Source organism: Parasulfuritortus cantonensis (assembly GCF_004337445.1).
Taxonomy (GTDB): domain Bacteria; phylum Pseudomonadota; class Gammaproteobacteria; order Burkholderiales; family Thiobacillaceae; genus Parasulfuritortus; species Parasulfuritortus cantonensis.
On record NZ_SJZB01000042.1, the window covers coordinates 55,871 to 276,599 of the forward strand.

216 protein-coding genes, 3 tRNA genes, 1 other RNA gene, 5 pseudogenes and 2 riboswitches (2 of these 227 cut by a window edge) are annotated in these 220,729 nt (G+C 67.3%); of the genes and pseudogenes, 133 read left to right on the plus strand and 92 right to left on the minus strand.

Translation table 11 applies throughout. The features are described from left to right. The 7 genes and pseudogenes from EZJ19_RS11020 to EZJ19_RS11050 form a co-directional block, all read left to right on the plus strand. Positions 1–286 (plus strand): annotated as a pseudogene (locus EZJ19_RS11020) (IS481 family transposase) (it extends 680 nt beyond the left edge of the window). Between the two features lie 186 nt (positions 287–472). Beyond that, positions 473–1,141: pseudogene (locus EZJ19_RS11025) on the plus strand (transposase); the annotation flags it as partial. 227 nt (positions 1,142–1,368) lie between these two features. Continuing rightward, positions 1,369–1,620, plus strand: coding sequence for a hypothetical protein (locus EZJ19_RS11030; protein WP_131447539.1), 252 nt, complete (start codon positions 1,369–1,371; stop codon positions 1,618–1,620). 74 nt (positions 1,621–1,694) lie between these two features. Further along, on the plus strand, positions 1,695–2,090 hold the full coding sequence (locus tag EZJ19_RS11035; protein ID WP_131447541.1) for a GCN5 family acetyltransferase: 396 nt from the start codon (positions 1,695–1,697) through the stop codon (positions 2,088–2,090). After that, positions 2,083–2,604 carry a hypothetical protein gene (locus EZJ19_RS11040; RefSeq protein ID WP_131447543.1) on the plus strand — a complete coding sequence of 174 codons (522 nt, stop codon included), beginning with the start codon at positions 2,083–2,085 and terminating at the stop codon, positions 2,602–2,604. The genes EZJ19_RS11035 and EZJ19_RS11040 overlap by 8 nt, the downstream gene beginning before the upstream one ends. Positions 2,605–2,664: 60 nt before the next feature. Next, positions 2,665–3,483, plus strand: coding sequence for an acetoacetate decarboxylase family protein (locus EZJ19_RS11045; protein ID WP_131447545.1), 819 nt, complete (start codon positions 2,665–2,667; stop codon positions 3,481–3,483). An 85-nt stretch (positions 3,484–3,568) separates the two neighbouring features. Continuing rightward, positions 3,569–4,027, plus strand: a complete 459-nt coding sequence (locus EZJ19_RS11050; protein WP_131447547.1) for a bacteriohemerythrin — start codon at positions 3,569–3,571, stop codon at positions 4,025–4,027. Positions 4,028–4,054: 27 nt separating this feature from the next. Here the strand turns inward: EZJ19_RS11050 and EZJ19_RS11055 are convergent, their stop codons facing one another. From EZJ19_RS11055 to EZJ19_RS11095, 9 genes are all read right to left on the minus strand, one after another. Further along, the gene (locus EZJ19_RS11055) at positions 4,055–4,318 is read right to left on the minus strand and encodes a YbeD family protein (protein WP_131447549.1); all 264 of its coding nucleotides are present in this window, start codon (positions 4,316–4,318) and stop codon (positions 4,055–4,057) included. Then, complete coding sequence (locus tag EZJ19_RS11060) at positions 4,315–5,187, minus strand: D-amino acid aminotransferase (RefSeq protein ID WP_131447551.1); 873 nt, start codon at positions 5,185–5,187, stop codon at positions 4,315–4,317. The genes EZJ19_RS11055 and EZJ19_RS11060 overlap by 4 nt, the downstream gene beginning before the upstream one ends. Then, a complete protein-coding gene (locus tag EZJ19_RS11065) occupies positions 5,187–6,317 on the minus strand; it encodes a D-alanyl-D-alanine carboxypeptidase family protein (protein ID WP_131447552.1) in 1,131 nt (376 codons plus the stop codon). Before EZJ19_RS11065 ends, EZJ19_RS11060 begins: the two co-directional genes overlap by 1 nt. 82 nt (positions 6,318–6,399) lie before the next feature. Then, complete coding sequence (locus EZJ19_RS11070) at positions 6,400–7,248, minus strand: septal ring lytic transglycosylase RlpA family protein (RefSeq protein WP_240754746.1); 849 nt, start codon at positions 7,246–7,248, stop codon at positions 6,400–6,402. A gap of 20 nt (positions 7,249–7,268) precedes the next feature. Further along, positions 7,269–8,369, minus strand: coding sequence for a rod shape-determining protein RodA (gene rodA / locus EZJ19_RS11075; protein ID WP_131447556.1), 1,101 nt, complete (start codon positions 8,367–8,369; stop codon positions 7,269–7,271). Continuing rightward, positions 8,359–10,338: a penicillin-binding protein 2 gene (mrdA, locus tag EZJ19_RS11080; protein ID WP_131447558.1), complete on the minus strand. Its 1,980-nt coding sequence runs from the start codon at positions 10,336–10,338 to the stop codon at positions 8,359–8,361. The genes rodA and mrdA overlap by 11 nt, the downstream gene beginning before the upstream one ends. A gap of 16 nt (positions 10,339–10,354) precedes the next feature. Next, on the minus strand, positions 10,355–10,897 hold the full coding sequence (mreD, locus tag EZJ19_RS11085) for a rod shape-determining protein MreD (RefSeq protein WP_131447560.1): 543 nt from the start codon (positions 10,895–10,897) through the stop codon (positions 10,355–10,357). Next, positions 10,894–11,730, minus strand: a complete 837-nt coding sequence (gene mreC, locus EZJ19_RS11090; RefSeq protein WP_131447562.1) for a rod shape-determining protein MreC — start codon at positions 11,728–11,730, stop codon at positions 10,894–10,896. The genes mreD and mreC overlap by 4 nt, the downstream gene beginning before the upstream one ends. 20 nt (positions 11,731–11,750) lie before the next feature. Continuing rightward, positions 11,751–12,791 (minus strand): rod shape-determining protein, encoded by a 1,041-nt coding sequence (locus tag EZJ19_RS11095; protein ID WP_131447564.1) that lies wholly within the window; start codon positions 12,789–12,791, stop codon positions 11,751–11,753. A gap of 79 nt (positions 12,792–12,870) precedes the next feature. Between EZJ19_RS11095 and gatC the strand changes: the two genes are divergently transcribed. From gatC to gatB, 4 genes are read left to right on the plus strand one after another with little or no spacing between them, the layout of a single operon-like run. After that, positions 12,871–13,158 (plus strand): Asp-tRNA(Asn)/Glu-tRNA(Gln) amidotransferase subunit GatC, encoded by a 288-nt coding sequence (gene gatC, locus EZJ19_RS11100; RefSeq protein ID WP_131447566.1) that lies wholly within the window; start codon positions 12,871–12,873, stop codon positions 13,156–13,158. 5 nt (positions 13,159–13,163) lie between these two features. Next, positions 13,164–14,615, plus strand: coding sequence for an Asp-tRNA(Asn)/Glu-tRNA(Gln) amidotransferase subunit GatA (gene gatA / locus EZJ19_RS11105; protein ID WP_131447568.1), 1,452 nt, complete (start codon positions 13,164–13,166; stop codon positions 14,613–14,615). Beyond that, positions 14,612–14,887, plus strand: a complete 276-nt coding sequence (locus tag EZJ19_RS11110; protein WP_131447570.1) for a hypothetical protein — start codon at positions 14,612–14,614, stop codon at positions 14,885–14,887. The genes gatA and EZJ19_RS11110 overlap by 4 nt, the downstream gene beginning before the upstream one ends. A gap of 28 nt (positions 14,888–14,915) precedes the next feature. Then, entirely contained in the window at positions 14,916–16,370 is a 1,455-nt protein-coding gene (gene gatB / locus EZJ19_RS11115; protein WP_131447572.1) for an Asp-tRNA(Asn)/Glu-tRNA(Gln) amidotransferase subunit GatB, read from the plus strand. A gap of 4 nt (positions 16,371–16,374) precedes the next feature. Here the strand turns inward: gatB and EZJ19_RS11120 are convergent, their stop codons facing one another. From EZJ19_RS11120 to EZJ19_RS11130, 3 genes are read right to left on the minus strand one after another with little or no spacing between them, the layout of a single operon-like run. Then, positions 16,375–16,935 (minus strand): DUF4124 domain-containing protein, encoded by a 561-nt coding sequence (locus EZJ19_RS11120; protein WP_131447574.1) that lies wholly within the window; start codon positions 16,933–16,935, stop codon positions 16,375–16,377. Beyond that, positions 16,878–17,519: an orotate phosphoribosyltransferase gene (pyrE, locus tag EZJ19_RS11125; protein ID WP_131447576.1), complete on the minus strand. Its 642-nt coding sequence runs from the start codon at positions 17,517–17,519 to the stop codon at positions 16,878–16,880. Before pyrE ends, EZJ19_RS11120 begins: the two co-directional genes overlap by 58 nt. A gap of 29 nt (positions 17,520–17,548) precedes the next feature. Beyond that, positions 17,549–18,631, minus strand: a complete 1,083-nt coding sequence (locus EZJ19_RS11130; RefSeq protein ID WP_131447578.1) for a calcium:cation antiporter — start codon at positions 18,629–18,631, stop codon at positions 17,549–17,551. A 51-nt stretch (positions 18,632–18,682) separates the two neighbouring features. Between EZJ19_RS11130 and EZJ19_RS11135 the strand changes: the two genes are divergently transcribed. Beyond that, complete coding sequence (locus EZJ19_RS11135) at positions 18,683–19,465, plus strand: exodeoxyribonuclease III (protein ID WP_131447580.1); 783 nt, start codon at positions 18,683–18,685, stop codon at positions 19,463–19,465. Positions 19,466–19,501: 36 nt separating this feature from the next. Here EZJ19_RS11135 and EZJ19_RS11140 read toward each other — a convergent pair whose 3' ends face one another. Continuing rightward, positions 19,502–20,335 carry a mechanosensitive ion channel family protein gene (locus tag EZJ19_RS11140; RefSeq protein WP_131447582.1) on the minus strand — a complete coding sequence of 278 codons (834 nt, stop codon included), beginning with the start codon at positions 20,333–20,335 and terminating at the stop codon, positions 19,502–19,504. Positions 20,336–20,489: 154 nt separating this feature from the next. Here EZJ19_RS11140 and EZJ19_RS11145 point away from each other — a divergent pair, with 154 nt between their 5' ends. The 4 genes from EZJ19_RS11145 to EZJ19_RS11160 all read left to right on the plus strand — a co-directional run bounded on the left by EZJ19_RS11145 (position 20,490) and on the right by EZJ19_RS11160 (position 28,294). Further along, positions 20,490–23,261: a class I SAM-dependent DNA methyltransferase gene (locus EZJ19_RS11145; protein WP_131447584.1), complete on the plus strand. Its 2,772-nt coding sequence runs from the start codon at positions 20,490–20,492 to the stop codon at positions 23,259–23,261. A 92-nt stretch (positions 23,262–23,353) separates the two neighbouring features. Then, a complete protein-coding gene (locus EZJ19_RS11150; protein WP_131447586.1) occupies positions 23,354–24,805 on the plus strand; it encodes an ATP-binding protein in 1,452 nt (483 codons plus the stop codon). A gap of 49 nt (positions 24,806–24,854) precedes the next feature. Continuing rightward, the gene (locus EZJ19_RS11155; RefSeq protein ID WP_206199409.1) at positions 24,855–26,231 is read left to right on the plus strand and encodes an MFS transporter; all 1,377 of its coding nucleotides are present in this window, start codon (positions 24,855–24,857) and stop codon (positions 26,229–26,231) included. A gap of 215 nt (positions 26,232–26,446) precedes the next feature. Then, complete coding sequence (locus tag EZJ19_RS11160; protein ID WP_131447588.1) at positions 26,447–28,294, plus strand: PAS domain-containing protein; 1,848 nt, start codon at positions 26,447–26,449, stop codon at positions 28,292–28,294. 10 nt (positions 28,295–28,304) lie between these two features. Here the strand turns inward: EZJ19_RS11160 and EZJ19_RS11165 are convergent, their stop codons facing one another. The 5 genes from EZJ19_RS11165 to EZJ19_RS11185 all read right to left on the minus strand — a co-directional run bounded on the left by EZJ19_RS11165 (position 28,305) and on the right by EZJ19_RS11185 (position 33,706). After that, positions 28,305–28,799, minus strand: a complete 495-nt coding sequence (locus tag EZJ19_RS11165; protein WP_131447590.1) for a hypothetical protein — start codon at positions 28,797–28,799, stop codon at positions 28,305–28,307. Positions 28,800–28,873: 74 nt separating this feature from the next. Further along, positions 28,874–29,458: a hypothetical protein gene (locus tag EZJ19_RS11170; RefSeq protein ID WP_131447592.1), complete on the minus strand. Its 585-nt coding sequence runs from the start codon at positions 29,456–29,458 to the stop codon at positions 28,874–28,876. A gap of 12 nt (positions 29,459–29,470) precedes the next feature. Next, complete coding sequence (locus EZJ19_RS11175; RefSeq protein WP_131447594.1) at positions 29,471–30,208, minus strand: hypothetical protein; 738 nt, start codon at positions 30,206–30,208, stop codon at positions 29,471–29,473. Positions 30,209–30,672: 464 nt separating this feature from the next. Then, positions 30,673–32,874, minus strand: coding sequence for a UvrD-helicase domain-containing protein (locus EZJ19_RS11180; protein ID WP_131447596.1), 2,202 nt, complete (start codon positions 32,872–32,874; stop codon positions 30,673–30,675). Between the two features lie 292 nt (positions 32,875–33,166). Next, positions 33,167–33,706, minus strand: coding sequence for a hypothetical protein (locus EZJ19_RS11185; RefSeq protein ID WP_131447598.1), 540 nt, complete (start codon positions 33,704–33,706; stop codon positions 33,167–33,169). A gap of 141 nt (positions 33,707–33,847) precedes the next feature. Here EZJ19_RS11185 and EZJ19_RS11190 point away from each other — a divergent pair, with 141 nt between their 5' ends. Then, entirely contained in the window at positions 33,848–34,108 is a 261-nt protein-coding gene (locus tag EZJ19_RS11190; RefSeq protein ID WP_131447600.1) for a MoaD/ThiS family protein, read from the plus strand. Here EZJ19_RS11190 and EZJ19_RS11195 read toward each other — a convergent pair. From EZJ19_RS11195 to EZJ19_RS11235, 9 genes are all read right to left on the minus strand, one after another. Further along, positions 34,098–34,850, minus strand: coding sequence for a Mut7-C RNAse domain-containing protein (locus EZJ19_RS11195; protein WP_131447602.1), 753 nt, complete (start codon positions 34,848–34,850; stop codon positions 34,098–34,100). The genes EZJ19_RS11190 and EZJ19_RS11195 overlap by 11 nt on opposite strands. Positions 34,851–35,007: 157 nt before the next feature. Then, positions 35,008–35,886 carry a tyrosine recombinase XerC gene (gene xerC / locus EZJ19_RS11200; protein ID WP_131447604.1) on the minus strand — a complete coding sequence of 293 codons (879 nt, stop codon included), beginning with the start codon at positions 35,884–35,886 and terminating at the stop codon, positions 35,008–35,010. A 3-nt stretch (positions 35,887–35,889) separates the two neighbouring features. After that, positions 35,890–36,522, minus strand: a complete 633-nt coding sequence (locus EZJ19_RS11205; RefSeq protein ID WP_131447606.1) for a DUF484 family protein — start codon at positions 36,520–36,522, stop codon at positions 35,890–35,892. Continuing rightward, entirely contained in the window at positions 36,519–37,349 is an 831-nt protein-coding gene (gene dapF / locus EZJ19_RS11210; protein WP_131447608.1) for a diaminopimelate epimerase, read from the minus strand. The genes EZJ19_RS11205 and dapF overlap by 4 nt, the downstream gene beginning before the upstream one ends. A gap of 56 nt (positions 37,350–37,405) precedes the next feature. Beyond that, positions 37,406–38,326, minus strand: coding sequence for a glycosyltransferase family 2 protein (locus EZJ19_RS11215; RefSeq protein WP_131447610.1), 921 nt, complete (start codon positions 38,324–38,326; stop codon positions 37,406–37,408). Positions 38,327–38,330: 4 nt separating this feature from the next. After that, positions 38,331–38,747 (minus strand): CoA-binding protein, encoded by a 417-nt coding sequence (locus EZJ19_RS11220; protein WP_131447612.1) that lies wholly within the window; start codon positions 38,745–38,747, stop codon positions 38,331–38,333. Further along, entirely contained in the window at positions 38,744–39,262 is a 519-nt protein-coding gene (locus tag EZJ19_RS11225) for a GNAT family N-acetyltransferase (protein ID WP_131447614.1), read from the minus strand. The genes EZJ19_RS11220 and EZJ19_RS11225 overlap by 4 nt, the downstream gene beginning before the upstream one ends. Beyond that, positions 39,252–40,130, minus strand: a complete 879-nt coding sequence (locus tag EZJ19_RS11230; protein WP_131447616.1) for a lysophospholipid acyltransferase family protein — start codon at positions 40,128–40,130, stop codon at positions 39,252–39,254. Before EZJ19_RS11230 ends, EZJ19_RS11225 begins: the two co-directional genes overlap by 11 nt. Beyond that, entirely contained in the window at positions 40,127–40,984 is an 858-nt protein-coding gene (locus tag EZJ19_RS11235) for a lysophospholipid acyltransferase family protein (protein WP_240754747.1), read from the minus strand. Before EZJ19_RS11235 ends, EZJ19_RS11230 begins: the two co-directional genes overlap by 4 nt. A 156-nt stretch (positions 40,985–41,140) precedes the next feature. On the opposite strand from EZJ19_RS11235, the gene metK reads away from it, so the two are divergent. From metK to EZJ19_RS11260, 5 genes are all read left to right on the plus strand, one after another. After that, positions 41,141–42,316: a methionine adenosyltransferase gene (metK, locus tag EZJ19_RS11240; protein ID WP_131447618.1), complete on the plus strand. Its 1,176-nt coding sequence runs from the start codon at positions 41,141–41,143 to the stop codon at positions 42,314–42,316. Positions 42,317–42,375: 59 nt separating this feature from the next. Further along, the gene (locus EZJ19_RS11245) at positions 42,376–43,566 is read left to right on the plus strand and encodes a class I SAM-dependent rRNA methyltransferase (RefSeq protein ID WP_131447620.1); all 1,191 of its coding nucleotides are present in this window, start codon (positions 42,376–42,378) and stop codon (positions 43,564–43,566) included. A 59-nt stretch (positions 43,567–43,625) separates the two neighbouring features. Continuing rightward, positions 43,626–44,228 (plus strand): gluconate 2-dehydrogenase subunit 3 family protein, encoded by a 603-nt coding sequence (locus EZJ19_RS11250; RefSeq protein ID WP_131447622.1) that lies wholly within the window; start codon positions 43,626–43,628, stop codon positions 44,226–44,228. Continuing rightward, complete coding sequence (locus EZJ19_RS11255) at positions 44,225–45,901, plus strand: GMC family oxidoreductase (RefSeq protein ID WP_131447624.1); 1,677 nt, start codon at positions 44,225–44,227, stop codon at positions 45,899–45,901. The genes EZJ19_RS11250 and EZJ19_RS11255 overlap by 4 nt, the downstream gene beginning before the upstream one ends. 67 nt (positions 45,902–45,968) lie before the next feature. Next, positions 45,969–46,829, plus strand: coding sequence for a ferredoxin reductase domain-containing protein (locus EZJ19_RS11260; protein ID WP_131447626.1), 861 nt, complete (start codon positions 45,969–45,971; stop codon positions 46,827–46,829). Positions 46,830–46,851: 22 nt separating this feature from the next. Here EZJ19_RS11260 and EZJ19_RS16065 read toward each other — a convergent pair whose 3' ends face one another. The 9 genes from EZJ19_RS16065 to EZJ19_RS11305 form a co-directional block, all read right to left on the minus strand. Then, a complete protein-coding gene (locus tag EZJ19_RS16065; protein ID WP_131447628.1) occupies positions 46,852–47,967 on the minus strand; it encodes a LysE family transporter in 1,116 nt (371 codons plus the stop codon). Positions 47,968–48,037: 70 nt separating this feature from the next. Next, positions 48,038–49,846 (minus strand): thioredoxin domain-containing protein, encoded by a 1,809-nt coding sequence (locus EZJ19_RS11270; RefSeq protein ID WP_131447630.1) that lies wholly within the window; start codon positions 49,844–49,846, stop codon positions 48,038–48,040. Positions 49,847–49,940: 94 nt separating this feature from the next. After that, complete coding sequence (locus EZJ19_RS11275; protein ID WP_131447632.1) at positions 49,941–50,411, minus strand: DUF2127 domain-containing protein; 471 nt, start codon at positions 50,409–50,411, stop codon at positions 49,941–49,943. Positions 50,412–50,481: 70 nt separating this feature from the next. Further along, entirely contained in the window at positions 50,482–50,916 is a 435-nt protein-coding gene (locus EZJ19_RS11280) for an SRPBCC domain-containing protein (RefSeq protein WP_131447634.1), read from the minus strand. Between the two features lie 87 nt (positions 50,917–51,003). Next, a complete protein-coding gene (locus EZJ19_RS11285; protein ID WP_131447636.1) occupies positions 51,004–51,339 on the minus strand; it encodes a low molecular weight protein tyrosine phosphatase family protein in 336 nt (111 codons plus the stop codon). A 250-nt stretch (positions 51,340–51,589) separates the two neighbouring features. Continuing rightward, positions 51,590–51,970, minus strand: coding sequence for a DUF2195 family protein (locus EZJ19_RS11290; RefSeq protein WP_131447638.1), 381 nt, complete (start codon positions 51,968–51,970; stop codon positions 51,590–51,592). Between the two features lie 319 nt (positions 51,971–52,289). Further along, a complete protein-coding gene (locus EZJ19_RS11295) occupies positions 52,290–53,126 on the minus strand; it encodes a hypothetical protein (RefSeq protein WP_131447640.1) in 837 nt (278 codons plus the stop codon). 267 nt (positions 53,127–53,393) lie between these two features. Then, the gene (locus EZJ19_RS11300) at positions 53,394–53,801 is read right to left on the minus strand and encodes a hypothetical protein (RefSeq protein WP_131447642.1); all 408 of its coding nucleotides are present in this window, start codon (positions 53,799–53,801) and stop codon (positions 53,394–53,396) included. Positions 53,802–53,884: 83 nt separating this feature from the next. Continuing rightward, positions 53,885–54,352: a hypothetical protein gene (locus EZJ19_RS11305; RefSeq protein ID WP_131447644.1), complete on the minus strand. Its 468-nt coding sequence runs from the start codon at positions 54,350–54,352 to the stop codon at positions 53,885–53,887. Between the two features lie 243 nt (positions 54,353–54,595). Beyond that, positions 54,596–54,658: riboswitch (S-adenosyl-L-homocysteine riboswitch) on the plus strand. 71 nt (positions 54,659–54,729) lie between these two features. Between EZJ19_RS11305 and ahcY the strand changes: the two genes are divergently transcribed. The 5 genes from ahcY (at position 54,730) to EZJ19_RS11330 (ending at position 60,332) form a co-directional block, all read left to right on the plus strand. Continuing rightward, the gene (gene ahcY / locus EZJ19_RS11310) at positions 54,730–56,127 is read left to right on the plus strand and encodes an adenosylhomocysteinase (protein WP_131447646.1); all 1,398 of its coding nucleotides are present in this window, start codon (positions 54,730–54,732) and stop codon (positions 56,125–56,127) included. Positions 56,128–56,299: 172 nt separating this feature from the next. Continuing rightward, positions 56,300–57,481 (plus strand): Fic family protein, encoded by a 1,182-nt coding sequence (locus tag EZJ19_RS11315; RefSeq protein WP_240754748.1) that lies wholly within the window; start codon positions 56,300–56,302, stop codon positions 57,479–57,481. 105 nt (positions 57,482–57,586) lie between these two features. Continuing rightward, the gene (locus tag EZJ19_RS11320) at positions 57,587–57,949 is read left to right on the plus strand and encodes a DUF4870 domain-containing protein (RefSeq protein WP_131447648.1); all 363 of its coding nucleotides are present in this window, start codon (positions 57,587–57,589) and stop codon (positions 57,947–57,949) included. Positions 57,950–57,968: 19 nt separating this feature from the next. After that, on the plus strand, positions 57,969–58,721 hold the full coding sequence (locus EZJ19_RS11325) for a TlyA family RNA methyltransferase (RefSeq protein ID WP_131447650.1): 753 nt from the start codon (positions 57,969–57,971) through the stop codon (positions 58,719–58,721). Between the two features lie 216 nt (positions 58,722–58,937). After that, positions 58,938–60,332 (plus strand): DEAD/DEAH box helicase, encoded by a 1,395-nt coding sequence (locus EZJ19_RS11330; RefSeq protein WP_131447652.1) that lies wholly within the window; start codon positions 58,938–58,940, stop codon positions 60,330–60,332. 57 nt (positions 60,333–60,389) lie between these two features. Here the strand turns inward: EZJ19_RS11330 and hemE are convergent, their stop codons facing one another. From hemE to EZJ19_RS11350, 4 genes are read right to left on the minus strand one after another with little or no spacing between them, the layout of a single operon-like run. Then, positions 60,390–61,454 carry a uroporphyrinogen decarboxylase gene (hemE, locus tag EZJ19_RS11335; RefSeq protein WP_131447654.1) on the minus strand — a complete coding sequence of 355 codons (1,065 nt, stop codon included), beginning with the start codon at positions 61,452–61,454 and terminating at the stop codon, positions 60,390–60,392. A 33-nt stretch (positions 61,455–61,487) separates the two neighbouring features. Beyond that, entirely contained in the window at positions 61,488–61,796 is a 309-nt protein-coding gene (locus EZJ19_RS11340; RefSeq protein ID WP_131447656.1) for a YggT family protein, read from the minus strand. Continuing rightward, positions 61,797–63,704, minus strand: a complete 1,908-nt coding sequence (locus tag EZJ19_RS11345) for a sodium:solute symporter family protein (protein ID WP_131447658.1) — start codon at positions 63,702–63,704, stop codon at positions 61,797–61,799. Beyond that, positions 63,704–63,967: a DUF4212 domain-containing protein gene (locus tag EZJ19_RS11350; protein WP_131447660.1), complete on the minus strand. Its 264-nt coding sequence runs from the start codon at positions 63,965–63,967 to the stop codon at positions 63,704–63,706. The genes EZJ19_RS11345 and EZJ19_RS11350 overlap by 1 nt, the downstream gene beginning before the upstream one ends. 78 nt (positions 63,968–64,045) lie before the next feature. Between EZJ19_RS11350 and EZJ19_RS11355 the strand changes: the two genes are divergently transcribed. The 12 genes from EZJ19_RS11355 to EZJ19_RS11410 all read left to right on the plus strand — a co-directional run bounded on the left by EZJ19_RS11355 (position 64,046) and on the right by EZJ19_RS11410 (position 76,891). Further along, on the plus strand, positions 64,046–64,390 hold the full coding sequence (locus EZJ19_RS11355) for a hypothetical protein (RefSeq protein ID WP_131447662.1): 345 nt from the start codon (positions 64,046–64,048) through the stop codon (positions 64,388–64,390). A 180-nt stretch (positions 64,391–64,570) separates the two neighbouring features. After that, positions 64,571–64,798: a hypothetical protein gene (locus EZJ19_RS11360; RefSeq protein WP_131447664.1), complete on the plus strand. Its 228-nt coding sequence runs from the start codon at positions 64,571–64,573 to the stop codon at positions 64,796–64,798. Positions 64,799–64,898: 100 nt separating this feature from the next. After that, complete coding sequence (locus EZJ19_RS11365) at positions 64,899–65,579, plus strand: response regulator (protein WP_131447666.1); 681 nt, start codon at positions 64,899–64,901, stop codon at positions 65,577–65,579. Continuing rightward, on the plus strand, positions 65,576–66,874 hold the full coding sequence (locus tag EZJ19_RS11370; RefSeq protein WP_165873557.1) for an ATP-binding protein: 1,299 nt from the start codon (positions 65,576–65,578) through the stop codon (positions 66,872–66,874). The genes EZJ19_RS11365 and EZJ19_RS11370 overlap by 4 nt, the downstream gene beginning before the upstream one ends. A 169-nt stretch (positions 66,875–67,043) precedes the next feature. Next, a complete protein-coding gene (locus EZJ19_RS11375) occupies positions 67,044–67,310 on the plus strand; it encodes a DUF4212 domain-containing protein (RefSeq protein WP_131447670.1) in 267 nt (88 codons plus the stop codon). A 12-nt stretch (positions 67,311–67,322) separates the two neighbouring features. Further along, positions 67,323–69,134, plus strand: coding sequence for a sodium:solute symporter family protein (locus EZJ19_RS11380; protein WP_131447672.1), 1,812 nt, complete (start codon positions 67,323–67,325; stop codon positions 69,132–69,134). An 861-nt stretch (positions 69,135–69,995) separates the two neighbouring features. Continuing rightward, positions 69,996–70,658 (plus strand): hypothetical protein, encoded by a 663-nt coding sequence (locus EZJ19_RS11385; RefSeq protein WP_131447674.1) that lies wholly within the window; start codon positions 69,996–69,998, stop codon positions 70,656–70,658. 151 nt (positions 70,659–70,809) lie between these two features. Beyond that, on the plus strand, positions 70,810–71,127 hold the full coding sequence (locus EZJ19_RS11390) for a DUF485 domain-containing protein (RefSeq protein WP_131447676.1): 318 nt from the start codon (positions 70,810–70,812) through the stop codon (positions 71,125–71,127). Positions 71,128–71,136: 9 nt separating this feature from the next. Further along, a complete protein-coding gene (locus EZJ19_RS11395; RefSeq protein ID WP_131447678.1) occupies positions 71,137–73,152 on the plus strand; it encodes a solute symporter family protein in 2,016 nt (671 codons plus the stop codon). A gap of 575 nt (positions 73,153–73,727) precedes the next feature. Then, complete coding sequence (locus tag EZJ19_RS11400) at positions 73,728–74,198, plus strand: hypothetical protein (RefSeq protein ID WP_131447680.1); 471 nt, start codon at positions 73,728–73,730, stop codon at positions 74,196–74,198. A 586-nt stretch (positions 74,199–74,784) separates the two neighbouring features. Continuing rightward, positions 74,785–75,932 (plus strand): IS3 family transposase gene (locus EZJ19_RS11405; RefSeq protein WP_131447682.1). Its coding sequence is split into 2 segments (ribosomal slippage): positions 74,785–75,046 and positions 75,046–75,932, totalling 1,149 coding nucleotides; the frame shifts between segments, so codons are not numbered across the junction. A 326-nt stretch (positions 75,933–76,258) separates the two neighbouring features. Then, positions 76,259–76,891, plus strand: coding sequence for a MarC family protein (locus tag EZJ19_RS11410; protein ID WP_131447684.1), 633 nt, complete (start codon positions 76,259–76,261; stop codon positions 76,889–76,891). On the opposite strand, the gene EZJ19_RS11415 is transcribed toward EZJ19_RS11410, so the two are convergent. The 3 genes from EZJ19_RS11415 to EZJ19_RS11425 form a co-directional block, all read right to left on the minus strand. Continuing rightward, the gene (locus EZJ19_RS11415; RefSeq protein ID WP_131447686.1) at positions 76,888–79,077 is read right to left on the minus strand and encodes an O-linked N-acetylglucosamine transferase family protein; all 2,190 of its coding nucleotides are present in this window, start codon (positions 79,075–79,077) and stop codon (positions 76,888–76,890) included. The two genes, EZJ19_RS11410 and EZJ19_RS11415, sit on opposite strands and share 4 nt — an antisense overlap. Positions 79,078–79,186: 109 nt before the next feature. Further along, positions 79,187–79,900 (minus strand): 3'-5' exonuclease, encoded by a 714-nt coding sequence (locus EZJ19_RS11420; RefSeq protein WP_131447688.1) that lies wholly within the window; start codon positions 79,898–79,900, stop codon positions 79,187–79,189. Continuing rightward, the gene (locus tag EZJ19_RS11425; protein ID WP_131447690.1) at positions 79,897–81,792 is read right to left on the minus strand and encodes a DUF294 nucleotidyltransferase-like domain-containing protein; all 1,896 of its coding nucleotides are present in this window, start codon (positions 81,790–81,792) and stop codon (positions 79,897–79,899) included. Before EZJ19_RS11425 ends, EZJ19_RS11420 begins: the two co-directional genes overlap by 4 nt. Before the next feature lie 109 nt (positions 81,793–81,901). Between EZJ19_RS11425 and EZJ19_RS11430 the strand changes: the two genes are divergently transcribed. The 3 genes from EZJ19_RS11430 (at position 81,902) to EZJ19_RS11440 (ending at position 84,515) form a co-directional block, all read left to right on the plus strand. Then, positions 81,902–82,567 carry a response regulator transcription factor gene (locus EZJ19_RS11430; RefSeq protein WP_131447692.1) on the plus strand — a complete coding sequence of 222 codons (666 nt, stop codon included), beginning with the start codon at positions 81,902–81,904 and terminating at the stop codon, positions 82,565–82,567. After that, positions 82,564–83,958: a sensor histidine kinase gene (locus EZJ19_RS11435; RefSeq protein WP_131447694.1), complete on the plus strand. Its 1,395-nt coding sequence runs from the start codon at positions 82,564–82,566 to the stop codon at positions 83,956–83,958. Before EZJ19_RS11430 ends, EZJ19_RS11435 begins: the two co-directional genes overlap by 4 nt. A 152-nt stretch (positions 83,959–84,110) precedes the next feature. Beyond that, positions 84,111–84,515, plus strand: a complete 405-nt coding sequence (locus EZJ19_RS11440; protein WP_131447696.1) for a bacteriohemerythrin — start codon at positions 84,111–84,113, stop codon at positions 84,513–84,515. Between the two features lie 70 nt (positions 84,516–84,585). On the opposite strand, the gene groL is transcribed toward EZJ19_RS11440, so the two are convergent. After that, on the minus strand, positions 84,586–86,238 hold the full coding sequence (groL, locus tag EZJ19_RS11445) for a chaperonin GroEL (RefSeq protein ID WP_131447698.1): 1,653 nt from the start codon (positions 86,236–86,238) through the stop codon (positions 84,586–84,588). 138 nt (positions 86,239–86,376) lie between these two features. After that, on the minus strand, positions 86,377–86,667 hold the full coding sequence (gene groES, locus EZJ19_RS11450; RefSeq protein ID WP_131447700.1) for a co-chaperone GroES: 291 nt from the start codon (positions 86,665–86,667) through the stop codon (positions 86,377–86,379). A gap of 143 nt (positions 86,668–86,810) precedes the next feature. Between groES and bioA the strand changes: the two are divergent. The 10 genes and pseudogenes from bioA to EZJ19_RS11500 all read left to right on the plus strand — a co-directional run bounded on the left by bioA (position 86,811) and on the right by EZJ19_RS11500 (position 96,888). Continuing rightward, a pseudogene (gene bioA / locus EZJ19_RS11455) lies at positions 86,811–88,123 on the plus strand (adenosylmethionine--8-amino-7-oxononanoate transaminase). Between the two features lie 64 nt (positions 88,124–88,187). After that, positions 88,188–90,218, plus strand: coding sequence for a thioredoxin domain-containing protein (locus EZJ19_RS11460; protein WP_131447702.1), 2,031 nt, complete (start codon positions 88,188–88,190; stop codon positions 90,216–90,218). 75 nt (positions 90,219–90,293) lie between these two features. Then, positions 90,294–90,596, plus strand: coding sequence for a c-type cytochrome (locus EZJ19_RS11465; protein ID WP_131447704.1), 303 nt, complete (start codon positions 90,294–90,296; stop codon positions 90,594–90,596). Positions 90,597–90,708: 112 nt separating this feature from the next. Next, positions 90,709–91,854 (plus strand): branched-chain amino acid ABC transporter substrate-binding protein, encoded by a 1,146-nt coding sequence (locus EZJ19_RS11470; protein WP_131447706.1) that lies wholly within the window; start codon positions 90,709–90,711, stop codon positions 91,852–91,854. 34 nt (positions 91,855–91,888) lie between these two features. Beyond that, entirely contained in the window at positions 91,889–92,818 is a 930-nt protein-coding gene (locus EZJ19_RS11475) for a branched-chain amino acid ABC transporter permease (protein ID WP_131447708.1), read from the plus strand. A 33-nt stretch (positions 92,819–92,851) separates the two neighbouring features. Beyond that, the gene (locus EZJ19_RS11480) at positions 92,852–93,964 is read left to right on the plus strand and encodes an ABC transporter permease subunit (RefSeq protein WP_131447710.1); all 1,113 of its coding nucleotides are present in this window, start codon (positions 92,852–92,854) and stop codon (positions 93,962–93,964) included. Positions 93,965–93,968: 4 nt separating this feature from the next. Next, on the plus strand, positions 93,969–94,736 hold the full coding sequence (locus EZJ19_RS11485) for an ABC transporter ATP-binding protein (RefSeq protein WP_131447712.1): 768 nt from the start codon (positions 93,969–93,971) through the stop codon (positions 94,734–94,736). After that, a complete protein-coding gene (locus tag EZJ19_RS11490; RefSeq protein WP_131447714.1) occupies positions 94,733–95,440 on the plus strand; it encodes an ABC transporter ATP-binding protein in 708 nt (235 codons plus the stop codon). The genes EZJ19_RS11485 and EZJ19_RS11490 overlap by 4 nt, the downstream gene beginning before the upstream one ends. Before the next feature lie 149 nt (positions 95,441–95,589). After that, positions 95,590–96,255 carry a hypothetical protein gene (locus EZJ19_RS11495; protein ID WP_131447716.1) on the plus strand — a complete coding sequence of 222 codons (666 nt, stop codon included), beginning with the start codon at positions 95,590–95,592 and terminating at the stop codon, positions 96,253–96,255. A gap of 117 nt (positions 96,256–96,372) precedes the next feature. After that, positions 96,373–96,888: a hypothetical protein gene (locus tag EZJ19_RS11500; RefSeq protein ID WP_131447718.1), complete on the plus strand. Its 516-nt coding sequence runs from the start codon at positions 96,373–96,375 to the stop codon at positions 96,886–96,888. On the opposite strand, the gene EZJ19_RS11505 is transcribed toward EZJ19_RS11500, so the two are convergent. The 4 genes from EZJ19_RS11505 to EZJ19_RS11520 all read right to left on the minus strand — a co-directional run bounded on the left by EZJ19_RS11505 (position 96,863) and on the right by EZJ19_RS11520 (position 98,177). Then, positions 96,863–97,489, minus strand: a complete 627-nt coding sequence (locus EZJ19_RS11505) for a 5-formyltetrahydrofolate cyclo-ligase (protein ID WP_131447720.1) — start codon at positions 97,487–97,489, stop codon at positions 96,863–96,865. The two genes, EZJ19_RS11500 and EZJ19_RS11505, sit on opposite strands and share 26 nt — an antisense overlap. A 10-nt stretch (positions 97,490–97,499) precedes the next feature. Beyond that, a non-coding RNA gene (ssrS, locus tag EZJ19_RS11510) (6S RNA) lies at positions 97,500–97,679 on the minus strand. Beyond that, positions 97,677–97,994 carry a cell division protein ZapA gene (locus EZJ19_RS11515; RefSeq protein ID WP_131447722.1) on the minus strand — a complete coding sequence of 106 codons (318 nt, stop codon included), beginning with the start codon at positions 97,992–97,994 and terminating at the stop codon, positions 97,677–97,679. Before EZJ19_RS11515 ends, ssrS begins: the two co-directional genes overlap by 3 nt. Before the next feature lie 3 nt (positions 97,995–97,997). Then, a complete protein-coding gene (locus EZJ19_RS11520) occupies positions 97,998–98,177 on the minus strand; it encodes a hypothetical protein (RefSeq protein ID WP_131447724.1) in 180 nt (59 codons plus the stop codon). Between the two features lie 88 nt (positions 98,178–98,265). Between EZJ19_RS11520 and msbA the strand changes: the two genes are divergently transcribed. From msbA to EZJ19_RS11550, 6 genes are all read left to right on the plus strand, one after another. Continuing rightward, entirely contained in the window at positions 98,266–100,011 is a 1,746-nt protein-coding gene (gene msbA, locus EZJ19_RS11525; protein ID WP_131447726.1) for a lipid A export permease/ATP-binding protein MsbA, read from the plus strand. A 2-nt stretch (positions 100,012–100,013) separates the two neighbouring features. Further along, the gene (gene gluQRS / locus EZJ19_RS11530; RefSeq protein WP_240754749.1) at positions 100,014–100,910 is read left to right on the plus strand and encodes a tRNA glutamyl-Q(34) synthetase GluQRS; all 897 of its coding nucleotides are present in this window, start codon (positions 100,014–100,016) and stop codon (positions 100,908–100,910) included. Between the two features lie 45 nt (positions 100,911–100,955). Beyond that, positions 100,956–101,032: transfer RNA gene (locus tag EZJ19_RS11535), tRNA-Met, on the plus strand. A gap of 91 nt (positions 101,033–101,123) precedes the next feature. Beyond that, positions 101,124–102,623 carry a site-specific integrase gene (locus EZJ19_RS11540; RefSeq protein WP_131447730.1) on the plus strand — a complete coding sequence of 500 codons (1,500 nt, stop codon included), beginning with the start codon at positions 101,124–101,126 and terminating at the stop codon, positions 102,621–102,623. Between the two features lie 25 nt (positions 102,624–102,648). Next, positions 102,649–102,939: a hypothetical protein gene (locus EZJ19_RS11545; RefSeq protein ID WP_131447732.1), complete on the plus strand. Its 291-nt coding sequence runs from the start codon at positions 102,649–102,651 to the stop codon at positions 102,937–102,939. A gap of 73 nt (positions 102,940–103,012) precedes the next feature. Further along, on the plus strand, positions 103,013–103,309 hold the full coding sequence (locus EZJ19_RS11550) for a hypothetical protein (protein ID WP_131447734.1): 297 nt from the start codon (positions 103,013–103,015) through the stop codon (positions 103,307–103,309). A gap of 62 nt (positions 103,310–103,371) precedes the next feature. On the opposite strand, the gene EZJ19_RS11555 is transcribed toward EZJ19_RS11550, so the two are convergent. After that, positions 103,372–103,989: a recombinase family protein gene (locus EZJ19_RS11555; RefSeq protein ID WP_131447736.1), complete on the minus strand. Its 618-nt coding sequence runs from the start codon at positions 103,987–103,989 to the stop codon at positions 103,372–103,374. A gap of 216 nt (positions 103,990–104,205) precedes the next feature. Between EZJ19_RS11555 and EZJ19_RS11560 the strand changes: the two genes are divergently transcribed. From EZJ19_RS11560 to slmA, 11 genes are all read left to right on the plus strand, one after another. Further along, positions 104,206–104,688: a hypothetical protein gene (locus tag EZJ19_RS11560; protein ID WP_131447738.1), complete on the plus strand. Its 483-nt coding sequence runs from the start codon at positions 104,206–104,208 to the stop codon at positions 104,686–104,688. Continuing rightward, positions 104,685–105,059 (plus strand): hypothetical protein, encoded by a 375-nt coding sequence (locus tag EZJ19_RS11565; protein WP_131447740.1) that lies wholly within the window; start codon positions 104,685–104,687, stop codon positions 105,057–105,059. Before EZJ19_RS11560 ends, EZJ19_RS11565 begins: the two co-directional genes overlap by 4 nt. A gap of 1 nt (position 105,060) precedes the next feature. Next, positions 105,061–105,549 carry a hypothetical protein gene (locus EZJ19_RS11570; RefSeq protein WP_131447742.1) on the plus strand — a complete coding sequence of 163 codons (489 nt, stop codon included), beginning with the start codon at positions 105,061–105,063 and terminating at the stop codon, positions 105,547–105,549. A gap of 13 nt (positions 105,550–105,562) precedes the next feature. Next, positions 105,563–105,733, plus strand: coding sequence for a hypothetical protein (locus EZJ19_RS15900; protein ID WP_165873558.1), 171 nt, complete (start codon positions 105,563–105,565; stop codon positions 105,731–105,733). A 32-nt stretch (positions 105,734–105,765) separates the two neighbouring features. Next, positions 105,766–106,824, plus strand: a complete 1,059-nt coding sequence (locus tag EZJ19_RS16070; RefSeq protein ID WP_206199410.1) for a hypothetical protein — start codon at positions 105,766–105,768, stop codon at positions 106,822–106,824. A 427-nt stretch (positions 106,825–107,251) separates the two neighbouring features. Further along, on the plus strand, positions 107,252–108,583 hold the full coding sequence (gene miaB / locus EZJ19_RS11580; RefSeq protein ID WP_131447744.1) for a tRNA (N6-isopentenyl adenosine(37)-C2)-methylthiotransferase MiaB: 1,332 nt from the start codon (positions 107,252–107,254) through the stop codon (positions 108,581–108,583). Positions 108,584–108,600: 17 nt separating this feature from the next. Further along, positions 108,601–109,551, plus strand: coding sequence for a PhoH family protein (locus tag EZJ19_RS11585; RefSeq protein WP_131447746.1), 951 nt, complete (start codon positions 108,601–108,603; stop codon positions 109,549–109,551). Continuing rightward, the gene (gene ybeY, locus EZJ19_RS11590; protein WP_131447748.1) at positions 109,529–109,993 is read left to right on the plus strand and encodes an rRNA maturation RNase YbeY; all 465 of its coding nucleotides are present in this window, start codon (positions 109,529–109,531) and stop codon (positions 109,991–109,993) included. The genes EZJ19_RS11585 and ybeY overlap by 23 nt, the downstream gene beginning before the upstream one ends. After that, positions 109,986–110,825: an HlyC/CorC family transporter gene (locus EZJ19_RS11595; protein ID WP_131447750.1), complete on the plus strand. Its 840-nt coding sequence runs from the start codon at positions 109,986–109,988 to the stop codon at positions 110,823–110,825. The genes ybeY and EZJ19_RS11595 overlap by 8 nt, the downstream gene beginning before the upstream one ends. 82 nt (positions 110,826–110,907) lie before the next feature. Next, positions 110,908–111,903, plus strand: coding sequence for a CAF17-like 4Fe-4S cluster assembly/insertion protein YgfZ (ygfZ, locus tag EZJ19_RS11600; RefSeq protein WP_165873559.1), 996 nt, complete (start codon positions 110,908–110,910; stop codon positions 111,901–111,903). 3 nt (positions 111,904–111,906) lie between these two features. Next, positions 111,907–112,524, plus strand: a complete 618-nt coding sequence (gene slmA / locus EZJ19_RS11605) for a nucleoid occlusion factor SlmA (protein WP_276320111.1) — start codon at positions 111,907–111,909, stop codon at positions 112,522–112,524. Here slmA and EZJ19_RS11610 read toward each other — a convergent pair. From EZJ19_RS11610 to gpmI, 4 genes are read right to left on the minus strand one after another with little or no spacing between them, the layout of a single operon-like run. After that, the gene (locus EZJ19_RS11610) at positions 112,481–113,227 is read right to left on the minus strand and encodes a HesA/MoeB/ThiF family protein (RefSeq protein ID WP_131447754.1); all 747 of its coding nucleotides are present in this window, start codon (positions 113,225–113,227) and stop codon (positions 112,481–112,483) included. The genes slmA and EZJ19_RS11610 overlap by 44 nt on opposite strands. A 16-nt stretch (positions 113,228–113,243) precedes the next feature. After that, entirely contained in the window at positions 113,244–114,647 is a 1,404-nt protein-coding gene (locus EZJ19_RS11615) for a S41 family peptidase (RefSeq protein WP_131447756.1), read from the minus strand. Positions 114,648–114,668: 21 nt separating this feature from the next. Next, positions 114,669–115,877, minus strand: a complete 1,209-nt coding sequence (locus tag EZJ19_RS11620; RefSeq protein WP_131447758.1) for a murein hydrolase activator EnvC family protein — start codon at positions 115,875–115,877, stop codon at positions 114,669–114,671. Between the two features lie 8 nt (positions 115,878–115,885). Continuing rightward, positions 115,886–117,433 (minus strand): 2,3-bisphosphoglycerate-independent phosphoglycerate mutase, encoded by a 1,548-nt coding sequence (gene gpmI, locus EZJ19_RS11625; protein WP_131447760.1) that lies wholly within the window; start codon positions 117,431–117,433, stop codon positions 115,886–115,888. Between the two features lie 134 nt (positions 117,434–117,567). On the opposite strand from gpmI, the gene EZJ19_RS11630 reads away from it, so the two are divergent. The 11 genes from EZJ19_RS11630 (at position 117,568) to EZJ19_RS11680 (ending at position 127,941) form a co-directional block, all read left to right on the plus strand. Continuing rightward, complete coding sequence (locus EZJ19_RS11630; protein WP_206199411.1) at positions 117,568–117,873, plus strand: ArsR/SmtB family transcription factor; 306 nt, start codon at positions 117,568–117,570, stop codon at positions 117,871–117,873. 139 nt (positions 117,874–118,012) lie between these two features. Next, on the plus strand, positions 118,013–119,407 hold the full coding sequence (locus EZJ19_RS11635; RefSeq protein WP_131447764.1) for a TolC family protein: 1,395 nt from the start codon (positions 118,013–118,015) through the stop codon (positions 119,405–119,407). An 11-nt stretch (positions 119,408–119,418) separates the two neighbouring features. Continuing rightward, positions 119,419–120,474, plus strand: coding sequence for an efflux RND transporter periplasmic adaptor subunit (locus tag EZJ19_RS11640; RefSeq protein ID WP_131447766.1), 1,056 nt, complete (start codon positions 119,419–119,421; stop codon positions 120,472–120,474). A gap of 3 nt (positions 120,475–120,477) precedes the next feature. Beyond that, positions 120,478–123,780: an efflux RND transporter permease subunit gene (locus EZJ19_RS11645; RefSeq protein WP_206199412.1), complete on the plus strand. Its 3,303-nt coding sequence runs from the start codon at positions 120,478–120,480 to the stop codon at positions 123,778–123,780. 24 nt (positions 123,781–123,804) lie between these two features. After that, positions 123,805–124,032 (plus strand): YgaP family membrane protein, encoded by a 228-nt coding sequence (locus tag EZJ19_RS11650; protein ID WP_131447768.1) that lies wholly within the window; start codon positions 123,805–123,807, stop codon positions 124,030–124,032. Positions 124,033–124,102: 70 nt separating this feature from the next. Next, positions 124,103–124,513, plus strand: a complete 411-nt coding sequence (locus EZJ19_RS11655; protein WP_131447770.1) for a rhodanese-like domain-containing protein — start codon at positions 124,103–124,105, stop codon at positions 124,511–124,513. Positions 124,514–124,526: 13 nt separating this feature from the next. Beyond that, positions 124,527–124,784, plus strand: a complete 258-nt coding sequence (gene grxC, locus EZJ19_RS11660; RefSeq protein ID WP_131447772.1) for a glutaredoxin 3 — start codon at positions 124,527–124,529, stop codon at positions 124,782–124,784. Between the two features lie 70 nt (positions 124,785–124,854). Further along, on the plus strand, positions 124,855–125,277 hold the full coding sequence (gene trxC, locus EZJ19_RS11665) for a thioredoxin TrxC (RefSeq protein WP_131447774.1): 423 nt from the start codon (positions 124,855–124,857) through the stop codon (positions 125,275–125,277). Between the two features lie 62 nt (positions 125,278–125,339). Further along, positions 125,340–125,804, plus strand: a complete 465-nt coding sequence (gene secB / locus EZJ19_RS11670; RefSeq protein WP_131447776.1) for a protein-export chaperone SecB — start codon at positions 125,340–125,342, stop codon at positions 125,802–125,804. Positions 125,805–125,814: 10 nt separating this feature from the next. Further along, positions 125,815–126,789, plus strand: a complete 975-nt coding sequence (locus EZJ19_RS11675) for an NAD(P)H-dependent glycerol-3-phosphate dehydrogenase (protein ID WP_131447778.1) — start codon at positions 125,815–125,817, stop codon at positions 126,787–126,789. A 129-nt stretch (positions 126,790–126,918) separates the two neighbouring features. Next, the gene (locus EZJ19_RS11680; protein ID WP_131447780.1) at positions 126,919–127,941 is read left to right on the plus strand and encodes a GGDEF domain-containing protein; all 1,023 of its coding nucleotides are present in this window, start codon (positions 126,919–126,921) and stop codon (positions 127,939–127,941) included. Between the two features lie 13 nt (positions 127,942–127,954). On the opposite strand, the gene EZJ19_RS11685 is transcribed toward EZJ19_RS11680, so the two are convergent. Next, complete coding sequence (locus EZJ19_RS11685) at positions 127,955–128,419, minus strand: tRNA (cytidine(34)-2'-O)-methyltransferase (protein ID WP_131447994.1); 465 nt, start codon at positions 128,417–128,419, stop codon at positions 127,955–127,957. 101 nt (positions 128,420–128,520) lie between these two features. Here EZJ19_RS11685 and gshA point away from each other — a divergent pair, with 101 nt between their 5' ends. From gshA to EZJ19_RS16810, 7 genes are all read left to right on the plus strand, one after another. Beyond that, positions 128,521–129,822 (plus strand): glutamate--cysteine ligase, encoded by a 1,302-nt coding sequence (gshA, locus tag EZJ19_RS11690; RefSeq protein WP_131447782.1) that lies wholly within the window; start codon positions 128,521–128,523, stop codon positions 129,820–129,822. Positions 129,823–129,853: 31 nt separating this feature from the next. Next, a complete protein-coding gene (gshB, locus tag EZJ19_RS11695) occupies positions 129,854–130,804 on the plus strand; it encodes a glutathione synthase (RefSeq protein WP_131447784.1) in 951 nt (316 codons plus the stop codon). Continuing rightward, a complete protein-coding gene (locus tag EZJ19_RS11700; RefSeq protein ID WP_206199413.1) occupies positions 130,801–131,844 on the plus strand; it encodes an FAD:protein FMN transferase in 1,044 nt (347 codons plus the stop codon). The genes gshB and EZJ19_RS11700 overlap by 4 nt, the downstream gene beginning before the upstream one ends. A 10-nt stretch (positions 131,845–131,854) precedes the next feature. After that, the gene (locus EZJ19_RS11705; RefSeq protein ID WP_131447786.1) at positions 131,855–132,385 is read left to right on the plus strand and encodes a DinB family protein; all 531 of its coding nucleotides are present in this window, start codon (positions 131,855–131,857) and stop codon (positions 132,383–132,385) included. Positions 132,386–132,404: 19 nt separating this feature from the next. Then, positions 132,405–133,865, plus strand: a complete 1,461-nt coding sequence (locus EZJ19_RS11710; RefSeq protein ID WP_131447788.1) for a THUMP domain-containing class I SAM-dependent RNA methyltransferase — start codon at positions 132,405–132,407, stop codon at positions 133,863–133,865. 400 nt (positions 133,866–134,265) lie between these two features. Beyond that, the gene (locus tag EZJ19_RS11715) at positions 134,266–135,390 is read left to right on the plus strand and encodes a DUF262 domain-containing protein (protein WP_131447790.1); all 1,125 of its coding nucleotides are present in this window, start codon (positions 134,266–134,268) and stop codon (positions 135,388–135,390) included. 13 nt (positions 135,391–135,403) lie between these two features. After that, on the plus strand, positions 135,404–135,883 hold the full coding sequence (locus EZJ19_RS16810) for a HEPN domain-containing protein (protein ID WP_420813133.1): 480 nt from the start codon (positions 135,404–135,406) through the stop codon (positions 135,881–135,883). A gap of 422 nt (positions 135,884–136,305) precedes the next feature. Here EZJ19_RS16810 and EZJ19_RS11720 read toward each other — a convergent pair whose 3' ends face one another. The 11 genes and pseudogenes from EZJ19_RS11720 to EZJ19_RS11770 all read right to left on the minus strand — a co-directional run bounded on the left by EZJ19_RS11720 (position 136,306) and on the right by EZJ19_RS11770 (position 150,449). Beyond that, positions 136,306–137,187, minus strand: a complete 882-nt coding sequence (locus tag EZJ19_RS11720) for a phosphoribosylaminoimidazolesuccinocarboxamide synthase (protein WP_131447792.1) — start codon at positions 137,185–137,187, stop codon at positions 136,306–136,308. Beyond that, positions 137,184–137,636 (minus strand): hypothetical protein, encoded by a 453-nt coding sequence (locus EZJ19_RS11725; protein WP_131447794.1) that lies wholly within the window; start codon positions 137,634–137,636, stop codon positions 137,184–137,186. Before EZJ19_RS11725 ends, EZJ19_RS11720 begins: the two co-directional genes overlap by 4 nt. Positions 137,637–137,697: 61 nt before the next feature. Further along, positions 137,698–140,763 (minus strand): efflux RND transporter permease subunit, encoded by a 3,066-nt coding sequence (locus EZJ19_RS11730; protein ID WP_131447796.1) that lies wholly within the window; start codon positions 140,761–140,763, stop codon positions 137,698–137,700. A gap of 3 nt (positions 140,764–140,766) precedes the next feature. Continuing rightward, positions 140,767–141,855: an efflux RND transporter periplasmic adaptor subunit gene (locus EZJ19_RS11735; RefSeq protein WP_131447798.1), complete on the minus strand. Its 1,089-nt coding sequence runs from the start codon at positions 141,853–141,855 to the stop codon at positions 140,767–140,769. A 78-nt stretch (positions 141,856–141,933) separates the two neighbouring features. Next, positions 141,934–143,000, minus strand: a pseudogene (gene fba / locus EZJ19_RS11740) (class II fructose-bisphosphate aldolase). 22 nt (positions 143,001–143,022) lie between these two features. Further along, a complete protein-coding gene (pyk, locus tag EZJ19_RS11745; RefSeq protein ID WP_131447800.1) occupies positions 143,023–144,453 on the minus strand; it encodes a pyruvate kinase in 1,431 nt (476 codons plus the stop codon). Between the two features lie 54 nt (positions 144,454–144,507). Continuing rightward, a pseudogene (locus EZJ19_RS11750) lies at positions 144,508–145,691 on the minus strand (phosphoglycerate kinase). 107 nt (positions 145,692–145,798) lie between these two features. Then, positions 145,799–146,794 carry a type I glyceraldehyde-3-phosphate dehydrogenase gene (gap, locus tag EZJ19_RS11755; RefSeq protein WP_131447802.1) on the minus strand — a complete coding sequence of 332 codons (996 nt, stop codon included), beginning with the start codon at positions 146,792–146,794 and terminating at the stop codon, positions 145,799–145,801. Positions 146,795–146,862: 68 nt separating this feature from the next. Continuing rightward, a complete protein-coding gene (gene tkt / locus EZJ19_RS11760; protein WP_131447804.1) occupies positions 146,863–148,851 on the minus strand; it encodes a transketolase in 1,989 nt (662 codons plus the stop codon). 238 nt (positions 148,852–149,089) lie between these two features. Next, entirely contained in the window at positions 149,090–149,827 is a 738-nt protein-coding gene (locus EZJ19_RS11765; RefSeq protein WP_131447998.1) for an inositol monophosphatase family protein, read from the minus strand. A 64-nt stretch (positions 149,828–149,891) separates the two neighbouring features. Then, positions 149,892–150,449 (minus strand): thioredoxin family protein, encoded by a 558-nt coding sequence (locus EZJ19_RS11770; RefSeq protein WP_131447806.1) that lies wholly within the window; start codon positions 150,447–150,449, stop codon positions 149,892–149,894. A gap of 65 nt (positions 150,450–150,514) precedes the next feature. Between EZJ19_RS11770 and EZJ19_RS11775 the strand changes: the two genes are divergently transcribed. The 4 genes from EZJ19_RS11775 (at position 150,515) to EZJ19_RS11790 (ending at position 154,800) form a co-directional block, all read left to right on the plus strand. After that, positions 150,515–151,246, plus strand: coding sequence for a 16S rRNA (uracil(1498)-N(3))-methyltransferase (locus EZJ19_RS11775; protein WP_131447808.1), 732 nt, complete (start codon positions 150,515–150,517; stop codon positions 151,244–151,246). Between the two features lie 101 nt (positions 151,247–151,347). Next, positions 151,348–152,655, plus strand: coding sequence for an amino-acid N-acetyltransferase (gene argA, locus EZJ19_RS11780; RefSeq protein WP_240754750.1), 1,308 nt, complete (start codon positions 151,348–151,350; stop codon positions 152,653–152,655). A 70-nt stretch (positions 152,656–152,725) separates the two neighbouring features. Continuing rightward, complete coding sequence (locus EZJ19_RS11785) at positions 152,726–154,345, plus strand: ABC-F family ATPase (RefSeq protein WP_131447812.1); 1,620 nt, start codon at positions 152,726–152,728, stop codon at positions 154,343–154,345. Between the two features lie 32 nt (positions 154,346–154,377). Then, on the plus strand, positions 154,378–154,800 hold the full coding sequence (locus tag EZJ19_RS11790; RefSeq protein ID WP_131447814.1) for a hypothetical protein: 423 nt from the start codon (positions 154,378–154,380) through the stop codon (positions 154,798–154,800). 63 nt (positions 154,801–154,863) lie between these two features. On the opposite strand, the gene rho is transcribed toward EZJ19_RS11790, so the two are convergent. Together rho and trxA are read right to left on the minus strand one after the other, a co-directional pair. Further along, positions 154,864–156,123 carry a transcription termination factor Rho gene (gene rho / locus EZJ19_RS11795; RefSeq protein WP_131447816.1) on the minus strand — a complete coding sequence of 420 codons (1,260 nt, stop codon included), beginning with the start codon at positions 156,121–156,123 and terminating at the stop codon, positions 154,864–154,866. Between the two features lie 103 nt (positions 156,124–156,226). Next, on the minus strand, positions 156,227–156,553 hold the full coding sequence (trxA, locus tag EZJ19_RS11800) for a thioredoxin TrxA (protein WP_131447818.1): 327 nt from the start codon (positions 156,551–156,553) through the stop codon (positions 156,227–156,229). Between the two features lie 111 nt (positions 156,554–156,664). On the opposite strand from trxA, the gene fdxA reads away from it, so the two are divergent. Beyond that, positions 156,665–156,988: a ferredoxin FdxA gene (gene fdxA, locus EZJ19_RS11805; protein WP_131447820.1), complete on the plus strand. Its 324-nt coding sequence runs from the start codon at positions 156,665–156,667 to the stop codon at positions 156,986–156,988. An 18-nt stretch (positions 156,989–157,006) separates the two neighbouring features. Here fdxA and EZJ19_RS11810 read toward each other — a convergent pair whose 3' ends face one another. The 6 genes from EZJ19_RS11810 to EZJ19_RS16460 form a co-directional block, all read right to left on the minus strand. Further along, on the minus strand, positions 157,007–157,381 hold the full coding sequence (locus tag EZJ19_RS11810) for a hypothetical protein (protein ID WP_131447822.1): 375 nt from the start codon (positions 157,379–157,381) through the stop codon (positions 157,007–157,009). A gap of 57 nt (positions 157,382–157,438) precedes the next feature. Continuing rightward, positions 157,439–158,044 carry a peroxiredoxin gene (locus tag EZJ19_RS11815; RefSeq protein WP_131447824.1) on the minus strand — a complete coding sequence of 202 codons (606 nt, stop codon included), beginning with the start codon at positions 158,042–158,044 and terminating at the stop codon, positions 157,439–157,441. Between the two features lie 156 nt (positions 158,045–158,200). After that, on the minus strand, positions 158,201–160,684 hold the full coding sequence (gene topA, locus EZJ19_RS11820; protein WP_131447826.1) for a type I DNA topoisomerase: 2,484 nt from the start codon (positions 160,682–160,684) through the stop codon (positions 158,201–158,203). A gap of 20 nt (positions 160,685–160,704) precedes the next feature. After that, positions 160,705–161,166 (minus strand): Smg family protein, encoded by a 462-nt coding sequence (locus EZJ19_RS11825; protein ID WP_131447828.1) that lies wholly within the window; start codon positions 161,164–161,166, stop codon positions 160,705–160,707. A gap of 1 nt (position 161,167) precedes the next feature. After that, a complete protein-coding gene (gene dprA, locus EZJ19_RS16455; RefSeq protein ID WP_240754751.1) occupies positions 161,168–162,247 on the minus strand; it encodes a DNA-processing protein DprA in 1,080 nt (359 codons plus the stop codon). After that, positions 162,244–163,365, minus strand: coding sequence for a LysM peptidoglycan-binding domain-containing protein (locus EZJ19_RS16460; RefSeq protein ID WP_131447830.1), 1,122 nt, complete (start codon positions 163,363–163,365; stop codon positions 162,244–162,246). Before EZJ19_RS16460 ends, dprA begins: the two co-directional genes overlap by 4 nt. Before the next feature lie 91 nt (positions 163,366–163,456). On the opposite strand from EZJ19_RS16460, the gene def reads away from it, so the two are divergent. The 12 genes from def (at position 163,457) to ubiE (ending at position 175,425) form a co-directional block, all read left to right on the plus strand. After that, entirely contained in the window at positions 163,457–163,960 is a 504-nt protein-coding gene (gene def, locus EZJ19_RS11840; protein ID WP_131447832.1) for a peptide deformylase, read from the plus strand. After that, positions 163,957–164,874 (plus strand): methionyl-tRNA formyltransferase, encoded by a 918-nt coding sequence (fmt, locus tag EZJ19_RS11845; RefSeq protein ID WP_131447834.1) that lies wholly within the window; start codon positions 163,957–163,959, stop codon positions 164,872–164,874. The genes def and fmt overlap by 4 nt, the downstream gene beginning before the upstream one ends. A gap of 60 nt (positions 164,875–164,934) precedes the next feature. After that, positions 164,935–165,783: a zinc metalloprotease HtpX gene (gene htpX / locus EZJ19_RS11850; RefSeq protein WP_131447836.1), complete on the plus strand. Its 849-nt coding sequence runs from the start codon at positions 164,935–164,937 to the stop codon at positions 165,781–165,783. 3 nt (positions 165,784–165,786) lie between these two features. Beyond that, entirely contained in the window at positions 165,787–167,049 is a 1,263-nt protein-coding gene (rsmB, locus tag EZJ19_RS11855; RefSeq protein WP_131447838.1) for a 16S rRNA (cytosine(967)-C(5))-methyltransferase RsmB, read from the plus strand. A gap of 10 nt (positions 167,050–167,059) precedes the next feature. After that, positions 167,060–167,593 (plus strand): DUF4390 domain-containing protein, encoded by a 534-nt coding sequence (locus tag EZJ19_RS11860; protein ID WP_165873561.1) that lies wholly within the window; start codon positions 167,060–167,062, stop codon positions 167,591–167,593. Between the two features lie 71 nt (positions 167,594–167,664). Beyond that, the gene (locus EZJ19_RS11865; protein WP_131447842.1) at positions 167,665–169,836 is read left to right on the plus strand and encodes a sensor histidine kinase; all 2,172 of its coding nucleotides are present in this window, start codon (positions 167,665–167,667) and stop codon (positions 169,834–169,836) included. Between the two features lie 58 nt (positions 169,837–169,894). Further along, on the plus strand, positions 169,895–171,151 hold the full coding sequence (locus EZJ19_RS11870) for a sigma-54-dependent transcriptional regulator (RefSeq protein WP_131447844.1): 1,257 nt from the start codon (positions 169,895–169,897) through the stop codon (positions 171,149–171,151). 9 nt (positions 171,152–171,160) lie between these two features. Next, positions 171,161–172,567: a Trk system potassium transporter TrkA gene (gene trkA, locus EZJ19_RS11875; protein WP_131447846.1), complete on the plus strand. Its 1,407-nt coding sequence runs from the start codon at positions 171,161–171,163 to the stop codon at positions 172,565–172,567. A 10-nt stretch (positions 172,568–172,577) separates the two neighbouring features. Further along, on the plus strand, positions 172,578–174,038 hold the full coding sequence (locus EZJ19_RS11880; RefSeq protein ID WP_131447848.1) for a TrkH family potassium uptake protein: 1,461 nt from the start codon (positions 172,578–172,580) through the stop codon (positions 174,036–174,038). Next, a complete protein-coding gene (locus EZJ19_RS11885; RefSeq protein ID WP_131447850.1) occupies positions 174,035–174,361 on the plus strand; it encodes a hypothetical protein in 327 nt (108 codons plus the stop codon). Before EZJ19_RS11880 ends, EZJ19_RS11885 begins: the two co-directional genes overlap by 4 nt. 57 nt (positions 174,362–174,418) lie before the next feature. Continuing rightward, positions 174,419–174,685: an oxidative damage protection protein gene (locus EZJ19_RS11890; protein ID WP_131447852.1), complete on the plus strand. Its 267-nt coding sequence runs from the start codon at positions 174,419–174,421 to the stop codon at positions 174,683–174,685. Between the two features lie 2 nt (positions 174,686–174,687). Continuing rightward, complete coding sequence (ubiE, locus tag EZJ19_RS11895) at positions 174,688–175,425, plus strand: bifunctional demethylmenaquinone methyltransferase/2-methoxy-6-polyprenyl-1,4-benzoquinol methylase UbiE (protein WP_131447854.1); 738 nt, start codon at positions 174,688–174,690, stop codon at positions 175,423–175,425. Here ubiE and greB read toward each other — a convergent pair. Both greB and EZJ19_RS11905 read right to left on the minus strand, forming a co-directional pair. Then, on the minus strand, positions 175,422–175,979 hold the full coding sequence (gene greB / locus EZJ19_RS11900) for a transcription elongation factor GreB (protein ID WP_131447856.1): 558 nt from the start codon (positions 175,977–175,979) through the stop codon (positions 175,422–175,424). The genes ubiE and greB overlap by 4 nt on opposite strands. Continuing rightward, positions 175,976–176,671 carry an MlaA family lipoprotein gene (locus tag EZJ19_RS11905; RefSeq protein WP_131447858.1) on the minus strand — a complete coding sequence of 232 codons (696 nt, stop codon included), beginning with the start codon at positions 176,669–176,671 and terminating at the stop codon, positions 175,976–175,978. Before EZJ19_RS11905 ends, greB begins: the two co-directional genes overlap by 4 nt. A 128-nt stretch (positions 176,672–176,799) precedes the next feature. On the opposite strand from EZJ19_RS11905, the gene EZJ19_RS11910 reads away from it, so the two are divergent. Then, positions 176,800–176,875 (plus strand) — tRNA-Ala (locus EZJ19_RS11910). A gap of 42 nt (positions 176,876–176,917) precedes the next feature. Beyond that, positions 176,918–176,993 (plus strand) — tRNA-Glu (locus EZJ19_RS11915). Positions 176,994–177,059: 66 nt separating this feature from the next. On the opposite strand, the gene EZJ19_RS11920 is transcribed toward EZJ19_RS11915, so the two are convergent. The 3 genes from EZJ19_RS11920 to EZJ19_RS11930 all read right to left on the minus strand — a co-directional run bounded on the left by EZJ19_RS11920 (position 177,060) and on the right by EZJ19_RS11930 (position 179,644). Beyond that, a complete protein-coding gene (locus tag EZJ19_RS11920) occupies positions 177,060–177,326 on the minus strand; it encodes a ComEA family DNA-binding protein (protein ID WP_131447860.1) in 267 nt (88 codons plus the stop codon). 144 nt (positions 177,327–177,470) lie between these two features. Then, a complete protein-coding gene (locus EZJ19_RS11925) occupies positions 177,471–178,637 on the minus strand; it encodes a class I SAM-dependent methyltransferase (RefSeq protein ID WP_240754752.1) in 1,167 nt (388 codons plus the stop codon). Continuing rightward, a complete protein-coding gene (locus EZJ19_RS11930) occupies positions 178,634–179,644 on the minus strand; it encodes an NAD-dependent epimerase (RefSeq protein ID WP_131447862.1) in 1,011 nt (336 codons plus the stop codon). The genes EZJ19_RS11925 and EZJ19_RS11930 overlap by 4 nt, the downstream gene beginning before the upstream one ends. 97 nt (positions 179,645–179,741) lie before the next feature. On the opposite strand from EZJ19_RS11930, the gene waaA reads away from it, so the two are divergent. Then, entirely contained in the window at positions 179,742–180,998 is a 1,257-nt protein-coding gene (waaA, locus tag EZJ19_RS11935) for a lipid IV(A) 3-deoxy-D-manno-octulosonic acid transferase (RefSeq protein ID WP_131447864.1), read from the plus strand. 18 nt (positions 180,999–181,016) lie between these two features. Here the strand turns inward: waaA and EZJ19_RS11940 are convergent, their stop codons facing one another. From EZJ19_RS11940 to EZJ19_RS11985, 10 genes are all read right to left on the minus strand, one after another. Next, a complete protein-coding gene (locus EZJ19_RS11940) occupies positions 181,017–182,324 on the minus strand; it encodes a TolC family outer membrane protein (RefSeq protein WP_131447866.1) in 1,308 nt (435 codons plus the stop codon). Positions 182,325–182,334: 10 nt separating this feature from the next. Then, a complete protein-coding gene (locus tag EZJ19_RS11945) occupies positions 182,335–182,658 on the minus strand; it encodes a rhodanese-like domain-containing protein (RefSeq protein ID WP_131447868.1) in 324 nt (107 codons plus the stop codon). A gap of 1 nt (position 182,659) precedes the next feature. Beyond that, the gene (locus tag EZJ19_RS11950) at positions 182,660–183,313 is read right to left on the minus strand and encodes a protein-L-isoaspartate O-methyltransferase family protein (RefSeq protein WP_131447870.1); all 654 of its coding nucleotides are present in this window, start codon (positions 183,311–183,313) and stop codon (positions 182,660–182,662) included. A 50-nt stretch (positions 183,314–183,363) separates the two neighbouring features. Next, positions 183,364–184,473, minus strand: a complete 1,110-nt coding sequence (locus EZJ19_RS11955) for an ABC transporter permease (protein ID WP_131447872.1) — start codon at positions 184,471–184,473, stop codon at positions 183,364–183,366. Between the two features lie 2 nt (positions 184,474–184,475). Then, entirely contained in the window at positions 184,476–185,621 is a 1,146-nt protein-coding gene (locus EZJ19_RS11960) for an ABC transporter permease (RefSeq protein ID WP_131447874.1), read from the minus strand. After that, positions 185,618–187,354, minus strand: a complete 1,737-nt coding sequence (locus tag EZJ19_RS11965) for an ATP-binding cassette domain-containing protein (RefSeq protein WP_131447876.1) — start codon at positions 187,352–187,354, stop codon at positions 185,618–185,620. The genes EZJ19_RS11960 and EZJ19_RS11965 overlap by 4 nt, the downstream gene beginning before the upstream one ends. Beyond that, positions 187,351–188,376, minus strand: a complete 1,026-nt coding sequence (locus tag EZJ19_RS11970) for an HlyD family secretion protein (RefSeq protein ID WP_131447878.1) — start codon at positions 188,374–188,376, stop codon at positions 187,351–187,353. Before EZJ19_RS11970 ends, EZJ19_RS11965 begins: the two co-directional genes overlap by 4 nt. After that, complete coding sequence (locus tag EZJ19_RS11975) at positions 188,366–189,028, minus strand: TetR/AcrR family transcriptional regulator (RefSeq protein WP_131447880.1); 663 nt, start codon at positions 189,026–189,028, stop codon at positions 188,366–188,368. Before EZJ19_RS11975 ends, EZJ19_RS11970 begins: the two co-directional genes overlap by 11 nt. 75 nt (positions 189,029–189,103) lie before the next feature. After that, complete coding sequence (locus EZJ19_RS11980; protein ID WP_131447882.1) at positions 189,104–189,619, minus strand: TlpA family protein disulfide reductase; 516 nt, start codon at positions 189,617–189,619, stop codon at positions 189,104–189,106. Next, positions 189,616–190,356 carry a hypothetical protein gene (locus tag EZJ19_RS11985; protein ID WP_131447884.1) on the minus strand — a complete coding sequence of 247 codons (741 nt, stop codon included), beginning with the start codon at positions 190,354–190,356 and terminating at the stop codon, positions 189,616–189,618. The genes EZJ19_RS11980 and EZJ19_RS11985 overlap by 4 nt, the downstream gene beginning before the upstream one ends. Before the next feature lie 83 nt (positions 190,357–190,439). Continuing rightward, positions 190,440–190,552, plus strand: a riboswitch (TPP riboswitch). A gap of 31 nt (positions 190,553–190,583) precedes the next feature. Between EZJ19_RS11985 and thiC the strand changes: the two genes are divergently transcribed. The 11 genes from thiC to EZJ19_RS12050 all read left to right on the plus strand — a co-directional run bounded on the left by thiC (position 190,584) and on the right by EZJ19_RS12050 (position 203,652). Next, the gene (gene thiC, locus EZJ19_RS11990; RefSeq protein WP_131447886.1) at positions 190,584–192,500 is read left to right on the plus strand and encodes a phosphomethylpyrimidine synthase ThiC; all 1,917 of its coding nucleotides are present in this window, start codon (positions 190,584–190,586) and stop codon (positions 192,498–192,500) included. A 142-nt stretch (positions 192,501–192,642) separates the two neighbouring features. Continuing rightward, a complete protein-coding gene (locus tag EZJ19_RS11995; RefSeq protein WP_131447888.1) occupies positions 192,643–192,885 on the plus strand; it encodes a type II toxin-antitoxin system Phd/YefM family antitoxin in 243 nt (80 codons plus the stop codon). 2 nt (positions 192,886–192,887) lie between these two features. Beyond that, positions 192,888–193,298, plus strand: a complete 411-nt coding sequence (locus EZJ19_RS12000) for a type II toxin-antitoxin system VapC family toxin (RefSeq protein ID WP_131448004.1) — start codon at positions 192,888–192,890, stop codon at positions 193,296–193,298. Positions 193,299–193,347: 49 nt separating this feature from the next. Beyond that, positions 193,348–194,298 carry a KAP family P-loop NTPase fold protein gene (locus tag EZJ19_RS12005; RefSeq protein ID WP_131447890.1) on the plus strand — a complete coding sequence of 317 codons (951 nt, stop codon included), beginning with the start codon at positions 193,348–193,350 and terminating at the stop codon, positions 194,296–194,298. Positions 194,299–195,911: 1,613 nt separating this feature from the next. Next, positions 195,912–197,036: a MalM family protein gene (locus EZJ19_RS12020; protein WP_131447894.1), complete on the plus strand. Its 1,125-nt coding sequence runs from the start codon at positions 195,912–195,914 to the stop codon at positions 197,034–197,036. A 102-nt stretch (positions 197,037–197,138) separates the two neighbouring features. Then, positions 197,139–198,638 (plus strand): protein adenylyltransferase SelO, encoded by a 1,500-nt coding sequence (locus EZJ19_RS12025; protein ID WP_131447896.1) that lies wholly within the window; start codon positions 197,139–197,141, stop codon positions 198,636–198,638. A gap of 69 nt (positions 198,639–198,707) precedes the next feature. Further along, positions 198,708–200,129 (plus strand): chloride channel protein, encoded by a 1,422-nt coding sequence (locus EZJ19_RS12030; RefSeq protein ID WP_131447898.1) that lies wholly within the window; start codon positions 198,708–198,710, stop codon positions 200,127–200,129. 4 nt (positions 200,130–200,133) lie between these two features. Further along, on the plus strand, positions 200,134–201,411 hold the full coding sequence (locus tag EZJ19_RS12035) for an efflux RND transporter periplasmic adaptor subunit (protein WP_165873562.1): 1,278 nt from the start codon (positions 200,134–200,136) through the stop codon (positions 201,409–201,411). Between the two features lie 9 nt (positions 201,412–201,420). Continuing rightward, on the plus strand, positions 201,421–202,158 hold the full coding sequence (locus EZJ19_RS12040; protein WP_276320112.1) for an ABC transporter ATP-binding protein: 738 nt from the start codon (positions 201,421–201,423) through the stop codon (positions 202,156–202,158). Further along, the gene (locus tag EZJ19_RS12045) at positions 202,155–203,387 is read left to right on the plus strand and encodes an ABC transporter permease (protein WP_165873563.1); all 1,233 of its coding nucleotides are present in this window, start codon (positions 202,155–202,157) and stop codon (positions 203,385–203,387) included. The genes EZJ19_RS12040 and EZJ19_RS12045 overlap by 4 nt, the downstream gene beginning before the upstream one ends. Continuing rightward, positions 203,380–203,652: a YkgJ family cysteine cluster protein gene (locus EZJ19_RS12050; protein WP_131447902.1), complete on the plus strand. Its 273-nt coding sequence runs from the start codon at positions 203,380–203,382 to the stop codon at positions 203,650–203,652. The genes EZJ19_RS12045 and EZJ19_RS12050 overlap by 8 nt, the downstream gene beginning before the upstream one ends. Positions 203,653–203,665: 13 nt before the next feature. Here the strand turns inward: EZJ19_RS12050 and EZJ19_RS12055 are convergent, their stop codons facing one another. From EZJ19_RS12055 to EZJ19_RS12065, 3 genes are read right to left on the minus strand one after another with little or no spacing between them, the layout of a single operon-like run. Beyond that, entirely contained in the window at positions 203,666–204,322 is a 657-nt protein-coding gene (locus tag EZJ19_RS12055) for a YfiR family protein (protein ID WP_131447904.1), read from the minus strand. Continuing rightward, complete coding sequence (locus EZJ19_RS12060; protein ID WP_131447906.1) at positions 204,323–206,461, minus strand: TonB-dependent receptor plug domain-containing protein; 2,139 nt, start codon at positions 206,459–206,461, stop codon at positions 204,323–204,325. 35 nt (positions 206,462–206,496) lie between these two features. Then, positions 206,497–209,229: an ATP-binding protein gene (locus tag EZJ19_RS12065; RefSeq protein ID WP_165873564.1), complete on the minus strand. Its 2,733-nt coding sequence runs from the start codon at positions 209,227–209,229 to the stop codon at positions 206,497–206,499. 133 nt (positions 209,230–209,362) lie between these two features. Here EZJ19_RS12065 and rpmE point away from each other — a divergent pair, with 133 nt between their 5' ends. The 15 genes from rpmE to EZJ19_RS12140 form a co-directional block, all read left to right on the plus strand. Next, the gene (gene rpmE / locus EZJ19_RS12070; RefSeq protein WP_131447910.1) at positions 209,363–209,569 is read left to right on the plus strand and encodes a 50S ribosomal protein L31; all 207 of its coding nucleotides are present in this window, start codon (positions 209,363–209,365) and stop codon (positions 209,567–209,569) included. Between the two features lie 63 nt (positions 209,570–209,632). After that, positions 209,633–211,213 carry a hypothetical protein gene (locus tag EZJ19_RS12075; RefSeq protein ID WP_131447912.1) on the plus strand — a complete coding sequence of 527 codons (1,581 nt, stop codon included), beginning with the start codon at positions 209,633–209,635 and terminating at the stop codon, positions 211,211–211,213. Further along, positions 211,210–211,821, plus strand: coding sequence for a molybdenum cofactor guanylyltransferase MobA (mobA, locus tag EZJ19_RS12080; protein ID WP_131447914.1), 612 nt, complete (start codon positions 211,210–211,212; stop codon positions 211,819–211,821). Before EZJ19_RS12075 ends, mobA begins: the two co-directional genes overlap by 4 nt. A 48-nt stretch (positions 211,822–211,869) precedes the next feature. Continuing rightward, positions 211,870–213,726, plus strand: a complete 1,857-nt coding sequence (locus EZJ19_RS12085; RefSeq protein WP_240754753.1) for an NAD(P)H-dependent oxidoreductase subunit E — start codon at positions 211,870–211,872, stop codon at positions 213,724–213,726. Beyond that, the gene (locus tag EZJ19_RS12090; protein WP_131447918.1) at positions 213,723–214,481 is read left to right on the plus strand and encodes a 2Fe-2S iron-sulfur cluster-binding protein; all 759 of its coding nucleotides are present in this window, start codon (positions 213,723–213,725) and stop codon (positions 214,479–214,481) included. Before EZJ19_RS12085 ends, EZJ19_RS12090 begins: the two co-directional genes overlap by 4 nt. Next, complete coding sequence (locus tag EZJ19_RS12095) at positions 214,478–215,014, plus strand: NADH-quinone oxidoreductase subunit B family protein (RefSeq protein ID WP_131447920.1); 537 nt, start codon at positions 214,478–214,480, stop codon at positions 215,012–215,014. Before EZJ19_RS12090 ends, EZJ19_RS12095 begins: the two co-directional genes overlap by 4 nt. An 11-nt stretch (positions 215,015–215,025) precedes the next feature. Continuing rightward, positions 215,026–216,510: a Ni/Fe hydrogenase subunit alpha gene (locus EZJ19_RS12100; protein ID WP_131447922.1), complete on the plus strand. Its 1,485-nt coding sequence runs from the start codon at positions 215,026–215,028 to the stop codon at positions 216,508–216,510. Beyond that, positions 216,507–216,941, plus strand: a complete 435-nt coding sequence (locus EZJ19_RS12105) for a hydrogenase maturation protease (protein ID WP_131447924.1) — start codon at positions 216,507–216,509, stop codon at positions 216,939–216,941. The genes EZJ19_RS12100 and EZJ19_RS12105 overlap by 4 nt, the downstream gene beginning before the upstream one ends. 32 nt (positions 216,942–216,973) lie before the next feature. Beyond that, complete coding sequence (locus EZJ19_RS12110; RefSeq protein WP_165873565.1) at positions 216,974–217,318, plus strand: ArsR/SmtB family transcription factor; 345 nt, start codon at positions 216,974–216,976, stop codon at positions 217,316–217,318. Positions 217,319–217,387: 69 nt separating this feature from the next. Continuing rightward, on the plus strand, positions 217,388–217,903 hold the full coding sequence (locus EZJ19_RS12115) for an arsenate reductase ArsC (protein WP_131447926.1): 516 nt from the start codon (positions 217,388–217,390) through the stop codon (positions 217,901–217,903). A 22-nt stretch (positions 217,904–217,925) separates the two neighbouring features. Further along, complete coding sequence (locus EZJ19_RS12120) at positions 217,926–218,333, plus strand: arsenate reductase ArsC (RefSeq protein ID WP_131447928.1); 408 nt, start codon at positions 217,926–217,928, stop codon at positions 218,331–218,333. Between the two features lie 2 nt (positions 218,334–218,335). Beyond that, on the plus strand, positions 218,336–219,415 hold the full coding sequence (gene arsB / locus EZJ19_RS12125; protein WP_131447930.1) for an ACR3 family arsenite efflux transporter: 1,080 nt from the start codon (positions 218,336–218,338) through the stop codon (positions 219,413–219,415). Further along, the gene (locus EZJ19_RS12130) at positions 219,412–219,939 is read left to right on the plus strand and encodes a sigma-70 family RNA polymerase sigma factor (protein WP_131447932.1); all 528 of its coding nucleotides are present in this window, start codon (positions 219,412–219,414) and stop codon (positions 219,937–219,939) included. Before arsB ends, EZJ19_RS12130 begins: the two co-directional genes overlap by 4 nt. Positions 219,940–220,074: 135 nt before the next feature. Next, on the plus strand, positions 220,075–220,536 hold the full coding sequence (locus EZJ19_RS12135) for a rhodanese-like domain-containing protein (RefSeq protein WP_131447934.1): 462 nt from the start codon (positions 220,075–220,077) through the stop codon (positions 220,534–220,536). Positions 220,537–220,645: 109 nt separating this feature from the next. Next, positions 220,646–220,729, plus strand: the 5' end (the start) of a protein-coding gene (locus EZJ19_RS12140) for an MBL fold metallo-hydrolase (RefSeq protein ID WP_131447936.1). Its footprint extends 843 nt past the window's final position; only the first 84 of its 927 coding nucleotides appear in the window; it begins with the start codon at positions 220,646–220,648; its stop codon lies beyond the right edge, outside the window.

Here is a 220,729-nt window from a genome sequence, read left to right on the forward strand (position 1 = left end):
GGAACTGGGTATCGAGCACCGGCTGACCCAGCCCAAGCACCCGCAAACCAACGGCATGGTCGAGCGCTTCAACGGGCGTATCGCCGATGTACTGCGCACACACCACTTCCGCTCCGGAGAGGAATTGGAGACCACGCTCTTGCGCTACGCCTGGCTCTACAACCATCATCTCCCGCAGATGGCTTTGGGTCATATCAGCCCCCTTCAGGCCATGAAGAATTGGCAGGCTTCAAACCCAGACCTTTTCCATAAACGGGTCGTCAATCGTCCGGGACATGACACCTAACTGGACGTTCAACGCGGACGCCACTACAGGCCATGCCTTCGGCATTGTCATGGCCTGTAGCGGTACCCTCCGCACTTCGTGCTCCGGCGCCGGTTAACTAGGGCGTTGACGCTGTAGAAAAACCCATAAGCCGGCCACCTTGGCGGCATAATCGGACACGGAGTTCGAACCAGGGAAGGGACTTCAATGGCGCGCTACAAACCGGTCCACAAAGGGCTGAAGCTGCTGCCGGTGGACTTCGAGAAGCAGGTCCAGCCGGGCAGTTTCGAGCATGCGCTGTGCTACCTGGTGGATCACGAACTCGACCTGTCAGTCTTCCACGCCCGCTACAAGAACGACGCCGAAGGCGCCCCGGCCTTCGACCCGGCGGCCCTGCTCAAGATCATCCTGCTGGCCTACAGCCGGGGCATCGTCTCCAGCCGCAAGATGGAGGCAGCGTGCCGGGAGAACGTCCTGTTCATCGCCGTGTCCGGCGACAGCCAGCCGCATTTCACCACCCTGGCCGCCTTCATCGCCGAGATGGGCGACCTGGCCGCCAAGCTGTTTAGCCAGGTCCTGACGATCTGCGACCGCCAAGGGCTGATTGGGCGCGAGATGTTCGCCATCGACGGGGTGAAGCTGCCGAGTAACGCCAGCAAGGCGAAGAGCGGGAGCCGGGCCGATTTCCAGCGCCAAGCCGAGAAGATGGAGCAGGCCGCCGCGAAGATGCTGGCCCGGCACCAGGCCGCCGACACCCGGCCCGACACCGAGGCCGAGCAGGAAGCGCGCGCCTTGGAACGCCTTCAGCGTGAGGCCCAGCGACTGCGCAGCTGGCTCGATGAACATCGCGAGGACCGCAAAGGCGCCAAGGGCGCGCCCCTCAAGCTAAACGTCAAGCCCAGATAGCCATGCGCTACCCGATGTGGCCTAAAGACTTGCAGTATCCTAGTAATGAAATACGGGTTGCTCTCGCAATGTTCTTCTACTTTGCGGTTCGCAGATTTCGCCATCCGGTGACGGCGGAAGTGGTTCCGGGTCAACAGTGCACACCCGCCCGAGCCTCTACCTGAGTTCAACCGTCGGAGCCGACCGCGGCGTACACGATGACTATCTTCTGGTTATTCACGGCAGGCATTGCGACCTTGGTGGCATTTCAGGTCTTCACTTTGGCCCGATTGTTCTGGCTGCGCCGGGCTGGGCAATACCCGCCGGCGGGCCAGGCCTCCATGGCCGATGTCGAGCGCTTGCTCAGGGATGGTCTGCCTATTTGGGCCATTCGTTGCTATCGGGAAATCCACGGCTGCAGCCTGCGCGAGGCCAAGGCGGCCGTACGGGACCTCGAGGTTCGTTCCTAGTCCGCTGCGTTTGCTGCGTCCCGATCTGACGCTTCACAATAACCCGGTGCCCCTCCGACCCAGCACAACGCCCCATGAACTATCCAGACGCCATCGATCCCGACAGGGTCGGCGAATACCCTGCCCTGGCGAAATCCGGAGCCGGGTACTTTTTCGACCAGGTGCTCGAGTATCGGGTCTGGTGCCATCCGGAGCGCGGGGCACCGGACGAGTACGACGGGGCCGATTACTACTACGCCTTCGCCACCTACGGCGAGGCCCTGGCCTTCTCGAACGGCCGCGCCGGCGCGGAGGAACCCTTGGCCCTGGTGCGCCAGTTTGAATGGATAGACGAACCCGAGCCGGGGCTGTTCCGCCATGAGAACGGCGAGCGGATCGCCGAATGGCGCGTCGAGTGGCTGGCGGACGGACCGCGCCGACCGGGCGACATCGAGACGTTCATGGCCGGCCGGGCGAAGCGCGATGCCTGACCGGGCGAGCGGACGCTATGGGCGCTGGGCGCTGATGGCGGTGGCCCTGGCAATGCCTCTCGCCGCCCAGGCCGACGTCGTCTGGCCGGCGCTCTATCTCGAGACCCGCCTGTTCTCCTGGTGGGCAATCGGCCTCGGCCTGGCCGTCGAGTTCTTCTTCATCCGCAAGCTGTTCGCCCTGCCCCCGGGCCGGGCCCTGCTGGCCGACCTGGCGGCCAACTCGGCGTCCGCCCTGCTCGGGGTCGTTTTGATTCCGCTTTCCGGTCTCGCCTGGGAGGTGTTTCCGGGTTTCGCCTTCTACTACCTGCTGCACGTCGGCACCTTCAACCCGATCACCTGGGCCGGTACCTTCGCGCTCGCCTGCCTGATCAACGCCTGGCTGGAGAGCTACGTCCTGAAGCAGTTTTTCAAGCTGCCCTGGACGCGCAGGACCTTCGCCTGGCTCGTCCTGGCCAATGCATGCAGCGTGGGCGTTGCGTTCGCCAGCCTGTGGTGGAAACCTGTGCAGCTTTGAAGGATGAGCGCGCCCCCGGGCGCGCATCCGGCCCAGCCATCTTCCTCGTACGGAGACACCATGCTCAAGGGTTACACGCTTCCCCGCACACCGCGCGGCACTTCCAGCCTCGCCCCCACGCCGCCCTGGCACTATGCCGGCACTGCCGTCGCGGTGGAGTTCGAGGCCGACCCCGAGGCGGCGGCGGCCTTCCTGCCCGACGGCCTGACGCTGGACTCGGGCCGCTGCGCCGCCTACTTCGTCGAGTGGCAGTACGTCAGCGACCTCGGGGTCGAGTACCTCGACCCGATCACCAGCCAATACCGGGAAACCATCTTCCTGCTTTCGGCCCGCTTCGAAGGCACGCCGGTCGCCTACTGCCCGTTCATCTGGGTCGACCAGGACGTGTCGCTGATGCGCGGCCTGATCCAGGGCTGGCCGAAGCAGCTCGGCTCGACCTGGATCACCCGGGCCTACGACCTGCCGTCCCGGGCGACGCCGGTGGTGGGCCCGGGCGGCCGCTTCGGCGCCACGCTCGCGGTCAAGGACCGCCGGCTGGTCGAGACCCAAGTGACCCTGCGCGAGTTGTCCGACACGCTGCCGGCGCCGAGCTTCGCGCGCGCCGTCAACGTGCGCTACTTCCCCGAGCTGGTCGCCGGCCGACATGCGTCGCCGGCCGTGCATGAGCTGGTCCAGCTGAAGTCGCGCGACGTCCAGGTCTCGCCGATCTGGACGGGCGAGGCCACCCTGCAGCTGTTCGACCACCCCACCCTGGAGCTCGCCGACTTGCGCCCGACGGCGGTGCTGGCCGGCTACCGGTTCTCCTTCGCGTTCACGGTCGACGACCTGCTGCCGTTGCGCGACCTGCGCACGCCGGCGGCGCCCACGCCGCCCGGCTGACGGTGCCGGGCCGTCCGTCATGCGGGGTCTATAGTGTCAATGTCGCCACGCAGGGCGTGGCGGCAACGATCATCAGGAGCGCGACATGGCCATCACATGGACCGACGACCTCAACACGGGTATCGACGTGATCGACAAGCAGCACAGGCGCATCGTCGATTACATCAACGACCTGGAAACCGCCCACGCGGGCAACGACAAGGAAGCCATCGGCCGGGTGCTGGACGACCTGGTCGACTACACCCTCTCCCACTTCGCCTTCGAGGAAAGCCTGCAGGAGGAGGCCGGGTACCAGTACTGCAAGCCGCACAAGAAGGTGCACGAGCTGTTCACCCGGCGGGTCAACGAATACCTCGAGCGCTTCCGCCTGGGCGACGACGTGACGGCCGACATCCACAAGCTGTTGAGCTCCTGGCTGATCAACCACATCAAGCGCGACGATGCGGACTACGTCGCCGCCGTGAAGGCCAACATGGTCGGCATCATCCAGGAGAAAGAGGCGAAGAAGGACGAGGGCTGGTTCAAGCGCTTCTTCAGGCGCTGACCGGCCGGGGGCGGCCGGGCCGGCCGGTCAGAGCACGACCTTGACCGCCGGATGGCCGGACAGCTCGCGGTACAGGGCGTCCAGCTGGGCGCGCGAGACCGCGCGCACGGTGCAGGTCACCGACAGGTAGTTGCCCGAGCCGGATGCCCGCATCTCGACCGTCTCGGCCGCGAAGTCCGGGGCGTGCCGGAGCACGATGTCGACCACGGTCTGGGCGAAATCGTCGCGGCGCGCGCCCATCACCTTGACCGGGAAGTCGCACGGGAAATCGAACAGGTCGTCCTGGCTCATGGCGTGTCCCCCGCGCGCCCGCGCATCACCTGGTGCTTGTAGACCTGATAGGCCGCGTGCAGGCGCCGGAACAGCGGCCCGGGCCGGCCGTCGCCGACCGGCTGGCCGTCCAGGCGGGTGACGGCGGTGATCTCCTTGGTCGAGGAGGTCAGCCAGATCTCGTCGGCACCGCGCAGCTCGGCCTCGGTGACCGGGCGCAGGGCCACGGGCAGGCCGGCCTGGCCGGCCAACTCGACCACGACGTCGTAGGTGATGCCCGGCAGCACCAGGTTGTCGTGCGGCGGCGCCATGATGACGCCGTCGCGGACCACGAAGATGCTGCTCGCCGAGCCTTCGGTGAGGTGGCCGGAGCGGATCAGGACGGTCTCGGCGCAGCCCCGGTCGACCGACAGCTGGCGCAGGAGGACGTTGGCGAGCAGGGACACCGCCTTGAGGTCGCAGCGCAGCCAGCGGTTGTCCTCGGCGGTGATGGCGGCGACGCCGTGCTCGACGACTTCCGGCGGCGGCGCGCTGAGTTGCATGGCCATGATGAACACGGTCGGCCGGACGTCCTTCGGGAAGGCGTGGTCGCGCGGCGCCGGGCCACGGGTGACCTGGATGTAGATGCCCTGGTCCGGCCAGTCCGCCGCCTCGATGAGCGGCGCGAACAGGGCCTGCCACTCGGCGTCGCCGTACGGGTCGGCGAGCCGGATGCCGGCCAGGCTGCGGCGCAGCCGGTCGAGGTGGTCGGCCATGCGGAAGGGCCGCCGGTCGTAGACCGGGATCACCTCGTAGACGCCGTCGCCGAAGATGAAGCCGCGGTCGAGGACCGGGATCTTCGCCTCGGCGAGCGGCAGGTAGTCGCCGTTCAGGTAGACGAGGTCGCTCATCAGAGCATCAGCATCAGGCTGTCCCAGGCACGCCGGATCAGGCCGGAGACGCTCACCTCGGTGAGGGCGGCGAGGGCGTAGTCGCCGACCGGCTGGCCGTCCAGCGTCAGGCGCAGGGTGGCGACGGCCTGGCCCTTGGAGATCGGCGCCAGCATCGGCTGCTTGCTGATGATCTGGGCCTTCAGGCGCTGGGCGCTGCCGCGCGGCACGGTGACGTAGAAGTCGCGCGCGAAGCCGGCCGCGAGCTCGCTCGAGGTGCCCTTGTAGATGCGCAGCTTGGTCACCGGCTGGTTGGCGCGGTACAGCTTCACGGTCTCGTAGAACTGGAAGCCGTAGTTGAGCAGCTTCTGGCTTTCCGAGGCGCGCGCGTTGTCGGAAGCGGTGCCCAGGACGACGGAGAGCAGGCGGCGGTCGTCGCGCTTGGCCGAGGCGATCAGGCAGTAGCCGGCGCTCTCGGTGTGGCCGGTCTTGACGCCGTCCACCGCCGGATCGGTCCAGAGCAGGCGGTTGCGGTTCGGCTGGGTGATGCCGCCGTAGGTGAATTCCTTGAGCGAGTAGTACTTGTAGAACTCGGGGAAGTCGCGGATCACGGCCGAGGCCAGGCGGGCCAGGTCGCGCGCGGTGGTGTAGTGCTGTGGGTCGGGCAGGCCGGTGGCGTTCACGAAGTGGCTGCCGGTCATGCCCAGGTGCTTGGCCTGCTGGTTCATCATGGCCGCGAAGCCGTCTTCCGTGCCGGCGATACCTTCGGCCAGGGTGATGCAGGCGTCGTTGCCGGACTGCACGATCATGCCCTTGAGCAGGTCGTCGACCTTGGCCGGGTTGCGCGGGTCGAGGAACATGCGCGAGCCCTCGGCCTTCCAGGCCTTCTCGGACACGGGCAGGGTCTGGTCGAGCTTCAAGCGGCCTTCCTTGATCGCCGAGAAGCTCAGGTAGGCGGTCATCAGCTTGGTCAGGGAGGCGGGTTCGATGCGGCTGTCCGGGGCGTTCTCGGCCAGGGCGCGGCCGCTGTTGACGTCGACCAGGAGCCAGGCGCGGGCGGCGACGCTCGGGGCGGGCGGCACCGGCAGGGCGGCGTGGGCGCTGACGGCGCAGGCGAACAGCAGGGGCAAAAGGGTCTTGAGCACTTTCATGCGGCTTGGGTTCTCCGGGTATTGGGTGGCGGGAAAAAATTATACGACCCCAGGACTGACCCCGGGGTGGGGCTCGGGTTCCTCAGCGGGCGACCTTGAACGACTGGATGCCGAGTTCCCGGACCAGGGCCTCGGCGGCCTGGTCGGCCAGGGCAAGGCTGGCGAACGGCCCGGCCTGGACCTTGACCAGCTCGCCGGCACGCAGATGCCGGATGCCCGGCAGGGCGTCGCCCATGCGCTGGCTGACGCGCTCGGCGAATTCGCGGGCGCCGTCGAGGCTGGCGAAGGCGCCCAGTTGCAGGTAGGTGCCCGGCGGCACCGCCTCGGCGGCCGGCTGCAGGGGCGGCAGGGCGGTGGCGACCAGGGTGGCGGGGGTGGGCGCGTAGCTCGGCGCCAGGGGGTCGATGGCCTCCACCCGGACCGGCGTGACGCCGCGCAGGATGTCCAGTTTCCAGGCGGCGGTGTAGGACAGGTCGATGATGCGCTCGGGATGGAACGGGCCGCGGTCGTTGACGCGCAGCACCACGCTGCGGCCGTTGTTGGTGTTGGTGACCCGGACGTAGCTGGGGATGGGCAGGGTCGGGTGGGCGCAGCTCATGGCGTACATGTCGTACGGTTCCCCGGACGAGGTCGGCTTGCCGTGGTAGCGGCGGCCGTACCAGGAGGCCAGGCCTTCCTGGCGGAAGCCGCGCGCGTCGGTCATCGGCACGTAGTTGCGGCCCATGGCGGTGTAGGGCCGGCTGGCGCCGCTGCTGAGCGGCTCGACCTTGGGCACGGCGTCGGGGATGTCGGCGAGGTTGCCGGGCGGGTTGTCGCCCGGGCCGTCGTCCAGGTAGTAGCCGCCCTTGGTGCGGCTGGCGCTGGCCGGGCGGTCGCCGCCGGTGTCGAACACGGCACAGCCGGCCAGCAGGCTGGCAAAACTCGAAAACACCACAAGTTTTGCTAACAACCTCATGTTTTGACCAGCTTTTTGTGTGACGCAACACTCATGACAATACCAAATCCGACCAGCACTGTCAGCATCGACGTGCCGCCGTAGCTGACCAGGGGCAGCGGCACGCCGACCACCGGCAGGATGCCCGACACCATGCCCATGTTGACGAAGGCGTAGGTGAAGAAGGTGAGCACGATGCTGGCCGAGAGCAGGCGTCCGAACAGGGACGGCGCGTTCATGGCCAGCTGCAGGCCGCGCCAGATGATGGCCGAGTAGAGCAGAAGCAGGAGCAGGTTGCCGAGCAGGCCGAACTCCTCGGAGAAGACCGCGAAGATGAAGTCGGTGCTGCTCTCGGGCAGGAAGTCCAGGTGGGTCTGGGTGCCGTGCAGCCAGCCCTTGCCGGCGATGCCGCCGGAGCCGACCGCGATGGTCGACTGGATGATGTGGTAGCCGGTGCCGAGCGGGTCGGCCGAGGGGTCGATCATGGTCAGCACGCGCTGGCGCTGGTAGTCGTGCAGGAGGAACTCCCAGGCGATCGGCAGGCTGGCGGCGACCAGGACCAGCCCGGCGACGATGACGCGCCAGGACAGGCCGCCCAGGAACAGGACGTAGGCGCCCGAGGCGGCGATCAGCAGCGAGGTGCCGAGGTCGGGTTGCTTGACGATGAAGGCGAGCGGGATGACCAGGAGCACGGCGGCGACGGCGAAGTCGCGCCCGGCCAGGGTCTCCTGGCGGCTGTGCAGGTACCAGGCCAGCATCATGGGCACGGCCAGGCGCATCAGCTCGGACGGCTGGATGCGGGTGACGCCCAGGTTGAGCCAGCGCCGGGCGCCGTTGACGACGTCGCCGGCCACGGCGACGCCGAGCAGCAGGATGATGCCGAGCACGTAGATGGGCACGGCGAACTGCATCAGGCGCTGGGGCGGCACCAGGGACATGGCGAGCATGGCGGTGAGCGCCACGGCCATGTTGGCGACGTGGCCGAGCAGGCGGTCGGTGTTGCCCCCCGAGGCGCTGTACACCAGCAGGCCGCTGATCAGCAGCAGCATGGCGAGGAGGACGACCAGGGGCGGGTCGAGATGGCCGAGCAGGCGGCGCAGCCAGTACTTAACGTTCATCGGTCTGGGCCTCCTCGCGCAGGGCGTTGGCCGCCGGCATGCTCGCCGCGTCGGCCGGCACGCTGTCTTCCTGTTCCTCGTCCGGCACGGCGTCCGGGTTCGCCGGCGGCGCCGGCGCGGCCTGGGTGGGCAGCTTGCCGAGCAGCCAGTAGTCGATCACCTCGCGGGCGATCGGCGCGGCGATGCTGCCGCCGTGGCCGCCGTTCTCGACCATCACGGCGACGACGATCTTGGGGGCGTCGACCGGCGCGAAGGCGATGAACAAGGCGTGGTCGCGGTTGCGCATGGCGACGCGCGACTCGCTGTAGCGCTCGTTCTGCTTGATGCCGATCACCTGCGCGGTGCCGGTCTTGCCGGCCGCCAGGTAGGGGGCGCCGGCGAAGGCCGAGGAGGCGGTGCCGCCCGGCTGGGTGACCATGGCCATGGCCTCCTTGACCACGCGCAGGTTTTCCGCCTTCAGGTCGACCCGGCGCAGGACCTCGGGCGCGGCGTAATGCAGGCGGCCGCTGCCCGGGTCCGACCAGGCGCGGATCAGGCGCGGCTTGTACACGGTGCCGTCGTTGGCGATGGTCATGGTGGCCACGGCCAGCTGCATCGGCGTGGCCAGGTTGTAGCCCTGGCCGATGCCGGCGATGACCGTCTCGCCCGGCCACCAGATCTGCTTGAAGCGCTTGCGCTTCCATTCCGGGCTCGGCAGCACGCCGGGCAGCTCGCCGTCCAGGTCGACCTCGGTCTTGCGCCCGAAGCCGAACTGGTCGAGGAAGTCGTGCATGCGCTGGATGCCCATCAGGTGCGCGAGCTGGTAGTAGTAGGTGTCGCAGGAGATGACGATGGACTTCTGCAGGTCGACCATGCCGTGGCCGCCGGCCTTCCAGTCGCGGTAGCGGTGGCTGCTGCCGGGCAGCGAGTAGTAGCCGGGGTCGCTGATGGCGTCCGAGGGCTTGCGCAGGCCCAGTTCCAGGCCGGCCAGGGCCATGAACGGCTTGAAGGTCGAACCGGGCGGGTAGACGCCGCGCAGGGCGCGGTTGATGAGCGGCCGGTCGAGGCTGTCGTTGAGTTCCTTCCAGGACGTCGGGTCGATGCCGTCGACGAACAGGTTGGGGTCGAAGCCGGGCTTGGAGACCAGGGCGAGGACGCCGCCGTTGCGCGGGTCGAGGGCCACCAGGGCGCCGCGCAGCTCGCCGAACGAGGACTCGGCGACCTGCTGCAGCTTGGCGTCCAGGTACAGGTGGATGTTGTTGCCGGCCAGGGGCGGCGTCCGCGAGAGCAGGCGCACGGCCTTGCCGGACGAGTCCACCTCGACCTTCTCGATGCCGGTGCGGCCATGCAGCCAGGGCTCGTAGCTCTTCTCGACGCCGAGCTTGCCGATGTGGTCGGTGCCGCGGTAGTTGGCGTCCTCGCCGGCCTGGCGCAGGTTGTCGAGGTCGTTGTCGTTGACCCGGCCGATGTAGCCGATGACGTGGGCGAAGGAGTCGCCGAACGGGTACAGCCGGAACAGCCGGGCGCGTACCTCGACGCCCGGGAAGCGGAAGCGGTTGACCGCGAAGCGGGCCTCTTCCTCCTCGGTCAGCTTGTTGCGGATCGGGATGCTCTCGAAGTTCTTGCTTTCGGCCAGCAGGCGCTTGAAGCGCTTGCGGTCGGCGGCGTCGATCTGGACGATTTTGCTCAGGCGGTCGAGGGTGTCCTCGAGGCCGGTGGTCTTGGACGGCGTGATCTCCAGGGTATGGGCGGAGAAGTTGTGCGCCAGGACCGCGCCGTTGCGGTCGTAGATCGCCCCCCGGGCGGGCACGGCCGGCACCAGGGCGATGCGGTTGCTCTCGGCCAGGGCGTGGTAGCGGTCGTACTGGAGCACCTGCAGCCAGAAGAAGCGGCCGAACAGGATCAGGAACAGCAGGCCGGCGCCCGCGGCGGCGATGCGCACCCGGTTGTAGAACTGCTGGAAGTCCTCCAGGGTGTTGAGCAGCTTCAACTCGGCTCCCCGGCGCTCACTTGGCGGCCGGCTCGATGCGCATCTCGTTGGTCCAGCCGGTCAGGCGGTCGAGCAGGTGCGCGATGGGGATCCAGAGCAGCGCGCCGACCAGGCCGGCGGCCAGGTAGCGCCAGTCGGCGTCGGGCAGGCTGAAGGCGAGGCCGAGGATGAGGTGCAGGGCCTGGGCGCCGAGGAAGACCGGCGCCAGGTGCAGGGCGCGTCCCGACACTTCGAAGTTCTCCAGGCGCCGGCGCACCAGGATGACCAGGTAGACCGAGACGGTGTAGGTGAGGCCGTGCTGGCCGATCAGGCTGCCCAGGGTGAGGTCGACCAGCAGGCCGAGCGTCATGGCCAGGCCGAGTCCGGCGATGTGCGGGGCGTGGATGGTCCAATAGAAGAGCAGGACCAGGGTGAAGTCGGGCACCAGCCAGAGGGTGTCCTGCGGCCAGGGCAGCAGGGTGGCCAGGTAGGCCAGCAGCAGGCTGCCGTAGACCAGCCGGCGCGAGGCCGGGGCGATCAGTTGGGGGCCCTGGGGTACCAGCGGTTTTTCGGTGTTCATGGCTTGCCCCCCTTGGACTTGAGGATCAGCACGTAGCGATGCTGGCCGATGTGGCCGATGGGCTGGCAGACGGCGCGCGCGAAGGGGGTCTGCCTGGGCGCCTCGACGCTGACCACGCGGGCGACCTGGATGCCGGCCGGGTAGACGCCGTCGATGCCCGAGGTGGTCAGGAGGTCGCCGGCCTTGAGGTCGGCGTGCATGTCCAGGTAGCGGACCTCGAGCAGGTTGTCGGAACCGATGCCGGAGACGATCAGGCGCAGGCCGTTGCGTTGGTTCTGGACCGGCGCGGCCTCCTCCTTGGAGGTCAGCAGGGTGATCACGCTGCTGTTCGGGTAGACCTCGGTGACCTGGCCGACCAGGCCCGTGAGGTCGACCACCGGCCGGCCGGCCTCGACGCCGTCGGCGCTGCCGCGGTCGACCACCAGCTTGCGCACGAAGGGATTCGGCAGGACCCGGGTGATGCGCGCCGCGAGCGGCTCGGAGCCGGCCGGCGGGGTGAGCTTGAGGACGCCCTGCAGGTAGGCGTTCTCGCTCTGCAGGGCGGCATAGCCTTGCAACAGGGCGGCCAGGCGCTCGCGGTCGATTTCCAGGCGGCGCTTCTCGCGCAGCAGCTGGCCGTGGGTGGCGAAGAACTCACCGGCCTCGCCGAGGAACTCGAACGGCCGCGCCAGGGCGGATTGGAGCGGGTGGATCAGGCTCGCCGAGCCGACCCGCACCGTGGTCATGGCGTCGTAGCGGTGGTCGAGCACCATGAGCGCCACGCAGATCACGCCGTAGAGTGCCAGGCGCGCCGGCAGCCCCATGGCGCGGGCGAACATCGGGGCGGGAGCCATGGGTCAGGTACGGGGCAGGGTCAGTCGTTGGTGAATACGGTCGCCAGTCGGTCCATCTCTTCCAGTGCCCGGCCGGAACCGCGCGCCACGCAGGTGAGCGGGTCCTCGGCGACGATCACCGGCAGGCCGGTCTCTTCCATGAGCAGGCGGTCGATGTCGCGCAGCAGGGCGCCGCCGCCGGTCAGGACCATGCCCTTCTCGGCGATGTCCGCGCCGAGTTCCGGCGGGGTCTGCTCGAGGGCCGACTTGACGGCCGAGACGATGGTGTTGAGCGGGTCGGTGAGCGCTTCCAGGATCTCGTTCGAGGTGATCGTGAAGCTGCGCGGGATGCCCTCGGCGAGGTTGCGGCCCTTGACCTCCATCTCGCGGATTTCCGAGCTGGGGAAGGCGGAACCGATCTCCTTCTTGATCGATTCGGCGGTCGACTCGCCGATCAGCATGCCGTAGTTGCGCCGGATGTAGTTGATGATGGAGTCGTCGAACTTGTCGCCGCCCACGCGCACGGAGGTCGAGTAGACCATGCCGCCCAGGGAGATGACGCCGACCTCCGTGGTGCCGCCGCCGATGTCGACCACCATGGAGCCGGTCGCTTCCGCCACCGGCAGGCCGGCGCCGATGGCGGCCGCCATCGGCTCCTCGATCAGGAACACCTGGCGCGCGCCGGCGCCGATCGCCGATTCGCGGATCGCCCGGCGCTCGACCTGGGTGGCGCCCGACGGCACGCAGATGATGATGCGCGGGCTGGGGTGGAACAAGCGGGTGTCGTGCACCTTCTTGATGAAGAACTTGAGCATCTGCTCGGTGATGTTGAAGTCGGCGATCACGCCGTCCTTCATGGGCCGGATCGCCGCGATGTTGCCGGGGGTGCGGCCGAGCATCTGCTTCGCCTCCAGGCCGACGGCCTGGATGGTCTTCTTTCCGGTGGGGCCTTCCTGGCGGATGGCGACGACGGAGGGCTCGTCGAGGACGATGTCCTTGCCGCGCACGTAGATCAGCGTGTTCGCGGTGCCCAGGTCGATGGCCAGGTCGGTGGAGAAATAGCCACGTAAGTAACTGAACATTTTGGGGGAGTCGGCAGGTCAGAAAAACAAGCGCCGTATGATAACCTACAAGTCTTTGTCAAGGTTAAACGCGCTCCCCATGTCGCTCACTTTGTCGGACATCCAACGCATCGCCCACCTGGCCCGCATCCGGGTCACCGAGGCCGAGGCCGAGCAGACCCGCGACCAGCTCAACGGCATCTTCGAACTGATCGCCCAGATGCAGGCGGTCGACACCGCGGGCGTCGCGCCCATGGCCCATGCCCGCGACGTCTTCCAGCGCCTGCGCGCCGACGAGGTCACCGAGCCGGACCGCCGCGCCGCCTACCAGGCCGTCGCGCCGCAGACCGAGGCCGGCCTGTACCTGGTGCCGAAGGTAATCGAATAGCCATCATGACCCAGCACACCATCAAGGAACTCGCCGACCTCCTGGCGAGCGGCCAATCGTCCAGCGTCGAACTGTGCCAGGACTACCTGGGCCGCATCGCCGCCCACAACCCGGACATCAACGCCTTCATCACCGTCGACCCGGACCGGACGCTGGCCGACGCCCGCGCCGCCGACGCCCTGCGCGCGGCCGGCAACGCCGGGCCGCTCACCGGCGTGCCCATCGCCCACAAGGACATCTTCTGCGCCGAGGGCTGGCTGACCACCTGCGGCTCCAAGATGCTGGCCAACTTCGTGTCGCCCTACGACGCCCACGTCATCAGCCAGTTCAAGGCCGCCGGCATGCCCACCCTGGGCAAGACCAACATGGACGAGTTCGCCATGGGCTCGTCGAACGAGACCAGCTACTTCGGCCCGGTGAAGAACCCCTGGGATACCGCCCGCGTGCCGGGTGGTTCCTCGGGCGGTTCGGCCGCCTGCGTCGCCGCCGGCCTGGCGCCGGCCGCCACCGGCACCGACACCGGCGGCTCGATCCGGCAGCCGGCCGCCCTGTGCGGCATCACCGGCCTCAAGCCCACCTACGGCGTGGTGTCGCGCTACGGCATGATCGCCTTCGCCTCCTCCCTGGACCAGGGCGGCCCGATGGCCAGGACGGCCGAGGACTGCGCCCTGCTGCTCAACGTCATGGCCGGCTTCGACCGGCGCGACTCCACCAGCCTGGAACGGGACAAGGAGGATTACGGCCGCGACCTGGCCAAGCCGCTGGCCGGCCTGCGCATCGGCCTGCCCAGGGAGTTCTTCGGCGCGGGCCTGACCGGCGACACCGCCAAGGCGGTGCAGGCAGCCATCGAGCAGTTCAGGACGCTGGGCGCGACCACGGTCGAGGTCAGCCTGCCCAATTCGGGTCTTTCGGTGGCGGCCTACTACGTCATCGCGCCGGCCGAGGCGTCGAGCAACCTGTCGCGTTTCGACGGCGTCCGCTACGGCTACCGTACGCCCGACTACGGCGACCTCACCGACATGTACGAGAAGAGCCGTGCCGAGGGTTTCGGCGCCGAGGTCAAGCGGCGCATCCTGATCGGCACCTACGTGTTGAGCCACGGCTACTACGACGCCTATTACATCCAGGCCCAGAAGCTGCGCCGCCTGATCGCCCAGGACTTCGCCGAGGCCTACCGGCAGTGCGACGTCATCCTCGGCCCCACGGCGCCGACCACGGCGTTCAAGCTGGGCGAGAAGGCCGACGACCCCGTGCAGATGTATCTCTCCGACATCTACACCATCGCCGTCAACCTGGCCGGCCTGCCCGGCATGTCGCTGCCCTGCGGCTTCGACAGCCAGGGCCTGCCGATCGGCATGCAGCTGATCGGCGACTACTTCGCCGAGGCGCGCATGCTCAACGTCGCGCACCAGTACCAGCTCGCCACCGATTGGCACGCCCGGACGCCGGCGCTGTGAAGCCATCGTCGGCGAGCCGTCGGAGCGGCCGGCGCGGAATCCGCGCCGCGGCGGCGGCCGTCCTCGGCCTGGCCGTCACGGCCCTGTCCGGCTGTAGCGAGATGGGTCGGGCGACCGCCTACGAGAGCATGCAGGGGAGCGCGCGGCAGGCCTGCTACAAGCTTCCGGACGAACGGGATCGCCTGGATTGCCTGCGCCAGCATGAGATGACCTACGAGCAATACCGCCAGCAGCGCGGGCAGTTGGACGGCGACGCCGCCAGCAAGCCCTGACGGGGCCGGCGAGAACAGGAACGCAGATATGCAATGGGAAACAGTCATCGGGCTTGAGGTACACACCCAGCTCACCACCCGGTCGAAGATATTCTCGGGCGCCAGCACCGCCTTCGGCGCCGAGCCGAACAGCCAGGCCTGCCAGGTCGACATCGCCCTGCCCGGCGTCCTGCCGGTGCTCAACAAGGGCGCGGTCGAGCGGGCCATCAAGTTCGGCCTGGCCATCGGCGCCAAGCTCAACCGGGTCAACGTCTTCGCCCGGAAAAACTACTTCTACCCCGACCTGCCCAAGGGCTACCAGATCAGCCAGTTCGAGCTGCCCATCGTCGAGGGCGGCAGCATCGACATCCAGGTCCCGTCCGAACAGGCAGGACAAGCCGAGACCAAGACCGTGCGCCTGACCCGCGCCCACCTGGAAGAGGACGCCGGCAAGTCGCTGCACGAGGACTTCCACGGCATGACCGGCATCGACCTCAACCGGGCCGGCACGCCGCTCCTGGAGATCGTCTCCGAGCCGGACATGCGCTCGGCCAAGGAGGCCGTGGCCTACGCCCGCGCCCTGCACACCCTGGTCACCTGGATCGGCACCTGCGACGGCAACATGCAGGAAGGCAGCTTCCGGGTCGACGCCAACGTCTCGGTGCGGCCCAAGGGCCAGCAGGAGTTCGGTACCCGGCGCGAGATCAAGAACCTCAACTCCTTCCGCTTCCTGGAGCAGGCCATCGACTACGAGGTGCGCTGGCAGATCGAGCAGATCGAGGACGGCCACAAGATCGTCCAGGCCACCGTGCTGTTCGACCCGGACACCGGCGAGACGCGCATGATGCGGACCAAGGAAGATGCCCACGACTACCGCTACTTCCCCGATCCGGACCTGCTGCCGGTGAAGCTGGAGGAGGACTGGATCGAGCAGGTCCGGGCCGCCATGCCGGAACTGCCGGCCGCCATGCGGGCGCGTTTCCAGCGCGACTACGGCCTGTCCGCCTACGACGCCGCCGGCCTCACCAGCCAACGCGAGCTGGCCGTGTTCTTCACCGACACCCTGGCGCTGGCCGGCGAGGCCAACGCCAAGCTGGTCGCCAACTGGCTGCAGGGCGAGCTCTCGGCCAGCCTGAACCGCGACGAGAAGGGCATCGGCGCGGCGCCCATCGGCCCCGCCCAACTGGCCGGGCTGGTGCGGCGCATCGCCGACGGCACCTTGTCCAACAAGCTGGCCAAGCAGGTGTTCGAGGTGATGTGGACGGAAGGCGGCGAGCCCGACGCCATCATCGAGGCCAAGGGCCTGAAGCAGATGTCCGACTCGGGCGCGATCGAGAAGATCATCGACGAGGTCCTGGCCGGCAACCCGAAGTCGGTGGAGGAGTTCCGCGCCGGCAAGGAAAAGGCCTTCAACGCCCTGGTCGGCCAGGTCATGAAGGCCACCAAGGGCAAGGCCAACCCGGCCCAGGTCAACGAGCTGCTCAAAACCAAGCTGGCCGGTTGAGCCGTCAACGGCCGGCGTTCAGCTCCTGGTAGCGCGCCCGGTCGGCGCTGAAGCGGGCGCGGATTCCGGCGATCGCGTCCTGGCGGGCCTGGATCATGGCGTCCAGGCGCGCACCCTCGGCCGCGCCGCCGGGCTGGGCGCGCAGGATGCGCAGGCTGTCCAGCGCCGCCGTTTCCTGGGCCAGGGCCCGGTTCTCGGCGACGTCGACGTCGCGCACGCTGGCATAGGTGGCGAGCAGGGCCGAGTCGTGCAACTGGCGTTCCCGTTCCGCGCGCGCCTCGGCTTCCCGGCGCGCCGCCTCGCGTTCGCGCCGGGCGCGTTCCTCGGCGTCGGTCGGCGCCCGCTCGACGCGTTTGACCACCCTGCCCTGGCTGCTCAGCTGTTCATAGGCCTGGCCGGCATACTGCGCCGGCATGCTGTCACCGTAGTGGACGACGCCCTTCTCGTCCCGCCAACGGTAGGTCTCGGCGTGCGCGGCCTGGGCCGCGAACGCCAGCGCGACCGGGATCAGGCCGCGCCGTACTGTGCCCGATAGCGGGCGATGGCTGCGCGCGTTTCCGCCCATTCCTGCTTCTCCTCCAGATAGGCCAGCAGATCGTCCAGATCGACGATGCTGACGACCGGCAGGCCGTGCTGCCGGCTGACTTCCTGCACTGCGGACAGCTCGCCCAGGCCGCGCTCCATGCGGTCCAGGGCGATGGCGACGCCGCAGGGCGTGGCGCCGGCGGCCTTGATCAACTGCACCGATTCGCGCACCGAGGTGCCGGCCGAGATGACGTCGTCGACGATCAGGATGCGTCCCTGCAGGGGGGCGCCGACGATGGTGCCGCCCTCGCCGTGGTCCTTGGCTTCCTTGCGGTTGTAGCTGTAGGGCACGTTGCGGCCCAGACCGGCCAGGGCCACCGCCACCGTGGCGGCGAGCGGGATGCCCTTGTAGGCGGGCCCGAACAGGCCGTCGAAGGCCAGCCCGGAGGCCTGGATGGCGCCGGCGTAGAACTCGCCCAGCTTCTTCAGCGATTCGCCGTCGTTGAACAGGCCGGCGTTGAAGAAGTACGGGCTCAGGCGCCCGGCCTTGGTCTTGAATTCGCCGAACAGCAGTACCTTGCGCTCGATGGCGAAGGTGAGGAAGTCTTCCTTGAACGGTTGCATGTGCGTTCCTGAGTAGTATTACGGATTCTCTATGCCACCCCGAGCAGCGTCAACGCCACGAAGGCGGCGAACAGGGCGAAGTGGCTGATGCCCTCGATGGCGTTGCTCTCGCCGTCGTGCAGGTTGTTCATGGCCGACAGCAGGGTGACCAGGAGCAGGGCCGCCTGGACCGGGGTCAGGGCCATGACGATGCGCTGGCCGGTGGCCAGGGCGATGGCCTCGACCACCGGCAGGGTGAGCAGCACGGTGGCGAGCGAGGCGCCCAGGGCGATGTTCACGGTGGTCTGCATGCGGTCGCGCCGGGCGGCCCGGAGCGCGGCCATCAGCTCCGGGCTGGCCGAGATCAGCGCCACCACCACGGCCGGCAGGCTCATCGGCAGGCCGCTGCCCTTCAGGCCGGCGCCGAGCAGCACCGAGAGCACCTCCGACAGCACGCCCACCCCGGCCACCGCGCCGATCAGCACGGCGGCGTGCAGCCAGTTCGGGCTGCCGCCCGCGTCGTGGGCCTCGGGCTCGACGTCGCCGTACTCGAAGAACTGCCGGTGCTCGATGGTCTGCAGGCGCAGGAAGGCGACGTAGAGCACCGCCATGGTGGCCACCGTGAAGGCCGAATAGGTGGGCCAGGCGGCATCCGGGACGAAGTCGGGCACGAACATGCCGATGCCGAGGGCGACCAGGAGCATGGCGATGTAGCTGTTGGCCGAGGCCAGGTTGTACTTCTGGGCCCCGTGCTGGAGGCCGCCCAGGATGGCGGCGATGCCCAGGATGCCGTTGATGTCGAGCATCACGGCGGAATAGACGGTGTCGCGCGCCAGGGTGGGCGAATGGCTGTCGAACAGCATCACGACCAGGATCACCACCTCGACCGAGACCGCCGACAGGGTCAGGATCAGGGTGCCGTAGGGCTCGCCCAGGCGCAGCGCGAGGACCTCGGCGTGGTGGGTGATGCGGAAGGCGATGCCGATGATGGCGGCCAGGAGGACGAAGAACAGGCCCCAGAGGAACAGGCCGCCGGCCGCCAGGGCGCCGTGTTCGAGGCCGAAGCCGGCGACGCCGGCGGCGCCGGCCGCGACCAGCGGCCACTCGGCGGCGAGTGCGTTACGGCCGCTCACGGCGTCCTCCCGACGTAGAATTCAAGGCCATCCATCCGATCCGATAAAACCGTGCGCATTGTATCCCTGAACCTAAACGGCATCCGCTCCGCCGCCAAGAAGGGCGTCTTCGACTGGCTGGCCAAGTCCGGCGCCGACCTGGTCTGCGTCCAGGAACTCAAGGCCCAGGCCGCCGACATGACGGCGGCGATGATCAACCCGGAGGGCTACTTCGGCTACTTCCACTACGCCGAGAAGAAGGGCTACAGCGGCGTCGGCATCTGGTCGCGCAAGCAGCCCGACGAGATCCTGGAAGGCCTGGGCATCGCCGAGATCGACGCCGAGGGCCGCTACGTCGAGCTGCGTTTCGGCAACCTCTCGGTGGTCTCGGTCTACCTGCCCTCGGGCTCCTCCGGCGAGCACCGCCAGGCCGCCAAGTTCGCCTTCATGGCCCGCTTCTATCCGCACCTGGAGACCCTGGCGGCCTCCGGGCGCGAGGTCGTCATCTGCGGCGACTGGAACATCGCCCACACCGAGAAGGACCTGAAAAACTGGAAGGGCAACCAGAAGAACTCCGGCTTCCTGCCCGAGGAGCGGGCATGGATCGGCGACGTGTTCGGCAAGATCGGCTGGGTCGACGTCTACCGCCGCCTGTACCCCGGGCACGAGGGCGAGGCCTACACCTGGTGGTCGAACCGCGGCCAGGCCTGGGCCAAGAACGTCGGCTGGCGCATCGACTACCAGGTCGCCACCCCGGGCGTCGCCGCCGGCGCGCGCGCGGCCAGCGTGTACAAGGACGCGCGCTTTTCCGACCACGCCCCCCTGATCGTCGACTACGAGGCGCCCTTCGCCTGAACCGGCCGGCCCCGGCAATGCCCGTGCCGGCGCGGCCTAGCCGGCGTCGCCCCGGCCGAGCAGGTGCACCTCGCGCTGCGGGAACGGGATGGCGATGCCGCGCGCGCGGAAGGCCTCCAGGATGGCCTTGTTGAGGCTGCCGGCGGCGCCCGGGAAGTCGTCGACGGGCACCCAGGGCTTGACCGAGATGTTGACCGACGAATCGGCCAGCTCGGCCACCTGGACCAGGGGCGCCGGCTCGCGCAGGACCATGGCCTGGTTGGCCAGGATGTCGTGCACCACCGCCAGGGCCTGGTCGAGGTCGCTGTCGTAGGCGACGCCGACGCTGACGTTCGCCTGCCGGACCTGGCCGTAGTTGTGCAGGATCTCGCCGGCGATCTTGCGGTTCGGGATGACCACCCGGGAACGGTCGGCGTGGCTGAGCACGGTGTTGAACAGGCTGATCACCTCGACCTGGCCCTCCTCGCCGGCGATCGAGATGAACTCGCCGACCCGGAACGGGCGCGTGAAGATGATGGTCAGGCCGGCCGCCAGGTTGGACAGCACGCCCTGCATGGCCAGGGCCGCGCCGGCGCCGGCGACGCCCAGGCCGGCGACCAGCGGCAGCAGTTCGACGCCCAGGTTCTGCAGCGCCATGATCACGAACAGGAGCAGCACCAGCAGGCGGGCCACGCGGACCAGCAGGGTGCGCACGGTGATGTCCAGTTCCAGCCGGGTCAGCACCCCGGCGGTGACGCGCGCCACCCAGAGGGCGACGAAGTAGCCGACCAGCATGACCACGCAGGCGACCAGCAGCTTGGGACCGAACTTGATGGCCAGGTCGATGGCGGTGGACTGGGCCTGTTCGAGCGCGGCCAGCTGGTTGTTCATGGTGGATTCCCTCGGTGGTTTCGCTGAACGGCTATTCTATGCGCCGGAACGGCAAAGGGCGGAGATTCGCGGCCCGCGGCCAGGCGCCGGCGCGGTTCATGGATTACGATTGCACCTCGTCGGCATGACAGAACAGAGATAAAGGGAACCCAGCTTGCCGCTCTCCTGGAACGAAATCCGCGCCCGCGCCCTGGCCTTCGCCAAGGAATGGGCCGACGAGACCTCCGAGGACGCCGAGGCCAAGAGCTTCTGGGATGGCTTCTTCGCCATCTACGGACTCAGCCGGCGCCGGGTCGCCTCCTTCGAGGAGCCGGTGCGGAAGTCCGACGGCAAGGGCGGCTTCATCGACCTGCTCTGGAAGGGCGTCCTCCTGGTCGAGCACAAGTCGCGCGGCAAGGACCTCGACCGCGCCTACCAGCAGGCCATCGACTACTTCCCCGGCCTCAAGGAGCGCGATCTGCCGCGCTACGTCCTGGTTTCCGATTTCGCCCGCTTCCGCCTGTACGACCTCGACCAGGGCCAGCAGCACGAATTCCTCCTGGGCGACCTGCCCAGGCACATCCGCCTGTTCGGCTTCATCGCCGGCTACCAGACCCGCAGCTTCGGCCAGGAAGACCCGGTCAACGCCAAGGCCGCCGAGCACCTGGGCCGCCTGCACGACCAGCTCAAGGCGGCCGGCTACGACGGCCACGCCTTGGAGGTCCTGCTGGTGCGCGTCCTGTTCTGCCTGTTCGCCGAAGACACCGCCATCTTCGAGCGGCGCCAGTTCCAGGACTACGTCGAGCAGCGCACCGCCGAGGACGGCAGCGACCTGGGCATGCACCTGGCCCAGTTCTTCCAGGTCCTCGACACCCCGCTCGAGAAGCGCCCCAAGACCCTGGACGAACAGCTCGCCGCCTTTCCCTACGTCAACGGCCGGCTGTTCGCCGAGGCGCTGGCCATCGCCGCCTGCGACGGCGCCATGCGCGAGACCTTGCTCGACTGCTGCGCCGTGGACTGGAGCCGCATCTCGCCGGCCGTGTTCGGCTCGCTGTTCCAGAGCATCATGGACCGGCAGGCCCGGCGCGCCATCGGCGCCCACTACACCAGCGAGACCAACATCCTGCGCCTGATCCGGCCCCTGTTCCTGGATGCGCTGCGGGCCGAGTTCGACAAAGCGAAGGGCAACAAGAACCGCCTGTTCGAATTCCTCAAGAAGCTGGCCGGCCTGCGTTTCCTGGACCCCGCCTGCGGCTGCGGCAACTTCCTGGTCATCGCCTACCGCGAGCTGCGCCTCCTCGAACTGGACGTGCTGCGCCACGTGCGCGGCCAAGATTCACTGTCCGGGGGCCAGATGCACCTGGACATCTTCCAGCTCGTCCAGATCAACGTCGACCAGTTCTACGGCATCGAGATCGAGGAATGGCCGGCGCGCATCGCCGAGGTGGCCCTTTGGCTGACCGACCACCAGATGAACCTGAGGGTGTCGGAAGAGTTCGGCGCCTACTACGTCCGCCTGCCGCTCCGGCAGGCGCCCCACATCGTGCACGGCAACGCCCTGGCCCTGGACTGGAACGACGTGGTACCGGCGGAGCGGCTGGCCTATCTGCTGGGGAATCCGCCCTTCGTCGGCAAGCATTACCAGAGCCGCGCCCAGAAGGCCGAGCTGCTGGCCGTGTTCGACGGCCTGCGCGGGGCCTCCGACCTGGACTACGTCGCCTGCTGGTACCGCAAGGCGGCGGAATACATGGCGGCCAACCCGGCCATCGGCGCCGCCTTCGTCTCCACCAACTCCATCACCCAGGGCGAGCAGGTCGGCATCCTGTGGCCCGACCTGTACCGGCTCGGCGTGAAGATCCATTTCGCCCACCGCACCTTCCAGTGGCAGAGCGAGGCGCGCGGCAAGGCGGCGGTGCATTGCGTGATCGTCGGCTTCGGGCTCAACGAGGCGGCCGAGAAATGGCTGTTCGACTATGAAACGCTGCGCTCGGAGCCTCATGCGATCAGGGCGGCCAACATCAACCCCTATCTCGCCGACGCCCCGGACGTCATCGCCGTGAAGCGGCAGCGGCCGCTGGCTGCCGTGCCGGTCATGCGCTGCGGCAACAAGCCGAGCGACGGCGGCCACCTCCTGCTCACGGCCGAGGAAAAGGACAGCCTGCTCAGTGATGAACCCGGCGCGGCGCCTTGGCTGCGGCGCTTCGTCGGCTCCGAAGAGTTCATCAACGGCATCGAGCGCTGGTGCCTGTGGCTGGACGGCATCCCGCCCGACACCCTGCGCAAGCTGCCGGGCGTCTTGGCGCGGGTCGAGGCGGTGCGCGATTTCCGGGCGCAGAGCAGCGCCGAGCCGACCCGGCGCATGGCCGACAATCCGACCCGGTTCTTCTTCGTCTCGCAGCCGGCCGAGGACTACATCCTGGTCCCGGAGGTGTCGTCGGAACGCCGCCGTTATGTGCCGGTTGGGTTGATGGCGGCGGAGGTGATCTCCAGCAACAAGAACTACCTGATCGCGGAAAAGAACCTGTATCTGCTGGGTGTCCTGCAGTCGGCCATGCACATGACTTGGATGTCTACTGTGGGTGGCCGATTGAAGAGTGATTTCCAGTATTCGGCGACCTTGGTTTACAACACCTTCCCCTGGCCCGATCCCTCCGACAAGCCGCGCGCCGCCGTCGAGGCCGCCGCCCAGGCCGTGCTGGACGCCCGCGCGGCCTTCCCCGGCGCGACCCTGGCCGACCTCTACGACCCCCTGACCATGCCGCCCGACCTGCTCAAGGCGCACCAGCGCCTGGACCGCGCCGTGGACGCCGCCTACGGCGCCAAGGCGTTCAAGAGCGAGGCCGAACGGGTGGCCTTCCTGTTCCAGCGCTACCAGGCGCTGACCTCGCTGCTGCCGGCCGCCAAGGCGCCGAAACGTCGCCGCAGGTCACCGGCGGCGACGGAATAACCGACTGTTTATCAAGAAAAAACGGCCTGTTGTGCAACTAAGCAAAAATTATTATGCTTAGTTTGACGTAATAAACGGCTTTCATCCCGCTTATGGCAAAACCCTTCGAAATCCCCCTGGTCGACGTGCAGAAGCGGTTGGCCCTCGACAATCCCTGGTGGGTGGCGGGCGGGACCATCGACAGCGAGCGCCGGGACTGGCCCCGGCGGGCGTATTTCGCCTCCTTCATGGAGCTGGTCCGTACCGTCGAGGTGGCGCGCGCCGTGGTGCTGATCGGTCCGCGCCGGGTCGGCAAGACGGTGATGCTGGCACAGGCGGTCCAGGCCCTGCTGGACGACGGCGTGCCCGGTACCGCCATTTTGTATCTCTCGCTCGATACGCCGCTGTACTCCGGGCGGTCGCTGGAGGGCCTGGTCAGGACATTCATGGAACTGCACCGGCATGGTTCCGACCGGCGTCTTTGGGTGTTCTTCGACGAGATCCAGTACCTGAAGGACTGGGAGGTGCATCTCAAGTCGCTGGTGGATACCTTCCGCAGCGTCCGCTTCGTCGCCAGCGGTTCGGCGGCGGCGGCGTTGCGCATGAAGAGCCGGGAGTCGGGCGCCGGCCGTTTCACCGACTTCATGCTGCCGCCGCTGACCTTCGCCGAGTACCTGGCCTTCGCCGGCCGCGAGGACGCCCTGATCGTCGAGGAGCCGGCCGAGGCGGGCCGGGCGCCGGCCTACCGGGCGACCAGCATCGAGGCGCTGAACGCCGAGTTCGTGAACTACCTGAATTACGGCGGTTTCCCGGAGGCGGTGATGAACCCGGCCGTGCGCGCCAACCCGGCCCGGTTCCTGCGCCAGGACATCGTCGACAAGGTCCTGCTCAAGGATTTGCCGAGCCTGTACGGCATCGGCGACACCCAGGAATTGAACCGCTTCTTCAACGTCCTGGCCTACAACACCAGCGACGAGCTGAGCCCCGAGGGGCTGGCCAAGGACACCGGCATCGGCAAGCAGAAGCTGCTCGACTACCTGGAATACCTGGAGGCGGCCTTCCTGATCAAGCGGGTGCACCGGGTCGACGAGTCCGCCCGGCGCATGCAGCGGGCGCGCACCTTCAAGGTCTACCTGACCAATCCGTCGATCCGGGCGGCGCTGTTCGGCTACGTGGGCGCCGGCGAGCCGGCCATGGGCGCGCTCGCGGAAACGGCGGTGTGGAGCCAGTGGCTGCACAGCACCAGCATGATCCAGTCGCTCCATTACGCGCGCTGGCGCCAGGGCCGGTCGGACCTGGAGGTGGACCTGGTGTCGCTGGACATCCGGACGCAGAAGCCGCGCTTCGCGGTGGAGATCAAGTGGTCCGACGCGGCCTACTCGAATTGGGGCGAACTGCGCGGCATCCGCGAGTTCGCGGCCCGGCACGAGTTGAGCCGGCGCCCGCTGGTGACCACGCTGACGCAGGCCGGACAGGGCCGCGACGGGACGACGGAGATCGAGTTCATGCCGACCAGCCTGCATTGCTATACGATTGCCCGCAATCTGTTGCGGGTGGCCGTCTGACGCCGGACGACGGAACCGGCGCGCAACCCTGTAACCCGGAGCCACCCGCATGCCGCAATCCCTCGGCCAGTTCCATCGCCTGTTCGCCATCCTCGTTCTCGGCTTCGCCTCCGGCCTGCCCCTGGCGCTGACCGGGCAGGCCATGCAGGCCTGGCTGGCGGTGGACGGGGTGGACATCGCCACCATCGGCTTCCTCGGCCTGGTGGGCGTGCCCTACACCTTCAAGTTCCTCTGGGCGCCGCTCATGGACCGCTTCGAGCCGCCCCTGCTGGGCCGCCGGCGCGGCTGGCTGGTGGTCACCCAGCTGGCCCTGGCCGGCGCCCTGGTCTGGCTGGCGGGCATCTCGCCCAAGGACAGTGCCGGCCCGTTCGCCCTCGCCGCCCTGGTCATCGCCTTCCTGTCCGCGTCCCAGGACGTCGTCATTGACGCCTACCGGACCGACGTGCTGCCGGCGCGCGAGCGCGGCCTGGGCGGTTCCCTGTCGGTGTTCGGCTACCGCCTGGCGATGATCCTGTCGGGCGGCATCGCCCTGATCTGGGCCGAGCAGTGGCAGAGCTGGCCGCGCGTCTACCTGACCATGGCGGGCATCATGGTGGCGGCCGCGGCCTTCTCGCTGGTCGCCCTGCCTTCGGTCTCGGGCGGCTCGAAGCCGCTGGAATCGGAGCCCAGGAAGGAGCTGGCGGGCTTCGCGGCCATGCTGGCCGGCTTCGTGGTCGGCTGGTTCGCCGCCCATTTCCTGCTCGTCCTGCTCGGCCTGGACCCGGACAGCACCGACAAGTGGGTGCGCCTGGCCTTCATCCTGGCCGGCGTGGCGGGTGCCCTGCCCCTGGGCGGCTGGGCGGCCCGCACGGTGGGCTTCGAGACCCTGAACCGTTCCCTCGCCAGCTTCATCGAGCAGCCGGGGGCCTGGGCCTTCCTGCTCCTGATCGTCCTGTACAAGTTGTCCGACGCCTTCGCCGGCAGCCTGACCACCGCCTTCCTGATCAAGGGCATGGCCTTCAGCCAGGCCGAGGTGGGCATCGTCAACAAGGTGATCGGCATCTGGCTGACCATCTTCGGCGCCCTCCTGGCCGGCGGCCTCATGCTGCGCCTGAACCTGTACCGCTCGCTGCTGCTGTTCGGCTTCCTGCAGATGGTGGCCAACTTCGGCTTCGCCTACCTGGCCATGGCCGGCAAGGGGCCTGGGGCGGCTTCGTCCTGGCGCCGTTCGACTGGGGCTTCGTGGCGACCCGCGAGCCGGCCTCGATCGACAACCTGCTGGTCGCCGCCATCGCCGCCGAGAACATCACCAGCGGCATGGGCACGGCCGCCTTCGTGGCCCTGCTCATGGGCCTGTGCAGCCACCGCTACACCGCCACCCACTACGCGCTGCTCTCGGCCCTGGCGGCGGTCGGGCGCATCTACGTCAGCCCGCTCGCCGGGGTGATGGCCGAGAGCATCGGCTGGCCCACCTTCTTCTTCATCGCCGTCCTGCTCGGCCTGCCCGGCCTGTACATGGTCCGGCGCCTGCGCACGGCGATCGTCGGCCTGGAGATCCGCTGACCCTGGGCTATTCCCGAGTGCGCGGCCCGGGTATTGCTTGCCATCAGGGTGGCCGGATGGCGGACCATCCGGAATGACTACGCGGAAAGGAGCCTTTCCATGTTTGATTTCCAGCACCCCGCGCCCGGCCAGGGCGGGTTTCCGAAGGGCCTGTTCCTCGCCCTGTTCGCCCCCGTGGCGCTGCTGATCGTCGGCGGCTCCTGGTATCTGGGCCGGGAACGGGTCGAGGAGGAGATGGCCCTGATCCGGGCCGCCGAGATCGGCAACGTGGTCATGGCGGTGCGCCGCCTGGATGACGAGTTGCGCACGCCGCTGCGCCAACTGCGCACCCTGGCGGACGCCGACGCACTCAAACGGGGCGTCGCCGGGCCGGACCCGAGCGGCATCCAGGCGGCCTTCGCCGACCTGATCGTCTACGAGGACCACTACGACAAGGTGCGCTGGATCGACGGCGACGGCATGGAGCGGGTGCGCGTCAACAACGTCGCCGGCCGGCCGGTGGCCCAGCTCGGCGCCCAGCTGCAGAACCTCGGCGACGCCTACTACGTCAAGGAAACCCGGGGCCTCAAGCCGGGCGAGGTGTACGTCTCGCCGATGGACCTCAACGTCGAATACGGCCGGGTCGAGAAGCCGTACAAGCCGACGTTGCGCCTGATCACCCCGGTGGTCGGGACGGACGGCCGCAGCCACGGCGTGCTGGTCCTCGACGTCGCCGCCCAGGGCCTGCTCGACGCCTTCACCAGCAGCCTGACCGACGCGCGCGACCACGCGATGCTGCTCAACAGCGCCGGCTACTGGCTGAAGAGCCCGGATTCCGAGGGCGAATGGGCCTTCATGTTCGGCCGCGACGACACCCTGGCCAAGCGCAGCCCGGCGGCCTGGCAGGCGCTGTCGGCGATGCCGTCCGGCCAGGTCGAGCTGGACGACGGCATGTGGACCTGGAGCACGGTCTATCCGCTCAAGGTCGACGACGGCCATGCCGCCAGCCACATCCCGGTCTGGCTGGTCGCCGCCCACCTGCCGAGCGAACAGCTGGTGCCCTTGCAGCACGCCGCCTGGCGCACGGTCGGCTTCTACATGGCCGCCCTGCTGATCATCTACGCCGCGGTCGCCGCCGGCCTCGCCCAGGCGGTGGTCGGCCGCGCCCGGGCCATGGGGGCCGCCGCCCAGGCCCAGGCCGAAGCCGAGGCGGCGCGGCGCCTGAGCCAGGCGCGCGAGCGCTTCCGTCTCATGGTCGAGGGCAACACCAACGGTCTCCTGGTGGCGGACCGCACCGGCCGCATCGTCCTCGCCAACTCGGCCCTGGCCCGGATGTTCGGCTACCGTAGCGAAGACCTGCTCGAGCAGCCGCTCGACTGCCTGCTGCCGGAGTCGGTGCCTGGCGACCACGGCCGCATGTTCGCCGCCTACATGGCCAACCCGACCGCCCGGCCGATGGGCCAGGGCCGCGAACTGAAGGGTCGGCGCGCGGACGGCAGCGAGTTCCCGATCGAGATCAGCCTGAGCCCGTTCGACGAGAACGGCGAACCCTTCGTCGACGCCTTCGTCGCCGACATCTCGGACCGCAAGCGCGTCGAGCAGCGCCACCGGCGCGTCGAGGCCCGCCTCCAGCTGATGATGCAGACCAGCCCGGTCGGCCTCATGGTGGTCGACGACCAAGGCGCCATCGAGATGGCCAACCCGAGCCTGGAGCGGATGTTCGGCTATGGCCGCGGCGAACTGTTCAACCAGCCGCTCACGCGCCTGATCCCCAAGGCCAACGCGGCGCAATGGCGCCAGGATCACATGGACGCCTCGCCGGCCCGCGCGCCGGGCCCGCGCCTGGAGCTGGAGGGGGTGCGCAAGGACGGTCAAGGGTTCGCCATCCTGGTCGGCCTGGCGGCCTTCGAAGAGGACGGCCGGACCTACGTCCAGGCGACGGTGACGGAGGCTGTCCGCGCGGCTTAGGTCGGGCAGTTCAAGGGCAGCGGCCGCCGTTCAGGGCATTGTCGGGGGAGCAGGGCAGGATCGTCTCGAGTTCGAGCAGACGGCTGGCTGTCTGGCCGATGCAGCGCCGCTCGCTTTCCCGGCCGGCTGGCAGGCTGGCCCGAAGTCCCGCCTCGCGCGCCTTGCCCTCGTGATAATCGAACAGGGTGTAATCGATGCCTTGGGCATGGAATTCGATTTCGACCCGTTCGGTCTGGTATCGCTGGTAATGCGCGTACTGGAAGCTGCGCATACCTGCGGCCATGTCATCGGGGTAGCGCAATTCGAGGCGGCCGCCCACGCCCTTGCGGAATTGCAGCTTGCCGAGCGGCCTGCCGCACAGACTCAGCCAGTTGTCGCCATCCGTCAGGCAGCTGAAATAGGTCGTTTCAGTAACCGCGCACAGCCCGCTGGGCGGTGGCGCATCCGCCCAGGCCGTGTTGGCCAGGACGAGAAGGTGGGCAATCGGGTGCCGAATGCGCCTCATGGTTTACCCTTGCCGCCACGGTTTCGACACGGTTGCATTCCTACCCCGGAATGGCGGTCGAGCCGCATGGACAATCAGCGATCGGAGCCTTTGCGCCAGCGTCTGTTGATTAGGCGCAGTTTGCGCCACCACGATAATTCAGGCCGGGGCAGCCCCTGTATCGTCTCCCGGATAGTCACCATCTCGGCGAAGCGGGAGTCTGCACAAATGGCATCGAATGTCCCCGACATGTCGTTTTCTGTGTAGAACGAAATGGTAAAGGAGTCGGAATAGGGCGATGGGCCACCGCAAAAAGCCCAAAATTCAGTCTCTTCGTAACAGGTCAATTTCCCATTATTTTTGAATAATATGCGTCGAGCCGGTAGGCGATCTGGCTCGGCTATTCTGAATAAACTCTCCTTGTAGGAATCAAAAGAATCATACGTGTTGTTTTCGTCCGCATCTATTTGAATGCCGTCAAAATCAAGATTTCGAATGATTATCGAAAGCAGGCCGATGTAGGACTCTGATTGAAAAACAATCGACCCGCAATCCGGGATTGCCGTCTCGAAAACAAGCGCGAAACGAAATCTTAAATTGTTTCGGTAGACAATCGCTGGAACAGGTGTCGCAGGATGAAATCCATGTACTATGGTAATGATTCCTTGGCGAGTTTCCATGCGAATCCTTGTTTATTCAGACAATATCAGCCATTCTTCTTTTTCCAGCGGTTTGAAAATCCAGTCATACACTGTCTGCGATACTTCCGAACCGGCGAACCAACCCACGACGCCGCAGCCGATGCCGCCTATTGCACTGCCCAGAAATGCGCCTGCAGGCACCGTAACGAGTTCTTCGGGGACGGCCGCTTGTGGCCCCAACTGACCTGCGACAGTCATTATTCCGGCACCGATACGAGCCCCCGAAGCGGCACAATATCTCCCAGCGGAGATCGCGGCAGTCCAACCGCCAACCTGGCGCGCGACTTCTCGTGCTTTGTTTTCCGCATGGTAAACCTCATAAAGGCTCAAGGCGCCGCCGGCGACGAATAGTGCTCTTCCGCTCCAGCGGAATAGGGTCAGTGCTCGTCCGGTGGCAATCGCTCCAGGGGTTACTGCATGATCGGCTGCTTTCAAGCCGTCGATGTGTGCAAAGCCGCTGGTCCGATTGTAATGCCATACAGGGCGTCCTCCGGTGCTCTCAAGACCATGGTAATCAAGTCGAAACACCTTTCTGGGGTTGGAGGCCTTGTAGATAAACAATTTGCTGGTGCTGCCGCTGTCGGGAACCCACATGCCGGGTTGGGGTGTGCCCGTAAAATAGAAATCTTCACCACTGAGACGAAGCGCGGTTTTTCCTTGTAGACTTATTTCCCAACCAGCCCATCCCGCACCGACACCATTGATTAGGATTTCACTTGAGCTGTTCACCTCGTTCTGAATGGGCCTGGGTCTGGGCAAGTCAATCTCACTGACTCCTGCTGGGCCAGGCATGCGGGATGCTGCCATTTTCCCTCCATTTATAATGTGTTCGCGACTTGCCGGAATTCCAGGATGAACGCCCGTAGCGGCATATCGGTACCGGGGTTGGCGAGAAACTGATTTCACCGGCTTTGGCAATTACACCAGGGAAGCAAAGTGCCCGAAGGCAGCCACTCCATTCGATGATGATAACGCAGCCGAAGTTGAGTGTGCATGCGTGCGGCGCCAATTCCCCGTGTCGTTGCCAAGAGCAAATTAGTCGAGCATTGCTTTCCGGTATCGGAGGCCCTGGGTTTCGCCTTGGCGATCTGCTTCAAAAAGCTCGCCGGGCCGCATGATCGGGCGACCGGCTTGGGATGGGTCGCGGGCCTCTCGGTTCCAAGCGGTACCGGGAAAGGGGTGCCGGGCCAGGCTCAGCAGGGCGTCAGCTTGACGTAGTCGAGAATGAACCATTTGTCGCCGACCTTGGGAAAGGCGACCCGGATCTCGGCCTCGGCGCCCTGGCCCTGGTAGCCGGACACCACGCCCTCGCCGTAGCGCGGGTGGCTGACCCGGGCGCCGATCTTGTGGGGCAGTTCACGCGAGGGCTGAGACGGCGCTTTCCCGCCACCCCAGTCGGCCGTTGACCGTGGCGGCGGTGGCGTGGGCCGGCGATGGAGATTGAGGGAGTGCACCAGCGCGGTCGGGATTTCCTCCAGGAAGCGCGAGGCCAGGCCGTAGCGCGGCTGGCCGTGCAGCAGGCGCTGCTGGGCATGGCTGAGGAACAGGCGCCGGCGCGCGCGGGTGAGGGCGACGTACATCAGGCGCCGCTCCTCCTCCAGGCCGTCCGGCTCGGTCAACGCGTTCTCGTGCGGGAACAGGCCCTCCTCCAGGCCGGTGATGAACACCGTGTGGAACTCGAGGCCCTTGGCCGCGTGCACGGTCATCAACTGCACCGCGTCGGCGGCGGCGCCGGCCTCGTGTTCGCCGGCCTCGAGCGCGGCATGGGCCAGGAAGGCGATCAATTGCGCCTGTGCCGGGTCGTCTGCGGTCGCGGCCGATGCCGTGGTGCCGGGAGCCGCGGCGGCGAGGCCCTGGTCGTCCGCGTCGGCGGCGAAGGCCAGGGCGGCGTTGGTCAGTTCGTTCAGGTTCTCGATCCGGCCTTCGCCTTCCTTCTCGGTCTTGTAGTGCTCGATCAGGCTGGAGCGGGCGAGGACGATCTCCACCGTTTCGGCTAGGCCGAGGCCCCGGGCCTCGGCGCGCATGCCCTCGACCAGGGCGACGAAGCCGGCCAGGCCCTTGTTCTTGCCGCCGCCGGCGCAGGCCGCCTGCCACAGGCTCATGCCGCCCTGGCGGGCGGCTGCGTCGAGCCCCTCCAGGGTGCGGGCGCCGACGCCGCGGGCCGGGAAATTGACCACGCGCAGGAAGGCGTTGTCGTCCTCCGGGTTGGCGATCAGGCGCAGGTAGGCCAGGGCGTGCTTGATCTCGGCGCGCTCGAAGAAGCGCTGGCCGCCGTACACCCGGTAGGGCAGCCCGGCGGTGAACAGGGCGTGCTCGATGGCGCGCGACTGGGCGTTGGCGCGGTACAGCACGGCGACGTCGGCGTAGGCGAGGCCCTCGCGGTACAGCTCCCGGATCGCCTCGACCACGAAGCCGGCCTCCTCGCGGTCGTCCATGGCCTGGTAGTGGCGGATCGGTTCGCCGACGCCGGCGTCGGTCCAGAGGTCCTTGCCCAGGCGGTTGGCGTTCTGGGCGATGACCGCGTTGGCGGCGTCCAGGATGGTCGCGTGCGAGCGGTAGTTCTGGGTCAGCTTGATCGGCTCGGCGATCCCCATGTCGCGCATGAAGGTGGCCATGTTGCCGACGTCGGCGCCCCGGAAGGCGTAGATGGACTGGTCGTCGTCGCCCACCGCGAACAGGGCGGCCTCGGGCCCGGCCAGGAGCTTCAGCCAGGCGTACTGCAGCTTGCTGGTGTCCTGGAACTCGTCCACCAGGATGTGCCGGAAGCGGGTCTGATAGTGCTCGCGCAGCAGGGCGTTGCGCTCCAGCAGTTCGTAGGCGCGCAGCAGCAGCTCGGCGAAATCGACCACGCCTTCGCGGTTGCACTGGGCGTCGTACTCGGCGAAGAACTCGACCAGGCGGCGGGTGTAGGGGTCCCAGGCCTCGACCCGGCCAGCGCGCAGGCCGGCCTCCTTGTTCATGTTGATGAAGGCCTGCACCTTGCGCGGCTCGTACTTGTCGGTGTCGACGTTGAGGGCCTTCAGGAGCCGCTTGATGGCGGCCAGCTGGTCGGCCGAGTCGAGGATCTGGAACAGCTGGGGTAGGCCGGCGTCCTGGTGGTGGGCGCGCAGGAGGCGGTTGCAGAGGCCGTGGAAGGTGCCCACCCACATGCCGCGGGTGTTGATCGGCAGCATGGCGGACAGGCGCGACAGCATCTCCTTGGCCGCCTTGTTGGTGAAGGTGACGGCCAGGATGCCCATGGGCGAGACCCGGGCGGTCTGGACCAGCCAGGCGATGCGGGTGGTGAGGACGCGGGTCTTGCCCGAGCCGGCGCCGGCCAGGACCAGGGCGGAACCCTCGGCGGTGACGGCGGCGAGCTGGTCGGGATTGAGGCCCTCTAACAGGTCGGCGGGCATGGGTGGTTAGGTGGCAACGGTCGCCGGATTATAGCCGCTGGCCCGCGCCGGCCGGCCGGCGCATCGGGTTGGGGCCGCGTGCACCGTGCCGGTGCGCGCCCTCTGGGGTACGGGGGCTGGCCGTCCCGACCCGGGCCTTGCCGCTGGCTGGCACATGCCTTGCTTGGTTATGGTCGCGTACGTGAGTTCGCCTCAGAGACTTCAGCTTCAGGCGCTTTCCGGCAACGGAAAGCGCTTTTTTTGTCGGCGCCGGACCGGGCGCCAGCCGAATCGCCCCGCCGCGGTGTGCGGCTCACCTGGACGTCGGCGCGCGGGGATAAATGTCCGCCAGCCTCTTTTGCTCGGGGGTGTACTGCGGGTAGAGGATGCCGCGCTCGGTGATGATCAGCACGGGCCAGGCAACTCCGTCGATATAGCGCAGTTCCGCAGAGAATTCGCCCGGCTCGGGTTTCCAGTTGTCCGGGCGGAACGAGAACGCCCAGTCGACGCCCGCGCGGTCGGTCACGCCGGCGCCGTAGACGTAATCCGAATCGTCGTCCTCCACCACGATGTACACCGTGCCGTCGACGCTGACGAAATGGTCGAGCGCCCGGCGGGCATTCTCCTGGTTGGGCTTGGCACGCTGAAAGGCCTGCAGGAAGCCGAGGCCGGCGGCGAGCAGGATAGCCGCCGCGAGCAGGAAGCTCCAATCCTTGAGCGCGTAGCCGATCGCCAGGACGCCCACCACGGCAAGCGCCGTCATGGCCAGGCAACCGAGCTTGAAATGCCGGGTCGCGGCCTGCCCGCCCCACTTGCGGAGAAAGTCGAGTTGTTCAGAGATCGGATCGTTCATCGCCGCCCCAGGGCTTCCCGCACGAATTGGCGGCCACAGTGTACATGCGCGAGGTTACCAAGCCGTTGGGGATCCGATCGGCATCTGCCCGGCCGCCGGAGCCGGTAGAATCCGGCCACAGCAACGAATCCGGAATCCGCGATGAATCCAGTCACCCTACTCTACTTCGGCGACCTGATGGCCCAGCTCGGCATCGGCCGGGAGACCCTGCGCCTGCCGTCCAGCGTGAAGGACGTCGGCGCCCTCATGAAGGTGCTCGCCATGCGCGGCGGCGACTGGCAGGCCGCCTTCGGCCAGCCCCGCGCCACCCTGCACATCACCATCAACAAGCGGGATGCCGACGCCGCCAGCGCGATCGCGGCCGGCGACGAGATCGCCTTCATCGAGTCGGTCAGCCTATAGACCCCGGCCCCAGCAGCGCCTCCAGCCGGCGCCGCATCGCGCGCCAGTGGCTGCCCTCCCAGTAGACCCGGCCGCAGGCGTCGCAGACGCTGAAGCGTTCCTGCCCGGCACGCACCCGTTCCGGCAGGCGCGCCAGCACCTCGGCCTTGGCGACGGGGCGCAGGGCCGCGTTGCAGCGCAGGCACAAGCTGAACGGCCGGGCGCTGCGCGCCAGGTCCAGGCGGCCGAGCAGTTCGCGCAATTGCGCCTCGGGCTCGGTGGCGTGCACGTAGCAGCCGTGGCTCACGGCGCGCCGCTTCAGGAGCTCGCGGTCGCGACTGAGCACGATGCGGCCGTCGCGGCCGGCGATGGCGACGACCTCGTCGTCCCGGTAGCGGTTGTCGTACAAGGTGTCGAAGCCGGCCATGCGCAACAGCCGGGCGAGGCCGCCCAAGTGGGCGTCGGCGACGAAGCGGCTGACCCGCAGCGGGCGGTCGCGCACGCGCAGCAGCGGCGTGACGTCGAAGGCCTCGAAGCGGGGATAGACCGAGACCCGGTCGCCCTCCGCCAGCCGGTGCTCGAAGCCGACCGACTCGCCGTTGACCAGGATCAGCTCGACTTCGGTATGCGGCACCCCCAGGGACTCGATCGTGTGCTTGACGCTGGCGTCCTCGGCGCACGCCGTGGTGAATTCCCGGTAGCGGCGCGGCGCGGGCAGGAAATCGTTGAGTTCCTCGTAGAAGCGGAAGCCGGCGGCGACCATGGCCGGGCGGGTTACTTCTTCTTGGCGCGCGGATGGGCCTGGTCGTATACCTTGGCCAGGTGCTGACAACAAGCCGCAGGCTTGTTGCGGCGCAGGCTAATGCCGGCGTAGCCGGCGTTAAGCCGCGTCAGCGGCGGCCGGAGGCAAAATCCAGGGCTCATTTCTTCTTGGCGCGCGGATGGGCCTGGTCATATACCTTGGCCAGGTGCTGGAAATCCAGGTGCGTGTAGACCTGGGTGGTCGACAGGCTGGCGTGGCCGAGCATCTCCTGGACCGCGCGCAGGTCGCCGGACGACTGCAGCACGTGCGAGGCGAAGGAGTGGCGCAGGGCGTGCGGGTGGACGTGCTGGTCGATGCCCTGGCGCCGCGCCAGGGCATTCAGGCGCGCCTGCACGACGCGCGGCGAGATGCGGGCGCCGCGCGCTCCGACGAACAGGGCGGTGGCGTCCTTGGCCACCGCGCCGCGCACCGCCAGCCAGTCGGCCAGGGCGGCCAGGGCGCGGCTGCCGACCGGGACGATGCGTTCCTTGCTGCCCTTGCCGAGCACCCGGACCTCGCCGCTGGCACGGTCGACGCTGGTCAGGTCGAGGCCGACCAGTTCCGCCAGGCGCAGGCCGGAGGAATACATGAGTTCGAACATGGCGCGGTCCTGGCTGGCCAGGGGCGTGTCGGGCACGCCGTCGAGCAGCTTGGCCAGGGTATCCGGCGCCAGGGTGTGCGGCAGGCGCTTGGGGCCCTTGGGTGGCCGGATGCCGGTGCAGGGATTGGCCTCGACCAGGCCCTCGCGCGCCAGGTGGCGGTAGAAGGCGCGCCAGCCGGACAGGATGCGGGCCAGGCTGCCGGCCGACTGGCCGCGCGCGTGCAGGCTGGCGAGGGCACGCCGGATGTCGTGCGGGGCCAGGGTTTCGAGCGCCGTGGCCCCGGCCAGCTCGGCCAGGTGGCGAAGGTCGTCGCCGTAGGCCTCGACCGTGCGCGGGCTGTAACGGCGGCCGCGCAGGTAGTCGAGGAAGCGGGCGACGACGGCCGGCTCGGCCATGGCTCAGGCGAAGCGTGCGATCGCCGCCGAGGCCAGTTCGCCCAGCCAGTTGAGGTACAGGGTGCCCATCTCCGGGTAGAAGCGCGCGGCGTCTTCCGAGGCCATGACCAGCAGGCCCTCGACGTTGCGGTCGCGCAGCGGCGTCAGGGCGAACGAGCGCAGATGGCCGCCCGCCTCCCCGAACCAGGCACGGATTTCCTCGGGCGCGTCGCCGCCGCATTGCGGCTGGCCGAGCCCGCCGGCGAGCTCGCGTACCGGTGTGCCGACCGGGGCGAATTCGGGCAGGTCGCCGGCGCCGCTCCAGATGCGCAACGCGACGTGCGGGATGGCGAACTGGTCGCCCAGGCTCAGGTAGAGCGATTCCAGCACCGCCGCCAGCGACTGCGCGCGCATCAGGCCGAGCGACAGGTGGTGCATCTTTTCGCCGATGGAATCGTTTTCCTCGGCGAACTGGATGAACTCCTTGAGCTTGTTCTCCAGGTTGCGGGCGCGGTCGCGCAGCAGCATGACCTGGCGTTCGCCGATCGAGATGGCCTGGCCGCTGTAGGGATGGGGGACGTTGATCTGGGCCAGCAGCTCGGGGTTGTCGCGCAGGTACTGGACGATCTGTTCCTGGGTGGGGGTGTCCGTGCTCATGGGATGTCTATCTCGCCTTGGAAAACGGTGACCGCCGGGCCGGTCATGAATACGGAATGGCCCTCGCCATCCCAGCGTATGGTAAGCCGGCCACCCCGGGTCTGCACCTCGACCTCGCGCTCGAGCAGGCCGCGCTGCATGCCCGCGACCGCGGCCGCACAGGCGCCGGTGCCGCAGGCCAGGGTCTCGCCGCTGCCGCGCTCGAACACCCGCAGCTTGATGGCGCGCCGGTGCACCAGCTGCATGAAGCCGACGTTGACCCGCTCGGGGAAGCGCACATGGTGCTCGATCAGCGGGCCCCATTCGGCCACCGGCGCGGTGTCGACGTTGCAGGTTTCCAGGACGGCGTGCGGGTTGCCCATGGACAGGGCCGAGAGCTCCACCGGCTGGCCGATGTCGAGCACGTAGGTGACGGCGCGGGCGTCGGCGACGAAGGGGATGTCGGCCGGCTCGAAGCGTGGCGGCCCCATGTCGACGGTGACCTGGCCATCCGCCTCCAGGCGCGGCACGATCACCCCGGAGGCGGTCTCGACCCGGATCTCGCGCTTGCTGGTCAGGCCCTTGTCGTGCACGAAGCGGACGAAGCAGCGGGCGCCGTTGCCGCACTGCTGCACCTCGCCGCCGTCGGCGTTGAAGATGCGGTAGCGGAAGTCGACATCCGGCCGGCCGGCCTTTTCCACCAGCAGGATCTGGTCGCAGCCGACCCCGAAGTGGCGGTCCGCCAGGTAGCGGAGCTGCGCCGGCGTCAGCTCGACGGCCTGGCCGACCCCGTCGAGTACGACGAAGTCGTTGCCGAGGCCGTGCATCTTGGTGAAGCGTAGTCTCATGATGGGCGAGGATAACCGAATTGCCGGCTCGGCCGAAATCGCTGCGCCGGCAGGCTTTACCGCGCTGCCCTGCCGCCCCAGGAACGCAGGAGCAGCCACCAGGTACGCGCTTGCCACGGTCGTTTGCGGAGGGCCTGCACGGCGCAGCGGCGCGCCGTCTCGTGCCGGCCCAGGTGGCGGGCGTTCTCCGCCGCGGCATGCCAGCGCCGGGCCAGGGCGGCCCGGCCCGACAGCCCGATATGGACGCCGGCCGGCGCCTCGCGCCAGGTCAGCTGGGCGGCCTCGGCCCACCAGATCAGGTAGTCCGGATGCCGCTGGTACAGGTGGCTGCCGTCGTGGCTGGCGAGGCGGCGCCGGGGACGCCGGAACACCACCGGTGCGCCGGGCTGGTGCAGCCAGGGGCCGAGCCGGGCGATGCGCCCGAACAGGACGAGGTCGTGGCCGGTCGGGATATCCACCGGGTAGTTGCCGGCGGCGGTGACCGCGGCCGTGCGGAACAGCGTGCACGAGCCGATACCGGCGCCGTGCAGGAGCAGCCATTGCCAGGGATTGGCCGGCAGCCCGGCCAGGCAGTCGTGCTTGCGCCAGTCGTCGTGGGGCCGGTAACGCTCGCGGTCGGTGCTGGCGGCCACCGCATCGGGATGGGCGGCCAGCGCCGCCTCGGTACGGGCCAGGAAATCGGCCGGCCAGAGGTCGTCGGAATCCAGGAAGGCCACCGCGTCCATGCCCGCGCCCAGCTCGGCCAGGCCGGCATTGCGCGCCGCCGAGGCGCCTTGGTTGGCGGTCCGGATCAGGCGTGCCGGCAGGGCCGGGTTGGCGGCCATCCAGGCCTCGACCCGTTCCGGCGTGTCATCGGTGGAACCGTCGTCGACCACGGCGACGGCATCGGGCAGACGGTCTTGGGCGGCGACGGCATCGAGGGTCAGGACGACTAGTTCGGGCCGGTTGTAGACCGGGATGACGACCAGGATGCGCATGGTTTCAGGTGAACAGGGCGACGTAATCCTTGTACAGGCAGCGGTCCATGACCACCGTGAGGCCGGCGGCGCGCGCCTTCTCGGCGGCCGCCTCGTGGACGATGCCTTCCTGCAGCCAGAGTGCCGGGGCGCCGATCGCCAGGCATTCGTCGACCACCTCCGGGATGTGCTCGGCGGCCCGGAACACGTCCACCAGGTCGACCGGGAACGGGATGTCGGCAAGGCTGGCGTAGGCCGGCTCGCCGAGCACCTCGGTCACCGCCGGGCGCACCGGTACGATCCGGAAGCCGAACCGCTGCATGGCCTGGGCGACGCCGTGGCTGGGCCGGCCCGGCTTCGGGGAGAGGCCGACCACGGCGACGGTGCGGACGCCCTCGAGCAGGCGGTGGAGTTCGGCGTCGGACGGGTTCCGGAAGCTCATGCCGGCTCCCCGGCCGGCGTCGCCAGCGCCATGGCCATCACGTAGTCGTCCATCACGAAGCCGTCGCCGATGTCCTCGATCACGACGGTGGCGACCGTGAAGCCGTGCTTCAGGTAGGCCTTGATGGCCTTGTCGTTCTGCCTGTTGACGCGCAGGATCAGGCGCTCGCGGCCGTGCCGGCGGGCGTAGTCGGCGGTGGCGCGGATCAGTTCGCCGCCGATGCCCAGGCGTTGCCAGTCGGTGGCGACGTAGAGCTTGTCCAGCTTGTAGTCGCCGTTGTCGAGTGGATAGGCGTGTGCGAAGCCGACCAGCTCGACGTCGGCGCGCGCCGCCAGCCAGAGGTCGCCGCGGGCCAGCAGCTGACGGACCAGGGCGGGCTTGTAGCGCTGCTCGAGCATGTAGTCGATCTGGCCCGGGCTGATGATGCCGGCGTAGCACACCGGCCAGACCGCGTGCGCCAGCCCGGCCACCGCCTCGGCCTCGTCCTGGCGCAGCTTGCTGACCTCAATCTTCATAGAGTCCGCCTTTCCGCTTCTCGTCGGGCCGGGTCTTGAACCGCTTGTGCAGCCAGAAATACTGCTCCGGCATCTCCCGGATGCGGTCCTCGATAAAGGCGTTCATGCGCCGCGTATCGGCCACCACGTCCGCGCTCGGGAAGTCCTGCCAGGGCGGGTAGAAGCGGGCGACGTAGCCGCCGTCCTGCCAGCGCGTGATGCAGGGTACCACGACCGCGCCGGTCGCCTTGGCCAGGCGCGACAGGCCGGTGATGGTGGCGGCCGGGACACCGAAGAAGGGCACGAAGACGGCGTCCTTGCGGCCGAAGTCCATGTCCGGCAGGTAGTAGAAAGGCAGGCCCTTGCGGATCGCCCGGATCACCGGCTTGATGCCGTCCTGGCGCGAGTACAGTTCGGAGCCGCCGAAGCGGGTACGCGCGTGCAGCATCAGGCGGTCGACCTCGGGGTTCTTGATGTGGGCATAGAGCGACACCACCGGGGCGTACTCGGTCGACACCCGGACGCCGCCGATGTTGAGGCCGACGAAGTGGGGCGCCAGCCAGATCAGCGGCTTGCCCAGGTAGGGCAGCAGGTTGTCCAGGCCCTCCAGGCGGGTCAGGCCCTCGACCTCGGCGCGCTCGCCCCACCAGGACACGGTCTCCAGCAGGGTGGCGCGGCCGAGGGCGCGGAAATGGGCCTTGAGCAGGCGCCGCCGCTCGGCCTCGGTCAACTCCGGGAAGCACAGGCGCAGGTTGGTCAGGCCGATGTGCCGGCGGGTCGGCGAGACCGGATAGAGGGCGCTGCCCAGCCACTCGCCGAGGCGGGCCAGGGTGGTGACCGGGACGGCGGCGTGGAGCAGGCGCAGGAGGGCGATGCCGGGATGGATCATGGCGCGGGGAACTCCGGTGGCGGGGGCGGCGCCTTCTTGTGGCGCCGGAAGATGCGGTAGCTCCACAGGTATTGCGTCGGCATGGTGCGGACGAAGCGCTCGATCTCGGCGTGGGTGCGCGCCGCCGCGGCCTCGGGGGCGTCCGGCAGTTCGTCCAGGGGGGTGATGTGCAGGCGATAGCCGCGCCCGTGCGGCAGGCGTTCGCACACCATGACCAGCGCCGCCGCGCCGGTCGCCGAGGCGAGCCGGTAGGGCAGGGCGGGCAGGTAGACCGGGCGGCCGAAGAAGGGTGCCCAGACGCCGTCGCCCTTGTTGGCGACCTGGTCGGGCAGGATGAACACCGCCTCGTTGCGCTTGAGGGCGCCGAGCAGGGCCTTCACCCCGGAGCGGTCGGGCGGCACGGTGGTGGCCAGGCCGCGTTCCCGGCCGGCCTTCATCAACTCGTGGGCCCAGGCCTGGGGCGGCGGCCGGTACAGGGCGGTGACCGGGTAGTTGGCGCTGAACCAGAGGCCGCCCAATTCCCAACAGCCCAGGTGCGGGGCGAGCAGCAGCACGCCCTTGCCGCGGGCCTGGGCGGCGGCGAGGTGTTCCTGGCCGTGGATCTCCCGGATCAGGCCGATCGCCTGGTCGAGCGGCCGCAGCCAGACGGCGGGCAATTCCATGAAGCCGCGCCCGAGGGCGGCGGCAACCGCGACCAGGGAAACCCGGTCGGCCAGGCCGGCGCTGGCCAGGTTGGCGCGCAGCAGGGCGCGGTGGCGCGGGCGCAGCAGCGACAGTACGCCCATGGCGCCGCCCAGGCCGTGCAGGACGGGCAGGGGCAGGCGGGCGAGCACTTCGAACAGTAGACGCAGCAATTGACAGGTCCGAGCGGTAAAGACCAGAATTATGTAGCCGCCGAGTTAATGCAGACAACTTGCAGGGCGGGATACAAATACTGCTAAAGCGTCGCCTGCTCTGGGCCCGGAGCCGGTAACGCCGGCGATGGTAGGGCCAGTAAGGAGCAGCACCCCATGAGCGAATACCTGTTCACCTCCGAATCGGTGTCCGAAGGCCACCCGGACAAGGTCGCTGACCAGATCTCCGACGCCGTGCTCGACGCCATCCTGGCGCAGGACCCGGGCGCCCGCGTCGCGGCCGAGACCCTGGTCAGCACCGGCCTGGTCGTCCTGGCCGGGGAGATCACCACCCACGCCCACGTCAACTACGCCCAGGTCGCGCGCGAGGCCGTGCGCTCGATCGGCTACGGCGACCCGCACCTGCGCTTCGACGCCGACGGCTGCTCGGTGCACGTCTGCTACGGTCAGCAGAGCGCCAACATCGCCCAGGGCGTCGACCACGCCTCCGACGACTTCCTCAACCAGGGCGCCGGCGACCAGGGCCTGATGTTCGGCTACGCCTGCGACGAGACGCCCTCGCTGATGCCCATGCCGATCTACCTGGCGCATCGCCTGGTCGAGCGCCAGGCCCTGCTGCGCAAGGACGGCCGCCTGCCCTGGCTGCGCCCGGACGCCAAGAGCCAGGTCACCCTGCGCTACGTCGACGGCCGCCCGGTGGCGGTCGACACCGTGGTCCTGTCCACCCAGCACAGCCCGGAATTCAGCCCGCCCGAGGCGCAGAAGACCCTGCACGAGGCGGTCATCGAGGACATCATCAAGCCGGTCCTGCCGCGCGAGATGACCAAGGGGCCGGTCAACTACCTGGTCAACCCGACCGGCTGCTTCGAGATCGGCGGTCCGCACGGCGACGCCGGCCTGACCGGCCGCAAGATCATCGTCGACACCTACGGCGGCGCCGCGCCGCACGGCGGCGGCGCGTTTTCCGGCAAGGACCCGTCCAAGGTCGACCGCTCGGCCGCCTACGCCGCCCGCTACGTGGCCAAGAACATCGTCGCCGCCGGCCTGGCCAGCAAGTGCCTGGTCCAGGTCAGCTACGCCATCGGCGTCGCCCACCCGACCTCGATCACGGTCGATACCTACGGCACCGGCCGGGTCGCCGACGACAAGCTGACCGAACTGGTGCGCGAGCATTTCGACCTGCGCCCCAAGGGCATCGTCCAGATGCTCGACCTGCTGCGCCCGATCTACCGCAAGACCGCCGCCTACGGCCACTTCGGCCGCGACGAGCCGGAGTTCACCTGGGAAGCGACGGACAAGGCCGACGCCTTGCGCGACTCGGCCGGCCTGTAAGGCCATGGCGCCCGCGGACGCGGGCGCCCACCAACCCTCGGCGAGCGACGCTTACCACCATGCCCCAACTCATCCTCTTCCCCGGCAAGGAGCGCTCGGTGCTCCGGCGCCATCCCTGGCTGTTCGCCGGCTCGGTCGGCCGCCTGGAAGGCAAGGCGCGCCCGGGCGACACGGTCGAGGTCCTGGCCGACGACCTCAAGCCGCTCGGCCGCGCCGCCTACAGCCCGAACTCGCAGATCCGCGCCCGCATGTGGAGCTTCGACCCGGCGGAATCGATCGACGATGCCTTCTTCAAGCGCAAGGTGGCCCAGGCCGTGGCCCGCCGTGCCTTGCTGCCGGAGCTGCGCGGCCAGGACGGCCTGCGCCTGATCCACGCCGAATCGGACGGCCTGCCCGGGGTCATCGCCGACCGCTACGGCGACACCGTGGTCGTCCAGCTCACCTCGGCGGGGGCCGACAAGTGGCGCAAGGCGATCGTCAACGCCCTGGTCCTGGCGACCGGCTGCGCGCGCATCTACGAGCGGTCCGACTCCGACGTGCGCGGCCTGGAAGGCCTCGAGCCGGTGACCGGCTGGCTGTACGGCACCGCCCCGGCCGAGGCGGTCGAGATCGAGGAATACGGCGTCCGCCTGGGCATCGACGTCGAGGGCGGCCACAAGACCGGCTTCTACCTCGACCAGCGCGACAACCGCCGCCTGCTCGGCGAACTCTCGGCCGCCAGGACGGTGCTCAACTGCTTCTGCTACACCGGCGGTTTCTCCATGCAGGCGCTGGCCGGGGGCGCCGCCCACGTGCTGTCGATCGACTCCTCCGGGCCGGCCCTCGAGCAGGCGCGCGCCAACCTGGCCCGCAACCCGCAGCTGGCGGCCGAGCGGGCGGAATGGCTGGAGGCCGACGTCTTCCAGGCCCTGCGCGACTTCCGCAAGGCCGGCCGGACCTTCGACGTCATCGTCCTCGATCCGCCCAAGTTCGCGCCCTCGGCTGCCCATGCCGAGCGCGCCGCCCGCGCCTACAAGGACATCAACCTGCTCGGCTTCCGCCTGCTCAACCCGGGCGGCCTGATGATGACCTACTCCTGCTCGGGCGGCATCGGCATCGAGCTGTTCCAGAAGATCGTCGCCGGCGCCGCCCTGGACGTCGGCCGCGACGCCCGCATCGTCAAGCGCCTGGCCGGTTCGGCCGACCATCCGATCGGCCTGGCCTACCCGGAGGGCGAATACCTCAAGGGCCTGCTGGTCCAGGCCGACTGAGCCCGGGTGCCGGCCGGCCGCGCTATAGTGCCGGGGTGAGCATCGCCGGAGGCGCGGACATGAGAGAGGACGGCAGACGCTTGGCCGAGGCGGACGGGGCGCGCAGCCGGCTGGCGGCCTGGCGCGTCCAGCTCCTGGACCGGCGCCGCTTCCTGCTCCGGCTGGCCGGCGGTTCCCTGGCCGCGCTCTTCCCGCTTGCCGGCACGGCCGCGCCGACGCTCGACGCGGCGGCACGCTGGCGCATCGTCGACGCGGTCCAGCGCCATCTGTTCCCGAGCGAACCCGACGCCCCCGGCGCCGCCGAGATCAAGGCGCTCGCCTACCTGCGCTTCATGCTCGGCCACGACCCCGACAAGGCCGACGACGGCCGTTTCATCCTGCAGGGCGCCGGCTGGTTGGACGACATGGCGCAGCGCCTCGAACAGGCGCCTTTCGGCCGCCTCGACGAGGCCGGGCGCGAACGCGTCCTGCGCGCGGTCGAGAAGTCCGAGGCGGGCGCCAACTGGCTCGCCCTGCTGCTCCTGTACGTGATCGAGGCCCTGCTCGCCGACCCGGTGTACGGCGGCAACCCGGACGGCGTCGGCTGGCGCTGGCTGGCCCACGTCCCCGGCTACCCGCATCCGCCGCCGGGCAAGCGCTACATGGAGCTGCGCCGGCGATGACCGAGTTCGACGTCTGCATCATCGGCAGCGGTGCCGGCGGCGGGCCGGTCGCCTACACCCTGGCGCGCGCGGGCCGCTCGGTGGTGGTGCTGGAGAAGGGACCCTGGTTCGCCGAGGCGGACTTCTACAAGGACGAACTGGCCTGCTGCCGGCGCAACGTCTACACCCCGGACCTGAAGTACGAGCGCCACGTCATCGAGGACCTCGACGACGACGGTGCCTGGGTCGCCACGCCGACCTCGGAATCGGGCTGGAACTTCTGGAACGGCAACTGCGTGGGCGGTTCGAGCAACTTCATGAGCGGCTTCTTCCACCGCCTGAAGCCGGTCGATTTCCGGCTGCTCAGCGAATTCGGCCCGGTGGCGGGCGCCAACGTGGCCGACTGGCCGATCGGCTACGCCGAACTGGAACCCTACTACGACCGCGTCGAACGCCTGGTCGGGGTGTCGGGCCGGATCCAGGCGCATGCCAACATCGAGCCCCGCTCCAGCCCGGACTTCCCCTTCCCGCCGACCGCCGAGCACCCGGTCGCCGACTGGATCGACGCCGCCTGCGCCGGGCTCGGCTACCATGCCCTGCGGGTGCCGCGCGCCATCCTCAGCCAGCCCGCCCTGGGCCGGCGCGCCTGCGAATACTCCGGTTATTGCGGCAGCTACGGCTGCGCCAGCGGGGCCAAGGGCAGTGCCCGGGCCGCCCTGCTCGACCAGGCGGTCGCCGGCGGCCACTGCCAGGTGCGCGCCCACGCCAAGGTGCGCCGCCTGGTCAGCGACGCGGCCGGGCGCGTCGTCGCCGCGGACTATGCCGACCGGGCCGGCAAGCGCGTGCGCGTGCGCGCCAAGGTGTTCGTGGTCGCCTGCCAGGCGATCGAGACCGCCCGCCTGCTGCTCGTCTCGACCGGGCCGCGCTATCCGCACGGCCTCGCCAACAACCACGGCCAGGTCGGCCGCAACCTGCTCTTCTCGGCCGGCGGCGCCGGCGGCGGCGACCTCGTCTACGGCGACCTCGACGCCGCGCGGGCGGCCGACCTGCGGGTCATGGGGCCGTTCGTCAACCGGGCCCTGGACGACTGGTACGTCATCGACGACCCGGCCCTGGCGGGCGGACGCGCCAAGGGCGGCATCGTCGAATTCCTGCTCGGCCACCCCAACCCGATCGCCCGGGCCGCCCCGGCGCGCTGGGGCGAGGACGGCCTGCTCTGGGGTAAGCCGCTCAAGCGGCGCCTGGAACACGGCTTCCGGGATCAGCGCCGGCTCGCCTTCGAGGTGTTCAACGACTGGCTGCCGGTGGACGACTGCTGCGTCGGCCTCGACCCGGCCGAGCGCGACCGCTGGGGCGACCCGGTCGCCCGGGTGCGCATCGGCGGCCATGCCCGCAACCTGGCGGTCGGCCGCTACCTGGCCGACAAGGCCGAGCAGGTGCTGCGCCGCATGGGGGCCCGGAACGTCGCCGGCCACGTCAGCCCGGCGCCGCCGCCCAACCTGGTGGCCGGCGGCTGCCGCTTCGGGCGCGACCCGGCCAGCTCGGTGCTCGACCCGGACTGCCGCGCCCACGAGGTCGACAACCTGTACGTCAGCGACGGCAGCTTCATGCCGACCGGCGGCAGCGTGCCCTATACCTGGACCATCTACGCCAACGCCTTCCGGGTCGCCGAGCGCATCCTGGCCCGCCTGTAAGGGCCCGCCGCGGCCGATTCCGGCATAGAATCCGCCTGCCACAGTCCAACCACCCAGAATGATCGCCATGTCCGACACCGCCTACGAAGCCGATGCATCGAGCAAACACCAAGCCACCGTCCTGCGCAGCACCCGCCTGACCCCGGAGGACACCGCCGAAGTCCGCCAGATCGTCTTCCGCGTCGATGGGCCGGCCTATTACTTCCCGGAAGGCCAGAGCATCGGCGTCCTGGTCCCGGGGCCGCACCCGTTCGGCAACAAGACGCACCACCGCTACTACACGCTCGCCTCGGTGCGCGGGACCGACGCCGGCACCGAGCTGGAAATCCTGGTCCGGCGCTGTTCCTACATCGACGAGGTCTCGGGCGAGGAATATCCCGGCATCGCCTCCACCTACCTGTGCGACGCCAAGCCGGGCGACAGCGTCACCCTGACCGGTCCCTACCGCAGCCCGTTCATGATCCCGGCCGACAAGACCTGCAACCTGCTGCTGGTCGGCGCCGGCACCGGCATCGCGCCGTTCCGCGCCTTCCTGCACCACATCTACGAGCAGGAGAAGGGTTGGCAGGGCCAGGTCCGGCTCTATTACGGTGCCCGCACCGGCGTCGACATGCTGTACATGAACGACCTCAACAACGACCTCGCCAACTATTACGACCAGGCCACCTTCAAGGCCATCCAGGCGATCGGCGGCGGCTACTTCGTCGACGAGGGCGAGGCCCTCCGGCGGGGCGTCCGGGACCACGCCCGCGAAGTCTGGCAACTGCTCCAGGACCCCAAGACGCACGTCTACCTGGCCGGCATGGAGAAGGTCGCGGCCGCCTTCAATGCCGCCCTGGGCGGGATCTCCGGTGCCCCGGAGGCCTGGGAGGCCCAGCGCCAGCGCATGATCGAGGAACGCCGCTGGGCGGAGCTGACCTACAAGTGACCGCGAGCGGCCGCCGCCGGCCCTAGCGGCCGGCGCGGCTGCCGGTCAAGGCGGCGAACAGGCCGAGACCGACAAACGCCCCGCCGCCGAGCAGGCGGCCGAGCCGACGCGCGCCGGCGGCCCGCGCCAGGCGACCGGCGATGGCCCCGGCGGCGAACGCGTACAGGCTGTCGGTGGTCGCCGCGATGGCGACGAACAGGGCCCCGAGCGTCACGGTCGCCGCCAGCGTGGGCGCGCCCGGGTCGAGGAACTGGGGCAGGAAGGCGGCGAAGAACACGGTCGTCTTCGGATTCAGCAGGGCGACCACGAAGCCGTCGCGGAACAGGCGTCCGAGCGAGGCCGGCTCGGGCCGGAGGGCCGGCGTTTCGGCCTGGGCCGCGCGCAGCATGCGCACGCCGAGATAGACCAGGTAGGCCGCGCCGGCATACTTGACCGCGGCGAAGGCCAGGGACGAGACGGCGAACAGGGCCGCCAGGCCGACCGCCGCGGCCAGCGCGTTGGCCAGGTTGCCGAGCGCAACGCCGGCCACCGAGACCAAACCCGAGCGACGGCCCTGGGCCACGCTGCGGGCGACGATGTAGAGCACGCCGGGGCCCGGCGTCAGGGCGAGCGCCAGGCTGGCGAGCAGGAAGGCGGAGAACAGGGGCCAGGCTGGCAAGGCGGGAGTCATGGCGTGTGGGCTCGAATGCGGGGCAACGTGCGGCCGGCTGGCGCGCCCCGAAGTTTCAGTCGCCGAAAGCCAGCGGACTGGCCAGCCGGTCGGCGATCCAGATGCCCGCCGCGTCCTCGACGACGCCGATGGGGTCAGGCGCTGACCGGCGCAGATCTCGCTGACCGATTCCCCGGTCAGGGGCTCGTAGACGATGCCATGCATCGAGCAGCGCAGGAAACGGCCGCTCGGGTCGAAGATCATGTCCTGCTCGCAATCGAGCTCGCGCGGCATGTGCACGCACAGGTTGCGATAGGCCAGGCACTTGCCCTGGTAGCGGAAGACGACCACGGAGATGGTCTCGCCGGCGTGGCCGATGTCCAGGCGCAGGTAGCCGCCCTCGGCCAGTTGGTCGCTCGCGGCCACCCAAAAGCGTTCTGCGTCGGCGGGCGCGCGCGACGACGGGTCTTCGGTCGGGCTGGAGGGCATGGCTGGGTCGGCTCCGCGTGGTTTCAGTCGTGTCGGGCAGGCCTCATTGTGAGCCCGTCGGCAAAGCCGCTCAACGCCCGGGCGGCCAGGCGGCGCGCAGGGCGTCGAGGTGGCTGGCGTGGTTGAACGGGTCGTCGCGCACTTCCGGCAGTGCCCAGGCCTGGGCGCGCCGGATGGCCGGCCGCAAGTTTGCGCTGGCCAGTTTCCGGCTGGCCTCGATCAGCACGGCCGCGGCCGACGGCGTGGCGTCGTCCGGCAACGCGGCCTCCGGCCGGATGGTGGCGAGCAGGGGCCTGGCCTCGCGTCGCCAGCCCTTGCCGGTGAAGAACGACTGCCAGGCCTGGTGCGCGAGCAGGTCAGCGAGCTGGCGGGCGTCGTCGTCGGCGAAGGCCCGGCTGTAGTCCAGCAGGCCCTGGATCGCATAGGCGTAGTCGTCCAGTTCCGCGGCCGGGAACAGCCGCTTGCCCGCCCGCGCCTTGACCAGGCGGCCGTCGACCATGAGCCGCCCGGCGATGAACGCATACAGGCGCCGGGCCGCCCGCTCGAAGCGCGGCACGCCCTTGCCGGCCACGCTGAACGCGGACAGGGCCAGGCCGTTGAGCCCGGCACTCAGCTTGCCGTCGCGGGGCAGGTCGGCGCTGCGGCGGGCGGCCTTGAGCTTGCCGTAGAGGGCGTCCAGCCGGGCGCGCTCGGGGGCCGGGACGGTAGCCGGCTCCACGGGCAGGAAGCCCAGCTCGAACGGCGCCGGCGCGTCCAGCTTCCAGAGGCGGCGGACCAGCGCGTACTCGTCCGGGGCGAGTCGCTGGCGCAATTCCGCCGGCTCCCACAGGTAGGCGCCGCCTTCGCGGCCGCGGCCGTCCTGGGCCGAGGTGCTGGTCTGCAGCCCGCCCGAGGGGGTGGCCAGCGTGGCCAGCATGAAATCCAGGGTGTCGCGGGCAACCTGCCGATAGGCCGGCGCCTTGAAGGTCGTGGCCGCCTGCTGGTAGACCAGGGCCAGCTGGGCGTTGTCGTAGAGCATCTTCTCGAAGTGCGGCGTGGCCCAATCCGGGTCCACCGTGTAACGGAAGAAGCCGCCGTTGACCGGATCGTGCAGGCCGGGCGCCGCCATCCGGTCCAGGGTCAGGCGGAGGAACTCGGCCAGTTGGCGATCCGGCCGTTCCGACTGGAGCTTGAGCAGCAGCGCCAGCTGCGGCGCCCGGGGGAATTTGCGGTCATGGCCGAAGCCCCCCTGCAGGGTGTCGGCGGCGCGCAGGCTGGCCCCGACGAAGGCCGTCGTCGCCGCCGCCACCGCCTTGGCATCCGGCTTCGCGGCCCTCGGCGCGGCCGCCGGCTGCCCGGCCACGCGGCGGGCCAGGTCGCGCGTCTGGGCGGCGTTCTGGCGCCAATGCTCGGCCAGGCTTTCCAGCGTCATCCTGAATTGACCGGGCGGTTCGTAGAGGATGATGGCGGCCGGGTAGCCGTCCGGGGTGACGAAGGCGTTCAGCGGCCAGCCGGCCGTGCCGTTCATGCGCTTCGCGAAATCGATCAGGGCGGCGTCCAGGGCGCCGTTCAACTCCCGGTCCACCTTGACCGGGATGAAATACTTGTTGAGCAACGCCGCGATGGCCGGGTCGCTGTAGCTTTCCCGCTGCATGACGTGGCACCAGTGGCAGGCGAAGTAGCCGACCGAGATGAACAGCAGCTTGTGTTCCCGCCGCGCCCGGGCCACCGTTTCGGCGTTCCACTCCTGCCAGGCGACCGGGTCGTGGCCGTGCATGGCCAGGTAGGGCGACGGATGGCCGGCGAGCTGGTTCCTGAGCGGGGCGGCACCGGCGAGGCCGACGCCGAGCACCAGGATGAGCACCGCCAGGCAAAGCCGTGCTGGACTGCTGCGTGTCATGTTCTGTTCTCGAATATAAAGGTGCGCGCCGCCGCGACCTGGATCGGAGCCGACTGGCGAAGCGGCATGGGTGGCATTCGTGCCGGGCGAACGGTCAGGCCGCGTCCCTGACGGCGGCGTTGCGGCGCTGCCTCAGGGCACGAACCATGATGCCGACGACCACAAGGTTGACCAATAGGATGATCATGCCGTGCCAGCTGGGGCGGCGCAGAAGCTCGATCAACTCGAATGGAACGTAGATCGCCCCACTGCTTGCGGCAAGCACTTCTGCCCACTTCCGGTCGCGGAAAAGCCCATAGGCTTCGATGAATCGAACCGTGGCATACGCCGCCGCACCGGCCGCAAGAAGCAGAAGCCTCGTCTCGTGAAGGTGGCTCGCCGCGTCGAGAAAGATGCGCGGGTACTTCGCGGCCGGGTTCAGGTGCAGGTGTTCGATCAGCGCCGAAGCGAGGGCAAAGACATTGCGGTGGATGAGCGACAGGAGGCCGGTGGCCGCCAGCAGGACCACGGCACCCTTCACCCCTTCGACGAGTGCGACGAATTCGACCGCGCGGGGCGTTGCCATAGGCGCTACCGCGAAGTCGAGATGCCTGCGCGCATCCTTGCGCAGGCCGTTGCGGATGCGGGGCCGGCGGTCACGGCTTCTCGGCCTCCCGTTTGAGCGCTTCGTTCATGGCGACGAAGCCTTGTTTGGTGGCGCCATCCAACGAGCGCCTGAACAGGGGCACCAGAATTCCCGAGAATGTCTCGCCGTGGCGGAATACCAGCCCGCCTTCCGGCTTGGTCTCAAGCCGGAAGTAATGCTCGCCGTCGAACAGGCCGGGCAGGAGGAGCTTTCCTTTCCATCTGAGTTCGCGATTCGGTTCAACGACGAGCACGGTTGGCCGGAAACGCATGCCGCCGGAGCCCGGTGGCTGGATGAACACCTCGAGCGGTCGACCGACTGTGGGGATGCCGTCGATCGAGCGCACGAACGGGTTCCAGCGCGAATACGATGCGAAATCGACGAGCAGGGACCAGACCCGTTCGACGGGCGCCGCGATGTCGATCTGGGTTTCGAGTCGGAGCATGTGAAGAGCGCTGACGTCCCCGTTCAGCCGGCCGGAGAAACGGCCCGGCTGGTCGGCTGGCGCACAGGGTCGGGTGCGACCACGGGACTAGCCGAGACCCGACGGCAGATGGCGAGGGACCTTGGCCCGAAGCAGCCCGACGAGGCTGGGATCCATGAATTCATACTTGTCAGGAATTTCCAGACAGACGATGCGCTTTCCACGCATCGCAGCGCGAAAACGCTGCTGCAGCTTGTGTCGATGTGCGCGCTCCATGACGAAGATAATATCGGCCCACGCGACCATTTCGTTTGTGAGTGGCGACTCGGCATCGTGATTGAGGCCGGCGGATGCCACATCGAGACCAGGATAGGTAGAGAAGATTTGTTCCGCAGTAGGGCTGCGGAGCCGATTTTGACTGCAAACGAAGAGCACACGTTTCATGACGCTCGATGTCCGACATGACCGGTTGGCCCGAGGCGGGCGAAGCCCGCCGTAACCTACTACAGGACCAAGACGAACGATAGTGAATTGATCCGAAGCCGAGAGGGGTTGATGGTTTACCTTCATTGCAAAGCCAATGAGACAAGATTTGCGAGCCCAGGCAGAACACGTGAAACAAAGAGCCAGAGCCCCAATATTACGTAAGCGGTTGGGTGATGGCGACGCGGCCGAACGGAGATGGCCAGAACCATCAATCCGGCTGGGCACACGCCAAGCCGACTACCAGTCTCTTTTTGTTAATCAGAGCCCCTTCGGCTGACAGCGGGATATATCTGTGCCCCGATTCAGCCAGCCCGATTTTGCCGCCAATAATGTACGACCGGTAACCATCCATTTGAGCAGAAACGGTGTACAAACCCAGGGCTGATTTGCAGCCACACTCGGCAATCGGTTTATGTATTTTCAAATCAAAATGAAGAACGGGAATCACACCCTCGTTGGATTGCTTTATGTTGGTTGTTGATAGGCAGGCGAAAAGTTTATTGTCGATCTCGAAGTAATGTGAATTTTCAGCCACCGCACACGACGATAAAAAGCACAAGAATGCAAGTTCAAATTCTTTTGCCACCATTGATTGCTCTCCCCGCAATACATGAGATATTGAGAATAACTAACTTTTTTCATGGACTTATAACCAGTCCGCAGCAACTATAGGGGAGAGACTACGGTTCCACCGGACAAAGAAGCCATTAACCCGATCTTTGAACGCCTCAGTCGCAGGTATGAAATCGTGGTCTGTTCCTATTTTTTTATTACAAACCATGATGCCGATGACCACGAAATTGACCAGTAGGGCCACTGCACCTTTCACGCCTTCGACGAGTGCGGCGAATTCGACTGTGCAAAGATGTTGCCATGCGGGCTAACGTTGAGGGTCAAGTGCCGCCGAGTTAGGCAGCAATGGCCATTACCAAGATTTCAGCAATGCGATTGTCAGAGAGTGGGTCATGCTGGTACTTGATTAGACAGCTAAGCGTTACCTGCGGCTCAGTCATGGAGAGAATGAAATCTTCGACCGCTTGGTCGCCGATGTTCCTAAATTTGTAATCGCCAGCTGGAATAAGCTGCTCATTTGGTACGCGCGCTTTCCCAATCTTGTCGTACTTGTTGAAGTCGTAGATGTCACAGGTCAGCCTGACAGGTGTTTCATCCACACGAGTGGGCGGGAAGAACAGGCCTTTGTTTTCCGATGTCAGTTGAATTACCGTGTGGTTGTCTGGACCTTGAAGTTCTATCCGCTTTACCTCTTCCCCCTCTAGGAGATCATCAAACTCCCGGATGGCGCCGATGATCTGAGTACCGATTTGGTAAACCGGGCCATTGAATACCTGATGCGTATCACCAGCGATAACTGCGGTGTTGCCATCGCCATTTTGCGTTATTTGTACCTCTTTACCTTGGTGCGCCAGTTCGAAAAGTGTTTTCAAGAAATCGAACGAATTCTTCGTGGCTTCCCAGAAATTCGGTGTTCCATGAACGAATGGTAGAGCGGTTTGGAGACCAGCGTAGATTGCGCCAAGATATGCAATAAAGGAGCCATCCTCATAGCCGGTGATGCGCACTTGCAGGTAGCGGCGATCATCTTCGTAGAGGCGCTTCTTCTGAGTCAGTGCACGGAATTGGCCATCAAATACATGCTGCAGCGCCATGAGGCCGCCGGCAACTTTGTCTAGTCTGTCGCCGCCATCAAAAGCGCGACCCTTCATTTCGAACTTGTACGGATCCATCGCGAAATTTTCGTTGTTGCTTAACGAGGCTGTAGAAAAACATGCTGAAGGGTCGCCAGACCGAATTCGAGGGGGTGGCTTGACCCCTCCAGAGGGGGAGATCGCCGATTACGGCGCATTGTAGAGGGTCGATTTTTTCGCATGCTCTCAGAAATGCGTGGTTGGGAGGTTTTTCTACAGCGTCAACGTTTAGCTTGAGGGGCGCAGAAACAGGCGGCGAAGCCGGCTGTTGGAGCGTCCAACTCGAAGCGCTTGTTAGCTAAATTTCTATTTTGTTGCCGCATACTGCGACCACGCCTTTGCTGCAAGGTCGATTATCTCTTTGGGAGAAAGTTCTACAGTTTTTGTGTAATCCGTGAATTTTATTTTATTCGTAGGCTTAAACTCAATTGTTCCATGGCATAGAGCATTTCTTGCATGTCGCAATGGCGATTCTTTAAAGGTGTCATCTTTATTGCTCTCCAAGGCTTGCTTGATTGGAACCAATGCCGCCATAGCTAGCAGCCCGGAAAATCCCTTCGAATACAGCAAGTTCATCGGATGACTAGCCTGCGCAGAGCAAAACTCACCAAGCGACATATCTGGACTTTCCTTCAGTGCAGCCTCGATATTTACCAATACTGAGGATAACGGCTTCACAATCCTGAATATTTCAAGGATTTCGGGTTCTGTCATTTGGTTTGCCTCCGAATAGCTAACGTCGAGCTAACCGGACGCCAAAATGCGCAGCATTTTGGCGGTCCGCGTTGAGCGCCAAGTTAGCAGTCTGTCGTAATTGGTGTGTGAACATTAGCGACTTCAACGCTAAATAGAAGTTGAGAAATATCAGGTAGATCAATGGTCTTGTTATCCATTCCAACTGACTCGCGTATGCGTAAACAGAGGCGTGTAAATGACAGAATTTCAGATTCGGTCTGAAGAGTTCCGCCGGCCCTTATAAATCTAGCTAATTCCTGAATTACTTTCGAGTGTCCGTAAACGCATATTCTTGCTTTTGAATCTGCCAAAATGGCAAATTCCTCTTCAACACGGGCTCTATTTCCCGTCCGTTGGGCAACGGCGATTGCTGAAGCTGAGTTAAGAAAGTCTGCATACGCTTTGTTTTGAAGCTCGGTTAACTTGCTATTGGTGTTGTTCTTTCTGGTGAAATGGGCTTGCAGCCAAGCACCAAAAAACACACCCAGCAAACCTATTAATGGTGCAAATATTACAAGTTCCGTGTTCATTTCTGCAGGCTGCTAACGTAATGTGCGCACCAATTGGTGTACAACTCGCCTCACTCGCATGGCGAAATGCCTTGGATATTCAGTAGGTCGATGCGCACGAAGTGGGTTGTTCACCTTTGTGCCCTCAGTCGACTGGATTACATATGTCATATGCCGTTCAGGTCGCTTTGCGACCTACCCCCTTCTTGCCCCAGGCCGACGCAACGTCGTCGGTCGGCTCTTATTCCGTTGTAGAATCATAACCCTACCGAGGAGCGCTGCAAGGGCCACGCCCCCAGGCTCGGTTCCGAACCGCGCTCACCTGTCTAACCCGCCGGGTGCGGGGACGGCATGTGAGCCTCCCTCCCCGGCCATGGTATTACGCAAGGAGCATCACCATGGCTGAATTCACCGATTACAAAGTCGCCGACATGGCGCTGGCCTCCTGGGGCCGGAAGGAAATCCGCATCGCCGAGACGGAGATGCCGGGCCTGATGGCGATCCGCGCCGAGTACAAGGACGCCCAGCCCCTCAAAGGGGCCCGCATCGCCGGCTCGCTGCACATGACCATCCAGACCGCCGTGCTGATCGAGACGCTGACCGCGCTGGGCGCGGAGGTGCGCTGGGCCTCGTGCAACATCTTCTCGACCCAGGACCACGCCGCCGCCGCCATCGCCCAGGACGGCGTGCCGGTGTTCGCCTACAAGGGCGAGTCGCTGGACGAGTACTGGGACTACACTCACCGCATCCTGGACTGGTCGGGCGAGCCGGCCAACATGATCCTCGACGACGGCGGCGACGCCACGCTGCTGTTGCACCTCGGCATCAAGGCCGAAAAGGATCGCGCCGTGATCGCCAAGCCGGCCAACGAGGAGGAAACCTCGCTGTTCGCGGCCATCGCCCGCCACCTGGACAACGACCCGGCCTGGTATTCGAAGCGCATCGTCCACATCAAGGGCGTTACCGAGGAGACCACCACCGGCGTGCACCGCCTTTACCAGATGGCCGAGGAAGGCCGCCTGGCCTTCCCTGCGATCAACGTCAACGACTCGGTGACCAAGTCCAAGTTCGACAACCTGTACGGCTGCCGCGAATCGCTTATGGACGGCATCAAGCGCGCCACCGACGTGATGGTGGCCGGCAAGATCGGCGTGGTGCTGGGCTACGGCGACGTCGGCAAGGGCTGCGCCCAGGCCTTCCGCGGCCTCGGCGCCACCGTCTGGGTGACCGAGATCGACCCGATCTGCGCCCTCCAGGCCGCCATGGAAGGTTACCGCGTGGTGACCATGGACGAGGCCGCCGCCCTGGGCGACATCTTCGTCACCGCCACCGGCAACGTGAACGTGATCGGCCACGACCACATGGCCGCCATGAAGGACCAGGCCATCGTCTGCAACATCGGCCACTTCGACAGCGAGATCGACGTCGCCAGCCTGCACAAGTACGAGTGGGAAGAGATCAAGCCCCAGGTCGACCACGTCATCTTCCCCGACGGCAAGCGCATCATCCTGCTCGCCAAGGGCCGCCTGGTGAACCTGGGCTGCGCCACGGGCCACCCCAGCTTCGTGATGTCCAACTCGTTCACCAACCAGACCCTGGCCCAGATCGAGCTGTTCAATCACGCCGAGAAGTACGAGAAGCAGGTCTACGTGCTGCCCAAGCACCTCGACGAGAAGGTGGCCCGCCTGCACCTGAAGAAGATCGGCGCCCACTTGACCGAGCTGACCCCCGAGCAGGCCGCCTACATCGGCGTGCCGGTGGACGGGCCGTACAAGGCGAACCACTACCGGTATTGACCCTTTCCAATCCCCGCCGAGCTGCTAAAGCCAGCTTTAACAAGAATGGCCGCTGTTAAAAAATAGCGGCCATTTTTTTAGTTGAGTTTTCAATCGAAAAATAAAGGATGGTTTAACAAGAGAAAACGTTATTAAAATAAGACACACTTATTTTTAATAGCGATCGAATGCGATGACCCGTACGCGCATGTCCAGGCAGTCGGGTACCTACCGTCGATGCAATGTCGCCGGAGAAGGCTATCGAGCCTACCTGCCGACACCGTTGCCGCCCACGCCGGGCCTGGCAATCGATACACCATTGCAGGAGCGGCTGGACCGCGCCAACCGGGCCATCGGCCGGCTCGATGGCATCTCTGCGGTGCTTCCGGACACCACCTTGTTCCTCTATTTCTACGTCCGCAAGGAAGCCCTCTTGTCCAGCCAGATCGAGGGCACTCAGTCGTCGCTGTCCGATCTCCTGCTGTTCGAGGGCGAGCAGACGCCGGTAGCGGGCCTGGATGACGTGCGCGAGGTGTCCAACTACGTCGCCGCCATGGACCACGGCCTGCGCCGCATGCGGCAGGACAACTTTCCGCTGTCTTTGCGGCTGATCCGCGAGATGCATGCCATTCTGCTTCGCGAAGGACGCGGCGCGGCGAAGGACCCCGGCGAGTTCCGCCGTTCGCAGAACTGGATTGGCGGTAGCCGGCCCGGCAACGCCCGTTTCGTGCCGCCGCCGCCGGAAGCGGTCATGGACTGTCTGGGCAGCCTGGAAAAGTTTCTCCACGACGACCCGCAACCCACTCCCCTCCTCATCAAAGCGGCGTTGGCCCATGTCCAGTTCGAAACCATTCACCCGTTTCTGGATGGTAATGGCCGCATGGGACGCCTGCTGATCACCCTGCTGCTGTGTGGCGAAGGTGCCTTGAAGGAGCCCCTGCTTTACCTGAGCTTGTATTTCAAAGCCCATCGCGATGCGTATTACGACTGGCTGCAAAGAGTCCGGGAAACGGGCGACTGGGAAGGCTGGCTGGGTTTCTTCCTCACCGGCGTCGAAGAGACTGCGGAAACCGCCACCGAAACCGCGCGCCGCATCCTCGGCCTGTTCGCCGCCGACCGTTCGCGCATCGCAGATGGCAGCAAGTCCGGCGCTACCGATCTGCGCTTGCATGAGCAGATGCAGAAACGGCCCGTCTTTACCGTCGCCCAGGCCATGCGGGCCTTGGCCATGACGGCGCCAACCGTGGCGGCCTCGATTGCTCGAATGGAGCGGTTGGGCATCGTCAAAGAGACGACCGGACGCAAGCGGGACCGGGTGTATTCCTACGCCCCATACTTGGCCATTCTGAGCGAGGGGGCCGAACCGATCGGCTGAAAAGCCGATCCTCGTGCTACCAATCGTCACGGCCATTTGTTTAAATTGGGCCTCGCCCGGGCGTCATCGGCGACGCCCGCCGTCCACGTTGCAAGGGAGATAGACATGGAACCGGAAACCCTCACCGCCGCCAACAACGACGAAAGCAACTGGGGCTTGTTCGCCCACCTGTCCGCGCTGGTCGGTTTCCTCATCCCGTTCGGCAGCCTGATCGCCCCGCTGATCATCTGGCTGACCAAGGGCAAGGAGTCCGCCTATGTCGGCGAGCAGGCCCGCGAAGCCCTCAACTTCCAGATCACCATGGCCATCGTGTTCGTGGTCTGCTTCCTACTGTCCTTCATCGTCATCGGTCTGTTCCTCATGGGCATCGCGGCCATCGCCGACCTGGTGTTCGTCGTCCTGGCCACGGTCACGGCGTCCAAGGGCCAGCTGTACCGCTATCCGTACACCATGCGCTTGGTCAAGTAGGCGGGTCGGGCCCGACGGGATGCGTGCCGACCAGTTGCTCGTGGCACGCGGCCTGTCGCCGTCCCGCACCGCGGCCCGGCGTGCCATCGAGGCCGGCCGGGTCAGTTACCTGCGCGGCAGCGATGCCCTGCCGGTGCGCCAGCCGGCCCAGGATTTGCCGGAGAGCGCCGAACTGAGCCTGCGTCCGGACGCCTCCGAGCGCTACGTCTCGCGCGGCGGCCTCAAGCTGGCCGGGGCACTGGCCCATACCGGCCTCGACGTCGCCGGCCTGGCCTGCCTGGACGTCGGCCAGAGTACGGGCGGCTTCACCGATTGCCTGTTGCAGGCCGGCGCCGCCCGGGTGGTGGGGGTCGAGGTGGGCCATGGCCAGTTGCATCCGCGCTTGCGCGACGACCCGCGGGTACTGTGCATCGAGGGGGTGAACGCGCGCGAGGGGCTGGCGGACCGGCTGCCGGAAGGGCCCTTCGACCTCGTCGTCTGCGATGCCAGCTTCATTTCCCTGACCCTGCTCCTGGCCGGTTTCCCGCCGGCGTTGAAAGCGGGTGGCCGGGTGCTGGCCCTGGTGAAGCCGCAATTCGAGGTCGGTCCCGGCAACCTGGGCAAGGGCGGCATCGTGCGCGACCCCACGCTGTATGTCGAGGTCGAAGCGAAGATCCGCGCGGCCTGTGCCGATGCCGGGCTGCAGGTGCTCGACTTCTTCGCCAGCCCGATCACCGGCGGCGACGGCAACCGCGAGTTCTTCGTCCACGCCCGTTCATCGGCGAACGCTTAAATACTTCTCGCCTTACGCCGGTGACCTGCGTATGATGCGCGCCTTCGTTGTGCAGTAAGCCATTGATCATTCAAGGGACTGCTGTTCTTCGCAGCCCCATCAGCCCCAACCCCTGCGTCCTTGTCCTGTCGGTCGCGTGATTTTCGGTTGGCGCCGATGTCACGTAACCGCCGCCGGCCCGAGCCGGTGGCTCGAAGCTATTTGGAAAGGTAACGCATGAATTTCTCCGAACTCGGCCTCAATCCCCTGCTCGCCAAGGCGGTCGAAAAGACCGGCTACAACGAGCCGACCCCGGTCCAGTCCCAGGCCATTCCCGCTGCCCTGACCGGCGCCGACCTGCTCGTCTCCGCCCAGACCGGCTCGGGCAAGACCGCCGCCTTCCTGCTGCCCAGCCTGTGCCGCCTGGTCGAAGCGTCCGCCGCGAAGGGCTACGGCCCGCGCATCCTGGTCCTCACGCCGACCCGCGAGCTGGCCCAGCAGGTCGAGAAGGCCGCCCGCACCTACGGCAGCGAACTGCGCAAGCTGCGCACCGCCAGCCTGGTCGGCGGCGCCCCCTACGGCCCGCAGCTGAAGCTGCTGTCCCAGCCCGTCGACGTGGTCGTCGCCACCCCCGGCCGCCTGATGGACCACATGGAACGGGGCAAGATCGACTTCGCCCGCCTGGAGGTCCTGGTCCTCGACGAGGCCGACCGCATGCTCGACATGGGCTTCATCGACGACATCAAGGCGATCGTCGCCAAGACCCCGGCGGAACGGCAGACCCTGCTGTTCTCCGCCACCCTGGACGGCGTCGTCGGCGACCTGGCCCGCCAACTGACCCGCGATGCCCAGCGCATCGAGGTGGCGCGCAAGGAGGAATCCGCCGCCAAGATCGAGCAGAAGCTGCACTTCTTCGACGACATGCAGCACAAGATGCGCCTGCTCGACGCCCTGGTGCGCGACGCCGCCATCCAGCAGGCCGTGGTGTTCACCGCCACCAAGGCCGGTGCCGAGGAGCTCACCGACGAGCTGCGCGACCGCGGCTTCCTGGCCGAGGCCCTGCACGGCGACATGCCCCAGCACAAGCGCAACCGCACCCTGGACCGGGTCCGTACCGGCCGGGTCCAGTTCCTGGTCGCCACCGACGTGGCCGCGCGCGGCATCGACGTCGCCGGCATCAGCCACGTCATCAACTACGACCCGCCGCGCCAGGCCGAGGACTACGTGCACCGCATCGGCCGCACCGGCCGGGCCGGCCGCAGCGGTACCGCGGTGACGCTGGTCGGCTTCCGCGAGCGCCATCTGGTGCGCAACATCGAGCGCTACACCGGCCAGGCCATCGAGGTCGTCACCATCCCCGGCCTGGAGCCGACCATCAAGCCGCGTCCCGAGGGCGGCAACAAGCGGCCCTGGTCGGACAAGCCCGGCTACAAGGGCAAGCGCCCGGGCGGCGAATGGAAGGGCAAGCCGGGCGGCGGCTGGAAGGAAGGCCAGGGCAAGCCGTGGGGCGACAAGCCGGGCCAGCGTGGCGGCGGCGACAAGCCCGCCTACAAGGGCAACGGCGACCGCCCGCATGCGGCGGCCGGCCAGCAGCAGGCGCACAAGCCGAAACGCGCCGAGCGGTTCTGGTAAGCACCCACGAAAATGCCCGCGCAAGCGGGCATTTTTCTTTCCGGGGGTTGGGCCCGCTCAGCCGTGATAGCGGCGGCTGTCCGACTTCACCGTCTCGACCAGGGCGGCGACGTTGTCCGGCGGGGTGAACTGGGAGATGCCGTGGCCCAGGTTGAAGACGTGGCCGGTGCCCGGGCCGTAGCTGGCCAGGATGCGCTTGGCCTCGGCCGAGACCGCCTCCGGGGTGGTGAGCAGGATGGACGGGTCCATGTTGCCCTGCAGGGCAACCTTGTCGCCGATCCGGCGGCGGGCGTCGCCGATCTCCACCGCCCAGTCCAGGCCGACCGCGTCGGCGCCGCAGGCGGCGATCTGCTCGAGCCAGAGGCTGCCGCCCTTGGTGAAGACGATGCGGGGCACCTGGCGGCCTTCGCGCTCGCGGGTCAGTCCGGCCATGATGCGGGCCATGTAGGGTAGCGAGAATTCCAGGTAGGCCGCCTGGGTCAGCATGCCACCCCAGGAGTCGAACACCATGACGGCCTGGGCACCGGCCTCGATCTGGGCGTTCAGGTAGTCGATCACCGCCTGGGTGGTCACGGACAGGATGTGGTGCATCAGGTCCGGGCGGGCGTACATGAGCTTCTTGACCTTGGCGTAGGTGTCGCTGCCTTCGCCCTCGACCATGTAGCAGGACAGGGTGAAGGGGCTGCCGGAGAAGCCGATCAGCGGCACCGAGCCGTCCAGGGCGCGGCGGATCTCGCTCACCGCGTCGACCACGTAGCGCAGCTTGTCGTGCGGGTCGGGCGCGGCCAGGGCGCGGATCTCCCATTCCTCGCGCAGGGGCCGCTCGAACTTGGGACCTTCGCCTTCGGCGAAGTAGAGGCCGAGGCCCATGGCGTCGGGCACGGTGAGGATGTCGGAGAACAGGATGGCGGCGTCGAGGTCGTAGCGCGCCAGCGGCTGCAGGGTGACCTCGGTGGCCAGGGCGGGCGACTTGCACAGGTTCAGGAAACTGCCGGCGCGGGCCCGGGTGGCGCAGTATTCCGGCAGGTAACGGCCGGCCTGGCGCATCAGCCACATGGGCGTGTAGTCGGTCGGCTCACGCAACAGGGCGCGCAGGAAGGTGTCGTTTTTCAGGGAGGTCATCGTCTCGTCCATGCGGTGATGACCGCCATTCTATCAGGCCGGGCCGGCGCCCCGCGGCGGCGTCAGCCAGCCTAGGTAGTGGAACAGCATGTACAGGCACAGGTTGGCCAGGATCAGCAGGAACACCGCCAGCCAGGCGATGGCGCCGTCGCGGACGAAGCGCGGCGCGAGCGTCCGGGTCAGGCGCCAGGCCGGCCGGGTGACGGCCTCGAAGAAGCGCCAGACCGCGTTGTCGCGGTAGCCGGGGCCGGCCAGCAGGGCGAGCAGGCCCTTGCCGATGAAGGTGTAGATGAGCAGGCGCAGGATCAGCTGGATGACCTGGAACAGGGCGTTGGCGTCCATTCAGGCCTTGAGCGACGGGTAGCGGACGCTCTCGACGAGCTCCCGGGTGGCCCGGTCCGGTTCCGGGGTGACCAGGCTGACCAGCCAGATGGTGAGGAAGCCGGCCGGGATGCCGAAGATGCCGGCCGAGACGTCGGTGATGCCGAACCAGGGCGTCATGCCGTAGTACTTCACCCCGACCAGGTAGAACAGGGTCAGGCCGAGGCCGACCAGCATGCCGGCGATGGCGCCCTGCTTGGTGGCGCGTTGCCAGAATATGCCCAGGACCAGGGCCGGGAAGAAGCAGGCGGCGGCGATGGAGAAGGCCCAGGCGACCATGGAGAGGATGGTGTCCGGTTTCAGCGAGGCGACGTAGGCGGCGATCAGGGCGACCAGCAGGAGCAGGCCCTTCGACACCGCCAGGCGGCGCGTGGTCGAGGCCTGGCGGTCGATCATCTGGTAGTAGACGTCGTGCGACAGGGCGTTGGCGATGGTGAGCAGGAGACCGTCCGCGGTGGAGAGCGCCGCGGCCAGGCCGCCGGCCGCGACCAGGCCGGCCACCACGTAGGGCAGGCCGGCGATCTCCGGGGTGGCCAGGACGATGACGTCCGGGTTCAGGGTCAGCTCGGCCAGTTGCAGGATGCCGTCGTGGTTGATGTCCTCGACCGCCACCAGGCCCAGCTTGGACCAGGACGCCACCCAGCCGGGCAACTCGACGATGCTGGTGCCGATCAGGTTGGTGTAGACCTCGTACTTGGCGAACACCGCGTAGGCCGGGGCGGTGAAATAGAGCAGGAAGATGAAGAACACCGACCAGAACACCGATTCGCGCGCCTCGCGCACCGAGGGCGTGGTGTAGAAGCGGATCAGGACGTGCGGCAGCGAGGCGGTGCCGACCATCAGGCAGAAGGTCAGGGCGATGAAGTTGAGCCGGGCGGTGTCGCGCTCGGCCTCGGTATGGCCCGGGAAGGGCTCGGCGTGGTGGCTGATCGGCTGTGCCTTGGCCACCGCGACGTCGCGCTCCCGGGTCAGCTGGGCCAGGCTGGCGGCGGCGTTCGGGCCGGGTGCCGCCGCGACCTCGGCGATCCGCCTGGAGAGCGATTCCGCGCGTGCCGCGTAGGCCTCGCGGGCCGCCACCTGGGCCGGGTCGGCCATGATCGCGTCCTCGCGCTCGGTGACCTTCTCCAGCACGGCGCCGTAGACGAGCTGGGGCACCGGCACGCTGGTCACCTGGTAGGACATGTACACGACCGGGATCAGGTAGGCGATGATCAGGATGATGTACTGGGCCACCTGGGTCCAGGTCACCGCGCGCATGCCGCCCAGGAACGAGCAGACCAGGATGCCACCCAGGCCGACGAAGACGCCGACCTCGAAGCTGATGCCGAGGAAGCGGCTGGTGATGATGCCGACGCCGTAGATCTGCGCCGTGACGTAGGTGAACGAGGCCAGGATGGTGCCCAGGACGGCGATGCTGCGGGCGCTGTGGCCGCCGTAGCGGGCGGCCATGAAGTCGGGGATGGTGAACTGGCCGAACTTGCGCAGGTAGGGCGCCAGCAGGAGGGCGACCAGGACGTAGCCGCCGGTCCAGCCCATGACGAAGGCGAGGCCGTCGTAGCCCTTGGCGTACAGGGTGCCGGCCATGCCGATGAAGGAGGCGGCGGACATCCAGTCGGCGCCCGTCGCCATGCCGTTGAAGATGGCCGGCACCCGGCGCCCGGCGACGTAGAACTCGGCCACGTCGGCGGTCCGGCTCATGATGCCGATGCCGGCGTAGAGGGCCACGGTGGCGGCCATGAAGGTCCAGCCTATCCACTGGTCCGGCATGCCCATGTACTCGGCCACCGCCAGGGCGAGGACGAACATCACGAAACCGCCGGTGTAGAAGCTGTAGTACTTCTTGAGCCGGAACGCGAAGGCGCGCGGCATCAGCGGCTGCCCTCCGAGACGCCGTATTCGGTGTCCAGTTCGTTCATGCGTTTGGCATAGCGGCGGATCAGCAGGACGTAGACGATCAGGGCGCCCTGGGCGCCGACCCAGAACGGCAGCGGGAAGTCGAGGAAGCGGATGTCCGCGAGGTCGCGGGCGAACCAGACCACCAGGAAGGTGACGGCGAACCAGATGGCGAGCAGGCCGCCGGTCAGCCTGAGGTTGCGCCGCCAGTATTCGCGATGTCTGTCAGTCAGTTGCACGACCGTTCTCCTTCGTCCGCATGAGTATAAGCCGCGTGGGGGTAATATCCCCGACTTAATGGTTCGAGGAGTGGCGGGATGGAAATCTGGTTTGTCTGGCTGGCCAGGGCGATGTACCTGGGCGTGTTCCTGATCGCCGGCGGCATGCTCTACCGGGCCGGCCGCATCGCCCTGACGCGCGACCTGCGCTACGTCGCCGACTGGCGCGGCCGCACCATGGCCAACCCGGAACGGCATGCCCACCTGGTCCTCGCGGTCAACCTGCTCGGCGGCGCCGCCCTGCTCGCCATCGGGGTCGCCGTCCTGGCCGTCGGCCTGGCCTTCACGGTCTGGACCGGGGCGGCCGGACTGGTCCTGTGGAGCTACTACTTCTTCCTCCGGGTGATCAACGCGCGCGCCGAACGGGAAGGCGCTTCCTCCTGAGGTTTCGTCGTCCCCGCCCGCCTTCAACCCGGGCGGGCCGGAGGCCCGGATGGCGGTCTGCGCGGGCCGTGCAAATAAAACAGGTTCCTTAAGTGGCCGATAAGTCTCGCCGTGGAAAATGGCAACCGTCGCCTGATTAAACCCATGGCGTACCTTCCCGATCACCAAAGGAGATTTCACATGAGCCGTACCCTGATTGCCCTGCTGACCGCCGCTTCCTTCATGACCATCGGTGCCGCCCAGGCCGCCGACAAGGCCAAGGTCGAAGAAAAGCCGGCCGCGACCGAAGCCGCCCCCGCTGCTGACGCCGCCGCCAAGCCCAAGGCCAAGAAGAAGCATGTCGCCAAGAAGAAGACCGAAGCCGCCACCCCGGCTACTCCGGCCACCCCGGCGACCCCGGCCAAGTAATACGTCGGATTTCCGACAAGCGGGGCTCTGCCCCGCTTTTTTTGTGGCCTGCACCGGCGCAATATCGCGCCTTGGTTGAAGCTGAGCGGATGCCTGTCACATGAAACTGCTATTGGCGGAAGACGATCCCATGATCGGCGCGAGCGTCGAGCGCGGCTTGCGCTTGGCGGATTTCGCCGTCGATTGGGTACGCGACGGCAAGGCGGCCGAGCTGGCACTGGATGCCGGCCACTACGCCCTGCTCCTGCTCGACCTCGGGCTGCCGCGCCAGGACGGCCTGTCCCTGCTCAAGCGCCTGCGCGCCAAGGACAATCTCATCCCGGTCCTGATCGTCACCGCCCGCGATGCGGTCGCCGACCGGGTCGCCGGCCTCAACTTGGGCGCCGACGATTATCTGGTCAAGCCCTTCGACCTCAATGAACTGGTGGCCCGCGTCCATGCCCTGATCCGCCGGCACGCCGGCCGTGCCCGCCGCGAGATGCGCGTCGGTGCCCTGGTGCTCGACCCGCTGACCCGCGAGGTGACCCTCGAGGGCCGCTCGGTGACCCTGTCGCAGCGCGAGTTCGCCCTCCTGGAATGCCTGATGGAAAGCCCCGGCGCCGTCCTCTCCAAGGAGGAGCTGGAGGAACGCATCTACGGCTGGGAGGAGGAAGTCAGCAGCAACGCCGTCGAGGTCCACCTGCACAAGCTGCGCCGCAAGCTCGGCGCCGACTGGATACGCAACGTGCGCGGGGTCGGCTACAAGGTGACCGAGCCGCTGGCCCGTCCGCTGGTGCCGTGATCTCGATCCGGCGCCAGTTGCTGATCTGGCAGATCAGCGCCCTGGTGGTGACCGGCCTGCTGGTCAGCGTGATCACCTACGCCCTGGCCTGGCACGCCTTCAACCGCCTGCGCGACGACAACCTGGCCCAGATCGCCTATTCGATCCTGCGCCACGGCGTCGAGTCGGACTCCGGCAACGACGCCGGCGACGACGACGACAAGGGCCAGTTCGTCAGCCAGATCTGGGACGACAAGCACGCCCTGGTCTACTCCTCCATCGACGACGGCCCGCCGGCCCAGCCAAGCGGCAACCGGGTGGTCGACTGGCACGGCGAGGAGTGGCACGTGTTCACCCTGCGCAGCGGCGGCCTGACCATCCAGGTCAGCAATCCGTCCTACCACCGCACCGCCCTGTTCGTGCGCATCACGGCCTGGCTGCTGCTGCCCCTGATCGTCCTGGTCGCCGTCCTCGGTTCCCTGATCTGGACCGCGGTCGGGCGCGCCCTGCGGCCGCTCCGGCGGGTGCGCTACGAGATCGGCCGGCGCGACTTCGCTACCCTGCACGCCCTCGACACCCGGCGCCTGCCGGAAGAGATCGTGCCCCTGGTCGACGCCCTCAACGCCCTGCTCATCCGCCTGGACGGCGCCATCTCGACCCAGCGCCGTTTCGTCGCCGACGCCGCGCACGAGCTGCGCACGCCGCTCACCGCCATCCGACTGCAGGCGCAGCTGGCCAGCCAGAGCACGGAGCCGGAGGCGCGCAGCCAGGCATTGGCGGAGCTCCAGCAGGGCGTCGACCGGGCGGCGCGCCTGGTCGACCAGCTGCTCAGCATGGCCCGCGTGGAGGCGGTCGAGCAGAAGCCGCGCTTCGCCGCCATCCGCCTCGACGAGTTGGTGAAGCGCGTGGTGGCCGACTTCTCCACCCAGGCCGACGCCAAGGAGATCGACCTCGGCGTCACCGAGTGCGCCGCCGCGCAGGTGAACGGCCACGCCGACAGCCTGCGCATGATGGTCGGCAACCTGATCGACAACGCCTTGCGCTACACGCCGTCCGGCGGCCGGGTCGACGTCGCCCTCGTGGCCGGGGACGGCAAGGCGGTGCTCAGCGTCGTCGACACCGGCCCGGGCATCCCGGCCGGCGAACGCGAACGGGTGTTCGACCGCTTCCATCGCCTGGCCGGCGCCGAGATCCCGGGCAGTGGCCTGGGCCTGGCTATCGTCCGCCAGGCCGCCGAGCTGCACGGCGGCCGCGTCAGCCTGGATGCCGCCGTCGCCGGCGGCCTCGCCGCGCGCATCGAACTGCCGGCCGCCTGAGCCACTTTCGGCCCCCATGTAAGGCGGCTGTCAGCCTTCGACCCTATCCTTAACGCGGCCTTAAGGTGGCTTAACGCGTCCTTAATGGCGTCGAAGGGGCCCGTGCCGGCTTGGCATGGCGCTGCAATGAAGGCTTATCGCGCTGTTCGAGGCGAAGGAGACCATAACCATGTCCAAACCCGGGAATTTCGATCCCAAGGCCTACTGGCAGGCCACGCTCAGGTTGCTGATGACCACCATCGCGATCTGGTTCATCGTGTCGTTCGGTGCCGGCATCCTGTTCCGCGATGCCCTCGACGTCGTCCACCTGGGCGGCTACCCGCTCGGTTTCTGGTTCGCCCAGCAGGGCTCCATCTTCATCTTCGTCGGCCTGATCTTCTGGTACGCCAAGCGTATGGACAAGATCGACCGCGACCATGACGTCCACGAGGAATAAGGGGATATCGACATGGATCTGAAAACCATGACCTACATCGTAGTGGGCCTGTCGTTCGCCCTCTACATCGCCGTCGCCATCTGGGCGCGCGCCGGCTCCACCAAGGAATTCTACGTCGCCGGCGGCGGCGTCCACCCGATCATCAACGGCATGGCCACCGGCGCCGACTGGATGTCCGCGGCCTCGTTCATCTCCATGGCCGGCCTGATCGCCTTCCTGGGCTACGGCGGTTCCGTCTACCTGATGGGCTGGACCGGCGGCTACGTGCTCCTGGCCGTGCTGCTCGCCCCGTACCTGCGCAAGTTCGGCAAGTTCACCGTGCCCGAGTTCATCGGCGACCGCTACTACTCGCAGACCGCGCGTATCGTGGCGGTGATCTGCCTGATCTTCATCTCGTTCACCTACGTCGCCGGCCAGATGCGCGGCGTCGGCATCGTGTTCTCGCGCTTCCTGGAAGTGGACATCACGACCGGCCTGATCATCGGTATGGGCCTGGTGTTCTTCTACGCCGTGCTCGGCGGCATGAAGGGCGTCACCTACACCCAGGTGGCCCAGTACGTGGTGCTGATCTTCGCCTACACCATCCCGGCCGTGTTCATCTCCCTGCAGATCGCCGGCAACCCCCTGCCCCAGCTGGGCCTGGGCGGCCACATGGGCGACATGACCTTCCTGGCCAAGCTGGACAAGGTGGTCACCGACCTCGGCTTCTCGGCTTACACATCAGGCAACAAGGCGATGATAGACGTGTTCTGCATCACCTTGGCCCTGATGGCCGGTACCGCCGGTCTGCCGCACGTCATCGTGCGCTTCTTCACGGTGCCCAAGGTGCATGACGCCCGCCTGTCCGCCGGCTGGGCCCTGGTCTTCATCGCCCTGCTCTACACCACCGCCCCGGCCGTCGGCGCCATGGCCCGCTACAACCTGCATGCCACGGTGAACACCGCGGTGGTCACTGGCGGCGACCTGTTCGCCCCCGAGTCGAGCATCGTCGGCGAGTCCCGTCCGGACTGGATGAAGCGTTGGGAGAAGACCGGCCTGATCGCCTGGGAAGACAAGAACGGCGACGGCCGCATCCAGTACTACAACGAGAAGAGCAAGAACGCCGAATTCCTGGCCCAGGCCGAAGCCGCCGGCTGGAAGGGCAACGAGCTCGGTTCCATGAAGAAGGGCAAGTTCGACGCCACCGTGGACCGCGACATCATGGTGCTGGCCAACCCGGAAATCGCCGGCCTGCCGGACTGGGTGATCGCCCTGATCGCCGCCGGCGGTATCGCCGCCGCGCTGTCCACCGCCGCCGGCCTGCTCCTGGTGATCTCCGCCGCCATCTCGCACGACCTGATGAAGGGCATCTTCGCCAAGAACATCTCCGAGAAGACCGAGCTGATGGCCGGCCGTATCGCCGCCGCCGTGGCCGTGTGCGTGGCCGGCTACCTGGGCTACAACCCGCCCGGCTTCGTCGCCCAGGTGGTGGCGTTCGCCTTCGGTCTCGCCTGCGCCTCGCTGTTCCCGACCATCGTGCTGGGCATCTTCAGCAAGTCGATGAACCGCGGCGGTGCCATCGCCGGCATGGTGTCCGGCCTGGTCTTCACCCTGGTCTACATCGTCTACTTCAAGCGCGACGTGCTGCTCGGCATGGACAAGGTGCCCGACAGCCAGTGGTTCCTCGGCATCTCGCCGGAAGGCATCGGCGTGGTTGGCATGATCGTCAACTTCGTCGTCGCCTACATCGTGATGAAGATGACCGCCCCCTGCCCCGAGCACATCCAGCACCTGGTCGAGAACATCCGCTACCCGCGCGGCGCGGCCGGTGCCCAGGCCCACTGAACGAGTTCTACGCAGCATTTCGGCCCCCGCTTTGCGGGGGCTTTTTTTTGCATTCGGAACGGCGGTTCGGAATTGGCGCCGGGTAACAGGCGCCGCCTCGACGGCCGGACAACGGCAAAGCCGTCACCCAACCGCCCCGGCTCTGGGCGCGGAATATATCGCCACCGATTCGCCTGGGGCACCGGCGATCAACCGCAACGTCCACTCGGCGTGGGGCATGGAACTCGGCAGGTGCCGCTCGATGGCTTTCGCAAATTCCGCCCAACCTGGAGATTCTTCGTCGATCTCGAAGATTCGAGCGTCGGCCGCGTGGATTGCCAGACAAAGCGCGTCGCCAAGGTAGCGTCGCGCTTGTAGGCATCCAGGCGCTGCACGTCGATCCACGCCACCCGTTCGTCGCCGATCCGCACGCCATCGGCATCGGCCGAAACTGGCGGAAGTGCGCTGCGCCGTGGCCGAACCACGGTGGCTAGACGCCTGAAATAGCGCGAGATCATTCCCATCGGAACGTCGTCACGAAGTCGTAAACCCCTTGCCCGCCTCGCGCGCCGGCCGGCCGACACCCGGTTCGGCAGATCGTTGGTTGAACGTCACTCTCCTGCGCTCCCCTGTTTGTTTTGTCCAAGTCCGACAAAGGCGAACACCCCGAGCATAGCGCCGGCATCCGGTGGCGGCCATGCTCCGGCCCCGCGTCTGGGATACGGTGCGGGCCGACGGCCGACAGCCATTCAACGCTCTCCGTCGAGCCGGCGGCGTGTTGTGCGGTTTCCCTAGGTTTTCTTGGCACGATGTTGAACGCGACGGAGGGCAGGGCGGAACGGCTGATATACAGTCGCAGCAATCGAACTCCGGGGTCGCATCATGTATCACCGTGCAGGCATCCTACTCATCGTTCTCGGCCTGGCCTTGGCGGGTTGCGCATCGCAGCGGCCGTCGGTCTTGCGGGACCTGGACCGCAACCCACCGGGGACGCTCAGGCTGATGCAGGTCCGCGCCATCGCGGACAAGGACGCCCTGGCGGCCGACGACGCCTACGCCCGCCTGATCCGCAGTTCGTTCCAATTCATCTCCCCGTTCTGGAAGGCCGACGAGGAGCGCCAGGGAATCTTCGCCGAGCTGCACGGCGCCGGCCTGTCGGACGCCGACCTGGCCCAGGGGGCCGTGGCGATCGGCAACGTCTATTGTTGCGGCGGCCCCTACGAGTTCATCTACCGGGTTTTCGCCTACCTCCCGGCCACCGTCGAGGTTCATGAGTACGACACCGTCGAGGTGCGGCTCGGCCGCGAGCCGGGCAAGGCCGGGGCCGCCGAGGCGAACCGGGTGACGCGCCGGGTGCACCGCTACAAGCAGCCGCCCTACAACTGCGCGTGGCAGCCCGACAACCCGCAGTACTGGACCCGCATCCTGTACTGCGACGGCCTGAAGGAAGATGGCTGGGCCCTGTACCGGCCGCTCTGGCGCGAGTATGGCCACACCTGGCGCAAGCTGCCGCCGGGGCCGGGCGCCCACCAGCCGGAGCCATAGCGGGCTCCGGGCCTGCTCGCCGCCCAATCCCATTTTCAGGGCGCGGGTAAGCGATTCTTAAGTCTTGGTCAGGGCTTTGTAAGTCCACCGGAATACGATGCGCTGCCCCCCGTCCCGGGGACGGTGCCATTGCTTAAACCGGAGCCAAGAAATGTCCAAACGAGAGATGAACTGGGCGGCGATCGACGCGGACCCGCGCTTCCAGGCGCTGCACGCCAAGAAGACCCGCTTCCTGTGGAGCCTGATGATCATTTCGATGATCTATTACTTCCTGCTGCCGTTCGGCACCGCCTATTTCGGCGACCTCTTCAAGATCCAGGTATGGGGTCCGATCAACGTCGGCCTCGTGTTCGCCCTGTCCCAGTTCATCGTCGCCTGGGCCATCGCCTGGATCTACGCCCGCCGTGCCAACAGCGAGTTCGACGCCATGGCCCAGGACATCATCAACGACGCGCACAACATCAAATAAGGACACGTCATGAACCTGAAGCACATCATCGCTTCCGCCGGCCTGGCCCTGGCCAGCGCCTCCGCCTGGGCGGCTGACGGCGGTGCCGTGGCCGACGAGTGGAAGTGGCTCACTTTCCTGGTCTTCGGCGGCATCATCGGCCTGACCATGTACATCACCTGGTGGGCCGCCAAGCGCGTCCACTCGGCCAGCGAGTTCTACGCCGCCGGCCGTTCCGTGTCCGGCTTCCAGAACGGCTGGGCCATCGCCGGCGACTACCTGTCGGCCGCCTCCTTCCTCGGTATCGCCGGCCTGATCGCCCTGTACGGCTACGACGGCTTCATGTACTCGGTCGGCTTCCTGGTCGCCTACATCACGGTGCTCCTGGTCATCGCCGAGCCCTGCCGCAACATCGGCAAGTACACCCTCGGCGACATCCTGGCCTTCCGCAACAACCCGAAGGCCTCGAAGACCATCGCCGCCATCTCCACCATCACCGTGTCGATCTTCTACCTGACCGCCCAGATGGTGGGGGGCGGCGTCCTGGTGAAGACCCTGATCGGCATCGACTACGAAGTCTCGGTCATGGTCGTGGGCGCCCTGATGCTCGCCTACGTCGTGTTCGGCGGCATGGTCGCGACCACCTGGGTGCAGATCGTCAAGGCCATCCTGCTGGTGATCGCCTCCATCGTCCTGGTCGCCCTGGTCTGGGCGCCCTACGGCTTCAGCCTGCCCGGCTTCCTGGACGGCGTGGTGCACGACGAAGGCGTCCAGAAGCAGGTCGCCAAGCTGCTCGGCAACGCCGCCGCCAACATGACGCCGGAAGAACTCGGCCAGCGCTTCCTCGAGCCCGGCCTGTTCCTGAAGAACCCGATCGACCAGATCTCCCTGGGCATGGCCCTGGTGCTGGGCACGGCCGGCCTGCCGCACATCCTGATGCGCTTCTTCACCGTGCCGAACGCCCAGGAGGCCCGCAAGTCCGTGGTCTGGGCCATGGGCATCATCGGCGGCTTCTACGTCCTGACCCTGTTCCTGGGCATGGGCGCGGCCATCCACGTCGGCCCGACCAACATCTCCGCACTCGACAAGGGCGGCAACATGGCCGCGCCGATCCTGGCCCAATACCTGGGCGGCGGCGCCGACTCCATGCTGGGCAACTTCTTCCTCGCCTTCGTCGCGGCCGTGGCCTTCGCCACCATCGTCGCGGTGGTGGCCGGCCTGGTCCTGGCTTCCGCCTCCGCCATGGCGCACGACATCTACGTCGGCGTCATCCGGGGCGACCACGCCACCGCCGAGGAACAGGTCAAGGCCGCGCGCATCTCGTCCGTGATCGTCGGCATCGTCGCCATCATCATCGGCATCGCCGCCAAGGGCCAGAACGTCGCCCACCTGGTCGGCATGGCCTTCGCGGTGGCCGCCTCCGGTAACCTGCCGGCGGTGTTCCTGACCCTGTACTGGAAGAAGTGCAACACCGGTGGCGTCGTCCTGGGCATGCTGGTGGGCTCCTTCTCCGCCATCGCCCTGGTGATGATCTCCCCCAACATGACCTACCCGGCCAAGGTCATCGCCGACGCCAAGGCCGTGCTGGACGGCAGCCCGGCCAAGGCAGCCGTCGAGGCCAAGGTCAGCCAGGGCTTCGTCTGCGAACTGTTCGCGGTGTGCCAGAACGCCGAGCCGGCCAAGCCGGCCGTCGAGGCCAAGCCGGGCGCCCTGGAGAAGCTCGCCAAGCTGCAGGCCAGCCTGCCCACCCTGGCCGACCCGGCCGAGCTGGAGAAGGCCAAGAAGGACCAGGCCAAGCTCGAGAAGGACATCGCCAAGGCGCAGGAAGACCTCAAGAAGATGGAAGGCCAGACGACCAGCCTGATGGGTCTGGAGAAGCCCTTCTTCCGCCTCAAGAACCCGGGCCTGCTGTCCATCCCGCTCGGTTTCCTGTGCGTGATCCTGGGTTCCCTGGCGTTCCGCGACAAGCGTTCGGAGGAGATGTGGGACGAACTATACGTGCGCCAGAACACCGGCATCCATGCCGAGGGCGCCACAGCGCATTGACGTGAGCAGCACATCCGTCCGGCTCCGGACGGCTATCGAGCCCCCGCTTCGCCGGGGGCTTTTTTATCTGGGACGGACTGTTGAAACCGGCGGTTTCGGATGGGCCGCGGACCAGCTGTTGAGAACAGGTTTTCGATGTCGGAGTTGCCGTTCTGGCTATGGCTCAGATGAGCCTGGAAGAGACGCTGGTAGCGGCGTCAACGTACTTCCGCACCCGGCCACAAGTTGCTATACACAGTTCCAGCGCAATGTACACATTGGCAAGGATGCCAGCCTCATCGGCGGAACTTAGAAACCGACACCTAGACAACGCGCCACACCCGTCGACAACCACTCCCCCAACCCATGTGGTTATAACTTTCGGCCGATTGTTGCTTCCTTGGTTAGGCATACAATCGTAGCAAAACTCGGCAGGCCGGCATCCGGCTTTAGTGCCGTGCATACAGATACAGGGAGTTTAGAAATATCAACAAGATCAATTGGATATGGCGCATTTTGTCCTGTCTCAATATTAAAGAATGTCCGGACGGATGCGTCTCTCCATAAATAGTTAACCAGACGATCCAGGAGGAACAATGCCCACAATCACACTTGCTCAACTTCAGAAGTTCGAAGGCAAGAGGATCGACGCCATTTGCGATTGCGCATACCACAACAATGCCGAGAACCACTGCGCTCATTTCGTCAGTCACGCTCTGGGCTTGCACTTCGGCTTCACGTGCAAGAACATGACAGGGAAGGGGGCCAAGGGCGCCAACATCCGGGTTCATGAAATCTTCCCGCGCTGTCGCCAAGTAGGTAAATGGAGCGACCGCCCAGTTCATCTAACGGTGTGTCTGGCATTTGTGACATCTGAGAAGAACGTCAACCTCGCGACCAAGCAGATGGTCAATTTTCCGAAAAAGCACATCGGAATCTACAATTCAGGGAGCATCTGGCATTACTCCAACACGGCCGACAAAGTCGTGAAGCAGTCGCCGGAGCAGTTCGCACGACACTATGCAGGGTCTGACATTGGATTGTTCTACGGGGAGATTCCAACATGAAGGTGAAGTGGGGCCTGTTGTGTGTCGCATGGCTTGCGCTAGCGGGATGTGGCCCTTCGCCCGCTCCGCCACTTGCGGTCACAGTGGATGCCAGTAGCCCCCCGGATACAAAGGAGGTCTTGCGTCTCTTAATGCGGAATCTGGATGTGCCATTGACGGTAGATAGCTCTTGCAACGGAGTGGGAACGACGGACGACGACCTCACCATTGGCGATTATCTAAGCGGTTTCATGGCGGAACATGCGAAAGAAGGCGGACAGAACTGGCTAGAGGTGACTGCGGTTCCCGCGGCTACGCCAGACGGCAAACCAGCCTGGGAATGCCGTGTGATGGTCCGACGAAGGGACGCAGAAGACGAGATGGGCTGGGGTGCAGGCTTCCTGATAACGGCCGCCGACCGTGTGGTAGTGCGGCCGTCATTCCGCTGCCTCGGCGGCGGTTGAAAGTGCGGAGTCGAAGTGGATGCGGGTAGCGCCTAAGGACTAACAAGGCGCTCCACCGGACGGCAATTCCGCTACGTTTCATTGGGCTGCTGCCGGTTTCGAGGACACCCTGTTAAGGTGGAATCTGAAATCGGAGGGTGTACATGGTTACGAGACGGCAGTTCAGCCGGGAATTCAAGCTTGAGGCCGTAAGGCTGGTGAAGGAACAGGGCGTGACGGTGGCGCAAGCTGCCCGCGACCTGGACGTGCACGGGAACGTGCTGCGGAAGTGGATACGGGAGCAGGCAGCCGACTCGCAGCAGGCCTTTCCCGGCAAGGGTGTGATGAAGCCTGAGCAGGCGGAAATTGAGCGGTTGAAGAAGGAAGTAGCCAAGCTTCGGATGGAGCGCGACATCCTGAAAAAAGCCGCGGCCTACTTCGCCAAGGAGTCGATGTGAAATTCGGCTTTGTGGCGAAGCACCGAGGGGCCTGGCCGGTGCAGATGATGTGCGAGTCGCTCGGTATCTCGCGAAGTGGTTTCTACGCCTGGCTGAGCCGGCCACGCAGTCAGCACAGCCTGGATGATGAAGTGCTGGGCACCCGGGTACGACAAAGCTTCCTGGCCAGCGACCGCACCTATGGTGCCCGCCGGGTCTGGCACGATGTACTCGCCATGGGGCATTCCTGTGGTCTTCATCGGGTCGAGCGGCTCATGCGGGAGCAGGCCTTGCGGGCACGGCCACGGCGGCGTGGCCTGCCGGCCGACAGGGGACAGCGAAGCGTCATCGCGGATAACGTGCTGGACCGACAGTTCCAAGCCGACGCACCGAACCGCAAATGGGTGGCCGACTTCACCTATCTCTGGACGGCTGAGGGCTGGCTGTACGTGGTGGTGGTACTGGACCTGTACGCGCGTCGAGTCGTGGGTTGGTCGATGCAGGCCAACATGACCTCACAGCTGGTTGCTGATGCGCTCATGATGGCGGTCTGGCGCCGTGGCAAGCCGGTGGAGCTGCTGCATCACTCTGACCAGGGCAGCCAGTACACCAGCGAACACTTCCAGGATTTGCTCAAGGAGCAGGGCATCACGTGCAGCATGAGCCGGGCTGGCGAGATCTGGGACAACTCGGCGATGGAGAGCTTCTTCAGTTCATTGAAGACCGAACGGACATCCCGAAAGGTCTATCGGACCCGTGAACAGGCACGGGCCGACGTGTTCGATTACATCGAGCGGTTTTACAACCCGACTCGGCGACATTCAACACTTGGCTACGTCAGTCCGGTAGAGTTTGAAAACGCTCAAAAAGCTTAGGTCGGTGTCCATGGAACCGGCAGCAGCCCACATTGCCCCGGGGTAGTTCGACGTTGAAGGTCCACTTTCCATGTCAGCGAAGGACTGCAACGCGTCGGTAGCGGCCGCACACTGCTCCCACCTTGTAGGTCGGCTCAGAGGCGATAGCAGACCTCCTGCAACCTTTCTGCGTCGCACCCCAAGCAGCTGGCCGTCAGCCCGGTTTCGACGCCAAATTCCGCATATATCCTTTGCGCCGGCGTAGGCCTGGCCGCGGGTCCGCCCTGGGTGCTAGCATCCGCCGCTGGTAGCCGGCGCAAGCCGGCGGGGTGGACTCGGGAGGACGAATGTCGGGCTGGTATGCGTGGCTGAACATGCTGATTGGTCTGGTGGTCATCGTGAATCCGCTGCTCGGCGTGTCGGCGATCGCCACCCTGGCCGGCAACGAGAGCGCCGGCCAGCGCCATCACACCGCGCGCATGGCCGCGCTCACCGTGGCGGTGGTGATGACGATCTCGGCCCTGGCCGGCGAGTCGGTGTTGTCGCTGTTCGGCATCGGCATTCCGGAATTCCACGTCGGCGGCGGCATCCTGCTGCTGCTCATCGCTGTATCGATGCTCAACGCCCGCATGAGCGGCGCCCGCCATACCAGCGAGGAGGCGGACGAGGCCCAGGCGCGCGAGCAGGTCGGCGTGGTGCCCATCGGCATCCCGCTCCTGGCCGGCCCAGGCGCCATCAGTACCGCGATCATCTACGCCCACAAGAGCCAAGGCTGGCTCGACACCGTCGTGCTGGTGGGCGAGATCTGGCTGGTGGCCGGACTGGCCTGGCTGACCATGCGCGCCAGCGACCGCCTGATGGACCTGCTCGGCCAGACCGGTCTCAACATCGCCAGCCGGATCATGGGCCTGCTCCTGGCCGCCATCTCGGTCGGCTTCGTGGTGCAGGGCCTCAAGATCCTGCTGCCCGGCCTCGCTTAAGCGGGGCCGGCGTCCGGGGCGTCCAGGTCGGCCGGTGCCAGGCCGTCGACGTGGCGCCGGTACACGGCTTCGTAGGCGCTCTCCAGCGTCCTCGTGAAGCGCAGGGCATCGAACAGGGGTGCGCTCGCCAGGTTGGCCTGCAGCTTCGCGCGCACAGCCTGCAGCCGTTCCGGCTCGCTCGCCAGGGCCCATGCCAGGGCCTCGTAGGCGGCCGGGTCGGCGGTGACCAGTTCCGGCAGGTCCAGGGCGTGGAGCAGGCTGGCCCCGACCCGGCTCGGGAAGCTCCGGCCCATGCAGGTGACCATCGGCAGGCCCGCCCAGAGGGCGTCGCTGGCGGTGGTGTGGGCGTTGTAGTTGAAGGTGTCCAGGAACAGGTCGGCCAGGCGGTGGCGGGCCAGGTGTTCGGGCAGCTCGACCCGCTCGGCGAACACCAGGCGGTCGGCGTCGATGCCGTGCCGGACCGCTTCGGCGCGCAGGTTGGCCTCGGCCCAGCGGTTCAGGCGCAGCAGCCACAGCACGCTGCCCGGCACGCGCGCGAGCAGGCGCATCCAGATCGCGAAGGCGTCCGGCGAGATCTTGTAGTTGTGGTTGAAGCAGCAGAACACGAAGCCGCTGTCGGGCAGGCCGCATTCGGCCCGCGTCGGCGTCGTCGCGGCGATCGGGCGCCGGTCGTCGTTGACCTGGTAGCTGTGCGGCAGGTAGATGATCCGTTCGCTGTAGTGCGCGCGCTCCTCGGCCGGGATGACCACCGGGTCGGCGACCAGGTAGTCCATGAACGGGCTGGCCATGGTGCCCGGATAGCCGAGGTAGCTGACCTGGATGGGCGCCGCCCGGCGCGCGAAGATGCCGGTCCTGGCGTGCTCGGTGAAGCCTTTCAGGTCGACCGCGATGTGGATGTTCTCGTGCCGGGCCAGGCGGGCCACCGCCTCGTCGTCCAGCTTCCGGACGTCGTGGAAGACGTCGACGTTGTCGACCAGGTGGGCGCGCATCGCGTCCTGGCAGTCCGGCCCGAACGAGTAGGCGTGGATGCGGAAGCGCGCCCGGTCGTGCACGGCGAACAGGCGGGCCATCAGGTACATGGTGGCGTGATTGTGGAAATCGGCGGAGAAATAGCCGACGTTGATCGGCGTCTGCCAGGTGGCCGCCGGGAAGGGGTCGAGCTCGGCGATGCGGCCGAAGTTGGCCTTCGAATAGCATTCCGCGGCGTGGCGCTGGAAGCCGGGGTCGGTGGCCAGGGATAGCAGCCCGAAGGGCGGCACGGCTTGCTTGTCGTTGGCGGCGATGGCCAGGCCGGCGGTCAATTCGGCCAGGCTGGCCCCGAAGCGGTGCCAGGCGCAGGTGCGGCCGAGCAGGATCAGCAGGGCGGCGCGGGCGTTGGTGAACTGGGGCGCCCGGGCGACCGCCCGGTCATAGCAGTCGATGGCCTCGTCGAGGCGTTTCTGCTCCTGGAGGACGACGCCCAGGTTGTAGTGGGCCTCGGCGACGTTCGGATCGATGGCCAGCACGCGCCTGAAGCAGGCGGCCGCTTCGTCGAGGTCGCCGCGGACCTTGTAGGCGTTGCCCAGGTTGTATTGCGCCTTGGCGAACCCGGGGTTGGCCTGCAGGGCCTGGCCGTAATGCGCGATGGCCCGGTCGAGGCCGTTGAGGGCCTGCCAGGCGACGCCCAGGTTGTAATGCGCCTCGGCCATCGTCGGGCGGAGCAGGAGGGCGCGTTCCAGGCTCTCGATCGCCTCGGCGTGGCGGCCGAGTTCGAGCAGGGCATTGCCCAGGTTGCAGTGTGCCTCGGCGAATTCGGGTGCCAGCGCCAGGGCCTGGCGGTAGCTGGCCGCCGCGTCGGCGAAACGGCCGGCGGCACCCGCGATGGCGCCCTGCAGGTTGTGCAGGAGCGGCACCCCGGGGTAGCGCGCAAGCAAGGTCCGGAGCCGCGCCTGTGCCTCCTGGAGGCGGCCCTGGTTGTACAGCGCGATCAGCGCGTTGAGGTCGGCCTGGGCGGGCGTCGCCGTGGCGGTTGCCGGCGGCGGCGGCCGCAGGGCCGCCAGCCCGCGCGCCGCGCGCTCGTTCCTCGGGTAGCGGGCGAGGACCTCCTGGTAGGCCTGCGCCGCCAGTTGGATTTCGTTCTTCCGGGCGTGCCGTTCGGCGCGCGCGAGCAGTTGCTCGACGCCCGGGGTCTTCTTGTCTGTCGCCATATTGGGTCGCTGCTTCGAATCGGTGTCCTTGGCCCCGGCAGGGCGGCTTGCCGCGCCGGTTCGGCAGCATACCACCCGGCCGGGGGGTGTCCCGTACCGGGACGCCGGCTCAGGCGTAGGGCAGGCCGAAGGTGCGCATGCGCCGTTCCTGCTCGATGCCCTGGAAGGCACGGAAACACTCGGCGTTGCGCCCGGCCAGGAGGGGCCGCAGGGCGAGCATCAGCTCGGCCGTCGAGACGGCGTCGGCGAGCGCGCTGTGGCGGGCGTAGTTGCCGATGTTGAAGTAGCCCATCCAGTCGTCCAGGGCGCGCAGCTGGCGGTTCGCGCCCGGGCACAGTTCGGGGGTCAGGAAGGCCAGGTCGGCCCAGGGGTGGTTGAAGCGCAGGCCCAGGTACTTGCGCAGGGTCTTGCTGATCATGGTGTTGTCGAACACCACGTGGAAGGCGATCAGAGGGTCCTTGCCGAGGTACTCCAGGAAGCTCAGCAGGGCCTCGACCGGCGGCACGCCGGCGCGCTGCGCCTCGCCGCCGATGCCGTGGATGAGGATGTTGTCCTTGCCGCTCACCTTGTCCTGCTGGAGCACGATCTCGAGGCCGTCGGCGAGGTCGATGCGGCCGTCGCGGATGGCGATGGCGCCGATCGCGATGAGCTTGTCCCGGTTCAGGTCGAGGCCGCTGCTCTCGACGTCGACGACCACGTAGCGGGCGGCGTCGATGGGCAGCTTGAGGTCGGCCGCCGGCAGGGCGCGCCAGGCATCCAGGCGGGCCTGCTGGGCGGCGTCGAGGCGGGCGCCGCGGCCGAACAGGGAGGCGAGCCAGTTCATTCGCGGACCTGGTAGTCGAGGCGCAGCTTGGTCTGCAGCTTGCGGGCCTGGCGGAAGGCCTCCTTGAGGATGCGCCGGTCGAGGTTGTTGAGGCTGTCCGGGTCGATCTTGTTGCTCAGCTCGCTGCCCTGTTCGAGCTGCTGGTGGTGCAGGCGCAGGCGCAGCAGCTGGATGAACAGGAAGGCCTCGATGAAGGCCTCGGCGTCGACCTTGCGCAGGTGGCCGTGCTCGGCCAGTTCGCGCAGGCGGCCGACCGTGTTGGTCTGGCGCCCGGCGGTCGCCAGGGTGTAGATGCGGGCGGCGTCGACGAACGGCGTGATGCCGTTCAGCTTGAGGTCCAGGGTGTGGCCCTTGCCGGTGACGAAGTCGCGGATCAGGCCCAGCGGTGGGTCGTTGCGCAGGGCGTTGACGGCAAGCTGGTAGAGGAAGCGGGTGTTCTTGGGCGTGGCGTCGCGCAGCCAGTCGCGCAGTTCCAGGGCCAGGCGTTCGGCGCCGTACAGGGGCCGGAAGTCGAAGAAGATGGTGGCGTAGAGGAGGGCCATGGGATCGCCGTGGTCGATCCAGTTGGCGAAGGTCTCCTGCCATTCCTTGAGCGACAGGCACCACTTCGGGTTGGAGGCCATGACCTCGCCGTTGCAGAGCGGGAAGCCGCATTCGGCCAGGGCCAGGTTGACCCGCTTGGCGAACGGCAGGACCTGGGCGCGCACGGCCTCGGGGTCGGCGCCCTCGGGCAGGTCGAAGATGATGCCGTTGTCCTGGTCGGTGTTCAGGGTCTGTTCCAGGCGGCCTTCGGAACCGAGCGCCATCCAGCAGAAGGCGATGTCGCGCACCGGGCTGGCGCGCAGTTCCAGCTCGATGATGCGGGTGGTCAGGAGGTCGTTCAGGGTCGAGATGATCTGGGTCAGCTGCTCGGCGGCGACGCCCTGGGCCATCATGTTGTGGGCCAGTTGGCGGATGTCGCGGGCCGAGCCCTTGAGGGTGTCGAGGTGCTCGGCGTTGCGGATGGTGCCGCCGATCTGGCGCAGGCCGACCCGCTGCAGGGAGAACAGGTCCTTCTCCGAGACCAGGCCCTTCAGGCGTCCTTCCTCGGCCACCAGGATGTGCCGGAAGCCATGCTTGGCCATGACCAGGGCGGCCTCGTAGGCGAAGGCGTGCGGCGGCATGGTGTAGGGGTTGGCGGTCATCACGCTGGCGAGCGGCTGGTCCAGCGCGGTGCAGCTCAGGGCCACCCGCGAGAGGACGTCGTGCAGGGTGAAGATGCCGACCGGCCGGTGCTCGCCGTCCACCGCGACCATGGAGCCGATGCCGTTCTTGTGCATGGTTTCGAGGACCTGGCGCACCGGCGTCTCCGGTGCGCAGGTGATCGGTTCGCGCCGGATGATCGCCGACAGCGGGCTCGACATCGACTGCTGTTCGCTGGTGGACTTGGCGTACTGGGCCTGGATGACCTGCTTGGACTGCTCGAGCAGGTTGGCGATGCGCCGCGTGCAGAAGTCGTGGAAGGGTTCGCTCAGCCTGAGCAGTTCGCGGAAGTGCTCGGCGCTCAGCTCGTAGCAGAAGGTGTCGATGCCGGCCCGGTAGGTGCTGGTGACGCCGCGCTTGGACAGCAGGGCGCCGAGCGGGAAGCATTCGCCCTCGTGCAGTTCCAGCCAGGCGGCGTTCTCCTGTGCCCGCACCACGTCCTGTTCGCCCAGGATGACGCCCTGCTTGATCAGGTAGAAGGTCGCCACCGGGGTCTCGGCCGGGGCCAGGACGACCTCGTCCTTGGCGTAGTAGCCGACCTTCAGGCGCTCGATCATCCAGACCAGGTGGTCGCGCTCCATCTGGTCGAAGGGGGCGTAGCGGCCCAGTTGGTCGAGCGTGGCGGCAAGCAGGGCGTAGGGAGTGGTCATGGCTGGCGCAATCTAAGTACCCACGGCGCGCGGGGTTTTCAGGATAATCGCTTTGCCGCATGCTACGAAGGCGGCCTTACAGCATCCTTACTTCAGACAGGGCGTTGCCATGCGCATCCTCATCGTGGAAGACGACGAAGTCCTGGCCGACAGCCTGGTCCGGGCCATGGTGGCGGCCGGCTATGCCGCCGACCACGCCGACGATGGCGAGGTGGCCCTGGCCATGCTGCTGGACGGCTGCTACGACCTGGCCATCCTGGACATCAACCTGCCGCGCATGGACGGCCTCGCCATATTGCGCCACGCCCGCGCGGCCAAGAAGACCCTGCCGGTGATCCTGCTCACCGCGCGCGACTCGGTCGGCGACCGCGTGCTCGGCCTCGACCTCGGGGCCGACGACTACCTCACCAAGCCGTTCTCGGTGGCCGAGCTGGAGGCGCGCGTGCGCGCCCTGCTGCGCCGGGGCCAGGGCGGCGGGGCGGCCACGCTGACCTGCGGCAGCCTCGAGTTCGACAGCGTCGGTCGCCGGGTGACCCTGGCCGGCGAGGTGGTCGAGTTGTCGGCGCGCGAGCTGGCCGTGCTCGAGACCCTGCTGTTCCGCCAGGGCAAGGTGGTCAGCAAGGAACAACTGATCGAGAGCCTGTGCGCCTGGGGCGAGGAGGTGACGCCCAACGCCATCGAGGTGTACATGCACCGCCTGCGCAAGAAGCTGGAACCGGGCGGCGTCGGCATCCGCACGGTGCGTGGCCTCGGCTACCTGCTGGACAAGGCATGACCGCCGCGCCCGGCCGCGACGAAGAGGACGACATCCTCTCCCTGCGCCACCACCTGGTGAACTGGTTGTTCACGCCGCTCTACCTGCTCCTGCTGTTCTCCACGGTGACCGGCTACATCGCGGCCCTCAAGCTGTCCAACCAGCCTTACGACCTGGTGCTCACCGAGCGTGCCCGCCTGATGGCCAGCCGCTTCGACCTGATCCCCGAGGCCGAGCCGGTGACCGAGGCGGACCTCGTGCCCGAGGACGCCGAACACCTGTCGTTCACCCTGTTCGACGCCGGCAACCGGCCGCTGCTCGGCAACGCCAGCCTGCCCAGGCCGCGGCCGATCGACTTCGCCGCCACCGGGCCGCTCCTGCGCAACACCTCGCTGGCCGGCGAGAAGGTGCGCGTGCTCACCCTGCACTTCCGCACCACCCGGCGCACGCCGGGCACCGAGTACGTCCTGGTCATGGCCGAACCGGTCAAGGACCGCCTGTTCCTCGGCCGCAGCATCCTCGGCAACATCGTCATCCCGCAGTTCATCTTCATCCTGATCGCCGGCCTGGCGGTGTGGCTCGGCCTCAAGCGCGGCTTCGAGCCGCTCGAGCGCCTGCGCCGCGCGGTCGCGCGCCGGCGCAGCGACGATCTCAGTCCGCTCGACGAGGCCATGGCGCCGGGTGAGGTGCGGCCGCTGATCCGCGAGGTGAATGCCCTGATCGAACGTCTCAAGGCGATGATGGATCAGCAGCGGCGCTTCGTCGCCAATGCCGCCCACCAGTTGCGTACGCCGTTCGCCGGCCTGCGTGCCCAGGCCGAGCTGGCGCGCCGGGCCGAGGCGCCACCCGGCGTGCACGCGGCGCTGGACGGCATCTGCGAGGGCGCCGACCGCTGCAGCCGGCTGGTCAACCAGTTGCTCACCCTGGCGCGCAACGAGCCGGAGGCCCGCGCCGAGGAGGGCCTGACCGACCTCGACCTCAACCGCATTGCCCAGGAGACCACCATGGACTGGGTGCCCGAGGCGGTGCGCAAGGACATCGACCTGGGCTTCGAGGGCGCGGTCGGCGAGTTGCCGCTGCGCGGCTACGATGGTGCCCTGCGCGACCTCATCGGCAACCTGCTCGACAACGCCATCCGCTACACGTCCCCGGGCGGCCGGGTCACCCTGCGCACCGGGCCGGGCCCCTGGCTGCGGGTCGAGGACAACGGCCCCGGCATCGCGCCCGAGGAACGCACCAAGGTGTTCGACCGCTTCTACCGGGTGGCCGGCTCGGGCCAGCCGGGCAGCGGGCTCGGCCTGGCCATCGTGCACGAGGTCGCGCAGCGTCACCACGCCCGCATCGCGGTCGAGGCCGGCGAGGGGGGCAAGGGCACGGTGTTCCGCGTCGATTTCAACGTCGGGGGGCGTTGAAGACGGCGCCGGGCGCGATTGACAGGGCGCGGCATTGCCCAGATCATCCCCATGTCATGAGTAGGGTTACGTGCTGACCGTCGGTCAGGGGAGCCGGCCCGGTTTCCCGGCCGGCGGTCTTTCATTCGGGCGCGGGAGGCGTCGGCGAAATCATGATCAAGATCGACATTGCCGAGATCGACAAGCAGCACGCGCGCTGGCTGAAGATCATCGAGGGTTTCCGGGCCGTCGGGGTCGGCCACCTCACCGACGCCGCCGGCTTCGCGGCCGCCGAGCAGGCCCTGGCGGAACTGCTCGAATACACGCGCATGCACTTTGCCAGCGAGGAGGCGATCATGGCCCGGCACGGCTACCCCGGCCTGGCCGAACATCATGTCCGGCACGGCGAACTGATGGCGGCGGTGGAGAAGATGCTGGCCGAAATACGCGCCCACAAGTCCAAGCTGACGCCGTTGAAGTTGAACCTGCTGGCGACCATCTGGCTGTTCGAACACATCGCCAAGGAAGACCAGGAGTTCGGTAGCTACGTGCACCGGACCGGTCATGCCGAAGGCTGACCCGGCGCGGCAATGAAAAACCCCCGGCGGGTTGCCCCGCCGGGGGTTTTCGGGCCTGCCTGGGTACGGCTTAGAAGTCCATGCCGCCCATACCGCCCATGCCACCCATGCCGGGGGCCATGTCAGGCGCGCCGGCCTTCTTGTCCTCGGGCATTTCGGTGACCATGCAGTCGGTGGTCAGCATCAGGGCGGCCACGGAAGAGGCGTTCTGGAGCGCGGTGCGGGTGACCTTGGTCGGGTCCAGCACGCCCATCTCCATCATGTCGCCGTAGTCGCCGGTGGCCGCGTTGTAGCCGTAGTTGCCCTTGCCGTTGAGCACCTTGTTGACCACCACGGAGTCTTCCTCGCCGCAGTTGCGGACGATCTCGCGCAGGGGCTGCTCGATGGCGCGCAGGACGATCTTGATGCCGGCGTCCTGGTCGTGGTTGTCACCCTTCAGCTTGGTGATCTTGGCGCGGGCACGCAGCAGGGCGACGCCGCCGCCGGGGACGATGCCTTCTTCAACGGCGGCGCGGGTGGCGTGCAGGGCGTCCTCGACGCGGGCCTTCTTTTCCTTCATCTCGACTTCGGTGGCGGCACCGACCTTGATCACCGCAACACCGCCGGCCAGCTTGGCCTTGCGCTCTTGCAGCTTTTCCCTGTCGTAGTCGGAGGTGACGACCTCGATCTGCTTGTTGATCTGGGCGATGCGGTCCTTGATCGCATCGGCAGCGCCGGCGCCGTCGATGATCGTGGTGTTTTCCTTGCCGATCTCGATGCGCTTGGCGCGGCCCAGATCCTGCAGGGTGGCCTTGTCCAGGGCCAGGCCGACTTCCTCGGCGATCACGGTGCCGCCGGTCAGGATGGCCATGTCTTCCAGCATCGCCTTGCGGCGGTCGCCGAAGCCCGGGGCCTTGACGGCGGCGACCTTCAGGATGCCGCGGATGGTGTTGACGACCAGGGTGGCCAGGGCCTCGCCTTCGATGTCCTCGGCGATGATCAGCAGGGGCTTGCCGGCCTTGGCGACCTGTTCCAGCACCGGCAGCAGGTCGCGGATGTTGGAGATCTTCTTGTCGTGCAGCAGGACGAACGGCTCTTCCAGCACGGCCATCTGCTTCTCGGCGTTGTTGATGAAGTAGGGCGACAGGTAGCCGCGGTCGAACTGCATGCCTTCGACGACGTCCAGTTCGTTTTCAAGACCGGAACCGTCCTCGACGGTGATGACGCCTTCCTTGCCGACCTTGTCCATGGCGTCGGCGATGATCTGGCCGATGCTGGCGTCGGAGTTGGCGGAGATGGAACCGACCTGGGCGATTTCCTTGCTGGTGGTGCAGGGGCGGGAGATTTCGCGCAGTTCCTCGGTCAGGGTGCCGACGGCCTTGTCGATGCCGCGCTTCAGGTCCATCGGGTTCATGCCGGCGGCGACGAACTTCATGCCTTCGTTGACGATGGCCTGGGCCAGCACGGTGGCGGTGGTGGTGCCGTCACCCGCCACGTCGGAGGTCTTGGAAGCGACTTCCTTGACCATCTGGGCGCCCATGTTCTCGAACTTGTCCTTGAGTTCGATCTCCTTGGCGACGGAGACACCGTCCTTGGTCACGGTGGGGGCGCCGAAGGCGCGGTCCAGCACCACATTGCGGCCCTTGGGGCCCAGGGTCACCTTGACGGCGTTGGCCAGGATGTTGACACCGGCGACCATGCGATGGCGAGCGGCATCGCCGAAACGTACGTCTTTTGCGGGCATTGCTCTTTACTCCTAAATGTCTTTGACGGCGTTCCCGCCGAGGCGGGAATTCAGTATTTGGGATTACTCCGGGCTTCGACATCACATCGGCCACCGGCCGATGTGAGCCTTTGCCGAAAATAACTTCGCAGCGCGAATTTATTTTTCGACGACGCCCATGATGTCTTCTTCGCGCATGACCAGCAGTTCCTCGCCATCGACCTTGACGGTCTGGCCGGAGTACTTGCCGAACAGGACGCGGTCACCGACCTTGACGTCCATGGCGACCAGCTTGCCGCTGTCATCGCGCTTGCCGGGGCCGACGGCGACGACTTCGCCCTGGTCGGGCTTCTCGGTGGCGGTGTCGGGGATGACGATGCCGGAGGCCGTCTTGCGTTCTTCTTCCATGCGCTTGACGATCACGCGGTCATGCAACGGGCGGATTTTCATCGATTCCTCCTTGTAGAACTGAAATCCGATACTCGAAAACTCGACTTCGACGGGCCGGTTGTTAGCACTCGGGCCCTGCGAGTGCCAGATAATATGGACGTGTCGGAGGGATTTCAAGGGGCCGCCTTGCTAAGATGCTCCGAATGAGCAATTCCGACTGGCTGGACCGCACCCGCACCGCCCTCTGGCACCCCTGTACCCAGATGAAGCAGCTGGAGGCCATGCCGCCGCTGCCGATCGCGCGCGGCGAAGGGCCCTGGCTGATCGACTACGACGGCCGCCGCTACCTCGACGCCATTTCATCCTGGTGGGTGAACCTGTTCGGCCATGCGGAGCCGCGCATCAACGCCGCCATCGTCGACCAGCTGGCGCGCATCGAGCACGTCATCCTGGCCGGCTGCACCCACGCCCCGTGGTCGAGCTGTCCGAGCGGCTGGCCAGGCTGACCGGGCTCGGCCACGCCTTCTACGGTTCCGACGGCGCTTCGGCGACCGAGATCGCGCTCAAGATGAGCTTCCATTACTGGCGCAACAGCGGCCGACCGGAGAAGACCGGTTTCGTGAGCCTGAAGAACGGCTACCACGGCGAGACCATCGGCGCCCTGTCGGTCACCGACGTGGCCCTGTTCAAGGACACCTACGCGCCCCTGCTGCGCCTGAGCCACCAGGCCATGAGCCCGGATTGGCGCCTGGCCGGGCCGGGCGAGTCGGCCGAGGCCTACGCCCGGCGCGCCGCCGCCGACCTGGACGCCTGGTTGGCGACGCACGCCGACACCACCGCGGCGGTGATCCTGGAGCCCCTGGTGCAGGGCGCCGCGGGCATGGCCATGTACCATCCGGCCTACCTGAACGCCGTGCGGGCGAGTTGCGACCGCCATGCCGTGCACCTGATCGCCGACGAGATCGCCGTCGGTTTCGGGCGCACCGGCACGCTGTTCGCCTGCCAGCAGGCGGCCGCCTCGGTCGCCGACATCGCCGACTTCCTGTGCCTGTCCAAGGGCATCACCGGCGGCTACCTGCCGCTCTCGGCGGTGCTCACCCGCGAGGCGGTCTACGCCGCCTTTTACGACGACCGCACTGCGCGCGGCTTCCTGCATTCGCATTCCTATACCGGCAACCCGCTCGCCTGCCGGGCCGCGCTGGCGGTGCTCGACATCTTCGAGGAGGACCGCGTGCTGGAACGCAACCGCGCCGCCGCGGCGCGCTTCGACGCGCGCCTGGCGGCCGTGCGCGCGCATCCCCGGGTGCGCGACTTCCGCCGTACCGGCATGATCTGGGCCTTCGAGGTCGCGGACGCCCCGGCCGGGTTCGCCGGCGACTTCCACCGCCGCGCCCTGGCGCGCGGGGTGTTCATCCGGCCGATCGGCGCGACCGTGTACTTCATGCCGCCCTACGTGCTGGACGATGCCGCCATGGCCTTGCTGGCCGACACGGTGCTGGAATTGCTGAATACCTGAGCGGGTTTGTCAACAAAGGGGGTCGGCCCCTAAACTGGCGCCATCGCCGTCACCGAAGCCGACCATGAACCGCCTTGCCCTGGAGACCAGCCCCTATCTGTTGCAGCACAAGGACAATCCGGTCGACTGGTACCCCTGGGGCCCGGAGGCCCTGGCCCGGGCGCAGGCCGAGGACAAGCCGATCCTGCTCTCGGTCGGCTATTCGACCTGCCACTGGTGCCACGTCATGGCGCATGAGTCGTTCGAGGACCCGGAGCTGGCGGCGCGCTTGAACGCCCTGTTCGTCAACGTCAAGGTCGACCGCGAGGAACGCCCGGACCTCGACCAGATCTACCAGACCGCCCAGCAGATGCTCAGCGGCCGTTCCGGCGGCTGGCCCCTGACCCTGTTCCTGGCGCCGGACCAGACGCCCTTCTTCGGCGGTACCTATTTCCCCCGCGAGGCGCGTTTCGGCCTGCCCGGGTTTGCCCGCCTGATCGAGAGCGTCGCCTATGCCTGGGCCAACCGGCGCGGCGAGATCGTCGAGCAGAACGCCTCGCTGCGCGCGGCGCTGGCCGGCGTGGCGCCGGCCGCGGCCGAGGAGCTGACGCGCGAGCGGGCGCCGATCGAGCGCGCGCTGGCCGCGAACGTGGCGAATTTCGACGATGCCAACGGCGGCTACGGCGGCGCACCCAAGTTCCCGCGCCCGGCCGACTTGGAGTTCCTGCTCGCCCAGGGCGACGCCGCGGCACGCGGGCAGGTCCTGTTCAGTCTGCGCAAGATGGCCGAGGGGGGCCTGTTCGACCAGCTGGGCGGCGGTTTCTACCGCTACTCGGTGGACGCGATGTGGATGATTCCGCACTTCGAGAAGATGCTCTACGACAACGGCCCCCTGCTCGGCCTCTATGCCGACGCCTGGGCGCTCACCGGCGAGCCGCTGTTCGAGCAGGCCGCGGCGATGACCGCGGCCTGGCTGGAGCGCGAGATGACCAGCCCGGACGGCCTCTTCCATTCGGCCCAGGACGCCGACTCCGAGCACGAGGAAGGCAAGTTCTACGTCTGGCGCCCGGACCAGGCGCGCGCCCTGCTGAGCCCGGACGAGTACGCCGTCGCGGCGCGCCACTGGGGGCTCGACCGGCCGGCCAACTTCGAAGGCCAGGCCTGGCATCTGCGGGTCGCCAAGCCGCTCGCCGAGGTGGCCGGCCGGCTGGGCATCGCCGAGGCCGAGGCGGCCAGGCACCTGGCCGGGGCGCGTGCCAAGCTGTTCGCGGCGCGCGGCCGGCGCATCCCGCCCGGCCGCGACGACAAGGTGCTGACCGGCTGGAATGCCCTGATGGTGCGCGGCCTGGCCCGTGCGGCCCGGCGCTTCGGGCGCGCCGACTGGCTGGCCGCCGCCTGGCGCGCGCTCGACGCCCTGCGCAACCGGCTCTGGCGTGACGGCCGTCTGCTGGCCAGCTATAAGGACGGCCAGGCAAACCTGAATGCCTACCTGGACGATCATGCCTACCTGCTGGCCGCGCTCCTGGAGACCATGCAGGCGGGTTACCGCGGCGTCGACATGGCCTGGGCCCGGGCGCTGGCCGACGCCCTGCTGGTCGACTTCGAGGACACCGCGGCGGGCGGCTTCTATTTCACCCGCCACGACCACGAGGCCCTGATCCAGCGTCCGAAACCCGCTTACGACCAGGCCACGCCCTCGGGCAACGGCATGGCGGCGCTGAGCCTGGGCCGGCTCGGCCTGCTGACCGGCGACGCCCGCTATGGCGCGGCGGCGGAACGCTGCCTGCGTCTGTTCCAGGCGGCCATGCGCGACCAGCCCCTGGCCCATGGCACCCTGCTCACGGCCCTGGCCGAGACATTGCAACCGCCCCGGCTGATCGTCCTGCGCGGCCCGCGCGACGAGGTCGCGGCCTGGCAGGCCGTGGCGAATCCGCGCTGTCCTCCCGGTACCCTGTTGCTGGCCCCGGCGGACGATTGCCGGGGCCTGCCGGAGCCTCTCGCGAAGCCGGTTCGGGCCGGTGTCGCGGCCTACGTTTGCGAGGGCGCGAATTGCCTACCCGAAATAGTGCAAATGACGGAGCTGACGGCTATTTTATCCGGCTACGCTATGAATTAAGATGCGTGCCGCAACCGAGCCCCGGGCGGTCGCCTGGAGCGGATCGAGAGTTGTCCAATACAAAGGAGATTACACATGAAAGTTACCCTGATCGTCGCCGCCGCCCTGCTCGCCCTGTCCGGTTCCGCCATGGCTGACCAGAAGCTTGCCCAGTCCAAGGCCTGCCTGAGCTGCCACCAGGTCGACAAGAAGGTGGTCGGCCCCGCGTTCAAGGATGTCGCCAACAAGTACAAGGGCGATGCCAAGGCCGAAGAACACCTGGTCAACGTCATCCAGAACGGCGGCAAGGGTGTCTGGGGCAACGTCCCGATGCCGAAGCAGCCCCAGGTCAAGCCGGAAGAGGCCCAGACCCTGGTGAAGTGGGTGCTGTCCCTGTAATCGGTCACACCGATTCGAAAAAAGGCCGGCCAGTCCGGCCTTTTTTTATGTCCGGCGAGTGCGCCATGGTATAAATCCACGGTTGCTTAAATTTTTTGCCAGGGGTTTCCCGATGCGTATTCGCCGTTTGTCCGCCCTCTCCCTGACGCTGCTCGGCCTGCTTGCCGGCTGCGGCCAGAAAGACGTCGCCACGGACGGCACGGAAGTCGTGCGCATCGGCTCCGTGGCCCCGCTCACCGGTGCCCAGTCGCACATCGGCAAGGACAACGACAACGGTGCCCGTATGGCCGTCGACGAGATCAACGCCGCCGGCCTCAGCCTGGGCGGCAAGCCGGTGAAGCTGGAGTTGATCAGCGAGGACGACGCGGCCGACCCGAAGACCGCTACCAACGTGGCCCAGAAACTGGTCGACGAAGGGGTCAAGGCGGTCATCGGCCACCTCAATTCCGGCACCACGATCCCGGCCTCGAAGATCTACCACGACGCCGGCATCCCGCAGATCTCGCCCTCGGCGACCGCCATCGCCTATACCGCGCAGGGCTACAACACCGCCTACCGGGTGATGGCCAACGATGCCCAGCAGGGCAAGGCACTCGGCCAGTACGCCGTGACCAGGCTGGGGGCCAAGAAGGTCGCCATCATCGATGACCGCACCGCCTACGGCCAGGGCCTCGCCGACGAGTTCGAGAAGGCGGCGGCCGCCGCCGGCGCCGAGGTGGTGGCGCGCGAGTACACCAACGACAAGGCGACCGACTTCACCGCCATCCTGACCAGCATCAAGGGCAAGTCACCCGACCTGGTCTTCTTCGGCGGCATGGACCCGCAGGGCGGCCCGATGGCGCGCCAGATGAAACGCCTCGGCCTGCCCGCTAAGCTGCTCGGCGGCGACGGCCTGCAGAACATCAACTTCCTCAAGCTGGCCGGGGCCGACGCCGACGGCGTGGTCGCCTCGTCGCCCGGCCTGCCGCTCGAAGCCATGCCCGGCGGCGCCCAGTTCAAGCAGAAGTTCGAGGCCAAGTACGGCCCCATCCAGGTCTACGCCCCTTATGCCTACGATGCCGTGCAGGTCCTGGTGGCGGCCATGAAGCGCGCCGACTCGGCCGAGCCGGCCAAGGTCCTGGCGGAACTGCCCAAGACCGATTACGCCGGTGTCACCGGCCCCCTGCGCTTCGACGCCAAGGGCGACACCGCGGGCGGCGCGGTGACCCTGTACCAGGTCGAGAACGGCGCCTGGGTGGTGCTGGAGACCGTCAAGTAAGCGGCGCCCCAGTCGAAGCCGGCGGGTACGACGCATGGACATCTTCGTACAGCAACTGATCAACGGCCTGGTTCTGGGTAGCATCTATGCCCTGGTGGCGCTCGGCTACACCATGGTCTACGGCATCCTCGAACTCATCAACTTCGCCCACGGCGAGGTGACCATGATCGGCGCCATGGTCGCCCTGGCGGTGATCGGCGCCCTGCTCGGCGCCAACCCTGACCTGCCCGGTCTGCTGGTGGTCGTGGCCGGCGTGCTGGTGGCGGTACCCGCCTGCATGGTGCTCGGCTTCGTCATCGAGAAGGTCGCCTACCGGCCCCTGCGCAAGGCGCCGCGCCTGGCCCCGCTGATCACCGCGATCGGCGTTTCCATCGTCCTCCAGAACGCCGCCATGCTGATCTGGGGGCGCGGCTACGTGTCGTTCCCGGCCATCCTGCCGCGCGGCCGCCACGAGATCCTGGGCGCCACGGTGACCGACCTGCAGATCGCCATCGTCGCCCTCTCGGTGCTGGTCATGGTCGGCCTGGTCTTGCTGGTCGAACGCACCCGCCTGGGCCGGGCCATGCGCGCCACGGCGCAGTCGCGCGAAGTGGCCGAACTGATGGGGGTGAACGTCGACACGGTCATCTCCGCGACCTTCGTCATCGGCTCCGCCCTGGCCGCCATCGCCGGCGTGATGGTGAGCGCCTACTACGGCCTGGCGCACTACTACATGGGCTTCCTGCTCGGCCTCAAGGCCTTCTCGGCGGCCGTGCTCGGGGGCATCGGCAACATCATGGGGGCGGTGGTCGGCGGCATGCTGCTGGGCATCATCGAGGCGCTCGGCGCCGGCTATATCGGCGACCTGACCGGCGGCTTCCTGGGCAGCAACTACCAGGACGTGTTCGCCTTCCTGGTCCTCATCCTGGTCCTGGTATTCAGGCCCTCCGGCCTCTTGGGAGAACGGGTTGCCAATCGTGCCTGACCGGCCGGCGCGGCTGCCGCGGGGGTGCCGGCCATGACCGCCCTGGTCGCCCGCCTGCGCCGCAACCCGCTGCTCGCCTACGGCCTGCTCGCGGTTCTGCTGCTGCTCCTGCCGTTCCTGGTCGGGGCCGGGCTCGGCCGCGGCTGGGTGCGCGTGCTCGACTTCGTGCTGCTCTATTCCATGCTGGCGCTCGGCCTCAATATCGTGGTCGGCTACGCCGGCCTGCTCGACCTCGGCTACATCGCCTTCTATGCCCTCGGGGCCTATCTGTTCGCCTGGCTGAGCAGCCCGCATTTCGGCATCCACCTGCCGTTCTGGCTGGTGCTGCCGACCGGCGCCGCCCTGGCCGGTCTGTTCGGTGTCCTGCTCGGCGCCCCGACGCTGCGTCTGCGCGGCGATTACCTGGCCATCGTCACCCTGGGCTTCGGCGAGATCATCCGCATCTTCATGAACAACCTGGACGCCCCGATCAACGTCACCAACGGCCCCCAGGGCATCAACCTGATCGACCCGATCCGGATCGCCGGCCTGTCCCTGGGGCAGACCACGCAGCTGGCCGGCATCACCTTTTCGCCGCCGCACCTCTACTACTACTTCTTCCTGGCCATGACCCTGGCCACGGTGTTCGTCGCCCTGCGCCTGCAGGATTCGCGCATCGGCCGCGCCTGGGCGGCAATCCGCGAGGACGAGGTAGCGGCCGCGGCGATGGGCATCAACACGCGCAACATCAAGCTGCTCGCCTTTGCCATGGGCGCCATGTTCGGCGGCCTGGCCGGCGGCCTGTTCGCCGCCTTCCAGGGCTTCATCAGTCCGGAGAGCTTCAACCTCATGGAGTCGATCATGATCCTGTGCATGATCGTGCTGGGCGGCATGGGCAACGTGCCGGGCGTCCTGCTCGGCGCCTTCCTGCTCACCGTGCTGCCCGAGGCGCTGCGCTACGTGGGCGACTGGCAGCGTGCGGTGCTCGGCAACGTGGTGGTCGACCCGAACGACCTGCGCATGCTGTTGTTCGGCCTGGCGATGGTCATGATGATGCTGTACCGGCCGGCCGGCCTGATCCCGTCGCGCCAGCGCCGGCGCGAGTTCGATGCCGACGACGGCGTGGCCGAGCAGGAACAGGCCAGCCTGTACGACGCCGGGGCCTGACGCCATGGCTGCCCTGCTTTCGGTCGACCGGGTGAGCAAGCGCTTCGGCGGCCTTGCGGCGCTCGAGGACGTGTCGCTCAGCGTCATGGCCGGCGAGATTTACGGCCTGATCGGCCCCAACGGGGCGGGCAAGACGACGCTGTTCAACTGCATGACCGGGCTCTACACGGTCAGCAGCGGGGCCATCCGGCTGCTCGGCCAGCCGGTCCAGAACAGCAAGCCGCACCGCATCGTCGAGTTGGGCTTCGCGCGCACCTTCCAGAACATCCGGCTGTTCTCCAACATGACGGCGCTCGAGAACGTCATGGTCGGGCGCCATATCCGCACCCGTACCGGCGTCGTCGGGGCCGTCCTGCGCGGACCCTTCAGCTGCGCCGAGGAGCAGGCCAGCCGGCAGCGCGCGCGCGAACTGCTCGGCTTCGTCGGCCTGGCCGGCAAGGGCCAGGCGCTCGCCGGCCATCTCTCCTACGGCGCCCAGCGCCGCCTGGAGATCGCCCGCGCCCTGGCCACCGAGCCGAAGCTGCTGGCCCTCGACGAGCCGGTCGCCGGGATGAATCCGAGCGAGCGGCGCGAGATGGGCGACCTGTTCCGCAAGCTGCGCGACGCCGGCATCACCCTGTTGCTGATCGAGCACGACGTGAAGCTGGTCATGGGGCTGTGCGACCGGGTCGCCGTGCTCGACTATGGCCGCAAGATCGCCGAGGGCACCCCCGAGGTGGTCCAGCGCGACGCCGCGGTGATCGAGGCCTATCTCGGGGGCGAACCGGCATGAGCCTGCTTCGGGTCAAAGGCCTCAAAGTCCACTATGGTGGCATCCAGGCGGTGCGCGGCATCGACTTCGAGGTCGGCGAGGGCGAGCTGGTCTGCCTGATCGGCGCCAACGGCGCCGGCAAGAGCAGCACCCTGAAGGGCTTGATGGGCATGGTGCAGTGCAGCGGCCAGGTGACCTTCGGCGGTACCCGGCTGAGCAATCTCGCGACCCATGCCATCGCGGCGCGCGGCCTGTCCCTGGTCCCGGAGGGACGGGGGATATTCGGCCGCCTGACGGTGGCCGAGAATCTCGACATCGGGGCCTATACCCGGCGCGAGCGGGCCTATGTCCGGGCCGATCTGGAACGCATGTACGGACTTTTCCCCCGCCTGGCCGAGCGGCGCAGCCAGTTGGCCGGGACGCTGTCGGGCGGGGAACAGCAGATGCTGGCGATGGCCCGGGCCATGATGGCGCGGCCGCGTCTCCTGCTGCTCGACGAGCCGAGCATGGGGCTGGCGCCGCTGATGGTACAGAAGATCTACCAGACCGTCGCCGACATCGCCAGCGAAGGGGTCGCCATCCTCCTGGTCGAGCAGAACGCGCATCTCGCCCTGCACACCAGCCAGCGCGGCTATGTCATGGAAAGTGGTAGCATCGTACTTTCGGGGCCGAGTCAGGCCCTGGCAAATGACCCGGGCGTGAAGGCCGCCTACTTGGGTGAGTAAGCCGTGTTGCGTCGCCGCAACACGGCAGGGCCGATGGATGGTATGGCCATTTCAAATAATAGAATGTACTAATATTCCACCGTACACTGGCGGTCCGGAATAGCCTTCTTTTACTCGTTTGTTTTTTCTAATCCCTTAAGGAGATTGCAATGAAACTGTCCGCTCTTGCCAGCGCCCTGACCCTGGCCCTGCTGTCCCAAGTCGCCCTGGCCGCCCCGGAAGGCACCGCTGCCCAGATGCTGGATCCCGCCAAGGCCGCTGACGCCGCCAAGGATCCCAAGGCCGCCGTGCAAGCCATGACCGACATGATGGACCCGGCCACCTCCATGGTCATGATGCAGAAGCTGATGGACCCGAACGTCTACACCAAGATGGCCCAGACCGGCATGTCCCCCGACATGCTGAAGTCCTACGCCGTCTTCATGGACCCGAACCTGTACGGCAAGTGGATGGCCGCCGGCATGGACCCGAACTTCTACATGGCCATGATCAACCCCATGATGAACCCCAACATGTACATGAAGTGGGCCATGGCTCCCATGGATCCGCGCATGTGGAACATGGGCATGCAGATGATGAACCCCAGCCTGTACATGAACTGGATGATGGCCCCGATGAACCCGGCCAACATGAACCTGATGATGGCTCCGATGAACCCCAACACCTACACCCAGTGGATGGGCACCGCTGCCAACCCGCAGACCTACGGTACCTGGGGCACCTTCATGAACCCCGCCACCTACAGCAACATGGCCAACCCGGCTTCCATGTTCATGATGCCGTTTGCTCCCGTCGCCCAACCTGCCGCCAAGTAATCCGGCAGACGCTGCGCAGCAACGAAAAAGCGGGACGGAAACGTCCCGCTTTTTTATTTGTCCGGGCATCCCGGATTGCTAGAATTTCCGCTCACTTGTTGCTGCCATGGCCACCCCATGGCCCGCATCCCGCCCCTCGTCGTCCTGTTTTGCCTCGGCTTTTGGCCGGCGTGGGCAACGGCTGCCGAGTCGGCGCCCTCGGGGACGGAGGCCTGGCTGACCAGGATGCTTGAGGGCGCGCGCGCGGAGATCGCGCCGAAGGGGCCGATGGCGGTCGCCGAGTGGCTCGACAGCGTGACCGAACCGCGCGCCATGACGGCCCTGGCGACGGCCGCGGGGCCGGCACCCACCGCGCATCGCCTGGCCGCCGCGGTGACACCTCAGGTCGCCGTGAACGGGGCGGAACTGAACGACCCGCGACTCTTCCTGCACCGGCTCCTGGCCGCTGTGCTGCCACCGATCCGGCAGGCCATCGACGTTACCCGGCCGGCCGCCCCGGGCGGGGCGGGCTGGGCCACGTTCCACGGCGTCCAGGAGGAGCCAGGCCACGCTCCGGTGGTCGACGAGGTGGTCGATCCGGGCTGGTGTGAACTGCCGCCGGCCCGCCTCAGCCGCGCACGTTTCCGCTATTGAACCGGTAGTAGCGCTGTTCCGTGATCACCGCATCGAGCGGGATGTCCCAAGGGTCGCGGGGCAGGACATCGACGCGTTGCGCTTCGAAGGCGAGGCCGATCAGGCGCGGCCGGTGCCAGTGCCGGCGCCGGGTGAGATAGGCCAGGCTGGCATCGTAATAGCCGCCGCCCATGCCCATGCGATAGCCGGCGGTGTCGAAGCCGAGCAGCGGCATGAAAAGGATGTCGAGGTCGGCGGCGCGCAGCCGTTCGAAACCTCGGTGGCCGTATTCCGGAATCCCGTAGCGGTTCACGCCCCAGTGCGGGCCGTCGCCCAGGCGGGAGAACCAGAGCATGCGCTGGCGGGCGCGCGGTACGACCGGCAGGCAGCAGGCCGCACCCAGCCAGAGCGCCCGGTCAAGCAGGGGCAGGCAGTCGAGTTCGCCCTTGGCCGGGATGTACAGGCCGACGCGGCGCTTCCGGCTCAGCAGGCGGTGGCTCAGGGCGAGGCGAAGCACGGCCTGGCCGGCACGTTTGCGCGTGGCGGCCGGGACGGCCCGGCGCAGTACGCGCAGGCGGCGGCGGACACTGGCCTTGTCGGGTGGGTTCGGGTTGGCAGGCATGGTGGTTGGAGTGAGCCCCGCGGGCGTCGTCCGGGCCGCAATCCTGAACCCAGGGGTTCAAGACGGTGCGGCACATCGGCTTCGGGTACATGGAACTGGCCACGCGCACACCCGCCGGAAGATAACCGCTCCATGCGTAAGACGCATCGGTTCAAAGAATCCGCGACCCTCGCGTACGCAGCAGGGCTCAGAACAGATTATCTTGCTGAGCGAGCGCCTGATCAAGCAGGCCGCCGAGGCGTTCGACGCGGGCACGCACCGCGGCGACGTCGGGGTCGGCCGGGCGGGCGGCGAGAAAGTCGTGGGCGATGTTGAGTGCGGCCATGATGGCGATACGTTCGACCCCGATCACCTTGCCGGACTCGCGAATCTCGCGCATCTTGCGATCCAGGAAGCTGGCGGCCTCGATCAGGCTCTGCTTCTCGTTGTCGGGGCAGGCGACCCGGAATTCCCGCCCATGATGGTGACGTCTAGGCTGACGGTCTTGGCGGGGGGCATGGTGGATCGCTCAGTCGGGCAGTTTGTTGAACAGGTTTTCCATGCGTCCGCGCACGTCGGCCAAGCGTTCGCTGAGCAGCTTGTTGGCGTTCTCCATGGCGACCACCTGTTGGCGCAGCCGGATGTTTTCCACGCGCATGGCTTGATGGCGCTCAAGCAGTTGCGCGAGTTTGGTTTCCAGGGCGTCCATTTCCTCCAGCATTCTGACACTATAATTGGCTAATTTTTACCGCGTCAACAGGCGTTTAGGCCACTCACCAGGCATACCCAGGCTTTCCATGAATTCCCGTACCCTATACCTGCGCCTGCTTGGCTACGTCAGGCCCTACTGGCGCATGTTCGCGCTGTCCGTTTTCACCATGGTCCTGGTCGCCGCGAGCGAGCCGGTGTTGCCGGCCCTCATGAAGCCGATGCTGGACGGCAGCTTCGTGCACAAGGACCCGGCCATCATCCACTGGGTGCCGCTCGCGCTCATCGCGTTGTTCGTGGTGCGCGGCATCGCCGGCTTCGTGTCGTCCTACTCGATGTCCTACGTCGCCAGTTACCTGGTGATGGACCTGCGCATGCTCATCTTCGCCAAGCTGCTGGTCCAGCCGGTGGCCTACTACGACGATGCCCGCAAGGGCCAACTGGTCGCCACCGCCGCGTTCAACGTCAACCAGTTGACCGATGCCGCGACCAACGTCCTGACGACCGTGGTCCGCGACGCGCTGACCGTCGCCGGCCTGATCGGCTGGCTGTTCTACCTGAACTGGAAGCTCGCCATCATCACCTTCGCCATCGCCCCGCCGGCGTTCTGGGTGTTCCGCTATGCCGGGCGCCGGCTGCGCTATACCAGCCGCGAGATCCAGCGCAACGTCGGCGAGATCACCCACGTCCTGGACGAGAGCATCGTCGGCCACAAGATCGTCAAGATATTCGACGGCCAGGAATACGAGCGCGCGCGGTTCTTCGAGGTGGCCCGGCGGGCGCGCCGTTTCGCCATGAAGCAGACCGTGGTGTCGCAGGCGCACGGGCCGATCACCCAGTTGCTCGCCGCCCTGGCGCTGGCCACGATCATCTATATCGCCACCCTGCAGGCGGCCAGCGACCAGACCACCGTGGGCGGCTTCGTGTCCTTCATGGTCGCCATGCTGATGCTGTCGGCGCCCTTGAAACGCCTGTCCGGTGTCACGTTGTCCCTGCAACGCGGCCTGGCGGCCGCCGAAGCGGTGTTTCACCTGCTCGATCTCGAAGACGAAATCGACACCGGGACCATCGACGTCGAGAACGCCCATGGCGAGCTGGCCTTCGAGGAAGTCGTACTGAATTACCCGGGCAAGGAGCGGCCGGCCCTCGACCACGTCAACCTCACCGTGCGGCCGGGCGAGACGGTTGCCCTGGTGGGCGGATCGGGCGGCGGCAAGACCAGCCTGGTCAACCTGATTCCACGCTTTTACCGGCCCACGGGCGGACGCATCCTGCTCGACGGCGTCGACCTCAACGACATCCGTCTGGGTAGCCTGCGCGCCAACATCGCCCTGGTCTCGCAGGAGACGACCCTGTTCAACGACAGCGTCGCCGCCAACATCGCCTACGGCCGCCTGCGCCGGGTCAGCCGGGCGGACATCGAACGAGCCGCGGAAGCGGCCCATGCCCGCGATTTCATCCGCGAGCTGCCGGAGGGGTTCGACACCATGATCGGCGAAAACGGCGTCAAGCTGTCGGGCGGCCAGCGTCAGCGCCTGGCGATTGCCCGTGCCATCCTCAAGGACGCCCCCATCCTGATCCTCGACGAGGCCACCTCGGCGCTCGACACCGAGTCGGAGCGCCTGGTCCAGAAGGCCCTGGAGAACCTCATGCAGGGCCGCACCACCCTGGTCATCGCGCACCGACTGTCGACGATCGAGAACGCCGACCGCATCGTGGTCCTGGAGCGCGGCCGCATCACGGAGATCGGCAGCCATGCCGAACTGCTCGCCCGCGGCGGCACCTACAGCCGCCTGCATGCCATGCAGTTCCACGAGGAGAAGGGGGCCGACTGAGCGTGCCCGCCTACCGGGGCCGATTCGCGCCGACGCCGAGCGGGCCGCTGCATTTCGGCTCCCTGGTCGCCGCCCTGGGCAGCTATCTGGAGGCGCGCACGCGGGCCGGGGCCTGGCTGGTGCGCATCGAGGACGTCGACCCGCCGCGCGTGGTCGCCGGTGCCGAAGACGCCATCCTGGCCACCCTGGAGGCGTTCGGCTTCGAATGGGACGGCCCGGTCATGCGCCAGAGCCGGCGCGCCGAGGCCTACCGGGCCGCCTTGGCCGCGCTGCGTCGGGACGGCCGGGTGTACGGCTGCGCCTGCAGCCGCAAGCAGCTTGCCGAGGCGGCGCGGCGCGGCGTCGACGGCCCGGTCTACCCGGGCACCTGCCGGGCTGGCCACGCGCACGACCCGGCCTTGGCCCAGCGTTTCCGGGTGCCCGATGGGCGCATCGCGTTCGACGACGGCCTGCTCGGCCGGGTCGCCTGCGACGTCGCCCGCGAGTGCGGCGACTTCGTCCTGCGCCGGGCCGATGGTGTCTACACCTATCAGCTCGCGGTGGTGGTGGACGACGCGGAGCAAGGCATCAGCCACGTCGTCCGCGGCGCCGATCTGCTCACCTCGACGCCGCGCCAGATCGTTCTCCAGCAGGTGCTCGGCCTGGCCACGCCGGCCTATCTGCACCTGCCGGTGGTGCTCGACGGGCACGGCGACAAGCTGAGCAAACAGACCCTCGCGCGCCCGGTCGCCGCCGCCCAGCCGTTGCCCGCCCTGCTCGCCGCGGCCGCCTTCCTCGGCCTGGTCCTGCCGCCCGGCCTGGGCTCGGTCGCCGAGTTCTGGCCGGTCGCCGCCGGGGCCTGGCCGGCGCGCGTTCTGGCGCCGGTCCGCGGGCGCCGGACAAACCTTTGTAAACCTTGACATTTGCGCGCGGCACCGGGATAATCCGCGCCTCTTTTTGGCCGTGGTGATGTAGCTCAGACGGTTAGAGCGGAGGATTCATAACCCTCAGGTCGGCAGTTCGATTCTGCCCATCACCACCACCCCCTACAGAACCCGTTGATGCGTCAGCGGGTTTTTTGTTGCCCGCTCGCCAAACCGGCTTGGTGTCCCGAACCAGTGTCACGAAACAGCGTGGCAGATCAATTCGGATGCTTTATGGCCTATCGGCTACCGGCACACCTTCACCGCAATCGGCACGGCGTCTTATACTTCCGCCTCACCGTTCCCGCCCACATCCAGGCCAAGATTGGGCAGCGGGAAATTTATCGAAGCCTGAACACAGCAAGCGTGAGAGAAGCGGCAAGAGCCGCCCAAACGCTCGCTATCGCGTTTAGAGCGGTCTTTAGGGAGCTTGGCAGGGAAGGTATGTCTGAGCAGGAGAAAACCGCCCAAACACGATGGGAAGAGTTCATACAGCTACCTGACCTTCGCTTGCGACTCAAGAACGCCGGAATGCAGGTTGCGCTGGAAGAACAGCAGGAGACGTTGGTCCAGCAAGAGAATGAGATCGTCAATCTCAAAGAGCGCCATGAGCGCGACTTGGAAGTCGCCGCCATGGTAAAGGGAGTGTCAGTAGCGCCAGCGACTGCCTCCAGCCGCAAGACGATAAGCGAGGTGTGGGGCGCCTACAAGGCCGAGAAGATCGCGGCAAAAGCATGGAAGGATGGCGAGGATACCGCCAAGTATGACCACTGGCCTCATATTCGCGCGTTCATCGAGATCGTCGGCGACAAGCCTATTGGGACAGTCACTGCGGAAGACGTGGACCACTTCCAGCAGCAGACTTTGACAAATCCAGATGGCGGCAGCTCTAGCAACCGGAAGAAGCGACTAGAGCGCACTGGAGCCTTGTTCCGGTGGGCCAAGACCAAGCGTCAGCTTACAGACGATTTCCGCGAGTTATTCAGGTTTCCGGGCAAAATCGAAGAAAAGCATTATCTCAAATTCGAACAAGCGGACCTCACCGCGCTTTTCGAGTCTGAAGACTACCAACGACATTTGTTCAAGACACCATCGGAATATTGGCTGCCGCTGCTTGGTTTATTCACTGGTGCGCGCCTCAACGAACTCTGTCAGCTTACGACCGATGACATCGGCAATCATGAGGGCGTCGATACCATTAGCATTCTCGACGAAGAGATTGGCAAACGCCTGAAGACGACCGCATCACGCCGAATAATTCCAATCCACTCTCAGCTTATACAGCTAGGTTTCTTGGAATTTTTAGGAGCGGCGTCTGGCCGGTTATTTCCGGAGCTTCCGGAGAATAAGGCCAGACCGGGCGATTTCGGAAAAGAACCATCCCGAAAATTTACCGATTACCGGCGTCAAGTTGGTGTTGGAACCGATAAATACAATGCCGATACAGGCAAATGGAATGGCAGAAGTCTCAAGGTATTTCATAGTTTTCGAACCACGCTGATTAGTGCGCTACGAAAGGCTGGAGTTCCAAAAGATCGGCGAACCCGGCTAGCAGGGCATGAATATGAGGATACTCAAGACCGCAACTATGCGGGTGGCGATGTGCTGACAATGTTTTCCATGAATATGCTCAAAGACGATATTGAGAGAGTCTCATATGAGGTTGGTTTCGCCGCATATTCAACAGTATCAGACAGGCAGCGAGCTTAAAAACCAAAACGCGACGGAGTATTAAATGAAGAAGAAGTTCATATTAGCCATGTTCGCCGTTTCTATTCTGGTAACGTCAACCGCGAATGCCAGTGGTGCGACTCTCTGCCCCATCTACGAGTTCGCTGAGCTTCAGACCATGACCAACGAGGAATTGAAAGAAGCATGGTCGAACGACCTTAGTCAAATCATGCGCTCCAATGCTTATGAGTTGGAAAACTGCAAGACACAGATGGGCAGAATTGAGCGAGTGCGAATTCTAAAGGGTTATCTTGTGAAGGGCGAGGACGGGAAGCTTCATGAACCCAATCGTTGAGCTAACAGGCCGACTCATTCGGCTACCCTGTCCGCCGCACCTTTCACGCTTTCAATATGAATGAGTTTGCATCATGAGCAATTCAACGGGGTTCTACGAAGACAAAGGAATGAAGCGCCGCATGGTCATCATGGACGATCCCCATTTTGCCAAGCTGAAGACGTTCTCGAAGGGCGTCAAGCTGACGCAGGGCGAGTTCCTGGAAGTGCTGCTCGATGCCGTCGACATCGAGGTGCTGAAGCCGGTGATCGAGGCCAAGAAGAACCAGAAGGGCGCCGGCAAGCTCACCAAGTCAGAGCTGATTAAGAAGATGAAGGGTCTGACACCCGAACAGCTTGCCGCCATTGAAGCCATCGTCGAGGGTGGCTGAACGCCCATGACTGATAGTCACCAGCAATAGGCGCAAGGGCTATATGTGGCGGGTCAGCCCGATCATGCGGCTGTAGCCAACCTATCTTTGAGTCGGCTCAGGGTGCTACGGCTGCACCCGGTAGCCTTTTGAATTTCACTCCACTTCATGCCCCGGCGCATCATTTCCACAATTGCGCCATTGCGTTCAGCGTCTTCACGCCGCCCACGGTAGAGGCCACCTTCTTTCGCTTTCTTGATGCCCTCAGCTTGGCGGCGACGGCGGTCTGTGTAGTCCTTTCGTGCGATGGCGGCCAGCATGTCCAGCAACATTGAGTTAACCGCCGCGAGGATGCGCCCGGTAGTCTCGTCTGTGGTGGCAACGCCTTGCCAACTGGTAGGAAGGTCTAGCGCCACGACGCGAACCCCACGCGCGCCGATCTCTCGTTTCAAAATCTCCCAGTCGGCATCGTTCAAGCGTGATAGGCGGTCAACCTGTTCCACCAATAGCACATCACCGTCCTGGCAGTCCTGAAGCAATCGGAACAGTTCAGGACGTTGCAGACTCGCCCCGGATTCGTTCTCGACATACCAGGCCGCAATGGACAGACCCCGCTCGGCGGCAAACTGTTGCAATGCCTCACGCGCACGGCTTGCATCTTGTTCTTCGGTCGAGGCACGAAGGTAGGCGCGAATGAACATGGTCCATGACTCCTTTGGTTCGATTTAAATGGTTCGCTTGAAGCGGTTCGCTTTAGGTTGCTGACTCGCACTTATCGAACCAGTATTGGGCGGTTCGACTGGGGTATACCCAAAAGATTAGTCGAGCTGCTCGAAGATGTCAACTAGTAGTCGTCATGACTAGACTGTGACTATTACTTGTGGTAACGTATGCTCAACGTAACTAACCATGAATCCATGAGCACTGAAACCTTGTTCACAACCCAGGCTGCGGCGGAGTGGCTGCATGAGGCCATCTCTGGCGAGTCACCGGACTACTGGCGGCAGGCACTTATCAACAATCGCCGCCCGGATCGTAATCCGCCCCACCGTATCCAGTTTTCGACTTTGGGACGTGCTGCGCTCTATACCCTTGAAGCCCTGAAAGGCTTTGCAGAGTTCGAGAAGTCCCGAAGGCTTGGTCGGCTCAAGCTGACAGGGCGGGCAGCCGAAACCATCCACGCCTTTGGTATTGGGCAAAGTGGTGGAAGCACCAACGGGCGAAAGTGGAGGGGGGGAAGTGCCAACCTCTCCACCGACGGCGACGGCAATGTGTTCGTTCAAGTCATCATCAACGAGCCGTTGATGGTCTTCGTGATGTCGCCGGACCAATCTGCTGAGTTCGGTAAAGAACTGGCAGAAGCGGGACGGGCGGCGAAGCGCCAACAGGGGGCCAAATGACTGCCGCCAGAATCCAGACGCTTTCGGTCAGCGAAGTCGCGTTCATTCTTCGTGCCCGTCTTGGGCCAATGCGAAATTGGACCAACTTTCTGACCGACAACCTTAGAGGCCGTCAAAGCGTTGCGGGCCTGACCCTCATGCCTTGTGGTCGGCGCCATGACGGGAAAGGACATAGGCCCATCTACGACCTTGCTGACGTGACAGCCTTTATTGAGGCGGTCAAAGTTGCTGTTCCCTCAGCAGGAAGGGTGCCAGTGCGCACAATGGCACTGCTTGTTGATAAGGCGCGGAACTGGCGGATTAACAAATTCGACGAGGGAGGTAATCCTGTTGCCGCCCTGCGGCGTTCACTGGCCATATGCGGCGCATGATATGGATGCAGCCAGCATCGGGCGGTTTCCGAACTTCCCCTTGAGTGCATTCCCGCACAAATTGGCGTGGCACTACACACCACGCTTGAACCTTGAGGGCATTATCCAAGCGGGGCGGATTTTGCCGGCAAGATACACGCCAGCCCAAAGGCGAGTCATTTATTTCACGACCAACTCCGCTAGACCGATAGATCGCCAGAATGCATACGGTAAATGGCTGAGGTTTGGCTATGAGGGCACAGACCTATTTCCAATATCCAGGCTTCGAACGCTGATACGTGCCAATCCGATTATTCCGTGTGTTGAAGAGGCTTTCTTGGAACCTCATGGCTGGCGGCTATTCAACGAAACTAAGGATTGGCTGGTTTCATTCCGGCCAATTGCGGTGGATGAATTTTCAATCATCCAGGCTACCGATAACGATGGCGAAACATGGCGAGATGTTTGGATAAACCCGAAAAGGGCGGCGGGTCTTCCGTCCTATCACTGAAAGGAAGAAGAACATGCAATACCTGACTTTGGAACAGACGGCCGATTACCTCGAAGCCGCAACAATCGAGGCCACACACGACGCCGGATACGCAATCGTTCATATCGGGCGCAACGCGGCGGACACTCGCTTCGTGCTGGTGAATGACGCGCTCGGTCAGACGGTAGTTACCGAGAGCTTGTAACGGGACTATGAGGTAAGGCAACGCTTTACCTCATGGCCTCGTCGTCAGTCACAACTGACTTACACGGTTCAGAAAACAAAACCGCCAGCAGTAAAACCACGTGGCGGCAAAAATGTCTGTCAGACGAAGTGAATTATAGCGATTACCCGATAAGCCGTAAGGCATTCAAAGTCAAAGCCTGCGTAGACTGGCTAACCATTGCCATCCGCACTTCCCGCCCTACACAGTTTCGACATTTGCAGGCCGAGTTTGAAAAGGTCGGCTGCGGAAAGCTCCACGTCGAGCCGATGGCCGAAGGGGCGGGCGGCGTGGCTGAAGCATTCATGGTCACGTTTCATGACGACCTTGCAAACGACGTGGCAGCACAGAAAGCAAAGCTCGGCGAGGTCGCCAAGAGCTATCCCATGATCGGCGAGCCGTCCATTGCCGCCATAGAAATTGCTTGCGACTTCCGGCACAAGGGGCCGGCCGCACTGCACATCAGGGACACGCTGGCGATGACGTATCGGCTTCAGGCCAGCCTATTCGCAAAAGATGCGACGAAGCCGCGCCAGTTCGACCCGGCGTTAGGAGAGAAGGGAGCGAACCGCTTCATGGATGTTGAAGGCGCACGGCTAGACCCCGGTCTTAACTTCCGAATCGGGAACAGATGGGACTCCTTGTCATGGCAGGTCTACTTCAAATGGACGGACAAGAAGCGGAACGATGATGTCGTGTATCTGCCGCAATCGAAGTGGCGGGCAAGGGTCGAGGTGACGATGCGAGGTGACGCGCTGCAAGATTACGGCCTGCTGACTCTGTCCGATCTTGAGTCGTATTCCTTCAACAGACTCACGCCCCTATTCCGCTTTCGCCGTCCAATCGACCCAGCAACCCAGGCAGCCGGCGACCCCTACAAGTTGATGGCTATTGTCGCTAACCGCCGCATCAACGACGCCACATGCGAGCGTGGTATGCATAGCTTCAACAGCTTGGGCAGGCGGGATTACAGATGGCGTAATGGACTGCGAGAAGAAAGCCGGCATATCGAGCCGGACGACGAGTTGCAGGCGGCGGTAAAGGGGGCGTTGCGCCGGCTGTCTGTCGGGTAGCTCTTGCGTAAAATATTGGGACAAAACTGACCTTGCGACGCCCCGCCAACCCGCATGGCGACTGACGAAGCCTTCAAGCTCCTATTAACTGACACAACCATGAGTTGAGATATATAGCCTCACGCCACTTTTTCAAATTGGCATCGGACTGAAGCCGCGCCACGCGCAAGAGCGAAGTCCTAGAAGAAGCGCAAAACGGCGGTGGGGAACCTTGTTTTAACTGGGGCAATTTCCGAAGACTCTTATACATCGGGTCGCCTCTCGTTATAATTGCCGCAAGTGAGTGTCCCGATTGGGACACTTTGCGATGTCCAAGCCGGCCCTCTCGGCATGTTTAATCAACAGGTTAGATGGTTGCTGGTGGTGATACGGGTGACTCTGCCCATCACCACCACTCCCTTTTCTCCCCCAGCAATTCCCGTCCCGCGTGGCACGCAAAGTATTCATCAAGACCTTCGGCTGCCAGATGAACGAGTACGACTCGGCCAAGATGGCGGACGTGCTCGGCGGCGAGGCCTTCGAGACCACCGACCGGCCTGAAGAGGCCGACGTCATCCTGTTCAACACCTGCTCGATACGCGAGAAGGCGCAGGAGAAGGTGTTCACCGATCTGGGCATGGTCAAGCACCTGAAGCAGGCGAACCCCGACCTGATTATCGGCGTCGGCGGCTGCGTGGCCAGCCAGGAAGGCGCCGCCATCGTCCAGCGCGCCCCCTACGTCGACCTGGTGTTCGGACCCCAGACCCTGCACCGCCTGCCGGCCATGCTCGCCAAGCGGCGCCAGAGCGGGCGCGCCCAGGTGGACATCGAGTTTCCCGAGATCGAGAAATTCGACCATCTGCCGCCGGCGCGGGTCGAAGGGCCGTCCGCCTTCGTCTCGATCATGGAGGGCTGCAGCAAGTACTGTACCTATTGCGTGGTCCCGTTCACCCGCGGCGAGGAAGTTTCCCGGCCGCTCGCCGACGTCCTCGCCGAGGTGGCCCACCTGGCCGGCGGGGGGGTGAAGGAGATCACCCTGCTGGGCCAGAACGTCAACGCCTACCTGGGCGAGATGCCCGATGGCGACACCGCCGACTTCGCACTCCTGATCGAGCTGGTGGCCGAGATCCCGGGCGTCGAGCGCATCCGCTACACGACGTCGCACCCGCGCGAATTCAGCCAGCGCCTGATCGACACCTACGCCAGGGTGCCCAAGCTGGTCTCCCACTTGCACCTGCCCGTGCAGTCGGGCTCCGACCGCGTCCTGGCCGCCATGAAGCGCGGCTACACCGTACTGGAGTACAAGAGCATCATCCGCAAGGTGCGCGCCGTGCGCCCGGACATCGCCATCGCCACCGACTTCATCGTCGGTTTCCCGGGCGAGACCGAGGACGATTTCGAGGCCACCATGCGGCTGCTCGAGGAGGTCAACTACGACCACTCGTTCAGCTTCGTGTACAGCCCGCGTCCCGGCACGCCGGCCGCCGGCATGGCGGACGACACTCCGCAGGCGGTCAAGCTGGCCCGCCTGCACCGCCTCCAGGCGCAGCTCGACCGCCAGGTGAAGGCCTACAGCGAGGCCATGGTCGGCACGGTGCAGCGGGTCCTGGTCGAAGGGCCGTCCAAGAAGGACGCCAACGAGCTGATGGGCCGCACCGAGAACAACCGGGTGGTCAACTTCGCCGGCGACGCGCGCCTGATCGGCCACTTCGTCGACGTCACGATCACCAAGGCCCTGCCCAACAGCCTGCGCGGCGAAGTGCTAACCTCAGAACACTGAGTCAGCCAGCCACCCCGATGCAAATCACCTTTCCGGACGCCGACAACCACCGTCTGGCCAACCTGTGCGGCGTACTGGACGAAAACCTGCGCCAGATCGAGACCGCACTGAACGTCAACATCGCCCGCCGCGGCGAGGTCTTCAACGTCACCGGGCCGGACCGCCAGGTCGAACAGGCCGAACGCCTGCTGCGCGACTTCTATCAGCGTGCCCGCCGGGCACTCGACATCGACGACATCCAGCTGGCCTTGGTCGAGGTGACCCACAAGCCGGTCGCCGAGGCCGGCCCGGAGTCAGACATGCCGGTGCTGATGACCCGGCGCACCGGCCTGCATGGCCGCACCGCGCGGCAGAACCAGTACATCCGGCAGATCCAGGAACACGACATCACCTTCGGTATCGGCCCGGCCGGCACCGGCAAGACCTACCTGGCCGTGGCCGGTGCGGTCGACGCCCTGGAGCGCGACCTGGTCAAGCGCATCGTCCTGGTGCGCCCGGCGGTGGAGGCGGGCGAGCGGCTCGGCTTCCTGCCCGGCGACCTGATCCAGAAGGTCGACCCCTACCTGCGCCCGCTCTACGACGCCTTGTACGACCTCATGGGCTTCGACAAGGCGACGCGCCAGTTCGAGAAGGCGGTCATCGAGATCGCGCCCCTGGCCTTCATGCGCGGGCGCACCCTCAACCATGCCTTCATCATCCTGGACGAGGCCCAGAACACCACGCCCGAGCAGATGAAGATGTTCCTGACCCGGATCGGCTTCGGCTCCAAGGCCGTGGTGACCGGCGACGTCACCCAGATCGACCTGGCCCGGGGCCAGCAGAGCGGCCTCATCGAGGCGCGCCTGGTCCTCAAGGAGGTGCGCGGCATCGCCTTCACCGAATTCCAGAACGACGACGTGGTGCGCCACCCGCTGGTGGCTCGCATCATCGACGCCTACGACGCCTATGGCAAACGCGCCGAAGCTTGACCTGACCGTCCAGTACGCCATGGCCAAGGACGGCCTGCCGGGCCGCGCCCAGTTCCGCGCGTGGGCCAGGGCGGCGCTCCAGCACGACGTCGTCGCCACCCTGCGCATCGTCGACGCCGACGAGGGCCGGGCGCTCAACCGCGACTACCGCGGCAAGGACTACGCCACCAACGTGCTGACCTTCGAATACGGCCCGGACGCGAGCCTGGCCGGCGCCCCGTTGGCCGGCGACGTGGTCGTCTGCGCGCCGGTGGTGGTGCGCGAGGCCGCCGAGCAGGGCAAGGACCCGCTGGCCCACTACGCGCACCTGACCGTGCACGGCATGCTGCACCTGCAGGGCTACGACCACGAGACCGACGCCGAGGCCGCTGTCATGGAGGCGTTGGAAAGTTTTGTTATGATGCGCATGGGCTTTCCCGATCCATATCAATACCATGAGTGACGACAGTAACCCGCGACCTAGTCTGATAGAACGCATCACCGCCTGGCTCTCTCCCGAGCCGGATAACCGCGAGGAACTGCTCGACCTCCTGCACGCCGCCTACGACAAGAACCTGCTCGATGCCGACGCCCTGTCGATGATCGAGGGGGTCATGCAGGTGTCCGAGATGCAGGTGCGCGAGATCATGCTGCCGCGTGCCCAGATGGACGTGGTCGACGTCAACGATCCCCACGACGACATCCTGCGTTTCGTCCTCGAGACCGCCCACTCCCGTTTCCCGGCCGTCGACGGCGACCGCGACAACGTGGTCGGCATCCTGCTCGCCAAGGACCTGCTGCGCCTGTACGCGGAGGAGGACGTCAACCTGCGCGAGATGCTGCGCCCGGCCGTGTTCGTGCCGGAGTCCAAACGCCTCAACATCCTCCTGCGCGAATTCCGTTCCTCGCGCAACCACATCGCCATCGTCGTCGACGAATACGGCGGCGCGGCCGGCCTGGTCACCATCGAGGATGTCCTCGAGCAGATCGTCGGCGACATCGAGGACGAATACGACTACGACGAGGACGAAGACAACATCCTCCAGGAGACCGACCACAGCTGGCGGGTCAAGGCACAGACCGAGATCGCCGACTTCAACGAGATCGTCGGCGCCGACTTCCCCGACGACGAGTTCGACACCGTCGGCGGCCTCGTGGTCAACGCCTTCGGACGCATGCCAAAGCGGGGCGAATGCGTCGATACCGGGGGATTCCACTTCCGGGTCACGCGCGCCGACAGCCGCCGCCTGCACACCGTCGTGGTCCAGCGTCAGGCGCTGCCCGAGGCCGCCTGATCACCGTTTTCGCCGGGCACCCTTGTAAAACGCCGGAGTGACCATTAACTTACCGGCTTCGCCAACTGATGCCTTGAATCCCATGTTGTCCGACTGGAACGAATTCCTGCGTGGCCAGACGCTCGGCGGTGCCGCCGTCGACCCGGCCGCCGCCCGTGCCGAGCTGGTGCTCGCCGACCTATCCCATTGGGGCCTGATCGCCTTCGCCGGCGACGAGGCGCAAACCTTCCTGCACAGCCAGGTGACCAACGACCTGCGCGGCCTCGGGCCCGAGCGGGCCGTGTTCGCCGGCTACTGCTCGGCCAAAGGCCGCATGCTGGCCAATTTCCTCGTCTTCAAGCGCGACGGCGACATCCTGGTCATGCTGCCCGAGACCCTCCGGGAGGCCGTGCGCAAGCGCCTCGCCATGTTCATCCTGCGCAGCAAGGTGACGGCGCGCGACGCCAACGGCGACTGGGTGCGCCTGGGTCTGTCCGGGCCGGGTGCCGGTGCCCTGCTGGCCGACGCCCTGGCGACCGCGCCCGGGCCCGGAATCATGGCCATGGCCCATACCGAGGCCGCCTTCGCCATCCGCCTGGGCGACGAACGCTTCGACATCTTCGTCCGGCCCGGGCAGGCGCCGGACCTGTGGCGCGCCTTGGCGGCGCGGGCCCGCGCGGTCGCCGCCCCGGTGTGGGACTGGCTGATGGTCGACGCCGGCATCCCGGCGGTCGTGCCGGCCACCCAGGACCAATTCGTGCCGCAGATGGCCAACATGATCGAGCTGGGCGGCGTGAGCTTCCAGAAGGGCTGCTACCCGGGCCAGGAGATCGTCGCCCGCAGCCAGTACCTGGGTACCCAGAAGCGCCGTCTCTACCTGGCCCACGTCGAGTCCGAGGTGCAGCCGGGCGAGCCGGTCTACAGCCCGGCCGGCGGTGACCAGCCGGTCGGCCAGGTCGCCAATGCGGCGGCCGCCCCGGGCGGCGGCTACGATGTCCTGGCGGTCCTGCAGATCAGCGCCTACGAGTCGGGCGCGGTGCATCTGGGCAAGGAGGGCGGCCCCGCGCTGGCCTTCCGTCCACTCGCCTACATGGGGTGAGGCGTGGCCAAGGCGGGCGAACGCAAGCTCCAGATACTGCAGACCCTGGCGGAGATGCTCGAGGCGCCGCAGGCGGAAAAGATCACCACCGCCGCGCTGGCGGCGCGCCTGGGCGTGTCCGAGGCGGCCCTGTACCGCCACTTCGCCAGCAAGGCGCAGATGTATGAGGGCCTGATCGAGTTCATCGAGACGACGCTGTTCGGCCTGATCAACCGCATCGGCGCCGACGAGGCGGCGGGTGCCGAGTCGGTACTGGCCATGGCCAAGGTGCTGCTGGCCTTCGCGGAGAAGAACCGCGGCATGTGCCGGGTCCTGACCGGCGAGGTCTTGGTGAACGAGAACCCGCGCCTGCAGGCGCGGGTGAATCAACTGCTCGACCGTATCGAGGTCAGCCTCAAGCAAGCCGTGCGGATCGCCGCCGGGCGCGGTGGCCTGGCCGCGGACCTGGATGCCGGTGCCGCCGCCAACCTGGTCCTGGCCTGGGTCCAGGGGCGCTGGCAGCAATTCGTGAAGAGCGGTTTCGCGCGGGTGCCGACCGAGCAGCTGGTCGCCCAGTGGGGTTTGCTGGCGCGCGCCTTCAGCGCGAGCACACCGGGCAGCCCGGGTCCTTCTTCAGCCTGATCGCCCGCCATTCGGCGGCCAGGGCGTCATACAGCAGCAGGCGGCCGGACAGGCTGGTGCCGATGCCCATCAGCAGTTTCAGCGCCTCCGCCGCCTGCATGGCGCCGATGATCCCGACCAGCGGGGCGAAGACGCCGAATTCGGCACAGCGCATCTCGGCATCGCGGGCGTTCTCGGGAAACAGGCAGGCGTAGCAGGGGGCCTCCGGCCGGCGCAGGTCGAAAGCGCTGACCTGGCCGTCGAAACGCACCGCGGCACCCGATACCAGGGGCTTGGCGTGTGCCACGCAGGCGCGGTTGACGGCATGCCGGGTGGCGAAGTTGTCGGAGCAATCGAGCACCAGGTCGGCCTCGGCCACGCGGGCGCCGAGGGCATCGCCGGCCAGTCGCTCGGGCAGCGCGGCGATCTCGATGTCGGGGTTCATGGCGGCCATGCGGCGGGCCGCCGATGCCGCCTTGTTTTCGCCCAGGCTGGCCATGTCGTGGGCGATCTGGCGTTGCAGGTTGGTGAGATCCACGGCGTCGTGGTCAGCGAGGCTGATGTGGCCGACGCCGGCGGCGGCGAGGTAGAGCGCCACCGGCGAACCCAGGCCGCCGGCGCCGACGATCAGGACGCGGGCAGCGGCCAGGCGGGCCTGGCCGTCGATGCCGATCTGTTCGAGCAGCAGGTGGCGGGAATAGCGCAGCAGCTGGCTATCGTCCATCCCCGCCCCAGCCGGTTCAGCGATCCCGGAGCAGGTACAGCCCCTTGAGCAGGATCAGCGCCTGGTTGAACTGGTAGTCCTTGGTCGAGACGATCTCGGTCGGATCCACCTCGGGCTTGCTGTCGTCGTCCTTCTCGCCCGGCGCCTTCGCGGGCGACGCAGCCGGCTTGGCCTTCTTCTTCGCCGCGGCGTCTTCGTCGCCGTTGGTCAGGTGGTGCTCCAGATCGGCTTCCCGGATGTCCATGCGCGGGGCATCGCCCTGGGTCACCGTGGCTTCCTCGACGACGATGTCGGGGGTGATGCCCTTGGCCTGGATGGAGCGGCCGCTCGGGGTGTAGTAGCGGGCCGTGGTGAGCTTGATCGCGGTACCGTTGGCGAGCGGCAGGATGGTCTGTACGGAGCCCTTGCCGAAGCTCTGGGTGCCGACGATGAGGGCGCGCTTGTGGTCCTGCAGGGCGCCGGAGACGATCTCCGAAGCGGAGGCCGAACCGCCGTTCACCAGGACGACCATGGGCACGTCCTTGACCCAGGCCGGCAGACCCTTCAGGTAGTCCGCTTCGCCGTGGCGCAGGTAGTTCTCGCGGTTGTTGGTGAGATGCATCTTGGCGTCCTCGGTGCGGCCGTCGGTGTAGACCACCAGTTCGCCCGGCTTGAGGAAGGCGCCGGCGACGCCGACCGCGGTGTTGAGCAGGCCGCCCGGGTCGTTGCGCAGGTCGAGCACCAGGCCCTTCAGGGGGCCCTTGTTGGTGGTTTCCATGTCCTTCAGGGCGGCGGCCAGGTTCTCGCCGGTCCGTTCCTGGAACTGGGTGATGCGGACGTAACCGTAACCCGGTTCGGCGAGCTTGTACTTGACGCTCTTGATCTTGATGACGGCGCGCGTCAGGGTGGTGACGACCGGCTTGGCCTCGCCCTTGCGGATGATGGTCAGGGTGATGTCGGTGCCCGGCTTGCCGCGCATGCGCTTGACCGCGTCGTTCAGGGTCATGCCCTTCACCGGCGTGTCGTCCAGCTTGATGACGAGGTCGCCACTCTTCAGGCCGGCCTTGTAGGCGGGGGTGTCCTCGATCGGCGACACCACCTTGACGAAGCCGTCTTCCATGCCGACCTCGATGCCGAGGCCGCCGAACTCACCCTGGGTGCCTTCCTGCATCTCCTTGAAGGCGGCGCTGTCGAGATAGGCGGAGTGCGGGTCGAGGCCGGACAGCATGCCGTTGATCGCCTCGGTGATCAGCTTCTTGTCCTCGACCGGCTCGACGTAGTCGCTCTTGATCTTGCCGAATATTTCGGCAAAGGCGCGCAGGTCCTCGATCGGTAGTGGCTGGGGTTCGCGCTCGGCGACGGCGGAGTAATTCAGGGTCAGGGCCACGCCGATAGCCGCACCGAGGCCGATGAGGCCGAGTTGCTTGTATTTGCCGATCATAAACGCTGTCTCTGCTTGCTCTCACTTGACCCAGGATAATGGGTCGAACGGTTGGCCCTGGCGGCGCAACTCGAAATAAAGTCCGGGATCCTCGTGACCGCCCGTATTGCCCGTCGCGGCGACGATATCGCCGGCCCGGACGCTGTCACCCGCCTGTTTATACAGACTTTCATTATTACTGTACAGGCTGAGGTAACCCTCGCCGTGGTCGATGATCAGCAGGTTGCCGAAGCCCCGCAGCCAGTCCGAAAAGACGACGTCGCCGTTGCCCACCGCGCGCACCGGCTGGCCGCTCCGGGTCTTGATGAAGAGGCCCTTCCAGGCCGGTCCGCCGCCGCTCCGGGCCTGGCCGAACTTGGCGACGATCTCGCCGACCGTGGGCAGGGCCAGTTTGCCGCGCAGGCCGGAGAACTTGTAACCCGCCAGGGAGGCATCCGCGACCCGCTCGACGCGCTCCCCTTTGCCGGCCGGCTTGTTGGCGCGCCGCTCGCGCTCGAGGGCGGCCTGTCGCGCCTTGCGTTCCTCGGCCAGACGGCGCAGCCGCTCGATCAGGCGGGTCAAGCGCTGTTGGTCGCGCACCAGGCTGTCGATCTGGCGGCGCTGCTGGCGGATTTGGCTCGACAGCTTGTCATAGACCCCCTGGCGGGCCTGGCGCTCGTCGTTGAGTTGCTGGTGGCGGGCGCGCTGCGCCTGCTCGACAGAGTTCAGTTCCTGCTGGCGCTGCCGGGTCTTGTCCTCGATGGCGGCCAACTCGGCCAGGCTGGCGCGGTGACGTTCCACGAGATCGGCACGGGCACGGCCGATGTAGGCGTAATAGCCGAGGTCGCGCTGGACCGCGCCCGGGTCGCGGCCGGACAGCAGCAGGCGGGCGGTATCCAGGTCACCAGCCCGGTAACGTTGCCGGATCAGCTCGGCGAGCTGGCGTTCCTGCTCGCGCAGATCGGCCGCCACGCTGTCGCGTTGCTGGCCGAGCTGGGTCAGGGTACTGCCGATTCGGCGCTCGTCGCGCTGCAGGTCGGTCAGCAGGCGGGTCACCTCGGAAATGCGCTTCTCCGAATCGCGCAGTCCGTCGGCCGCCTCCTTGCGGTCCTCGGAGGCCTGCTCGACCTCCTCGCGCAACTGCGCGATGCGCCCGCGCAGATCGTCCAGTTCCTGTTGCTTGTTGTCGTCGGCCGCCCCGGCGGGGGCGCCGAACAGGAGCAGGAACAGCAGGGCGATCAGGCGCCGCACAACTCGCGTCAGACGTCGAAATCGACCAGCGGATGCCCGGTCATCTCGCGCGGTTGCGGCAGCTCCATCATCTTCAACAAGGTCGGCGCGATGTCTTCCAGGGCGCCGGTGTCGGCCAGCTTGGCCGGCCGGCCGATGTACAGGAAGGGCACGACATTGGTGGTGTGTGCCGTGTGCGGCTGGTGGTTTTCCTCGTCGACCATGCATTCGGCGTTGCCGTGGTCGGCCGAGATCAGCACCTCGCCACCGATTTCCAGCATGGCCGGGACGACCCGGCCGAGGCAGACGTCGACCGCTTCGATGGCGCGGCGGGCCGCCTCGTACTTGCCGGTGTGGCCGACCATGTCGGCGTTGGCGTAGTTGCAGATGATGGCGTCGTACTTGCGGCTCTTGATCGCCTCGACCAGCTTGTCGGTGACCTCGTAGGCACTCATCTCCGGCTGCTCGTCGTAGTGCGCGACCGGCGGCGATTTCACCAGGATGCGGTCCTCGCCCGGATAGACGGTCTCTTCGCCACCGTTGAAGAAATAGGTGACGTGCGGGTATTTCTCGGTTTCGGCGATGCGCAACTGGTGCAGACCCAGGCTGGCGATGTATTCGCCGAAGCCGTTGCGGATGCGCTCTGGCGGGAAGGCCACCGGGACGTCGAACTCGTCGCTGTAGTGGGTCAGGGTGCAGTAGACCGACAGCTTGGGCACGTACTTGCGCTCGAAGCCGTCGAAGTCGGGCTGCAGGAAGGCCTTGGTGAGCTGCCGGGCACGGTCGGAGCGGAAGTTCATGAACACCACCGCGTCGCCGTCGTGCATGCGGGGCGCCTCTTCGCCATCCGCCGCGATGACGGTCGGCTTGACGAATTCGTCGGTCTCGCCGCGCGCATAGGCCATCTCCAGGCCGGCCATGGCGGTCGGCGCCCGGAACTCGGCCTCGCCCAGGGCGATCATGTCGTAGGCGACCTGGACCCGCGGCCAGCGCTTGTCGCGGTCCATGCCGTAATAGCGACCGCTGACGGTGGCGATGCGGCCCTTGCCGAGGCTGTCGATCTTGTCCTGCAGGCGCTTGATGTAGATGTCGGCGCACTTGGGCGGCGTATCGCGGCCGTCCAGGAAGGCATGCACCATGATCTTGTCGATGCCGCCGCGCACCGCCATCTCGATCATGGCGTGGATGTGCCCCTCATGGCTGTGCACGCCGCCGTCGGACAGCAGGCCGAAGATGTGGAGCGCGGAATTGTTCGCCTTCACCTTCTTGATGACGTCGAGGAGGACGTAGTTCTCGTAGAAATGTCCCGCCCGGATGGCGCGGTCGATACGCGTGTATTCCTGATACACCACCCGGCCGGCCCCGATGTTCAGGTGGCCGACCTCGGAATTGCCCATCTGGCCGCTCGGCAGTCCCACCGCGGCCTCGGAGGCATGGATCAGGGTGTGCGGATAGGTTTGCCAGTAGTGGTCGAAATTCGGCTTGTGGGCGGCGGCGATGGCGTTGTTCGCTACGACTTCGCTGTAGCCGAAGCCATCAAGGATGACCAGCAGGACGGGGCGGGCAGTAGAGGGCATTAGAAGATTTTATCGTAGATGAGAATACGTGACGCTGAGTATTTTAGTATATTTGAATAAGTACTTTAGCCATCGCTTATCTACCAAGCCCGTTCGGGAGCTAACGGAGTAAATAAATTATGACTATGGAGTCCATGACGGAACTCATCGAGAAGGACGAACATATCGAGCAGGCGTCCCGCGCGCTTAAGGCGATGTCGCATCCTCTGCGTTTGAAGATACTTTGCGTGTTGGGCGATAACGAGGTCAGCGTGCAGGACATCGTCGACAACGTCGGCACCTCGCAAAGCAACATTTCCCAACATCTGGCCATTCTCCGCGACAAAGGCGTGCTGCGTACCCGCAAGGACGCCAACCGGGTCTTCTACCGGGTGGCGGACACCCGTACGCTCCAACTCATCAGCATGATGCGCGATGTGTTTTGCGGTTTCACCAAATAATAGCTTAGCTTGCATTACTTATGGCTAGGCTTATCTTTACATAAGATTATTTAATGTTTAATATTAGAGCACGCTAATATTCCTGGCCTTGCCCGACGGTCGGCCAGGTTGTCGACATCGAGCAAGGAGTTTGAACATCATGACGTCGCATCGCATGCGCCCGGCCCTGCTGGCCGTGGCGCTCGCCCTGGCAGGCACGGGTGCCTGGGCGGAGACGCTGGATTTCCGGCAATGCGTCACCCAGGCCCTGGCACAGAACCCCGACATGGCTGTCGCCCAGGCCCAGATCAAGCAGGCCGAGGCCGCGGTGCGCGAGGCCAAGGGCAACCGCCTGCCCCGGGTCAATCTGTCCCTGACCGCCACCAACACCAACGATGCGCTCAACGCCTTCGGCCTCAAGCTGAGCCAGCGCAACGCCACCTTCAACGACTTCGGCGCCGGTGACTTCCTGAACGCGATGAATACCGGTACCGATCCGCTGCCCATCGCGCCGGACAAGCTCAACCATCCGTCGCCGGTGACCAACGTCAATTCGCGCATCGAGGTGCTCATCCCGGTCTACAACGGCGGCATGGTCACCCAGTACGTCAAGCAGGCCCAGGCCTATGTCCGGGCCGCCCAGGCCGGCGATGCCATGGCGCGCCAGCAGCTCACCAAGAATGTCCTCATGGCCTACCAGGCCGTACATGCCGCGCGCGCCTACGTCGAAGTCGCCAAGGAAGGAGTTGCGGCCGCCGAGGAATACGTGCGCATCACCGACCGCCTGCACCAGCAGGGCATGGCGGTGAAGAGCGACCTGCTCTCGGCCCAGGTCAACCTGGAGGACGTCAAATTGCGCCAGACCGAGGCCGCCAACGCCGAGGCCATGGCGCTCGACCAGCTGCACCTGCTGCTCGGCCGGCCGCTCACGGACGCGCTCGACGTCGCCGAGCCGGTCATGCCCGGCCTGCTCGCCGGCGACGTCCAGAGCCTGCGAGCCCAGGCCCTGGAGAACCATTTCGGCCTGCGTGCCCTGCAGGCCCAGACCGAGGCGGCGACCGCGTCGGTGGAGGCCAACCGTGCCGCCAAGCAGCCGCAGCTCAACGTCATGCTGCGCCAGGACTGGAACAGCGAGACCGTCGGCCTCGACGCCGCTTCCTACACGGTGGCCGGCGTGCTGTCCTGGACTGCATTCGACGGCGGCGCCTCGCAGGCGGCGGTCGACCGCGCCGAGCAGGTGCGCGCCGAGCGCGCCGCGAAGCTGCGCCAGGCGGGCGACGGGATCGCCTACCAGGTCGGCGAAGCGCGCCGCCGCGCCATCGAAGCCGAGGACAAGGCCACGGCCCGGGCCCTGGCGGTCGATCAGGCGCGCGAGGCGCAGCGCCTGGTCAAGAAACGTTATGAAAACGGCATGGGCACCCTGATCGAGTTGCTGTCCGCCCAGGCGCAGCTGGACAAGGCGCGCGCCGACCTGGTGTCGGCCCGCTACGATCAGGCCGTGCAGCGTGCCGAGCTGAAACTGGCTGTGGGCGTGCTCGACGCCGAACAATTGTGAGGGAAGAACCGATGAACAAGCTGCACCCCCTGGTATTCGCGCTGGCACTGACCGTGGCCGGCTGCGGTGGCCATGACAAGAGCGCCGCCGAGCCGGCCCACAACACCGTCAAGGCCAGCGTGATCACCCTGCAACCGGTCGACGCCGACGTCATGAGCGCCATGCCCGGCACCGTCGTGGCGCTGGAATCCGTCAAGGTGGCGTCCCGCTTGATGGGCTACATCAAGAACATCGCCGTGGCCGAGGGCCAGCCGGTCAAGGCCGGCGAGCGCCTGTTCACCATCGACCCGCTCGACATCGAGGGCGGCGTCGCCCAGGCCCGCCTGGGCCTGGACCAGGCCGAAAAGGCCATGCAGGATGCCAAGGCCGACTACGAGCGCTTCGACGCCCTCTACAAGGACGAGGTGGTGACTCGCCAGCAGTACGAGAAGATGAAGCTCAACTATGAGATCGCCACGGCCCGCGCCGGCCAGGCCAAGGCCGGGCTGAACACCGCCCAGGGCCAGATGAAGTACGCCGTGGTGGGTTCGCCGATCAACGGCGTGGTGACCCAGAAGCTGGCCAACGAGGGCGACATCGCCGCGCCCGGCTATCCCGTCCTGCTGGTCGAGAACCAGTCCCGCCTGCAGGTCCAGACCACGGTGCCGGAAGCGATCTATGCCGGCCTCAAGGTCGGTGCGCCGATCCGCGTCGAGGTCGACGGCATGGCCGAGCCGCTCGAGGGCAAGCTCGCCCGCCTGTCGCCGGCCGCCGATCCGATGACCCACACACATCTGGTCAAGATCGACGTCGCCGCCCCGGGCCTGCGCAGCGGCGCCTTCGCGCGCGTGCTGTTCGCCACCGGTCGCCAAAGCGTGCTGCGCGTGCCGCACGAGGCCGTCCTCAACCGTGCCGGCATCACCGGCGTGTTCGTCGTCGATGCCAAGGGCGTGGCGCAGTACCGCATGGTCCGCACCGGCCGTGAGGAAGCCGGCCAGGTCGAGATCCTGTCGGGATTGTCGGCCGGCGAGCGGGTCGTGACCGGCAACGGGGCCGCGGTCAACAACGGCGACACGGTGCAGGGTTAAGCCATGAGCGAAGCTCGACACGACAGCCCGATGAACATCGCGGGCAAGCTGGCGAAGGCCTTCCTGACCTCGAAGCTGACCCTGCTGACGATCATCGCGGTGACCCTGACCGGGGTCCTGGCCCTGCTGGTGACGCCGCGCGAGTACAACCCGCAGATCGTCGTCCCGGCCGCCAACATCATCGTCGCCAAGCCGGGCGCCAACACGGTGGAGGTGGAGAACCTCATCGTCAAGCCGCTCGAGGCGATCCTGAACGCCCAGTCGGGGGTGGACCACACCTTCGGCTACGCGACCAACGACTTCGGCGTCGTCACCGTCCAGTTCAAGGTCGGCCAGAACCAGGAGCAAAGCCTGGTCAAGCTGTACAACCAGCTGATGCAGAACATGGACCGCATCCCTCCGGGTGCCATGCAGCCCATGGTCAAGCCGATCAACGTCGACGACGTGCCGATCATGACCCTGACGCTGTCGTCCGCGCAGTACGACGACTACCACATGCGCGAGGTCGCCCAGCGCGTGCTCGAACAGTTGCGCAACGTACCCGGCGTCTCCTTCACCCAGATCGTCGGTGGCCGTGCCCACGCCGTCAACGTCTGGCTCGATGCCCAGCGCCTGGACGCCGCCGGCCTGACCCTGGACCAGGTCGACCAGATGCTGCGCGGCAGCAACGTCTCCGCGCCGCTCGGCGAACTGGTGCAGGACAACCGGGCCCGGCCCCTGCGCCTGTCTGGCTTCCTGGGTTCGGCCGAGGCGGTCGGCAAGATCGTCGTCGGCGTCTCCCAGACGGGCCGGCCGGTCTACCTGAAGGACGTCGCCCGTATCGAGGACGGCGCCGCCGAGATCGAGGAGGCCACCCGCTTCGCCTACGGCCCGGCCTCGGGCAAGGTGGCCGGTGCCGAGAACCCGGCCGTCACCCTGGCCATCGCCAAGAAGGCCGGCACCAACGCCGTGGTGGTCGCCAATGCGGTCCTGGCCAAGCTGGACGAACTCAAGCAGCAGGCCATCCCGGCCGGCATCGAGGTCGCGGTGACCCGCAACGACGGCGCCAAGGCCAACGAGGCGGTCAACGAGCTGGTTTCCCACCTCGGCATCGCCATCGGCTCCGTGGTGGTCATCCTGGTGATCTTCCTGGGCTGGCGCGAGGCCGGCATCGTCACCCTGACCGTGCCGCTGATCCTGTTCGTGGTCCTGGCGGTCGGCCTGGCGTTCGGCCAGACCATCAACCGGATCACCCTGTTCGCGCTCATCCTGTCGCTCGGCCTGCTGGTCGACGCGGCCATCGTGGTGATCGAGAACATCCACCGCCACCTGCACCACGGTACCGGCGACAAGAGCTTCGGCGAGGTGCTGATCGAGGCCACCAACGAGATCGGCAACCCCACCAACGTCGCCACCATCGCGGTGATCCTGGCCTTCATCCCGATGGCCTTCGTGACCGGCATGATGGGCCCGTTCATGGCGCCCATCCCGTTCAACGTCCCGGTGGCCATGATCGCCTCCATCGTCATCGCCTACATGGTGGTGCCCTGGGCCTCCAACCTGTGGCTGCGCGGCAAGGCCACCCAGCAGGCCCTGGCCGCCAAGCCGCCGCTCGAGGACGCCCACGCCTCCAGCCAGGACCCGTTGCATCGCGCCTACGTCGCGGTCATCAAGCCGCTCATCGCCTCGCGTCCGAAACGCAACCTGACCTTCCTGGTGGTCCTCGGGCTGCTCATCGGCGCCATGCTGATGCCGGCCTGGCAGTTCGTGCGCCCCTCGGGCATGAACGGCCCGTTGTCGATGTTCGGCGTCGAGTTGAAGATGCTGCCGAACGACAACACCAACACCATGCTGGTGCAGGTGGACATGCCGGCGGGCACCGCCCTGGCGGGTACCGACCAGGTCGCCCGCGAGGTCGGCCGCATCCTCGCCGCCTACCCGCACGTGACCGACTACCAGACCTTCCTGGGTCTCACGGCGCCGATCGACTTCGCCGCCCTGGTGCGCGGCGACATGATCAAGCGCGGCCAGAACCTGGCCCAGATCCGGGTCAACCTGGTCGGCAAGCACGCCCGCAGCGAGAGCTCGCATGCCATCGCCGACGTCCTGAACCAGCAGTTCATGGCCGTGCGCCAGCGTCACCCGACGGCCAAGATCAAGCTTTACGAGACGCCGCCCGGCCCGCCGGTGCAGGCCCAGATCCTGGCCGAGCTGTACGGTCCCGACTACGGCAAGCTGCGCGCTGCCGCCGCGCTGGTCAACAAGGACTTCCAGGACATCTACGGCATGATCAACGCCGACGACTCGGTGACCGCCAACGCCGAGGGCTACCACGTCCACGTCGACACCGAGAAGGCGCTGCTGTCCGGCGTCGCCCCCGGCCAGGTCGCCCAACTGCTGCGCAACTACGTGTCCGGCTTCGCCATCGGCACCCTGCACACCGACGACGCCCGCGAGCCGGTCGACATCACGGTGCGCCTGCCGCGCGAGTTGCGCGCCACGCCGGAGACCCTGCTCTCGCTGCGGGTGAGCAACCCGCACGGCATGCAGGTGCCGCTGTCGGCCATCGCCACGGTCGAGAAGGTCACCGAGGCCAAGCCGATCTACGACCGCGACCAGCATCCCATGGTCATGGTCGGCGGCGAGCTGCTCAAGTCGAGCCCGGTCTACGCCGTGCTGTCCCTGGACAAGCTGCTCGACGGCCAGAAGCTCGACCTCGGCGACGGCAAGGGTTCGGTCACCTTCAGCACCGGCAACCTCGGCTTCGTCCAGGCCAGCCCGAAGGACGTCGTCGACTACACCCTGCTCTGGGGCGGCGAGATGCGCCTGACCCTGGACGTGTTCCGCGACCTCGGCTCCGCCTTCATGGTCGCCATCGTCCTGATCTACCTGGTGCTGGTGGGCTACTACAAGTCCTTCGTCCTGCCCCTCGTGGTCATGGGCGCGATCCCGCTCACCCTGGTCGGCGTCTTCCCGGGCCACTGGGCGACCGGCCAGGCCTTCACCGCCACCTCCATGATCGGCGTCATCGCCCTGGCCGGCATCGTGGTGCGCAATTCCCTGCTCCTGATCGACTTCATCCTCGACTACCGCAAGCAGGGCTACGGTCTGGAGGAAGCGGTGATCGAGGCCGGCGCGGTCCGTTTCCGGCCGATCCTGCTCACCGCCCTGGCGATCATCCTCGGCTCCGCCATCATGATCACCGACCCCGTGTTCGGCGGTCTCGCGGTCAGCCTGATCTTCGGCACCTTCGCCTCCACCCTGCTCACCCTGGTGGTGATCCCGCTGCTCTATTATCTCTGGCAGCGGCGTCTGCAAACCGCCTGAGCGACCATTGAAAGGAACCCTCCGATGACTACCGAACGTGCCCTCCGTGTCCTGGCCGGCGTCATGATCCTGGTATCCCTGGGCCTGGCCCAGGCCTTCGGCCAGATCGACATCACCCAGATGTCCTGGCTCTGGTTCACCGCCTTCATCGGCCTCAACCTCCTGCAGTCCGGCTTCACCGGCTTCTGCCCGCCCGAGTCGCTGCTCAAGAAGATGGGCTTCAAGTCGGGCGGTGACGGTGCCTGCGGTTAAGGCCGGGGCGCGGTAAGCGGGTAGGCTTGGGTTAGAATTCGCACCCTCAGGAAACGCACCGAGGTATCCGATGGATTTCGTCGTACAAAACATCTGGCTGATCATGCTGACCGCCGTGTCCGGCTTCATGCTGTTCGGCAGCGGCCTCATGGGCCGGCTGTCCGGCATCAAGCAGGTCGGGCCGCAGGAAGCGGTCATGCTGTTCAACCACCAGGACGCCCTGGTCCTCGACGTGCGCGAGCCGTCCGAGTTCAAGGACGGCCACATCACCAAGGCCAAGCTGGTGCCGCTCGGCCAGCTCAGGAACCAGCTCGGCAGCCTGGAAAAGTACAAGGACAAGCCCGTCGTGGTGGTCTGCCGTACCGGCAGCCGGTCCAGCCACGCCTGCGGCATCCTGCGCAAGGCCGGCTTCGAGAACGTCAGCAACCTGGCGGGCGGCATCATGGCCTGGGAACAGGCCGGCCTGCCCAAGGAAAAGTGAGAGGAAGCGCACCATGCCCCACGTGAAGATGTACTGCACCGCCGTCTGCCCCTACTGCCAGATGGCCGAGCGCCTGCTCAACAAGAAGGGCGTCACCGACATCGAGAAGATCCGGGTCGACCTCGAGCCCGCCCGCGGCGAGGAGATGATCCGCATCACCGGCCGCCGCACCGTGCCGCAGATCTACATCGGCGACCGCCACGTCGGCGGCTTCGACGATCTCTCGGCCCTGGACGCCGGCGGCGAGCTGGATCCCCTCCTGGCGGCCTGAGCCGCCCGGCTTGAAATCCGGCGCTCCGGCGCCATCTGCTCCGGCAACAGCACATTTGCAGGAGCCAGTCATGGAACTCGTCTGTCCCCACTGCGGGGCCGTCAACCGCGTGCCCGAGCAGCGCCTGGGCGACCAGCCGAAATGCGGCAAGTGCGGCGGCGCCGTGTTGCCGCCCGCCCCCATCGAGCTGACGGCCGGCAATTTCGAACGCTTCCTGACCCGCGACGGCCTGCCCGTCCTGGTCGACTTCTGGGCGCCCTGGTGCGGGCCGTGCCGGCAGTTCGCCCCGACCTTCGCCCAGATGGCCGGGCAGTACGCCGGCGGCGTCCGCTTCGTCAAGGTGAACACCGAGGCCGAACAGGCCCTGGCGGCTCACTACGGCATCCGCAGCATCCCGACCCTGGCCCTGTTCAAGGACGGCCGGGAACTCGACCGCGTGTCGGGCGCCCTGCCCGGGCCGCAACTCGCCGCCTGGCTGCGCCAACACCTGTAAGGCCGTAACCTGGAAGCGGCTATAATCACCCGCTTATCCCCATCCACAACCGGAACGCGAAAATGAGCGAACAAGAACAGGCGGCCATGCCGGTCTTCAACATCGAGAAGATCTACATCAAGGACATGTCCGTCGAGGTACCCAACGCCCCGGCGATCTTCCTCGAGCAGGGCCAGCCCAAGATCGACGTGCAACTGCGCAACAACAGCGAGGCGATCGAGAACGGCATCTACCAGACCGTGCTCACCGCCGAGGTCACCGCCAAGATCAACGACAAGACCGCCTTCGTGGTCGAGGTCCAGCAGGCCGGCATCTTCCGCGCCCAGAACATCCCCCAGGAGGCCCTGGAGCCGATGCTGGCGGTCGGCTGCCCGAACATCCTGTTCCCCTACCTGCGCGAAGCCGTTTCCGATGCCGTCGGCCGGGCCGGCTTCCCGTCCCTGTACATGCAGCCGGTGAACTTCGAGGCCATGTACCTGCAGCAACGCGCGCAGGCGCAACAGGCCCAGCAACAACAAGCCAGCTGATCCCGGCGCCATGAAGATCGCGGTCTTGGGGGCCGGCGCCTGGGGCACCGGCCTGGCCATCCAGCTCGCCGGCGCCGCCGACGTGGTGCTCTGGACCCGCAATCCCGAGCACGCGGCCCGGATTGCCGAGGACGGCACCAACGCCCGCTATCTGCCGGGCTATGCCCTGACCGGCCTCGGCGTGACCTCGGACCTGGCCGAGGCGATCCGTGCGGCGGACTACCTGGTCAGTGCGGTGCCGACCTCGGGTTTCCGCGACCTGCTGCGCCAGACCCGCGGCGTCGGCACGCCCCTGGTGTGGCTGTGCAAGGGCTTCGAAAACGGCACCATGAAGCTGCCCCATCAGGTGGTGGCCGAGGAGTGGCCGGAGCGCGAGGACGTCGCCGCGTTGTCGGGCCCCAGCTTCGCCCAGGAGGTCGCCGCCGGCCAGCCGGCCGCGCTCACCCTGGCCGCCTTCGACGGCGAATTCGCGCGCCGTGCTGCGCACGACCTGCACCGCCCCCGCCTGCGTCTGTATTCGAGCAGCGACCTGCCCGGGGTCGAGGTCGGCGGCGCGATCAAGAACGTCATCGCCATCGCCGCCGGCATCTCGGACGGCCTCGGGTTCGGCCTCAACGCGCGCGCCGCCCTGCTCACCCGCGGCCTGGCCGAGATCAGCCGCCTCGGCCTGCAATTGGGTGGCCGCCAGGAGACCTTCATGGGCCTGTCCGGCATGGGCGACCTCATACTCACCTGCACCGGCGACCTGTCGCGCAACCGCCGGGTCGGCCTGCGCCTCGCCCAGGGCGAAAGCCTGGAGGGCATCCTGCGCGAGTTGGGTCACGTCGCCGAGGGCGTCACCACGGCGCGCGAGGTCGGCCGCCTGGCCGTCAAGCTGGGCGTCGAGATGCCCATCGTCGAGGCCGTGCGCCGCATCCTCGACCAGGACCTGCCGCCGCGCGAGGCGGTCGCCGGTCTGCTCAACCGCGAACTGCGCGACGAGTAAGCCCTGTTCCCGGTGCGGCAATGCCGCAACGTGGCGGCTGACACGGCTGGGCCGGCATCCCCCGGATTGCATGCGTGGCATATTACTTTGGTAATATCTACTCAATCCATTCACCCCCCGGGTCGGCAGATGTCGCTACGCTTCATTCAGCATTCCTTCGGCCAGGCCGATGGCCTCGCCAAGCGGGCGCTCGAGTTGCTGGTCGCCCGGAGCATTCCCCCTTCGCCGCTCAACTTCACCGTGGCGTACGAGTATTTCGGGGGCATCAACCCCGAGCTGACGGCCGCCCTGGACAAGCTGCTGGCGGGTGACGAGGCGGTCGACGCCTACGTGCTGCGCGATCTGTACGAGCGCCACGTCGCCTCCGACCAGTACAAGAACCTGCGCGGCATGGGCGACGACCTGCAGACCCTGCTGAGCAGCCTGGTCCAGAGCGTCAGCGAGGCCGGCACCGGCGTGGCGGTGTTCGGCGCCACCGTGGCCCGCCACATGGGTTCGCTGCACGGTGCCAACGGTCCGGACGCGGTGCGCGCCATCGCCGCCGACCTGCTCGCCGCCACGGCCGACATCCAGACCCGCAACCGCACCCTGCAGGAACGCCTGGAAGAGACCCACAAGGAGACCGAGAGCCTGCGCAAGGAGTTGGAGCAGCATCGCCGCGAGGCCCTGATCGATCCGCTCACCGGCCTGTACAACCGGCGCGCCCTGGAATCCCGGTTGGACGAATGGCAGGTCCGCCCGCTCGCCGTGGTGATGCTGGACATCGACCACTTCAAGCGCATCAACGACAGCTACGGCCACGCGGTCGGCGACGTCGTCATCCGCAACGTCGCCGACACCCTGCGCAAGTGCGTGCGCGGCGACGACTTCGCCGTCCGCTACGGCGGCGAGGAGTTCGTCGTCCTGCTGCCCGACACGGGCCTGGACGGCGCCATCAAGGTGGCGGAAACGATCCGCAAGCGGATCGAGGCCCTACGCCTGGTGCGCCGCCAGGACAACTTCACCCTGGCCCCGTTCACCATCTCGGCCGGCGTCGCCGAACGCCGAGGCGGCGACGACCACGACAGCCTGTTCCAGCGCGTCGACGCGGCCCTGTACGAGTCGAAGTCGCGCGGCCGCAACTGCGTCACCCACGAAGGCCAGTTGCACTGACTGCCGCGGCGGCTCAGGCGCCGCCCGCGAAGTCCTGCTGCCGCCAGGCCTCGTAGACCACGACGGCGGCCGAATTCGACAGGTTCAGGCTGCGGCTGTGTGCCAGCATGGGCAGGCGCAGGCGCCGTTCGGCGGCGAACTCGGCCAGGATTCCGGCCGGCAGGCCGCGGCTCTCCGGCCCGAACAGAAAGACATCGCCGGGCCGGAAGGCAACCCGGTCGTGGCGCGTGCTGCCCTTGGTCGTCAGGGCGAACAGCCGCTTCCCGGCCAAGGCCGCGCGCGCCGCCGGCCAATCGTCGTGCACGACCAGGCTGGCGTATTCGTGGTAGTCCAGGCCGGCCCGCCGCAACTGGGCGTCCTCCAGCGTGAAGCCGAGCGGCCGGACCAGGTGCAGGCGGCAGCCGGTGTTGGCGGCCAGGCGGATGATGTTGCCGGTGTTGGGCGGAATCTCGGGCTGGTAGAGGACGATCTCGAACATGGCGGACGCGCTCGCGTTGCGGTCCGCCATTATCCCGGCGCGGGCCGCGCTCGGGTGCAACATTCGGGTAAACTTACGCCCCTCGTTCATCGACGTCTCGCATGGTCCCCAACCTCACCACGGCGCTCACCGGTCCCCTTCTGGACCTGGAAAAACACGTCATCGCCGCCCAGCCGGCCATCGAACACTGGTTCCGCAGCCGCTGGCAGGAACACGCCACGCCCTTCTACTCCTCGGTCGACCTGCGCAACGCCGGCTTCAAGCTGGCACCGGTCGACACCAACCTGTTCCCGGGCGGCTTCAACAACCTGAATCCGGCCTTCCTGCCCCTGGCCGTGCAGGCCGCCCAGGTGGCGGTGGAGAAGATGTGCACCTCGGCGCAGCGTTTCCTGATCATCCCCGAGAACCACACCCGCAACGCCTTCTACCTGCAGAACGTCGCCACCCTGGCCCAGATCATCCGCAAGGTCGGCATCACGGTGCGCCTGGGCAGCCTGATTCCGGACCTCAAGGAGCCCCTCATCCTGGACCTGCCGGACGGCGGCGTGATCAAGCTGGAACCGGTGCGGCGCGAGGGCAACCGCATCATGGTGGGCGACTTCAACCCCTGCGCAGTGCTGCTCAACAACGACCTCTCCGCCGGCATCCCGGACATCCTCAAGGGCCTCGACTCCGACCAGACCCTGCTGCCGCCCCTGCACGCCGGCTGGGCGGTGCGGCGCAAGTCCAACCACTTCCGCGCCTACGCCGACCTGGCGCGCGCCTTCGCCCAGGTGGTCGGTATCGACCCCTGGCTGATCGACCCCTACTACGCGGTCTGCGGCGAGGTCGACTTCCAGGCCCGCGAGGGTGAGGAATGCCTGGCGACCCACGTCAGCGAGACCCTGGAGCGGGTGCGCGCCAAGTACCGGGAATACGGTATCGACAAGGAGCCCTTTGTCATCGTCAAGGCCGATGCTGGCACCTACGGCATGGGCATCCTGACCGCCAAGAGCGCGGACGACGTGCGCGACCTCAACCGCAAGACCCGCAACAAGATGGCCGTGGTCAAGGAAGGCCTGGCGGTCGACAAGGTGCTGGTCCAGGAGGGCGTCTACACCTATGAGTCGCTCAACGCCGCCGTGGCCGAGCCGGTGGTCTATATGATCGACCACTTCGTCGTCGGCGGTTTCTACCGCGTCCATACCGGCCGGGGCGTCGACGAGAACCTGAACGCCCCGGGCATGCACTTCGTGCCGCTCGCCTTCGAGCAGTCCTGCTCGCTGCCGGACTCCAACGCCCGTCCGGACGCGCCCGCCAACCGTTTCTACACCTACGGCGTCCTCGCCCGCCTGGCCGCGTTGGCGGCGGCGGTCGAGCTGGAGGACACCGATCCCGAGTTCCACCCCGAGGTGGTGCTGTGAGCCTGCCTCCGCGGCGCGAGGCGTCCCGCTGATGGACATCCTGTTCGTCGCCGACCCGCTCGCCGGCTTCACGCTCTACAAGGACTCCACCTACGCCATGATGGCCGAGGCGGCACGGCGCGGCCACGGCCTCTGGGCCTGCGAGCCCGAGGACCTGGCCTGGCGCGGCGGCCGGGTGGCCGGCCGGGTGCGCGACGTGCGCCTGCACGCCCAGGCGCGCCAGGGCGACTGGTGCGCGGCCGGCGCCGCCGCCTGGCGCGACCTGGCCGACTTCGGTGCCGTCCTGATGCGCAAGGACCCGCCCTTCGACGAGGCCTACCTCAACGCCACCTACCTGCTCGAGATGGCCGAGCGCGACGGCGCCCGCATCTTCAACCGGCCCGGCGCCCTGCGCGACTACAACGAGAAGCTGGCCATCGCCCGCTACCCGCAGTTCATCGTCGCCAGCCTGGTGTCGAGCCGGCCGGACGAGATTCGCGCCTTCCTGGCCGAGCAGGGCGACATCGTCGTGAAGCCGCTCAACGCCATGGGCGGCAGCGGCATCTTCCGCCTGCGCCCCGGCGACGCCAACCTGGGGGCCATCCTGGAGACCGCCACCGGGCTCGGCCGGCGCCAAGTCATGGCGCAGCGCTACATCCCCGAGATCGCCGCCGGCGACAAGCGCATCCTGCTCATCGCCGGCGTCCCGGTACCCTACGCCCTGGCCCGCATCCCGGCCCCGGGCGAGACGCGCGGCAACCTGGCGGCCGGCGGTACCGGCGTGGCGCAGCCGCTCTCGGAGCGCGACCGGGCGATCGCCGCCGCCCTGGGCCCGGCCCTGGCGGCGGACGGCCTCCTGCTGGTCGGCCTCGACGTCATCGGCGACTGGCTGACCGAGATCAACGTCACCAGCCCGACCTGCTTCCGCGAGATCACCGCCCAGACCGGCTGCGACGTCGCCGCCCTGTTCGTCGACGCCCTGGAAAGGCAGGTGGCGGCGTGATCCGGCGCCTGTCCGCCTGGCTCGCCCTGGCCTGCCTGGCGGTCCTCCTGGCCGCCTGCGCCGAGAAGCCGCCCTACAAGCAGGAGGCCTACGTCTTCGGCACCCTGGTCCAGGTCAGCGTCTACGGCGCCCCGGAAGACCGGGCGCGGCCGGCCGTCGCGGCCGTCCTGGCCGACTTCGACCGCCTGCACCGCCTGCTGCATGCCTGGGAGCCTTCCGACCTGCAGCGCATCAACGCCGCCATCGCCGCCGGCCGGGCATCCGAGCCGGCGCCAGCCGAGGTGATCGGCCTGCTGCGCGACGCCGCCGACTGGTCGGCCCGTTCCGACGGCCTGTTCAATCCGGCCATCGGCAACCTGATCGAGCTGTGGGGCTTCCACGCCGACACCTTCGCGGCCCGCCTGCCGGACCCGGCCAAGGTCGCCGAACTGGTGCAGGCGAACCCAGGCATGGCCGACCTCAGCTACGTGGACGGCCGCGTGGCGAGCCGCAATCCGGCCGTGCGCCTGGACCTGGGCGGCTACGCCAAGGGCTACGCCCTGGAACGCGCCGCCGGCATCCTGCAGGCGCACGGCGTGCGCAACGCCCTGATCAACATCGGCGGCAACATCCTCGCACTCGGCCAGCACGGCAGCCGGCCCTGGAAGGTGGGCATCCAGCACCCGCGCCAATCCGGCGCAATTGCTACATTGGAACTGCGGGACGGCGAGGCGATCGGCACGTCGGGCGACTATCAGCGTTACTTCGAGGTCGCCGGCAAGCGTTACTGCCACCTCATCGACCCCCGCACCGGCTGGCCGGCGACGGGGGCCCAGGCGGTCACCGTGCTGGTGCGCGGCGCACATGCCGGCACCCGCTCGGACGTGACCAGCAAGCCGATGTTCATCGCCGGGCCCGATGCCTGGCGGCCCATGGCGCGCCGCATGGGGGTCGACGACGTCCTGTTCATCGACGCCCGCGGTCGCGCCAGTGCCACCCGGAGCATGGCCGCCCGCCTGGAATGGCTGGACCAGACGGCGCCGCTCGCCGTCGTCGAGTAAGGGGAAGCGCATGTATACGTGGAAGAGCTTTTTCGTCGTGCAGGCCGACTACCAGCATTGGGCCAACGAGGCCCTGTTCGCCAGCCTGGCCCGCCTGCGCCCGGAAATCCTGGATGCCGACGAAGGCCCGGCGCTGCCCAGCATCCACCACGACATCGAGCACATGCTCGCGGTCGGCCAGCTCTGGTTCGCGCGCCTGCAGGACGCCGACGCGGCCGCCCTGCGCGAGGCGCACCATCCGATCTGGCGCGAGTTGCTGAACGCCGTACGCCTGGAGACGCGACGCCTGGAGAAGTGGCTCGAGGCGCAGCCGGATGCCTTCTTCGACGCCGAGGTGAGCTTCACCGATGCGGACGGCCGGGCGCGCGTGATGTGGGTGCGCGACGTGCTCAACCACCTGTACACGGAATTCGCCCGCCTGCGTGGCCAGATCGGCGCCGCCGCCGCGCGCCTGGGCGCGCCCAGGGCCGAGCTGGACTACGCCAGCTACCGGCGCGAGATGGTCAAGTTGCTGCAAGAGGCGCGCCAGGCGCCGCGTTGAGAGCGAGCGGAATACGCATATGTCCGAGCAAGACGAAAAACCAGGCCGCAAGAAACTGTCCCTGACCGCCAAGACCGAGGCGGCCGGACACAAGCGCAAGCCGGCGCGCTGGAGCCCGTTGCAGCGCGACCGCAGCCAGGCCCCGGCCAAACCCGCCGAGCCGGTGGAGCGGGCCGAGGAGGCGCGTCCGCGCACCCGGCCGGCCGGTCCGGCCAAGGCCCGGACGAAGGGCGAGGCGGCGCCGCGCCGGCAGGCCGACGGCGGCCGTCCCGCCCCGGGTCCGGACACCTCGGCCGGCCGGGCCGCGCCACGGCGCCGCGCGACCCCGAAGGCGCCGGTCCAGTTGAAGCTGTTCGTCCCCTGCCCGCGCGGTCTCGAAGCGGAATTGGCCGCCGAGCTCGGCGGCCTGGGTGCGGCCGAGGCGCAGGCCGGCTCGGGCGGGGTGCATTGCCAGGGCGACGTCGCCCTGGCCTGGCGCATCAACCTCTGGAGCCGGCTCGCCATCCGCGTCCTGCAGGAGGTCGCGACGGGCGACTACCGCAGCGAGGACGACCTCTACCGGGCCGCCGTCCGGCTGCCCTGGTCGGACTGGTTCGGGGTCGACAAGACCATCGCCGTGCGCACCGTGGCGCACGCCAGCCCGCTCAAGAGCCTCAACTTCGTCACCCTCCGGATCAAGGACGCGGTGGTCGACCGTTTCCGCCAGGATTTGGGCGAGCGCCCCAGCGTCGATGCCCGCGAGCCGCAGGTGCCGATCCTCGCCTACCTGGACCGCGAGCGCTTCAGCCTGTACCTGGATCTCTCGGGCGAACCGCTCAACCGGCGCGGCTACCGGGTCGAGCCGGCCCCGGCGCCGCTCAACGAAAACCTCGCCGCCGGCCTGCTGCGCCTGTCCGGCTGGACCCCGGACACGCCGTTGCTCGACCCCATGATGGGCGGCGGCACGATCCTGCTGGAAGCGGCCATGATGGCGCTCGACATGGCGCCCGGCCTGAAGCGCCACTTCGCCTTCGAGCATCTGGCGAGCTTCGACAAGGTGGAGTGGACCCGCCTGCGCAAGGATGCCGAGGCGGCGCGCAAGGAAGCGCGGCCGTTGCCCATCTACGGCTGCGACATCGACCCGCGCATGATCCGCGCCGCCGGCCTCAACCTGAAGGCGGCCGGCCTGCTCGACTGCGTCACCCTACGGGAAGGCGACGTGACGGAGATTCCAGCCCCGGCCGAGCACGGCCTCATCGTCAGCAACCCGCCCTACGGCGTTCGCCTGGACTCCGACGCGGGCTTCTACAAGGGTCTGGGCGACGCCCTCAAGCGCCACTTCTCCGGCTGGGCGGCCTGGCTGATCTCCAGCGACGCGGAGTTCCCCAAGCACATCGGCCTCGCCGCCAGCAGGCGCGTGCCGCTATACAACGGCCCGTTGGAGTGTCGGCTGTACGAGTACCGGCTGGTGGCCGGGACGATGCGCAAGAAGGCGCCCTGACAAATCCGCCGCAAGTCGGCGGTGACAGATGATCCGTTCGCAGCCGAGACGCTGCCGACATCGTTACGCCGGGCAACGGCGGCTACCGCCTCGTTGCTGACGTACGAACCGTCAGAGGTTCAAGGGACGATATCGGATTCGAGCAGTCACGTGAGCACATCCGCCCATGGACAGGAAGTCACTTGCCCACATTGTCTGCCACTCGGGTTGCAGCCCCGCAGGGCTTAACATAAGCTCAACTCGCATCTGCATATTCTTATACCCGAGCCTAGAATAGGCAGCAATAATGATCAGACTCTAACCAGTCTGAGCCGCATTGGGTCTGGCTTCTATGTTAGGAACGTCGGTATGAGCTGGCGACGATATTGGCTGTCAGGTATCTAAACGAACACGAGGAAATATGGCAACAATCGAAGACACCGATGCTCGTATAGAGTTTGAGCGTGAAAGCAGAGCTCCGACAGACTTGGAACTCGAGCCCATCACGTCTGAAGATGAAGACTATGAGAGCGCGCCGCCAAGTTACCAAATTTCGACATACCCAGCTGATTTCACACTCGAGGTGCTGCATCAGAAATGGAAAACAGATGAAATTTTAATTCCAGATTTCCAACGGCGTTTTGTGTGGAAGCAGGTCCAGGCAAGCAAGTTGATCGAGTCGTTTCTGGTGGGCTTGCCCGTTCCCGCGGTTTTTCTTTATAGCGAGAGAAAGAGCCAAAAATATTTCGTAATTGATGGACAACAGCGGCTAAAAAGTATTTTTTATTATTTTGAAGGTTACTTTGGCCCAGAAACTCAAGGTGCGCGGAAAGTATTCCGGCTTACCGGATTAAGTCCTGACAGCATTTTCAACGGCAAGACGTATGAAGACCTTCGTGATGAAGACAAGAGACGGCTGAAGAACTCTGTGTTGCGCGCCTTCGTCGTTCAGCAATTGGACCCGGCAGACGACACAAGTATGTACCACATTTTTGAACGGCTAAATACTGGCGGAACGTTGCTTACTAATCAAGAGATCAGGAACTGTGTTTATCACGGGGGCTTTATTGGGTTGCTTAATGAAATCAATGCAAATTCCATATGGAGAACGATACTTGGTAAGGACACTCCGGATACGCGCAGGAAGGACATAGAGTTGATAGTCCGGTTCTTCGCTATGCGCGACATCTCTGTATACAAGAAGCCGATGAAAGATTGGCTGTCCAAGTTTATGAAAAAGAATCGTGACGCACCTAAGGAAGCACTAGACGCAAGCCGTGACTTGTTCAATAGGACGTGTGCGCAGGTTGTTGCATCACTCGGAGAAAAGCCGTTTCATGTTCGATCAGGACTAAATGCCGCCGTTTTTGACGCTGTCATGACGGCGTTCTCAAATAACTTAGATGCTATACCCGTGAATATTGCGGATAGGTATACCACCCTGATTAAAGACCCTGATTTCGACAGAGATACGAGGACCTCCACTACAGATGTGGATACGGTAAATGGACGAATAAAAAAGGCAGAAGAAGTGCTCTTTGGGTAGAGGGGTCCCCAGGATGCGGATTGTACGGATAGAGCAGACTTTGGAAAGGTGTGAGGAGCATTTGTCCACGTCAGTTGCTTATGGAACTGAGATAGAAAGTCTGTTGACGCAGTCAATTCTTGTGATAATGTGCGCGGAGTTTGAGCAGAAAATAGAGACTATCGTCCGTGAAAAATGCTCATCTATTGAAGACGGCTCAATTAGAGAATTTCTTGGGTCTTGTGTGGGCGCTGTGTTTCGTAGCGTTAAGTCGAACGAGATTGCAGGCTTGCTCAATCGATTCGGGCCGTCTTACAAAGAGGCATTTAATCAGAAGACCGCTGATAATCCAAGGGCTGTTACATTTTACAACAATATTGTCACAAACCGCCATGGGGTCGCCCACTCGGAAGGCAGTAATGCGACATTTCGAGAAGTTAAGCAGTTTTACGAAGAAGGCCATGTGCTTCTGGATTATTTTAGAGAGGCACTTCTAGATCGTGATTGCGCATAACAAGACGTTGTAATTAGAGAGATCCATTGCGATTAGTCGATGATGATTCGCTTGTTCGTTGAGCATACGGAAAACCTGTTTTCAGCGCACGGCAAGGGATCGGTTTCTGAGTAGAGCGGCCATTTGACTGGTAGCGTTTCCAGATAGACGAGAGGCGGCACTAGGTTCACTTCTCCCATTGGCGCGCCAACCGTGTCGTGCCGCCCCAGGTGCGATACCGAGGGTATCGGAGGCCGGCTAGCTAGATTTGATGTTCCTGTCGGTTGATTCTTCGGGGCGTACCCGTTGCTGGTCCGGACGCCGTTCCGTGGTGAGGCGGGCGGCGAGGCGCGGAAGCGGATTCGGTACGGCCGTGCCCTTTGGCCGACGGCGGGTGCCGTAAGCGGCCAGCGGAGCCAGCCGGCAGCCGGTGGCGGCGTGCGTCAGCCGAGCAGCCGGCGCAAGGCCTCGTCGTACTTCTCGGCGGTCTTTGCCACCACCTCGGCCGGCAGTTCGGGGCCGGGAGCCTGCTTGTTCCAGCCCGAGCCGGTCAGCCAGTCGCGCACGTATTGCTTGTCGAAGCTGGGCGGGTTGCTGCCGACCCGGTATTCGTCGACCGGCCAGAAGCGCGAGGAGTCGGGGGTGAGCACCTCGTCGATCAGAGTCAGGGTGCCGTGCTCGTCGAGGCCGAATTCGAACTTGGTGTCGGCGATGATGATGCCCCGGGTCAGGGCGTAGTCGGCCGCCTCCCGGTACAGGGCGATGGCGGCGGCGCGCACCCGGCCGGCCAGTTCGGCGCCGAGCAGTTTCTCGCAGGCGGCGTAGTCGATGTTCTCGTCGTGCTGGCCCACGGCGGCCTTGGTCGACGGGGTGAACAGCGGCTCGGGCAGCTTGTCGGCCTGCCGCAGGCCGGCCGGCAGGGCGATGCCGCACACCGCGCCGGTCTTCTGGTAGTCGGCCCAGCCGGAGCCGACCAGATAGCCGCGCACGATGGCTTCGACGGGCAGGGCCTTGAGCCGCTTGACCACCACGGCACGGCCGGCGACCTGGGGGCGTTCGTCGGGCGCCACCACGGCTTCCGGGGCGTCGCCGGTGAGCTGGTTGGGCAGGATGTGGGCAAGCTTGGCGAACCAGAAATCGGCCACCGCGGTGAGCACCTTTCCCTTGTTCGGGATCGGCGTCGGCATGACCACGTCGAAGGCCGACAGGCGGTCGCTGGTGACGATCAGCATGCGCTTGTCGTCGATGGCGTAGATGTCGCGCACCTTGCCCTTGTGGATCAGGGGCAGGGACTGGATGGTGCTTTCGTAGAGTGCGTCGGTCATGGCTTGGCGGTCTTCAGGATGGCCAGGTTGAGTGAGGCCTCGATGCGGTCGTAGCTCGGGCATTGCTTCTTGTGCAGCGGCGACTGCAGCAGGTTGAACTGGACGGTGGCGCCCGGCGCGGCGTTGCTGCGCAGGAAGGTGTAGTCGCGGAACAGCATGTCGCTGCCGTGATAGACCTTGAAGGCGACCGTGCTGCTGCGCGCCAGGGTCTGGTCCGACAGGTTGGTCAGGGTGCCGCTCAAGAAGGCGTAGCAGGAGCTGTTGTCGAGGCTGGAGTAGTGGACCTCGACGTCGTAGTCGAGCACGTACTGGTTGTCGAACAGCTGGTTGTGGTGGCTGACGCCGGGGGCCGGCCGGCTGGGCGCCGGGGCGGGCGGCGTGCCGGCACAGCCGGCGAGCAGGAGCGCGGCCAGGGCAGCGGCGGCAGGAAACGGGAAACGGGAGGCCATGGCGTGTCGAGGGAAGTGGTGTGCGGACTATAACGGGGCGCGCCGGGAATGACAAAAGCCCCTAGCCCGGGCGCCGTGCGAAGAGGCGGCGGAAGCCGGCGTGAAGGTCGTCGACGAAGGTGTAGACGACCGGGATGACCAGCAGGGAGAGGAAGGTCGAGGTGATCAGGCCGCCGATCACGACGATGGCCATGGGGGCGCGGAAGCTCGGGTCGGTACCCAGGCCGATGGCGATCGGCATCATGCCGGCACCCATGGCGATGGTGGTCATGATGATCGGCCGGGCACGCTTGCGGCCGGCGTCGAGCAGGGCGTCCCAGCGGTTCAGGCCGTGCTCGCGCCGGGCCATGATGGCGTAGTCGATGAGCAGGATGGAGTTCTTGGTGGCGATGCCCATGAGCATGATGAGGCCGATCATGGACGGCATCGAGAGCGCGGATCCGGTCAGGAACAGGGCCAGGAAGGCGCCCGGCACCGAGAGGACGAGGGCGGCCAGGATGGTGCCGGGCTGGACGAAGTCGCGGAACAGCAGGACCAGGACGATGTAGATGCACATGACCCCGGTCAGCATGGCCAGCGCGAAGCTTTCGAACAGTTCGTTCATGGCCTCGGCGTCGCCCACCGTGGTGCGGATCACGCCGGGCGGCAGGTTGCGCAGGCTGGGCAGGGCGAGGGCCTGCTTCTCGACCTCGCCCAGGGGTTGCTGGTTGAGTTCGATCTCGAAGTTGATGTTGCGCAGGCGGTCGTAGCGGTCGATCTCGGCCGGTCCGCCCTCGATGGCCAGGCTGGCGACGTTGCGGATCGCCACCGGGCCGTGCGCGCCGGGCACGCTCAGGCGGCCGAGCAGGTTCGGGTCGCGGCGCGCCTCGGGCGGCAGGCTGACCACGATGGGCACCTGGCGCTGGCTCAGGTTCAGCTTGGCGAGCCCCTGGTCGTAGTCGCCGGTGGTGGCGATGCGCAGGGTGTCGGCGATCGCCGCCGAGGTGACGCCGAGGTCGGCGGCGCGCGCGAAGTCGGGCCGCACGGTGAGTTCCGGGCGTACCAGGGTCGCGGTGGAGACCACGTTGCCGATGCCCGGGAGGGTGCGCAGGTCGCGCTCGACCAGGCGGGCGTGCTCGGCGAGCAGGGGACCGTTCTCGCTCGCCAGGACCAGGATGTACTTGTCGTTTGCGCCGCCCAGGCCGACGTTGACGCGCACGCCCGGCAGCGCCGCGAGGGCCTGGCGCAGCTGGTTCTCGATGGTCTGTTTCCGGACCCCGTGGCGTTCCTTGCGCGGCGTCAGGTTGATCGTCAGGGTGGCCTTGCGCACCTCGGCGGCGCCTTGCGGAGCGAACGGGTCGCCCCCCGCGGAGCCGCCGCCGACCGCGGTATAGACCAGGCGTACCTCGGGATTGGCCTGGATGATCCTGCGCGCCTGCTCGGCCGCCGCCAGGGTCTGCTCGAAGGTGCTGCCGGGCGGCAGGGACAGGTAGACCTGGGTCTGCGAGAGGTCGTCGGGCGGGATGAAGCCCTTGGGCAGCAGGGGCACCAGGGCGAAGGAGCCGAAGAAGAACAGCACGGTGGCCAGGACGGTGAGCCAGCGGTGCTTCAGGCAGGCCGCCGCCCAGGCCTGGTAGAGGCCGAGCCAGCGCGGCACGTCGTGGCGGCGGCGCGGCGGCCGGAGCACGTAGGCCGCCATCATCGGGGTGAGCAGGCGGGCCACCGCGAGGGAGAAGAACACCGCGATGGCGGCGGTCCAGCCGAACTGGACGAAAAACTTGCCGGCCACGCCGCCCATGAAGGCGGTGGGGAGGAAGACGGCGATCAGCGTGAAGGAGGTGGCGATCACCGCCAGGCCGATCTCCCGGGCCGCCTCCATGGCGGCGTCGTACGGCTTCTTGCCCATGCGCAGGTGGCGCATGATGTTTTCGATCTCGACGATGGCGTCGTCGACCAGGATGCCGACCACGAGCGACAGGCTCAGCAGGGTCACCACGTTGATGGTGAAGCCGAGCAGGTACATGGCGGCGAAGGCGGGCAGGATTGACAGCGGCAGGGCGGTGGCGGACACCAGCGTGGCACGCCAGTCGCGCAGGAACAGCCAGACCACCAGGACGGCGAGGATGGCGCCCTCGATGAGCAGGGACATGGAGCCTTCGTAGTTCTCCACCACCGGGTCGACGAAGTTGAACGCCTCGGTGATCGCGATGTCCGGGTTCTCCGCCTGCAGGCGTGCCAGCTCGGCGCGCACCCCGGCCGCCACCGCGGTTTCGCTGGCCCCCTTGCTGCGGGTGATCTCGAAACCGACGACCTGCTTGCCGTTGAGCAGGGCGGCCGCGCGCCGTTCGGCCACCGTGTCGGTGACCCGGGCCACCTGGTCGAGCCGGATGTGGCGCCCGTCGGACAGCACGATGTCCATGGCGGCCAACTCTTCGGCACTGTGCACCGTCGCCAGGGTGCGCACGGACTGTTCGGCGCCGCCGACGTCGGCGCGCCCGCCCGAGGCTTCCTGCTGGATTTGGCGCAGCTGGCGCGAGATGTCGGCCGCGCTGGCGGCGAGGGCCTGGAGGCGGTCCGGGTCGAGTTCCACGCGCACCTCGCGGCTGACCCCGCCGACCCGTGCCACGGCGCCCACGCCGGCGACGCTGAGCATGCGCTTGGCCACCGCGTTGTCGACGAACCAGGACAACGCCTCGTCGTCCATGCGCGCCGAGGCGACCGTATAGGTGAGGATGGGCATGCCGGAGACGTTGACCTTGGCGACCACCGGGTCGAGCAGGTCGCCGGGGAGCTCGGAGCGGATGCGCGAGACCGCGTCGCGGACGTCGTCCACCGCCTCCTGGGTGGGCCTCTCCAGGCGGAACTCGACGGTCACCGTGGCGACCCCGTCCTGGACCTTGGTGTAGATGTGCTTGACCTCGGACAGGGTGGCGACCTCGTTCTCGATCTTGCGCGCCACTTCGGTCTCCAGCTGGCCGGGCGCCGCGCCGGGCAGGCTGGCGGTGACCGTCACCGTGGGCAGGTCGACGTCCATGAACTGCTGGATCTTCATGGCCCGGAACGACAGCACGCCGAGCACGGTGAAGAGGGCGAACAGCAAAATGGCCGGGATCGGGTTCCTGATCGACCAGGAGGAGATGTTGACCATGGGTCAGGGCGCGGGGGTCACCCGGACGAGATCGCCGTCGGCCAGGAAGCCGGCCCCGGAGGCGACCACCCGGGCACCGTCCGGCAGGCCTGCGACGATCTCGACGCGGTCGCCGAGCCGGCGGCCGAGCGTCACCTTGGCCTGGGCGACCTTGGCCAGGCCGCCGGCGCCGGCTGGCCCGAGCAGGTAGACGTAGGCATAGGCCTCGCGCATGACCACGGCGGCCTGCGGCAGGGTCATGGCCGGGGCGCGGCCGAGCCGGAACTCGCCGCGTGCGAACATCCCGGCGCGCGCGGCACCGGGTGCCGGCAGGTCGACGTAGACCAGGCCGTTGCGGGTCTTGGCGTCGACGCTAGGAGATACCGCGCGTACCCGTCCGGCGACCGTGCCGCCGCCCGGCAGGGCCAGGCTGGCGGCGGTGCCCGGGACGATGCGGCCGAGGTCGGCCTCGGCAACCTCGGCACGCCATTCCAGGCGGCCGCCGCGGATCAGGCGGAACAGTTCCTGGCCGGACTGGGCGAGCGAGCCGACCGTGGCGGCGCGGGCCGAGATGATGCCGTCGTCGGGCGCCAGCACCCGGGTCTGGCCCAGGCGCACCGTGTCGGCGCGGACCTTGGCACGAGCCGCTTCCAGGCGGGCTTCGGCGGTCGCCTGGCCGGTGATGTACTGGCTGCCCATCTGCCGGCTGTAGAAGCCGGCGGCCTGCAGTTGGCGCGCCCGTTCGGCATTGCCGGCGGCATCGGCCAGGGCGGCCTCCGCCTCGCTGGCGGCGGCCCGGCTCTGGGCCAGCTCGGCGGCAACGGTGGCGCTGGCGATGGTGGCCAGCCTTTGGCCCTTGCGTACCCGGTCGCCGACGTTGACGCATACCTCGGTGAGCCGGTAGTTGCTGATCTCCGAGCTGATCACGGCTTCCTGCCAGGCGGCGACATCGCCGTTGGCGGTCAGGGTGTAGGGCCAGTCGAGCCGCTCGGGCGCCACGGCCGCCACGGTCAGGGCCGGCTTGGCGGCCGCGGGCGCCGGCGTTTCGGCCTTCTGGCAGCCGTAGGCGAACACCAGGGCGGCCAGCAGTACGGCATAGGGCCTGGACGGCATCGAATACCCCCGCTTGAATAGGGACCGGCAAAAGAAAAGGGCGGCCGAGGCCGCCCTTCGATCTTACCCGAAAGCCGTTCAGGCGATCTTGGGATCCAGCTCGCCCTTGGCGTAGCGCTGGTGCATCTCGTCCAGGTTGAAGATCCTGCCGATCTTGCTGGCCTGGCCAGCGGCGCCGAAGGCGTCGTAGCGGGCCTTGCAGATGCCCGTCATGCCCTTCTTGGCTTCCTTGTAGTACTTGCGCGGGTCGAAGTTGGCCGGGTTCTCGGCCATGTGCTTGCGGATCGCGCCGGTGGAGGCCATGCGCAGGTCGGTGTCGATGTTGACCTTGCGGACGCCGTTCTTGATGCCCTCGACGATTTCCTCGACCGGCACGCCGTAGGTCTGGCCCATGTTGCCGCCATAGCTGTTGATGATGGCGAGCCAGTCCTCGGGCACCGAGGAGGAGCCGTGCATGACCAGGTGGACGTTCGGGATGCGGGCGTGGATTTCACGGACGCGGTCGATGCGCAGGACCTTGCCGGTGGGCTTCTGGGTGAACTTGTAGGCGCCGTGCGAGGTGCCGATGGCGATGGCCAGGGCGTCGACCTTGGTCTTGGCGACGAAGTCGGCGGCCTCGTTGGGGTCGGTCAGCAGGGCGGAATGGTCCAGCACGCCGTCAGCGCCGTGGCCGTCTTCCTCACCCATCTTGCCGGTCTCCAGGGAACCCAGGCAGCCCAGTTCGCCTTCCACCGACACGCCGCAGGCGTGGGCCAGCTCGACCACGTGGCGGGTCGTGTCGACGTTGTACTCGTAGGTCGACGGGGTCTTTGCGTCGGACATCAGGGAGCCGTCCATCATCACCGAGCTGAAGCCGGACTGGATGGAGCGGAAGCAGACGTCCGGGAGGCGCCGTGGTCCTGGTGCATGCAGACCGGGATTTGCGGGTACTGTTCCAGCGCGGCCAGGATCAGGTGGCGCAGGAAGGGCTCGCCGGCGTAGGAGCGGGCACCGGCGGAACCCTGCAGGATGACCGGGCTGTCGGTGGCGGCGGCAGCCTCCATGATGGCCTGGACCTGTTCCATGTTGTTGACGTTGAAGGCCGGCAGGCCATAGCCGTGCTCAGCGGCGTGATCGAGCAGTTGACGCAGGGAAATCAGTGCCATCTTTTACTCTCCTTGTTGCAAATCAATACTTCTTCCGTTCGCCGACGCGAACGATCTTCATCGTGTTGGTGCCCCCCGAGCGGCCGATCGGCTCGCCGATGGTGAGCAGGATCAGGTCGCCGTTGCGCACCGCGCCGCGTCGGCGCAGTTCGTCCTCGGCCTCGGTCAGGAGTTGGTCGCGGTCATGGCTGGAGGGCTTGAAGTTGACCGGGTAGACGCCGCGGTACAGGGTGACCTTGCGGCGAGTCTCCACCTCCGGGGTGAGGGCATAGATCGGTACGTGGGTGCTGATGCGCGAAATCCAGAGCGCGGTGGAACCGGACTGGGTCATGGAGGCGATCGCCTTGACGTTCAAGTGCAGGGCCGTGAACGCGGCCGACTTGGCGATGGCCTCGTCGACGCGCAGGATGTCGGCGTGCTTGCCGCCGAACTGCGGCGTCTCGATCTCCTTCTCGGCTTCCATGCAGACCCGGTTCATGGCCGAGATGGCCTCGACCGGGAACTGGCCGGCGGCCGTTTCCGCCGACAGCATCACCGCGTCGGTGCCGTCGAGCACCGCGTTGGCGACGTCGGAGACCTCGGCACGGGTCGGGATCGGGCTGGAGATCATCGACTCCATCATCTGGGTCGCGGTGATGACCACCTTGTTCTTCTCGCGCGCCATGCGGATCATGCGCTTCTGCAAGGCCGGCACGGCGGCGTCGCCGACCTCGACCCCGAGGTCGCCGCGCGCCACCATGATGGCGTCGGAGGCGTTCAGGATGGAGTCCAGGGCCTCGATGGCCTCGGCGCGTTCGATCTTGGCGACCAGCCAGGCGCGGCCGCCGTGGCTCTGCAGGATCTCGCGCGCCTGCTGGACGTCGGCCGCGGAACGCGGGAAGGACACCGCGAGGTAGTCGGCCTTGAGCAGCGCCGCGGTCTTGATGTCCTCGATGTCCTTGTCGGTCAGCGCCGAGGCGGACAGGCCACCGCCCTTGCGGTTGATGCCCTTGTTGTTGGACAGCACGCCGCCCTGGATGACCTTGCAGGTCACCACGCCGTCCTTGACCTCTTCGACCCACATCTCGACGCGGCCGTCGTCCAGGAGCAGGGTGGAGCCGCGCGAGACGTCGTAGACGAGGTCCTCGTAGTCGAGGCCGACGCGGGTCTGGTCGCCCATTTCGCAGTCGACGTCGAGCATGAAGGTGTCGCCCGGCTGCAGGGTGATCTTGCCGTCCTTGAACTTGCCGATACGGATCTTGGGGCCTTGCAGGTCGACCAGGACGCCGATGGCGCGGCCGCGCGTCTTGGCCAGGGAGCGGACCAGCTCGGCACGCTGGATGTGTTCTTCCGGCGTGCCGTGGGAAAAGTTGAGGCGGACCACATCGACGCCCGCCTCGATCATTTTGTCCAGGACCTTGGGGTCGGAACAGGCCGGACCCAGGGTGGCGACGATTTTGGTTCTACGTAGCATGTTATGTCTTTGAGCAGTGGGTAGGAGGCGTGGGTGTGTCCCACGCCTCACGCGTCAGCTGGCGGCGCGTTTTTCCAGGATGTCCACGGCCGGCAGGGTCTTGCCTTCCAGGTATTCCAGGAAGGCGCCGCCGGCGGTGGAAATGTAGGACACCTTGTCGTAGATGTCGTACTTCTGGATGGCGGCAATGGTGTCGCCACCACCGGCCAGGGTGAATGCCTGGGTCTCGGCGATGGCCTTGGCGATGGCCTTGGTGCCTTCGCCGAACTGATCGAATTCGAACACGCCGACCGGGCCGTTCCAGACCACGGTCCCGGCCTTCATGATGATGTCGACCAGTTCCTGGGCGGACTTGGGGCCGATATCGAAGATCATGTCGTCGTCGGCCACCGTGCCGGCGTCCTTGAGGACGGCGGGTTCGTTGGCGTCGAACTGCTTGCCGCAGACCACGTCGACCGCGACCGGGATGGTGGCGCCGCGCGCCGACATCTTGGTCATCAGGGCCTGGGCGGTCGGGATCAGGTCGTTCTCGCACAGCGACTTGCCGACGTTCTTGCCGGTGGCGGCCAGGAAGGTGTTGGCGATGCCGCCGCCGACCACGAGCTGGTCGCACTTCTCGGCCAGGGCTTCCAGAACGGTCAGCTTGGTGGAGACCTTGGAACCGCCGACGATGGCGACCATCGGGCGGGCCGGGTGGGCCAGGGCCTTGCCCAGGGCCTCGAGTTCCTCGCTCACCAGCATGCCGGCGCAGGCGACGGGCGCGAACTGGGCGACGCCGTAGGTGGTGCCTTCGGCGCGGTGTGCGGTACCGAAGGCGTCCATGACGAAGACGTCGCACAGGGCGGCGTATTTCTTGGCCAGCTCCTCGTTGTTCTTCTTCTCGCCCTTGTTGACGCGGCAGTTCTCCAGCAGGACGACCTCACCCTCGGCGACGTCGAAACCGCCCTCGACCCAGTCCTTGATCAGGCGCACGGGCTTGCCCAGCTTGGCGGACATCACTTCGGCCACGGGGGCCAGGGAGACCTCGGGGTCCATTCGCCTTCGGTCGGGCGGCCCAGGTGGGAGGTGACCATGACTTTGGCGCCGGCTTCCAGGGCGTGCTTGATGGTCGGCATGGACGCGGTGATGCGGGCGTCGGAGGTGACCTTGCCTTCCTTGACGGGAACGTTCAGGTCGGCGCGGATGAAGACTCGCTTGCCCTTGAGGTCGAGGTCGGTCATGCGCAGGAATTTGGCCATTTGGTTCTCCTTGGATCAGTAAGCGGTAAGGACTGGGGAGGCCCAGGCCTTACGACTCACGCGACCGGCCGGGGTTTCCCCCGGCCGGCACACGTTCATGGATGCGATCAGGCGACGTGCTTGACCAGGCGCAGCATGTTGCAGGTGTAGCCGTACTCGTTGTCGTACCAGGTCACGACCTTGACGAAGGTGGAGTCGATGGCGATGCCGGCACCGACGTCGAAGGTCGACGGCGCGCTGCAGCCGACGAAGTCGGTGGAGACGACCTTGTCCTCGGTGTAACCCAGGACACCCTTCATGGCGCCTTCGGAGGCGGCCTTCATGGCCTTGCAGATGTCCTCGTAGCTGGCTTCCTTGTCCAGTTCGACGGTCAGGTCGACCACGGAGACGTCGGAGGTCGGGACGCGGAAGGCCATGCCGGTCAGCTTCTTGTTCAGGCTGGGAATGACCTTGCCGACGGCCTTGGCGGCGCCGGTGGAGGACGGGATGATGTTTTCCAGGATGCCGCGGCCGCCGCGCCAATCCTTCTTGGACGGGCCGTCGACGGTCTTCTGGGTCGCGGTGGCGGCGTGCACGGTGGTCATCAGGCCACGCTTGATGCCCCAGTTGTCGTGCAGCACCTTGGCCACGGGAGCCAGGCAGTTGGTGGTGCAGGAGGCGGCCGAGACGATGGCCTGGCCGGCATAGGTGTCGTGGTTGACGCCGTACACGAACATCGGGGTGTCGTCCTTGGCGGGGGCCGATTGCACGACCTTCTTGGCGCCGGCGGCGATGTGGGCCTGGCAGGACTCGGTGGTCAGGAAGAAGCCGGTGCAGTCGATGACGATGTCGGCGCCGACTTCGTTCCACTTCAGGTTGGCGGGGTCCTTCTCGGCGGTCAGGCGGATGGTCTTGCCATTGACGACCATGTTGCCGCCGTCGACGGAGATCTCGCCGCTGAAGCGGCCGTGCACGGAGTCGTACTTCAGCATGTAGGCCAGGTAGTCAGGCTCGAGCAGGTCGTTGATGGCGACGATCTCGATTTCCGGGAAGTCCTTGGTGACCGCGCGGAAAACCATGCGACCGATGCGACCGAAACCGTTGATACCGACTTTGATAGACATTCTTATTACTCCTTGCGATAAAAAACCGAGCTGGCTGGGGCCGGGGCCCCGCCGGGCTTCACTATAGCTTATTTCAGCTTTTCGACCGTCTTGATGACATTGGCGACGGTGAAGCCGAATTCCTTGAACAGTTCGCCGGCCGGAGCGGACTCGCCGAAGCGGTCCAGGCCGATCACGGCGCCGCGCAGGCCGACGTACTTCCACCAGCCGTCGGTGACGCCGGCTTCGATGGCGACCTTGTGCACGCCCGGCATCAGGACGCTGTCCTTGTAGGCCTGGTCCTGCTTGTCGAACACGTTGGTGGAGGGCATGGACACCACGCGGGTGTGCTTGCCGTCGGCCTTCAGCGTTTCCTGGGCCTTGAGCGCCAGCTCGACTTCGGAGCCGGTGGCGATCAGGATCAGGTCGGGCTTGCCTTCGCTGTCGGAGAGCACGTAGCCACCCTTGGCGATGTCGGCGATCTGGGCCTCGCTGCGCTTGATGAACGGCAGGTTCTGACGCGACAGGATCAGGCTGGTCGGGCCGTCCTTCTTCTCGACGCCGGCGATCCAGGAGACCAGGGTCTCGGTGGTGTCGCAGGGACGCCAGACGGTCATGTTCGGGATCATGCGCAGGGTGGCGGTCTGCTCGACCGGCTGGTGGGTCGGGCCGTCCTCGCCGAGGCCGATGGAGTCGTGCGTGAACACGTAGATCACGCGCTGCTTCATCAGGGCGGACATGCGCAGGGCGTTGCGGGCGTATTCGGAGAACATCAGGAAGGTGCCGCCGAAGGGCAGCAGGCCGCCGTGCAGGGCCATGCCGTTCATGATGTGGCTCATGCCGAATTCGCGCACGCCGTAGGAGATGTAGTTGCCGCCCGGGTTGCGGTGCAGCGGATGGCAGCCCGGCCAGTTGGTCAGGTTGGAGCCGGTCAGGTCGGCGGAGCCGCCGACGCGCTCGGGCAGGGTGGCGACCAGGCGCTCGATGGCCAGGGCGGAGGCCTTGCGGGTGGCCACGGTCTCGGCCTTGTCGAGGGTGGTCTTCATGGCGCTGGCGACGCGCTCGCTCCAGTCGGCGGGCAATGCGCCGGACATGCGGCGGGTGAACTCCGCGGCCTCGGCCGGGAAGGCCTTGGCGTATTCGGCGAACTTGTTGTTCCAGAGGTTCTCCAGGCCTTCGCCCTTGGTCTTGGCGCTCCAGCCGTCATAGACGTCGGCCGGGACCTCGAAGGGCGGGTGGTTCCAGCCGATGTGCTGGCGGGTGGCCTCGACTTCGGCCTGGCCCAGGGCGGCACCGTGCACGTCGTGGGTGCCTTCCTTGTTCGGGGAACCCTTGCCGATGATGGTCTTGCACTGGATCAGGGTGGGCTTGTCGGTGGACTTCTTGGCCTGCTGGACGGCGGCCTCGACGGCCTCGAAGCTGTGGCCGTCGACATTGCGCACGACGTTCCAGCCGTAGGCCTCGAAGCGGCCGGCGACATCCTCGGTGAACCAGCCGTCGGTGTGGCCGTCGATGGAGATGCCGTTGTCGTCCCAGAAGGCGATCAGCTTGTTCAGCTTCCAGGTGCCGGCCAGGGAGCAGGCCTCGTGCGAGATGCCTTCCATCATGCAGCCGTCGCCCAGGAACACGTAGGTGTTGTGGTTGACGATGTCATGGCCGGGCTTGTTGAACTCGTGGGCCAGCAGCTTTTCGGCCAGCGCCATGCCGACGGCGTTGGTGATGCCCTGGCCGAGCGGGCCGGTGGTGGTCTCGACGCCCGGGGTGTAGCCGTACTCGGGGTGGCCCGGGGTACGGGAATGCAGCTGACGGAAGTTCTTGATGTCGTCGATGGAGACGTCGTAGCCGGTCAGGTGCAGGAGGGCATAGACGAGCATGGAGCCGTGGCCGTTCGAGAGCACGAAACGGTCGCGGTCGGCCCACTTCGGGTTGGCCGGGTTGTGGCGCAGGTGATGGTTCCAAACCACTTCGGAGATTTCGGCCATGCCCATGGGGGCGCCGGGGTGGCCGGATTTAGCCTTTTCGACGGCATCCATCGCGAGGGCGCGGATGGCGTTAGCAAGGTCGGTACGGGTAGCCATATTTGTTATTTCCTCGAGAGACTAAAGAAACCGGGAGGCCCAATGCGGGCACAAGGCCTCCGATTATGTCGTAGTGGAAGTTGCCTGGGCAACACGGCGAAGCGCCCCGGAATCCGCGCCGGGCCGGCCGATCAGGTCGCTTCCCTTGCCTGTCGCGGCTTCCGGCCGGGTGGTCGGAAAAATTAAAATGTTTTTATAAGCTGCGTTGCCTTGTTTATTGACCAGGTTTTTGGTAGGGCTATTGGTGCGGGCGGGCGGCCAGCCAATCGCGCCATTGGGCATGCAGCTCCGGCGTGCAGGCGGCCACGGCCGAGCGCGACCAGGGGGCGCCGGACCAGAACTCGGCCCCGTCCAACTGGCTCACGCGGCCGCCCGCCTCGGTCAGGATCAGGGCGCCGGCCGCGTAATCCCACAGTTTCTGGCCGCCGTGCAGGTAGACGTGCAGGCGCCCGGCCGCCAGGTAGCACCAGTCCAGGGTGCTGGCGCCCAGGTTGCGTTGCGAGCTGTACGGGTGCTCGGCCGCCAGGCACCCGGCCAGGGCGCGCGGGATGCGTTTGAAGTCCACCCCGGCGATGCTCCGTTCCAGTCGCTCCGGGACGCTCTTCAGCGGCAGGCGGTCGCCGTCCACGAAGGCGCCGGCGCCGGCCTCGGCATAGAAGCACTCGTCGGCCTGGGGGTCGTAGACCACGCCCAGCAGTGGCCGGCCCTGCCTGAGCAGGGCCACCGACATGGCGAAGAAGGGCATGCCGCTGACGAAGTTGGTCGTGCCGTCGATCGGATCGACGCACCAGAGGCCGTCATGGCCTTCCTGCCAGAGGCGCTTATGGGCCGCGTCGTCCATCTCCTCGCCCAATACCGGGTAGGGCTCGATGGCGCGCAGGCGCTCGATGAGGGCATTCTGGGCCGCCAGGTCGGCCTCGGTGAACAGGCTGCCGTCGTCCTTGCGGGCGTGCGCCACCTTGAGGTAGCGCGGCATGACCTCCGCCCGGCCGACCGCGCGGACGGCATCGATGACGGCGGCGAGACGCGGCGTCACGCCGTCATTCCCCGCGCCACTTGATCGAGCAGCCCATGCTGGGGATCTGCCCGGCCGGCCCGCGGCCGGTTTCGGCGACCTGCTTCATGGCCTCGAAGAGGTCGCGCCGGGCATCCTCCGGGGCGGTTTCCTTGCGCGACTCGTCGAGGCGGCCGCGGTATTGCAGTTCCAGCTTGCCGTTGAAGCCGAAGAAATCGGGGGTGCAGACGGCGCCGTAGGCCTGGGCGACGGCCTGGCTCTCGTCGATCACGTAGGGCATCGGGAAGGCCAGCTCGGCGGCCACCCGCTGCATGTTGGCAAACGAGTCCTCGGGATAGTCGGTGGGATCGTTGGCCATGATGGCGATCGCGCCGACACCCAGGGCGCGGAGGTCGTCGACGTCGCGCACGATGCGCCGGATCACCGCCTTGACGTAGGGGCAATGGTTGCAGATGAACATCACCAGGACGCCGTTCGGGCCGGTGACGTCCGCGAGGCGGTAGCGCCGGCCGTCGACGCCGGGTAGGTCGAAATCGGGGGCGGGCCAGCCGAAATCGCAAACCGGGGTTTCCATGCTCACCATCGTGACGGACCTCTCTTGGCGCGTTTCGGTCGATAATAACACCGTATCCCGAGCCGACGCCGCCCATGCCGATCCCCCGTTTCCACTGCGCCATGCCGTTGCCCCCGGGGCGGCGGGTGGCCTTGCCCGATGCCGTTGCCCGCCATGCCGTCGGAGTCCTGCGCCTGCGCGACGGCGACGACGTAATCCTGTTCAACGGCGACGGCAGCGAGTGCCTCGGCCAGCTGATCCGGACCGGCAAGGGCGCCGAGGTGGACCTCAAGGCGACCTGCGCGCCGGCGCGCGAATCGCCCTTCGCCATCACCCTGGTGCAGGGGGTGTCGAGCGGCGAACGCATGGACTACACCTTGCAGAAGGCGGTCGAGCTGGGCGTCACGCGCATCCAGCCGATCATGATGAAGCGGACCATCGTGCGCCTCGACGAGGACAAGCGCGTGAAGCGTCGCCAGCACTGGCAGGGCGTCGTGATCGCGGCGTGCGAGCAGTGCGGCCGCAACCACCTGCCCGAGGTCGACCCCATCCTGGACTTCCACGAATGGCTGGCCACGGCGAGCGCCCGCGACGGCGTGCGCCTGCTGCTCGATCCGGAGGCCAGCCAGCGCCTGCGCGAGTTGCCGGCGCCGGCCGGCGCCGTCACCCTGCTGGCCGGTCCGGAAGGCGGCTTCGACCCGAACGAACGGGAAATGCTGCGCCGGCTCGGCTTCCTGCCCATGTCCCTGGGGCCACGCATACTGCGTACCGAGACCGCGGCGATCACCGCCATGGCGGTGATCCAGGGCCTCTGGGGCGACATCTGAAAGCCGTCGGGATGGCGCCGCGCGGCAGCGATTTTCGGCATAATCCCGGCAACGCCCAACCGACGCGTATCGCCATGCCAGCAGCCCCAGGCCTTACCGACATGTCCGGCTTCGTGGACTGGTTCCGCGCCGCCGCACCCTACATCCACGCCTTCCGGGGCAAGACCTTCGTCATCGCCTTCGGCGGCGATGCCATGCTGCGCGAGGACTTCGTCGACCTGGTCCACGACATCAACCTGCTGCACGCGCTCGGCGTGCGTCTGGTCCTGGCCCACGGCGTCCGGCCCCAGGTCGAGGAGCGCCTGAGCGCGTCCGGCTCCGAGCCGCAATACGTGCAGGGCAAGCGGGTCACCGACGCCGATACCCTGGAGCACGTCAAGGACGCCGTCGGTTCGGTGCGGGTGGACATCGAGAGCATGCTCTCGGTCGGCCTGCCCAATACGCCCATGGCCGGCGCCGAGATCCGCGTCGCCTCGGGCAACTACGTCACCGCCCAGCCGGCCGGGGTGGTCGACGGGGTCGACCTGCTGTTCACCGGCGAGGTGCGCAAGGTCGCCGCCGACGCCATCCGGAGCCGCCTGGACGCCGGCGAGATCGTCCTCGTCTCGCCGATCGGCTATTCGCCCACCGGCGAGGTGTTCAACCTCACCCTCGAGGAGGTGGCGACCGCCGCGGCGATCGACCTGAAGGCCGAGAAGCTGGTCTTCATACTCGACCATGGCCGGACCGAGGATGCCCGCGGCCGCCCGGTCAACCGCCTGACCGCCGGCCAGGCCCTCAAGCTGGTCGCCGACCTGCCCGAGGGCGACATGAAGCTGTACCTGCCGTATGCCGCCCGGGCCTGCAAGAAGGGCGTCGCCAAGGCGCACCTGGTCAGCGCGGACGTCGACGGCGCCCTGCTCATGGAGCTGTTCACCCACGAGGGCGTGGGCACCATGGTCACCCGGCAGTCGGTCGAGGTGATGCGGGCGGCCAGCATCGACGACGTCGGCGCCGTCATGCAACTGATCGAGCCGCTCGAACAGGCCGGCATCCTGGTGCACCGGCCGCGCGAGCTGCTGGAGCAGGAGATCGAGCGCTTCATCGTCGCCGAACTGGACGGCCGCCTGATCGGCTGCGTCGCCCTGTATCCCTTCCCGGATGCCCAGGCCGGCGAGATGGCCTGCCTGGCCGTGCACGCCGATTTCCAGGGCGGCGGCCGCGGCGAGGCGCTCATGCATGCGGTCGAGGATGCCGCGCGCGAGCAGGGCCTGACCCGGCTGTTCGTGCTCACCACCCGGACCGCGCATTGGTTCATCGAGCGCGGTTTCGTACTCGGCGGCCCGGACGATCTGCCGGCGGCGCGCAAGGAGATGTACAACTGGCAGCGCCGCTCCAAGGTGCTGGTGAAGACGCTCGCCGCCGCCTGACGACGAGCGGGCGGGGAAGCCGCCCGGCGATCGGTTAAAATGCCCGGCTGATCGATTCGAGGTTCCAGCCGTGCTCACCGCATCCAACGTCACCATGCAATTCGGGGCCAAGCCCCTGTTCGAGAACGTCAACGTCAAGTTCGGCGAAGGCAACCGCTACGGCCTGATCGGCGCCAACGGCTGCGGCAAGTCGACCTTCATGAAGATCCTGTGCGGGGTGCTGGAGGCGACCGCCGGCAACGTCTCGAAGGACCCCCACGAGCGCATGGCCTACCTGCGCCAGGACCAGTTCGCCTACGAGGACATGCGGGTGCTCGACGTGGTCATGATGGGCCACGAGGAACTGTGGACCTGCATGACGGAGAAGGACGCCATCTACATGAACCCGGAGGCGACCGAGGACGACTACATGCACGCCGCCGAGTTGGAGGCCAAGTTCGGCGAGATGGGCGGCTACGATGCCGAGGCGCGCGCCGGCGAGCTGCTCCTGGGCGTGGACATCCCGGTCGACAAGCACCAAGGCCCGATGCGCGAGGTGGCGCCGGGCTGGAAGCTGCGCGTCCTGCTCGCCCAGGCCCTGTTCGCCGACCCGGACATCCTGCTCCTGGACGAGCCGACCAACAACCTCGACATCAACACCATCCGCTGGCTGGAGGACGTCCTCAACCAGCGCAACTCGACCATGGTGATCATCTCCCACGACCGCCACTTCCTGAATCAAGTGTGCACCCACATGGCCGACCTGGATTACCAGACCCTCAAGGTCTACCCGGGCAACTACGACGACTACATGGAGGCCTCGACCCAGGCGCGCGAGCGCCAGCAGGCCGCCAACGCCCGCGCCAAGGAGAAGATCGCCGACCTGCAGAACTTCGTGCGCCGGTTCTCGGCCAACAAGTCCAAGGCCAAGCAGGCCACATCGCGTCTGAAGCTGATCGACAAGCTGAAGCCGGAGGACGTCAAGCCGTCCTCGCGCCAGTACCCTTGGATTCGCTTCGAATACGACGACAAGGAGAAGCTGCACCGCCTGGCCTGTGAGATCGAGAACCTGACCTTTGGCTACGACCCGGCCCAGCCGATCATCAAGAACTTCACCTACACGGTCGACGCTGGCGACAAGATCGCCGTCATCGGCGAGAACGGCGTCGGCAAGACCACCCTGATGAAGCTCCTGGTGGGCGAACTGACGCCCCAGGGCGGCCACGTCAAGTGGGCCGAGAAGGCCAAGCTGGGCTATTACGCCCAGGACCACTCGGACGACTTCGCCAGCGACCTCAACCTGACCGACTGGATCAGCGGCTACGTGCGCGAGGGCGGCTACGAGGGCGACGACGCCGAGACCCTGCTGCGCGGCACCCTGGGCCGGCTGCTGTTCAAGGGCGACGAGGTGAAGAAGGCGGTCAAGGTGATCTCCGGCGGCGAACAGGGCCGCATGCTGTTCGGCAAGCTCATGCTTCAGCGCAAAAACGTCATGCTCATGGACGAGCCGACCAACCACCTCGACATGGAGTCGATCGAGTCGCTCAACAACGGCCTGGGCGACTTCACCGGCACCCTGCTGTTCGTCTCCCACGACCGCGAGTTCGTGTCCTCGCTGGCCAACCGCATCATCGAGATCAGGCAGGACGGCCGCATCGTCGACTACCGCGGCACCTACGACGAATACCTGGCCAGCCAGGGCATCGAATAGAATCGGGCCATTCCATCGGCGCAGGAGGCACCATGAAACCGTCCGCATCCGTCCTGTTGCTCGCCGGCGCGCCGGTCCTCCTGGCCGGCTGCGTCCAGGACACCGCCTCCTACATGATCGACGGCGACCGCAACCATTCGATCATGGTCATGCGTTCCCAGGACCTGCCCTGGGGCGACGTCAGCCTGGCGGTCACGGCGGCGCGCCAACCCGACTGCCTGGGCGGCCTGGACATCAAGGGCGTGCCGCGCAATGCCGAACTGGTCCTGCACCAGGCCCCGCCCGACTACGCCGAGCCGATCTACATCCTCACGGTCGGCAAGGACGACTACGCGGTCAGCACGCAGTCCTGCCGGGTGCAGAAGTTCGCCCAGGCGCCCGCCGATGCCGGTCCCGAGATCGGCCGCTTCAAGGAAGTGGACGGTACCCTGGAATACGTCGCGGCGGCCAAGTAGGCACGCTGCAGGCAACAAAAAAGCGCGGGGCCGGCCCGCGCTTTTTTGTTCGCCGGTGCGCGACTAGCCGCGCCGCATGCTGTCGAAGAAGCCCGCGTTGTCCTTGGTCGCACGCACCTTGTCGAGCAGGAATTCCATCGCGTCGAGGTCGTCCATCGGGTAGAGCAGCTTGCGCAGCACCCAGATCTTCTGCAGCAATGCCGGCTCGATCAGGAGTTCTTCCTTGCGGGTGCCGGAGCGGTTGACGTTGATGGCCGGGTAGACCCGTTTCTCGGCCGAACGGCGGTCGAGGTGGATCTCCATGTTGCCGGTGCCCTTGAATTCCTCGTAGATCACGTCGTCCATGCGGCTGCCGGTGTCGATCAGGGCGGTGGCGATGATGGTCAGGGAACCGCCTTCCTCGATGTTGCGGGCGGCGCCGAAGAAGCGCTTCGGCTTCTGCAGGGCGTTGGCGTCGACGCCGCCGGTGAGCACCTTGCCGGAGGCCGGCTGCACGGTGTTGTAGGCGCGTGCCAGGCGGGTGATGGAGTCGAGCAGGATGACCACGTCCTTCTTGTGTTCGACCAGGCGCTTGGCCTTCTCGATCACCATCTCGGCGACCTGGACGTGGCGGCTGGCCGGTTCGTCGAAGGTGGAGGCGACCACTTCGCCGCGCACGGTGCGCTGCATCTCGGTCACTTCCTCGGGACGCTCGTCGATGAGCAGGACGATCAGCACCGCGTCCGGGTGGTTGGCGACGATCGAGTGGGCGATGTGCTGCATCATCACCGTCTTGCCGGTCTTCGGCGGCGCCACCAGGAGGCCGCGCGAGCCCTTGCCGATGGGGGCGACGATGTCGATGATGCGGCCGGTCAGGTTCTCCTCGGCCTTGATGTCGCGTTCCAGGCGGAACGGCTCGTTCGGGAACAGCGGCGTCAGGTTCTCGAACAGGATCTTGTGCTTCAGGGCCTCGGGCGACTCGCCGTTGACCTTGTCCAGCTTGGTGATGGCGAAGTAGCGCTCGCCGTCCTTGGGGGTGCGGATCTCGCCCTCGATGGTGTCGCCGGTGTGCAGGTTGAAGCGGCGCACCTGGGACGGCGAGATGTAGATGTCGTCCGGGCTGGCCAGGTAGGAGGTGTCGGCCGAACGCAGGAAACCGAAGCCGTCGGGCAGGATTTCCAGCACGCCGTCGCCGTTGATCGTCTCGCCCTTCCTGGCCATGCTCTTCAGCAGGGCGAAGATCAACTCCTGCTTGCGCATGCGGTTGGCGTTCTCGATGCCGTCGGCCTCGGCCATCTCCAGCAACTGGCTGACGTGGTATTGCTTCAATTCGGATAAATGCATGGTACGGACTTGGGGTGTGCGGCGGCGCTATGGCCGCGGATCCTGCTCGGGGAGGGGGTGAGCGCCCGGCGGGACCGCCGGGCGGCACGAAGACTAGCGAAACTTAGATGTTGCTGTCAACAAAGGCGGTCAACTGGGACTTGGACAGGGCGCCGACCTTGGTCGCCTCGACGTTGCCGTTCTTGAAGATCATCAGGGTGGGGATGCCGCGGATGCCGTACTTGGGCGGGGTCTGCTGGTTCTCGTCGATGTTCAGCTTGCATACCTTCATCCGTCCCGTGTACTCCTTCGCCACTTCGTCGAGGATGGGCGAGATCATCTTGCAAGGGCCGCACCAGTCAGCCCAGTAGTCCACGAGCACCGGGGTCGGGCTTTGCAGGACTTCCTGTTCGAAAGTGTCGTCGGTGACGTAATGGATATGCTCGCTCATGGAATGATCCTCGTGCGGAATGTAGGTAGGGGTATAAGGGGCGTCGGCGCTGAATTGGCCAAACCGGGAAACGTCGCTATGCTAGCGAAAAAGCCCGAGTGAGGAAAGCGCATGGCCTACGTCGTCACCGAGAACTGCATTCAGTGCAAATACACCGATTGCGTCGAGGTTTGCCCGGTCGATTGTTTCCACGAGGGCCCCAATTTCCTGGTCATCGACCCCGACGAATGCATCGACTGCACCCTGTGCGTGGCGGAGTGTCCGGCCGAGGCGATCTTCGCCGAGGACGACCTGCCCGAGGACCAGCGCCGCTTCATCCAGATCAATGCCGAACTGGCCAAACTGTGGCCGACCATCGTCGAGAAGAAGGCGGCCTTGGCCGACGCCGACGCCTGGAACGGCAAGCCCGGCAAGGCGGCGCAACTCGAGAAGTAGGCGCGCCCGGCGGGCTGGCTAACGCCAATCCGCCAGGAGGGCCTGCAACGCCGCTTCCTGGACCGGCACCGGCAATGCCGCATCGATGTGGAAACGCTGGCTGACCTTGTCCAGGGCAGCCTGGTGGATGGGGTCGTAGTACACCACCACCTTCACGTCGGGCATGGCCTGCAGGGTGGCCAGGAGGGATTCCAGGTTGCTGACCCGGTCGCGGAAGTCCGGCTGGTAGAAGAAGTCGGCCGCCACCACCCGGGGCCGGTTCTTGCGTAGCCAGGCGATTGCCTTGCGCACCATGAACTCGTTCTGGACGGCGTAGCCGGCGGCCTCGTAGACGGCCTTCAGGCGGTTGTGGGCGAGGAACTCGACGACCGCGAGCAACGGGGGTTTTTCCATCGTCATCACCAGAAAAAAGGGGGCTCGCGCCCCCTTTTCGTCTGCCTGGGGCAGGGATTACAGCTTGTCGGCGTTGTTGGCCAGGTATTCGGCGACGCCGTCCGGGGTGGCCTTCATGCCGGTGTCACCCTTCTTCCAGCCGGCCGGGCAGACTTCGCCGTGCTCTTCGAAGAACTGCAGGGCATCGACCATGCGCAGCATCTCGTCGACGTTGCGGCCCAGGGGCAGGTTGTTGACGACCTGGTGCTGGACCATGCCGGATTTGTCGATCAGGAAGGAGCCGCGGAAGGCGACGTTGCCGTCCGGGGTCTCGACGTCGAAGGCCTTGCAGATGGCGTGGTTCAGGTCGGCGACGAGGGTGTAGCCGACGGCGCCGATGCCGCCCTGGTTGACCGGGGTGTTGCGCCAGGCGTTGTGGGTGAAGTGGGAATCGATGGAGACGCCGATCACTTCAACGTTGCGGGCCTTGAATTCGTTCAGGCGGTGGTCGAAAGCGAGCAGTTCCGACGGGCAGACGAAGGTGAAGTCCAGCGGGTAGAAGAACACCACGGCGTACTTGCCGGCGGTGGCCTGCTTGAAGTTGAAGTTGTCGACGATCTCGCCGTTGCCGAGTACGGCGGCGGCGGTGAAATCGGGTGCTTGCTTGCCAACCAGTACAGCCATTTTCAATTCCTCTCGAGTGCTAATTAGTGGGAAATAAAGCCTTTCGGCCTCCCCGCCGGCAGGCCTTTGGGTGATCGGGGCAACCCCAGTCAGAGATGCAATTTACTAGACTATCGTGAAGTTTTGAAGCGCCCGGGCGCGGTGGCGGCGCCGCCGTCAGCTGGCCTTGCGGGCACGGGCCGGCTTCTTGGCCGGACCCTTCTCGGCCTTGGCGGCGAGCAGGGCGAGCGCCTCGTCCAGGCTGATCGCATCCGGGTTCATGTCCTTGCGCAGGGTGGCGTTGAGCTTGCCATGACTGACGTAGGGACCGTAGCGGCCATCCCTGACCGTGACCGGCTGGCCGTCGGCCGGGTGCTTGCCCAGCTCGCGGCCGGGGCTGGCGGCGCCCCGTCCGGCCGCCGGGGCGGCCAGGACTTCCAGCGCCTGGGCGAGATCAATGGTGTAGACGTCCAACTGCTTCGGGATCGACTTGAACTTGCCGTCGTGCAGCAGGTAGGGACCGAAGCGGCCGGTGTTGGCGACGATGGCCAGGCCACTGGTCGGATGGTGGCCGAGCTCGCGCGGCAGGGACAGCAGCCGGAGCGCCGTGGCCAGATCGGCCGCCTCGACGGGTTGGTCCTTGGGCCAGGAGGCACGCTTGGGCTTGGGCGCCTTCTTGTCTTCCGGCATGTCGCCGACTTGGACGTACCAGCCGAAGCGGCCGTTGAGCAGCTTGATCGGCAGGCCCGTGGCCGGGTCGTCGCCCAGGACGATGTCCTCGCCCGGGGCCGGCTGGTCGCCGAACGGCCGCGTGTAGTCGCACTCGGGGTAGCCGGAACAGCCGATGAACAGGCCACGCTTGGATGATTGCAGGAGCAGCGGCTTGCCGCACTTCGGGCAGGCCTCGTCGACCGGGCAACCGCGCTCCACCTTGGCCTTGGCGTCGAGTTCGCCGGAGAACTGGCCCCAGAACTCGCCCATGACCGGTATCCAGTCGCGCTCGCCGTTGGAGATTTCGTCCAGCTCGTCCTCGAAATGCGCGGTGAAGTCGTAATCGACGTAATCGTGGAAGTGCCGGGTCAGGAAGCAGTTGATCAGGCGTCCGATCGGGGTCGGCTTGAAGCGCTTCTTGTCGAGCACGGCATAGGCGCCGACGTTGTCGCGTTCGTGCAGCAGGGTGGAGATGATGCTGGCATAGGTCGACGGCCGGCCGATGCCGTGCTCTTCCAGGGTCTTCACCAGGCTCGCTTCGGAGTAGCGCGGCGGCGGCTGGGTGAAGTGCTGCTCGCCATAGAGCCGGTCGACCGGTACCGTCTCGCCTTCCGCGAGCGCGGGCAGCCTGGCCTCGTCCTCGGCGCCGGTCGGTTCGTCCTCGTCCTCCTTATATACGGCCAGGAAGCCGTCGAAGGCGATGGTCTGGCCGTTGGCCCGGAACAGGTTCCGCGGCGATCCGACGGCGATGTCGACCGCCACGGTGTCCAACTCGGCGGCGGCCATCTGGCAGGCGAGGGCCCGCTTCCAGATCATCTCGTAGAGCTTGAACTGCTCCTGCGAGAGATGTTCCCGTACGCTCTCCGGGGTGCGCGCGATGGCGGTCGGCCGGATCGCCTCGTGTGCCTCCTGGGCATTCTTGGCCTTGCTGCGGTAGACCACGGCGGACTTGGGCAGGTAGTCGGCGGAGAAGTGCTTGCCGATGTACTGGCGGATGTCGGCGACGGCCTCCTGCGACAGGTTGACCGAGTCGGTACGCATGTAGGTGATGAGGCCCACCGCGCCCTTGCCGGCGTCGATGCCCTCATATAGCTGCTGGGCCACGCGCATGGCGCGCTCGGCTGAGAAGCCGAGCTTGCGTACCGCCTCCTGCTGCAGGGTGGAGGTCGTGAACGGCGCCGCCGGCTGGCGCTGGCGGCGCTTCTTTTCCACCTTGACCACCTGGCCTTCCGAGGCCTGGTTCAAGGCGGCGATGATCGCGTTGCTGCGCGCCTCGTCGGCGACCGAGAACTGCTGGATCTTCTCGCCGTCGAACTGGGTCAGGCGGGCGGCGAACTTCTGCTTGCCCTTGTGGGAATCGAGATGCAGGGTCCAGTACTCGCGCGCCTGGAACTTCTCGATCTCCTCCTCGCGTTCGACGATCAGACGCAGCGCCGGGCTCTGCACGCGGCCGGCGGACAGGCCGGGGCTGATCTTCTTCCAGAGCAGCGGCGACAGGTTGAAGCCGACCAGGTAGTCGAGCGCCCGGCGCGCCTGCTGAGCGTTGACCAGTTCCATGGCGACGTTGCGCGGATTGGCCACGGCCTCCTTCACGGCGCGTTCCGTGATCTCGTAGAACACGACGCGCTTGGCCGGTTTCTTGTCGAGCAGCTTGCGGGCGTTGAGGATCTCGGTGAGGTGCCAGGCAATGGCTTCGCCTTCCCGGTCCGGGTCGGTTGCGATCAGGACTTCGTCGGCTTTCTTCACCGCCTTGGCGATCGCCTCGACGTGCTTGGCGTTGCGCTCGATCAGCTCGTACTTCATCGCGAAGCCCTTGTCGGGCTCCACCGAACCGGTCTTCGGGGTGAGGTCGCGGACGTGGCCGTAGCTGGCCAGGACCTCGTAATCGCCGCCCAGGTATTTCTTCAGCGTTTTCGCCTTGGACGGCGACTCGACGATGAGGAGTTTCATGTTGGAGTGGAAACGCTCAGTCAGTGCAGGGTGGGCTGCCAGCCATCCTCGTCGGCGCGCACCAAGTCTTCCAGCCAGATGGCGTCACCCGGGCCGTTCAGGCGCGAAATGGCGAGCAGGGTGATCCATTTGATCTTGTCGGCACTGACCTCCTGGTCTTCCAGTGCGAGTGCCTGTTCGATGACCCATTCCCGGGCATGGCCGGGCAGCAGCTCGGCGCTTTCCAGGTGGATCAGGAAACCGAGGCCGTCCGGATGCAGGCGGCGGGATTCCTCGTCGGTATAGCAACGGCTGCCGGGGCCGCTATCAGCCGCGGCGGCCATCGGTTCGAGTTCGTCCAGGGCCGCGAGCCAGTTCAGCGCCCGGTCGATATCCTCGCTCTCGAAGCCGACGGCAGCGAGTTTGCGCGACAGGGTCTCGGCGTCCGGATGGAGATCGGCGACCAGATAGTTGTCGTATAGGTAGAGGAGGATGTCGAACATATTAAAAGATTCGCTGATAAAGACCGCCCGGCAGAACCGCCACGCGACCTTCCATTTCGTGCGTGAAAAGCATGGCCGAAAGGCTATCCACCGTCAAGCCGGCCCGCGTCGCCAATTCGTCCAGGCTCACCGGCGCGGTGCCCATCAACTGGAGCAGGGGGTCGTCGCCGGCGCCGGCGTCGGGATGACCGGCGAGTTCGAGTGCCCAGGGCAGATTCAGTTCCTCGAGGATGTCGGCGGCCGACTCGACCAGCTTGGCCCCCTGCTTGATGAGCTGGTGGCAGCCCTTGGCCATGGGCGAATGGATGGAGCCGGGTATGGCGAATACCTCGCGGCCCTGCTCGGCCGCCAGGCGGGCGGTGATCAGGGAGCCCGACTGGGGCGCCGCCTCGACCACCAGGACGCCCAGGGCCAGGCCGCTGATGATCCGGTTGCGGCGCGGGAAATGGCCCGGTTTGGGCGGCGTGCCGAGGGGGAACTCGGACACCAGCGCGCCGGCCGCCGCGAGTCGGTGGGCGAGGGCGCGGTTCTTGGCCGGATAGACCCGGTCCAGCCCGGTGCCGACCACGGCGACGCCGGTGCCGTTGCCGGCCAGGCCGCCTTCGTGGGCCGCGCTGTCGATACCCTCGGCGAGGCCGCTGACGACGGTCAGGCCGGCCTCCGCCAGGGTCCGGGCGAAGGCCTCGGCGTCGCGTCGGCCCTGGGGCGTGGCGTTGCGGCTGCCGACGACGGCGACCATGGGCCGGCGCAGGATGTCGGGATCGCCCTTCAGGTACAGCCACATGGGCGGGTCGGGCAGGCCGCGCAGGGTGTCCGGGTAGGCCGGGTCGGTCCAGGTGATCAGGTGGGCATCCGGCGCGGCCAGCCAGTCCAGGCTGGCGCGATGCGCGTCCGGGTCAGGCGGTTCGGCGAGGGCGGCGGCGATCCGGTCGCCGACCAGGGGACGCAACTGCGCCCGGCCGGCCGCGAAGATGCTGGCCACGTCCGGAAAGGCGTCGAGCAGGCGACGGGCGGTGTCCGGGCCCAGCCCCGGCACCGCCGCCAGGGCGAGCCAGGCCAGGACGTCCGGACCGGTATTCAAGGATTGCGGACGTGGTCGAGCAGGTAGATCGGGTGGGTGGATTCCATGACCAGGGCATAGGCCACCCGGTCGAACACCCGGTAGATCATGACCAGCCCGGTGCGCTCGTCCGGCAGTTGGGTCGGTTTGTCGGGCATCTGCTCGGCGCCGGAGTTGTTGAACTCGGCGAAGACGGCGTTGTTGCCGCGTTCGTTCATGCCGTTGAGGTAGCCGTCCTTCGGGGTCAGGGCGCGCTTGAGACCCAGTTTGCTGCCGGGGTGGAAGACGGCCAGGACGTCGCCGGGGACGAGGCCGTCGGTCTTGCCCTTGTTCAGGATGACGGTCGAGTAGCGGCCGGTGACCTGGTCGCTCTTGACGGTCAGGATGATGCGGCCGTCGACGGTCTTGGCCGGGGCGTGCGGTTCGAAATCGAGCTTGTCGGCAATGACGGCCGGGATCAGATGGTCGCCCATCTGGATCTCGCTTTCCGACGTGGTGACCTCCAGCTTGGCCGGGTTGCCCTTGGTCATCACCTGGGCATCGCCCAGGTAGGTGACCTCGTGGGCGAGCACTTCGCCGGAATCCGGATCCTTGAGCGGCGTGCCCAGGCGGACGACATGCCATTTCATCACGTCGCCGGTGATCTCGTCGGCGTAGATGCGGTCACCGGTGCCCGCCAGCACGCGGCCGCCCTCGCTGGCGATCAGCTTGGGTGCTGCGGCCAGGTCCTTGGCGTCGGCGAGCATGGGCCGGCGCAGGAAGGCCTCGACGGTGGCGTAGGGGATGGGTGGGATGGCGTCGCGTTCGGTGATCGGCTCGACGTGCACGGTGGGCGACAGCTTGACCGTTTCCATCTTCGCCAGGCGCGGTCCGTCGGGAGTCATGACCAGGTAGATGACGTCGCCCGGGTAGATCAGGTGCGGGTTCTTGATATGGTCGTCGTTGACATGCCAGAGTTCGGGCCAGAGCCAGGGCGACTTGAGAAACTTGGCGGAGATGTCCCACAGGGTGTCGCCCTTGACCACGACGTGGCGGTCGGGGGCATCCTCGCGCAGCTTGACCACATCGGCCGTCGCCGGGACCGGCAGAGCCATGGAAAGGGAGATGCCCAGCGAGACGATCAAAGCCAGTGTGCGCATGGTCACAACCTCAGTATGAAGGGCCCGCAGCGAACCCGGATATAATTAAGCCAATGTAAACTTAAACCAATTTGTGAATCTTTGCATCTAAATGGCTCTACTTAAAATCCTCCAATACCCGGACAAGCGCTTGCACAGGATCGCTGCGCCGGTCCCGGTGGTGGACGACGAAATCCGCCAACTGGCGGCCGACATGGCGGAAACCATGTACGCCGCCCCGGGCGTCGGTCTGGCCGCCACCCAGGTCGACCGCCATATCCGGCTGATCGTGATCGACGTCAGCGAGGCGAAGGACCGCTTGCTGGTCCTGATCAACCCGGTGATTCTGGAAAAGGACGGCGAGTCCGTGCACGAGGAAGGCTGCCTGTCGGTGCCGGGCATCTACGAAAAGGTCACCCGCGCCGAGCACATCAAGGTGCGCGCCACGAACCTGGCCGGCGAGACGGTCGAGTTCGAGGCCGAGGGCTTGCTGGCGATCTGCGTCCAGCACGAGATGGACCACCTGGAGGGCAAGGTGTTCGTCGAATACCTGTCGCGCCTGAAGCAGGATCGCATCCGGTCCAAACTGCTCAAGCAGCAGCGGGAAACGATGTGAGGCTGGTCTTCGCGGGTACCCCGGAGTTCGCCGCCCGGGCCCTGGCGGCGTTGATCGCCGCCGGACACGACATCCCCCTGGTGCTGACGCAGCCGGACCGGCCGGCCGGCCGCGGCATGAAGCTGCGCATGAGTCCGGTCAAGGAACTGGCCCTGCGCCATGGCCTGGCCGTCGCCCAGCCGGACAGCCTGAAGACCGAGGCGGCCCGCCAGGTCATCGCCGACGCGGCGCCCGAGGTCATGGTGGTGGCCGCCTACGGCCTCATCCTGCCGCAGGCCGTGCTCGACATGCCGCGCCTCGGCTGCGTCAATATCCACGCCTCGCTGTTGCCGCGCTGGCGCGGCGCGGCGCCGATCCAGCGCGCCATCGAGGCGGGCGACGCCGAGACCGGCATCACCCTCATGCAGATGGACAAGGGGCTCGACACCGGCGCCATGCTCGCCCGGCATCCCCTGGCCATCGCCCCGGACGACAGCGCGGCCAGCCTGCACGACAAGCTCGCCGAACTGGGTGCCGAGGCCATCGTCGCCTTGCTGCCCGGGCTGGCGGCCGTTGTCGCCGCGCCGCAGGACGACGCCCTGGCCTGTTATGCCGCCAAGATCGGCAAGGACGAGGCGCGCCTGGACTGGAGCCTGCCGGCGGCCGTGCTGGACCGCCGCGTCCGCGCCTTCAATCCGTTCCCGGGCGCCGCCTGCCAGCTCGGCGGCGAGCCGCTCAAGATCTGGCGTGCCCGTCCGGCGCCGGGCGGCGGCCGGCCGGGCGAGATCCTGGCGGTCGGCCCGGATGCGCTCCGGGTCGCCTGCGGCGTGGGCGCCCTCGACCTGCTCGAGCTCCAGAAGGCGGGCGGAAAGCGTCTCCCGGTTGCCGCCTTCCTGGCTGGCAACCCCCTTGCACCCGGGCAAAGCCTGGGTTGAATTTTTCCCGGCCGGCGGCATCTTATGTGCCGGTGTGACTGACCTGATCCGGAACTCATCATGTTGAACAACTGGCTGAAAACCACCCTGCTGATGGCCGCCATCATGGCCCTGTTCGGCGCCGTCGGCATGCTGCTGGGCGGCGCCCAGGGCATGCTCCTGGCCTTGCTGTTCGGGGGTGCCATGAACGTGTGGGCCTACTGGAACTCGGACAAGATGGTCCTGCGCATGTACAACGCCCACGAGGTCGACGCCGGCAGCGGCGGCGAGTTCTACGCCGTCGTGCGTGAACTGTCCCAGCGCGCCGGTCTGCCCATGCCGCGCGTCTACATCATCGACGAGGCGCAGCCGAACGCCTTCGCCACCGGTCGCGACCCCGAGCACGCCGCCGTGGCGGCCACCACCGGCATCCTGCGCATGCTGTCGACGCGGGAGCTGCGCGGCGTCATGGCCCACGAACTCGCCCACGTGCGCCATCGCGACATCCTCATCTCGACCATCTCCGCCACCGTGGCCGGCGCCATCTCCACCCTGGCGCAGTTCGGCATGCTGTTCGGCGGCGGCGATCGCGAGCGCCCCAACATCGTCGTCCAGCTGGCCGTGATGTTGCTCGCGCCCCTCGCCGCCATGCTGATCCAGATGGCCATCTCGCGTTCGCGCGAGTTCGGCGCCGACCGCGGCGGTGCCGAGATCTCCGGCGACCCCGAGGCGCTCGCCAGCGCCCTGCGCAAGATCGAGGCCTACGCCCGGGGCACGCCCATGGAAACCGCCGAGATGCATCCGGAGACCGCCCAGATGATGATCATCAACCCGCTCTCCGGCGGTGACCTGCAAGGCCTGTTCCGCACCCACCCCGCCACCGAGGAACGCATCCGCCGTCTGCTCGAACTGGCCCGCGGCGGCGCCTGACCGGTGGCCTCGGCACGTGCCCTGGCGGCCGACCTGGTCAACCAGGTGCTGCTCGACGGCCGCAGCCTGACCGCGGCCCTGGAGGCGGTCAGGCCGGGCGCCGACGCGCGCCGTCTGGCCGACGCCCAGGACCTCGCCTACGGGGTGCTGCGCCATCTGGGCCGCCTGCGCTTCTACCTGCGTCGGCTCACCGGCCGGCCGGTCGAGCCGGCCGAGCTGGCCGGCTATTTCCTCGTCGCCCTTTATGAACTCGCGGACCGCGACACCCCCGCCTACGCGGCCGTCAACGAGGCGGTGTCGCTGGTTGGCCGGCTGTACCCGCGGGCGCGCGGCTTCGCCAACGGGGTCCTGCGCAACTTCAGCCGCCGGCGCGCGGAACTGGAGGCCGCCGCGGCGACCGATCCGGAGGCGCGCTGGGATTTCCCGCGCTGGTGGATCGACAAGTTGCGCGCCGACTACCCGGCCGCCTGGCAGGGGGCGCTGACCGCCATGAACGGCCATCCGCCCATGACCTTGCGGGTCAATCGCCGGCGCCTGGACGTCGCCGCCTACGAGGCCTTGCTGGCCGAGGCCGGCATGGCTGCGCGCCGGACCGGGGCGGCGGCCCTGACCCTGGCGCAACCGGTCCCGGTCAGCGAACTGCCCGGCTTCGCCGACGGCCTGGTCTCGGTCCAGGACCTGGGCGCCCAGCATGCCGCCGCCCTGCTCGACTGCGCCGACGGCATGCGGGTGCTCGACGCCTGTGCCGCGCCGGGTGGCAAGACCGCGCACCTGTTGGAGGGCCACGACCTCGACCTGGTCGCCCTCGATCTGGACGGCGAACGTCTGCGCCGGGTCGAGGAGAACCTGCGCCGCCTCGGCCTGGCCGCCATCCTGCGCGCCGCCGACGCCGGCCGGCCGGCCGACTGGTGGGACGGCCGGCCGTTCGACCGCATCCTGCTCGACGCGCCGTGCACCGGTTCCGGCGTCGTGCGCCGGCATCCGGACGGGAAATGGCTGAAACGTTGCGAAGACGTGACCGACCTGGCAGGTCGTCAGGCGCGCCTGTTGGATGCCGTTTGGCCGCTGCTTCGCCGAGGTGGTAAATTGCTTTACGCAACTTGCAGCCTGTTTCCCGAGGAAAATGGTCGCCAGGTCGAAGCCTTCCTGGCCGGACACGAGGATGCCCGACCGGAAACGACCGGTGTGCCTGGTGAGGAAGACGGGCAGCTATTACCGGATGGCGACCACGACGGCTTCTTCTATGCCCGCATTGTCAAGACGTGACTTCCTCAGATTGTCCTGCGCGACGGCCCTGGCCGCTGGCGCCGGGCGGGTGTGGGCACGCGACATGCTGGCCCTCAAGCAGGTCGAACTGGTGGCGAAGCACGACCACTACGTCTTGGTGGGCGGGTACAACATCCAACTCGCGGGGACCCTCGACGACGCCCTGCGCAAGGGCATCACCCTCACCTTCGTGCAGCTGTTCGAGGCCGAACGGCCGCGCAGCTACTGGTTCGCCGAGGATGTCGCCGTCGAGCAGCGCACCCTCAAGCTGTCCTACAACGCGCTCCTGCGCCAGTACCAGCTCTTCCGCGACAGCGGCCATGCCAGCTTCGACAGCGAGGCCGAGGCGCTCGCGGCCCTGGGCGATTTCGCCGACTGGGCCGTCCTGGACGCCAAGCAGGTCAGCAAACAGACCGTGTACCAGGCCCGGGTGCGCATGTATCTGGACACCAGCCAATTGGCCAAGCCGCTCCAGATGAACGCCTTCGCTTCGAGCCGCTGGGACATGGACTCCGGATGGCGGGAGTGGTCGTTCAAGCCCTGAGCGGACCGGCCGCGGGCGGACGCGGTGCCGGCCGCGCCGTCCCGGTGCCCGGGATCGGCTAGGGGGCGCCGATGCTCTATCTCACCCTCGGCAGCCTGCTGCTCGGCGTCTCCCTGGTCACCCTGCTGTCCTTCTCGGCCGACAACAGCGGTTTCTTCGCCGAGCACTTCCAGATACTGGTCTGGGTCGCCGCCGTGGCCGCCCTGGCCCTGGCGGGGCTGTTCGGCTACCAGGTCTACTCCCTGTGGCGGCGGGTGCGCGCCGGCGTCTTCGGCGCCCGCCTGACGGCCCGGATGTTCTGGATCTTCGGCCTGATGGCCCTGCTGCCCGGGCTGGTGGTCTACCTGCTGTCGGTGCAGTTCCTGGTCAAGTCGATCGAGTCCTGGTTCGACGTGCGCATGGAGCAGGCCCTGGAGAGCGGCCTCTCGCTCGGTCAATCGGCCCTCGGCCATCTTGAGAACGAGCTGGTCAAGAAGGCGGAGGGCATGGCGCTGCAACTGCTGGAGCTGCCGACCTCGCAGCAGGACGACCACCTGAACGAGTTGCGCGAGGCCTTCGGCGTCCAGGAAGTCGGCCTGTTTGACGAAAGTGGCGCCCTGATCGGCTTCGCCTCCTCGGACAAGGCCGCCATGGTGCCGCGCCAGCCCGAGCGGGCGGCGATCTGGCAGGCCAAGTTGCAGCAGCCCTGGTCGCGTACCGAGCAGGACAGCGACGGTCGCACCCTGATCGTGCGCGCGGCCGTCCCGGTCAACGTCGTCAGCCTGACCGAGAACATGCGTATCCTGCAGGTCGCCCAGCCGGTCTCGGCGAAGTTGAGCGAGGATGCCCAGAGCGTCGAGGCGGCGCACCGCAGCTATCAGGAACTCGCGGTCTCCCGCCTCGGCCTGAAGCGCCTCTACGCGGTGTCGCTGACCTTGTCGCTGGCCCTCTCGCTGTTCTCCGCCCTGTCGCTCGCCTATCTGCTGTCGGAACGCCTGGCGGCGCCGCTCCGGGTCCTGGCGCGCGGCACGCGGGCGGTGGCGCGCGGCGACTACTCGCAGGTCAATCCGATCAATTCCGGCGACGAACTGGGCATGCTGACCCACTCCTTCAACCGCATGACCCTGCAGTTGTCGGAAGCCCGCGCCGCGGCGGAGGAGAACCACGACAAGCTGCAGGAGGCCAAGGCCTACCTGGAAAGCGTGCTGGGCAGCGTGAGTACCGGCGTGGTGACCCTGGACGCCGACCTGCGCGTGCAACTGGTCAACCCGGCGGCGGCCAGCATACTCGGCTGCGACCGCGATACCGCCGAGGGGCGCTCGCTGGACGACTGGTGCCCGGCCGACGAGGGGCTGCGCCAGTTCGCCGCCACCATGGCCGAGCATTTCCGCGCCGCCGGCCGGCAGGCGTGGCGGGAACAGGTGGAACTGGCGGCGCCGTCCGGCACCCGCGTCCTGCTCGCCCGCGGCACGCCCCTCGATGCCGGCGAGGAGGCCGCCTACGCCCTCGCGCTCGACGACGTCACCCAGCTCATCCAGGCCCAGCGCGACGCCGCTTGGGGCGAGGTGGCCCGGCGCCTGGCGCACGAGATCAAGAATCCGCTGACGCCGATCCAGCTCTCCGCGGAGCGCCTGCAGCTCAAGCTCGCCGACCAGCTGCCGGAAAACGGCCGCGCCATTCTGGTCCGGGCCACCGACACCATCGTCGGCCAGGTCGCGGCGATGAAGTCGCTGGTCGACGCCTTCGCCCAGTATGCCCGCACGCCGGCCCCCAGCCTGCAGGCCATGGCCGTCAACCCGCTGGTCACCGATATCCTGGCCCTGTACGAGCACCACGTGCCGATCGACACCGCCCTGGCGCCGGACCTGCCGGAGGTGTCCGGCGACCCGTCGCTGTTGCGCCAGGTGCTGGTCAACCTGATCAAGAATGCCGAGGAGGCCCTGGTCGAGCGGGCCGACCAGCTGATCCGCGTCAGCAGCCACCGCAGCCCGGACGGCGTCACCATCTGTGTCGAAGACAATGGCCCCGGCTTCCCGGAATCGCTGGGCAACCGCCTGTTCGAGCCGTACGCGACGACCAAGCCCAAGGGAACCGGCCTCGGCCTGGCCATCGTCAAAAAGATCATCGAGGAGCATCATGGCGGGATTGAGGTGCGCAACCTGGAGCCGCATGGGGCCGCGGTGTGCATTACCTTGCCGATTTATGTTGAAATCGCGGCGCAGGATGAACCCCGCTCTTCGCCGTCGCGCGAGGGGCCGGCTTGACAGGTAGGTCGCGCGGCCCGGCGGGGCAGTTGCCGCGGGGCCGGTAACGGAGGGGAGTATGAGTGAGATTTTGGTTGTGGATGACGAGCCCGGCATCCGCGACTTGCTGCGCGAGATACTCGAAGAGGAGGGCCACGAGGTGCGCCTGGCCGAGAACGGCGAGCAGGCGCGCGCCGCGCGCCTGGCCAAGGCGCCGGACCTGGTCCTGCTGGACATCTGGATGCCCGACGTCGACGGCCTGTCCCTGCTCAAGGATTGGGTGACGGCCGGCCTGCTGACCATGCCGGTGGTCATGATGTCCGGGCACGGCACCATCCATACGGCGGTCGAGGCGACCCGGCTGGGCGCCTTCGATTTCCTGGAGAAGCCGGTCCCCTACAAGAAGCTGCTCCAGACGGTCGAGAACGCGCTCAACAGCCGGCCCAGCCGGACCAGCGCGCCGGCCAGCCTGGATGCCCTCGGCAACAGCGAGCCGATCCGCCTGCTCGCCCAGCGCCTGCGCCAGGCCGCCGGGGCGGCCAGCACCCTGCTGCTGACCGGCGAGCAGGGCGTCGGGGCGGACATCTGCGCCCATTTCCTGCACCAGCCGGAGACTCCCTGGGTGGCGGTGGACGAACTGGCCTCCCTGGTCGAACGTCCGCTCGACTGGCTGACCCAGGCCAAGGGCGGCATGCTGTTCTTCGCCGAGGTGGCGCAATTGACGCCGTTGCAGCAGAAGGGTCTGCAACTCATCCTCGGCCGCCATCGCGAATACGCCGTCAACGTGGTCTGCGCGAGCAGCGAGAACCTGGCCAACAAGGCCGCCGCGGGTGCCTACTCGCGCGACCTGTACAACGCCCTGGCCCAGACGGCGGTGCGTGTGCCGCCCCTGCGCGAGCACCGCGAGGACATCCCGCACCTGGCGGTGGCCCTGCTGCGCGACAGCCTGGCCAAGACCGGCCAGGCCGAGCGGCGTTTCTCGGACCCCGCCCTGGCGCGCCTCGGCCGCCACGATTGGCCGGGCAACCTCGACGAGTTGAAGAGCGTGGTGCACAACCTGGCCGCCACGGTGCTCGGCGAAGTCATCGAGGTGGCCGACGTCGATGCCCTGCTCGGCGTCGCCGACAAGGTCGACGGCGGTGCCTTGGCCGAACTGTTCGCGTTGCCCCTGAAGGAGGCGCGCGATGCCTTCGAGCGCGCCTATCTGGAGGCCGTGCTGCAGGAGTGCGGCAGCATGTCGCGGGCGGCCGAGCGCTCCGGCCTGGAGCGCACCCATCTTTATCGGAAGCTCAAGCAGTTGGGCGTAAAATCCGGCACCCGTGGCGAGAACAGCTAAGAGCAGACCGTGAAGATCATCATCCTGGGCGCCGGCCAGGTGGGCTCCAACCTGGCGGCCAGCCTGGTCTCCGAGGCCAACGACATCACCATGGTGGATGTCGACGACGCCAAGCTGGCGGCCCTGCAGGAGCGCTACGACCTGCGTACCGTGTGCGGCCCCGCCTCGCACCCGTCGGTGTTGCGCCAGGCCGGCGCCGAGGACGCCGACATGCTGGTGGCGGTGACCCAGAACGACGAGACCAACATGGTGGCCTGCAAGCTCGCCGCCACCCTGTTCAATATCCCCACCAAGATCGCCCGCATCCGCGCCCAGGACTACATGCAGCACGAGGTGCTGTTCTCCGCCCTGAACATGGCGGTCGACTACGTGATCAGCCCGGAACGCGAGGTCACCGATTACATCCAGCGCCTGATCGACTACCCGGAGGCGCTCCAAGTGGTCGACTTCGCCGAGGGGCGCATCCGGCTGGTGGCGGTGCGCCCGGAGGGCGGTTTCCTGGTCGGCCGGGAACTGAAGGAGATGCGCGACCACCTGCGCCTGCACATGCGCGAGCCGAAGAACGAGCACCTGCAGGCCCTGGATGCCCGGGTCGCCGCCATCTTCCGGCGCGACCGGGCGGTGATCCCGGACGGCGACACCGTCATCGAGGACGGCGACGAGGTCTTCTTCGTCGCCGCCACGGCGCACATCAAGGCGGTCATGAAGGAGATGCGCCATGCCGACCGCCGGGTGCACCGGGTCATGATCGCCGGCGGCGGCAACATCGGCAGCCGGCTGGCCGCCAGCCTGGAGGACAAGTACGAGGTCAAGCTGATCGACCACAACAAGAAGCACGCCCAGGTCCTGGCCGAACGTCTGAAGAGCACCCTGGTGCTGGTCGGCGATGCCACCGACGAGGAACTCCTGCAGCAGGAGAACGTCGAGGACATGGACGTCTTCTGCGCCCTCACCAACGACGACGAGGACAACATCATGTCCTCGCTCCTGGCCAAGCGCATGGGGGCCGGCAAGGTCATCGCCCTGATCAACCGGGGCACCTACGTGGACCTGCTCCAGGGCGGCACCATCGACGTCGCCCTGTCCCCCGCCCAGGCCACCATCGGCCCGCTCCTCACGCACATCCGGCACGGCGACATGGCCGTGGTGCACAGCCTGCGCCGGGGCGCTGCCGAGGCCATGGAGGTGGTGGTGCACGGCGACGCCAAGACCTCGAAGCTGGTCGGCCGCCGCATCGAGCAGATCGACCTGCCCGAGGGGGTCGCCATCGGCGCCATCGCGCGCGGTGAGAAGGTGGTCATTGCCCACCACGACACCATGATCGAGCCCGAGGACCACCTGATCATCTTCGTCCCCAACAAGCGCATGGTGCCCAAGGTCGAGAAGCTCCTGCAGGTCGGCTTCGGCTTCTTCTGACGGGCGGGCCATGCGTCGGCGCATCCTGCCCATCCTGCACGTGCTCGGGCTGGTCATCGCCGGTTTCGGCCTGTCCATGCTGCTGCCGCTCGCCATCTCGCTGTTCTTCGGCGACCAGGCCCAGTCCGCGTTCTACCGGGTATTCCTGCTGACCTTCGGCAGTGGCGTCGCCGTCTGGCTGCTCGGGCTCCCGTTCCGGCGCGAACTGAAGTTGCGCGACGGCTTCCTGCTGGTGGTCATGATCTGGCTCCTGCTGCCGGTCTTCGGCGCCCAGCCGCTGATGTTCTACATGCCCGACCTGAGCTTCACCGACGCCTATTTCGAGGCCATGTCCGGCCTCACGGCGACCGGCGCCACCGTGTTGTCGGGCCTCGACGGCCTGCCCTCGTCGATCAACCTGTGGCGCACCCAGATGCACTTCATCGGCGGCATGGGGGTCATCGTCCTGGTGGTCGCGGTGCTGCCCATGCTGGGCGTCGGCGGCCGCCAGATGTTCAAGGCCGAGACGCCGACCCCGATGAAGGATACCAAGCTGACCCCGCGCATGACCGAGACCGCGAAGGGGCTCTGGCTCGCCTACATGTTCCTGACCACCGCCTGCATCCTGTCCCTGCGGGCGGGCGGCATGACCTGGATGGATGCCCTGATCCACGCCTTCTCGATCATGGGCCTGGGCGGCTTCTCGTCCCATGACGCCAGCCTGGGCTATTTCAATTCGCCCACCCTGGAGGCCATCACGGGCGGCTTCGCGCTCCTGGCCGGGATCAATTTCGCCACCCATTTCATGGCCTTGCGCCACTTCAGCCTGAATCCGTACCGCTACGATTCGGAGATCCGCTGGTTCCTGTCCGTGGTCCTGCTCTCCAGTCTCGGCCTGGCGCTGTTCCTCTGGTTCAAGGATTTCTACCTGGACTTTCCCGAGGCCTTGCGCTACGCCGCCTTCAACACCATCTCGGTGGCCACCACGCTGGGTTTCGCGACCGACGACTACAACACCTGGCCGCTGTTCGCGGGCATGTGGATGCTGTTCCTGGCCACCTTCTCGACCAGTGCCGGTTCCACTGGCGGCGGCATCAAGATGATGCGCGCCATCCTCCTCTACAAGCAGGTGCACCGGGAGCTCATCAAGCTGCTGCACCCGAATGCGCAGACGCCGACCAAACTGGGCGGCGCCGTGGTGCCGAACAAGATCATCTACGCCGTCCTCGCCTTCCTGTTCATCTACGTCGCCGCCATCGTGGTGCTGAGCTTCGCCCTGATCGCCTCCGGCCTGGACGTCTTCACCGCCTTCTCGGCCGTTATCGCCACCCTCAACAACACCGGTCCCGGCCTGGGCCAGGTCGGACCGTCCTCGACCTACGCGGTGTTGACCGACTTCCAGACCTGGGTGTGCTCGTTCTCCATGCTGCTCGGACGCCTGGAATTGTTTACCCTGCTGGTCGTCCTGACGCCCGGATTCTGGAAAAAATGACCACCCTGGAAAACTTCGAACGCATGCTCGCGCAGGGGCGCGACGGCGCCCTGCTGCGCTACTCCCTCGGCGCCGAGTACCTGAAGGCCGACAACCCCTGCAACGCCGTCCTGCATCTGCGCGAAGCGGTGCGCCAGGACCCGAACCACTCGGCGTCCTGGAAACTGCTCGGCCGGGCCTTGAACGAGAGCAGCGACCTCGAAGGTGCCCTGGCGGCCTGGCGCCAGGGCATCGCCGTCGCCGAGGCGCGCGGCGACATCCAGGCGGTCAAGGAGATGACCGTATTCGCGCGCCGGGTCGAGAAGCGGCTGGCCGAAGGATGACGGCGGCCGGCCCATCGGCTAACATCAGCCATCCCTGATATATATAGGAGTCGTCACATGGCACGCATGGTGCAGTGCATCAAGCTCGGTCGCGAGGCCGAGGGCATGGATTTCCCGCCCTATCCGGGCGAGCTCGGCAAGCGCCTGTACGAGGGCGTCTCCAAGGAGGCCTGGCAGGGCTGGGTCCGCCTGCAGACCATGATCATCAACGAGAACCGCCTCAACCTCGCCGATGCCCAGCACCGCAAGTACCTGATGGAGCAGTGCGAGAAGTACTTCTTCGGCGAGGGCGTCGGCGCTCCCGAGGGCTTCCGTCCCCACTGACGATGTCGGACAAGCAGACCCACTTCGGCTACGAGACCGTCAACGAGGCCGACAAGGCCGCCAAGGTGGCGGAGGTGTTCCATTCCGTGGCGGACCGCTACGACGTCATGAACGACCTGATGTCGGCCGGCCTGCACCGGGTCTGGAAGCGTTTCCTGCAGCTCAAGGCCAACGTCCGCCCGGGCATGCGCTGCCTGGACATCGCCGGTGGCACAGGCGATGTCTCGCGCCTGCTCGCCAGCGACACCGGCCCGACCGGCCAGGTTTGGCTGACCGACATCAACGGTTCCATGCTCGGGGTCGGCCGCGACCGCCTGCTCGACGAGGGCGTGATGCTGCCGGTGGCCCAGTGCGACGCCGAGAAGCTGCCCTTCCCGGACGGCTACTTCGACCTCGTCACCGTGGCCTTCGGCCTGCGCAACATGACCCACAAGGAAACCGCCCTGGCCGAGATGCGCCGGGTGCTCAAGCCGGGCGGCCGCCTGATGGTGCTGGAGTTTTCCAAGGTGTGGAAGCCGCTGGCGCCGCTGTACGACCTGTATTCGTTCCAGGTCCTGCCGCGCCTCGGCGAGGTCGTCGCCAAGGATGCCGGCAGCTACAAATACCTGGCCGAATCGATCCGCATGCACCCGGACCAGGAAACCCTCAAGGCCATGATGGAAGAGGTCGGCTTCAAGCGGGTCGACTACCACAACCTGACGGCTGGGGTGGTCGCCCTGCACATCGGCTACCGGCTCTAGCCGAGCGCCTTATACGCCACTTCGACGATCTCCAGTTCCCGGGTGCCGCCCGGGGACTGGAAACGTACCGTATCGCCGATCTCGGCCTTCAGCAGCGCCCGTGCCAGGGGCGATATCCATGAGATGCGACCCCGGCCGGGGTCGGCCTCGTCGATGCCGACGATGCTGTACACGTTTTCCTGGCCGGCTTCGTCGGACACCGTGACCGTGGCACCGAAGAACACCCGGTCGGTCTCCTCGCGCGCCTCCGGATCGACGACCACGGCACTCTCCAGGCGTTTGCTCAGGAAGCGGATGCGGCGGTCGATCTCGCGCAGGCGCTTCTTGCCGTAGATGTAGTCGCCGTTTTCCGAGCGGTCGCCGTTGCCGGCCGCCCAGGCGACGACGTTGACCACTTCGGGCCGCTCGACCCGCAACAGGTGGTTCAACTCGGCCAGCATGCGGGCGTGGCCGCCCGGCGTCATGTAATTGCCCTGGCCGGCCGGCAGGGCAGGGGCTTCCTCGCCTTCGTCGTCGGTTTCGCGGTCGTCGTTGGAGACGAAGGCCTTGCTCATTCGGCCGGCTGCTGCCGTCCGTCCTGTACCAGGGCCTCGCGGCGTTCGAGATAGAAGTCGCGGGTGAACTCGTAGTTGTCCAGCGCCGCTTCCTCAAGGGCCCGCTGGGCGTCCAGCAGGTCGGCCCGGTGGCTCACCGCGCGCACCACCAGCGCCGCGTTGCGCGTCGGGATGTCCTCGATGTCATAGACCAGGTCCGTGGTCGCGCTGTCGACCGCCAGGCCGACGCCGTCCCGGAAACTGCTCGGGCCGAAGAACGGCAGGACCAGGTAGGGACCGCTGCCCACGCCCCAGCGACCCAGGGTCTGGCCGAAGTCCTCGTTATGCTTCTTGAGGCCCATCGGGGTGGCGATGTCGATCAGGCCGAGCAGGCCGAAAGACGAGTTGAAGGCGATGCGCAGCAGGTCGGAGGTGGCCTGCTCGAGGCGGAATTGCAGCAGGCTGTTGGTGAAGACCGTGACGTCGTCCAGGTTGGAATAGAAATTGCGGACGCTGTTCTGGACCGGTTCCGGGGCGACGGCGCGATAGCCGCGCGCGATCGGCTTCATGGCGACGCGGTCGACGGTGTCGTTGAAGGACTGCACGCCGCGGTTGAAAGGTTCCAGCGGGTCGCGCGGGTCGCCGTTGCTGGCGCAGCCCGCGAGCAGGAGGGCGGCGGTCAGGGCCAGTAAGGGTTTGCCGTGGTTGATCATGTTAGCGGTCGGAAAGTCGATTCAATGGGATATTAGCAGTTTACCGAACACTGGCACGGCAATGCGCAATCTGCATGAAAATAGGCTTTACATGTTACAAACCTGTGGTTAGAATGCGCGCCTCTTTTGGGGGTATAGCTCAGCTGGGAGAGCGCTTGCATGGCATGCAAGAGGTCAGCGGTTCGATCCCGCTTACCTCCACCAAAGGACAAAGGAATCCGCGCAAGCGGGTTCCTACTAGGTCAAGTCCCTATCGTCTAGAGGCCTAGGACATCGCCCTTTCACGGCGGTAACCGGGGTTCGAATCCCCGTGGGGACGCCACTACGTGGCAAGATGGCCTGATCCGCAAGGATCAGGCCCTCTTTCTTTTCCCGGCGCCGGGCGCGCTTACTTGGCCGGGGCCGCCTTGATCTCGAACTCGCCCTTCAGCTTGCCCGCGCTGACCTTGCCGAAGCCCTTGACCTTGGCGAGTTCCTCCACGCTCTTGAAGCCGCCGTTCTTCTCCCGGTAGGCGATGATCGCCTTGGCCTTGCTCGGGCCGATGCCCTTGACTGCCTCGAGTTCCGCCTGGGTGGCGGTATTGAGGTCGACCGCGGCGAACGCGGTCAGGCTGGAGAGAAGAAACAGGCCGAGGCCGGCGATGAGTTTTTTCATGATCTACCTCCCGTTGTCGTTGACCGGAACGCCCCGGCCGGCAGGGAAAATCTAGCCGGAAAGGGCGGGCGGGGGTATTCCGCATAGGTTGTAAACCATTCTTCATACCCCTGTAACCAAAGCGATAGGCCCGGCGGGAGGCCGTCAGAGGGTGTGGCGTTTGTCGCCGTGCAGGAAGCCGACCGGGGCCGGCAGGTCGCCCTTGCTCATGGCGATGACTTTGAACAGCTCGCCCATCTCACTCGGCTGGATGAGCTTTTGCACTTGGGCGGTGTGTTTGATGTAGCCGAGCGAGCCGGGTTCCAGCGCGTGCAGGCGTTCGAGCAGACCGCAGTTGATCAGGAAATGGGCCTGGCTGGTGTAGCCGGGTACTTCGAGGCCGGCTTCGAGGGCGGCGTCGGCGATGGCGGTGAAGTCGACATGGGCGGTGATGTCGACCAGGCCCGGCAGGTAGAAGGGGTCGTCGAAGGCGCGGTGGCGGTAGTGGCACATCAGGGTGCCGGTGGCGCGGTCGCGGTGGTAGTACTCGGCACGCGGGAAGCCGTAGTCGATGAACAGCAGCATGCCGTGCACCAGGCGCTCGGCCAGGCTGCCGACCAGGGCCGGCGCCGCGAGGCCGACCTCGCTCAGGTAGTCCGCAGCCGCGACCGGCAGGTTGCGGGCAGCCTCGGCGAGCGTACTGCCGGCCAAGGGGCGGTCCTGCCAGGCGAACGCCGCGCCGGCGCCGGCCAGGACGACACCGCGCTCGAACAACTGGCCGCCTTGCCAATGCACGAGGTGGACGGGCAGGGCGTCGAGCACCTCGTTGCCGAGCACCAGGCCGGTGATGCGCTCGGGCAGGCGGTCGAGCCAGCACACCCGGTCGAGCCATTCCGGGGCCTCCGCGGCGAAGCGGGCCTGCTGGCGCTGGCGCAGGTCGGGGCTGGGTTCGAGGATGGCGTAGCGTTCGGGCGGCCGACCCAGGCGGGCCAGCTCGCGCATCAGGTCGACCGCCAGGCGGCCGCTGCCGGCACCCAGTTCGAGTACCTCGCCGCCGGTCTCGGCCAATACCTCGGCGGCCTGGACGGCCAGGCAGGCGGCGAACAGCGGGCTCAGTTCGGGGGCGGTGACGAAGTCGCCGGCGGCGCCGAACTTGCGCGCGCCGGCGGCGTAGTAGCCGAGGCCCGGCGCATACAGCGCCAGGTCCATGTAGTCGGCGAAGGACAGCCAGCCAGCCGCCGCGCCGATGCGTTCGGCGATCAGCCGGACCAGGCGGGCGCTGTGCGCGAGGGCGTCCGGTCCGGCCTCGGGCCAGGCGCCGGCCGGCTTCAATTCAGGCCGTGGTAGGTCCGGTACCAGGCCGCCCAGCGGGCGATGCCTTCGGCCAGCGGCGTCTTCGGCTCGAAGCCGACGTCGCGCTTGAGGTCCTCGACGTCGGCGTAGGTCGCCACCACGTCGCCCGCCTGCATGGGCAGGAAGTTTTTCTTGGCCTCCTTGCCGAGGGCGTCCTCGATGGTCTTGATGAAGGTCATCAGTTCGACAGGCTCGTGGTTGCCGATGTTGTACACCTTGAAGGGCGCATAGCTGGAACCGGGGTCCGGCTCGTTGCTGTCGAAGGCCGGGTTGGGCGCGGCGATACGGTCGAGCACCCGCACGGTGCCTTCGGCGATGTCGTCGACGTAGGTGAAGTCGCGCTGCATCTTGCCCATGTTGAAGACGTCGATCGGGCGGTCCTCGAGGATGGCCGAGGTGAACAGCCAGGGCGACATGTCCGGGCGGCCCCAGGGGCCGTAGACGGTGAAGTAGCGCAGGCCGGTGGTCGGCAGGCCGTACAGGTGGCTGTAGCTGTGCGCCATCAACTCGTTGGCCTTCTTGCTCGCGGCATACAGGCTGACCGGATGGTCGACGTTGTCGTGCACCGAGAACGGCATCCGGGTGTTGGCGCCGTATACGCTCGACGAGCTGGCGTAGACGAAGTGCTCGACGCCGTGGTGCCGGCAGCCTTCGAGCAGGTTGCCGAAGCCGACCAGATTGGTCTGGATGTAGGCGTGCGGGTTTTTCAGGGAATAGCGCACGCCGGGCTGTGCGGCCAGGTTCACCACGCGGTTGAAACGTTCGGCGGCGAACAGGTCTTCCATGGCGACGCGGTCGGCGATGTCGGCGTGCAGGAAGCTGAACCCCGGCTGTCCCTTCAGGCGTTCCAGGCGCGCCAGCTTGAGCCTGGGGTCGTAATAGTCGTTCAGGGTATCCACCCCGACCACCTCGTCGCCGCGCGCCAGCAGGATCTGCGCGACGTGCATGCCGATAAAGCCGGCACAGCCAGTAATCAGTACTTTCATGCTTGCTCCTTTTTGCTTCCGCAAGCCTGCCGCCGGCCGCGCCGTCGGGTTTGCACGGAAGCAGGCATTTTAGCCCAGGCGCCATTAGAATTCGCCCATGCGCGCCCTGTACACCCTGCTCTGGCTGCTGGCCCTGCCGTTCATGTTCGTCTATCTGCGCTGGCGCGGCCGGCGGCAGCCGGAATACCGCACCCACTGGCGCGAGCGCCTGGGTTGGGGGCCGGCCTTGCCGGACGGTCCGGTGATCTGGCTGCACACGGTGTCGGTGGGCGAGACGCGCGCCGCGGCGCCGCTCATGCGGGCCCTTCGGCGGCGCCGGCCGGACGCCACCATCCTGCTCAGCCACACGACGCCGACCGGACGCGCGACGGCGCGCGAGCTGTTCGGCGCCGACATCCCGCAGACCTATCTGCCCTACGACCTGCCGGGTGCCGTGAACCGCTTCCTCGAACGCGGCCACCCGGGCATCGCCATCTTCCTGGAGACGGAGGTCTGGCCCAACCTCTACGCCGCCTGTGCGGGGCGCGCCATACCGACCTACCTGGTGAACGCCCGTCTGTCCGAGAAGTCTGCGCGCGGCTACGGCCGCATCGCGGGCCTGATCCGGCCCGCCCTGGCCAGCCTGGCCGGCTGTGCGGCGCAGACCGAGGCCGATGCCGGCCGCCTGGCCGGCCTCGGGGCGGGGACGCCCCTGGTCACCGGCAACATGAAGTTCGACGTCACCGCGCCGGCCGACACCTACACCCGCGCCGAGGAACTGCGCCGGCGCTTCGCCGGCCGTTTCGTGTTCGTCGCCGCCAGCACCCGCGACGGCGAGGAGGCGCTGCTGCTGGACACCTGCCTGGGCCTCGACATCGCCGACCTGCTTCTGGTCATCGTGCCGCGCCATCCGCAGCGCTTCGACGAGGTGGCGGCCCTGCTGGAAAGCCGGGGCGTGGAATTCGCCCGGCGCAGCCGCGGCGACACCGTGACCCGGGAAACGGAGGTCTTCCTGGGCGACAGCATGGGCGAGCTGGCGGCCTATTACGCGGCCGCCGATGCCGCCTTCATCGGCGGCAGCCTGTTGCCGCTCGGCGGCCAGAACCTGATCGAGGCCGCCGACATGGGCTGTCCGGTGCTGATCGGCCCGCACACCTGGAACTTTCTCGATGCCACCGAGCGCGCCATCGCCGAGGGTGCGGCCCTGCGCGTCGCCGACGCCGAGGATCTGGCCCGGGCGCTGAAGCGGCTGCATCGCGATGCCGACAAACGCCACGCCATGGCCGAGGCCGGCATCCATTTCAGCCGTGCACACAAGGGGGCGACCGAGAAGGTGATGGCGCTCCTGGAGCCGGTTCTGGCCAGACTGGCGTGAACCGGCCGCGCCGGGCTGCTAGCGGTCTTCCCTGAGCAGCCCGTTCAGCGCCTGCAGGTCGGCTTCGGCGAGGCCGCCGCTCACCGCTTTCAGCTTGAGGCCGCTGATCAGCGCGGTGTAACGCGCCGAGGCCAGGTCACGCTTGGCCGTGTAGAGCGACTGCTGGGCATTCAACACGTCGACCGCGGTGCGCACGCCGACCTCCTGGCCGAGCTTGGTCGACTTCAACTGCGTTTCGCTGGATGCCACGGCCTGTTCCAGCGCGCGCACCTGGGCCTCGCCGGAGACCACGCCCAGGAAGGCCTGGCGGGTGTCCAGCTCGGCCTGGCGGACGGCGTTGTCGAGGTCGAAACTGGCCTTTTCCTTGTTGGCCACGGCTTCGCGCACGAGGGAATCGGTCGCGCCCCCCTGGTACAGGTTCCAGCCCAGCTCGACGCCGACCACGGCGCTGTTGCTGTCGATCTTCAGCCCGGTCGTGCTGAGGGTGTTGCGGGTATCGGTATAGCTGGCGGTCAGGTCGACGGTGGGCAGGTAGCCGGCGCGCTGGCGGCTCACCTCGCGTTGGGCGATCTCGGCCTGGGCGCGACTGACCGCGACGCTCAGGCTGTTGTCGCGCGCCTGGCCGACCCAGGCGTCCATGTCGTTCGGCTGCGGCAGGCTGACGACGACGTGCTCGACCAGGCTGGCCAGGTGCGGGGCCGGGGCCATGATCAGCTTCTCCAGGGTGCGGTTCTTGACGTCCAGGTCGTTGCTCGACGCGATGACCTGCGCCACCGTGGCGTCGTAGCGCGCCTGCGCTTCATGGGTGTCGACGATGGTCGCGGCGCCCACCTCGAAGCTCTTCTTGGCCTGGGCCAGCTGTTCCGCGATGGCGGTCTTCTGGGCCTCCGCGGTGGCCAGGTTGTCGCGCGCCAGGAGGACGTCGAAATAGGCTTGGGCGGTGCGCAGGAGCAGGTCCTGCTCGGCCAGCTTGAGCTGGGCCTCGACGGCCTGGACCTGCAGCTTGGCCTGTTCCAGGGTCTCCAGATTCTGGCGCCGGAACAGCGGTTGGCTCAAGGCCAGCGTGAAGCTCGGCGTGTTGTAGCTCTTCGACGGCGTCACGCTGGTGTCGCTTTCGACGTGGCGGGCGTTGGCCGACAGGTTGAGGCTGGGCAGGAGCAGGGCGCGGCCTTGCGGCAGCTTTTCCATGCCGGCCTTGTAGGCGGCCTGGGCGGAGGCGTAGATGGCGTCGTTCTGGCGCGCCTGCCGGTAGATGTCGGTCAGGTCGGCGGCGCCGGCGGCGTGACTCAGGGCCGCCAGGGCCAGGGTAAGCAGCGTCTTGCGCATAGGGTGCTTCTCAATAGGTCGGCATGGTCGGGTCGGCCTCCTTGGCCCAGGCGTCGACGCCGCCGGTCAGGTTGATGACGTTGGTGAAGCCGTTGTGTTCCAGGTAGCGCGCGGCGTGGAAGCTCCGCACGCCATGGTGACAGATGACCACGGTTTCCCGCCCGGGGTTCAATTCCGCCAGGCGGGCCGGGATGGTGCGCATGGGCACCAGCTCGGCGCCCTCGATCCGGCAGACGTCGAATTCCCAGGACTCGCGGACGTCGAGCAGGAACGGCCGCTCGCGCGCCGGATCGTCCAGCCAGGCCTTCAGTTCGGCCGGCCGCAGGTGGCGCATGTCAGAACTCGAAGCGGGCCGGCTCCGCGGCATGGGCGAGGGCGGGGACGCGGGTTTCGAACAGACCGTGGCGCTGGCAGGAGCCGGCGCTCGCGCAGGTGACCAGGGTGGCGGTCATGACCTCGCCCTCGCCGAGCACGGCGAACAGGCGGCCGCCCGGGTTGAGGCGGTCCAGGTAGGCCTCCGGCAGCGCCGGTACCGAACCGGTCAGGACGATGACGTCGAACTTGCCGTCGGCCTCCCAGTCGCGGGCGCCGTCGCCGGTCTTCAGGGCGACGTTCTCGATGCCGTGCGCCTTCAGCTTCCGGTCGGCCTCTTCATGCAGGCTGCGGTCGATCTCGACGCTGACCACGTGGCTCGCCAGGGCGGCCAGCAGGGCGGTCAGGTAGCCGCTGCCGGTGCCGATCTCCAGGACCCGGTCGCCGCGCTTGATCTCGAGCGTCTGGAGGACGCGCGCCTCCAGCTTGGGCTCCCACATGAACTGGCCGTTGCCGAGCGGGATGGCCATGTCCACGAAGGCCAGGGAACGGTACACGGGGGGCACGAAGTCCTCCCGTTTCAGCTTGCCGAGGAGAGCCAGCACGGTCGGGTCCAGCACCTCCCAGGGGCGGATCTGCTGTTCGATCATGAGATGGCGGGCGTGTTCGTAATCCATGGCAATTCCTGGGCAATCATCGAGTTGGAAAAGCTTAGCATATCCCTGTCTCAGTACATGCGGTGGCGGAACAGCCAGGCCGCCAGGCTGAGGCTGACCAGGCCGAGCAGGGCCATGGGCCAGAACTGGTCGACCAGGACCGCGAAACCGGCGCCCTCGAGGAACACCTTGCGCAGGATGACCAGGAAATAGCGCAAGGGGTCGAACAGGGTCAGGAACTGGACCGCCGGCGGCATGTTGGCGATCGGCGTCGCGAAGCCGGACAGGATGACCGCCGGCACCATGAACAGGAAGGCCCCCAGCAGGCCCTGCTGCTGGGTCGCCGAGAGGGCCGAGATGAGCAGCCCGGCGCCGACGCCGGACAACAGGAACAGCGCCAGGCCGGCGTAGAAGGCGGCCAGGCTGCCGAGCATCGGCACCCGGAACCACAGGGTGGCGACGAGCAGGATCAGGGTCGCCTGGGCGATGCCGATGACGAACCCGGGCACGGTCTTGCCGATCAGTATCTCGGCCATGCGCAAGGGCGTCACCAGGAGCTGGTCGAAGGTGCCCTGCTCGCGTTCGCGCGCCACGGTCAGGGCGGTGACCAGCATGGTCACCACCAGGGTGAGCATGCCGACGATGCCGGGGATGAAGAACCAGCGGCTTTCCAGGTTGGGATTGAACCAGGCCCGGGTGGCCAGCCTGGCCGGCGGCCCGGTCAGGCCGTGCCCGGCGATCCAGTCTTCGTTGAAGCGGTCGACCACGCTGCGCACGTAGTTGAGGGCGATCATGGCGGTGTTCGAGTTGCGGCCGTCGACGATCACCTGCACCGGGGCACTGCGCCCGGCCGCCAGGTCGGCGCCGAAACGCGGTCCGAGATGGATCACCACCAGCACCGTGCGGGTGTCGACCAGGGGCGCGATCTCGGCCTCGCCGGCGAGGGTCGCCACCTGGTGGAAGCTGGGCGCGCCCTGGAAGTGGCCGAGCAGGGTGCGCGCCGCGCCGCCGTGGTCCTCGTCGTAGACCGCGTAGGGGATCTCCTTGAGGTCGAAGCTGGCGGCGTAGCCGAACACCAGCAACTGGACCAGGGGCGGCACGATCAGGACGACGCGGCTCTTGGGGTCCTTGAGCAGGGCCAGGAACTCCTTCTGTATCAGGGCCAGGATGCGCTGCCACATGGTCAGTCCAGCCGCTTCCGGGACTTCTTCCAGGTGATGGCCAGGAAGATGGCCGCCATGACCGCCAGGGCGGCGGCGTTGGGCAGGATGACCGACCAGACGTCGCCGGCCAGGAACAGGGTCTGCACGATGGCGACGAAGTAGCGCGCCACGACGACGTGGGTGATCGCCTGCACCACGGGCGGCATGCTGCCGATGTCGAAGATGAAGCCGGACAGCAGGAAGGCCGGCAGGAAGGTGGCGATGATGGCGATCTCGCCGGCGACGAACTGGCTCCGGGCCAGGGTGGAGATGGTCAGGCCCATGCCCAGGGAGGCGAGCAGGAACAGGCTGGAACAGCCCCAGAGCAGCCAGAACGAGCCGCGCAGGGGGACCTCGAACAGCCAGACCGCGAGGCCCACCGTGAGCAGCATGCCGCCCGTCCCGAGGGTGAAGTAGGCGGCCAGCTTGCCGAGCAGGACCTCGGTCATGCTGGCCGGGGTGACCATGAGCGCCTCCATGGTGCCGCGCTCCCACTCGCGCGCCATGACCAGGGCGGTGAGCAGGGCGCCGATCAGGGTCATGATGATGGCGACCAGGCCGGGCACCAGGTAGTTGCGGCTCTTCAGCTCGCTGTTGAACCAGATGCGCGCCTGCAGGTCGGCCGGGCGGGTCAGGGTCTGGCCGCTGGCCGCGGCCCGGGCGGCCAGCCAGGTGCCCCAGGCGCCCTCGGCATAACCCAGGACCAGGCGGGCGGTATTGGCGTCGACGCCGTCGACGATGACCTGGATGGCGGCGCCGTCCGGCCGGCGCAGGCGGCGCGCGAAGTCGGCGCGCAGGCGGATGATGCCGCGCACCTCGCCCAGCAGGAGGGCCCGTTCGGCCTCGGCCATGCCGGCCATGTCGCGCGGCGAGAAGGAGCTGGAGCCGCGCAGCGCGGCCACGAAGTCGGCGCTGTCGGGCGAGGGCGCCTCGACGACCACCGCCACCGGGACGTGCTCGGCGTCCAGGGAGACCCCGTAGCCGAACAGGACGAGCAGGAAGATCGGCATCAGGAAGGCGATGGCGATGCTGCTCGGGTCGCGCACGATCTGCAGGAACTCCTTGCGCGTCAGGCCGCGCAGGCGCATGCCGGCGCCGCCGCGGGCAGCGCCGCCGGGCCGGCTCATGGCGTCGCCTCCGCGCTCGCCTCGACGAGGCGGATGAAGGCGTCCTCCATGCCCGGTTCCGGGTGTTCCGGGCTGCGCGCCCGGGCCTTGATCGCGGCCGGGTCGTCCAGGGCCAGGATGCGTCCCGCGGCCATGATCGCCAGGCGGTCGCAGTATTCCGCCTCCTCCATGAAGTGGGTGGTCACCAGCACCGTCACGCCGCGCCGCGCGAGGCCGTTGATGCGCTGCCAGAACTCGCGCCGGGCCAGGGGGTCGACGCCCGAGGTGGGCTCGTCCAGGAACAGGATCTCCGGCTCGTGCATGAGGGCGCAGGCCAGGGCCAGGCGCTGCTTGTAGCCGAGCGGCAGGTCGGCGCTCAACTGGTCGGCGTAGCCGGCCAGCTCGAACTCGGCCAGGGCCCAGGCCAGGCGCGCGCGCCGGGCGGTGCCCGCGAGGCCGTAGATGCGGGCGAAGAAGTCCAGGTTCTGGGTCACCGACAGGTTGCCGTACAGGGAGAACTTTTGCGACATGTAGCCGATCCGGGCACGCGCCGCGGCGGCGGCGTGGCGCAGATCCAGGCCGGCGACCCGGAGCTGGCCGGCGCTCGCCGGCAGGAGGCCGCAGAGCATGCGGAAGGTGGTCGTCTTGCCGGCGCCGTTGGCGCCCAGGAGGCCGAATATCTCGCCCCGGCGGATCTGGAAATCGAGCCCGGCCACGGCCCAGAAGTCGCCGAACCGGCGTTTCAGCCCGGCCACCTCGATGACCACGCCGTCGCCGGCCGGCGGCGTCGGCGCCGGGGCCTCGGCGGCGGGCGCGGCCGGCGCCGCCCCGCGCGCGCGCAGGAGGTCGATGAAACCGTCCTCGAAGCGCGCCGGGGTCGGCTGCGCGAGCAGGCCGGGCCGTTGCGCGACCGCCTCGGGCAGGTGCTCGGCGCGGGTCACCAGGCGGACGTGTTCGCCCTGCACCAGGGCGTCGACGACGCCGTCGAGGCCGGCCAGTTCCGCCTGCAGGTCGCGGTTGCGCCGGCCCGGCGCGGTCACCGCCCAGGTGCGCCCGGCGACGCGCGCGCTCTGGCGCCCGGGCGGGCCCTGGTCGAGGACGCGGCCCTCGTGCAGCAGGACCACCTCGGCACAGCGCTCGGCCTCGTCGAGGTAGGCGGTCGACAGGAGGACGCTCATGCCCTCGGCGCGCACCAGACGGTCGATGATCGCCCACAGCTCGCGCCGCGACACCGGGTCGACGCCGACCGTCGGCTCGTCGAGCAGGAGCAGGCGCGGCGCCCGCACCAGGGTGCAGGCGAGGCCGAGTTTCTGCTTCATGCCGCCGGACAGGCGGCCGGCCAGGCGGGCCGTGAACGGCGCCAGGCCGGTCATGTGCATCAGCTCCGCGTAGCGCCCGGCGCGCAGCGCCGCGGGGACGCCCTGGAGGTCGGCGTAGAGGTCGAGGTTCTCCTGCACGGTCAGGTCCTCGTACAGGCCGAAACGCTGCGGCATGTAGCCGAGCGCGGCCTGCACCGCCAGGGCGTCGCGGCTGGCGTCCAGGCCGAGCACCCGGATGCTGCCGGCGTCCGGGCGCAGCAGGCCGGCGGCCAGGCGCATGAAGGTGGTCTTGCCGGCGCCGTCCGGGCCGATCAGGCCGGTCACCGCGCCGGCCGCGATGCCCAGGCTGACCCCGTCGAGGGCCGGGACGCGCCGCTTGCCGACCCGGAACGCCTTGCCCAGGCCGTCGGCGACCAGGACCGGGTCGCCGGTCACGGCTGCTTCCCGCAGGCCGGGGCGGCGGCGCCGGCGGCCTGGCCGTAGGCGATGGTGACGGTGGCCGGCATGCCCTGGCGCAGTTCGCCGGCGGCGTCGCAGACGAACACCCGCGCCTGGTAGACCAGGCTGGTGCGCAGCTCGGCGGTCTCCACCGTCTTGGGCGTGAATTCGGCGCTCGGCGCCACGTAGCCGACCCAGCCCTGGTAGGACTTGCCCGGCCGGCTGTCGGTGGTGACGCTCGCCCGGGCGCCGACCGGGATGCGGCCGAGCGCGTCCTCGGGCAGGTAGACGCGCACCCAGAGCGGGTTGCCCAGGGCCAGGGTGAGGGCCGGCTTGGCCGCCGAGGCCATGTCGCCCGGTTCCAGGATTCGGCTCTCGACGACGCCGTCGTCGGGCGCCGTCAGTTCGCCCTGGGCGAGGTCGTGGCGCAGCAGGTCGACGCTCGCCTCCTGGGCGGCCAGGCCGGCCGCCGCCGTGGCGATGTCCTCCTTGCGCGGTCCCAGTTCGGCCAGCCGGTAGGCCTGCTCGGCGGCGGTCAGGCGCTGGCGCGCCGCGTCGAGGCCGTTGCGGGCGCTGTCGGCCTGCTGCTGGGAGACGAAATTGCGCGCCACCAGGTCCTCCTGGCGCTTGTACACCTGTTCGGCGTCGAGCACCGCGACGCGGGCGGCGTCGCGCTGGGCGGCCGCCTCGCGGATCTCCTCCGGGCGCGAGCCGGCGCGCAGCTTGGCCAGGGTGCTGCGCTGGGCGGCGGCCTGGGCCTCGGCCTGGGCCAGGCTGAGCTGCAGGCGGGTGGTGTCGAGGCGGGCGAGCACCTGGCCCTTGCCGACCCGGTCGCCCTCCTGGACGCGCATTTCGGCGACCCGGCCGCTGGCGTCGAAGGCCAGGTCGACCTGGCGCACGTCGACATTGCCCTGCAGGACCAGCCGGTCGCCGGGGTCGGCGTGCTCGCGCTTGAGCAGGAGCGCGGCGCCGGCGGCGAGCGCCAGCAGCACCGGCACGATCAATAGCTTACGGTTCATCGCGGGTTCCTTTTTGGTCCGGGGCGGCCAGGCCGTTGAACAGCATGTCCAGGTGTACCGCCAGGTGGCGCTCGAAATCCATGCCCCGGTCCTCGAAGGCCAGGAAGCTGTGTTTCCAGATGATGGCCAGCAGGGCCGGGCCGATCACCACGCGCCAGGCGTAGTCGACGTCGACGGCGCGGAACTCGCCGGCCGCGATGCCGCGCGCCAGGGTGCCGCAGATGATGGCGCGGCCGCGCGCGATCACCTCGTCGTGATAGAAGCGGGCAAGCTCGGGAAAGTTGCCGGCCTCGGCCATGACCAGCTTGGGGATGCCGGAGAGCGGCGAGCCGGCCACCCGGCGCATGAAGGCATGCAGCAGGAAGGTCAGTTGCTCGCGTCCGGGCCGCGCCCCGGCGGCCGCCTGCAGGCGTGCCACTTCGTCCAGGTTGTCGACCAGGGCGTGGCGCACCACGGCCTTGAACAGCTCGAGCTTGTTTGCGTAATAGAGGTACAAGGTCGCCTTGGCCACCCCCGCCCGGCGTGCCACCTCATCCAGCCGGGCGGAGGCGTAGCCGCGCTCGACGAACACCGCCAGGGCCGCCTCCAGGACTTCCTGGGGCCGGGCCTCGGCGCGGCGCTGCCAGCGGGGCGGACGGGTTTCGGGATTCATGGCCGGCTATAAATGACTCTTCAGTCACTTATAGCCGGCGTCCGCCGCTCAGGCAAATGCCGTCTCGGCCGCGGCTCAGTCGGGTTCGGCGAGCAGACGCTCCAACTCGGCCACCGCCTCGGGACTGTCCCACTCGATGGAACCGAACAGGCCGAGCCGGATGCGGCCCTGCTTGTCGACCACGTAGCTGGTCGGGAAGGCGACCACCTGCCAGGGCTTGAGCAGGTTGCCGTCGGGGTCGGGCAGGATGGCGAACTCGATCGGCACCTGCTGGGTATAGGCGCGGATGTCGGCCGGGTTGTCGCCCATGTTGACGCCCAGGATGGCGAACGGCCGCCCGGCCATCCTGGCCGCCAGCCGGTTCATGGACGGAATCTCCTTGCGGCAGGGCGGGCACCAGGTCGCCCAGAAGTTCACCAGCACCACCTTGCCGCGCAGGCTGGCGAGGTCGATCGCCGGTCCCGCCAAGGAGGCGAGCTTGAGGGCCGGCGCGGGGCGCGGCGTGAGCGGTTTGAGGCCGCCGGCGGCGGCCGGCAGGGCGGTCAGCAGGCAGAGCGCCGCGGCGGCCGCGCAACGTAGCAAAGCGGTCATCTGGTTTTCCCCGGATCAAGTTCCTGCAAGGCAGCGTACAACATGTCGCCCAGGTGGTGGGCGGCCGCGGTCTCCTGGTCGGTGACGTCGCCGCGCTCGAAGAAGCCGTCGCGCAGGCCGTCGAGGACGTCGACGCGGACCCGGCTGCCGGCCGCCTCCAGGCGTTCCTTGAGGCGCTCGCGCCACCAGTAGCCGGCCGACGAATGCGGCTGCAGGATGACGATGTCCAGGCGGGTGCGGTCGACGACCGGGTCGTACTCCGGCATCTCGCCCGGTTCGATGTCCTTGTACAGGATCGGGAAGGCCAGGACGGCGCCGTCCACGAGCCCGGACGCGGCGGCGCGCAGCGCCAGGGTGGCCTGGCGCCCGGGCGCGCCGAGGATGATGCGGCGCCCCGGATGGGCGGCGTGCAGCGCCGCCAGCCAGGCCTGCAGGTCGGCCTCCGGGACCTGGTCGATGCTGCTCGGCAACGGCGGCAGGAAATAGGGCTCGTAGAGGTCGGTCACCCAGGTCTCCACGCCATGCGCGGCCAGGTCGGCGGCGGCGCGGTGTTCGGCCTCGACGCGGCCGTACTGGCCGGTCAGCCAGACCAGCATGGTGCCGCCCGCGGCCGGGTAGCGCTCGCTGACGATCTCGGCACCCGACGGCACCCGCACGCTCTGCACGTCCGCCGCCCGGGCGCCGGGCAGGGCCAGGCACAGCGCCAGGCCGGCGAGAAAATATTTCCGCCAACTCATCCATGGACTCCACAACGAACCGTCCGGGAATGTACTCTATCCGTCTGCCGAAACGCCAAAAGGTGTATCATTTCACTCAGTTATTTCGTCGCTAGGGGTCTCCGGCATCGCCATGCGATCGTTGCTGCCGGAGTGAGACATACCCTTGGAACCTGATCCGGGTCATACCGGCGTAGGGAAGCGAGGCGCCGCCGCCTTCCCCGCGATTTTGTAGAGGAAGCCGCACCGTGAACGCCAATCCTGAATTCTTCGCCTCCAACGCCCATGTCGACGCGGCCGCCATCGAGCCGCTGCCCAATTCGCGCAAGGTCTACGTGGAGGGCTCGCGGCCGGATGTCCGGGTGCCGATGCGCGAGATCAGCCAGGCCGACACGCCGACCCATTTCGGCGGCGAGACCAACCCGCCCATCTACGTCTACGACTGTTCCGGCCCCTATTCCGACCCGACCGTGAAGATCGACATCCGCGAAGGCCTGCCCGGCCTGCGCACGAAGTGGATCGAGGAGCGCGGCGACAGCGAGGTCCTGTCCGGCCTGACCTCGGAATACGGCCGCAGCCGCGCCAACATGGAGAACCTGGCCCGTCTGCGCTTCCCCGGCCTGCACCGCAAGCCGCGCCGCGCCAAGCCGGGCATGAACGTCAGCCAGATGCACTACGCGCGCCGGGGCATCATCACCCCGGAAATGGAGTACATCGCCATCCGCGAGAACCTGCGCCGCCAGGAGTACCTGGAATCGCTGCGCCGGAGCGGCCCGCAGGGCGAGCGCCTGGCCAAGGCATTGACCCGTCAGCATCCCGGCCAGAACTTCGGCGCCGCCCTGCCCGAGGAGATCACCGCCGAGTTCGTGCGCGCCGAGGTCGCCCGCGGTCGCGCCATCATCCCGGCCAACATCAACCACCCGGAGACCGAGCCGATGATCATCGGCCGCAACTTCCTGGTGAAGATCAACGCCAACATCGGCAACTCGGCGCTCGGCTCCTCCATCAACGAGGAGGTCGACAAGATGACCTGGGCCATCCGCTGGGGCGGCGACACGGTCATGGACCTGTCCACCGGCAAGAACATCCACGAGACGCGCGAGTGGATCATCCGCAACTCGCCCGTGCCGATCGGCACCGTGCCCATCTACCAGGCGCTGGAGAAGGTCGACGGCAAGGCCGAGGAACTGACCTGGGAGATGTTCCGCGACACCCTGATCGAGCAGGCCGAGCAGGGCGTGGACTACTTCACGATCCACGCCGGCGTGCTGCTGCGCTACATCCCGATGACCGCCGAGCGCATGACCGGCATCGTCTCGCGCGGCGGTTCGATCATGGCCAAGTGGTGCCTGGCGCATCACAAGGAAAGCTTCCTCTACACCCATTTCGAGGAAATCTGCGAAATCATGAAGGCCTACGACGTGGCCTTCTCGCTCGGCGACGGCCTGCGCCCCGGCTCGATCTACGACGCCAACGACGAGGCCCAGTTGGCGGAGCTGAAGACGCTCGGCGAGCTGACCCAGATCGCCTGGAAGCACGACTGCCAGGTCATGATCGAAGGCCCCGGCCACGTGCCCATGCAGCTCATCAAGGAGAACATGGACAAGGAGCTGGAGTGGTGCGACGAGGCGCCGTTCTACACCCTGGGCCCGCTCACCACCGACATCGCCCCCGGCTACGACCACATCACCTCCGGCATCGGCGCTGCCATGATCGGCTGGTACGGCACCGCCATGCTTTGCTACGTCACGCCCAAGGAGCACTTGGGGCTGCCCGATAAAAATGATGTCAAGGAAGGCATCATCACCTACAAGCTGGCCGCCCACGCCGCCGACCTGGCCAAGGGCCACCCCGGCGCCCAGATCCGCGACAACGCCCTGTCCAAGGCGCGCTTCGAATTCCGCTGGGACGACCAGTTCAACCTCGGCCTGGACCCGGACAAGGCGCGCGAATTCCACGACGAGACCCTGCCCAAGGAATCCGCCAAGGTCGCCCACTTCTGCTCCATGTGCGGTCCCCACTTCTGCTCCATGAAGATCACCCAGGACGTGCGCGACTTCGCCGCCAAGCAGGGCATCAGCGAGGCCGATGCCCTGGAGAAAGGCATGGAGGTGAAGTCGGTGGAGTTCGTGAAAACCGGGGCGGAGGTGTATCACAAGGTCTGACGTTCCCTCTGCCCGCCCTCGCGGCCCGGTTGCCTGTCGGCACCGGGCCGTTTTTGTTTCTGCGCCGGCAGGGTCAAAAGGGGCTTGCTAAACCGGACTAGACCGGACTAAGCTAATTGCGAAATCAAGTTAGGAGCCGATCATGCAAACCGTCAACATCCACGAAGCAAAAACCCATCTATCCCGCTTTGTCGACCAAGCCGCTGCGGGAGAAGAAATCCTCATCGCCCGCGCCGGCAAGCCTGTCGCACGTCTGGTGGCGCTAGCCTCCGAACGAGACCAGCCGCGCAAACTGGGCCTTGGCAAAGGCCGCTTCACCATCCCCGAAGGTTTCGACCGCTTGCATGATGAGGCCATCCAGCGCATGTTCGAGACGGGCAAGTGAGCATGGTGGGACCTGCGCAAACCTTCCTGCTCGACACCAACATTCTGCTCGCCGCCCTGATCGCACCGGAGTCCTTGCCGGTGGACATCCAGACGCAACTGAGCGACCCGGCCAACAGCATCCTGTTCAGTGCCGCCAGCCTCTGGGAAATTGCCATCAAATGCTCATTGGGCAGAGAGGATTTTAATTTCCGGCCGGAGGACATCCAGCAACTGGCCACTGACACCGGTTTCACCGAACTGCCTGTTCTGTCCAGCCATTGCCACAACCTCACCGACTTGCCCTGGCACCATCGCGACCCATTCGACCGGTTGCTGGTCTGTCAGGCGCAGACCATTCCAGCCTATTTGCTTACTACGGATGGCATGCTGGCCAAGTATTCGGCTTTGGTTCGGGTGGTGACGCTGAGATAGAAAGTGTGGGGTCGCCCCCTCTTAATCATCCATCTAGCAGAAAAGAGCCATGAAGCATGACACCCCCGCAACGCAGGATGAATTTGGTAGGCGCAGCTTCGCGACCCAATTGGCGCGCGCGTTGTCAGCACCCCGCCAGGGGGCAGGGGGATTCGTTGTAGCACTGGATGGCGCGTGGGGAAGTGGCAAGACCACATTATTGAATTGGATAAAAGAGGACTTGGAAATATCAACTCCAGCACCCGTGGTGCTGGAGTTTAACCCGTGGCGGATCAGCGGGCTGGATGCCCTAATCGAAACTTATCTGATCGAACTGGCGACCAGATTAGAAACGCCTATTCATGGCGAGGCAATCGCAAAAGGCGCCGAAGTTGGGCAGCGTATCGTCAATTACCTTGGCATGCTGCGACATCTTCGGCATTTGAAATACGTTCCCAGCCTGGGCTTCCTGGGCAACATAGCCGAAGGTGCCGCCGACTACGCCGAACAGGCGAAAACTGCTTGCGACGCATTCCTCAAAGATACACGAGAGACGTTCGGCAACAACCGAGGGATCGAAGGTGCGAAATCGGCAATAGAAGCCGCGTTGGATGAATTGGATTGCGGCGTAGTAGTCATCCTCGACGACCTCGACCGGCTCAACCGGGAAGAAATCCGCACAATCTTTCAACTTATAAAATCGACTGCCGATTTTCGCCATATCACCTACCTGCTCGCCTTCGATGCCGGTCAAGTGGCACGAGCCCTGGATGAAGAGGGCAACGTAGCCGATGGAATGCAATATCTAGAAAAGATCATCCAGGCCACTTTTCGCATCCCCCCTTGTTCCCGTGGCAGGCCAACCGCCATTTGGACAAGTCGCTGCGGCGGGTATTGCACGACATTGGCCGGCAACTTCAACCGTTCGAAGAAGCCCTGTGGGAAACGAGCATTCCCTTGGCTGCCGCCCTTTGCAAACAGCCGCGCCATATTGTTCGCCTCACCAACCATCTTCGTCTGACGTGGTCCGCCACAGCTAAGGCCGTCAATGCCTGTGACGTGCTGGTATTCGAAGCATTGGCACAGCGCCTACCAGAATTCGCGCGGGCAATCCAGGAACATCCGGACGAATTCACAGGCGGACGATTCAAAGAGGCTTACTCAGGCTTCACCTTTGATTGGGCGGCCACGATAGGCGATGAAGGGCGACAAGACCGCTGGCGACGGCATTTGCCTGCGGAAGGCACGGTGGATCGACAACTGGCTGAGGAAGCTTGCGCTTTCATGTTCCCCTACACCAATCGTGTCCAGGCCGAAGACAAAACGGCGCATTGGCGAATCGCTGATATCAATCACCTGGCTCGACTCTTGCAGGGCAGTGGTCTGGAGGGGATACCCGATGCCGGCGAGTTCGCCGCATTGTTCAACAACCCAGATCGTATTTTGGACGAACTCAAATGCATGGATGCGGAGGGTTGGAAACACTGGCTCAACCATGCCCGTCGCTATCTGCCAGGGAAACTCCCCAAGCCGACGGAGCTGCTTGACGCGCTCTCTCATTTCGCCGCGAAACTGTTTGACGAAGCCATTGCAGACGGCGAGATCAGCCACGGCTTTTCAAGACTGTTTCTGGAGATTCTGTTCCTGCAATCGGAGAAGGACCGCTTCCCACTGCTGCAGCGTCTTATCGATCAGGTTTCATGTTCCTTCAGCGAAGACGCTGTCTTCTACTCAGCTTGGACCCATGGCTTGCTCTCGATTCGCGCACCATACGAATACAGCCGTGAGGAAGGGCCAATGTTGCTAGATAAGGAACAGGCCCTGGCCATCGTCGCTTTGTGGAAGGCGCGTGCCTCGAAATTATCAGCGCAGAACTTGCTGGTGAAAGAACCAGAACTTCACTCCGTTTTGTACCGGTGGACACAACTTGGAGAGCACCGAGACTACCGCCCTGTTTGGCGGGCCGTGTCGCGCATATGTGCAGACAGAGATGGGCTTGAGCGCTTCCTGTCCGCGTTCGCTGGTCACCGTGAACGAGAACCGTCCAACTTCTCCTTGGTTTGGGATGTCGATGACTTGCTTGAGCACATCAAGAGTCACCCCGACCTAGGAGAAATTTACGCTAGTTTTATTGCCGATTTGACAAGCGAGCCAGTGCGAAGTCACTTACAACGCCTGAAACAGGAAGCACGCCAATGAATGGCCGTGTGTCTCCCCGGTAGGGTCTTTTGCACTTGCATCCTGAGAGCCGGATCGAAGCCCAATGCCCCTTCGCTAGACAAGCATTATGGCCAACCCGAACACTCCTTCAGGCTCAAACACCCAAAGTATCACCGCCCCCGCTTGACAGCCATTCCCCCCCGGGCCGACCTAGCGGCTGCTGGGGAAACAGGCGGTGAGCAGGTGGCCTCCGGTGGGGCTTTCCCAGTCCAGCATCTCGCCGGCGCAGAACACGCCGGGCAGGTCAGAGTTCGTGAAGCAGGGCGCCGAGGTCTACCACAAGCTCTGACGCCGCCGTCCGCTGCCACGGGCGTGCCCCGCCAACCGGGGCGACCGCCCGGCGGCAGACAGGCCGGAGGGGCGGGCCGCGCCGGCCTCCCTCGCCTCGGCCGCGGCGCCATCGAGGACCGCAGCATGCCAAGCGCCTTCGCCAGGCTGTCGATGCCGATCGCGGCCATCTTGCTGTCGTTCGTCCTGCTGGCCGGCTGCAGCGGCCTCGGCGTGCAACCGGGCGGTTCCCTGCCGGAGGGCGAGGCGCTCGTGTTCGGCCGCATCCTACTCGACCGGGATGGCGAGCTGTCCTCCGTCTCGACCTTCTCCAACCACGTCGAGATCCGCAATCTCGAGACCGATGACGTCCAGCTCGTGGCCCAGCCGTTCGAGCCGGACGGCCGGTTCTACTGGTCGCTTCCGCCCGGCCGCTATCAGCTCAGCCTGGTGCTGGACGGCAAGCGCTCATTCGCGTTCACGCTGGCACGCGCCGGTGCGGCCTACTACTTCGGCGACCTGACCTTCACCGGCAGCAAGCGCTTCCGCACCCTGGGCGGCGCCAACATCGCCGGGGTGAGGTGCCGGGCGGTCGACGCCCTGGCCGAGGCCCGCACCGCACTGTCGCAGAGGAGCCCGGCACTCGGCCGGCTGGCCGTCGACCGTCTTGCGCTCGGGGACATGACCGACCCGGCGGTCCGTGCCAGCGCCTACGCGGAGGCCCTGGCGACCGCGCCGCGATGTTGCCGGCGTTACGCCGAGATGCGTTTCGCTCGACTGGCCGCCGCCGGCCCGACCAAGGCGGCCATCGGGGCCGACAGCCCGGTGTTCGATTTCCCGGAGGGTCCCAGCCGGTTCCTGGCCTGGACACTGCCGGAACGGCCCGCCCCGTACACGCTCGTGCTACGCAGCGTCGTCACCAGCGGGGCACCGGGGGCGGGCGGCTACAACGTCTTTTCCCCGGCCATCCTCCTGCTGGACGCGAACTTCGAGCCGGTCTTCCGCGCCGACGACCTGTTCGCCCCGGTCGCCGCCACCCTGTTCCCGCCCAGGCGCACCGGCTTGGCCGGGCAGGTCAGGGTTGCCGGGGGCGCCGCCGCCGCCCGGTATCTGGTGGTCTACACGACCCCGGCGCGGCTCCGGGACGGGTGGTTCGGAGCGGTCCCCGGGGTTGCCGCGATGCCGGCCGGCGCACTTCCCACCGGAGGCTACAGCCCGGTGGCCATGGCGCCCTCCATCTCGGGGGCCGTCGAGGTCACGCCCGGACCATGACGGCCGTTTTTCCCTGCTGGCGGCAGGGTGGAATTTCCGGGCCGGCGCCGCGAAACTCCCATCCTGCCCATACCCGTTCAATCCGCCCTGCGAAAGTGCCCCATGCCCGGCCCTGCCATCCCCTTCGACAACACCTATGCCCGCGACCTGGCGGGCTTCTATGAGCCGTGCCAGCCGGCCACCGTGCCGGCGCCCGACCTGCTGTTCTTCAATCGCGGCCTGGCCGAGGAACTGCGCCTCGGTCTGGGCGCTTGCGATGCCGACGCGCTGGCGGCGATGTTCTCCGGCAACGCCCTGCCCGAGGGGGCGCAACCCATCGCCCAGGCCTATGCCGGGCACCAGTTCGGCCAGTTCAACCCGCAGCTGGGCGACGGCCGGGCACTCCTGATCGGCGAGGTGGTCGACGGCCAGGGCCGTCGGCGCGACATCGCCCTCAAGGGTTCCGGGCGCACGCCCTTCTCGCGCCGCGGCGACGGCAAGGCGGCGGTGGGGCCCATGCTGCGCGAGGTGCTGATCGGCGAGGCCATGCACGCCCTCGGCATCCCGACCACGCGTGCCCTGGCGGTGGTGGCCACCGGCGAGCCGGTGCGGCGCGAGCGCAGCCTGCCGGGCGCCGTGCTCACGCGCATCGCCGCCAGCCACCTGCGCGTGGGCACCTTCCAGTTCTTCATGGCCCACGGCACGCCGGCCATGGTGCGCCAGCTGGCCGACTACGCGATCGCCCGCCACTATCCCGAGCTGGCGGCCGGCGAGGGTCGCTATCTGGGCTTCCTGCGCGCCGTGGCCGAACGCCAGGCGGCGTTGATCGCCCAGTGGATGCACGTCGGCTTCATCCACGGCGTGATGAACACCGACAACATGGGCATCCCCGGCGAGACCATCGACTACGGCCCCTGCGCCTTCATGGAGGCCTACGATCCGCAGGCGGTGTTCAGCTCCATCGACGAATGGGGCCGCTATGCCTACGAGGCGCAGCCGTCCATCGCGCGCTGGAACCTGGCCCGCCTGGCCGAGGCCCTGTTGCCGCTGATCGCCGCGAACGAAGGTGCGGCCGTCGAGCAGGCCACCGAGGTCCTGGATGGCTTCCCGGCCCGCTACCACGCCCATTGGCTGGCCGGGCTGCGCGCCAAGCTGGGCCTGGCCGGCCAGGTGGCCGACGGCGACGACCTCGACACCGCCCTGGGCGAAAGCTGGCTCGACCTGTTGCACGCCCAGCAGGTCGACTTCACCCTGGGCTGGCGCCGCCTCGCCGACGCCGCGGCGGGCGACGAGGCGCCGCTGCGGGCGTTGTTCGCCGGCCAGCCCGGCCTGGAGCGCTGGCTGGAACGCTGGCGCGCCCGCTGTGCCGCCGAGGACGCCGGCGCGGCCGCCCCGGCGGGCCGGGCCGGCCGCATGCGCCGGGTCAATCCCTGGCTGATCCCGCGCAACCACCGCGTCGAGGAGGCCTTGGCGAGCGCCTCGGACGACGGCGACCTGGGCCCCTTCGAGCGCCTGCTCAAGGCCTTGCAGCGCCCCTATGACGAGGACCCGGCGCAGGCCGCCTACGCCGAGCCGGCGCCGCGCGAGTTCATGTCCGAATTCCGCACCTTCTGCGGCACCTGAGCCGCCCGCGCGGCCGGCCGGCGGCCGCGACCGGCTTGGCTATGGCGGTCGTTTTGGTAGCATGCGGGCATGTCGTCCGATGCACCCGATTCCCCGACCCGGCTGCGCGACCGCGTCGCGGCCTATCTGTACCGCCTGAAACGCCGTCAGGTCGCCTACCGGCACGTCTGGGTCGGCCGCCTGATCTTCTGGGGCGGGGCCGTCGGCGTCGGCCTGGTCGCCGTGCTGTTCGCCCAGATGACCGAGCTGGCGGTGGAAACCCTGCACGGCCTGGACGAACGTTTCCCGGGCTGGGCCTTCCTGTCCGCCCCCCTGGGCGGTGCCCTGATCGTCTGGCTGACCCGGCGCTACAGCGCCGGCGCCGAGGGCAGCGGCATCCCCCAGGTGATGGCGGAGATGGCCCAGCACGGCCAGCACAAGCGGCTGCTCCGGCCCCTGCTGTCCCTGCGTATCCTGGTCGGCAAGATCGTCCTCGGCATCGCCGCCATCTTCGCCGGCTTCTCGGCCGGCCGGGAAGGGCCCATGGTCCAGGTGGGCGCCTCGCTCATGCACCTGATCGGCGAACGCCTGCCGCGCCGGCTCCAGGTCGACCGCCGCCACCTGCTCGCGGCCGGCGGTGCGGCCGGCATCGCCGCCGCCTTCAACACGCCTTTGGCCGGCATCCTGTTCGCCATCGAGGAACTCAGCCGGGGCGTCGAGGAGCGCATGAGCGGCCTGATCATCACCGCCATCGTCATCGCCGGCGTCGTGGCCCAGGTCTGGTTCGGCAACTACACCTACTTCGGCTGGCTCGACATCTCGGGCGTCGACACCCCGCACCCGGTCGGCCTCCTGCTCATGGCCGGCTTGATGTGCGGCCTGGCCGGCGGCGCCTTCGCGCGCGTCATGATCCTGTCCGCCTCCGGCCTGCCCGGCCGCCTGGGCCACTGGCGCAAGACCTATCCCGTCCGCTTCGCGGCCGGCTGCGGCGTGGTCATCGCCCTGATCGGCGTCATCTCGGGCGGCATCACCTACGGCACCGGCTACGGCGAGGCCAAGCACCTGCTCGCCCAGGACGCCGTGCTGCCCTGGCACTACGGCATCGACAAGTTCGCCGCCACCCTGGTCACCTTCGCCAGCGGCGTGCCGGGCGGCATCTTCGCGCCCTCGCTGTCGATCGGGGCCGGCCTGGGCCAGAACCTGCACCTGCTGGCCGGCGAGCACTACCTGCCGGCCATGACCAACGTCCTGTGCATGGCCGGTTTCCTGGCCGCGGTGACGCAGACCCCGATCACCGCCTTCGTGATCGTCATGGAGATGGTGAGCGGCTACGGCCTGGTGATCGACCTGATGATCGTCACCCTGATGGCGTCCGGCATCTCGCGCACCATCTGCCCGCCGCTCTATCGCACCCTGGCGCTGCGCTATTTCGCCAAGCCCGAGCACCCGCCGGCGCCGGAACCGGCCGGCCCGGCGCCCGCCCAAGCGGCTGGCGCTCCCCCCAAGGAATAGACACTTGAAACGACTCGCGTTGGTCCTGGCCGCCCTGCTCGGCGCGGCCGCGCTCTGGTGGTGGCAACCCTGGCGCGGCGCCGATGCCGCGCCCGCCTACCGGTTCGCCAAGATCGAGCGCGGGCCGCTCGCCGCCACGGTGTCGGCCAGCGGCACCCTGGCCGCCTCGGTCACCGTCCAGGTCGGCTCCCAGGTGTCCGGTCAGATCAAGGAACTTCTGGCCGACTACAACTCGGCGGTGCGCCAGGGCCAGGTCATCGCCCGGCTCGACCCGGCCAGCTTCGAGAGCCGGGTCGCCCAGGCCGAGGCCGACCTGCTCGCCGCCCAGGGCAACGTCGAGGTGGCGCGCGGCAACCTGCTGGCGCGCCGGGCCGAGACCAAGAAGGCCGAGGTGGCGCTCGACGACGCCCACCGCACCCTGGTCCGCAAGCAGGGCCTGGTGGCGCAGAACTTCATCTCGACGGCCGAGCTGGACACCGCCCAGGCCGCCTCCGACACCGCCCGCGAGGCGCTCGCCCTGGCGCGTGCCAACGAGACCGTGCAGGCCGCCCAGGTGCAAAGCAGCCAGGCCGGGGTGGCGCAGAAGCAGGCCGCCCTGCGCCAGGCCCAGGTCGATCTCTCGCACACGGTGATCCGCTCGCCGGTGTCCGGCACCGTGATCAGCCGCAACGTCGACGTCGGCCAGACCGTGGCCGCCTCGCTGCAGGCGCCGGTGCTGTTCAGCATCGCCCAGGACCTGTCGCGCATGGAGGTCAACATCGCCGTCGACGAGGCCGACGTCGGCCGCGTGCAGGTCGGCCAGGCGGTCCGTTTCACGGTCGACGCCTTTCCCGGCGAACGCTTCGGCGGCCGCGTGACGCAGATCCGCAAGGCGCCCCAGACCGCCAACAACGTGGTCACCTACAGCGTCATGGCCGCGGTCGACAATCCCGAGCAGAAGCTGCTGCCGGGCATGACCGCGAACGCCAGCCTGCTCACCGAGGAACGCCAGGCCGTCCTCAAGGTGGCCAACGAGGCCTTGCGCTTCCGGCCCGGCCAGGGCGACGGCAGCCCGCTCAAGACCGGCATCCGCAACCGCGAGGCGGGGCCAGGCATGCCCGGCCGGGTCTGGCGCCTGGTCGGCGGCCAGGCGGTCGCCGTGCCCCTGCGCCTGGGCGTCTCGGACGGCAAGGCGACCGAGATCCTCAAGGGCGACGTGGCCGAGGGCACCGAGATCATCCTCGGCACCGACGAGGCCGCCGGCGGCCGGCGCCAGTCGCGCCCGCTCGGCATGGGCCACTGAGGCACGGCCGTGGCCGCCAGCCGGGCCCTGATCGAGGTCGCCGGCCTCGCCCGCACCTACCACGTCGGCGAGGTCGAGGTGCCGGCCCTGCGCGGCGTCGACCTGCGCATCGAGGCGGGCGAATTCGTCGCCGTCATGGGCCCGTCCGGCTCCGGCAAGTCCACCTTCATGAACCTGCTCGGCGGCCTCGACCGGGCCGACGCCGGGCGCTACCTGCTCGCCGGCGAGGACGTCTCCCGCCTCGACGCCGACCAGCTCTCGGCGGTGCGCAACCGCGCCCTCGGCTTCGTGTTCCAGAGTTTCAACCTGCTGCCGCGCGCGAGCGCCCTGGAAAACGTCGAGCTGCCCCTGGTGTACGCCGGCGTGCATGCCGGCGAGCGGCACCGGCGCGCCCTCGCCAAGCTCGCCCAGGTCGGCCTGGCCGAGCGCGCCCACCACCTGCCCAGCCAGCTGTCCGGCGGCCAGCAGCAGCGCGTGGCGATCGCCCGCGCCCTGGTCAACGCCCCGGCCCTGATCCTCGCCGACGAGCCGACCGGGGCCCTCGACACGCGCACCAGCCTGGAGGTGATGGCCCTGCTGCAAGCCCTCAACGACGAGGGCATGACCCTGGTCCTGGTCACCCACGAGCCGGACATCGCCCGCTTCGCGCGCCGCATCCTGGTCTTCCGCGACGGCCACCTGGTCGAGGACCGGCCGGTCGCCGGTCGCCAGTCGGCCGCCGCCCTGCTCGCGCAGGAGGGCGCGTGAACGGCCTCGATACCCTGCGCTCGGCCCTGCGTTCGCTGCGTGCGAACCGGATGCGCAGCGCGCTCACCACCCTGGGCATCGTCATCGGCATCGCCGCCGTCATCACCATGCTGGCCGTCGGCGAGGGCGCCCGCCGCCAGGTCGCCGAGCAGATGAAGAGCCTGGGTACCAACCTGATGCTGGTGCTGCCCGGCACGGTGACCAGCGGCGGCGTGCGCCTGGGCGGCGCCAGCCGGGACAGCCTGACCGAGGCGGACGTCCTGGCCATGCGCGCCGAGATCGCCGACGTGGCGGCGGCCGCGCCGGCCCTGCGCGGCAGCGGCCAGGTGGTGTACGGCAACCAGAACTGGTCGACCCAGCTGTACGGCATCGACGCCGACTACCTGGTCGCGCGCGACTGGCGCATCGAGCGCGGCCGCGCCTTCGACGACAACGACCTGCACGGCAACGCCAAGGTTGCCCTAGTCGGCGAGACCGTCGCGCAGATGCTGTTCGGCGGCACCGACCCGACCGGCCTGACCATCCGGGTCAAGGGCGTCCCCCTGACCATCGTCGGCCTGCTCGGCGGCAAGGGCCAGAACGTCATGGGCCAGGACCAGGACGACATCGTCCTGATCCCGCTCGGCACCGCGCGCGGCCGCCTGCTCGGCCAGTCGCTGGGCCGCCCGGACAGCGTCAACAACGTCACCGTGAAGATGGCCGACGGCGTCGACATGCGCGCCGCCGAGGCCCAGGTACGGGCCCTGCTGCGCCAGCGCCACCGCATCCAGCCGGGCCAGGACGACGACTTCAACATCCGCAACCTGTCCGAGATCGTCCAGGCCGAACAGGCCTCGTCGAACGCCCTCTCGGCGCTGCTCGCGGCGATCGCCTCGGTGTCGCTGATCGTCGGCGGCATCGGCATCATGAACATCATGCTGGTGTCGGTCACCGAGCGCACCCGGGAGATCGGCATCCGCCTGGCCGTGGGCGCGCGCCGGCGCGACATCCTGACCCAGTTCATGGTCGAGGCGGTGACCCTGAGCGTGCTGGGCGGCCTGGTCGGCGTGGCGCTCGGCCTGGGCGGCGGCCTCCTGGTCCAGCGCCTGTTCGACTGGCCGGTGGCGTTCCAGGCCCGCGCCGTCCTGCTGGCGGTCGTCTCGGCCTCGGCGGTGGGCATCTTCTTCGGCTGGTACCCGGCCCGGCAGGCCGCCCGCCTCACGCCGGTGGAGGCGCTGCGCCATGACTGAGCCGGTGGCGGTCGTCTGTCGGCCGGGCTGCGCGGCCTGCTGCATCGCGCCCTCGATCACCAGCCCGCTGCCCGGCATGCCGGACGGCAAGCCGGCCGGGGTGCCCTGCGTGCAACTGACCGCCGACCTGCGCTGCGCCCTGTTCGGGCGTCCGGAACGGCCGGCCTTCTGCGCCGGCCTGCAGCCCTCGGCCGAGATGTGCGGCACCGGCCGCGCCCAGGCCATGGCCTGGCTGGCCGGCCTGGAGGAGGCCACCCGGCCCTGACGGGCGCGCCGGCTCAGTCCTGGCCGAGCACCTGGGCCAGGGCGAGCAGGTTGGGGCTGATCTCCAGGCCCGCGCCGCGCACGGCCGCGAGGTTGATGACGAAGCGGGGGTGGCCGCCCGGGTGGGCCAGCTCGATCATGCCGCCCTGGCTGGCGAAACGGGGCAGTTCGCTGACCGTCAGGACCGGCTGGCCGCCCGCCGCGCGCAGCAGTTCGGCCTGGCGGCCCTGCTCGGAGGTCGCGACGTAGAGCAACTGGCAGGCCCGGGCCGGCCGGCCCGGGCGAAGTTTCTCCACCGCCAGCGGGCGTCCCTTGACCGGCTTGCCCTGGAGTTGGCCCAGGGCGGCGGCGGTTTCGTCGTCGCCGGCGACGCAGAGGGTCAGCGGCGCGCCCGGCTGGCCCAGGGCGCTGTCCGGCCAGCGGCTGAACTTGGCGAAGTTGTAGACGAAGGCGACCTTGACCAGGACGGCGTCCTCGCTCTCGGCACGCTCCTGGGCGCCGGCGCCGCCCATGCCGCCGGCCAGGAGGGTGGCCAGGAGCAGGGCGGGGCGGAGGCAGCGGCGCAACAGGGTCACGGCCCCGCCCCGGCCGGTCGCGCCCGAACGCATGCCGCGGCCGCGCTGCAATGCTGCATCGCCGTCCTCCCCTGCATGTTCTCTATCGATCCCCATTCAGAACTTGTAGCGTAGCTCGGCGTAGCCGTGCCGGCCAGGCAGGGGCAGGTCGTCGGGGATCGCGCTGGGCGTGGATTCGCGCGCGTCGGCGTCGAACAGGTTGCGCAGGGACAGGGCGAACTCCCAGTCGCGGCGCGGCGCATAGCGCAGGGTGGTGTCGACCACGGTATAGGCGGGGACCGCCGAACGGGTGTCCGCCGGCAGGCTGTAGGGGTTGCGCGGCCGGCTGCCGATCAGGTTCGCCTGCAGGTTCCAGTTCCAGTGCCGGCGGAACGACCAGTCGCCACGCAGGTAGGCATCCCAGCCCGGCTGGGTGTAATCGCGGCAGGGCGAATCGTCCTGGAAGCGCCAGGTCACGTTGCCCGAGAAACGCAGGTCGGGGGAGGCCTGCCAGCCGGCCTCGAGGCCGATGCCGCGGATGTCGTGGTCGCCGGTGTTGCGGTATTGGCGTACGCCGGGCGATACCTCGATCCGGGCGATCAGGTCCTTGATGCGGTAGCGGAACAGGTTGGCGCCGAAGCGCAGGTCGCGGCTGACGGCGTAGGAAAAGGCCAGGTCCCAGGTGTTCGACTGCTCCGGCCGCAGGTCCGGGTTGGGCAGCGCCAGCGAGGTCGGCGAGTAGAGTTCCTGGTAGGAGGGCGGCCGGAACGACTCGCCGTACATCAGCTTGGCGACGAGCCGGTCGCTCACGTTCCAGACCAGGGCCGTGCGCGGGTTGAAGGTGGCGCCGAAGTCCGAATAGTGGTCGTAGCGGGCGCCCAGGGTGAGTTCCCAGGCCGGGGCCAGGCGCCAGATGTCCTGCAGGTACAGGTAGCGGATATCGCGCGCGCGCTCGGGCGCGAAGGCGTAGGGCGTGTCGCTGAGCGCGGTGAGCGGGCTGTTGACCGGCAGCACGCTGCCGTCGGGACCGATGCCGTAGTTGACCCACTGTTCGACCTTGTAGAGGTCCTCGCGGCTGAACCCGGCGCCGACCAGCAGCTTCTGGTCGGCCAGGCCGGTGTAGCCGGCCTTGGCCTCCAGCCCGAACTGGCGTTCGCCCACCCGCATGCGGTTGATCAGGCCGTCGACGTAGGTGCCGTCGGCGATGGTGTCGGCGGCCGAGGTGTTGGTATAGCCGGGCGGCCGTTCCTGGAAGCCCGAGCCGGAATCGTAGTCGAGGTGCTGGTAGCGCAGTTCGCCGTGCAGGCTCCAGTCGTGGGCGAACTGCTCGTTGTCGTACAGGAGGCCGAGGTTGAGGCGCCGGTCGGCACCCTGGGTCGTGGGGTCGAGCACGCCGGCGCCGGTCAGGCCGATCTCGACGTCGTCGTGGCGGATGTAGTCGGCGAGCAGGCGCCAATCGCCCCGGGCCAGCGACAGGCGCAGGTCGGCGCTGTCCCAGCCGTAGGCGGCGTCGCCCGGCGCCAGGCTGGCGCTGCTGTGCTCGGCGTCGGCGGCGATGCGCGGATCGTGGCCGTCCGTGGTCTGCAGGTCCGCGGTCAGTCCGACCGTGAAGCCGGCCCATTGGCCGCCGTGCTGCAGCCAGGTCTCGCCGGTACCGTAGCTGCCGATGCGGGCGCCGAGCTCGGTGCCGGCGATGGTCCCGGCGGTCTTGGTGATGACGTTGACCACGCCGGCCGAGGCGTCGGCGCCGTAGAGCGACGAACCCGGACCGCGGATGATCTCGACGCGCTCGATCATGCTGGCCGGGAGCCCCTTCCAATAGATGCCGAAGCCCCACAGCAGGTCGCGCATCGGAACGCCGTTCACCATGAGCAGGGTCTGCGAGGCGCTGGCACCGCGGAAATGCACCAGCGGCCGGAAGCCGAAGGCGCTGGCCCGGACGTGCACCCCGGGCACACCCTCCAGGGCGTCGACCACGTTGGTCGCCCCAGTCGCCTTGAGGTCCTCCGCGGTGATCACCGTGACCACCCCGGGGGCATTGGCGGCCGCCTGCCGGGTGTTGGTGGAAATGGTGACGTCGAGCGCCAGCAGGTCCTCCAGGCTCATGGACAGGAAGCGCTCGAGGCGGTCGTCGGCGGCCGCGGCGAGCGCCGGCGGACAATGGACCAGGACCAGCAACGCCGCCAGGCCGTGCAGTCCGAGCGCCCAGGTCGGGCATGACCGACCGGATGACCGGTCGCAACTGGCAGGTTTCATCCCCTACACCTCGTTCATCGTTATCGTTTGCCGGCTCAGCCGGCCGGGTCGCCGAGCACCTCGTAAGCCTGGCGCAGGCGGTCGAATTCCCGTTCCAGTTCCGGCAGCCGGGCCTGTACGTCGGTCAGGTCGCCGCGTCGCGCCGCCAGCTCCAGGCTCTTGCACAGCGGCGGCAGACGGCTCGACCCGAAGGTGGCGCTGCTGCCCTTGAGCTTGTGCAGCTTCTCGGCCACCTCGTCGGCGGCGTGCTCGTCCAGCACCCGGTGGATCTGGCCGAGCAGGTCGCCACCGGCCTGGAGGTATTTGCCGACGATGCGGGCAAAGCCCTCGCCGCTGACGTTTTCCCGCAGGTCCCGGACCACCTCCATGTCCAGGCAGTCGAGTGCCAGGGCCGGTACGCCGGCCGGGTCGTCCGCGGGGTCGGGGCGGGCGCGCCGCTCCTGGCCGCCGCCCAGCCATTTGTCCAGGATGTTGGCGAGGTCGTCGCTCAGGATCGGCTTGACCAGGTAGTCGTCCATGCCGGCCGACAGGCAGTGCTCGCGCACGCCGGGCAGGGCGTCGGCGGTGAGGGCGACGATGGGAACGCGGGGGCCGCCGGCCGGCCCGGCCTCCCACAGGCGCAGATTGGCGGTCGCCTCGTAGCCGTCCATGCCCGGCATGTGCAGGTCCATCAGGACCAGGTCCGGGCGGTTCCGCTTGAAGCGTTCCAGGGCGCTCCAGCCGTCCGCCGCCTCGACCGCGGTCGCGCCGAGGCTGGCGAGCAGCTCGGCCATGACCATCTGGTTGGTCTGGTTGTCCTCGACGACCAGCACCGTGGTGTGGCCGGGCCGGCGCGCGACGACCGCGCGGACCGGCTCGGCCGGGTTGCCCGGCGCCAGCAGCGCCGCCCGCAGCGCGCCCAGGCGCAGCGGCCGATGCAGCAGGTGCAGCCGGGGCGGCAGGCTCAGCGTGCCCAGTTCGGCCAGGCGGTGGATGGGGACCAGGACGAGCAGCGGCCATTCCTTCCCGGCGCTCGGGACCGGCCGGGCGGCCAGCGCGGCCAACCGGCCGGCGTCGAGCGCTTCGTAGTCGATCAGGCAGGCGCCGTCGCCGCGGCCGGCCCGGGCCAGCAGTTCGGCCGCGGCGCAGGGCACGGCCAGGACACCCCACTGGCGCAGCTGGACCCCGATGGCCTCGGCCAGGGCCGGGTTGCCGAGATGGACCGACAACTCGGCCGGCAGCGCGCCGGGCTCGACCTCCAGGCCGCTGGCGAGACCCTGTTCGGCGGTGCCCAGGGGCAGCCGGACGAGGAAACGGGAGCCGATGCCGACCACGCTTTCCAGTTCGATGCTGCCACCCATCTCGGTCACCAGGCGGCGGACGATCGCCAGGCCCAGGCCGCTGCCGCCGTAGTTGCGGGTGATGCTGCCGTCGCCTTGCTGGAACATGTCGAAGATGCGCGCCTGGGCGACCTGCGGAATGCCGATGCCGGTGTCCTGCACGGCCACCTCCAAGGTGTAGCCGGTCGCCGTCATGGCCTGCGGCCGTGCCGACAGGCGGATCTCGCCGCGGGCCGTGAACTTGCCGGCGTTGGAGAGCAGATTGTTGATCACCTGGCGCAGGCGGCCGGGGTCGCCGACCGCCCAGCCCGGCAGTTCCGGTGCCGGCGCCCCGATCACGTCGACGCCCTTGGCCAGGGCCTGGGGTGCCGCCAGTTCGAGGGCGTCGTCGAGCAGCCCGCGCAGGTCGAAGGCGACCCGCTCCAGTTCCAGGCGCCCGGCCTCGATCTTGGCCAGGTCGAGGACATCGCTGATGAGGTCGCGCAGGCTCTCGGAGGAGGTCCGGATGGTGTTCACGAACAGGCGCTGCTTGTCGTCCAGGCGGCCGTCCTGCTGGAGCAGCTGGGCGAGGCCGAGGATGCCGTTCAGGGGGGTCCGGATCTCGTGGCTCATGTTGGCCAGGAAGCGGCTCTTCGCCACGCTGGCCGCCTCGGCCTGGACCTTGGCCGCCTGCAGTTGGGCCGTGCGCTGCGCGACCAGCCGCTCGAGGTCCTCGTAGGAATCGGCCAGCTTGCGGTCGCGCGCCTCGATCTCGGTCAGCATGGCATTGAAGCTGTCGACCAGCTCGCCGACCTCGTCGTCGCCGCGCCGGGTCGCCCGCAGGGTGTAGTCGGCGCCCGCGCGGACCCGGCGGGCGGTGCGGGCGAGTTCGTTGATCGGCGCCACGATCCGCTTCACCAGGCGCAGGCCGAGCAGGAGGGAGAGGCCGAATGCCACGGCGATGCCCGCCGCCGAGACGGCGAAGCGGACGAAGAAGTCGCGCCATGCCTGGCTCAGGTCGGCACTCAGGTAGAGCATGCCGATCGTCTCCTGATCGACCCGGATCGGCTGGACGTAGACCGCCACCGGGTGGAACGGCCGGATCGCCGGTTCCCGGGCCGCCGAGGGCAGCAGGCCGGTGGGCAAGTGGGCGCTGTCGCCGTATTGTGCGAAAGGTTGGCCGTCGCGGTCGAAGACCGCCGCGGCGACGATCTCCCGGTGGCCTTCGAGGCTGTCGCGCAGCACATCGCGCGCGGCCGCCTCGTCGCGGAAGGCGAGGGCGGCATTGCCGGCCGCGCTGGTGGCCCGGCCGATGGCGTGCAGTCGCTCCGTGGCGTCGACGCGCAAGGCATCCAGCTGCTGCACGGCATTCAGTGCGAGCACGAACAACATCCCCAATCCGGACACGCCGAGCAGCAGCAGGATGAGCTTGCGCCTGATCGGGGCGGAGGCATAACGGAAAGCGGACATGACTGTCTGGCGGCGAGGGGGGCCGGCGGCGGCGTCGACATGGAAACGCTGGAGATTATATAAGCGCTTGCCCGGAAAAAACTTTTTGTGGATAATGCCGCCCTTTCCCGGTCTGTATCGATACGAGTCCGCCATGAAATCCGCCATTCACCCGAACTACACCGAAATCACCGTGACCTGCGGTTGCGGCAACACGTTCCAGACCCGCTCCACCATGGGCAAGGATCTGCACGTCGAAGTCTGCTCCGCCTGCCACCCCTTCTACACCGGCAAGCAGAAGATCGTCGACACCGCCGGCCGCGTCGAGAAGTTCCGCCAGAAGTACGGCCTCAAGAAGTAAGCCGTACCCCCGGGGCACTGAAAAAGGCAGCGTCAAGCTGCCTTTTTTGTTTCAATCCTCGCCATGCAACCCCTGACCCGATCCCAGCAGTTCTGGCTCGCCGTCTTCCTGACGGTGTGGTGCTTCGTCGGCTTGACCGGGCGCGACGCCTGGCGTCAGGACGAGGCCCAGGCACTGGTGCCGCTGCTCGACTGGCTGAACTCGGGCGCGCTCCTGCCGGCCGCCTCGCCGTTCCCGCTGCATACCCTGCTGGCCGGCCTGACCGCCTGGCTGGGCCAGCCCTGGCTGGACATGCAGGATGGCGCCCGCCTGGCCTCCGGCGTCTTCACCCTGGCCGGCCTGGCCTTCACCGGCCTGGCCGCGCGCGCCCTCTACGGGCCCGGCTACGGGGCCGCCTCGGCGCTCGCCCTGCTCGGCTGCTTCGGCCTCATGCTGCGCGCCCATGCCATGGTGCCGGAGACCGCCCTCCTGGCCGGTTATGCCCTGCTGGTCTACGGCATCGGGCTGGCCCGCAGCCGGCCCGCCGCCGGCGCCGGGGCGATGGCCGCGGCGGCCTTCATGCTCGCCCTCTGCCGCGGCCTGCCCGACCTGCTGGCGGCGCTGCTCATCATCTTCCTGCCCATGCTCGGGCGCGCCTGGCGCGAGCGCGCCTACCTGACCGCCGTGCGCCGCGCCCTGGCCGGCCTGGGCTGGCTGCTGGCGATCTGGCTTGGCCTGCTGGCGCTGCAGGGTGGCGGCGCGCTGGCCGCCTGGTGGCAGCAATTCGCCGACCAGCTTCTGCCCGACCGTTCGCCTGCCTCGCTGCTCAACAACTTGTCGTGGTTCGCCTGGCCGGTCTGGCCGCTGGCCCTGTGGACGCTTTGGAACGAGCACCGGCGCTTGGCCCGCGTGCCGCTCCTGCATCCGGTCCTGGGCGCGGCCGCCGCGACCCTGCTGCTGGCCCTCTGGCCGTCCTATTCCTCGGGCAGCGGCCTGCTCCCGGTCCTGGTGCCGCTGGCCCTCCTGGCCGCCTACGGCATCGCCGACCTGAAGCGTGGCGCCGCCCAGGGTTTCTACTGGTTCGGCGTGCTCTGCTTCCTGTTCTTCGCCGTCGCCTTCTGGGTTTATTTCGCCGCCATCGAATGGGGCTGGCCGGCCCGTCTGGCCGCGCGCATGGCGCGCATGGTGCCGGACTTTCCGGCCGGCCAGACCGCCGGCGCGACGGTGCTCGTGGCTGGCCTGGCCACCCTGCTCTGGCTGATCGTCATCCCGCTGTTCCCGCGCGCCAAGGCCCGCCCGATCCTGGTCTGGGCGACCGGCATGGCGCTGACCTGGCTGCTTCTGGGCCTGCTCTTCAAGCCCTGGGCCGAGGCCGGCTGGGGTTACCGGGAACAGATACGGGCCATGGCGGCGCACCTGCCGGCCGGGGCCTGCCTGCGCGCCGACGTCGACCCCGGCATGGCGGTCATGCTGCGCGTGCACCTGCCCGACCGCTACCGTGCCGAGGGCGAATGCGCCTGGTGGCTGGTGGCCCGGGAACGCGACGAGGCCGATGCCGGCGCCTGGCCGGCCGAGCCGGTCTGGACCGGCTTCCGGCCACGCGACCGCAACCGGCGCTACGTCCTGCTGCAATTGGGTGCGGCGCCGGTCGTAGCGCCCCGATGACGCCTGCGGTCGCCGCCGTGGTCCTGGCCGGCGGCCGGGGCCGGCGCATGGATGCGCGTGACAAGGGCCTGGTCGAGCTGGGCGGTCGGCCCTTGGTGGCCTGGGTGGTCGAGCGCCTGCGTCCGCAGGTCGGCGAGATCGTCGTCAGCGCCAACCGCAACCTGGCCGAATACGCCCGCCTGGGCTGCCCGGTGGTGCCGGACGACCGGCCGGACCAGCCCGGGCCGCTGGCCGGCATCCTGGCGGCCGGGCGCCGGTGCAGCGCCGACTGGCTCCTGGTCGCGCCCTGCGACACGCCGTTCCTGCCCGCCGACCTGGTTGCCCGCCTGCTCGGCGAGGCGGCCGCCCGGGGCGTGGCCCTGGTGCGCGCCGGCGATCCTGAACGCGTCCATTACGCCGTCATGCTGATGCGGCGCAGTCTGCTCGACGATCTCGCCGCCGCGCTCGCCGAGGGGGAACGCCGCGTCCAGGGCTGGCAGGCGCGCCATCCGCACGCCGACGTCCGCTTCGCCGAGGCGGAACTTTTCTTCAACGTCAACGACGCCGCCCAACTCGCGCGCGCCGAGGTCATGGCCAGGTCGGCCTGTCAGATTCCCGACATAGACTAGTCGAGGTCACGGTATAGACTGATGGCATCTTCGTCTGCGAGTACCGAGATGTCAGAACAAGTCGACCTGAACGCCATACTCGACCGCCATCCGCGCCGGCCCGAGTCGCTGTTGCAAGTGCTGAGGGAGGTCCAGGAAGCGGCGGGGGGCATACCGCCCGGCGTCGATGCCGAGATCGCCGCCGCCCTCAACGTCCCGCTCGCGCGCGTGCGCGGCGTGGCCGGTTTCTACTCCTTCCTGTCCCTGGAGCCGAGCGGCCACTACCGGGTGCTGTTCTCCGACAACATCACCGACCGCATGCTCGGCAACCAGGAATTGATGCAGGCCATGTGCGGCAAGCTGTGGCTGGAGCCGGGCCGGACCTCCGAGGACGGCCTGGCCAGCGTCGACTTCACCTCCTGCACCGGCATGTGCGACCAGGGGCCGGCCATTCTGGTCAACGGCTGGGCGATTCCGCGCATGGACGGCGGCCGCGTCGACCAGGTCGCCGAGCTGGTGCTGGCGCAGCGTCCGCTCGCCGAATGGCCGCGCGAGCTGTTCCTGGTCGAAGACAACGTCCGCCGGGCCGACGTCCTGCTCGGCCACGGTCTGCAGCCGGGCGACGCCCTGCGTGCCGCGGTCGCCCGCGGCGCCGACCACCAGGTCGAGGATGCCGCCAACTCCCGGTCCTGGCGCGAGGCCAACGTGGCCGCGGCCCAGGGGCCGCTCGCCACCCTGGAAGAGATCAAGCGCTCCAACCTGCGCGGCCGCGGCGGCGCCGGCTTCACCACCGGCTTCAAGTGGGAGGCCTGCCGCAACGCCCAGGGCAAGGGCCGCTACGTGGTGTGCAACGCCGACGAGGGCGAACCCGGCACCTTCAAGGACCGGGTGCTGCTCAACAGCCACGCCGACCTCGTGTTCGAGGGCATGACCGTGTGCGCCTACGTCATCGGCGCCAGCCAGGGCTTCCTCTACCTGCGCGGCGAATATCGCCACCTGCTGGAACCGCTGCGCGAGACGCTGGCCAGGCGCCGGGCGGTCGGCCTGCTCGGCAAGTCCATCCTCGGCCAGGCCGGCTTCGATTTCGACATCGAGATCCACCTGGGCGCCGGGGCCTACGTGTGCGGCGAGGAATCCGCCCTCATCGAGTCCCTGGAGGGCAAGCGCGGCATCCCGCGCAACCGTCCGCCCTATCCGGTCAGCCACGGCTACCTGCAGCAGCCGACGACGGTGAACAACGTCGAGACCTTCTGCGCCGCGGCCCTCATCGCCGTGCAGGGGGGCGACTGGTACCGCGCCATCGGCACCGCCAAGTCGGCCGGCACCAAGCTGCTCTCGGTGTCCGGCGACTGCGCCCGGCCGGGCATCTACGAATACCCGTTCGGTACTCCGGTCCGCCAGGTCCTGGAGGACTGCGGCGCCGAGCGCACGCTGGCCGTGCAGATCAGCGGCCCGTCCGGCATCTGCATCAGCGCCGACGAGTTCGACCGCCGCATCGCCTTCGAGGACCTGCCCACGGCCGGGGCCTTCATGGTCTTCGACAACAGCCGCGACATGTTCGAGGTGGCGCGCAACTTCGCCCAGTTCTTCGCCCACGAGTCGTGCGGCTTCTGCACGCCCTGCCGGGTCGGTACCTCGATGCAGAAGGAGATCATGGACAAGATCGCGCGCGGCCAGGGCACCAAGTACGACCTCGACCAGCTCGGCCAGCTCGACCGGGTGCTCCAGGCGGCCTCGCACTGCGGCCTCGGCCACGGCGCCTGCAACCCGGTCCTGGATACCCTGAAGCGGTTCCGCCCGGCCTACGAGCGCCGCCTCAAGGCGCTCACCTTCCAGCCCGCCTTCGACCTCGACAGCGCCCTCGCCGAGGCGCGCCGCATGACCGGCCGCGACGACGCCGGCGCCCACATCAGGAGTGAATCGTGAGCGATACCTTCACCCTCGACGGCGACGAGATCCCCTTCGAATCCGGCCAGACCGTGATGCAGGCCGCGCTCGCCGCCGGCCACTACGTGCCGCACCTGTGCTACCACCCCGAGTTCCGTCCGCACGGCAGCTGCAAGGTGTGCACGGTCAAGGTGAACGGCCGCTTCGCCACCTCGTGCACGCTGCCGGCCCAGGCCGGCCTCAACGTGGAAAGCAACATCGACGAGGTCAACGCCATCCGGCGCACCCTGGTGCAGATGCTGTTCGCCGAGGGCAACCATTTCTGCCCGACCTGCGAGAAGAGCGGCAACTGCGTCCTCCAGGCGCTCGGCTACGACCTCGGCGTCATGACCGCCGGCTTCCGGCACCTGTTCCCGGACCGGCCGGTGGACGCCTCGCACCCGGACATCCTGCTCGACTTCAACCGCTGCATCCTGTGCGAACTGTGCGTGCGCGCCTCCTGCGAGGTGGACGGCAAGTGCGTGTTCGCCCTGGCCGGGCGCGGCATCACCAAGCACCTGATCGTCAATTCCGAGTCCGGCCGCCTGGTCGACACCGAGGTCGACCTGGCCGACAAGGCGCTCAGCGTCTGTCCGGTCGGCGTCATCCTGGTCAAGCGCAAGGGCTTCGCGGTGCCGATCGGCGAACGCCGCTACGACCAGAGCCCGATCAGCGCCCAGGCCCTGGCCGACGCGCCGCGCGAGCCCGCGGCGCCGGCCGGCCGGCCGTGCTCGTCGTGCGAGGAGGGGTCATGAGCAAGCTGCGCGTCGCCACCACCTCCCTGGCCGGCTGCTTCGGCTGCCACACGTCGTTCCTGGACATCGACGAGCGCCTGTTCGACCTCCTCAAGCTGGTCGAATTCGACCGCACGCCGCTCACCGACATCAAGCATTGCGGGCCGTGCGACATCGGCATCGTCGAGGGCGGCATCTGCAACGCCGAGAACGTCGCCGTGCTGCGCGAGTTCCGCAACAACTGCAAGGTGCTGATCGCCATCGGTTCCTGCGCGGTGACCGGCGGCCTGCCGGCCCAGCGCAACCACCTGGACCTGGGCGACTGCCTGTCCGAGGTCTACCTGACCGAGCCCGGCACCAGCCACGGCCTGATCCCGAACGACCCCGAACTGCCCCTGCCGCTCGACAAGGTGCACCCGATCCACGAGGTGGTGAAGGTGGATTACTTCATCCCCGGTTGCCCGCCCTCCGGCGACGCGATCTGGAAATTCCTCACCGACCTGATCGCCGGCCGCACGCCTACCCTGGGCCACGGCCTGATCAAATACGACTGAGGCGAAAGAACATGGCATTCGAACTGGAAACCGCCGAACACCCCGAAAAACTGCGCCGGGTCGCCATCGAACCCATCTCCCGGGTCGAGGGCCACGGCAAGGTCACCCTGCTCCTGGACGAGGACAACCACGTCAAGCAGGCCCGTCTGCACATCGTCGAATTCCGCGGCTTCGAGAAGTTCGTCCAGGGCCGGCCGTACTGGGAAATCCCGGTCATGGTGCAGCGCCTGTGCGGCATCTGCCCGGTCTCGCACCACCTGGCGGCGAGCAAGGCGCTCGACCAGATCGTTGGCGCGACCCACGTCAGCCCGACCGCGGAGAAGATCCGCCGCCTGATGCACTACGGCCAGATCCTGCAGTCGCACGCCCTGCACTTCTTCCACCTGGCCTCGCCGGACCTGCTGTTCGGTTTCGACTCCGACGTCGCCAAGCGCAACATCGTCGGCGTCGCCGCCGACTATCCCGACCTGGCCCGCCAGGGCATCCTGCTGCGCAAGTACGGCCAGGAGGTGATCCGGGTCACCGCCGGCAAGCGGGTGCACGGCACCGGCTCGGTGCCCGGCGGCGTGAACAAGCACCTGACCCGGGAGGAGCGCGACGCCCTCCTGAAGGAGGCCTACCAGATCATCGGCTGGAGCCGCGACGCCGTCCACCTGGTCAAGCGCCTGTTCGAGCAGAACCTCGAGCTCTACAACGAATTCGGCAGCTTCCCCGCCCACACCCTGAACCTGATCCGGGCCGACGGGGCCATGGACCTGTACCACGGCGGCCTGCGCGCCCGCACGATGGACGGCAAGACCCTGTTCGACCACCTCGACTACAACCACTACTGGGACCACGTGTTCGAGCAGGTGAAGCCCTGGTCGTACATGAAGTTCCCGTATTTCCGGGACCTGGGGCCGGCGGAGGGCTGGTACCGGGTCGGGCCGCTCACCCGGGTGTCGCAGTGCGACTTCATCCCCACTCCGCTGGCCGACCGCGAGCGCCAGGACTTCATCGCCTTCGACGCGGGCCACGCGGCCGCCGCCACCCTGGGTACCCACTGGGCGCGCATGATCGAGATGCTGCATAGCGCCGAGATGATCAAGGACCTGCTCCACGACGACGACGTCCTGGCCGGCGACCTGGTCACCACCGGCGAGCGCCAGGGCCGCGGCGTCGGCGTCATCGAGGCGCCGCGCGGCACCCTGATCCACCACTACCGGGTGGACGAGCACGACCAGGTGATCCGCGCCAACCTGATCGTTTCCACCACCCACAACAACCAGGCCATGAACGAATCCATCCGGGCGGTGGCGCGCAAGTACCTGGACGGCCGCGAGCTGACCGAGGGTCTGCTCAACCACATCGAGGTGGCCATCCGCGCCTTCGATCCCTGCCTGTCCTGCGCCACCCATGCCCTGGGCAAGATGCCGCTCAGGCTCGAGCTGATCGACGCCGAGGGGCGCCAGATCGACCGCATGGTGCGTGCCGGCGACGGCACCTGCAGCTGTTGAGCGCCGCCACCCTGATCGTCGGCATCGGCAACCCGAGCCGGGGCGACGACGCCCTCGGCCCGCTGGCCATCGAGCGCCTGGAGGCCATGGCCATGGCCGACGTCGAGCTGCTCACCGATTTCCAACTCCAGGTCGAGTATGCCCTCGACCTCCAGGACCGCCGCCGGGTGGTCTTCGTGGACGCCGCCGAGAGCGGCCCGGAGCCCTACGCCTGGGCAGAGGTCCGGCCCGAGCAGGACACCAGCTACAGCAGCCACGAACTTTCCCCGGCCGCCGTCCTGCACACCTACGCCCAGCTGTACGGCACCCCGCCCGTCGCCCACGTCCTCGCCGTACGCGGCTACCGCTACGACCTGGGCGCGCCGCCCAGCCCGGCCGCCCTCGCCAACCTGGACCAAGCCATCCGTCGCCTGCTCGCCGAGCTCGCTTGATAATATTCGTTTAGACGAATATAGTGGGCGGCATGATCGACGCCCAGCCATTCTTCGACAGCCTGTCCGACGCCACTCGCCGGCGCATCCTGGCCCTGCTTCAGGGCGAGGGCGAACTGTGCGTGTGCGAACTGGTCGCCGCCCTCGGCCTGCCGCAGCCGAAGATCTCCAGGCACCTGGCGGTGATGCGCGAGGCGGGCCTGATCGCGATGCGCCGCGAGGGCACCTGGATCTTCTACCGGCTGCACCCGGAACTGCCGCTGTGGGCCTACCGCATCCTCGAGATCGCCGGCCGCGACGCCGCCGAGTCGGAATCCGGCGCGGACCGCGTGCGCCTGGCCGGGATGGCCGACCGGCCCATCCGCTGTTGCGGATAACATGCGATGTTTCACATATATGAAACCAATCCGCGCTAGCCTGCCGGGATCTCAACAGTGGAGTACGCCATGACTGCAGCCGCCGTCCACAACGTCCTGTTCCTGTGCACGGGCAACTCGGCCCGCAGCATCATCGCCGAGGCCATCCTGAACGCCAGCGGCGGCGGCCGCTTCCGCGCCTACTCGGCGGGCAGCCACCCGACCGGCTCGGTGCACCCCTACGCCATCGACCTGCTGCGCAAGAACCAGCTGCCCGTCGAGGGGCTGCGCAGCAAGAGCTGGGACGAGTTCGCCGCCCCGGGGGCGCCCGAGCTGCATTTCGTCTTCACGGTGTGCGACAAGGCCGCCGGCGAGGTCTGCCCGGTCTGGCCCGGCCAGCCGATGACCGCGCACTGGGGCGTGGCCGACCCGGTCGCCGTCGAGGGCGACGAGGAAAGGCAGCGCCGGGCCTTCTTCCAGACCTGGAACTACCTGTACAACCGCCTCTCCCTGTTTGCCAACCTGCCGCTCGCCAAGCTGGACAAGCTGACCCTGCAGGCACGCCTGCGCGAGATCGGCCTGGCCAAGCCGGCCGAGGCCGCCTGACGCTCCGGAAAAGGACTCCGACATGACTCCCACCGTATTGATCCTGTGTACCGGCAACTCCTGCCGTTCCCAGATGGCCGAGGCCCTGGTCAACCACGACCTGGCCGGCCGGGTCCATGCCGTCTCCGCCGGCACCCGGCCGCAGCCCAAGGTGGCGGACGGCGCCATCGCGGCGCTCCGGCAACTGGGCCTGGCCACCGACGGCCTCCATCCGAAGGACGTCGACGTGTTCCTGAACGAGCCGGTCGATCTGGTGATCACGGTGTGCGACAACGCCAAGGAGACCTGCCCGGTGTTTCCCCGCCAGGTGCGTTCCATCCACCTGCCTTTCCACGATCCGCACGGCGAGCCGCTGGAGTCGTTCGTCGCCGTGCGCGACGAGATCCGGGCGCGCCTGGTCCCGACCGTGCGCGAAGTCCTCGGTCTCTAGCCATGTCCGCCCAGTGTGAAGTCACCGCCAAGCGCGCCGCCGGCGCGCCCATGAGCGTGTTCGAGCGCGGGCTCACGCTCTGGGTCGCGCTCTGCATCGTCGCCGGCGTCGTCCTCGGCCAGTTCGCCCCGGCTCCCTTCCAGGCCCTCGGCCGCATGGAGGTCGCCCGGGTGAACATCCCGGTCGGCCTGCTCATCTGGGTGATGATCATCCCGATGCTGATGAAGATCGACTTCAGCGCCCTGCACCAGGTCAAGGAACACTGGAAGGGCATCGGCGTCACCCTGTTCGTCAACTGGGCGGTGAAGCCGTTCTCCATGGCGGTCCTGGCCTGGCTGTTCGTGCGCCAGTGGTTCGCCCCCTGGCTGCCCGCCGAACAACTGGACAGCTACGTCGCCGGCCTCATCCTGCTGGCCGCCGCGCCCTGTACCGCCATGGTGTTCGTCTGGAGCCGGCTGTCCGACGGCGACCCCTATTTCACCCTGTCCCAGGTGGCGCTCAACGACACCATCATGGTGTTCGCCTTCGCCCCCATCGTCGGCCTGCTGCTCGGCCTGTCCGCCATCGTGGTGCCCTGGGCCACCCTGTTCACCTCGGTGCTGCTCTACATCGTCATCCCGGTGATCCTGGCCCAGGCCTGGCGCAAGGCGCTGCTGAAGCAGGGCCAGGCCAAGTTCGACGCCACCCTGGCGACCCTCGGCCACGCCTCCATCCTGGCCCTGCTCGCCACGCTGGTCCTGCTGTTCGCCTTCCAGGGCGAGGCGATCATCGAGCAGCCGCTGGTCATCGCCCTGCTCGCCGTGCCCATCCTGATCCAGGTGTTCTTCAATTCCGCCCTGGCCTACTGGCTCAACCGCAAGGTGGGCGAGAAGCACAGCGTCGCCTGCCCGTCGGCCCTGATCGGCGCCTCCAACTTCTTCGAACTGGCGGTGGCCGCGGCCATCTCGCTGTTCGGCTTCGAGTCCGGTGCCGCCCTGGCCACCGTCGTGGGCGTCCTCATCGAGGTGCCGGTGATGCTGCTGGTGGTGAAGATCGTCAACCGAAGCAAGGGCTGGTACGAGGCTGGGACAGGCCGGGCATGATCTGCGTGCAACGCGCCTGGCATGTCCACGAGGGCGAGCTGCGGGCCTGGCTGCGCGGCCACCTGCACGACCGGGACGAGGCGGAGGACGTGCTGCAGGATGTCCTGCTCAAGGCCATCCGCCAAGGCAAGCGCTTCTGCGCCATCGGCAACCCGCGCGCCTGGCTGTTCGAGGTGACCCGCCACACCCTGATCGACCGCCTGCGCCTGCGCAAGGCCCTGCTGCCCTTGCCGGAGGACCTGGCGGGCGAGACGGAGGACCCCGAGCCGGTGGCGAGCCTGGCCGGTTGCCTGCCGCGCGTCCTGGCCGAGTTGACGCCGGAGGACCGCGAGGTGCTCACCCTGTGCGACCTGGAGAACATGACCCAGGCCGACTACGCCGCCCTCAAGGGCCTCAGCCTGGCGGGCGCCAAGTCGCGCGTGCAGCGTGCGCGCAAGCGCCTGCGCGCGCACCTCACCCGGGTCTGCCAGGTGCGTTTCGACGCCAACGGCAAGGTCTGCTGCTTCGTGCCCAGGCATGGCTGAAACCGCTGCATCCTTTTCCGGTCTGCTTCGTCTTCCCCGCGCAGGCGCACGCTGCACGGTGGCCGACGGCCGCCGCGGCGCTCGCGCCGCCGTGCGTGGACGGATCCTCCACGCGACCACAGAAGGGTATCGATCATGAAGCGCACCACTCTACTGGGCCTGGCCGTCGCCATGTTGTGCAGCACCGGCGCCTGGGCCTACGACGCCGACCTGGCTGCCCGCCTGGCGCCGACCGTGGCCAAGATGAACCAGGCCGGCCTGGCCAAGGGCGCCACCAAGCTGAGCGCGGAGAACTTCCTGGGCATGGTGGCGAAGAACGAGAAGCTGACGGTGCTGGACATCCGCACCCCGGCCGAGCAGCGCTTCGTCACCCTGCCCGGGGCCCTGACCATCCCGCTCGACAAGCTCATGCAGAAGGACAGCCTCGACCGCCTGCCGAGCGAGGGTACGCTCGTCGTGGTCTGCCACCTGGGCAGCCGGGCGGCCATCGCCACCACGCTGCTCAGGGCGATCGGCGTCGGCAACGCCGTCTACCTGGACGGCGGCCTGAGCGCCCTGGTCAACGCCGCCACGCCCAAGGGCCTGCCGCTCGAATGACCCGGTCCGCCCGCCTCCCGTCCGGCACCCCGGTGCGCCGGGACATGGCCGGCCGGGACGGCGGCGTGGCACCATTGCCTCCCGATCACCCTGCCTCGCGACGCCGAACATGAAGCTCATCCGCGCCCTGCTGCTGGCCCTCGTGGCCGTCCTGCCGCCGTTCGCCCACGCCGATTACCAGCCGGTCGCCGAA

Excerpts from the sequence above, each read along its gene's own strand:
- EZJ19_RS11930 (WP_131447862.1), bottom strand. The coding sequence starts at position 179,644 with ATGAAAGTACTGATTACTGGCTGTGCCGGCTTTATCGGCATGCACGTC.
- EZJ19_RS11270 (WP_131447630.1), bottom strand. The coding sequence starts at position 49,846 with ATGACACGCAGCAGTCCAGCACGGCTTTGCCTGGCGGTGCTCATCCTG.
- EZJ19_RS11045 (WP_131447545.1), top strand. The coding sequence starts at position 2,665 with ATGCTCAAGGGTTACACGCTTCCCCGCACACCGCGCGGCACTTCCAGC.
- EZJ19_RS11645 (WP_206199412.1), top strand. The coding sequence starts at position 120,478 with ATGAGCGAAGCTCGACACGACAGCCCGATGAACATCGCGGGCAAGCTG.
- EZJ19_RS11720 (WP_131447792.1), bottom strand. The coding sequence starts at position 137,187 with ATGACCGACGCACTCTACGAAAGCACCATCCAGTCCCTGCCCCTGATC.
- EZJ19_RS11180 (WP_131447596.1), bottom strand. The coding sequence starts at position 32,874 with ATGCCCGCCGACCTGTTAGAGGGCCTCAATCCCGACCAGCTCGCCGCC.
- EZJ19_RS11420 (WP_131447688.1), bottom strand. The coding sequence starts at position 79,900 with ATGAACTGGCTCGCCTCCCTGTTCGGCCGCGGCGCCCGCCTCGACGCC.
- fdxA (WP_131447820.1), top strand. The coding sequence starts at position 156,665 with ATGGCCTACGTCGTCACCGAGAACTGCATTCAGTGCAAATACACCGAT.
- EZJ19_RS11520 (WP_131447724.1), bottom strand. The coding sequence starts at position 98,177 with ATGGACGCCCTGGAAACCAAACTCGCGCAACTGCTTGAGCGCCATCAA.
- EZJ19_RS11655 (WP_131447770.1), top strand. The coding sequence starts at position 124,103 with ATGGATTTCGTCGTACAAAACATCTGGCTGATCATGCTGACCGCCGTG.
- EZJ19_RS11140 (WP_131447582.1), bottom strand. The coding sequence starts at position 20,335 with ATGAACAACCAGCTGGCCGCGCTCGAACAGGCCCAGTCCACCGCCATC.
- EZJ19_RS12050 (WP_131447902.1), top strand. The coding sequence starts at position 203,380 with ATGACTGAGCCGGTGGCGGTCGTCTGTCGGCCGGGCTGCGCGGCCTGC.
- EZJ19_RS11035 (WP_131447541.1), top strand. The coding sequence starts at position 1,695 with ATGAACTATCCAGACGCCATCGATCCCGACAGGGTCGGCGAATACCCT.
- trxA (WP_131447818.1), bottom strand. The coding sequence starts at position 156,553 with ATGAGCGAGCATATCCATTACGTCACCGACGACACTTTCGAACAGGAA.
- EZJ19_RS11230 (WP_131447616.1), bottom strand. The coding sequence starts at position 40,130 with ATGATCCATCCCGGCATCGCCCTCCTGCGCCTGCTCCACGCCGCCGTC.
- mreC (WP_131447562.1), bottom strand. The coding sequence starts at position 11,730 with ATGGCTCCCGCCCCGATGTTCGCCCGCGCCATGGGGCTGCCGGCGCGC.
- EZJ19_RS11555 (WP_131447736.1), bottom strand. The coding sequence starts at position 103,989 with ATGTTCATTCGCGCCTACCTTCGTGCCTCGACCGAAGAACAAGATGCA.
- EZJ19_RS11705 (WP_131447786.1), top strand. The coding sequence starts at position 131,855 with ATGTATACGTGGAAGAGCTTTTTCGTCGTGCAGGCCGACTACCAGCAT.
- EZJ19_RS16065 (WP_131447628.1), bottom strand. The coding sequence starts at position 47,967 with ATGCCCTCCAGCCCGACCGAAGACCCGTCGTCGCGCGCGCCCGCCGAC.
- EZJ19_RS11765 (WP_131447998.1), bottom strand. The coding sequence starts at position 149,827 with ATGCCGCGCTACCTCAAGGTGGCGCACGCCCGCAAGGACGACGGCAGC.
- htpX (WP_131447836.1), top strand. The coding sequence starts at position 164,935 with ATGTTGAACAACTGGCTGAAAACCACCCTGCTGATGGCCGCCATCATG.
- ybeY (WP_131447748.1), top strand. The coding sequence starts at position 109,529 with ATGGCAAACGCGCCGAAGCTTGACCTGACCGTCCAGTACGCCATGGCC.
- EZJ19_RS12110 (WP_165873565.1), top strand. The coding sequence starts at position 216,974 with ATGATCGACGCCCAGCCATTCTTCGACAGCCTGTCCGACGCCACTCGC.
- EZJ19_RS11950 (WP_131447870.1), bottom strand. The coding sequence starts at position 183,313 with ATGGATTACGAACACGCCCGCCATCTCATGATCGAACAGCAGATCCGC.
- EZJ19_RS11500 (WP_131447718.1), top strand. The coding sequence starts at position 96,373 with ATGGCCCGCATCCCGCCCCTCGTCGTCCTGTTTTGCCTCGGCTTTTGG.
- gatA (WP_131447568.1), top strand. The coding sequence starts at position 13,164 with ATGACCCAGCACACCATCAAGGAACTCGCCGACCTCCTGGCGAGCGGC.
- EZJ19_RS11170 (WP_131447592.1), bottom strand. The coding sequence starts at position 29,458 with ATGGAAACTCGCCAAGGAATCATTACCATAGTACATGGATTTCATCCT.
- EZJ19_RS11400 (WP_131447680.1), top strand. The coding sequence starts at position 73,728 with ATGCCCACAATCACACTTGCTCAACTTCAGAAGTTCGAAGGCAAGAGG.
- rodA (WP_131447556.1), bottom strand. The coding sequence starts at position 8,369 with ATGAACGTTAAGTACTGGCTGCGCCGCCTGCTCGGCCATCTCGACCCG.
- trxC (WP_131447774.1), top strand. The coding sequence starts at position 124,855 with ATGGAACTCGTCTGTCCCCACTGCGGGGCCGTCAACCGCGTGCCCGAG.
- def (WP_131447832.1), top strand. The coding sequence starts at position 163,457 with ATGGCTCTACTTAAAATCCTCCAATACCCGGACAAGCGCTTGCACAGG.
- EZJ19_RS15900 (WP_165873558.1), top strand. The coding sequence starts at position 105,563 with ATGCAATACCTGACTTTGGAACAGACGGCCGATTACCTCGAAGCCGCA.
- EZJ19_RS11095 (WP_131447564.1), bottom strand. The coding sequence starts at position 12,791 with ATGTTCAGTTACTTACGTGGCTATTTCTCCACCGACCTGGCCATCGAC.
- EZJ19_RS11490 (WP_131447714.1), top strand. The coding sequence starts at position 94,733 with ATGAGCCTGCTTCGGGTCAAAGGCCTCAAAGTCCACTATGGTGGCATC.
- EZJ19_RS11980 (WP_131447882.1), bottom strand. The coding sequence starts at position 189,619 with ATGACCGCTTTGCTACGTTGCGCGGCCGCCGCGGCGCTCTGCCTGCTG.
- EZJ19_RS11790 (WP_131447814.1), top strand. The coding sequence starts at position 154,378 with ATGAAACCGTCCGCATCCGTCCTGTTGCTCGCCGGCGCGCCGGTCCTC.
- rpmE (WP_131447910.1), top strand. The coding sequence starts at position 209,363 with ATGAAATCCGCCATTCACCCGAACTACACCGAAATCACCGTGACCTGC.
- EZJ19_RS12130 (WP_131447932.1), top strand. The coding sequence starts at position 219,412 with ATGATCTGCGTGCAACGCGCCTGGCATGTCCACGAGGGCGAGCTGCGG.
- EZJ19_RS11550 (WP_131447734.1), top strand. The coding sequence starts at position 103,013 with ATGAGCAATTCAACGGGGTTCTACGAAGACAAAGGAATGAAGCGCCGC.
- EZJ19_RS12075 (WP_131447912.1), top strand. The coding sequence starts at position 209,633 with ATGCAACCCCTGACCCGATCCCAGCAGTTCTGGCTCGCCGTCTTCCTG.
- EZJ19_RS11825 (WP_131447828.1), bottom strand. The coding sequence starts at position 161,166 with ATGTTCGACATCCTCCTCTACCTATACGACAACTATCTGGTCGCCGAT.
- EZJ19_RS12100 (WP_131447922.1), top strand. The coding sequence starts at position 215,026 with ATGGCATTCGAACTGGAAACCGCCGAACACCCCGAAAAACTGCGCCGG.
- tkt (WP_131447804.1), bottom strand. The coding sequence starts at position 148,851 with ATGGCTACCCGTACCGACCTTGCTAACGCCATCCGCGCCCTCGCGATG.
- EZJ19_RS11325 (WP_131447650.1), top strand. The coding sequence starts at position 57,969 with ATGCGTGCCGACCAGTTGCTCGTGGCACGCGGCCTGTCGCCGTCCCGC.
- EZJ19_RS11280 (WP_131447634.1), bottom strand. The coding sequence starts at position 50,916 with ATGCTCCGACTCGAAACCCAGATCGACATCGCGGCGCCCGTCGAACGG.
- EZJ19_RS11675 (WP_131447778.1), top strand. The coding sequence starts at position 125,815 with ATGAAGATCGCGGTCTTGGGGGCCGGCGCCTGGGGCACCGGCCTGGCC.
- EZJ19_RS11245 (WP_131447620.1), top strand. The coding sequence starts at position 42,376 with ATGCCCCAACTCATCCTCTTCCCCGGCAAGGAGCGCTCGGTGCTCCGG.
- EZJ19_RS11255 (WP_131447624.1), top strand. The coding sequence starts at position 44,225 with ATGACCGAGTTCGACGTCTGCATCATCGGCAGCGGTGCCGGCGGCGGG.
- EZJ19_RS11285 (WP_131447636.1), bottom strand. The coding sequence starts at position 51,339 with ATGAAACGTGTGCTCTTCGTTTGCAGTCAAAATCGGCTCCGCAGCCCT.
- EZJ19_RS11060 (WP_131447551.1), bottom strand. The coding sequence starts at position 5,187 with ATGAGCGACCTCGTCTACCTGAACGGCGACTACCTGCCGCTCGCCGAG.
- argA (WP_240754750.1), top strand. The coding sequence starts at position 151,348 with ATGTCCGGCTTCGTGGACTGGTTCCGCGCCGCCGCACCCTACATCCAC.
- EZJ19_RS11985 (WP_131447884.1), bottom strand. The coding sequence starts at position 190,356 with ATGAGTTGGCGGAAATATTTTCTCGCCGGCCTGGCGCTGTGCCTGGCC.
- EZJ19_RS11475 (WP_131447708.1), top strand. The coding sequence starts at position 91,889 with ATGGACATCTTCGTACAGCAACTGATCAACGGCCTGGTTCTGGGTAGC.
- msbA (WP_131447726.1), top strand. The coding sequence starts at position 98,266 with ATGAATTCCCGTACCCTATACCTGCGCCTGCTTGGCTACGTCAGGCCC.
- EZJ19_RS11995 (WP_131447888.1), top strand. The coding sequence starts at position 192,643 with ATGCAAACCGTCAACATCCACGAAGCAAAAACCCATCTATCCCGCTTT.
- EZJ19_RS11120 (WP_131447574.1), bottom strand. The coding sequence starts at position 16,935 with ATGGGCGGAAACGCGCGCAGCCATCGCCCGCTATCGGGCACAGTACGG.
- EZJ19_RS11330 (WP_131447652.1), top strand. The coding sequence starts at position 58,938 with ATGAATTTCTCCGAACTCGGCCTCAATCCCCTGCTCGCCAAGGCGGTC.
- EZJ19_RS11710 (WP_131447788.1), top strand. The coding sequence starts at position 132,405 with ATGTCCGAGCAAGACGAAAAACCAGGCCGCAAGAAACTGTCCCTGACC.
- gatB (WP_131447572.1), top strand. The coding sequence starts at position 14,916 with ATGCAATGGGAAACAGTCATCGGGCTTGAGGTACACACCCAGCTCACC.
- EZJ19_RS12005 (WP_131447890.1), top strand. The coding sequence starts at position 193,348 with ATGAAGCATGACACCCCCGCAACGCAGGATGAATTTGGTAGGCGCAGC.
- EZJ19_RS11365 (WP_131447666.1), top strand. The coding sequence starts at position 64,899 with ATGAAACTGCTATTGGCGGAAGACGATCCCATGATCGGCGCGAGCGTC.
- EZJ19_RS11470 (WP_131447706.1), top strand. The coding sequence starts at position 90,709 with ATGCGTATTCGCCGTTTGTCCGCCCTCTCCCTGACGCTGCTCGGCCTG.
- EZJ19_RS11680 (WP_131447780.1), top strand. The coding sequence starts at position 126,919 with ATGTCGCTACGCTTCATTCAGCATTCCTTCGGCCAGGCCGATGGCCTC.
- EZJ19_RS11920 (WP_131447860.1), bottom strand. The coding sequence starts at position 177,326 with ATGAAAAAACTCATCGCCGGCCTCGGCCTGTTTCTTCTCTCCAGCCTG.
- gpmI (WP_131447760.1), bottom strand. The coding sequence starts at position 117,433 with ATGCCCTCTACTGCCCGCCCCGTCCTGCTGGTCATCCTTGATGGCTTC.
- EZJ19_RS11970 (WP_131447878.1), bottom strand. The coding sequence starts at position 188,376 with ATGAACCGTAAGCTATTGATCGTGCCGGTGCTGCTGGCGCTCGCCGCC.
- EZJ19_RS11355 (WP_131447662.1), top strand. The coding sequence starts at position 64,046 with ATGGAAATCTGGTTTGTCTGGCTGGCCAGGGCGATGTACCTGGGCGTG.
- EZJ19_RS11375 (WP_131447670.1), top strand. The coding sequence starts at position 67,044 with ATGTCCAAACCCGGGAATTTCGATCCCAAGGCCTACTGGCAGGCCACG.
- EZJ19_RS11195 (WP_131447602.1), bottom strand. The coding sequence starts at position 34,850 with ATGGTCGCCGCCGGCTTCCGCTTCTACGAGGAACTCAACGATTTCCTG.
- EZJ19_RS11360 (WP_131447664.1), top strand. The coding sequence starts at position 64,571 with ATGAGCCGTACCCTGATTGCCCTGCTGACCGCCGCTTCCTTCATGACC.
- EZJ19_RS11735 (WP_131447798.1), bottom strand. The coding sequence starts at position 141,855 with ATGCCGTCCAGGCCCTATGCCGTACTGCTGGCCGCCCTGGTGTTCGCC.
- EZJ19_RS11585 (WP_131447746.1), top strand. The coding sequence starts at position 108,601 with ATGCAAATCACCTTTCCGGACGCCGACAACCACCGTCTGGCCAACCTG.
- EZJ19_RS11615 (WP_131447756.1), bottom strand. The coding sequence starts at position 114,647 with ATGATCGGCAAATACAAGCAACTCGGCCTCATCGGCCTCGGTGCGGCT.
- EZJ19_RS11300 (WP_131447642.1), bottom strand. The coding sequence starts at position 53,801 with ATGACAGAACCCGAAATCCTTGAAATATTCAGGATTGTGAAGCCGTTA.
- EZJ19_RS11190 (WP_131447600.1), top strand. The coding sequence starts at position 33,848 with ATGAATCCAGTCACCCTACTCTACTTCGGCGACCTGATGGCCCAGCTC.
- EZJ19_RS12055 (WP_131447904.1), bottom strand. The coding sequence starts at position 204,322 with ATGGGGATCGATAGAGAACATGCAGGGGAGGACGGCGATGCAGCATTG.
- topA (WP_131447826.1), bottom strand. The coding sequence starts at position 160,684 with ATGAAACTCCTCATCGTCGAGTCGCCGTCCAAGGCGAAAACGCTGAAG.
- EZJ19_RS11495 (WP_131447716.1), top strand. The coding sequence starts at position 95,590 with ATGAAACTGTCCGCTCTTGCCAGCGCCCTGACCCTGGCCCTGCTGTCC.
- EZJ19_RS11260 (WP_131447626.1), top strand. The coding sequence starts at position 45,969 with ATGTCCGACACCGCCTACGAAGCCGATGCATCGAGCAAACACCAAGCC.
- EZJ19_RS11295 (WP_131447640.1), bottom strand. The coding sequence starts at position 53,126 with ATGGATCCGTACAAGTTCGAAATGAAGGGTCGCGCTTTTGATGGCGGC.
- pyrE (WP_131447576.1), bottom strand. The coding sequence starts at position 17,519 with ATGCAACCGTTCAAGGAAGACTTCCTCACCTTCGCCATCGAGCGCAAG.
- greB (WP_131447856.1), bottom strand. The coding sequence starts at position 175,979 with ATGAGCAAGGCCTTCGTCTCCAACGACGACCGCGAAACCGACGACGAA.
- EZJ19_RS11150 (WP_131447586.1), top strand. The coding sequence starts at position 23,354 with ATGGCAAAACCCTTCGAAATCCCCCTGGTCGACGTGCAGAAGCGGTTG.
- EZJ19_RS11155 (WP_206199409.1), top strand. The coding sequence starts at position 24,855 with ATGCCGCAATCCCTCGGCCAGTTCCATCGCCTGTTCGCCATCCTCGTT.
- hemE (WP_131447654.1), bottom strand. The coding sequence starts at position 61,454 with ATGACCTCCCTGAAAAACGACACCTTCCTGCGCGCCCTGTTGCGTGAG.
- EZJ19_RS11425 (WP_131447690.1), bottom strand. The coding sequence starts at position 81,792 with ATGACCACTCCCTACGCCCTGCTTGCCGCCACGCTCGACCAACTGGGC.
- EZJ19_RS11485 (WP_131447712.1), top strand. The coding sequence starts at position 93,969 with ATGGCTGCCCTGCTTTCGGTCGACCGGGTGAGCAAGCGCTTCGGCGGC.
- EZJ19_RS11305 (WP_131447644.1), bottom strand. The coding sequence starts at position 54,352 with ATGAACACGGAACTTGTAATATTTGCACCATTAATAGGTTTGCTGGGT.
- pyk (WP_131447800.1), bottom strand. The coding sequence starts at position 144,453 with ATGCTACGTAGAACCAAAATCGTCGCCACCCTGGGTCCGGCCTGTTCC.
- EZJ19_RS11505 (WP_131447720.1), bottom strand. The coding sequence starts at position 97,489 with ATGCCTGCCAACCCGAACCCACCCGACAAGGCCAGTGTCCGCCGCCGC.
- EZJ19_RS12095 (WP_131447920.1), top strand. The coding sequence starts at position 214,478 with ATGAGCAAGCTGCGCGTCGCCACCACCTCCCTGGCCGGCTGCTTCGGC.
- ubiE (WP_131447854.1), top strand. The coding sequence starts at position 174,688 with ATGTCGGACAAGCAGACCCACTTCGGCTACGAGACCGTCAACGAGGCC.
- gshB (WP_131447784.1), top strand. The coding sequence starts at position 129,854 with ATGGACATCCTGTTCGTCGCCGACCCGCTCGCCGGCTTCACGCTCTAC.
- groL (WP_131447698.1), bottom strand. The coding sequence starts at position 86,238 with ATGCCCGCAAAAGACGTACGTTTCGGCGATGCCGCTCGCCATCGCATG.
- EZJ19_RS12025 (WP_131447896.1), top strand. The coding sequence starts at position 197,139 with ATGCCCGGCCCTGCCATCCCCTTCGACAACACCTATGCCCGCGACCTG.
- EZJ19_RS11565 (WP_131447740.1), top strand. The coding sequence starts at position 104,685 with ATGACTGCCGCCAGAATCCAGACGCTTTCGGTCAGCGAAGTCGCGTTC.
- EZJ19_RS11610 (WP_131447754.1), bottom strand. The coding sequence starts at position 113,227 with ATGGACGATAGCCAGCTGCTGCGCTATTCCCGCCACCTGCTGCTCGAA.
- EZJ19_RS11770 (WP_131447806.1), bottom strand. The coding sequence starts at position 150,449 with ATGGTGAGCATGGAAACCCCGGTTTGCGATTTCGGCTGGCCCGCCCCC.
- EZJ19_RS11905 (WP_131447858.1), bottom strand. The coding sequence starts at position 176,671 with ATGATCAACCACGGCAAACCCTTACTGGCCCTGACCGCCGCCCTCCTG.
- EZJ19_RS11945 (WP_131447868.1), bottom strand. The coding sequence starts at position 182,658 with ATGCGCCACCTGCGGCCGGCCGAACTGAAGGCCTGGCTGGACGATCCG.
- ygfZ (WP_165873559.1), top strand. The coding sequence starts at position 110,908 with ATGTTGTCCGACTGGAACGAATTCCTGCGTGGCCAGACGCTCGGCGGT.
- EZJ19_RS11435 (WP_131447694.1), top strand. The coding sequence starts at position 82,564 with ATGACCGCCGCGCCCGGCCGCGACGAAGAGGACGACATCCTCTCCCTG.
- EZJ19_RS16460 (WP_131447830.1), bottom strand. The coding sequence starts at position 163,365 with ATGCGCACACTGGCTTTGATCGTCTCGCTGGGCATCTCCCTTTCCATG.
- EZJ19_RS11440 (WP_131447696.1), top strand. The coding sequence starts at position 84,111 with ATGATCAAGATCGACATTGCCGAGATCGACAAGCAGCACGCGCGCTGG.
- mobA (WP_131447914.1), top strand. The coding sequence starts at position 211,210 with ATGACGCCTGCGGTCGCCGCCGTGGTCCTGGCCGGCGGCCGGGGCCGG.
- EZJ19_RS11650 (WP_131447768.1), top strand. The coding sequence starts at position 123,805 with ATGACTACCGAACGTGCCCTCCGTGTCCTGGCCGGCGTCATGATCCTG.
- EZJ19_RS11390 (WP_131447676.1), top strand. The coding sequence starts at position 70,810 with ATGTCCAAACGAGAGATGAACTGGGCGGCGATCGACGCGGACCCGCGC.
- EZJ19_RS11275 (WP_131447632.1), bottom strand. The coding sequence starts at position 50,411 with ATGGCAACGCCCCGCGCGGTCGAATTCGTCGCACTCGTCGAAGGGGTG.
- EZJ19_RS11480 (WP_131447710.1), top strand. The coding sequence starts at position 92,852 with ATGACCGCCCTGGTCGCCCGCCTGCGCCGCAACCCGCTGCTCGCCTAC.
- EZJ19_RS11775 (WP_131447808.1), top strand. The coding sequence starts at position 150,515 with ATGCCGATCCCCCGTTTCCACTGCGCCATGCCGTTGCCCCCGGGGCGG.
- xerC (WP_131447604.1), bottom strand. The coding sequence starts at position 35,886 with ATGGCCGAGCCGGCCGTCGTCGCCCGCTTCCTCGACTACCTGCGCGGC.
- arsB (WP_131447930.1), top strand. The coding sequence starts at position 218,336 with ATGTCCGCCCAGTGTGAAGTCACCGCCAAGCGCGCCGCCGGCGCGCCC.
- EZJ19_RS11205 (WP_131447606.1), bottom strand. The coding sequence starts at position 36,522 with ATGAGCACGGACACCCCCACCCAGGAACAGATCGTCCAGTACCTGCGC.
- EZJ19_RS11225 (WP_131447614.1), bottom strand. The coding sequence starts at position 39,262 with ATGAAGATTGAGGTCAGCAAGCTGCGCCAGGACGAGGCCGAGGCGGTG.
- EZJ19_RS11460 (WP_131447702.1), top strand. The coding sequence starts at position 88,188 with ATGAACCGCCTTGCCCTGGAGACCAGCCCCTATCTGTTGCAGCACAAG.
- EZJ19_RS11885 (WP_131447850.1), top strand. The coding sequence starts at position 174,035 with ATGACCACCCTGGAAAACTTCGAACGCATGCTCGCGCAGGGGCGCGAC.
- EZJ19_RS11570 (WP_131447742.1), top strand. The coding sequence starts at position 105,061 with ATGGATGCAGCCAGCATCGGGCGGTTTCCGAACTTCCCCTTGAGTGCA.
- EZJ19_RS11345 (WP_131447658.1), bottom strand. The coding sequence starts at position 63,704 with ATGCCGCGCGCCTTCGCGTTCCGGCTCAAGAAGTACTACAGCTTCTAC.
- EZJ19_RS16070 (WP_206199410.1), top strand. The coding sequence starts at position 105,766 with ATGGCCTCGTCGTCAGTCACAACTGACTTACACGGTTCAGAAAACAAA.
- EZJ19_RS16810 (WP_420813133.1), top strand. The coding sequence starts at position 135,404 with ATGCGGATTGTACGGATAGAGCAGACTTTGGAAAGGTGTGAGGAGCAT.
- EZJ19_RS11030 (WP_131447539.1), top strand. The coding sequence starts at position 1,369 with ATGACTATCTTCTGGTTATTCACGGCAGGCATTGCGACCTTGGTGGCA.
- EZJ19_RS11050 (WP_131447547.1), top strand. The coding sequence starts at position 3,569 with ATGGCCATCACATGGACCGACGACCTCAACACGGGTATCGACGTGATC.
- EZJ19_RS11595 (WP_131447750.1), top strand. The coding sequence starts at position 109,986 with ATGAGTGACGACAGTAACCCGCGACCTAGTCTGATAGAACGCATCACC.
- EZJ19_RS11220 (WP_131447612.1), bottom strand. The coding sequence starts at position 38,747 with ATGAGCTTCCGGAACCCGTCCGACGCCGAACTCCACCGCCTGCTCGAG.
- EZJ19_RS11635 (WP_131447764.1), top strand. The coding sequence starts at position 118,013 with ATGACGTCGCATCGCATGCGCCCGGCCCTGCTGGCCGTGGCGCTCGCC.
- EZJ19_RS11290 (WP_131447638.1), bottom strand. The coding sequence starts at position 51,970 with ATGGTGGCAAAAGAATTTGAACTTGCATTCTTGTGCTTTTTATCGTCG.
- EZJ19_RS11315 (WP_240754748.1), top strand. The coding sequence starts at position 56,300 with ATGACCCGTACGCGCATGTCCAGGCAGTCGGGTACCTACCGTCGATGC.
- EZJ19_RS11880 (WP_131447848.1), top strand. The coding sequence starts at position 172,578 with ATGCGTCGGCGCATCCTGCCCATCCTGCACGTGCTCGGGCTGGTCATC.
- mreD (WP_131447560.1), bottom strand. The coding sequence starts at position 10,897 with ATGAACACCGAAAAACCGCTGGTACCCCAGGGCCCCCAACTGATCGCC.
- EZJ19_RS12135 (WP_131447934.1), top strand. The coding sequence starts at position 220,075 with ATGAAGCGCACCACTCTACTGGGCCTGGCCGTCGCCATGTTGTGCAGC.
- EZJ19_RS11890 (WP_131447852.1), top strand. The coding sequence starts at position 174,419 with ATGGCACGCATGGTGCAGTGCATCAAGCTCGGTCGCGAGGCCGAGGGC.
- EZJ19_RS11040 (WP_131447543.1), top strand. The coding sequence starts at position 2,083 with ATGCCTGACCGGGCGAGCGGACGCTATGGGCGCTGGGCGCTGATGGCG.
- EZJ19_RS11960 (WP_131447874.1), bottom strand. The coding sequence starts at position 185,621 with ATGAGCCGGCCCGGCGGCGCTGCCCGCGGCGGCGCCGGCATGCGCCTG.
- rho (WP_131447816.1), bottom strand. The coding sequence starts at position 156,123 with ATGCATTTATCCGAATTGAAGCAATACCACGTCAGCCAGTTGCTGGAG.
- EZJ19_RS11430 (WP_131447692.1), top strand. The coding sequence starts at position 81,902 with ATGCGCATCCTCATCGTGGAAGACGACGAAGTCCTGGCCGACAGCCTG.
- EZJ19_RS12060 (WP_131447906.1), bottom strand. The coding sequence starts at position 206,461 with ATGAAACCTGCCAGTTGCGACCGGTCATCCGGTCGGTCATGCCCGACC.
- gshA (WP_131447782.1), top strand. The coding sequence starts at position 128,521 with ATGGTCCCCAACCTCACCACGGCGCTCACCGGTCCCCTTCTGGACCTG.
- dapF (WP_131447608.1), bottom strand. The coding sequence starts at position 37,349 with ATGAGACTACGCTTCACCAAGATGCACGGCCTCGGCAACGACTTCGTC.
- groES (WP_131447700.1), bottom strand. The coding sequence starts at position 86,667 with ATGAAAATCCGCCCGTTGCATGACCGCGTGATCGTCAAGCGCATGGAA.
- EZJ19_RS11250 (WP_131447622.1), top strand. The coding sequence starts at position 43,626 with ATGAGAGAGGACGGCAGACGCTTGGCCGAGGCGGACGGGGCGCGCAGC.
- secB (WP_131447776.1), top strand. The coding sequence starts at position 125,340 with ATGAGCGAACAAGAACAGGCGGCCATGCCGGTCTTCAACATCGAGAAG.
- EZJ19_RS12065 (WP_165873564.1), bottom strand. The coding sequence starts at position 209,229 with ATGTCCGCTTTCCGTTATGCCTCCGCCCCGATCAGGCGCAAGCTCATC.
- EZJ19_RS11560 (WP_131447738.1), top strand. The coding sequence starts at position 104,206 with ATGAGCACTGAAACCTTGTTCACAACCCAGGCTGCGGCGGAGTGGCTG.
- EZJ19_RS11415 (WP_131447686.1), bottom strand. The coding sequence starts at position 79,077 with ATGGCGACAGACAAGAAGACCCCGGGCGTCGAGCAACTGCTCGCGCGC.
- EZJ19_RS11940 (WP_131447866.1), bottom strand. The coding sequence starts at position 182,324 with ATGCGCAAGACGCTGCTTACCCTGGCCCTGGCGGCCCTGAGTCACGCC.
- gap (WP_131447802.1), bottom strand. The coding sequence starts at position 146,794 with ATGTCTATCAAAGTCGGTATCAACGGTTTCGGTCGCATCGGTCGCATG.
- EZJ19_RS11215 (WP_131447610.1), bottom strand. The coding sequence starts at position 38,326 with ATGCGCATCCTGGTCGTCATCCCGGTCTACAACCGGCCCGAACTAGTC.
- EZJ19_RS12000 (WP_131448004.1), top strand. The coding sequence starts at position 192,888 with ATGGTGGGACCTGCGCAAACCTTCCTGCTCGACACCAACATTCTGCTC.
- EZJ19_RS12020 (WP_131447894.1), top strand. The coding sequence starts at position 195,912 with ATGCCAAGCGCCTTCGCCAGGCTGTCGATGCCGATCGCGGCCATCTTG.
- EZJ19_RS11320 (WP_131447648.1), top strand. The coding sequence starts at position 57,587 with ATGGAACCGGAAACCCTCACCGCCGCCAACAACGACGAAAGCAACTGG.
- metK (WP_131447618.1), top strand. The coding sequence starts at position 41,141 with ATGAGCGAATACCTGTTCACCTCCGAATCGGTGTCCGAAGGCCACCCG.
- EZJ19_RS11725 (WP_131447794.1), bottom strand. The coding sequence starts at position 137,636 with ATGGCCTCCCGTTTCCCGTTTCCTGCCGCCGCTGCCCTGGCCGCGCTC.
- EZJ19_RS11865 (WP_131447842.1), top strand. The coding sequence starts at position 167,665 with ATGCTCTATCTCACCCTCGGCAGCCTGCTGCTCGGCGTCTCCCTGGTC.
- ahcY (WP_131447646.1), top strand. The coding sequence starts at position 54,730 with ATGGCTGAATTCACCGATTACAAAGTCGCCGACATGGCGCTGGCCTCC.
- EZJ19_RS11465 (WP_131447704.1), top strand. The coding sequence starts at position 90,294 with ATGAAAGTTACCCTGATCGTCGCCGCCGCCCTGCTCGCCCTGTCCGGT.
- EZJ19_RS11410 (WP_131447684.1), top strand. The coding sequence starts at position 76,259 with ATGTCGGGCTGGTATGCGTGGCTGAACATGCTGATTGGTCTGGTGGTC.
- EZJ19_RS11395 (WP_131447678.1), top strand. The coding sequence starts at position 71,137 with ATGAACCTGAAGCACATCATCGCTTCCGCCGGCCTGGCCCTGGCCAGC.
- EZJ19_RS11975 (WP_131447880.1), bottom strand. The coding sequence starts at position 189,028 with ATGAATCCCGAAACCCGTCCGCCCCGCTGGCAGCGCCGCGCCGAGGCC.
- EZJ19_RS11165 (WP_131447590.1), bottom strand. The coding sequence starts at position 28,799 with ATGAGGCGCATTCGGCACCCGATTGCCCACCTTCTCGTCCTGGCCAAC.
- gatC (WP_131447566.1), top strand. The coding sequence starts at position 12,871 with ATGTCGCTCACTTTGTCGGACATCCAACGCATCGCCCACCTGGCCCGC.
- EZJ19_RS11065 (WP_131447552.1), bottom strand. The coding sequence starts at position 6,317 with ATGAAAGTGCTCAAGACCCTTTTGCCCCTGCTGTTCGCCTGCGCCGTC.
- EZJ19_RS11340 (WP_131447656.1), bottom strand. The coding sequence starts at position 61,796 with ATGGACGCCAACGCCCTGTTCCAGGTCATCCAGCTGATCCTGCGCCTG.
- waaA (WP_131447864.1), top strand. The coding sequence starts at position 179,742 with ATGCGCGCCCTGTACACCCTGCTCTGGCTGCTGGCCCTGCCGTTCATG.
- EZJ19_RS11545 (WP_131447732.1), top strand. The coding sequence starts at position 102,649 with ATGAAGAAGAAGTTCATATTAGCCATGTTCGCCGTTTCTATTCTGGTA.
- EZJ19_RS11185 (WP_131447598.1), bottom strand. The coding sequence starts at position 33,706 with ATGAACGATCCGATCTCTGAACAACTCGACTTTCTCCGCAAGTGGGGC.
- EZJ19_RS12115 (WP_131447926.1), top strand. The coding sequence starts at position 217,388 with ATGACTGCAGCCGCCGTCCACAACGTCCTGTTCCTGTGCACGGGCAAC.
- EZJ19_RS11385 (WP_131447674.1), top strand. The coding sequence starts at position 69,996 with ATGTATCACCGTGCAGGCATCCTACTCATCGTTCTCGGCCTGGCCTTG.
- EZJ19_RS12120 (WP_131447928.1), top strand. The coding sequence starts at position 217,926 with ATGACTCCCACCGTATTGATCCTGTGTACCGGCAACTCCTGCCGTTCC.
- EZJ19_RS11730 (WP_131447796.1), bottom strand. The coding sequence starts at position 140,763 with ATGGTCAACATCTCCTCCTGGTCGATCAGGAACCCGATCCCGGCCATT.
- EZJ19_RS11380 (WP_131447672.1), top strand. The coding sequence starts at position 67,323 with ATGGATCTGAAAACCATGACCTACATCGTAGTGGGCCTGTCGTTCGCC.
- EZJ19_RS11640 (WP_131447766.1), top strand. The coding sequence starts at position 119,419 with ATGAACAAGCTGCACCCCCTGGTATTCGCGCTGGCACTGACCGTGGCC.
- EZJ19_RS11955 (WP_131447872.1), bottom strand. The coding sequence starts at position 184,473 with ATGTGGCAGCGCATCCTGGCCCTGATACAGAAGGAGTTCCTGGCCCTG.
- grxC (WP_131447772.1), top strand. The coding sequence starts at position 124,527 with ATGCCCCACGTGAAGATGTACTGCACCGCCGTCTGCCCCTACTGCCAG.
- EZJ19_RS11810 (WP_131447822.1), bottom strand. The coding sequence starts at position 157,381 with ATGGAAAAACCCCCGTTGCTCGCGGTCGTCGAGTTCCTCGCCCACAAC.
- EZJ19_RS11055 (WP_131447549.1), bottom strand. The coding sequence starts at position 4,318 with ATGAGCCAGGACGACCTGTTCGATTTCCCGTGCGACTTCCCGGTCAAG.
- EZJ19_RS12085 (WP_240754753.1), top strand. The coding sequence starts at position 211,870 with ATGTCAGAACAAGTCGACCTGAACGCCATACTCGACCGCCATCCGCGC.
- EZJ19_RS12030 (WP_131447898.1), top strand. The coding sequence starts at position 198,708 with ATGTCGTCCGATGCACCCGATTCCCCGACCCGGCTGCGCGACCGCGTC.
- EZJ19_RS11870 (WP_131447844.1), top strand. The coding sequence starts at position 169,895 with ATGAGTGAGATTTTGGTTGTGGATGACGAGCCCGGCATCCGCGACTTG.
- EZJ19_RS11630 (WP_206199411.1), top strand. The coding sequence starts at position 117,568 with ATGACGGAACTCATCGAGAAGGACGAACATATCGAGCAGGCGTCCCGC.
- EZJ19_RS11815 (WP_131447824.1), bottom strand. The coding sequence starts at position 158,044 with ATGGCTGTACTGGTTGGCAAGCAAGCACCCGATTTCACCGCCGCCGCC.
- EZJ19_RS11160 (WP_131447588.1), top strand. The coding sequence starts at position 26,447 with ATGTTTGATTTCCAGCACCCCGCGCCCGGCCAGGGCGGGTTTCCGAAG.
- EZJ19_RS11685 (WP_131447994.1), bottom strand. The coding sequence starts at position 128,419 with ATGTTCGAGATCGTCCTCTACCAGCCCGAGATTCCGCCCAACACCGGC.
- EZJ19_RS11715 (WP_131447790.1), top strand. The coding sequence starts at position 134,266 with ATGGCAACAATCGAAGACACCGATGCTCGTATAGAGTTTGAGCGTGAA.